We start from the raw sequence: 224,286 nt of genomic DNA, 5'->3' as shown, positions 1-224,286 counted from the left end.
GGGTTTTGGTATTGGCACTGTTGGGTTTGTTTCTGGTTTGGCGCATCGACAGCCCGCGTGTCGAGCGATTGCGGGCAGCGGCGGTTGATGCCGTCGTCCCCTCCTTTGATTGGGCGATGGCACCGATCACCGGGGCGGCAAATCTGATCAGTGACTTTCAAAGCTACCAACAATTGCGCGCGCAGAACCAAGATTTGCGCCGCGAGTTGCAGCAGATGAAGGCCTGGAAAGAAGCCGCCCTGCAATTGGAGCAGGAGAACGCAAAACTGCTTGACCTCAACAACGTGAGCCTTGATCCCCAACTCACCGTTGTAACGGGCGTTGTCGTGACCGACAGCGGGTCACCATTCCGTCAGTCTGTCTTGATCAATGTCGGCGCACGCGACGGCATCATCGACGGTTGGCCGACGATGGATGCCATCGGTCTGGTAGGGCGTGTCGCGGGCGTGGGCCAGAATACCAGCCGCGTCATGCTACTGACCGACACATCCAGCCGCATACCGGTCACAATCCAACCGTCAGGGCAGAAGGCCATTCTGGCGGGCGATAACTCACTCAACCCGCCGCTGGAATTTCTTGAAGATACAGCGCTTGTGCGACCGGGCGACCGGGTTGTGTCATCTGGCGACGGTGGCGTGTTTCCGGCAGATCTGTTGGTCGGGCAGGTCGCGTTGGACACCGACGATCGACTTCGGGTGCGTTTAGCAGCCGACTATCAGCGGCTCGAGTTCTTGCGCGTTCTGCGTTCGCAACCTCATGAAGACATCGCAGATCCCAACAACCTGCTGACACCCGAGGCAGAGTTCTTTGGCCCCGCCGGGATCAATCCAACCTCGGTCCGCGCTTTGGAGCTAACTGATGGCTGAGCGGATGGACCGGAAAACTTGGATGCAAGGCGGCGTTTTTCTGGCGTTAGCATTCATGCTGATCGTCATTGATCTTGTGCCACTGGACATGCGCCCCTCACTTTGGGCTTTTCCTGACTTGCTGTTAGCGGCGACCTTGGTATGGGTCGTGCGCAAACCAACATATGTTCCTGTGGCTGTGATCGCGCTGCTGTTTCTCATGACGGACTTCTTGTTCATGCGTCCCCCGGGTCTGTGGGCGGCACTGGTTGTAATCCTGAGTGAAATCTTGCGCCGCCGACATCGCGAATTTCGCAATATGCCTTTGCTGGTGGAATGGGGCACGGTTGCATTTGGGATACTCTCCATTACGGTCATCAATCGTCTTGTGCTGGCCGTCGTCATGTCGCCACAAGCGCCTTTGGCACTGACATTGATCGAGATGATTGCGACAATCCTTGTTTACCCCGTCGTATTGCTTGTCGCCCATTTCATCTTTGGCGTATCGCGCACATCACCCGGAGAGATCGGCAGTAAAGGGCAAATCCTGTGAAGCGGCCCCCAAAGGATATCATTGCAAGCGCACGCACGATCAGCCGCCGTGCTTTGGTTATGGGCGGTGCCCAACTTGGTGTCATCGGTGCGCTGGGGTGGCGCCTGCAATCCATGCAGGTCGAGCAGGCCGATCAGTTCCGCCTGCTTGCCGAAGAAAACCGGATCAACATCCGCCTGTTGCCCCCGGCGCGCGGGCTCATTTTTGACCGCAACGGCATCGCAATTGCGGACAACGAACAGAACTATCGCGTCGTCATGGTACGTGAAGACGCCTAAGCGACGTTGGGGAGGTCCTCGCCAAGCTGACCGAGATTGTCGACATTGACCCCAGCGATCTGTCGCGCGCCATGGAGGAAATGCAGCGACGGTCGCCTTTTGTGCCTGTCACCATCGCAGACCGCCTGTCTTGGGAGGACGTTGCCGAGATCAACCTTAACACCCCTGCCCTGCCCGGCATTCAGGCTGAGGTGGGGCTGAGCCGCGTCTACCCCTGGGGTGCCGATCTGGCTCATGTCGTTGGATACGTCGGCCCGGTCAGTGACTATGACCTCGGCCGCATTGATGACCCCGACCCATTGCTGCAAATCCCCAAGTTCCAGATCGGCAAGACCGGTGCAGAAAACAAGCTTGAGCGGACCTTGCGAGGCAGCGCTGGTACCCGCCGCATCGAGGTAAACGCCGCCGGTCGGATCATGCGTGAATTGGACCGGCAGGAAGGTGATCCTGGCAAGGACATTCAGCTAACGCTGGATAGTCGTCTGCAAAGCTATGTGCAGGCCCGACTGGATGGCGAATCCGCTGGTGCGGTTGTTATTGATCTTGAGAACGGCGATCTGCGCGCCATCGCCTCTGCCCCGGCATTTGACCCCAATCTCTTTGTACGCGGGATATCTGTACCGGATTGGACCGCGTTGAACGAAGACAAATACCGCCCGCTGGCGGCAAAGGCTGTGCAAGGGACATATCCCCCCGGATCAACTTTCAAGATGGTCACGGTCATGGCCGCGATGGAGGCCGGACTCGTGACCCCGGATGAGACAGTGTATTGCCCCGGCTTCACGGATGTCTTCAACATCCGCTTCCACTGCTGGAAACGGGGCGGGCATGGCAACATGGACCTGCATGAGAGCCTCAAGCAAAGCTGCGATTGCTACTATTATGAGATCGCCCAGCGTGTTGGCATCGACAAGATGGCCGAGATGGCACGCAAACTGGGGTTGGGGGTGCGTCATGATCTGCCGCTATCAGCCGTCGCTGAAGGGTTAGCGCCAGACAAGGAATGGAAGGCCCGTGTACGGGGTGAGGAGTGGCGTATTGGTGATACGGTCAACGCCTCGATCGGGCAGGGCTATGTGCTGACCTCGCCTCTGCAACTGGCCGTTATGACCGCGCGGATTGCAACAGGCCGCACCGTGACTCCGCGTCTGATCCGGTTAATCGACGGCGTCGAGCAACCGACAGGTCTGGGCGAAAGTCTGGGGATCAATGAAAACACCCTGCGCCGCATTCGCGCCTCGATGGAGGATGTCTGCAACCATCGTCGTGGCACCGCCTATGGATCGCGGATCATAGATGATGCCCACAAGATGGCCGGGAAAACGGGAACCAGCCAGGTGCGCCGCATTACCCCCGAAGAGCGCGCCGCCGGTGTGACAAAAAACGAAGACCTGCCTTGGGAACGCCGGGATCACGCACTGTTTGTGGGTTACGCACCTTATGACAACCCGCGCTATGCGGTTTCTGTTGTGGTCGAACATGGCGGCGGCGGATCACGGGCGGCGGCACCCATCGCACGCGATATCATCCTGCAAGCCCAATATGGCGGCCCACCTCCACTCGAAGCTTATCCAGCTGGCGTCCGCGACAAGATCACCGAACAGCAACGCCGCATCGCCGCGCGTGTGCCGCCCGGTGCCAAGGGGCGCAGCCGCGCATGAGCTATCTTGAGTATAATACGAAGTATGTGCCGACCGGATTACGCAAGGTACTGCACCTGCATTGGCCAATTATCTTACTGCTTATCGCCGTAGCCTCTGCCGGTTTTTTGATGCTTTATTCTGTTGCTGGTGGCTCTATGACCCCCTGGGTCGAACCGCAGATGGAACGTTTTGTGCTTGGCATGGTGCTGATGATCATCGTCGCAATGGTCCCCATCTGGTTTTGGCGGAACATGGCGTTTCTTGCATATGGGGGATCGCTACTCTTGCTTTTGGGCGTCGAATTTTTTGGCGAGGTGCGCATGGGTGCACAGCGCTGGATCGACATCGGTTTTATGCGTTTGCAACCATCTGAGCTGACCAAGATCACATTGGTGATGTTTCTGGCAGCTTACTATGACTGGCTGCCCAACAAGAAAACATCGCACCCACTGTGGGTGGCTTTACCTGTTTTGTTCATCCTTGCGCCGACAATGCTGGTGCTCAATCAACCCGACCTTGGGACGGCGTTGTTGCTACTGATCGGTGGCGCGTCAGTGATGTTTCTGGCAGGCGTGCATTGGGCCTACTTTGCAACTGTCGTTGGTGGCGGGATCGCCGCAATCGTTGCTGTTTTCCAAAGCCGCGGGACGCCCTGGCAGCTGCTCAAAGACTATCAGTATCGTCGCATTGATACGTTTCTGGATCCCGCCAATGACCCGCTGGGTGCCGGGTATCACATCACCCAAGCCAAGATTGCTTTGGGATCGGGCGGATGGACGGGCCGCGGGTTCATGCAAGGTACCCAGTCACGCCTGAACTTTCTGCCTGAAAAACACACTGACTTTATCTTTACGACGCTGGCGGAAGAGTTCGGCTTTATCGGCGCGTCTACCCTGCTCGCACTCTACTTGCTGATCGTCGTTTTCTGCATCATATCTGCGATGAGCAATCGCGACAGGTTCGCATCTTTGCTGACACTTGGTATCGCGATGACGTTCTTTCTTTTCTTTGCCGTGAATATGGCCATGGTCACCGGGCTTGCCCCGGTTGTCGGTGTCCCGTTGCCCCTGGTCAGCTATGGCGGATCAGCCATGCTGGTACTGCTGGTGGCCTTCGGTTTGGTTCAAAGCGCACATGTCCATAGGCCCCGCTGATGCTGAATATTCTCTTTTCCGCAAAACCTGCCGCGTGGGCAGAATATGAAGGTCCGCTCAACGCAGCCTTCGCCAAGGTAGGTCTTGCTGCACACCTTTCATTGGATCACGCGCCAGAGGATGTCGACTACATCATCTTTGCGCCAAACGGACCCGTGACCGATTTTCGCCCCTACACCAATACCAAAGCTGTGATGGGCCTATGGGCTGGGGTCGAGGCCATTGTCGACAATGAAACCCTAACCCAGCCGCTTTGCCGGTTGGTCGATGACAGCTTGACCAACGGTATGATTGAGTGGGTTACAGGACATACATTGCGCCATCATCTTGGCATGGATACGCATATCTTTGGCCAAGACGGCATTTGGCGAGACGAGAGTTTTCCGCCAGTGGCCGCCGATAGGCCTGTTACGATCCTTGGTATCGGGGCTTTGGGCGCTGCATGCGGGCAGGCGTTGCACGCGTTGGGGTTCCCCGTGACCGGGTGGAGCCGGAGTCCGAAAGACATTCCGAACATGCGTTGCCTGCATGGCACTGACGGACTGTACGAGGCGCTGACGGACGCACAGATTGTGATCTTGCTGCTACCGCAGACCCAAGAAACAGTGAACATACTGAATGCGGAAACACTATCACTGATGGCCAGCGGCGGCTTTGTCATCAACCCGGGTCGCGGACCGCTGATTGATGATGCCGCACTTCTGGCCGCACTTGAGAGCGGTCAAATTGCACATGCGACGCTTGATGTGTTCCGCCAAGAGCCCTTACCGCAGGACGATCCGTTCTGGGCGCACCCGCAAGTTACGGTGACCCCGCATATCGCGTCAACAACCCGGCCAGAAACGGCGGCAGACGTTATTGTCGAAAACATCAGCCGCGGCGAGGCGGGCGCACCGTTCCGCTTTATTGTTGACCGCAGGCGCGGCTACTAACGTAGTTTCGGCGGGCGTCCAGGGTCCATTCCCGGTGCGCCGGGTACATGCGGTGCTGCGGGTTCGGGCAGATCGAAGCGCAGGCCAACCTTGGCCAAATGCGCGGCCAGCGGGTCGCTCGCCCTGACAAAAAGCACGTCCATAACGCCAGCCTCGATACCCGAGAAGGTCAGCGCCTCGCTGGCCGCCGAGGCAAGCGCCTTTTCCGCACCTTCAACCGCATCAATGAAAGCCAGAACATGCCCGCGCGCGCCATCCTCATATGTCGCAGCCGCAAGATAGGCGAACCGCGCCATCCCAGCAGCAATGGCCAGCTTGCGATCCAACCCGGACACAACGGCCTCGGGCAAACCACCCGGTGCGGATACTTCGGTCAAACGTGCTTCAGTCTCATTCGGGCCGTGCGAAAGCGTCGCGACCAGCCAATCAACGGCCTCGGCCGGAACCAACATCGCTGATGGGGCGACCTCGAGGTTCAACGCCAGCCCGATCCCCTGCCCGGCCAGCATTTCCACCAACGCGCGCCCGGGAACGCCCGCATAGGGCGCGACACGACCCACAAACTGGGACAGCCGCTCTTCACGGTCAAAAACGAGGGTGAACTGCTGATCCTCGATTTCAAAGAGTTCGGGTGTGATCTGATCGCCTTCCGCCTCAGCCCCTAGCAGCAGGAAAAGTTCTGTATCCGCAAGCCGCTCGTAAAACCGCAAACGGGCCGCATCATCTTCTGGTGCCGCTTCCATCGCTGCATGGGCTTGGTCAAGGTCGGTCATCGTAAAGCGTCTTTCACTTGAGCGCGCAGTTGTGGCAGCAAATCCGCCGTGAACCACGGGTTTTTCTTAAGCCACCCGGTATTGCGCCACGACGGATGAGGCAAGGGAAAGACACGCGGTGCATGGTCGCGCCAATTGCGGACCGTTTCGGTCACACCCGCCCGATTGCCAAGATGCCAATGATGCGCATAGCCGCCCACAAGAACGGTCAAAGGCGGATCACCCAGCACATCCATCACCCGGGCGTGCCAAGTTTCGCCGCAAATCTTTGGCGGCGGCAGATCGGACCCTTTGGCATCATAGCCGGGGAAACAGAACGCCATCGGCACGATTGCAATCTGGCTGCGATCATAAAAAGTGGTGTCATCCAAGCCCAGCCAATCGCGCAGCCGGTCACCTGAACGATCCGTGAAAGGTCGCCCCGATTGGTGAACACGCAGTCCCGGTGCCTGCCCCGCAATCAGGACACGCGGCTTGCTCCTAAACCAGACTACTGGCCGTGGTTCATGGCGCGATACCGTTGCGGCAAAGCGGTTTGCGCAGATGCGGCAGGCTGATATCTCTTCTTGAACACCCATCAAGAAAAGGTCGCATAGGCATATGCGACTGTCACGCCCCTCTTTCGCGCTATAATCATGCCGCAATGTCCCATTATGGAAACGTGATGAAGCGTGTTAACACTTTGCCACTATAAGAAGATGTGCCCGATGATACGGGCCTGAGCGGGATTGAGATGTTAGAGTTTGCGGAAGTCAGCAAATCGTTTTGGACGGGCACCCAGCGCAAGGTAATCCTTGATCGTGCGTCTTTCCGCGTGGAGCTGGGAAACTCGCTGGGTATTCTTGCACCCAACGGGACAGGAAAGACAACACTGATCAATATGATGTCCGGGCTCGAAAAACCCGATGAGGGAACAATTCGGCGCGGCTGCCGCATTTCCTTCCCATTGGGGTTTATGGGGGGTACGGATCAGGCACTCTCCGCCATGGAGAACAGCCGTTTCATCGCCCGCCTTTACGGTCTTGATCCCGATTATGTCGAGGCGTTCTGCCGATGGCTTTGCGGTCTGGAAGAGTATTTTGACATGCCTTTGGGCACCTATTCCTCTGGCATGCGCGCGCGGTTTTCCTTTGCGCTTCTGCTCGCGCTCGATTTTGATATGTATCTGATCGACGAAGGTATGCCTGGTGCCACCGATGCAGAGTTCAACCGCAAAGCGGGCGAAATCCTGCGTGAACGTCTGGAAAAGGCTACCGTGATCATCGTATCCCATCAACCTGCCGTGCTTGAGCGCCTTGCCAAGACGGCGGCAGTGCTCAAAAATGGGCAACTGCATATGTTTGACACCTTGGAAGAGGCGCGCTTGCTGTATGACTACCAAACCCACAGTTAAAAAGTTCCGCATCCGGCGCAAGACGCCGGAGGAGCAAAAGCAGCCAGAGACCACTTCTGAAGCTGTAGAGGCCGCTCAGGAGCCGTCGCATGCCGAACAGATCGCAGCGATCAGCAAAGAAGGGCTGACCGGCCGTCAGTTGCGCATGGCGCGGCGCGTTGCGCTGAAAAATGGGTTTGAAGCATCCTCGGACTATGACGCGGTGCGCCAGTTGCGCGCGGCTGGGATTGACCCGTTTCAACGCAGCTCGGTTCTGGAACTGGTCAAACCGGACGCTGCCAAAATACCCGGACGGCAAGGCCGTATTCAACTGCCCGATACCCGCGCAGACGAAGCCATCTCGCTGCCATCGACGAACAATCGTGAGGCACTGAACCGCAACGCCGCTGAAATCCTGCAGATTCAGCGCGATATCGCAGCCCGGCGCAAGCGCAAGCTGGCCCTTCTGTTCACCCGCCTGTCTTTCTTTGTTTTCCTGCCGACATTCCTGATCGGTTGGTATTTCTACAACATCGCAACCCCGATGTACGCGACCAAGTCTGAAATCGTGATCCAGCAGGCGCAAGCCCAGGGCGGCGCGCCTCAGGGGCTTGCGACGCTGTTTCAGGGCACTTCAATCGCGACACAGCAAGACAGTATCGCTGTGCAATCCTATCTGGCATCGCGTGAGGCGATGTTACGATTGGACGGTGATCATGGATTCAAAACGCATTTCGCCAATGAAGACATCGATTCCATTCAGCGGCTAGAAGAAAATGCGACCAATGAACAGGCCTTTGATCTCTACACTGATCACGTCAAAATCAGCTATGATCCGACCGAAGGACTGATCCGGATGGAGGTCATCGCCGCCGATCCTGTTAAAAGCTATGAATTCTCACAAGCACTGATCAGTTACGCAGAGGAACAGGTTGACCAGCTGACCGGCCGCCTACGCGAAGATCAGATGCGTGGCGCCCTGCAAAGCTATGAAGAAGCCGAACAACGACGTGCTGACGCGCTGGCAACATGGCTCGCCATTCAGCAAGATGTGCGCCAAATCGACCCGCAAAGCGAAAGCACCGCGCGACTTGGACAAATCAACACGTTGGAAAGCGAAAAACAACGGCTGGAACTGGTTTTGCAATCGCGCCTGAATGTCGACCGCCCAAGTCAGGTGCAGGTGCAGTCCCTACGCGACCAGATCACCAATATTGATGCTTTGATCATGGAGTTGCGCGACCAGCTGGTTGGTGGCGCCGGTGAACAAGTATCCTTGGCCGCGCGGAACACAGAACTGCGCACAGCGGAAGAAAACTACACGTTCCAGACTGCGATGGTGCAGCAGGCGTTAATCCAGATGGAGACCGCACGTATTGAAGCGAACCGTCAGGTCCGCTACCTGTCGCAAAGCGTGCGCCCGGTCATTCCCGATCAGGCGACCTATCCACGCGCCTTTGAAAACACGATCCTGGCGTTTTTGATCTTCTCGGGTATCTACCTGATGGTCTCAATCACCGCTTCGATCCTTCGTGAACAGGTTAGTTCTTGATGCATACAGTCAGTATTGGTGAATTGGCGGTCAGTAATGACCTGCCCCTTTTGGTTATTGCGGGCCCTTGCCAGTTGGAGAGCCTTGACCACGCCCAGATGATCGCGGGAAAGATGGCCCAGGTCTGCGCAGCCCATGGCGCGCAATTCGTGTTCAAAGGATCATACGACAAGGCGAACCGTACCTCTTTGGGCGGCAAGCGCGGGCTTGGTATGGACAAAGGTCTAAAGGTGATGCAGGCCGTCAAAGACAGCATTGGCTGCCCCGTACTGACCGATGTTCACACACCTGAGCAATGTGAAACCGTGGCATCCGTATGTGACATCATGCAAATCCCCGCATTCTTGTGCCGCCAGACCGATCTGTTACTGGCCGCGGGCGAAACCGGCGCGGTCATCAACGTCAAAAAAGGTCAGTTTTTGGCCCCTTGGGACATGCCCAATGTCGTGTCCAAGATCGAAAGCACTGGCAACAAACGCATCCTTCTGACCGAGCGTGGTGCATCCTTCGGCTACAACACGCTTGTCGCCGACATGCGGTCACTGCCCACGATGGCACGCACCGGCTACCCTGTGGTCATGGACGCCACACATTCGGTCCAACAACCGGGTGGTATGGGTGGTTCATCTGGCGGGCAGCGTGAATTCGCGCCCGTGATGGCACGTGCTGCTGTATCCCTGGGCATCGCCGCGGTCTTTATTGAAACGCACGAAGACCCGGATCATGCGCCGTCTGACGGGCCGAACATGATCCCGCTGGAACAAATGGATGGGGTGATCAAAAGCCTGATGGATTTTGATGCGCTGGCAAAGGCTGACCCACTTCGCGTGTGACACGACCGTTTTGACTGCTATGCTACAGTATTACCTGACGGATTGATTTCATGCGCCTTTTAGTGACCTTCGCCCTGTTTCTGACGCTTGCCTTACCCGTCGCAGCGCAAGAGGCCAACGGAACAATTACCACAGAAAACTCTGCGCAGCAGGATGCAGCCATTGCGCTACGCATGCGCGAAATTCTGGGCGAGTTGGGAAACTACACCGACGTCAGTGTCACAGTGAACGAAGGCGTCGTTACCTTGCGGGGAACCACGGCATCTGCCGTCGAGGCTGCGGAACTTGACGCATTGGCGGTACGTATCGAAGGCGTCGTCGCCGTGCGCAATCAAGTCACTGAAACAACAGACATCGGGGAACGACTAAACCCGGCCATTGAACGGTTTCGCGCGCAGATCGACCAACTGATTGTTTTTCTCCCCCTCGCCCTGATCGCGGGGGTGGCCTTCGCAGTCGTTGTGTTTATTGGTTTTGTGCTCGCCCGTATGCGGCAACCGTGGGAACGCCTTGCCCCGAATACCTTTATCGCCGAGATTTACCGGCAGCTACTGCGCATCGCCTTTGTGATTTTCGGCATTGTGATCGCCCTGGATATCCTAAACGCCACAGCGCTGCTCAGCACGATCCTTGGGGCCGCAGGCATCATTGGTCTGGCTCTAGGTTTCGCTGTGCGCGACACAGTCGAAAACTTCATCGCCTCGGTCATGCTGTCGTTCCGCCAACCTTTCCGGCCCAACGATACCGTAGAGATCAACGGTGACATCGGAAAGGTTATCCGCCTGACCAGCCGTGCTACGATTCTGTTATCCTTCGATGGCAATCACATTCGCATCCCCAATGCGACAGTCTTCAAAAGCCGGATCATCAACTATACCCAAAACGCCGAGCGCCGGTTCATGTTCTCGGTCATGGTTGAACGGGACGCCGACCTGCAGGAAACCCGCGCCATGGTCGCCAAAACTGTGCAGAATCTGCCCTTTGTACTGGCCGAGCCCGCGGCACAAACATGGATCGAGGCGCTGCACCCTGCTGGGGTTGAACTGGTTGTCACTGGGTGGGTCGATCAAAATGAAACCTCAATCGTTCTGGGCAAGGGCGAAGCATTGCGTCAGGTAAAACTGGCTATCCAAGCCGCTGGTATTGTAATCCCCGATGCGACGCAGGCCATTCACTTGTCACGCGAGATTAAAACCATCGCGCAGGATCTGCACGAAAGCACGCAGGTAGAAACCGTCGATGCCACCGAAGATGCCGCTTTGGACCGGATCGTTGAAGCAGAGCGGCAAGAGGAAATCTCGCAAGACCTATTGCGCGAAGACAGCCTGAAAGAATAGGCCATTTCTTTGCAAAACAGGGCTTGAACCAATCCCACCTTCGCAGTATCTAGCCCCTCGCTGCTGGGATGTAGCCAAGTGGTAAGGCAACTGTTTTTGGTACAGTGTACCGTAGGTTCAGATCCTACCATCCCAGCCAGCGATTTTACCAAATATATCGTCCGGTATGAATTGCGACTTGTCCGGCTAGACATGCAACTTTTGTCGGGAAAGAACACAACTTCCACCGAATTTGACGGATTTTGGGTCAACTCTTCGCCTAGGTGGCTGGGTTCCCCGTTCCAAGAACTGCCCCCGATAAGTGGGGCCTATCCGACCTAGATTCGACACCCAAGGTCGGACACCGGACCTTAGCTACAGGAGCAAGGCTGACCAGCGGTTCGGCCATCTTGCGATAGACCAGTAGAACCGGGCGCCCCGTCTCTTCCATGGCGCGCTTGGCATCTTCGAACTCGAACTCGGTGCCGCTTTCATAGCGGCTGCCATCGGACCGGGTGATGTGCCCAGGCAGCCGCGTGCCCAGGCGCGACCACAGGATGCAAACGACGATATCCGTGACCGATGGCAGCTTGATCTGGTCCTGAAAGGTTGCTGTTAGGCCGACTCCAGCAAAGAAGTAACCGCGCCTTTGTTGCGTGGTGCTCTGGTTCCAAATCAGCCTAGTCGAGCTTCGAGGCTCGCCTTTACCAGTTCTTGGACATTGGCCTTTCGCCGTTCCACGCGGCGTTGCCACAGGGAAGATTGTAGGACTTCTGGACCTGTCGCGGTTTGATGCCGCTCCTTTGATAGCATTTATTGCAACAAAGGAGACGAACTATGGGACTGAAACGGACGGGCGAATTCCGTGCTGATGCGGTGCGGATTGCGCTGACGAGCGGGCTGAGCAGGAAGCAAGCGGCCTCTGATTTAGGTGTTGGCCTTTCGACCCTGAACAAGTGGGTCACAGCGCATCGTAACACCGAGATGGTATCTGACGAAGACCTCGACCTTGCCCGAGAGAATGAACGGCTTCGACGGGAGAACCGCATTCTCAAGGAGGAGAGCGAGATCTTAAAAAGGCAACGCAGTTCTTCGCGGGCCAAAAACCATGAGGTTTCGGTTCATCGAAGAACACCGCGGTGCGTTTTGCGCCAATCGGATGTGTTCCGTGCTGGATGTCAGTGAACGCGGTCTACGCGCTTATCGGAGCCGTCCGGCCAGCCAAAGGCAACGGACTGACATGGTCTGCTGGCTCATATCAAGGAGCAGTCTCGGCTCAGCCTAGGCAGTTATGGCCGTCCGCGGATGACCGAGGAGTTGAAGGAGTTGGGCCTGAACATTGGCCACCGCCGTGTCGGTCGTCTGATGCGTGAGAATGGCATCCGCATCGAACGGTCCAAGAAATACAAGGCGACTACCGACAGCAACCACGCCTTCAACATCGCGGCCAATCTGCTGGACCATGACTTCCACGCGGATGCACCCAATCAGAAATGGGCGGGCGATATCAGTTATGTGTGGACCCGCGAAGGATGGTTGTATTTGGCGGTGATCCTTGATCTGCATTCTCGGCGGGTGATCGGCTGGGCCGTTAGCAATCGGATGAAACGCGACCTCGCGATCCGGGCGTTGAAGATGGCTGTCGCGCTCCGGCAACCGCCGAAAGGCTGCATCCATCATGCGGATCGAGGCAGCCAATATTGCTCCCACGATTATCAGAAGCTACTGCGCCAGCATGGCTTCCAGGTATCGATGAGCGGCAAGGGCAACTGTTATGACAACTCAGCTGTGGAAACCTTCTTCAAAACGATCAAGGCAGAGCTGATCTGGCGCAGGTCATGGCAGACGCGGCGGGAAGCTGAAATCGCGATCTTCGAATACATCAATGGCTTCTACAATCCGCGCAGGAGACACTCAGCATTGGGCTGGAAAAGCCCCGTCGCTTTCGAAAGAAAAGTGGCCTAAAACGAGCACCGGGGGCGGCACAAAAGCGTGACAGGTCCAAACTGCACAGCATATGACGACTGGAGATGTCGCCATCGAGGTGGAAAAGGATGGTCCCTACCACGTAACTAATGTGTCGCTTGAGGCCGAGTTCAATGGAGCGGGTGCCAGCCGAACCAAGTACTCCCTCTGCCGCTGCGGTTTGTCCAAGAACAAGCCATTCTGTGACGGCTCTCACTACGACGCGAAGTGGTCTGATGACGACGCAAATCAGCCAGATTGACGAAGTCGCCTTTAGCGTCGTCTACGGTTCGGTCTCGGTCATGGCAGTGCTCATGGTCATGCGTTCTCCGATCGAAGACCCCGGGCCGCCATGCGGTTTTACTGTTTGGTACGGTTTTCGTGGTGGCTGTGGCCAAGGCCTATGCCGAAATCTGCGAACGGATGCTTGAATCGGGTAACGCGGCGACCTGGTCAGACGTAGATGCGGTTTGGCAACATAGCAGGACGGTTTTGCTGGCGGGCAATGGGCCGACCGTTGCATTCCTCTGCTCCGCGTTTGGCCTAATCAGCCCAGATAGAGCGTTGCTTGCAGCGCAACTGCTGGCAATTGGATTGCTGGGCTGGTTCGGAGGGCGTATCGGCTGGCGCGTCCGTGGCAGCGTGCCCAGTATGATCATCGCGCTGTTCTGACGGCTGGGCTAGGTCTGCTGATTACGACGCTCAAGTTTTTACTTCATTGAGCGAATACATGATGATTTGGGAGTGCAGTTGGCCGCAGTTGTTGCATAAGGTTCATGGATAACCACCAATTCGATCCCGCGAAGAACCGCCCAGAACGCAATCCCTGAACTTGCCGAAGGATTAAAGTGAATGTCCGCAATGCAGGCGCAAACGCAGAACTCCTGGTCGGAGTTCAATGTGTGGAATGGGCCGCCTTTGAAGGCGACCCTGAGCTGCTAGATTTCGATGGCCTCGGCGATTGCTGACGCGTCTTCGAACTCAACGCCTAGGTACCGCACTGTGCTATCCATCTTGGTGTGTCCAAGCAGAAGCTGAACCGCCCGCAAGTTGTCTGTCTTCTTGTAAATCTAGGTCACCGTAGTTCATCGAATGGGTGCCGTATGCGCTCGCCTCCAGACCGGTTGATGTGACCCAGTCGCGGACGATCCGCGCATAGAGGGACGATCCCTGTGGTCTCTATCGCTTCAACAAGAAGATTGCGCGCCTGAACAGCGAATGGTTCAGGCGCGCCCTTCACGGCCTTCAATCAGAACTGATATCCGAATCCGAGCAAGACGCCGATTTGGCTGTCGTCTTCCACCAACGGGCTTTTGACCGCGTCATCTAGATCCGCATAGGATACCGCGCCAATCAGGAACGATTGTGCACCAACGGGTATGGTCGCCGAGATTTCTGCGAAGGCGTTGGTGGTATCTGACATGTCGAATACCGCGCGGCTTGCTGTCGCTTCGGCAGCGCTCACTCCATAGAGGTAATTGTTGAAGTTGGCATCGCGGTACTCAATACCGGCACTGGCATCAACGGTGAGCTTACCAATCTCAGCTTCGTATCCCAAAGCAACCTGACCGGAGAAACCATCGTATTCACCCGTAATGTCACCTTGAACAGATGCCAAAGCGTACATCTGTCCAAAGTTGTAGGTTGCAGAAATCCCCGCATCGACCGTGTCATCGCGTTCTAGTCCCGCAAACAGGGCCGTGTCAGGCATATCTGGGGCAAACTGCGGGGTTAAGAACGCATCAATGCTTAGGCTGCCATCGTCATAGGCATAGTATCGAAACTCATCGAGGCCGATATGGAATTTCTCTGTCTCGTAGGCAATGTAAGGTATGGCGCCGACACTGTCATCAGCACCGACATAGGGGTCCTGACCTCCGCCGGCGATGATACCAACGATCCACCCCCCTTCTGCTAGTACTGGTGGGGCGGCAAGTGACGCGGCGATAAAGGCAAGAGTTCCGTATTTCATTTTGTTCGTCCTTTTAGTGATTTCGTCGGGCCCTACCTGATGGAAGGTCGCTCCTTCGTCGTCTTGAACTATTGTGTCGGACAAAAAGTCTGTCCGATCCTGCACAAACGGACGGTTTGGGGTAGCCAATGTAGCGGCGTCTGGGGCAATACCAGCCCATGCAGGAAATCGCTCTGACCGACATGATTTCAATCGCCAGTTTCAGCTTGGCTCTCTTTGGGGCCGCGCTGTGCTTGATGCAGGATCAGAACGTCTGGCCGTACCGCATTCTTTCCATGGTCCTTCTGGCCAGTGCCGTGATGGATCTGACAGGGATCCCATTCGCGATCGAGAATCCACTTGCGGCAGCGCGGCTGGAAGCCATCTTTTTGGTTCTAGGATTGGTTTGCCTGACCTGCCTGGTTCCGTTGTTCTGGCTTTATGTGACCGCTGTAACATCCGTCACACCCCGCCTGCCTGCCCGTCCTTGGCTGCACCTCACATTGCCATTCATCGCCGCTGCAATTGCGACCAGCACCCTCTTCATGTCGCGCGACGGCTGGCAGAGCCTTTTCGTTGAAACGGCCCCCTCGCCCACTGGATGGTACTTCACAGTGGCCATAATTGGCGAATTGCTGATCATCGCGACCATCTTGCAGTGGGGGGCCTATTTGGTTGCGATTATCCGAGCGCTCATGCGGTATCGTCGGCGACTGTTTCAGTATGTCTCGACCACGACCAAGAGAGAGCTGAGATGGGTCTGGGTCGTCATCGGTGGCTTTGCAATCTACTGGATCGTTTCGGCCGCCAGCGTCGTCTTTGATCTGGCGAACACCCCATATAATATTCCCGATTGGGTCGATTCCGTCTTTGGTCTCGCCATGCTTGTGATTGTTCTTCTTTGGGGTCTACGACAAACGCCCGGGTTGGCCCCGGACGTAGATCCTCCGGCGAAGGACGATGCAAAGTATCAAAACTCCGCCCTCACGGACGAAATGGCAAAGCGGTTGGAACGCAAGCTGCGGCATGCCATGACAGAGGACAAGTTGCAACAAGACCCCAACCTGTCGCTTTGGTCCCTGTCCCGTCACATCGGGGCATCGCCAAACTACGTGTCGCAAACGCTCAACACCGAGATTGGCGAGAACTTTTTTGACTTCGTGAACCGCTACCGTATCCAAACCGCACAAAAGCTGCTTCATGAAACGGATAGGGCCGTACTCGAGATAACCTATGAGGTCGGCTTTAACTCTCGGTCATCATTTTACACCGCATTCAGCAAGGTCACCGGAGAAACCCCGACCGCGTACCGCAAGAAAATGTCCGTCGCGGCCTAATCGGACGGGTCCGGTGTCCGTCCCTGAGGTGCCGGACGACACTTCCGGCAAACATCATCACATCGGGGGTACAGTTTTCACAACACAGGTACCCACCATGTCATTCAAATTCCTTTCACTTCTTACACCAATGCTTTGCATGTCTTGCGGACCGTCGGAACAGTCCACTGCGCTGCAAGGGAGTTGGCTGTCCAACGGATATGGGATCGGTGCACGCATCAGTGGGCAATGGGTCGAAAGCTACTCCGTGGCAAACAACACATGCCTGAGCGACAGCCGTGATCACCTGTTTGGACTTCTGGCTGCATTCGACATCGCAGTTGCCGAAGATGGCCAATCCTTTCTTCTTAGTTTTCAAGGGACAGAGCAAACAATTCGATTTGATCGGATAACAGATTTGCCTACTCACTGTGATGCTGAACCAGACCCGACGCCACTTGGCACCTTCGATGCCTTCGCTGACATCTTCGCCACTCACTACGCATTCTTCGATGTGTATGGCGTCAATTGGTCCGCGGCTGTGGCGCAAGCCCGCCGAAATATTACACCACAAACCACCGACGCGGAACTATTCGCGATCTTGAGCGGCCTCTTGGCCCCATTGCGAGATGGGCACATCGGGCTCATGGGCGAGGTTGACGGTGCTGAAGTGGTTTTTGAACCCAATCCCGGTGATCTCTTTGCCAGAATTCAGGCCGCCGCCCGCGCGGGTGGTCAGCCTGTGGAAGCGGCCGAAGACGCCTTTCGCGAGGCCTATTGGAAAACCCATATCTCGAACGAAGTCCTGCAAGGACAAGGCACCTTTGTGGGAAGTGAGTTCATCCAATACGGGCTCCTTGCCCCGCAAACAGGATATATCAATTTTCTGACTATGGCTTACTACGCAACCGGCGACATTGGCGAACCATTGAAAGACCTCGAAGCGATCCACGAGGTGATGGACGAGATCATCTCAGCTTTTGAAGCGGCAGGTGTCGATCATGTAATCATTGACCTTTCGCTCAACTTTGGTGGCTTTGACGACATCGGGTTGGCGATTGCCAGTCGGTTCGCGCAAGAGCCTGTATTCGTATTGTCCGAATACCCTGCAGACGCACCTGACCGGATTGAGCAACGCCGGAATGTTACGCCATCTGACAAGTCGCGCTATACCGGTGACCTGACACTTGTCACGAGCAATATGACCGTCAGCGCCGGGGAAATCTTCACAATGGCCCTTCGGGCGTTGCCACAGACCACGCATGTTGGAGCCCCAACACGCGGCGCACTATCGGATGTTCTGGACAAACAATTGCCCAATGGCTGGGTCGTTGAACTTTCGAACGAAGTCTACAGTGATCACGAAGGTCAAGAATGGGAGGGCCGCGGCATCCCGCCAAGCCAGCGCTTCCCGGTCTTTACAGGAGACAATCCGCTGATGACCCACGCGGCTCTCATTCGGCAGATCGTTGAAGGCCAGCGCTAGAAACGAAACCTTAAGAACAGATGTGCCCCCACGATCGCCTGTCCAAAGTTGGTTGGGTCTTGGGGGCATTTTTCAGGTCCACCAAACCTCCACACTTCCTCCGCAGTGCCTCCTTCGCCCCGCTTCAATCCTCGACATTGTAAAAACCACATAAATCGGAGCTGGAGCTACAATGAAAGTAATAAGCCAATTCGTATTGATCGGTGTGGGCCTGAGCCTTGCGGCCTGCTCAAACCAGTACGAGCCCCAAATCGTCGGGCAAACCTCACCGCGGTATCAAACTGACTTGTCAGAATGTCGCGCCGTCGCTGCAAGTCTTGTCGAACAGGATCGGCCTGTACAGACAGAGGCGATTACGGGCGCAGCCATTGGTGGCATCGTTGGCGCGCTGGAGGACGATGACGACCGACTTGAAAACGCCGCTGCTTAAGCGCTTTGGTCGGTGCTGGGATCGGCGCAATTGACGGTCTCAGCGAAATCGACACCATCGAACGTGCCGCAATTCGAAGCTGCTTGATCGAACGGGGTTATACTGTCCGAGGATAAAACACGTGGCGGCGATTGCCTTGCAATGGCCGCCATCGCTATACTGAATTTACTGTACGTCGGTACGGGCTGACAAAGGCAAAACTGAAACCTCATGACGGTAGACGTGCAACCCCTGGCGATGATTGTTGAGGACGAACCTGACATTGCGTCGGTCCTAGTCGCTTACTTCGAGCGGGACGGGTTCCGAACCATCTCTGCGCGGGATGGCGAAACAGCACTCACCCATCTGGATATGTTGAAGCCCGACATCATCATACTGGACGTCAAGCTGCCCAAGAAAGACGGGATCGAAACCCTTCGTGAAATCAATCAGCGCGGCGACACGCCCGTAATCATGGCAACGGCGATGGGTGAGGATTTGGACAAGCTGCTGGCCCTAAAGATGGGCGCCGATGACTACGTGGTAAAACCGTTCAATCCGCTTGAAATCGTCGCGCGGGCCCGTGCAATCCTCAGACGTGGCCTCAAATCGGCGCGTCACATTGCCAAAGCAGGGGCCGTAGAGATCGACCTCGAGAGCCACTCTGCCTTCGTTACAGACGGGACACGCAGGCAAGCGCTTGATCTCACGCTGACCGAATTCCGGCTCCTCAACCACATGGTGCGCTCGCCACGACGGGTTTTTTCGCGATCCGAGCTTTTGGACGCCTGTTTGGGCGAAAGCGACGCGGTTGAACGCACCGTCGACAGCCACATCAGCCACCTGCGCAAGAAACTGTCTGCGCTTGGGATCGATGGCTATTTCGCAGGCGTACGTGGCGTCGGTTATCGCTTGTTGTCAGAATGACGCTGTCAGGGATTACACGAAAGCTGTGGTTTCGGTTGGTCCTTTGGTTCGCGGCGATCCTGATTGCGTTCTTCGTGCTGGTCACCTTCATCTACCTTATGGTGGATCTCGCACTTGTGCAGGCCATGACCGACGAAGAAAGAGTCGCCTATTTAAGAGTGGACGACCTGATCAGTGAACTTGACCCCGTCTCGGAGTCCACAACATTCTTGCTCGTAATCCTCGTGACAGTCCCTCTTTCGATCCTTGCCGGTGCCATTGTGGCCCTCAAAATCACCAGACCGATCACCAATGTCGGTGAAGTCGCACAAAAGGTGGTCAACGGAGAGCTTTCCGCCCGCGCCGACCTGGCCAAGAATCAAAGAGGCAGCGAAATCGGTGATCTGGTGGAGAATGTGAACAGCCTTCTGGATATGGTCCAGGCCTCCGACGAACGGATCAAGACCGATGCGGCCGCCATCGCCCATGAACTGCGAACACCCCTGGCCGCCCTTCAGATGAAACTGCACGGCATGATCGACGGCGTTGTCGATGTGTCGGCCGAAGAACTGAAACGATTGCTCGCACAAAGTCAGGTCTTGTCCCGTGTCGTCGACGATCTGCGTACCTTGTCACTAGCCTCGCATGGAGAGCTGATGTTGGTACGTTCAAAGACGGATTTGCTTGCGCTCGCGCGGTCGGCGCTAGAGGTACATTCCAGATCACTTGATCAAGCAAACATGAAGGCCACCGTTTCCGGTGACGCGGCTGTCGGCATGATCGATCCGGATCGGATGCGTCAGGCGCTCTCCAACCTGATTGAGAACTCCATCCGTTACGCCGCAGAAGGCGGCGTCATCGACATACATGTCGCGGGGCACGGAGAGACCGCAGATATAAAAATCTCAGATCGCGGCCCGGGTCTTGGGCTCAGCTTTCGGTCCGTCGTCTTTGAACCCTTCCAAAGAGAGGAAGATTCCAGATCACGAGAATTTGGAGGATCCGGCCTTGGCCTTTCCATCGTGAAAGCCATTGCGCAGGCTCATGGTGGAACGGTTCAGGCCACTGGCCGCAATGGGGGAGGTCTGGACATCGTTATCACCTTGCCATTGCGACCCAATGACTAGCCTCTCCACATAACCTCCACACTGCCTGCAAACCACTGCAACAGAGGTCGCCCATCTGGTCCGGCAAGATGAAGGACACAGGCCGCAATATTGATTTGGCGGCGCAGAATATAGAGGATCAGAAGAATGGCAAATGTGGATAGCGTCAGCACAACAGACGTAACCGTGCGGACTCGCGGAGCGATCAAAAGAACCGGTGCAGCGCTTGTTGCTTGCGTCACGGCAATCTTGCTCGCAGGTTGCGATTTGGCTGCGACGACAGCCCTCAACCTTGTTGAAACTACAAAGTTCCGCGTTGAAGGCACACAGTTATTTATGGAAGGCGAGATCAATTCCAAAACGTTGGGCCAGTTCGAAGAGATCTACGCGGCCAACCCACAGATTGAGACGCTGGTCGAACTGAATGTGCCGGGCTCCATTGACGATGACACCATGATCGCGCTTGCCTACCGTGTGCGAGAACTTGGCTTAAACACCCATCTGACCGACACGAGCGAGATTTATTCCGGTGGTGTTGATCTATTCCTTGCGGGCGTAGAACGCACCATGGAACCCGCGGCCATTGTTGGCGTTCATTCCTGGTCTGATGGCTTCAAAGATGCCGCAGATTTCCCGCGCCATGCCCCCGAACATGAACAAAACCGTCTGTATATCGAACGTATGCTCGGGGATGATGCCTTCTACTGGTTCACCATCTACGCCGCACCTGCGGACGATATCTATGTCATGACAGAAGAAGAAATCCGGCAATATGGTCTGCTGACTCAGTAGCGCGTAAGCCAAACCGTTGAGACATGAGAAGGCAGTACAAACCGCCTTCTCATTTGTATCTTTCCCAACTCTGCACGCCTATTGCCGACGCAAACCTGTTTCTGGTCATCGGCCGCTTAGCTCCGGGACCACGCTTTCAGGCCCAACAGCACATGATTGACGCCGTAACAACTGTTATCAACTGTCACTCCTATTGGCAGGGTAGCAATGTTTACAAGTGAGCGGCATTCTCTTTGTTCCACTGCTTAAATGATCCGGATTGTAAGCTATTCATTGACTGTCAGATATGGACAGGAATGCGGCGTTCCGAGAAATGAGCCAGATGCCAAAATGGCGCGTGCCATTTGCCCCACAGCTGTACGTCCAAAGGCCTTTCATGAAACGGTTGCGGTGGCAAAGCGCAAGGAGGACATCGAAGCGGTCGATCAGTCAGTGGACCAACAGGATCAACAGCCGGGACAAGCCGACGCTTGTGAAAAACGTGATGATCCACGTGACTTGCGGTTAGATCTCGTCGATGTTGAGAACAAACTGCCGAGCGCCATGATGTAAGAGATGGTGACCAGCAGAATGAGTATGTTCACCTTTTTCAGGACATTCGTGTTTCTCGCGCCTCGATCGGACCAGAGCGACTGCCAACTTCAGGCGAGCGGCGCGTGGGCGTAACGCACTGCTCGCCCGCCAAGGGGTATGTCACTCCGGCTAGGTTTGGGTCTGAGCCATCCAGAGAACGCCGAAGAGCAGCAGCGCCGCAGATACTGCGCAGGCAACCGTCCGCACGGAGTTCCAGAAGGTCCAGCGTGGCACATATGTCTGGAACCAGTAGTCTCGCGTGCTGTCATACGATATCTCCATGCCCGCAAGTGCCTCGTTCATGGGCACGTTGAAGAAGACAGTGACACCGAAACAGCCGACAAGGTAGACAAGCCCAGCCAGCATGATCACCGTTCCGGTCGCACCCGACACGCCAAATGCGCCGTAGCCTGCGACAACCAGGGACACGGCTGCCATGCCAAGAAACAGCGCCATGAAGACCCAGCGAAAGACCTCGCGGTTGATGACTTGCATGGCTTCGACGCCGCCATGCCCTCCGGTCAGCGCAAGCGAACGCATGATGAAGTCGGAAAACGCAAGGAAGACGCCGCCAACAAGGGCATAGGCGACTATTGCGAATTGGAAGAGAAAGAAGAAGACGGTCGACATGATCGGTACTCCTGTTTGGGGTAAAGCGGCAGTGGCGCGAGGTCTTGTGCCTATTTGGTCGGTTAAATCACGCCGCGGCAGACCAGGCGCCTGCGGCCATCGCGGTTTGCGCGAATTCACTAAAATCACGCGGTTTGCGGCCCAATGCGCGCTCGACACCGTTGCTGGTGTGGGCGTTGCGGCCGTCCAGCGTCTCACGGGCAATCGAGGTAAAGACGTCCGCCACGAAGTCACCGCCAGAGGCCGCGACGTTGGCGTGAAAATCTTCGAACGCAATGGGCACGTGTTGGATGTTGCGCCCCAACGTGGTGGACAGCACCTCGGCCATTTCGGCGAAGGTCATCAGGCGCGGGCCGGTGACTTCATAGCGCTGGCCCAGATGACCTTCTTCGGTCAGGGCCGCGACCACCACATCGGCGATATCGTCGATGTCGATGATTGGTTCTGCAATGTCACCGCCCGGCATCGGCAGTACGCCACCCAGGATCGGGTCGCGCAGATAGCCTTCACTGAAGTTCTGCGCGAACCAGGCCGACCGCACGATTGTGAACGGCACGCCGGACGTGCGGATCACCTCCTCGCCCATGTTGGCGAAGTGCTCGCCACGTCCCGAGAGAAGCACGATATGTTCTAGACCGTTGTCAGCTGCAACGTCGGTGAAGGCTTTCAGTTTCTCCACAGCACCTGGAAAGGCCAGGTCAGGGAAATAGGTAACGTAGGCCTTGGAAACGCCGTTCAGAACGGGTTCCCAAGTCGACGGGTTTTCCCAGTCGAACGGGGTTTCGGAAAGCCGTGCGCCGCGCCGAACGGCCACGCCTTTGGATTCGAGTTTTCTGGCGACGCGCGAACCGGTTTTGCCGGTGGCGCCGACGACGAGGATGGGTTGGTCGGTCATTTTCAATCTCCTTGGTTCGTTTTGATGACCAAGGTTTAGAAAGACCTGGGGCGTTCGGTATTGACTGGTGTTGCCAAGTTTTTGACTGAACTGGCCAGCCGGCTTTTGCTACAGACCGCTCAGGACCTTCCGATGCGCGGCGGGGCTGCGACCGATCCACCGCTTGAACGCACGGTTGAACGCGCTTTGTTCGGAAAAACCGGTCAGAAACGCGATCTCGGACAGCGAGTATCGTTCGTCGCGCAAGAGCCCCTCGGCCAGTTCTTTGCGGGTCTCGTCGGTCAAAGTCCGGAAATTCAAACCGTCGTCGGCCAAGCGGCGATGGAGAGAGCGGGCACTCAGGCCCAGACGACGCGCGACATCGGCCATCTTTGGCACACCTTCACTGAGCGAGCGGGCCACGACATCCTTGGCGAGCGCCTTAATAGACGCCTCACATGCTACGTCGCGGAGTTCATCTTCAAGGTGGCGATCCAGAAAGCGAGTGATCCCTTCGTCGCCGAGCTTGTTGGGTTGCGCAAGCGATTCCGGTGACAAGAGCAAGGCATCGACATGCGAGCCGAAGAAGACCGGACAGCCGAAAAACCGTTCGTGATAGTCAAGCGTTCTGGGCGGCAGGTGCTTAAAGTGGACTTCTATCGGCGCGAAGGGGACGGGTGAGACTTGGCGGCTGATGGAAACCGCGCTGGCGAGTGTCGCCTCGTTCGATAATCGGAGTCCCAGCCGCCGCTCGCCCGTTCGGTGCAAGATGAAGTACGTCCCGCGATCAACCTTCCTCAGCTCGTACTCCACAACACTGGTCCAGACGCGCGCAAATCTTTCTACACGCGCGTACGAGTCCCGCAAAGTCGGCGCGGACTTCCACGCCAACCCGAGAGCCCCGTACTCGTCCAACTGCATTGACTCTCCGGTGCGCAGCGGCAGATCGGTCGCGTCGATCTGCCCGGCGATCCGCTCCAAGAGATCGTAGTAGGTAGTATCCAAAAGCATTTTTTTGGGATCGTTTGCGGCGTCACTGTCCAACCCAACCGAGGCCAAAAGCGCGTCTTGATCAACACCACCGCCAACAGCGGCAATCATCTTCCGCGCGAAAAGCGATGTGATCGTACCCATAGTGAAGATTTATAGTGGGAGGTACCGGCATTTTGCTAGTATCTACCCCGACAGGCACGAGCACTAAATGTATTTAAGTCACGCCAAAGACGGTAACTTGGTCAACTTATGTATTCACCTGCATTCTGTGAGTCCTAGGATCAGGACCCATTGATTTCGGATTGTCGCCGTAATTCACGGTTCGAAAAACGAGCGGTGAACATGTTGATCTATTTTGGCTGACAGATGCGCAGCTAGCGCGTCTTGAGCCCGTCTTCCCGAAGTCCCGCGGCAAGCCTCGCGTCGATGATAAAGGGCACGCGCGGCGTACCGTTGTTGGATTGGGGTTCTATAGGGGGGTCGGGGATGTGTAAAGGGGGTTTGGCTCTAGTCTGTACTATCGCGTGTCATTGCAAGCAAACACCACTGAACGTCCGCCATTCCTGGGTCCCATTCCACTGCAAGTTGCCTTGAAATCATATCTCTTTCGAGCGGTATGAATTGATTGGAGCGTCCCAAGATGTCAAAACAACCATAGATTGCTTTGCAAGAGATCAAAAGGCCGCCGCATTTCTGCGACGGCCTTTTAGTTGTTCTTCACCTGAGGGCTGCGGGTTCTCGGTGATTGCTACGCAATCGCCTGCCACCTGCGCGGTGCGTTTGCGGTCAAAGACCGCAAGCCGCCCCGTTTTTACTCGGTGATTTTCGACACAACGCCTGCGCCGACGGTGCGGCCGCCTTCGCGGATGGCGAAGCGCAGGCCATCTTCCATCGCGATTGGCGCGATCAGCTCGACGTTGAACTTCAGGTTGTCGCCCGGCATCACCATTTCTGTGCCCGCTGGCAGCTCAACTGTGCCGGTCACGTCTGTGGTCCGGAAGTAGAACTGTGGGCGGTAGTTGGCAAAGAACGGCGTGTGACGGCCACCCTCTTCCTTGGTCAGGATGTAGGCCTCGGCCTCGAACTTGGTGTGTGGCTTCACAGAACCCGGCTTGCACAGGATCTGGCCACGCTCAACACCGTCACGGTCCACGCCGCGCAGCAGCGCACCGATGTTGTCGCCAGCTTCACCGGAGTCCAAGAGCTTGCGGAACATTTCAACGCCTGTGCAGGTCGTTTTCGCTGTGTCGCGGATCCCGACGATTTCGATCTCGTCACCAACATTGATCACGCCACGTTCAACACGGCCGGTCACAACAGTCCCGCGGCCAGAGATCGAGAAGACGTCCTCGATGGGCATCAGGAACGGCAGGTCAACCGCACGGGCTGGTGTCGGGATGTATGTGTCCACAGCTTCCATCAGGGCTTCGATGGATTTCTTGCCGATCTCTTCGTCACGCTCTTCCATCGCGGCCAGAGCCGAACCCGGGATCACAGGAATGTCGTCGCCAGGGTACTCGTAAGAGGACAGAAGCTCGCGGATTTCCATTTCCACCAGTTCCAGCAACTCTTCGTCATCCACCTGGTCAACCTTGTTCATGTAGACAACCATGTAAGGGATGCCCACCTGACGGCCCAGCAGGATGTGCTCGCGTGTCTGTGGCATTGGGCCATCAGCGGCGTTCACAACCAGGATCGCGCCGTCCATCTGAGCGGCACCGGTGATCATGTTCTTGACGTAGTCGGCGTGGCCGGGGCAGTCGACGTGCGCGTAGTGGCGGGTCTCTGTCTCATACTCAACGTGTGCGGTGGAGATCGTGATCCCACGCGCCTTTTCCTCAGGTGCGCCGTCGATCTGATCATAGGCCTGGAAGTCACCAAAGTACTTCGTGATCGCCGCTGTCAGCGTCGTCTTGCCGTGGTCAACGTGGCCAATCGTACCAATGTTCACGTGCGGCTTGTTACGTTCAAACTTTTCCTTAGCCATTTCGCAGGGCCCTTAATTTTTGAGGGGCCAAAAGCGGCCCGGTCCAACATCGCGGGCGATGTATTGGGAAACGGGATAGAAATCAAGCCTCCGCAGCTTTGATCGCCACCCATCTCGAATTTTTTTGCCGACGATGTCGATTTCGCCAAAACCCGAACGTCTGGTAAATAGGACGGCACTGACGCCGCGCCGTAAAGAAGGAGACGAAACCATGCAATATATGTGCCTTATCTATTCCGCCGAAGGGTCTGGTCCGCAGCCCGGCACACCAGAATTTGGCCCTTTCATGAAGGCCTATCAGGACTTTACCAATGAAATGCGCGACAGCGGCGCCTTTGTCGCGGGTGACGCTTTGCAGCCCATCGCGACGGCCACGACCGTGACAGTTGCTGACGGCAAGACGATCACAACAGATGGCCCCTTTGCCGAAACCAAAGAACAGCTGGGCGGGTACTATCTGCTCGAATGCAAGGATCTGGATGACGCTATTGCGCAAGCTGCCAAGATCCCCACTGCCACATATGGCCGGATCGAAGTCCGCCCTGTCGTTGTCTGGGACGACTAAATGCCGATGATGCCCCCACAAACGCCTGCGCAAGCCATTGAGCGGACCGTGCGCGAAGAGTGGGGGCGCATTTTGGCCGCCCTTGTCAAATCACTGGGTGACTTTCAGTTAGCCGAGGATTGCCTGCAAGATGCGGTCGCACGTGCTTTGGAGGTCTGGGCAGACAAGGGTCTGCCTGATGTGCCCGCCGCATGGTTGATCACCACGGCACGGCATAGGGCCATCGACGTGATCCGTAAAGACACTCGTTTTGCCGCCCATAAAGCAGAACTGTCGCACCTGTTGGACGAAGCCCAGCACGATGACATCACGCATGAGGTGATCCCAGACAAGCGCCTTGAGATGATTTTCACATGCTGCCACCCGGCCCTTGATCAGAAAACCCAAGTGGCACTAACCCTACGCACGTTGGGCGGGTTGAGCACCGATGACATCGCAGCCGCCTTTCTGGACAAACCAGCAACCATGGCTCAGCGTCTGGTTCGCGCCAAACAAAAGATAGCGGGCGCACGCATCCCCTACCAGATACCTCAGCAGGCAGATTTGGCCCAACGTATCACCGCCGTACTGGCTGTAATCTATCTGATCTTCAATCGGGGGTATTCCACGCTGAACGCACGGTCACAGCCATTGACAACCGAGGCCATCCGACTAGCCCGCATCATGTGCCAATTACTTCCCGATGAGCCTGAGATTATGGGCCTTCTGGCGCTCATGCTTCTGCACAATGCGCGCCGCCATAGCAGGCGGAACCGAGAGGGTGATCTGATCCCGCTTGACGAGCAAAACCGCAAGCGCTGGGACCGTGCGCAAATTGACGAAGGCAATGCGCTGCTGGGTAAGGCGCTGCCACAGGGGGCTGTTGGCCCGTATCAGCTCCAAGCAGCCATCAGTGGCGTTCACGCCAACGGCGCTACTTGGGACGAAACGGATTGGGCACAAATTGCGGCCCTCTATACGCTACTTTTTAAGATACAACCCACGCCGGTCATACAGATCAACCATGCGGTCGCTGTATCTTATGCACAATCGGTTTCCGCGGGACTCACATTGCTCAGCCCACTTGAAGACGCGCGGGAATTTGCGCGATATCAGCCCTATCATGCGGCTTGTGCCGCCCTCTTTGCGCGCAATGGGGAAGGTGAGCGTGCAAAGCAATCCTACGCGAAGGCGATTGCCCTTACTGATGATCCTGCCGAACGCCGCTTTCTCAGGCGGAAATGTGATCAGATTTCCTGAACACGTGATCGCTGTGCTAACCTACCCCCCTACATAGTGGAGATGATTATGAGACTAGGTGCATTTTCAATAAGCCTGAATGTCAAAGACATTGCGGCCTCAAAGGCATTCTATGAAAAACTCGGCTTCGACGCCTTCGGCGGCGATGAGGCACAGGGATGGCTGATGTTGCGCAATGGCGAAACGGTAATTGGGCTGTTTGGTGGTTTTCTCAAAGCCAATACGCTGACCTTCAATCCCGGCTGGGATCAAAACGCACAAGAGCTGGATGATTTTGACGATGTGCGCGACCTACAAAAACGGTTGAAAGACCAGGACGTAGAATTCTTCAGCGAAGCGGATGAAAGCACCTCCGGCCCGGCCAGTTTCGTGATCATAGACCCAGACGGGAACCCCATTCTGGTCGATCAGCACCGCTAGCGCGCACTCCGTCCCATAGCGATCAGCGACTGGGTCAGGAAATCAATAAAGACACGAACGCGTTTGATCCGGCGCAGATCTTCGTGAAAAACGACCCACGTTTTGCGGCTCTCATCCAACGTGCTGCCGGGCAAACGTTGCAGTTCGGGGAACACCTGCGCACACCAAGTTGGCAGAAAACTCATCCCCGCACCTGCGCGCGCCAGATGTAGATGCATCTCAGGGTCCATGACCTGATGGCGGATGTTGGCCTTGGGGAAAGGGGATCGTTCAATCCAGTCCATCAGTTCAGGCACCGGGCCATAGCCAATATAATCCAGCCCCTGTCCTTTCTTGCCCGCGCGCGCCATCTTGGCCTCAATGTAGTCGCGGCTGGCGTAAATCCCGATCGGAAGCGCTTGCAGCTTGCGCGCAACCACATCATCCGTGATCTCGGCCGCATGTCGGATCGCGATGTCAGTTTCCAGCTTGCTGATCGCTTCAATCTCGAATGTCAGACTGATTTCCAGATCGACTTGCGGATAGATGCGGCAGAACTCGGCAAAAACCGGTGCGAGCAAAAAATGCCCCGTCATCGGATCGACCGAGATCTGGATTTTCCCGGATGTTTCGCGGTCCAGCCCCTGTAATCCGTTGCGCGCCCGCGTCAAAAGCAACTCGGCCTCTTCCGCCTCTGGCAAGAGCGTTTCACCCGCCGCTGTGAGCGTCAGGCCACGCCGGGTACGACGAAACAGTTGGACACTATAGGCCACCTCAAGCGCTTCAACATGGCGGCGAACCGTTGCATGGGTCGCGCCCAGATGCTCTGCTGCACTACGCAAACTGCCTGTGCGGGCGACAGCCAGAAAGAACGGCATTTGTTCCCAGTCCTGCATGACCAGACCTCGGTGGATGAATTGTGAACCACTGTGGTGCCTTTTAGCCAATACTCAAGGACAAAATTGAACCGTAGATAGTGATCATCAACCTAAAGAGCCAAATGGAGACTATTATGAAAGCCGCTATCTACAACCGTTATGGTGCCGCGAACGTCGTCAAACTCGTTGATGTTCCGACCCCTGAAGTAAAACCAACCGACATCCTTGTTCGTCTGAATGCGAGTGCTGTCACAGCCGCCGACAGTATGATACGTCAGGGGATGCCGCGCTTTGGCAGATTGTTTCTTGGCCTGCGCGGCCCGAAGGTGACCGCCATGGGCACGCAATTCGCTGGCGAGGTCATCAAAGTCGGTGTGGATGCTACAAAATACGCCGTCGGCGACCGCGTTTTTGGCGAAACAGGCCTGAACTTCGGGGCGCATGCGGAATTCGTTTCAATCGCAGAAGACGGCCTGATCGCCCCCATTCCAGACGGCTTGTCATATGAAGACGCTGCGGCGCTCTGCGATGGTCCGTTAACGGACATGAATTTCTTGGTCAATCTTGCTCAGTTGCAACCTGGGCAGCACATTCTGATCAACGGGGCGTCCGGCTCGCTCGGGACAGCCGCCGTTCAACTGGCCAAAGGGTTCGGTGCCGAGGTGACTGGCGTGTGCAGCACACGCAACGTCGCCTTCGTAAAATCGCTTGGTGCGGATCACGTGATTGATTACAGCAAGGATGATTTCACCGAACATACCGCCGCCTATGACGTGATTTATGACACCGTCGGCAAAAGCAGCTTTGCCGCCGCAAAACCCGCGCTAACCAGCAACGGTATCTACATTTCTCCGGTCCTAGGCCTGGGTTTGTTGGGGCAAATGCTGTTTGGGAACATGTTCCGCAGCAAGAAAGCCAAGTTTTCGGCCACCGGTATGTTGCCTATCACTCAACAAAGACCCCTCTTGTCTGATCTACTTGCACGGATTGCCAAGGGTGACTTGAAGATGATCATAGATCGCCGCTTCAGCTTAGATCGCGTGGCCGAGGCTCATGCCTATGTCGACACAGGTCACAAACGCGGCAATGTGATCCTGGAAATGGGACAGGCCTGATTGGCCTGCCCCACATAGAATTAGCCAACTGGCAAGTTGTCCTGACGCTTCACCGCAACAATGGAGGAGCGTGGCAACATGCCTTCCCCATCCGGGAAAGGTGCCGCCGGGTGTTGGATACCAACGAACATGGTGCGCTTGTCGGCAGACCAGGTCAGGCCCGTCACCTCGGACCCGTTTGGCCCGGTCAGGAAACGCTCAATCTGGCCGGTGATAGGATCGCCAGCCAGCATCTGGTTGTTGCCCATGCCAGCAAAGTCACCTTCGTTATCATCGTCGCCATCGGTCTGAATCCAGACCAGACCTGTGCTGTCAAACATCATCCCGTCAGGCGAATTGAACAGATTGCCTTCGTTGATGTTTGATGACCCACCATAGGCGTCTTCGTGCACAGTCGGGTTCCCAGCCATCACATAAAGATCCCATGTGAACGTGTCGGCAGCGTGATCATCATTGCTGGGGTACCAGCGGACGATCTGACCATAGTGGTTTTCGGCACGCGGGTTTGGACCGTTCACCGGTGTTTCATCACCGCTTACGTTAGGCTTGACACCACGGTTGCGATTGTTGGTCAGGCAGCAATAGGCTTCTGCCGCAACCGTGTTCACCGCCACCCACTCTGGACGATCCATCGTTGTCGCACCAACTTTCGACGCCGCCATACGCGTGTAGATCGCGATCTCAGCTTCATCCATGCCAGTGGATTCTGGTGTCAGGGCAACCCATTCGCCTGTCAGGTCATTGCCGAACTTCGCCACGTAGAGCTGACCGTCATCCAATAGCGCAGATGTCGGCCCGCTTGGTGTGTAAACCCCATTGGAGACATACTTATAAAGGAACTCGCCCCGCTCATCATCGCCCATATAGACGACGACCCGACCATCTGGCGCAATCACTGCCGCAGCGTTCTCATGCTTGAAACGGCCCAAGGCGGTGTGTTTGATCGGGGTTGATGTGGGATCGGTCGGATCAATCTCGACAATGTAACCAAAGCGGTGCGGTTCATTCGGGTTCTGGCTCAGGTCGAAACGCGCGTCGAACTTCTCATATGCGTAACGCCCTTCAAGGCCGATACCATAGCGGACGTAGTCCTCGGGCCGTTCAAACGCCGGGTCGGTCGAGCCGAAGTAGCCGTTAAAGTTTTCCTCGCACGTCAGGTAAGTGCCCCACGGCGTTTTGCCCGCACCACAGTTGTTCATAGTACCAAGAACGGTCGTACCCGCTGGGTCCGCAGGCGTTTGCAACAGCGGATGGCCGCATGGCAGGGCCTGCAATTGTCATCGGTGTGTTCTGTGTGATGCGACGGTTCAGGTCACTATCGACAACAATCGACCAGCCATCATCAGTTTCAGCCACTTCCATGACGGTTACGCCTTGCATGTTTTGCAGCGTCAGCACGTCATCGGCACTGGTCACGGCACCGTCTTCGTTCATGGGCAGGTTAACCTTGGTATTCACATATTCATGGTTCACCGCGATCACCTGACGGCCATCGACAACGAAGGCTTCCATGCCGTCAGTGTTTTCGCCAAACACCCGGTCAGAGCTTGCAACGCCGATCGCGGTTTCCTGGCTCAGTTCTGCCGCATCCGAGAACAGCGGCTCGCCCCATCTCGCAACAGGCTGCCAAGTATAGCCCTCAGGCACATGAACGGTGCCGTCCGTTTGGATCGGGATCGGCGTGAAACCAAAGCGGCTGGCCGCCTGTGCTTCGGCGGACGTCCCTGACAAAAGGCCAGTGCCCATCACAGCCGCGCCAGAGCCATAGGCCAAAACACCGGATAGGAACCCGCGGCGCGAAATAGCCGCCTCAACGACCTCATCAAAGTCAGTCTGTTCGGGTGCGGGGCGTTGCAGCTCGTCCCATTCGTCCCATGACAGGTCGTATGTATCGGTATCTTTCATCACACTGGCTCCTAGCTGGTTTGTAGACAGCGCGACAGTCCCCGCGATGGGATTCAATCGTGTGACGATGACGTAACAGCTCTGTAACGACGTCAAATTTGACGCCGCGATTTTGTGGGCTTAGTTGAACCGATTATTCTTTGGGAATCCATACGGCGGCCGCTTGCCAACACCGGCACGCGCCCCTTTCCAGTCGGTCATGTCAGGCTCTGTCCGGGTTTTGCCGCCGCCCATGGGCCAGGATAACCCATCGTCCCACGCAAAGGTCGTGATGTCAGACAGGCCGCCATCCAGTTCCAACATCCCCTGACGCCCGGATGCCTTCTTGTACTTCTGGATGCGCACGCCCTTGCCACGGTTCATCTCGGGCAGTTCACTGACTTCAAAGACTAGAAACTTCGCGTTCTCGGATACGACAGCGACATGATCACCCGCAACGCGGTGACAGACCTTGGCGATCGTGTCCTTGACGTTCAGCACCTGTTTGCCGCTCCGCGTTTGCGCCACGACTTCTTCCTCTGGCACGACAAAACCGTTGCCTTCAGCAGAGGCCACCAACAGTTTTTCACCGGGTTTGTGGATCAGGAAATCGACAATTTCGACGTCATTGGGCAAATCAACCATTAGCCGCAATGGTTCACCCATACCACGTCCACCGGGCAGATTCGTAGCACTTACGGTGTAGAAGCGGCCATTGGCCCCAAAAACCAGCAACTTATCGGTCGTCTCCGCATGGAAGATAAACCGAGGGCCATCACCGTCTTTGAACTTCAACTCGCGCGTCAGATCGATATGACCTGTCATCGCACGGACCCAGCCCATCTGTGAGCAGACTACCGTGATCGGCTCTCGCTCGATCATCGCCTCAAGCGGTACTTCGACAACTTCAGCTGCCGCGGCAAACTGCGTGCGGCGCGCACCACCTGCGCTGTCACGGCCAAAGACCTTGCGGGTCTCGCGCAACTGCTCAGCAATTTTGGCCCATTGCAACTCATCGCTATCCAGCAAGTCTTCGATATCCGCGCGCTCTTCCATCAGGGCGTCACGTTCGGCAATCAGCTCCAGCTCTTCCAGACGCCGCAACGACCGCAGGCGCATGTTCAGGATCGCCTCGGCCTGCACCTCGGACAACGACACCTCTGGATCAGCACCCGGCACAATAGGCGAGCGATAGTCGGCCTCAGACGTGGCGCGGATATGATCCTGCGCCCAATCTTCGACCATCAGAGCCTGTTTGGGGTCGTCGTCGTAGCGGATGATATCAATCACGCGGTCCAGATGCAGGAAGGCAATGATGAAGCCTTCGAGCACCTCCAAACGGTGATCGATCTTTTCCAGACGATACTTGCTGCGGCGGATCAGAACCTCGCGGCGGTGTTCGAGAAACGCGCGCAGCACTTCTTTGAGCGAACAAACTTTCGGCGTCAGCCCGTCGATCAGCACGTTCATATTCAAGCTAAACCGCGTCTCCAGATCGGAGTTGCGGAACAGCATGCCCATCATGACCTCTGGATCGACGGTCTTGGCACGCGGTTCCAGCACGACACGGATATCGTCCGCGCTTTCGTCGCGGACGTCGGCAAGCAATGGTACTTTCTTCAGCTGGATCACCTCGGCCAGCTTTTCGATCAGTTTGGACTTCTGGACCTGATAGGGGATCTCGGTCACGACCACTTGCCACTGACCACGCCCCAGATCCTCGACCTCCCACTTTGCACGTAGGCGGAACGCGCCACGCCCGGTACGGTAGGCCTCGGCGATGTTCTCTTTCGGTTCGACAATCACACCACCCGTCGGAAAATCAGGACCGGGAATGTAGTTCAGCAGCGTATCATCACGTGCGTCGGGCGTCTTGATCAGATGCAGACAGGCGTCAATCAATTCGTGCAGGTTGTGGGGTGGGATATTCGTGGCCATCCCCACGGCGATGCCGCTCGATCCGTTGGCGAGCAGGTTCGGGAAAGTGGCGGGCAAAACGGCTGGTTCGGTCAACCGCCCGTCATAGTTGTCGCGGAAATCAACGCTGTCCTCGGACAGGCCTTCCAGCAATGCCTCGGCCGCCGCTGTCATCCGCGCCTCGGTATAACGGGACGCCGCAGGATTATCGCCATCAATGTTGCCGAAGTTCCCCTGCCCATCCACCAGCGGATAACGCACGTTAAAATCCTGCGCCAAACGCGCCATCGCGTCATAGATCGCGGCATCCCCATGCGGGTGGAAGTCACCCATCGTGTCGCCACTGATCTTGGCGGATTTCAGAAACCCACCAGAGGGAGACAGACGCAAACGCGACATCGCATAAAGAATACGACGATGCACAGGCTTCAAACCATCGCGCGCATCGGGCAACGCACGGTGCATGATGGTGGACAGCGCATAGGTCAGATACCGGTCGCCAATCGCGCGGCGCAAAGTCTCGGTTACGTCGTTCGGGCCAAGGCCGGTATCGCTGTCATCACTCATTGCTCTGGTTTAGCGATGCGTGATTCCGGCGTAAAGCAACTATATCTGGGCATGCATTCGCCTTCTAGCTGTTGTGGCTCTTGCCACGGCGCTTGCACCGCGCCAAACAGTTGCAATGACCCAGAAAACAATCCTCATCACCGGATCATCCTCAGGCATTGGTTATGACGCCGCACATGGATTGCGCGCTGCGGGCTGGCGCGTCTTCGCCAGTTGCCGCAAGCCCGAAGACTGCGAAAGACTGCGCGGCGAAGGGTTTGAAAGCCCACTGATTGACTACACGAACGCCGAAACCATCGTCACTGGCCTAGCCGAAACGCTGGAGGCAACGGGCGGGACGCTGGATGCGCTGTATAACAACGGCGCTTTCGCCTGCCCCGGCGCGGTTGAGGATTTACCGGCAGATGCATTGCGCGCCATTTTTGAGGCGAACTTTTTGGCTGGCACGAGCTGACGCGTCTGGTGATCCCCGTGATGCGCGCGCAAGGCCACGGGCGGATCATCAATTGTTCTTCTGTGCTCGGCTTTGTGCCGATGCGTTGGCGCGGTGCTTATGTGGCCACTAAACACGCGCTGGAAGGGCTGACCGATGTATTGCGGCTTGAGATGAGCGATACCGCGATCAAGGTGATCCTGATCGAACCTGGCCCAATCACCGCAAAAATCCGTGAAAACGCGATCCCACATTTTGAGAAGTGGATTGATTGGCAGAACTCAGCCCGCGCAACGCAGTATCATGAGCTAAGATCGCGGCTCTATGATGATAAAGGGCCAGATACGTTTGAATTGCCGCCGTCAGCTGTGACCAAAAAGATCCTGCATGCCTTGGCATCCCCCCGACCTAAGCCGCGTTACTACGTCACGACACCCACATATCTGATGGGATGGTTGCGGCGTATTTTGCCAACACGGTTGCTGGATGCGGTGATTTTGAAGGCCTGAGGGTTTCCTTCGCGGACCTGCCTGCTACATCGCGTGGAAAACAAACGAAGGACTCATGATCATGGCAGACGATCCCCTATTCTGGCTCATGTCACTCTCGGTGCTGATTGTGCTTGGCATTTTAATGTGGGGCATGGGCAGCTTCGGCAAAGGTGGCGAGTACAATCGCAAGAACGCCAACAAGATCATGCGCTGGCGGGTCGGCGCACAGTTTGTCGCCGTCGTCTTGATCCTTATTTTTGTCTACCTGCGCAGCGAAGGAAGCTAACCAAATGGTTGTTCTCAACAAAATCTACACCAAAACTGGCGATGCGGGCGAAACCGCCTTGGGTAATGGAAGCCGGGTCGCCAAACATTCGTTGCGTGTCACGTCATACGGCACGGTCGATGAAACGAATGCGACTGTCGGTCTTGCCCGGTTGCACGCGACCGGTGACATGGATGCACAACTGGCGATGATCCAGAACGACCTGTTTGATCTTGGCGCAGACCTCTGCCGCCCGGATATGGAAAAGGATAGCGAGTCTGAGTACCCCGTCCTGCGCATGACCGACGCGCAGGTCGAACGGCTGGAAGGCCAAATTGACGAGATGACCAAACAGGTTGAACCCCTACGCAGCTTCATCCTGCCGGGTGGGTCGGCTTTGGCCGCGCACCTCCACCTGTGTCGCACCGTATCACGACGCGCTGAACGTCTGACGGTGGAATTGGCAACAATGGAATCGGTCAATCCGGCGGCGGTGAAGTATCTCAACCGTTTGTCAGACTGGTGTTTTCAGGCCGCGCGCATCGCTAATGATAACGGCAAGAACGACGTTTTATGGGTGCCTGGCGCAAACCGCTAGGCCAGGCCGATTGTAACCCGGCTAGCACCCCGGACCTGACGTGCGCGTCAAGAACGTGGCGTCGGCAGGCGCTGTCGCGTCGATTTTGCACTGTTTTCCCGGCGACGCGCAGGATAACAACAATCCGAGAAGATAATTGATCAGATTCTTAGGAGAGTAACGCAGATGAAGGTCCTCGTACCCGTCAAGCGCGTGATCGACTACAACGTGAAGGTTCGTGTGAAAGCGGATGGTTCCGGTGTTGATCTCGCCAACGTCAAAATGTCGATGAACCCGTTCGATGAAATCGCCGTGGAAGAGGCCATTCGCCTGCGCGAAGCGGGCAAGGCTGACGAAGTGGTCGCCGTGTCCATCGGCGTCAAGCAAAGCCAGGAAACGCTGCGCACTGCTCTTGCTATGGGTGCGGACCGCGCGATTTTGGTAGTCGCAACCGATGACGTTCACACCGATATCGAACCTCTCGCCGTTGCGAAAATTCTTGCTGCAATCGTTAAAGAAGAGGCCCCCGGTTTGGTGCTCTGCGGCAAGCAGGCCATCGACAATGACATGAACGCCACGGGCCAGATGCTGTCTGCCCTGCTGGGTTGGTCCCAAGCAACATTCGCATCCGAGGTTGATGTGGAGGGCGACAGCGCAACGGTCACGCGTGAAGTGGACGGTGGCTTGCAGACGATCAAGGTCAAAATGCCAACAATCGTGACCGTTGACTTGCGCCTGAACGAACCGCGTTATGCATCCCTGCCTAACATCATGAAGGCCAAGAAGAAGCCGTTGGATGAAAAGACGCCCGCCGACTACGGCGTCGACATCACGCCACGTCTGAGCATCGTCAGCACAACCGAACCCGAAGCACGCAAGGCGGGTATCATGGTTGGGTCCGTTGACGAACTTGTTGAAAAACTCAAAGAAGCGGGGGCGGTATAATGGCTGTTCTTCTGATTGGCGAAGTCACTGACGGCGCGCTGGCCGTTGACGCGACAGCAAAGGCCGTGTCTGCGGCGCGGGCCCTTGGTGATGTGACCGTGCTTTGCGCCGGGGCATCCGCCAAAGCTGCGGCTGATGAAGCGGCAACGATTGAAGGTGTCTCCAAAGTGCTGTGCGCTGAAGATGCCGCCCTAGGTCACCGACTGGCAGAACCTACTGCGGACCTGATTGTCTCACTCGCTGGCGACTACAGCCATATCGCGGCACCCGGCACGACAGACGCCAAGAACGTGATGCCACGTGTGGCGGCATTGTTGGATGCGATGGTCATTTCCGAAGTGACGGCCATCGTTGATGCAGATACATTTGAACGTCCGATCTACGCAGGTAACGCGATCCAAACCGTCAAGTCTTCCGACGACAAGAAGGTTATGACGATCCGGACTGCCGGTTTTGACGCTGCCGCAATGGGTGGTTCTGCTGCCGTTGAAAGCATCGGTGCCGCCGGAAACCCCGGCCTGTCTGAGTGGGTCGAAGACAAGGTCGCGGCTTCTGACCGCCCTGAACTGACATCTGCGGGTGTCGTCGTATCTGGTGGTCGCGGTGTTGGGTCTGAAGAGGACTTTGCCCTGATCGAAACGCTGGCTGACAAACTGAACGCCGCGGTCGGCGCATCCCGCGCTGCAGTTGATAGTGGTTATGCGCCAAACGACTGGCAGGTCGGCCAGACGGGTAAGGTCGTGGCACCTGATCTTTATGTTGCCGTCGGTATCTCCGGTGCGATCCAGCACTTGGCCGGTATGAAAGACAGCAAGATCATCGTAGCCATCAACAAGGACGAAGAAGCGCCGATCTTCCAGGTTGCGGATTTCGGTCTGGTTGCCGACCTGTTTGACGCGGTACCAGAGTTGACAAACAAACTCTGAACCTAGCCGAAGTTGTATTGATAGGGCCTGCGCATGCCGCGCGGGCCTTTTTATATGGCATAAAGCTGATCGCGTATCTTGGGGACCAACGCAGCACTTGCTTCGACATGGCAATCGACACCCAGCATTTCGGATGCCGCTTTGGCCTGTGAAGGTGGGAAAAACATGCCGCGAGACCCTTGCGAAATAGCCCGTTCTGTCGGGTTTGCGACAACGACATCTTTAACCATGGGTCGCAGTTCATCGATCATTGACGCCGTGATGAACAAGGGATCGACTTGTAACTGGCCGGGCCGTTCTGACCAATGTTCGTCCGCCATCAGGTCTTCTGAAAACCACAGCAAAATCACACGATCACCAATCTGCTTCAGCATATTCCGCATCCGCGCCAGCCATGCCTCTCTCAATTCTACGACCACCGTGTCAAACCGTTCAATCGACTTGGTGTGCAATGCGCCCAGCATGTGCCGGGTAAAGGAATACTCAGAAAAATCGACGTCTTGATAAATGGCCTGCAAGACCGTCGAGGCCCGCAAGAAGCGATCATTGCGCCGGGGATGGACAGAGTAGAAACGATTGGACAGATAATTGGCCCCCATCACCTGTACGACGGTCAAATCAGCCTCTGAACAGATGCCCATGATTGTTGGGTCATTCACAAAGGCATCAATCCCGCCATTCACACAGCCAAAATTGACGCAGGTCTGGCGCATGGCCTTTTCAACCAATTGCGGGAAAGGTTTTTCAATGAACTTACCGTAGGTTTCTGTCCCGCCGACAAACGCAATGTACGGCAGATCAAGGCGCTTGCGCGGCCCGCGAAACAACATTCGAGAGGCCCCGTAACGGCACGGCGAATAAGACAGATCGCTGTTCTCTATTTTCTCGTGCTTCATGGTGTCCAGCCCTTCTCTTCATCACCCAACAGGCAGATTCGTAGAAATCCTTTGCGAATTTGCTAATAAGGGCATTTGATGAAATTTTTACTTATTGTGTCGCCTTGAAGCCGCCCCCTGCCGGGGCCTATGGTGCAGCGAACCCGCAGAGGATTGATCATGACAATTGAACAGGTAGGTATTGTTGGCGCAGGGCAAATGGGCAACGGCATCGCGCATGTCTTTGCGTTGGCCGGTTACGAGGTTCTGCTGACCGATATCAGTCAAGAGGCCATGAGCGCCGCCGTCGCATTGATTGATCGCAATCTTGACAGGCAGGTCAGCAGAGAGCTGATCACTGCTGTTCAAAAAGCCGAAGCGATGAAACGGATCGGCACGACGCAAACTCTGACGGATTTGGGCCAAACCGACTTGATCATCGAGGCCGCAACCGAGCGTGAGACCATCAAGACCGCTATTTTCGAAGATCTGGTCCCGCATCTAAAGCCCGACACCATTCTGACGTCGAACACGTCGTCAATTTCGATCACACGCCTGGCGTCCCGTACTGATCGTCCTGAAAAATTCATGGGGTTCCACTTTATGAACCCGGTGCCGATCATGCAGTTGGTCGAACTGATCCGCGGCATTGCAACAGATGAGCCCACGTTTAAAGCTTGCCATGCAGTTGTGGAACGTCTTGGCAAAACCTCTGCCACTGCTGAGGATTTCCCGGCCTTTATCGTCAACCGCATCCTGATGCCAATGATCAACGAAGCAATATATACGCTTTATGAAGGTGTCGGCTCGGTCCAATCCATTGATACGTCACTCAAACTTGGCGCCAACCACCCCATGGGGCCGCTGGAACTGGCTGATTTCATCGGGCTGGACACCTGCCTTGCGATCATGAACGTGCTGCACGACGGGCTGGCTGATACGAAGTATCGCCCCTGCCCGCTGCTGACGAAGTATGTCGAAGCCGGATGGTTGGGGCGCAAGTCAAAGCGCGGATTCTACGACTATCGTGGGGATGCGCCGGTGCCAACGCGGTAAAATGCAAAGGGCGGCTTTCAGCCCAACCCGGTCAAGATTTTATCTTGCCGCCAACACAAGCGGCACGAAAATTCACGCACATTCTGAATGTCTTCATACGGTCTTTTTGTTTTAGAAGAGAACATAGATTTTCGATCGACACCAAAAGACAGCCCGAGACGGCAATGTCCGATAGCTGGAATATCGGCCCGAAGTCACCATGGCCCAGGCATTTGACTTACTCGCACTGAATTGCTAATCGGGACGGGAACCGTTGGGGTGCCTCACCAGAGGCTGAGAGGCGCGTATGCGCTAACCCATCGAACCTGATCCGGGCAATTCCGGCGTAGGGAACGGTCTTTGCGCAAGCAGGCAGTTTTGTACGCGATGCCCATTGATATGGAGCGTTGCCATGGCGCATATCGCGTTGACGATAGCAGGATCAGACAGCGGCGGCGGCGCTGGCATTCAGGCAGATCTTAAGGCGATGTCAGCACTCGGGGTTTACGGGGCCTCGGTCATCACCGCTGTTACAGCGCAGAACACAAAAGCTGTCACCGCCGTCCACGGCGTCCCGCAGGATATGATCACTGCGCAGATTGACGCGGTGCTGGATGATCTGAACGTCAAAGCCGTCAAGATTGGTATGCTGACCACGCCAGACACCATCCACTGCGTTGTAGCGGGGCTTGACGGTTATCCCGGCCCATTGGTGCTTGACCCTGTGATGATTGCAAAATCAGGCGATTTGCTCTTGGCGGCCGAGGCTGTCGCAACACTTAGGGACGTCTTATTGCCGCGCGCGCGTGTGCTGACGCCGAACCTGCCCGAAGCGGCTTGCCTGCTGGACTCACCTGTTGCGGTTGGACGCACCGAGATGATCGCGCAAGGCCGGGCGCTCTGTGATCTGGGGGCGCAGGCCGTCCTGATGAAGGGCGGACATGCGGATGGCGAAATCTGCCATGACATTCTGGTGTCTGGGGATCAGGTGCTTGCCGAGCTTTGTGCACCGCGCTGCAAGACAGCTAACACGCACGGGACGGGATGCACCTTATCCTCCTCAATCGCGGCGGGGTTGGCCAAGGGTCTTCCTCTGGAACTTGCGGTGCGAGAGGCCCATAGTTACCTGCAAGCGGCGATTGCTGATGCAGATGCGTTGAACATCGGTTCCGGTCATGGCCCCGTGCATCACTTCCATCAGTTCTGGCCCGCTTCAGGCAAAGCATGAGCCTCTGGTCGATCATAGGGGCCGGTGTTGCGGGGCTCGCCATCGCGACCGAATTGGTCTCGCGCGGGGCGCGGGTTCAGGTTTTTGATACGGCGGGCCCTCCAGGCCCTCACGCCTGTTCCTGGTGGGCGGGCGGGATGTTGGCGCCTTGGTGCGAATTTGAAAACGCCGAAGAGCCGGTGTTGCGTCTCGGCCAGATGGCCATTGAGTGGTGGGCGGACAAGACCGATGTCCAAAGGCTTGGCACCTTGGTGGTCGCCGCGCGCCGTGATCTGCCGGATTTGCGCCGCTTTGCGCGCCGCACCGAAGGTTTTGTGGAGGTCGATGGCGATATTGCAGAACTTGAACCTGATTTGTCCGGCTTCACAAAGGGGCTGTTCTTTCAGGCGGAAGCCCATCTTGACCCACGCAAAGCCTTGCAGGCTCTTTATACTTCTTTGGAGGAAAAAGGCGTGGTGTTTCACAACAAATATGCGCCCGATGGTCTAAAAAAATTATTGATTGCAGAGGTTTACAAGCACGAAGCGCTCTGTCCGATTTGCGCGGCGTCAAGGGAGAGATGCTGGTGATCCGGTGCCGCGATGTAAACCTGACCCGCCCAGTGCGGTTGCTGCATCCAAGGATACCACTTTACATCGTGCCGCGCGGGGATGGAATCTACATGCTGGGCGCAACGATGATCGAAAGCGAGGACCGCAGCCGTATAACCGCACGCTCGATGCTGGAATTGCTCAGCGCCGCCTATGCGCTGAATCCTGCTTTCGGAGAGGCGGAGGTGCTGGAAATCGGCGTCGATCTGCGCCCCGCCTTCCCGGACAACCTGCCGCGCATTCGCAGGCGTGGTGACACGATCTATGCCAACGGACTCTATCGCCACGGTTATCTGCTTGCGCCTGCTTTGGCACATGGTGTGGCAGATCTGGCGCTGAACAACACGCATTCGGAGATGGTCGATGAAGATTACGCTTAACGGAACAGGGTGCGAGGTCGCAGCGGAGACTCTTCCGGACCTTCTTGCAGAATGCGGCTTTTCCGGTCGCGTTGCTACGGCCGTCAACGAAGAGTTCGTGCCCGCAAGCCTTCGCGCGGGTGTTGAACTGAGCGACGGGGACCGCGTCGAAGTCGTCGCGCCAATGCAGGGGGGATGAGGGTGAAAGAGTTTTACGGCACTAAGCTGCCCAACCCTCTTATGTTGGGGACAGCACAATACCCAAGCCCTGCGATCCTCGCACAGGCGTTTCACGAAAGCGCAGCGGGGGTGGCCACGGTGTCCTTGCGCCGGGAAGGCGCAGGTGGCCACGGGCAGGTGTTTTGGCAGATGATCCAGGACCTTGGTGTGCATGTGCTGCCCAACACCGCTGGCTGCCACACGGTAAAGGAAGCGGTTACCACGGCCCATATGGCGCGCGAGGTGTTCGCTACCACCTGGATCAAGCTGGAACTGATCGGCCACACCGACAGCTTGCAACCGGATGTGTTCCAATTGGTCGAGGCTGCCCGCATTTTGTCGGATGAGGGTTTTCAGGTGTTTCCCTACACGACCGAGGATTTGATCGTTGCTGAACGTTTGCAAAGCGCAGGTTGCGAGGTGTTGATGCCATGGGGCGCGCCGATTGGCTCGGGTCGCGGGCTGAGCAACGCATATGCTTTAAGGGCCATGCGGGCAGAGTTTCCGGATGTGCCTCTGGTCGTTGACGCGGGGATCGGGCTGCCAAGCCACGCCGCACATGCGATGGAACTTGGATATGACGCCGTGCTGCTCAATACAGCCGTTGCCCGCGCAGGCGATCCGGTGGCGATGGCCCGCGCGATGATGCGCGCGGTTGAGGCGGGGCAATTGGCCTATGGGGCTGAGCCGATTGAGGCGCGCGATATGGCCGAAGCCTCCACCCCCGTGATCGGCAAGGCTTTCCTGTCATGACACTGGACCGTTTTTACCCGATCTTTGATCGATCCGACTGGCTGCGGCGGATGCTGCCCTTGGGCGTGAAACTGGTACAACTGCGCATCAAAGATCAGGCGGATGAGGACGTGCAGCGCGAAATCGCGGTCTCGCGCGACCTCTGCCAGCAATACGGTGCAGTGCTGGTCGTGAACGACCATTGGCAAGCGGCGCTCGATCTGGGCTGTGAGTGGGTTCATCTGGGTCAGGAAGACCTGGACGAAGCCGATTTGCCCGCCATCCGGAAGGCGGGGCTGAAGCTGGGCGTGTCTACCCATGACACTGACGAATTGGAACGGGTGCTTGGCATGGCACCTGACTATGTGGCGCTTGGTCCTGTTTACCCAACGATTCTCAAGAAGATGAAGTGGCACAGGCAGGGACTGCCCAAAGTCACCGAATGGAAAGCACGGCTGGGCGGAACACCGCTCGTGGGCATCGGTGGCATGTCGGTGGAGCGCGCGGCGGGGGTGTTTGAGGCCGGTGCCAACATCATCTCGGTCGTGACGGACATCACTTTGAACGCCGACCCCGAAGCGCGCGTACGCGCATGGATCAAGGCCACACGATGAACCGTTACGCACGCCAAATAATTCTGCCGGAAGTAAACGTGCAAGGGCAGCGGCGCCTGGCGACAGCGCGTGTGCTCGTCATCGGCGCTGGCGGTTTGGCGGCCCCTGCGCTCCCGCTTTTGGCAGGGGCCGGTGTGGGTCATATCATGCTTGTCGATGGGGATACGGTGTCGCTGTCAAACCTGCACCGGCAGACCCTGTTTACCGAAGCCGGTTGCGGCCGACCAAAGGCCGAAATTGCTGCAATGCGCTGCACAGACATCAATTCCGAGATTGCGGTCGACACGGCGGTGCAAAACCTGACCCCGACAAATGCACCTGACCTTGTGCAACAAGCCGATCTGGTTCTGGATTGCGCCGATAGCTACGCCGTCAGTTACATCCTCAGTGACCTCTGTCTTGCCAAGGGCAAACCACTGATCAGCGCTGCGGTGCTTGGATTGAGCGGCTATGTGGGTGGCTTCTGTGGTGGAGCGCCCTCACTGCGCGCGGTTTTCCCACAAGCACCGGACAGCGGCGCAAGCTGCGCCACCGCAGGGGTTCTGGGTCCCGTTGTCGGCATCATGGGCGCGATGCAGGCCCAAATGGCGCTCAACGTGCTACTCGGGTTCACGCCGTCTCCTTTGGGCCAGCTGGTGAACTATGACGCGCGCAGCGTCGCCACCTCGGGCTTTCGTTTCGATACCGCACCTGAGCCTGACATCGCCTTCCCTTTCCTTGCCCCTTCACAACTGAACGCCGATGACCTGATCGTTGAATTGCGCAACAAAGATGAAGCCCCAATCCCAATCCACACGGCAGCGCAGCGCCTCGATCCAAGTCAAATTGCCGAAATTCGCGCCCCGCGCGTCGCCCTTTGCTGCGCAACCGGTCTGCGGGCCTGGCGCGCGGCGGAAACCCTTCAACAGACCTGGCCCGGTGAGATCGTCCTCGTTGCGGCCGCGACCTCATAAAGGAACAAGGCTTATGAAACACATTCTCACCGCAGCCGCTTTGCTGACCGCATCGCCTGCTATGGCGCAAGATCAAATGACCGTTCTGCTGGATTGGTTCATCAACCCCGATCACGGCCCCCTGATTGTCGCCGAAGAGCTTGGCTATTTCGCTGACCAAGGGCTTGAGGTTGAGATCATTCCGCCCGCCGATCCCTCCGCACCGCCGCGCCTTGTGGCGGCTGGCCAGGCGGACCTCGCGATTTCCTATCAACCAAATCTGCATCTGCAAGTTCAAGAGGGACTGCCCCTTGTACGCGTCGGGACGCTTGTCGCGACGCCCCTTAGCTGTCTTCTGGTTCTGGCCGATGGGCCAATCGAAACCCCTGCTGATCTGCGCGGGCGTACTGTGGGTTTTTCCGTCGCCGGTGTTGAAGAGGCTGTGCTGAGCGCTGTTCTAGGCACTCATGGCGTCAGCCTAGAGGAGATTGAACTGGTGAATGTGAACTTCTCCCTCTCGCCTTCGTTGATGTCAGGTCAGGTCGATGCGGTGATTGGCGCATTCCGCAATTTCGAGCTAAACCAGATGGATATCGAAGGTGTACCGGGCCGCTGCTTCTACCTCGAAGAAGAGGGGGTGCCCTCATACGACGAACTGATCTACGTGGCCAATCCAGACCGAATGGACACCGATATGATCGCGCGTTTTCTGACGGCAACTGAATTGGCCACGCAATACATCGTGAACAACCCCGAGGCGAGTTGGGAGATATTCTCGGGCACGTCCGCCGAGCTGCAGGACGAGCTGAACGCACGCGCCTGGGTCGACACGCTGCCACGCTTTGCCCTGCGACCGGCGGCGCTAGATGCGGGCCGCTACGCCCGCTTCGAAGACTTTCTCGTCGAAAGCGGCATGATCGCATCCGCCAACCCGGTCGACGCCATTGCCATTGACGTGACCGCGCAATGAACAGCTATGGCGACGCTTTCGCAAGACTGCGCGATCATGCGGGCGATGCATGGCGGGACTACACCCGCCATGCCTTTGTCGAAGGTCTGAAGGACGGCACCTTACCTCACGACGCTTTTCTGCACTACCTGCGACAGGATTATGTGTTCCTTATCCACTTCGCCCGCGCTTGGGCGCTGGCCGTCGTAAAATCGGAGACCCATGCCGAAATGCTAACCGCGGTCGGCACGGTCAACGCGCTGGTGGCCGAAGAAATGCAGTTGCATATCGGCATCTGCGAAGCGGCCGGTGTTTCTCAAGAGGATCTGTTCGCCACGAAAGAACGCGCCGAGAACCTTGCCTATACCCGCTTTGTTCTTGAGGCGGGCTATAGCGGTGATCTGCTGGATCTGTTGGCCGCACTGGCCCCTTGTGTAATGGGCTATGGGGAGATCGGCGCCCGGCTGGCTGCGGAGAAAGAGTCAGACACGTATGCGGACTGGATCGACACCTATGCGGGTGAAGACTATCAGGGGGCATGTCAGGCGGTCGGTGAGATGTTGGACAAAGCCATCACCCGCCGTCTGGGCCATGATTTTCAGACCTCCCCGCGTTGGGAACGCCTTTGCCAAACGTTCCGCACAGCGACCGAACTCGAAGTCAGCTTCTGGCAGATGGGTTTGACCCCTTGACGCAAGCCCCCGACGTCACGCTGCAAGGGCACGCGTCTATTAACGGCGTGGCTCTATTTGCGTCCTTGACGCTGGCGCTTCGTGCCGGAGAGTGGACATGCCTCCTGGGTGGTTCCGGCGTTGGGAAATCCACCCTTTTGCGTCTGATATCTGGGCTTGCCACCGGCGCTGATTTCGAGGGGATGGTCACCGCAAGTGACGCAAAGCCGGTGGCGGCACGGGTCGCCTATATGGCTCAGGACGACTTGCTGCTGCCGTGGGCGAGCGTCCGTCAGAACGTACAACTGGGCGCCCAACTGCGCGGGGAAACGGCCGATACCGAACGTCTGACCCGTATCTTGTCACAGGTCGGGCTTGCTGATCACGCAGACAAGAAGCCCGCCGGCCTGTCGGGAGGGCAACGCCAGCGGGTCGCGCTGGCCCGGACCCTGATGGAAGACAAACCCGTCATTTTACTGGACGAGCCTTTCTCAGCGCTTGACGCCCAGACCCGCGCGGCCATGCAAGAGCTCGCAGTGGACGTGCTGCGTGACAAGACCGTTCTGATCGTGACCCACGATCCGTCAGAGGCTGCGCGCTTGGGGCAGTCGATCCTCGTGCTGACCCCCTCTGGGATACGGCACTTCCCACACCCCTCATCTGCTATTCCGCGCCCAATCGACGATCTGGAAACGCTAGAGTGTCAGGCGGCTTTGCTCTCTCTCTTGCGTGAGGGCGCTCAATGAAGGTCTTCCCGGCGCTTCTGGCCATGCTGTTCGCGGTGGCAGTCTGGCAAGTGATCGTCACCTTGACGGGCCTACCAAAGTTCATCCTTCCTGGTCCCGTGATGGTGGCGGAAACGTGGTGGACGAACCGTGCGCTGATCGCCGAACACACACTGATCACCGCACTCGAAGTGGTCATCGGCCTAGCAATCGGAGCCGCGCTCGGCATTGCGACAGCGTTGCATCTGGCATCATCACGCACGGCACGGGTGCTGATACAGCCAATCCTGATCTTTACTCAGGCCCTGCCGGTCTTTGCACTGGCCCCGATACTGACGCTTTGGCTTGGGTTCGGACTTTGGTCCAAGGTCTTCATGGCCGTGTTGATCATCTATTTCCCCGTCACTTCCGCCTTTTTTGACGGGTTGATGCGCACGCCGCAGGGATATCTGGACCTGGCACGCACCATGCAGGCCAGCCCCGCGCGGGTTCTGTGGCACATCCGCATTCCTGCCGCCTTGCCATCTTTGGCTTCCGGTCTGCGTTTGGCCGCAGTCTACGCCCCCATCGGCGCCGTGATTGGGGAATGGGTCGGTTCGTCGCGCGGACTTGGCTATCTTATGCTGCTCGCGAACGGGCGTGCCAAAACCGACCTCATGTTTGCTGCAATGTTGACGTTGGGCGTATTTGCCGTGTTATTGCACCTTTTGGTCGTGTGGCTCACCCGTCGGCTCTTGCTAGAAAGGACAAATGCCCCGGAAACGCGCGTTCTGTCACGCAAATTATGATCGGCTTTCGTGCGAGCGCGTTTGGCTGCAGGCCGTTCTCAACACCGACGCCGCGAGCCAAGCTGCAACGAAAATGTGCCGAATATGCAACCAGATGCTGCGCGAGCAATAGCAGCCGGTGCAAAAGATCGCTTTGCGCCACACAACGGGCAATCGACCTCTCGTCTACTCTTTCAACTTCAGCGTCTCTTCGCGCATCCAGTCCATGCAGGCACGTTGATCTTTCAAACGCTCTTTCACTTCATCTTCATCAAAAGGATGACCGACGACGGGCTTCTGCGGTCTCCCGCAAGCGTTTACGATCTCGTGGATCAACAGGCTTTGGCGCAATGTCGGCGAGATTTGGTTGGCCATCTGGTACCAGCGTGAATTTGCGCCCGGAAAGAACAGCGGGACAACGCGGGCACCGGACATGCGGATCATCTTAGCGGTAAAAAGGTTCCATTCATCCTCTACCATCGGTCCGAACATGGAGTTCGAAGAGGCGACAACGCCAGACGGAAAAACGGCAATCACACCTCCTTCGCTCAGATGGGCCATGGCTTGCTTGCGCATTTCGACCATCTTGGCTTGCGCGCCTTCCTCGTGCGGGAATGGCACAGGGATCAGGAAACGGCCCGCATCTTCGTCAATATCGGTTAGAAAGGCACGTGTCAGAATACGGTAGTCTGTCCGCACACGCCCGATCAGATCCGCAAAAACCATGCCATCAACCAAACCATGCGGGTGGTTGGCGACAACCACCACAGGGCCGGTTTTGGGGATACGCTCAAGCTGTTCCTGCGGGGTGATCACGTCGATGCCCATCACATCCAGCGCACCGCGCCAGAATGCCTGCCCGTGAAGTTTGCCCCGCTTCTCAAACTTTCGGATCATGCGAATGATGTGAATCTTGCCCGTAAACCACTCGATCGTTTTGATAACCGTGCGTTTGAGCGGGCTGTCAAACGTCTCTGAATAGGTGAGCGCACTGCGGTCATAGACGCGGGGCGGTACATCAGACATGACGGGTCGTGCAGAGGCTTTGGGGGCCGTGTCGGTCAAAATGCGTGTCCTATCCCATCCATATCTCAGTCAGTCGCCTTCACCAAATTTGTCCGCAACAAGGTTCTCAATCGCCGCCGCCAGCTCATTTGCCTGAGGTCCGCGTGTCTCAACTTCAATAAAGGTTCCTATAGAAGCTGCCAACATTAAAAGGCCCATGATGCTGTCACCGCCTGTGCTCTCTCCGTCTTTACGCACGATTGCGTCGGCATCAAAGCTTTCGACCACCTCAACCATCTTGGCCGAGGCGCGCGCGTGTAGCCCTTTGATGTTCTGGATCTCAAGACGCATCTGGGTCATTGAGGTAACCCGCCGTTGTGGCTATTGATGTACTTATGCGCCGCCGCTATCGCGGCTTCGACCGCATCAGGCACGGTGGCGTTACGCGACTTGGCTAGTTTGATCAGCATAGGCAGGTTTGCCCCGTAGAGGATCCGTCGATTTTCGGGGCTACAGGCCCGCAGTGACAGATTTGTAGGCGACCCACCAAACATATCTGTGACAATCACGACACCATCACCGGTATCAACACCATCGGCTGCATCACAGATTTCATTTTGTTTAGTGGCGCGGTCGTCTTCAGCACCTATCGCGATACTGACCATGCCCGGCTGCGGCCCAACGACATGTTCGACGGCCGCGTGATACTCTTGCGCCAACCCACCATGCGCGACGATAACAATCCCGATCAAACCGCTTTTTCCTTGCTTCCCTCAGCGGCGTGCCGCTCTAACTCCCGGTGTCGTTTAGATACATGCCACCCGTCTTGTGCAAGGGCTTCTGCAAGCTTCTCGATCATTGCGACAGAACGATGTTTGCCCCCTGTACAGCCAAAACCGATAGACAGATGCGCCTTGCCTTCATCGCGGTGCGCCTAAGCAGCAGCAAATCAGCCAGCCCTTTGACTTTTTCAAAGAAGGCCGCAAAACGAGGGTCGGCGGCAACATATGCGGCAACCTTTGCATCACGCCCATCAAGTTTGCGCAATCCTTCGACCCAATGGGGATTTTGCAGAAAACGGCAGTCCATGACGATATCCATGCCACGGGGCAGACCCCGCTTGTAAGAAAACGAATGTAGCGTCACACCCAGTTTACGCCCCTCACCCGTCCCGAACCATTGTTCCACTTCGGCCTTTGCATCATGGGGTGACAACCCCGTCGTATCAATCAGCACATCAGCGCGCGCGCGCACCGGGATCAGCAGTTCCCGCTCTGCCGCGATACCTTCGAGCGGTGACCCGGCGGGTGCGAGTGGATGCCTGCGCCGGGTCTCGGAATATCTGCGCACCAGCTCTTCCTCGGCTGCGTCCATGTACAAAACTTGCGCGGTCAGTTTGCCCTTCCCGGTCAAGCGATCAATCGTATCGATCAGGGCCGCGGTGCTGAAATCACGATTGCGCACATCAACGCCCAGCGCCAAGGGGCGCGCGGGTGGTGGGCCTTCCAACAAACGCGGCAGAAGGGACAGCGGAAGGTTGTCGATCACCTCATATCCCAGATCCTCAAGCGCATTAATCGCGGTGGACCGACCTGCACCAGAGGGACCCGTCACCAGCACCACTTCGGGTGCGGTATTCATCAGGTCCTGACCTGTTTTGGTCATCTGTCACTCCAACCAGATTTGAGGATTTGCAAGATCGCCGGTGCAAAGTGTGGTGCATCAACTCTGTAGATCAAGGGCAGATCGCATCCCAAATGCGTGAAGACGCGTGGTTGTGGCAATCGTTCCACGGTGCAACGGTCCAGATCGACAGCAAGCACAACTTGGGCCTTTGGTCGCGTGGTCGCATTCAAAATGCCAACGCCGCGCGCCTCAATCAAACCTTGGATGTTCGGGTGACACGTTGCAATCATGGTGCCCGCGTTGACCGAGAGTTGCACAATGTCATCCGCGACCAAGCGACACCCCAGCGCCATCAACGATAGCGCCAATGCTGATTTGCCAGCACCAGCAGCACCCATGATCAAAACTGCCCTGTCATTCCACGCGACACAGGATGCATGCAGAGTGTCCGGCGTCGCCATCCCTAAATTGGGAGGCCAACAACGAAGCGGGCGCCCAGAGGCTCGGATGTCGGATCAGCATCGGTCGGGCGAATGTTCTCGGCCCAGATTGCGCCAGCGTGCGCTTCCACAATCTGTTTGGAAATTGCCAGACCAAGGCCCGAGTTATTGCCAAACTGGCCCTCTGGCCGTTCGGAATAGAAACGTTGGAAAATCTTGGTTAGCGCATCATCAGGGATGCCGGGGCCAGTGTCTTCAACCACAATCAGCACACGGTTCTGACGTGTTCGCGCCCAGACGCGAATGGCGTCACCTTTGTCACAGAAGGAAATCGCGTTGGTGATCAGATTGACAAAGACCTGCGCCATACGCCCCTCCAAACCCTGAACGGCAATCTCGCCCTCGGGCAGGTCGGCCACGAAATCAACACCGCGCAGTTTGGCGTCCTTGCCCAAGAATTCTGCAATGTTGCCCAGCATCTTGATCAGGTCAAAAGTCTCTTCTTCCTCTTTGACCAGTTCACTGTCCAGACGCGACGCATTCGAGATATCGCTAACCAATCGGTCAAGACGTTTCACATCGTGCTCAATTACCTCAAGCAGGCGTTCACGCTGATCGTCACGGGTGGCAACACGCATGGTCCCCACGGCTGACCGAAGAGACGCCAGCGGATTTTTGATCTCATGCGCCACATCGGCGGCGAACTGTTCATTGCCTTCGATCCGCTCATAAAGGGCCGAAACCATGCTACGCAAGGCGGCAGACAGACGACCGATTTCATCAGGGCGTCCACTCAGATCAGGTATCCGAACGCGGCCCGGTGACATCTTACGCGCGTTCTTTTCCTGGCTCGCTTCAGCGGCAGTCGCCAGTTGGGCCAGCGGATTGGCAATGGTCGAGGCCAGAACAAGGCTCAGACCAATACTGACCAGCACGCCGACAAAGAACAGGCGCAAGAACTGTTCGCGTTCACGACTGACCAGGCTATCAACTTCACCTGCGGCCGTTGTCACTGCGATCACACCAACAGCCACGCCATTACGCATAATCGGGGTGGTGACGATAAAACTGGTGTCACCGCCAATGTCCGAGGCTTCCAACTGCGTGCCATTCTCAATCGCCAACTTAACGTTTTCCTGCGACAGCTGAATGAAGGCTTGTTCCTGGTCGATTGGTTCTTCGCCAAACGACCCCATGCTGACCATGCCGTCCCAAAGCGAGACAAGAAAATCCAGAACGAAGGTGCCGCCGGTCTGTTCTTCAAGGTCTGCGATCTGGGCGTCGCTCAAACTACCCGTCGCACGGGCCACCAAGGTTGTATCGGGGGCAAAGACCGATACCTCAACGCCGCCGCGTAAGTTCAAACCTTCAAGGGTCGCTGTTGGGTTGATCCCATCAGCAGTGACCAGATTGACAGGTGCGACAGAAGGCAGCTGCCCCTCAAACACATCCGCAATAAGCTGCGCTTCGTTGATCAAACCATTTGCCCGCTGAAACGCCAGACTGTCGCGCGAAGGACTAAGGTAAAGCACGCCCGCGATCAGGAGGATTAAAGCGATCAGATTGAATGTGATGATCTTGCGGGCAATCGGGGAGCGGCGCAGCGCAAACAGGCGGCCACCGGGAATCTCATCAACTTCAATATCCTCGGTGACAAGATCGGGATCCACCCAGTCATCACCCAAAACAAGATCTGGCGTACGCGCTGCAGCGCGCACGGACTTCAGGTCACGTACGTCAATTTTCGGCGCTGCCGTCATGACTTACTCTTCGTTGTAGCGATACCCAATGCCATAGAGGGTTTCGATCGCAGAGAACTCGTTATCCGTGTTGCGCATCTTTTTGCGCAGGCGTTTGATGTGGCTGTCGATCGTGCGATCGTCCACGTAGACTTGGTCATCATAGGCAACATCCATCAGCTGATCGCGGCTTTTGACAAAGCCGGGTCGCTGGGCCAATGCCTGCAACAACAAAAATTCCGTTACCGTAAGGGATACGTCTTTCCCTTTCCACTTAACCGCGTGACGGAGTGGATCCATCACCAACTCACCGCGCACCATTACCTTTGTGTCTTCGGTTTCCTCAATCTCTTCCCCGGCAATTGCATCTTGTCTGCGCAAGAGCGCCCGGATTCGTTCAACCAGTAAACGCTGAGAAAATGGCTTTTTTACGTAATCATCGGCCCCCATGCGCAAACCCAGGACTTCGTCGATCTCATCATCCTTGGACGTCAGGAAAATAACTGGCATGGACGTCTTTTGTCGCAGGCGTTGCAACAAATCCATTCCGTCCATTCGGGGCATTTTGATGTCCAGAACAGCCATGTCAGGCATGCGTTTGTTAAAAGCCTCAAGCGCCGACAACCCGTCATTATAGGTTTCAACCTCAAAGCCTTCTGCTTCAAGGGTCATAGAAACAGACGTGAGGATGTTCCTGTCATCATCTACAAGTGCAATTCGCGACATCGTGGAAACCCTTCGTTAAATATGCTCGGCGCTCTTAAAGGCGCTGCTGTAGACTTTTCACCGTTTTGAACAAGCGAATCAACCGTTAAGTCGATCATGGTCATACATTTGCCACAATCGGGTTACTTTTGCCGAGTTGTGCATTTCGCCCAAGTCCTGTTTCAACCATGACCATGTTTGGTTGCGCTAACATCGAAATGGTTGCGCTAACGATGTGAAACTGGGGTATCGGCCTTTGAAAGCTTGGTGCTATGGAAGACCATCGCAGGTTATTCCAGCCACTTCAAAAAGGAGCGAACCCATGGACCAAGGTACGGTCAACCCGTCGATGAAACTTGAAGATCAAGGCATCACAGGGCTGGGTTATGTCTATTACAACCGCTCTGCGAAAGAATTGCACGATGCTGCCGTCGCCGCTGGTGAAGGTGTCACTGGCAAAGGTGGGACATTCCTGGTCTCAACTGGCAAGCACACTGGCCGGTCCCCGAAAGACAAGTTTGTCGTCAAAACGGACAATGTTGCCGATACGATTTGGTGGGAAAACAACCCGCCTATGGAACCGGCACATTTCGATGTTCTCTACGCTGATATGCTGGAGCATATGAAAGGCGGCACCTACAACGTGCAAGACCTGTTTGGTGGCGCCGACCCTGCTCACCGACTGGACGTGCGCGTCGTGACAGAGCTGACCTGGCATGGCCTGTTCATCCGCCATATGCTGCGTCGCCCGGAGGCATCTGAGCTTGAGAGCTTTTCGCCAGACTTTACCGTCATTAACTGCCCAACATTCAAAGCGGACCCTGCCAAGCATGGCTGTCGTTCAGAAACCGTGATCGCAATGAATTTTGAGAAGAAGCTAATCCTGATCGGCGGCACAGAATACGCGGGCGAGAACAAAAAATCGGTTTTCACGTTGCTGAATTACCTGCTGCCTGAAAAGGGCATCATGCCGATGCACTGCTCTGCCAACCATGCGCCGGGTAATCCCGTTGATACGGCAGTCTTCTTCGGTTTGTCTGGCACGGGCAAAACGACGCTCTCTGCTGACCCGACACGCGTGTTGATCGGTGATGACGAGCATGGTTGGTCTGACCGTGGCACGTTCAATTTCGAAGGTGGCTGCTATGCAAAGACCATTGGTCTGGATCCTGAGGCCGAGCCGGAAATCTACGCGACCTGTGCGATGCCACATACAGTAATCGAGAATATGGTCTTTGATCCTGAGACGCTCGCGTTGGATTTCGACGATGACAGCCTGACAGCCAATATGCGTTGCGCTTACCCGCTGAACTATATCTCAAATGCATCCGACAGCGCCTTGGGCGGACACCCCAAGAACATTATCATGCTGACCTGTGATGCCTTTGGCGTGCTCCCCCCATCGCGCGGCTGACACCGGCACAGGCAATGTATCACTTCCTCTCTGGCTTCACGTCTAAGGTAGCAGGCACTGAGCGGGGTGTGACGGAGCCAGAACCCACATTCAGCACCTGCTTTGGCGCGCCCTTCATGCCGCGCAGGCCCGAGGTTTACGGCAACTTGCTGCGAACGAAGATCGCAAGCCATGGTGCGACTTGCTGGCTGGTAAACACCGGCTGGACCGGCGGCGCTTACGGCACCGGATCGCGGATGCCGATCAAGGCGACACGCGCGCTGCTATCGGCCGCGCTGGACGGTACGTTGATCGAAAGCACTTTCCGCAAAGACGCGCACTTTGGCTTCGAAGTGCCAATCTCGGTCGACGGCGTCGATGGCGGGTTACTGAACCCGCGCGATACATGGGCGGATAAAGCTGGTTACGACGCGCAGGCTGAAAAGCTGGTGACAATGTTTAGCGATAACTTTGAAAAATACGTCCCCTTCATTGATGATGACGTCAAAGCAGCCGCAATCGGGTAAGACTGTGTAAGGCGGATCATGGTCCACCTTACCTCTCGATCCACGCCGCATGGTGCCGCGACCAGCACAATCTAGCTTAAGATGGGGTTTCTACGTCGCCCATTTTTAAGGCGTTTCCTGTACATTCTGCATGCTTTTTGCGCAAATTGAGAGCCGATCTGCGGATCGGCTCGCTGCCTCTGCCCCTTCCATACCGAATCTGAACAAACTGTAGGCACAATCGAAAGACTTGGAGCCGACAATTAACCTGCCGCAGCATGACAGCTTTATCAGCGCGCGCCCCGCGCAGCCCCGTGCTGTCGGTGAGGGTGCGCTTGTGGTTGCACGTGATCAGACCGGTCGAACACAGCTGCGCGACCTGAGGCAGGCCGGGTCAACCAAACTTGTTTTCCCCCGGAACCATAAAAAAAACTCGAAACGATCATTGTCAATACCGCAGGCGGCATCACCGGCGGTGACCGGTACACACTCCAAGCATCTGCGCACGGCGGCACATCGCTGACCCTCACGACACAAGCCGCAGAACGCGCTTATCGGGCGCAGGCAGGTGAAGTTGGTCACGTCAGCACACGGTTATCAGTGGCATCCGGAGCGCGCCTGCACTGGCTGCCGCAAGAGTTGATCCTGTTTGAGAACTGCGCATTAAAACGCCAGCTGGAGGTGACACTCGCCGATGCTGCGGAATTCCTAATGGTCGAGCCCGTCGTCTTTGGCCGGACAGCGATGGCCGAAACCTTGCACGATATCCGTTTCAACGACCGCATCAAAATTATGCGCAACGGCTGCCCCCTTTATCTTGACGGGATGGATTTGGTCGGAAATGCCGCCGCTCATATAGCGCGCGCCGGTATTGCGAACGGCGCAAATGCAATGGCCAGCCTCGTCTGGGTCAGCCATTCTGCGGCCTCAGAGCTTAACATCTTGCGCAAAATGCTACCGCCCACAGCAGGCGCAAGCCTAATCGCCGAAGACGTCCTCGTTATCCGTCACCTCGCATCCGATAGCTTCGCACTCCGGCGCGATCTGATCCCGGTGCTGGACCACCTGACAAACAACTCCCTTCCCATTTCATGGAGGCTTTGACCCATGCAACTCACCCCGCGTGAAAAAGACAAACTGCTGGTCGCTATGGCCGCTGAGGTGGCGCGCAAGCGGCTCGCCCGTGGCGTGAAGCTGAACCACCCCGAAGCGATTGCACTGATCACCGATGCCGTCGTTGAAGGGGCGCGCGATGGGCGCTCCGTCGCGGACATGATGGAAGCTGGCGGTCATGTCATCACCCGCGATCAATGCATGGAGGGCATCGCCGAGATGGTCCACGAAGTGCAGGTCGAGGCCACGTTCCCGGACGGCACAAAGCTTGTCACCGTTCACAACCCGATCAGGTAGGAGGCGTCAAAATGATCCCCGGAGAACTCTTTCCCGCCGATGGCAACCTCACGCTGAACGCAGACGCCGAAGCAATCACTTTGATGGTCGCAAATACCGGCGACCGCCCCGTGCAGGTCGGCAGCCACTACCATTTCGCTGAAACAAATCCCGCGCTGAACTTTGACCGAAACGCCGCACGCGGCATGCGCCTTGATATCGCCTCGGGCACTGCTGTCCGTTTTGAACCCGGCCAACGCCGCGAAGTGCAGTTGATCCCCATCGGCGGCGCGCGGCGCATCTTCGGCTTCAACCAGAAAATCATGGGAGACCTGTAATGCCTCGTGAGATTTCCCGTGTCCATTACGCGGCCATGTACGGCCCTACTACCGGCGACAAACTACGCCTCGCCGATACTGACCTGATTATCGAGGTTGAGCGCGATCTGACCACCTATGGTGAAGAGGTCAAATTCGGCGGTGGCAAGGTAATCCGCGACGGCATGGGCCAAAGCCAAGTCACACGTGAGGGCGGTGCCGTTGATACAGTCATCACCAACGCGCTGGTTGTTGATCACTCTGGCATCTACAAAGCTGACGTCGCCCTGAAGGATGGGTTGATCCACGCTATCGGCAAGGCAGGCAACCCGGACACGCAATCCGGCGTTGACATCATCGTTGGTCCGGGGACCGAGGTGATCGCTGGCGAAGGCCGTATCCTGACCGCAGGCGGTATGGACAGCCACATTCACTTTATTTGCCCGCAGCAGATGGAGGATTCGCTGCACTCTGGCGTCACCACCTGTTTTGGTGGCGGTACGGGGCCGGCACACGGCACGCTCGCCACGACTTGTACGCCGGGACCTTGGCACATAGGGCGGATGCTCCAGTCATTTGATGGCATCCCGATGAACATCGGCCTGTCCGGCAAAGGCAACGCAAGCCAACCAGACGCCTTGGTCGAGATGATCAAGGGCGGGGCCTGCGCGCTGAAACTACACGAAGACTGGGGCACTACGCCGGGCGCCATTGATTGCTGCCTTTTCGTTGCTGACGACATGGATGTGCAGGTGATGATCCACACCGATACGCTTAACGAGTCTGGCTTTGTCGAGCATACGGTCGGGGCTATGAAGGGCCGCACGATTCACGCGTTCCACACCGAAGGCGCGGGCGGCGGCCATGCCCCTGACATCATCAAGATTTGCGGCGATGCGAATGTGCTTCCCTCCTCAACCAATCCAACACGACCCTTCACGGTGAACACGCTGGAAGAGCATCTCGACATGCTGATGGTGTGCCACCACCTGGATAAATCCATCCCCGAAGACATCGCCTTCGCAGAAAGCCGTATCCGGCGCGAAACCATCGCGGCTGAGGATATTCTGCACGACATGGGTGCCTTCTCAATCATTGCATCCGACAGTCAGGCGATGGGGCGTGTGGGCGAGGTCATCATCCGCACCTGGCAAACCGCCGATAAGATGAAGAAACAGCGCGGGCGTCTGGATGATGAGACCGGCGAGAACGACAACATGCGTGTGCGCCGCTACATTGCCAAATACACGATCAACCCGGCCATTGCCCAAGGTGTCAGCCATGTGATTGGCGATATCAGCGTTGGCAAACGGGCCGATCTGGCATTGTGGAACCCGGCTTTCTTTGGCGTGAAACCAGAGATGGTCTTGATGGGTGGCTCTATTGTTGTGGCGCAAATGGGCGATCCCAATGCCTCGATCCCGACGCCGCAGCCCGTCTACACAAGACCCATGTTCGCAGCCTACGGCACGTCGCTGACCCATTCCTCGGTCAGCTTTGTTTCCGGAGCGGCACAAGATGCAGGTCTGCGCGATGAACTCGGATTGGCCAAGCAAACAGTCGCGATCAAGAACACCCGTAAGATCAGCAAGGCGGATATGGTACTGAACGCTGCCCTGCCCGAAATCGAAGTGCACCCCGAAACCTACGAAGTGCGCGCCGATGGCGTTTTGCTGACTTGCGAACCTGCCGAGGTCTTGCCCATGGCGCAACGCTATTTCATGTTCTGAGGTCCGATATGTCACAACTTCCCATCGCCCAAACTATCCGGCCCGCCGAAGATTGGACCGGCACGGCCGAGGTCTGCGCTTTAGACTACGCCGCGCGGTTCCTGCGACGCAAACGACTGGAAACCGCCAGCGGCAAACCTTTCCTAGTTGATCTGGCGCACACCACCTCGCTCAATCACGGAGATGCCCTTGAACTCAGCGACGGCAGCTTGGTCGAAGTCGCGGCAGCAGAGGAAACGCTCTATAAGGTTACGGGCCCTGACCTCGTGCGCCTTGCATGGCATGTCGGCAACCGGCACACGCCGTGTCAGATCAACGCCGACCACCTGCTGATCCAAGAAGACCCTGTGATTGGGCATATGCTAGAACACCTAGGGGCAGTTGTGACATCGGTCAGCGCCCCCTTCACCCCGGAAGGCGGCGCCTATGGGCATGGGCGCACTCACAGCCACGAACATGTCGCAACCGCCCATGACCACTGACCGCGATGTCCTGACTCTGGCGCAATGGCTGTCACCCGCCTTCCCTGTGGGGGCATTTGCCTATTCGCATGGGCTCGAAGCCGCTATTTGGTCTGGCGCAATCTCCTCTGGCGCAGACCTCAAAGACTGGTTGTCCGACATCATCGCCCACGGCAGCGGACGCAACGATTGCATTCTGTTGCGCGCGGCATACGCCTGCACCGACAAGGCGTCGCTGGACCGGATCAATGACACGGCACTTGCTTTTGCCGCGTCAGCAGAGCGGCAGTTGGAACAAACCCAGCAAGGCGCAGCCTTTGGCAGAACCGCTGCGGCAGTCTGGGGCGGCGAAGACAACGCGCATGTCTATCCGGTTGCGGTCGGTCAGGCGGCGGCGCGCCTCAAGATCGACGCCTCGCTCACCGCGGCGATGTATCTGCATGCGGTGGTCAGCAACCTGATTTCTGCCGCCATGCGCTTGATGGCGCTGGGGCAAACCGACGGACAGGCAATCCTTGCTGCATTAATCCCACTTTGCGATGAGACCGCAAAGGCAACCGTGGGTGCGACTTTGGACGACCTGCAAAGCACGACCTTTCTGGTCGATATTGCTGCAATGCATCACGAAACCCTGCAACCAAGGATATTCAGTACATGACCGCAATGAATGGCCCCCTGCGCGTCGGGATCGGCGGGCCCGTGGGCGCTGGCAAGACGACACTCACCGCAGCCCTCGCCAAGGCGCTGCACCCCCATTGCTCCATCGGGGTGATCACCAACGACATCTATACGCAAGAGGACGCCGAGGCCCTGATGCGGATGCAGATCCTGCCTCAGGATCGGGTGATCGGGGTGGAGACCGGTGGCTGCCCGCACACGGCGATCCGCGAAGATGCGTCGATCAATCTGGCGGCGGTGGCCGAGATGCAGACACGACATAAGGGGCTTGACCTTGTGCTGATCGAAAGCGGTGGTGATAACTTGTCTGCGACTTTCAGCCCGGAACTGGCCGACCTGACGATCTATGTGATCGACGTGGCCGCTGGCGAAGAGATTCCGCGCAAGGGTGGGCCCGCCATCACGCGATCGGACCTTCTGGTGATCAACAAAACAGATCTGGCACCGCATGTAGGCGCCTCACTGGATGTGATGAAACGCGACAGCACTCAGATGCGCGGCGACCGCCCGTTTGTTTTCTGCGCGCTCAAGCACAACGAAGGGGTAGATGACATTGTTCAGTTTGTCATCGACATGGGCGGGCTGACCAGTAAGTAAATAGGGCTGCGCTAGCGCGGGCGGACGCTGGGGTTAGCGCGCCGTTGCGCGCGCAATTGGCTGGGCCGTCTTGGTGTGACGGGGCATTGCGGTGCCGCATCAGCCAGATCGCCTTGAGGTGATTGCTTTGATACGACAGCCGCAATGAATGCGGCCACATCAAACTCGCTTTCATCGGCGGCACGCGCCAGTGCCTTCTTTAACGCCCGGTTTGACAGTGCCGCTGTCAACTGCGAGGCAAGGGCACGGCGTAAATCATCGTCAGACTGCTCAACGACGGTATCTGCGTCCAACTGGTCGGCGTCGGACAGCTCAAATCCCGCTTCTTCCAAAAAAGTCGCACAATTGGGGGGCAGACGTGACCACATTTGTCGTTTTTGGATCGCGGAAAAATGCGACGACAGTGTTGGAACGGGCGTGACCCTGGCTGGTTAGTCTCTTATCGACAGCTAATCCCGACGCGCAGGGCGCATTGTCAATCGGGTACATCTCAAAATCGTAGCGCAACATGGCTTTTATAGAACTCATACAACTTATTACTCACAACCTAACAAATGTGGCAATAATGAGCAAAGAGTTTGTCTCTATAAAGGCCACTTTTCGGCGATAATATGCGCAAATTTATGACACACATAGATTGATGATGTGCTAATCAGCACAATTTATGCGGGACCGAGCGTATCCCTGACGATGATTTTAGTATCCAACTTTTTCGACTCGATAGGTTGACCCTCCCGCAGGAAACTTGCCAAAGCCTGCCCGGCCCGTCGCCCCATTTCTTGATGCGGGACATGGACGGTGGTTAGCGCAGGGTATGCCACTTGCGCCAGTTCGATATCGTCAAACCCGACAACCGAGACATCCTGCGGTACCGACAGACCAAGAGCGCGCGCGCGCGACAAAGCGCCCACGGCGAGCACATCGTTACCACAAAACACAGCTGTGGGGCGCTCGGACCGGGCCATCAAACGATCAAAGGCGGCCGCCCCTTGCTCAATACCGTAAGTCGTCTCTTCGAAGCGCAGCTGTGTTCTGTCCAACCCGGCAGCAGTCATTGCGCGTAAAATTCCGCTATGCCGGGCGGCGGCGCGATCATTCAGACCTGTACCTGCCGAAATCAGTGCCAGTTTGCGATGACCCAGGGCAATAACCCTAGTGGCCAACTCTTGCATAGCTGCCTGATTGTCAAAGCCAATCGAGAGCTGTGGGGATGCAGGATCAAAGGCCCATGTCACCAAGGCTAGGCACCCCCTGCGCATCAAGAAAGCGATAGATCTCCGGGTCGCGATTGTAACCGATCAGCAATAACGCATCAGCGCCACGAGCGACCAGTGATCTGATCTGTTTTTCTTCGATCTTTGGCTGATACGCCGTGCTTGCAACGAGCATGGTAAAACCGTGCTTAAGCCCAGCTCATCCTGAAACGCCTCCAGACCGCGCGCAAAGATTGCGTTGTCCATTGTTGGTATGATGGCACCAATCGTATTCGTACGGCGGGCCGCCATCACCCGAGCGCCGAAGTTTGGGGAATATCCAAGGGCTACAATCGCGTCTTGCACCTTTTGACGCGTCTCTGGCGCCACCTTGTCTGGAAAATTCAGACACCGCGACACCGTTGCCGTCGACACATTGGCCGCGTTCGCAACATCATGCAATGTTGGCGTTGGCTGAGAGGTGATCGGTCATCTCCTTGAAATCTCATAGTTCTGGGACGTTCTAACGAGATCGATCCCAACAGGATAGTCAAACTTAAGCTGTACCAATGTAAGCGCTTGCATTGTTGTAATGTAAAGGCTTACATGCAGCTAGAATCAACGGCGCTATGGGGAGGCTGCGTTATTGAGAACAAAACACGCAGCAACACTTCACCCGGTCCGTGCAGCAAAAGTAACGGCCACGCTGCATGCCCATTTGCGTCACCGCAGACGTTTTCTTTTTCAAAGGTAAGGCAAATCACGCATGGCACTTGAGTATCTCAAAAAAGCGACCCTGACCGCGCAGTCTGGCGCATCGGATGTCCATGAACTTGTTCAAGGCATCCTCACGGACATCGAAGAAGGTGGCGACGCCAAGGCGCTGGAATACGCGGCCAAATTCGACAAATACGATGGCAACGTCATTCTCACCGCGCAAGAGATTGAAGCCGCAGCAGCATTGGTCCCACAGAAGCTGAAAGAAGACATTCAGTTCGCGCATGACAACGTTAAACGGTTTGCCGAAGCACAAAAAGCGACGGTCAGTGATATCGAGTATGAGATCGTACCGGGCTTTATCGCTAACCAAAAGGCAATTCCCGTCGATGCTGCTGGTTGCTACGTCCCCGGCGGACGCTACAGTCACATCGCCTCCGCAATCATGACCGTGACAACAGCAAAGGTTGCGGGTTGTAAGCATATCGCTGTTGCATCGCCGCCCCGCCCCGAAGTCGGCGTCGCGCCCGCCATCATATACGCAGCCCACATCTGTGGCGCAGACAAGATCATGGCAATGGGCGGCGTGCAGGGTGTCGCGGCGATGACCTTTGGTTTGTTTGATTTGCCCAAAGCAAACATTCTTGTCGGCCCGGGCAACCAGTTCGTCGCCGAAGCCAAACGCATCCTCTTTGGACGGGTCGGTATCGACATGATCGCCGGACCAACCGACAGTCTGATACTTGCGGATGAATCCGCCGACCCGCATATCGTTGCCACGGACTTGGTGAGCCAGGCCGAGCACGGCTATAACTCACCTGTTTGGCTGGTCACAGATGACCGTGCGCTGGCCGAGGACGTGATGAACCGCGTTCCAGACTTGATCGCCGATCTGCCAGAAGTGAACCGCGACAACGCGGCGGCCGCGTGGCGCGACTATGCCGAGGTGATCCTTTGTGCCGACCGTGAAGAAATGGCGGCTTGCTCTGACGACTATGCTCCAGAGCACCTGACCGTGCAGGCCGCAGATCTGCCGTGGTGGCTGAATCGGCTCAGTTGCTATGGTTCGCTGTTCCTTGGTGAAGAAACGACCGTGTCTTATGGCGACAAGGCGACAGGCACGAACCACGTTCTGCCAACATCAGGCGCTGCGTCATACACAGGCGGCCTTTCGGTCCACAAGTACATGAAGATCGTGACTTGGCAGCAAGCAACGCAGGAAGGCTCCAAGCGTGTGGCCGAAGCGACAGCGCGCATCTCGCGCCTTGAAGGCATGGAAGGCCATGCACGCGCTGCTGATGTGCGTCTGGCCAAGTACTTTCCCGGCGAAAACTTTGACCTGACGCCGCATGGCTGATCCCAGCGATCTCTTTGACCTGACGGGTCGTGTGGCTTGTGTCACTGGCGCAAGTGCCGGGCTTGGGCAGCGGGCAGCGATCACGCTGGCAGCTGCTAGGGCCAAGGTGGTCGGTGTGGCACGCCGTGCAGAGGCGCTAAATGACTGGGCGGCATCTATTGGGGATACCGCTGCCGTCGTCTCGGCAGACCTTTCGCAACGCGACCAGATCAGAGAGATTGCAGACCGGATCAGTGCACCCTTCGGGGTGCCTGACATCGTCGTGCATGCCGCCGGAATAAATACCCGCGAGGCAGCCGATGACGTCACCGACGCCGGGTGGGACGTGACGATGAACCTCAATTTGGCGGCACCCTTCTTTCTGAGCCAAGCCTTTGCGCCCGCAATGAAAGCCAAAGGCTGGGGGCGCATCGTCAACTTCGCCTCACTGCAAACAACGCGCGCCTTCCCCGGCGGCGTCAGCTATGGCGCGTCGAAGGCGGGCATCGGACAACTGACCCGCGCGATGGCAGAAGCATGGTCCAAGGATGGGATCACCGCCAACGCAATTGGGCCGGGCTTCTTTCCCACCGAACTCACCGGACCGGTCTTTGCCGATCCCGAACGCGCGGCGCGGAACGCCGCAAACACCTGTATGGGCCGCAACGGGGCGCTCACGGACATCGACGGCCCCCTTCTTTTTCTTTGCTCTGAGGCGTCCGCTTATGTGACCGGACAGGTCCTGATGGTGGACGGAGGATATACAGCCAAATGAAAGCGCTTGTTTACGACGACGTGGAAACGCTTGTGTACCGGTATATGGCCGATCCCGTGCCTGCTGCCGGGCAAAGCCTGATCCGGATCGAGGCATCCGGCATCTGCGGGTCAGACATGCACGCTTATCTGGGCCATGATGAACGCCGCCCTGCCCCTATTATTCTCGGACATGAAGCAGCGGGTACTGTCGAAGGTGGTGCGCTGAACGGAAAGCGCATGACGATCAACCCTTTGACCACCTGTGGGCTATGCAAGGCCTGCAAGTCTGGCCGCGACAATCTGTGCCCGGACCGGATGATCATATCAATGCCACCACGCGAAGGGGCTTTTGGCGAGCTTGTCGTGATGGCGGATCGCAATCTTGTTGAAGTACCTGACGATGTACCGCTTGCGAAAGCGGCCTTGGCGGAACCATTGGCCTGCGGTTGGCACGCGGTGAGATTGGGTGCCGACGCACTCGACATTCCCATCGCAGAAGCACGATGTGTTGTTGTCGGTGGTGGCGCAATCGGCGTGGGCGCTGCCCTTTGCCTAAGGGCATTCGGCGCCACAGATATTCACGTGATCGAACCTAATGCGGTACGCCGTGAAACCCTCGAGCATATCGAAGGCTTCACGGCGGTCGAACCCGGGACAATCACCGAAGCTGATCTTGTGATCGACGGCGTCGGTTATGCCGCGACCCGGGCAGATGCCACCGCCATCACCCGGCCCGGTGGTGTGATTATGCATATTGGTCTGGGCGAGGCGACGGGCGGCTTGGACATTCGCCGCATGACCCTGCAAGAAATCACTTTCATCGGCACCTACACCTACACGGCGCAGGATTTTCGCGACACGGCTGCCGCCATATTTGACGGGCGCCTTGGTGCACTGGACTGGACAGAAGAACGCCCTTTGTCCGAAGGTGGACAGGCCTTTGCAGATATTCGCGCAGGGGTCGTGGCCGCACCAAAGATCATTCTGCGGCCCTAATATTCGACAAAACCCCAAGGAGGTTTGACCATGTACAAGCACATCATCGTTCCAATGGCGCTGAACCACGGCATTGCAGAAACAACAATGGAGATCGCGCGCACGCTTTTGACTGATGGCGGCAAGATCACCGCCCTGCACGTGCATGAAGCCCCCAACAACTCGGTTGGCGCCTATGTTGAACAATCGGTCATGGATAACGCCTTTAAGAGCGCCAAAGCCGAAATGGACAAGCGCGTTGCGGCGATGGACGGCGTCGACGCGGTGACAGTAAAAGGTCACAGCGGTCGCACCATTGTCGATACAGCAACCAGCTTGAAGGCCGATTGCATCGTGCTGGGTTCACATAAACCTGGTTTGATCGACTACCTTCTTGGATCGACCGCAGCGCGCGTCGTACAGCACGCACCTTGTGCTGTGCACGTGGCCCGCTACCCCAATTAGACTTCCCTTTAACCCAAACGCCCAGCCATGGGCGTCATCAGGAGACCCCAGACCTTGAGTATCAGCAGACGAATCGTGGATGACTTTGTCGCCAACGATGTATCCTTCATCACCACTGTGCCGTGTAAGCAGCTGGCCGGTGTGATCGACGAAGTCGAAGCACGCCCCGAAATCTTCCACATCCCGTCCAACAAAGAAGACGAGGGCATGGGTCTTTGCGCCGGTGCCTTCATGGGTGGTAAACGCCCTGCGATCATAATGCAGAACACAGCGATTGGTGTAACCATCAACACGCTGGCGACGCTGACACAGTATTACCGCATGCCATTGCCGATGCTGATCAGCTACCGCGGTGAGCTGCGCGAGCCCGTGGCCTGTCAGGTCGAGATGGCCGTGCATACCAAGGCGCTGCTGAACCAGATGAACATCCCGACTTATCACTTCCATAAGGAAGAAGATGCGGATGAGTTGGATGCGATCCTGAAATACACTTTCATGTGCAACAAACCTGTGGCGATCCTGACGGATGCGTCCTTCTGGGGAGGCTACGGCGACCAATGATCCGTTCAGAAATCCTACGCGAAATCGCACCTATCCTGCATGACAATCTGGTTGTCTGTAACATCGGTCTACCCAGCCAAGAGCTGCACATGATCGACGACAATGCCAAGAACTTTTACATGCTGGGCACAATGGGCCTGTCCTCGTCCATCGGTCTTGGCCTTGCGCTGGCACAGGACAAGACTGTCATCTCGATAGATGGTGACGGTTCTGTTCTGACGAACCTTGGCACGCTGCCAACCATTGCCAACAACGTAGCGGATAACTTCATCTTGTTGATCATCGACAATGGGTCCTACGGCTCTACCGGCGACCAGCCGACCTATGCTGGCAAGAAAACCAAGCTCGAGAACGTCGCAAAGGCCTGTGGCTGCGAAAACGTTGTGGTTTGTGACGATGTGGACACCGGCAAGGTCCTGCAAGACGCCATCGACAGCAAGCAGATGACCATCATCGTCAGCAAATGTGACAGCGGCAACATCAAGCTGCCGGTGATCACGATGGACCCTGTTGTTATCCGTGATCGCTTCATGAAGGCCGTGGCCAGCTAAATGGCCCCAAATATCCACTCCAGTGAAGATGCCCGACGTCTCGCACGCAAACGTCTTCCCTGGATGGTTTTTGACTATATCGACGGTGCCGCTGGTGCCGAAACAGGGGCCGCGCGCAATCGTGCGGCCTTTGACAATTTGGAACTGCGCCCGCGTATCCTGCGCGATGTGAGCGACAGGTCGCTTTCTGTACCGCTATGGGACAAACCCACCAAGGCTCCTTTCGGCATCAGCCCCATGGGCATGTGTAACCTCTCCGGTCCCGGTGCTGATATGATGCTGGCAAGGTTGGCCGTGCGCGAGAACGTGCCTTTGGGCGTGTCCACGGTCGCCTCAACAGCGATGGAGCCGCTGATCGAAGAGGCCGAGGGCAATGCATGGTTTCAGCTGTATTTCAGCGGCGACGGAACCGGCACTTTCAAATTGGTGGACCGAGCCAAAGCTTGCAGGATACGACACCATCGTCCTGACAGTCGATGTGGCCGAAGTAGGCCGCCGCCCGCGCGAGCTGCGCCACGGCTTTACCATGCCGTTCAAGATCGGCCCCAAACAGTTCATCGACTTCGCCCTGCACCCGCGCTGGTCGCTGACGTCACTTTTTGCGGGTAAACCGCAGATGGCGAATTTCGACATGGACGGCTACGACTTCGACCGCACCGAAAGCCGGGCCAAAGCCGATTGGGACACGCTGGCCCGCCTGCGCGACATGTGGCCCGGTAAACTGGTCGTCAAAGGCGTGCTGGACACAGAGGACTCAGTCGCGCTGAAAACCGCAGGTGTCGACGCGATCCAAGTATCCAGCCACGGTTCACGCCAACTGGACAGCGCGCCGCCACCTATCCTTAAGCTTGCAGAAATCCGCAAGGCCCTCGGCCCCGACTACCCGCTGTTCTACGACACGGGTCTGCGTGGTGGTGAAGACGTAGTGAAAGCCTACGCCCAAGGCGCCAACTTCACCTTCTTAGGGCGCATCCTACAATTCGCTATTGCCGCTGGCGGTGAGGAAGGTTTGCACGAACTCTGGTCTGTTATGAAATCAGAAACCAGCATCACGCTTGCCCAAATCGGCAAGCGTGCATTGGTTGAAGATCAAACCGCAAACCGCTAGGCCGCAATTGCGCCTTCCGAGGTCACCCCGTCAAAGGGCACCCACTTGATATCACCATCGTATCGTTGGTCCATTTGTCCATCCGCGTTTAACGTGAACAAATGCAGCCAGCGATTGTCAAAGAGCGCCCGCACATTCGGATGCTTCTCCAAGATCGCGGCGATCGCCTCAGCCGGTGCTTCCACACAGACCGACAGACGCAGCGGGTCATGGGCATAGCCTTCACCATCATGCACCGACTGCCACGGCAGACCGGTGCGCAGCGCACCACCGTTGCCCTCAACCACACCGATCCCGCCAGTAACATTGTGAAGCAACTTATTGCCCGCACCAAACAAGTCAGGGGCAACAACCGAGCCATAGTATTGCAGACTGATCCAACTGGCCACGACCACAGGCGCGGTCAGGATCAACTCCAGAACACCGAACCCTTCGTCTTTCTGCCAGTCGTAGTCGTGCAGAAACGCCCGACCGGCAAGCCCTTTGCCCTTTGTCCGCGCCCGCGGTGCTGCAATAAACGCCTTACAACCGGCCAACGCCCACTCGGGTCTGGTCTCGGACCAATCGCGGCTCCGTTTGCTGACATCATCCCCATTCGCCGCGCGCGGCAGGCGCAAAGCACGCTCGGTCCGCGCCAGTTTACCGGCCGCGGCCAGCCAATCCTGTGCTGTCGCGAGGTGGCTCTGGTGGGAATGCCCCGGAAAGTCAGCATCGTAGATCGTCACATCATCCGTCGTCGTGTCGTGCAGACCACCAACGAACAGCGTGTCTTCCGGGATCTTAATCCCGTTCTCTGCCAACCCGGCGCGCACATCCTTATCGTTGAGAATACCCGCCAAGAGCCGCGCATTCACTTCACCCGTGTATCCCCCGCACGCACCGCAATGCAGCGCGCTGGCATGCGGGTTGTTCACCACATTGGCGCCATGCCCAAAGAGCAGAACGAGAGGCGCAAAATTCTCGGTCATCGACATGGCACCAAGGATAGACGTCGCCGCACCGATCCGATCCTCAAGACCAAAGCTTTTATCCAGCATGGGCGCCTGACTGTCCGGCCCTTTCGCCGCATCCACACCCAGCGCGTCGCGCAAAAGCTTGCCCACGTAGATCGGACCAGAGGCCTCCACAAAGGCAAAGGATGATACAGCCGCCAGCTTGAACCGCCCCCAGGCACGTTTGGCGCGGGCGCTGAAACGTGCAGTCTGATCCGCCACCGCATCGGCACCGGCATAGCTCGTCACACCGTGGTTCAGCAGTACAGGCAGACGCTTTTCAACAACATCCGACGCAAAGCTTTGGTGCGATGCGGTCAAACCAAAGAAGCCCGCAAAACCCAATGTCTGAATGCGCGGATCAACGCTCTCTAATGCGCGGCGAAACACCTCGGACCGCACATCAATACAAAACGCCGCCTGCAGCGCAGGCCGCCCCTCCAACGCAGGCTCAGATGATGCGCCTAACGTCTCGGCAAGTCCGCGCTGTCCAGCGAACTCAGCGGCGGCCTGCAACGCGGCATCAATCAACTGATCCTCAGACGGTTTGACAGGTGTGGCATGCGCCGCACGCACCTCCTGCCATTTCGCCTCAATCTCTGATCCGTAGTGCGTATAGAGCGCCTGCTCCCAAATCATCCGAATGGTCAGAACATCCACCAGCGTCAAGTCAGTACCACCGGCCAGCTCTGCTTCCCAAAGACGGTAACGGGCAACCTGTGACCAACCGCCCAAACCCAACAACAGCTGGTGGAAGTAAGTCTCGCTCTCCTCAGCACGCAGCTCCAATACATCCGCGGCATCAACCAGCGCCGTCCGCGCGCGCGCTGCGGTATTCGCGACCAAGCTGCCAAACCCGTAAAGGCCTGCGATCTCGGCCGTCAAATCGCGACTGGCAAAGTCACGCCAGACATCAAATGCCCGGCGTCCTGGCTTGTTCTGCCAGAGCGCTTGACCGGCATCGAAGTAACCAGCTGCCCAAACGCCAAACCGCTCTTCCACGATACCCGGCCAGTCGATGCCCGACACCTCTGCCGCCAGATCCGCCACTGTTGGCAAAGCGACGGTGGCAGCGGATGCACCTTCTGCAGCCGCTTTGAGCGTCGCGACATCCTTCGCTGCACCCGGGAACTGGGCCAATGCAGCCATCAAATCCGCATCGTTGATGGTCCCATCACTGATCTTTGCCTGATACCAGTCGCGCGGCATGGTCACGGCAGTCCCGGAAATCCGGCCCAGCAATGCGCCAACTTGTGGCAAACTCTGCTCTGTCTGGCCCAGGAATGGGTTCACGGCGACCGAAGACGACAATGGCCAAAGCGGTGGAATAGCGCGACCTGCGGCCTCTGCCTTGGCGATCACGTCCAGATGTGCGCCGGAATAGCCTGCGTTTGTTTCCGCCTTCATAGTACCGCTCCTTTGTTGTGTGGCGTCCCCTTCCAACCGCCCAAAATACGGTCGGAAATGGCATTGATATAAAGCCCGTTCGTCAGATGAACGCGCAGACCTTGCGCCGCTGGATGGTAGGACCACAAAGGCAGTGTTGCTTGTGCGAGCGCCACAAGGCCAAAGCTGATCATGGCAAGCAGGATCAATGCCCACTCCAACGCGCCTGCCTGTGGAGTCTGTGGCAATGTGCCAGCGGTCAGCCACTCCGACGCACGTTGCAGGACAAGATAGCTGAGGGTCACGGCTGCCGCATAACCGGCGGTGCGTTGTGTCAGCGCGCGCGGCGCTTCATCCGCGAATCCCTGGGCCAGGAGATAGGCAACACCGAAAATCAGGATCGCACCAAGCGCCACCGCTTGTGGGGACTTACCACCAAAGTCGAAGCCCAGACCAAGGATCGCATAGACCACGCCATAGATCGCCAACGCGACGACGAAGGCGCGTGTCACAGCGCCCAGATCTGGCACCGCAACTGGCCCGGGTTTGCGGATCGCGGCCACATTCTGTACCGCGTTGCCCGCAGACAGGAAGGCATGCGCCTTGTAAAGCGAGTGCGCCACGATGTGCAGCAGTGCCAGCGGAAAGAGCGCCAGACCACATTGCAGGATCATGAAACCCATCTGCGCGATAGTGGACCAAGCGAGCGACGCTTTCACTGTGGGCTGGGTCAGCATGACCAATCCACCAAACAGTGCCGTAAACCCACCTATCATGACCAGAATTGCTAGCACCAGCGGCGACAACAGCATTACATCTGCAAAGCGGATCAGCGCGAAGCCTCCCGCGTTGACCACACCGGCGTGCAACAATGCGGATACCGGCGTTGGCGCTTCCATCACTTCGGTCAGCCAACCATGTGTCGGGAACTGCGCGGATTTCAGGACCGCAGCCAACGCAATCAACGCTGCCGCAGCGACACCCAATCTGCCACCTGCGCCCTGCCCGGCCTCGGACAGGATTGCCGAAATCTGTGTTGTGCCATAGGCACTGACCAACAACACGGCCGCACCAATTATAGACACATCACCAACCCGCGCCATCACGTATTTCTTGTGCGCCGCCCGCTGCGCGGCTACCCGCCCGGGGTAGAACAGAAGCAGCTTGTGCAAACAAATGCTCGTCGCGATCCATGCGCCAACGAACTGCGTCACGTTCCCTGACTGCACCAGCAACAACACCGCAGCAAGAGTCGCTAAGAGCCAGAAAGTAAAAGTATCCTGCCGGTCTTCGCCATCCAGATATGTGCGGGCATAACGCACCACCACCCAGCCGATGAATGTGACCAGCAAGAGCATCACGATGCTCACAACATCAAGCCGCACCGACATTCCGACCCCGAAAAACCCCAACAAAAAGCTGTCGCCGCTCCCGTTGACCGCCAGCACGATCGCCGACAAGATCGCCACCGTGATTGCCCCCAGCGTCGCCTGTTCTGCGATTAACGCGCCTTTTTGCGCAGAGACTTCTTGTATAAAACGGGGGCGAAGGCGGCGGCCAGCAGGATAAGCGGTGCCAGAAGGGGTAGAGCGTTGAGCAACATGGGCGGTCTCCGTCGCATTGAGTTGTTTCAAGACGAGATATGTCACCCTCTTCAAGATAAAAAATACATTGTTTGCTACATACTGTTCGATTAAAGTGAACGATATGTCGGATATGAATTATAACCACCTGCGCTATTTCTGGGCCGTGGCCCATGACGGCAACCTAACCCGCACCGCCGGGAAACTGAACTTGTCGCAATCAGCGCTCTCCGTACAAATCCGTAAACTTGAAGACCGTTTGGGCCACGCGCTCTTTGAACGGCGCGGTCGACAGTTGCACCTGACCGAGGCCGGGCGAATTGCCCTGGATTATGCGGACACAATCTTTGATGCAGGCAATGACCTGCTGGGCACGCTTAGTCAGCAAGGACGCCCGCGTCAGGTCTTGCGGGTTGGCGCCCTAGCGACGCTGTCGCGCAACTTTCAGATCGAATTTCTGCGGCCGCTGCTGGGGCTCCCTGATGTCGAACTGGTGCTCCGCTCTGGCACGCTGGTTGAACTGCTGCAAGGTCTGGAAACACTCAGCCTTGATGTCGTCCTGACCAACAGCCCACTGGCGCATGACGCGATGTCAAATTTCACGTCGCAGCCTATATCGGACCAGCCCGTCAGCCTGATCGGCAAACCTTCGCGCTTGTCTGTCAAGGCACCGCTGGCCACGTTGCTGCGTGAAAACCCCATCATCGTCCCAACCGAAGACAGCCCTGTGCGCGCCGGTTTCGACCGGCTTTGCGCACGCGAAGGCATCGAACCCACGCTGGCCGCAGAGGTTGACGACGTCGCGATGATGCGTTTGCTGACACGTGAGGACATCGGACTTGGGGTATTGCCGCCCATCGCGGTCCAGAACGAGCTGCAGTCAGGCATGTTGATTGAGGCGGGGCATCAATTGGGCCTTAGCGAGAGCTTTCATGCGGTCACTGTCGCCCGCAAATTCCCCAATCCTCTGCTAGGCAAGCTATTGGCCAGTGATCACGAGGTCGCTTTGATGTGAACGGCACGGCCTACCGTTGCCCACCCCACTCCTTTATGGCTCGCCTAACAACAACTTTAGGCCACCACATGCATACTCAAACACTGATCGTCGGCGGTGGACTGTCCGGACTATCCCTTGCATATCGGCTGCAACAGGCCGGGCATGACTATCAATTGGTCGAGGCACGGTCACGCCTTGGTGGGCGGATCAAGTCTCTTGATGTGGCGGGCACAAAATTCGACCTTGGACCATCTTGGGTTTGGCCGGGCCAGACCCGTGTGGCGCAACTGGTTGATGATCTTGACCTACATCTGTTTGAGCAATGGGGCAGTGGCGATCAGCTCTATGAGCAATCCTCTGGTGACGTTCAACGCAACGCAGGCTTTATGTCGATGGCGGGGTCTTTGCGTGTTAGTGGCGGCACATCGGCATTGACTGATGCGCTTGCTGGCCGACTTGATCCGACAAGGGTGCAGACCAACAGGATCGCAAAGACAGTCCAAGATGGCCCGGCTGTAGCCTTCTCCGACGGAGAAACAGCCACTGCTGACCGGATCGTCCTTTGCCTCCCACCCCGCCTGACAGCACAACTCAGCTTCGCGCCTGCGCTACCCAAAGGTGCAATGTCTGCCCTGCAAGACATCCCGACATGGATGGGCGCACATGCCAAATTCGTGGCGGTCTACCCCACGCCATTCTGGCGCGCCCGCAGCCTGTCTGGCGATGCCAGCAGCCGCCGTGGACCCATGGTGGAAATTCATGATGCAAGCCCACGAGACGGCGCATTTGGTGCGCTCTTTGGGTTCATGGGTATCCCGGCTGACATCCGCATGCGGGCAGGCGATGCCCTGCAAACTGCAGCCGTTGATCAGCTTGCCAACCTGTTTGGGCCTGAAGCCAGTACGCCACTTGCCACTATGCTGGAAGATTGGTCGCAAGACCCGCTCACGGCGACGCCAGCTGATGCCGCCCCACCGCAAGGGCATCCACCCTATCAGATGCCAGATACCCTGCAAAACATGTGGGGCGGAAAACTGTTGTTTGCGACCACAGAGATGGCACCGGACAATGGCGGGTTGATCGAAGGCGCGCTGGCAGCCGCCGAAACGGCTGCAGCACAGATCCTAACACCTTAGACTATGCGGCGGGCATCAGTCCCGGCCCCGCCTCGGACCGCTTCGCCCGACGTTCGCCCAGCATCAGCATGGCTGGCGTGACCAGCAATGTCAGCACTGTCGCAAAGATCAAACCACCCGCAATCGCGCTTGATAGTTCGGTCCACCACTGAGTAGAGGGCGCGCCATAGACGATCTCGCGGGTGAAGAAGTTGATGTTCAAACCAATCACCATCGGCATCAGACCCAATGCAGTTGTCACCGAGGTCAGCACAACCGGGCGCAAACGCTGGGCCCCCGTCCGCAAAGCAGCCTCCAGCGAAGATAAACCTTCGGCCTTGAGCAGATTGAACGTATCGATCAGGACGATGTTGTTGTTCACCACGATCCCCGCCAAAGCGATCACCCCGATGCCGCCCATGACAACACCAAAGGGGCGCCCGGTGATCATCAGCCCCAGCAAGACACCTGCGATAGAAAACACAATCGCCGACATTACAATAAAGGCCTGCCAGAAGCTGTTGAACTGCGTGAGCAGAATCACAAACATCAACCCAATCGCTGCAAAGAAAGCGCCAATCAGGAAGGTCATCGATTCTTCCTGCTCCTCCGCCTCACCGCCGAATTCGACACGTATACCCGCGGGAAGGTCCATGGTCTCGATAGCGCCCTCAAGTGCAACCGTCTGATCATTGGGCAACACGCCGGGGGCCACATCGGCCGAGATCGTGACGACACGCTCCTGATCAATTCGGGTGATCACCCCACTGCGCGGTGCAGGCGAAAAGGACACGAAGTTCGAGATCGGCACAAGGCCCGCGTCTGTGGGCACACGCAGCACCTCAAGCTCGGCCAGTGTCCGGTCACCGGCAGGGAAGCGCACAACGATATCCACTTCGCCGTCGCCGTCCTCGGGGCGGTAATTCGCGACAGTGATGCCGCGCGTCAGCAGCTGCACTGCTTGGCCCAGCACCGCCACACTGGCGCCACTGCGCGCCGCTTCGGACCGGTCGACGGCAATTTGCCATTCGACGCCCGGGCTGGGGCGCGTGTCCACCACATCAATGAAGCCACCTAGGCGCGTCATCTCTGCCAGAATCATTTCAACGGCGGCCTCCTGATCGTCAGGATTGTTGCCCACAACCTCCAGATTGATTGGCTTGCCGCCACCGGGCCCACCCGAATCCGTCTGCACCTGCACATCAATGCCCGGGATCTCCGCCATATCGGCGCGGATGTCCTCGGCGATCAATCCGACCGTCCGGCGCGTATCCCAATCAGCCAATTCCAGCTGGATCGCGCCAATCGTATCAGTCCCATCGTTGCCGCCGCCCGAACGGGCATAGACGCTCGCGACTTCATCATAAATCGCAAGACGGGCTTCAACTTGCCGTACCAGCGCGTCTTGTTCATAGACCGAGAAGTTATCCTTCGCGCGCACTTCAACCTGAGCATAGTCAGGCTCTACTTCAGGAAAGAACGTCAGGCCGTTGCCAAGACTGCCATAAGCGACAAAGGACGCAATCAGCGCCATCATCGCCAGACTAAGCGTGGTCCATGGCCGCAAGATCGACCATTCAAGGACACGTACATAACCACCCATAAACCCCGTCATCTGACGCGGATCACCTTGTTCTGCGGCATAAAGCTGTGCCTTGGCCGTGGCCGATTGGGCCTGCCGCTTGCCGATCAGACCGCCCATGACCGGAATAAATACCAGCGCCATGAACAGCGATGCCGCAAGTGTGAAGATTACGGTGATCGGTAGGAATTTCATGAACTCGCCTACAACGCCGGACCAGAACAACAGTGGGAAGAACACACAAAGCGTGGTGGCGGTAGATGCGATGATCGGCCAGGCCATGCGTTTGGCCGCACGCGCATAGGCCTCTTTCGGGGATTGGCCCTCGTGAAGATACCTGTCAGCCAGTTCGGTGGTTACAATCGCCCCGTCCACCAGCATGCCGACAACAAGGATCAGGGAAAACAAGACCACGATATTCATCGTGAAACCCATGAAATAGAGACCTGCGACACCCGTCAGGAACGCACCCGGAATGGCCAGTCCGACGAGCAAAGATGACCGCAAACCAAGGGCGTAGACAACAACGATCATGACCAGAATGATGGCGGCTATCACATTGGCCTCTAGGTCCGACAGCATCGTTTTGACTGTTTCACTTTCGTCCAGTGTATAGCGGACCTGTACGTTTTCGGGCCATTCGGTTTGCCGCGCTTCAATCAAACTGCGAACCTCATCAACGGTTTCGATGATATTGGCGCCGACACGTTTTTTGATCTCAAGTGCCAAGGCTGGTTGGCCGTCGATACGGGCAAAACCGGTGGGGTCTTCGAATGTACGGCGTATCGTGGCGACATCCGCGAATGTAACGACGGTCTGGCCGCGCACCAGCACGGGCAGTTCCATCACATCTTCGATGTCTTCGATCAGGCCTGGCACTTTCAAAACCAGTCGACCGGCCTCGCTTTCAATTGCCCCTGCGGCAATCAACTGGTTGTTGTTGGTGATTGAACTGATCAGCTCGTTGAAGGTGATGTTATAGGTTTCAAATACAGTCGGGTCGATCAGCACTTCCATCAATGCAGTGCGTTTGCCAGCAACATCAACTTCCAACACACCGCTCAGTGCTGCGATATCATCCTGCAAATCTTCGGCCAGCGCATTCAACGTCCGCTCGGGCACCGGCCCGGACAGAATAACGGTCAGGATGGGGAACAGGGCCGTATTGATTTCGGTGACAATGACCGTCGCATCCGACGGCAAATCATCTTCAACCCTGTCGGCACCTTCGCGGACCTTGTCCAAAGCCTCATCCGCATCAAAGCCGGGTTCAAAGTCCAATTGAACAGCACCGCGCCCTTCGCTGGCTATGGCTGTCATGGATTTCAAGCCCGTAAGAGAAGCGAACTCGTTTTCCAACGGGCCGACAAGGACATCTTCGGAATCTTCTGGCGAAATCCCATCCACCGACGCCGACACAAAGACAATCGGGATCGGGATCTCGGGATTGCTCTCTTTTGGGATGGCAATGTAGGACAGTGATCCAACGGCCAGCAAAAACACCAGCACCAGCTGTACAACCTTGCTGCGGTTAAAGGCGGCATCAATCAGTGCGTTCATTGCGATACACCCGCGGTCTGCTCAGCCGCCGCCGGACGCGGATCAACCACATCGCCCGCATTCACAAAGCCTTGGCCTACAGTGATGATCGTCGCGGATTCTGGCAACCCGGTGATCCACACCCCATCTGTCTGCGCACGCACGATCGCAATGGGCGCAAAGGCGACCGTATTGTCTTCTTGCACCGTCTTGATCCCCAGATCACCATTGGTGCCGAGTGACAGGATCGCAGGCGACACAAAATGCCCGCGCGCTTGCCCTGTCGGGATAACAATACGCGCACTGAGGCCAGCCGGCATCTCGCTGTCGGGGTTGTCGACCGTCACTTCGACCCGGAAGGTGCGGGTTTGCTGATCCGCATTGGCACCAACAAAGCTGACCGTACCTGATCGTTCCTCACCTGTAATAAACCGCACCTGGGCCATTTGGCCGTTGTGAATTCGCGAAAGGGCCTGTTGGGGCACCTGAATGACCACGGTCAGCGGATCATTGTCCAGCACCTCGGCGACAACGTTTCCGGCATCAACGAATTCACCTTCGTCCAAGGTCATATCATTCAACCGACCGGCAAAGGGTGCGCGGATAATCGTATTTTCCAGCTGTTCTTCTGCTGCGGTCACAGCCGCATCTGCCGCTGCTTTCGCGGCACGTGCAGCGGCGACACGGTCTTCGGTGGCAACACCACGATCCTGCAAAGCCATGGCGTTGTTCAGGTCCCGGCGGGCTTGATCCAGCTGGGTCTGGGCCTGCCGCAATTGGGCTTCGATCGTCTCGGCGTCGATCCGGCCAATCTCTTGTCCCGCTGTCACCAGATCACCGCGCGCGGCAGATACAGAAACAACTTGCCCACTTGCTTCGGCCTGAATGTTGGTGGCGCGGTCGGGTTCGGACTGGCCTTCGGCTGTCAATACCAGTTGCACATCCTGCGCATCGGAGGGCATCACAGCGACGGCAATCGCGGCTTTCACGGGTGCTGCGACGGCCTCATCTTCGGCAGCTTCGCTGGGAATGACATAACCACTGCCCATCCAGCCAATCAAAAGCAGGGCCAGAAAACCCGACACCCACTTGGAGCGTCCCGCCCCTTTATCTGTATCAAATGTCAATTTGCTTACCAGATTCGGCTCTATATCTTGTGCCATCAGGCGTTCCTTCAAAATCTCTTTAGGCCAGCAAAGGAAGCTTCTCGCGGCCCTGAGGCGCTAGATAGGCACTTCTTGTAAGAGTTTCTAGACACGGTGCTCGCAATTTCAAACTGACAAGATGTGTCGTTTCAAACCCGCCCGAGGCGCAAAGTCGGCGAGCTGGATGCGAGTATTGTAGGGCTAAGCCAACCACGATTTGGAAGGGAAAAAACAAAAACTACGGCCGGGTTGCCCCAGCCGTAAGCCACAAATCATTCCTTTTTGTTTACCGCTAGCCTGCGTCAGGCAAGGTAAATTCAACACGCCGGTTCTGCGCACGACCTTCAGGGTTGTCGGCGCCGCTTTCTGTGCGGTTGGCAGCGATCGGGTCAGCCTCGCCCACGCCGCGTGCCGTAATCGCGTCGGCTGAGAATTCGGTATTCGCGATCAGCCAATCGCGCACGGCGTCCGCACGACGCTGCCCCAAGGCAAGGTTAAAATCAGCGTCGCCAATGGCATCCGTATGGCCTGTGATTTCCAGCGATGGAACCTCACTGAGCTTGTTTGCAACACCCGCCAGCACATCCAGTGCCGCAGGATTCAGTGAGGCATCACCAAATGAGAACAGCACGTCAGACAGCATGACCATCGCGTCAACCTCACCCTCATCGTTGACGCGCACACCCAGATCTGGGTCCGAGGCTGCCACCTCTTCAAGGCTTGGCGTTTCTTCTTCCATCACCTCATCGGCCATCGCGTCTTCGGCCATGTCTTCTTCCATCACCTCATCGGCCATCGCATCTTCGGCCATGTCTTCTTCCATCACCTCATCGGCCATCGCGTCTTCGGCCATGTCTTCTTCGATCACCTCGTCAGCCATTGCGTCTTCGGCCAAAACCTCTTCCATGACTTCATCGGTCATCGTATCGGCATTTTCGGTATCTTCTTGTGCAACGGCGGTGCTGCCCGTCGCAGCCAACAGACAAAGCATCAAAATGTAGGTCGTGCGCATCTTAGGGGTCTCCATATTCAATAAGCTTTGACCGCAGTGTGAACCACCTCTACGGCCTTATGGGAAATGAACCTTGATCATATCGGCGTCATGGATTGTTGCAGTTCGTAGAGCTGGCATCTGGACATCCACACCTGCCATATGCGCAACTAAGACATACCCAAACTGCAGGATCACCATGCCCAAACTCAAAATCTCGTCTGCCAATCTTGTTGCAACCGCGCGCGCCCGGATTGAAGAAATCGAAACAAACGACGCTATCGCGATGCTGGAAGACCCGAATGTCACCTTTGTCGATCTGCGTGATATCCGCGAGCGCCAACGCAGCGGATCAATCCCGGGCAGCTTTCACTGTCCGCGCGGTATGGCCGAGTTTTGGATTGATCCGGACAGCCCCTACTTCAAGGACATCTTCGGGGAAGACCGTACCTTTGTCTTTCACTGTGCGTCAGGTTGGCGGTCCGCGCTGACAGTAGCCGCACTGAATGACATGGGGTTTGCGGCAGCGCATCTTAAAGAAGGCTTCACGGGATGGACCAAAGCCGCAGGCCCCATCGACAGTTCTGGCAAGACCTCTTAGACCCGGCCCATGACCGCGAATGAACACGCCCCGGAGATAAGCCCGTTAGGGGTCGATGGCGTTCTGATCCGGTTTTCGCGCATCCTGACGGAAGAGGCGAACGCCCGTGCGCTCAGCTTTCGCGATCTGGTCGACGAAGCCGCCATCCCGGGCGTAACAGAGGTTGCATCATCGCTGGTTTCGGTACGTGTAGGATTTGCCCCCGAAGCCACGAACCGCCAGGCGGTAACCAAGGCCCTTGTGGCGCTGATCGACACCCATAAAACAGATGATTTCGGGCCACGCCGCCTATGGCGCATCCCGGCTGTCTTCGGGGCAGAATTCGCACCACAGCTGGACGAGGCTGCTGGGTTGGCAGGTCTGACACCGGCTCAGGCGGTCGCGCAAATCGAGGCAACAACGGTAAGGGTCATCGCCATCGGCTTTGCCCCCGGTCAGCCCTATCTGGGCATGTTGCCGCCACAGTGGAACATTCCCCGCCAGACAGAACTGACAAAAAGTCTGCCCCGTGGGGCACTGATCACAGCCGTCCGTCAATTGATCATCTGGGCAGCGGATGCGCCAACCGGCTGGCGTCATATCGGGCAAACCGCATTCCGCGTGTATCTGCCTGAAAAGCCCATACCCTTCGCTTTTGAGCCGGGCGATGCCGTCCAGTTCAAAGCTGTCTCGGACATGGAATTCCGCGCGATACAGGCAGATACCCACACCAACGGCGGCGCCACCTGTGAGGTACTGCGCTGATGGCAACCCTAACCGTTCATAGCGCTGGTCCCGGCCTGACCGTCCAAGATCTTGGGCGTCCCGGTTGGCAAGCACAGGGGTTGCCGACAGGCGGTGCCGCCGACCCGTTGGCCCTGTTGGAAGGGGCAGCATTGCTAGGCCTCAACCCGGCGGATGCCGTCGTCGAAATGATGGGATTTGGCGGTACATTCAGCGTGGATCAAGCGACACGCATCGCGCTGACCGGTGCGGTTATGCAAGCAGATATCGACGGCACGCCCGTGCCGCACAACACGACCCAATTTTTGCCAGCCCAAGCGAAACTGACCATCCGCGCTGCGCAAAGAGGGGTCTACGGCTACCTGCGCCTGGCGGGCGGCATCGCAACAGACCCCATTATGGGAAGTCGCGCCACCCATTTGACGGCAGGCATCGGCGCGCGCTTGCAGCCGGGTGACAGGCTGCCCCTTGGATCGGACCTCAACAGAATGCGTGCGCAACAAAGGCTGACCGCCCCGGATCGGTTTTCAGGTGGCACGATACGGATCATGCCCGGACCGCAAACGGATTTCTTCGATCCTCAGACCAAAGATGCGTTCTGCAACACGCAGTTCCACCGCAGCCAGAGTGGCAACAGACAAGGGGTCAGGCTGGACTACACAGGCGACAGTTTCAGTACGTCGGGTGCCCTGACCCATGTCTCCGATCTCATCGTCCCCGGTGATATCCAAATCACAGGCGAAGGTGTGCCCTATGTTTTGCTGGCCGAATGTCAGACCATCGGAGGTTACCCCCGCATCGGCAGCGTTATCCCAGCTGACCTACCCACAATCGCCCAAGCGGCACCAGACACACCGTTGCAGTTCACGTTCCTAACAATCGCCGAGGCGGACGCAACAGCCACCTCGCATGAGGCACAACTGCGCGCCATCACCAAATTGTGCCAGCCGATGATCCGTGATCCCCATGACATTGCCGATCTGCTCCGCTACCAATTGATCAGTGGGGCGACCCCCGGTGACGATCTTGAAAGGCCCTGACATGACACGCACCGTCGATCTCAATTCAGATATGGGTGAAGGCTTTGGGCCATGGCGCATGGGCGATGATGCGGCACTGCTCGATATCGTCTCATCCGCCAACATCGCCTGTGGGTTTCATGCGGGCGACCCCGATGTGATGGCCGAGACCATGCGGCTCGCGGTGGCCAATGGTGTCAGCATCGGCGCACATCCGGGCTTTGCGGACCTCAAGGGGTTTGGGCGTCGGAAACTGCCCATGCCCCACAATGAGATTGCCAATGCAGTTGCTTATCAACTCGGCGCGGCCCAAGCGATGGCCAAACGTGCGGGCGGTACGGTCAGGCACCTAAAGCTCCATGGCGCGCTTTCCAATATGGCCTCAGTCGATCACGGGCTGGCAAGAGCCTGCTATCAGGCCGCCCTCGATGTGGATCCAGACATCGTGATCATGGTACTCGCCGCGACCGCCATGGAAGAGGTCGTACGCGACCTTGGCTGCAACTGGGCGGGCGAAATCTTCGCCGATCGCGCCTACAACGATGACGCAACGCTGGTGGATCGCAGCAAACCCGGTGCCGTCCTGCACGACGCAGACGTCGCGGCCCCACGCATTCTGAAAATGCTGCAGGCAGGTGCCATCATTGCCGAATCCGGCAAACAGATACCCTGTCAGATCGATACCATCTGCTTGCATGGCGACACCCCGGGTGCTGTTGCAATGGCGGCAGGCATCCGGCGGCACCTGACCGAGGCCGGTATCACAATCGCATCGCTATAAGGAGCTGGCATGGAACTCAATGCAGACTTCACCCAACGGGTCCTGATCCAGTCCGAAGATCTCCCATGGAAAGCCTCGCCCATGCCCGGTGTCGACCGCCGTATGCTGGACCGCATCGGCGACGAAGTGGCGCGCGCGACCTCGGTCGTCCGCTACGCGCCGGGTAGCAAATTTTCGGCGCATACACATACGGGCGGCGAAGAATTCATCGTGCTTGACGGTGTGTTTCAGGATGAGCATGGCGACTATCCGGCGGGCACATATGTACGCAATCCGCCAACGACGTCGCACACCCCCGGCGCAGAGCAAGGCTGCACCATCTTCGTCAAACTCTGGCAGTTTGATCCCGAGGACCGCACACAGTTTCGCAAGGATATGACAGCTGACCTAACGGTCATTGGCGACGGGGTGAGCGGACAGCTCCTGCATGAAGACGCACGCGAAACGGTGCGCTACATCACGCTCGCACCCGGCGCAAGCTTTGCAGAAAACCCGCAAGGAGGCGTCGAACTGTTAATGATCTCCGGCACGGCAACCGAAGAAGACGAAGCGCTCGGCAAAGGCGCATGGCTGCGCCTGCCAGAACGTGCACCATTGCACATCACTGCAACGGATCAAGGCGCGACCTTCTGGATCAAAACAGGCCACCTCCCCTTTGCCCAAGCCCTCAGAGCCTGATCACCAAGCACAAAACCCCTCATCTTCACATGTTCAAAAATACCTTGGGGGAGGAGCGTAACGACGGGGGCAGCGCCCCAACCAATGTAACCTCAGGCACGAAACTCACCCGGTATCTGATCATCGTCATCAAGAACGAGCGCGGCCATCACCTCACCAACCTTGGGTGCCATCCCAAAACCAATCTTGAAGCCGCCATTGGCGATATACTCACCGTCTCGCGTTGGATGTGCGCCCAAAACCGGCGCGCGGCTTTTGCTGCGGGGTCGCACACCCGCCCAGCGCTCCAAGACTTCCGCACCGTGCAAAATCGGGAAGGCGAGCGTTGCGCGTTCCAACACATCATCAAGGCCCTCATCAGTACCGTATGGATCGTCAAATTCGCGCTCTGATGTCGACCCGATGGCCACTGTGCCATCACCATGCGGAATGATATGTAGCGCATCCGCGAACAACTGCGGCTGCCCCGCCGCATCAAACCGCAACAACGCGGCCTGCCCCTTAACGCCATTGCCGCCAATCTCTTGCATCCCGGACCAGCCAGTCGCCCAAACGACCCTGCCCTGAGGGTCGCCCTCGGCCAAAACCTCGCCCCCGAGCGCGGCCACGGCATCAGCCAACGCACGGGTCGCCTGGCGTGGGTGAATGAGAGCAGATAATGTATCATGCACGACCAGCCCTGTTGGCGAAGGCGGCATCCAGTTGGCCTCACCGCTTGAAATGACTTCCCATTGTGCCTTGCCCTGCCACAGCTCAGCCGCAATGCCAGCACGCTCATGCGCCAGCGCCACAGCCCGCGCGTCCACCAACGGCTGCAAACGGCCAGATCGGGCATAGCCCACATTAACGCCAGAAAGGTCTGCAACGTCGCGCCAGAACGCCTCGGCCATGATCAGGCTCTCAAACTGAAATGCCTTTTTCGCATTCCAGTTCTCGGGCACATGCGGCGCCAAGGCACCGACCAGCCCACCGCTGGAACCAGAAGCCACCCCATGCGGATCAATGACCCGGACCACGGCCCCGCGCCGCGCGCAGGCATAGGCCACCGACAGGCCAAAAACACCTGCCCCCATGACCGTCACATCTGCCGTTGCCATTCACGATCCTTCCGCTCAAAGATGGCGCAGTGGTAAGGCAAAGGCGCATGACAGACCAGACAGCAAAACTCGACTGGCGGGATGGTGTGCCGATCGCGACAGCCTTTGATGATCCCTATTATTCGCTGGATGACGGGCTGGCCGAAACGGCGCATGTGTTTCTGGCAGGCAACGACCTGCCCGCGCGTTTTGGCGGTGATTTCCAGATCGCAGAGCTGGGTTTCGGGACCGGGTTGAACCTGTTGGTCACATGGGCCGCATGGGCCGAAGCGGGACACCCCGGACATCTGCACTTCACGTCATTCGAAGCCTTCCCGATGCAACTACACGATATGCGGGAAGCACTTGAACATTTCCCGCAGATAGCATCTTTCGCAGAAACGCTGCTGTCTGAATGGACCCCCCAAATAGACCAAATCACGCTCACCAATGGCCCCACATTGCTGGTTGTCACCGGCGACGCCCGACTAACCCTCCCAGCATGGGGCGGTATCGCAGATGCATGGTTTCTTGACGGCTTTTCGCCCGCCAAGAACCCTGAACTCTGGGAGCCGGACCTGCTGGAGGCCGTCGGCCAACACACCAAACCGGGCGGCACTGCCGCCACCTATTCCGCCGCCGGTCACGTGCGACAAGCCCTCACTGATGCGGGTTTCGACGTCACCCGTACCCCCGGATTTGGCCGCAAACGCCATATGACGCGCGCAAGGATGCCCGATGCAGAATAACCCCCGCCTTGGCATCCTGCTGATGATCGCCACCACTTTTGTGTTCGCGGTCCAAGACGGCATTTCGCGCCATCTGGCGGAAAACTACAACGTCATCATGATCGTCATGATCCGCTATTGGTTCTTTGCGGCCTTCGTCATCACGATTGCGACCCGACAATCTGGGTCAATCCACGCGGCAGCGGCGACCAAACAACCGATCCTGCAAATCACACGCGGCACGTTGCTTGCCTTGGAAATCTGCGTGATGGTCAGCGCCTTCGTCCTGCTGGGGCTGGTCGAAAGCCACGCGATCTTTGCCTGCTACCCGCTGCTGATCGCCGCCCTTTCCGGCCCTGTCTTGGGTGAAAAAGTCGGCTGGCGCCGCTGGGTCGCCATCGGGATCGGGTTCATCGGCGTTCTTGTTATCCTGCAACCCGGCTACACTGTCTTCGCCCCGGCAGCTGTTGTCCCACTGGCCGCCGCAACATTGTTTGCGCTTTATGGCTTGCTGACGCGTTATGCGGCCCGCCAGGACACCACCACGACCTCATTCTTCTGGACCGGCACGTCTGGGGCCGTTGTCATGACCATTGCAGGCGTGTGGTTTTGGGAGCCGCTGACCGCAACCGACTGGCTGTGGATGGGTGCCCTTTGCATCACCGGCGCAGGCGGGCACTGGCTGCTGATCAAGACCTATGAGGTAGCCGAAGCCAGCGAAGTCCAGCCCTTCGCCTATCTCCAACTGGTCTTTGCCACCGCCATCGGGTTGCTTGTGTTTGGCGAAACATTGCGCCCGAATGTGGCGGTTGGTGCAGCGATTGTCGTCGCTGCGGGGCTGTTCACGCTTTGGCGCGCCAAACAGACAAAATGATGTTCAGGGGCGCGCCACCGGGCGGACCAATGGTGGCGCGCTAGATGTCGATGTCGCTGGCGGCGTTGCAGCTGGGCGTGCACGCGGTCGCACAATGGGTTTGGTCCCAATCAAGAGGTCAGTGAAACGCACAGGCCCCGTTTGTCCGGTCAACCGCGCCTCATAAATCGGGATGCTTTCGGTGACGCGCATCACGTAATTCCGGGTTTCGCGGAAGGGTATATGTTCAATCCAATCCACGACATCCATCTCAAGCAACCGCGGATCACCCCGTTCATCCATCCAGCGCAGCGGGCGGCTGGGGCCAGCGTTATAACCTGCTGCTATCATCACCGGGCTTTGGCCGAACTCTTCTTCCAGATAGGCAAGGTACGCTGCACCTAAGGTCGCGTTATACTGCCAGTCATTCGTCAACCGACCACGGGCATAAGGCAGCCCGAGATTGCCCGACACCTCGCGCGCCGTCGCTGGCATAACCTGCATCAGGCCGAGTGCACCAACGGGGCTCGCAATACCTTCGTTAAATTCGCTTTCCCGGCGCGCAATTGACAATGCCAGCGAAGTTTCCACAGGCAAATCCATTGCAGCCATATCGTGAATAGGGAAGTAAATCGCAGGTATCAGAATGCCCCGGGCAACCGCAGCTTTGCCCAGTAAGACTGTATAACGCTGCTCGTCGATCTCGGTCAGGTAAGCCCCAAGTTGGGCCAACTCTGTCGCATTTAATGTCTGTCCCAACTGCGCAAAGAACGTAAACGCCGCGCCACGTTCGCCGCTGGCAAGCAACATCAAGGCCGCCTGCACGATATCATTGTCGAAGACAGGCGCGCCCTGCCAGTCTACCTGCGTTCCAGCCAGGGTCGGGTTGAGAGGGCGGCCCACCTTTTCTGACGCCAGAAGTCCATAAAAACTGGTCTGATGCGCGGCCCCTGCGCTGTAAGCATCTGCCGCCAGATCGGCGTCACCTTTCACCTCATGCGTCCGACCAATCCAATAGTGCATGCGCCCCAAGGAAATTGGGCTACTCGACGCCCGCAGCGCATTCTGAAAATGCCCCAGCGCCTGCGCGGGGTCACCCAGATATGTTAGAGAGATATAGCCAGACAGCCACTCCAAATCAGCGTAAGACGCGCCTTCGGTCAGATAGTGGCGTGATGCCAGAATATAGGCCTGCGCGGCGCGCCCTCGCGCATTTCCCAACGGGCCAAGACGCGGCGCCAGCCCGACCAGCGGAACGGTTCACCCAAGGCAGCACCACTGGTGGAGCGTTCAAGCAGCATCTTGACCGCATCGGTCCGCTCACCCCGACCAGCCAGCCAAGCGTAACGGGCATAAGCAAAACCCGGATCTTGGCGGAGGTTTGCAGGAATTGCATTCACCAACGCCGGCAAGTTACCGGCGCGCCGGTTGTAACCAATGCGGGCAGCGCTCAATGCACGCTGTTCAGTTGACAGAAGCGGCAGCATCCGCTCTGCATCGTCCGCACGCGACCGCCAAAGCAAGGCATCAACACGTGCGGCGTGAAAGGACTTCAGTTCCTCACCAAATGCCCCCACCATCGCTGCCTGCCCGTTTTCATCCAGTCGCATGATTGATCCATGTGTCGCGCAAGGTCTCGCGCGCAGCGTCATCCTGCCCCAGCGTCAGTTGCGCCCGCGCCAGCCGCACCGCCCCCTGACCAGTCTGCGGTGTTTCGTCGCCAAACCAAGTCAGAATAGCCTCGGGCGTTACGCGATCTTCAATCAGCAATTCACCTTGGGCGCGCACGCGGCCCAACCCCGGCCAATCGGCACGGCGGGTCAAAAAATCCTGATACTCCGCAAAGTCAGCCTCGCCTGCACGGAGGCGTAGCCACATCACAACGTCAGCCGTCAACGGCCCGACGTCCTCGGCCATCTGATCTGCCACATCCCAATCCGCCGCCGTCGTCTTGATGGCTGCAATGCTTTTGGGATCAACCGACTGTGCCACGACAGGAACGGCCATTGCATATGCCAATATCAGAATCAAAGTACTTCTTAGGTTCACTGCACGCCCCTTTTTAAGAAGGAAGTTAGACTGCATGGGCACAATAACAACTCACAAACGCGGCAATCGGCGGAAACTGTGCCAATCGATGATCCAAACGAAGGGCTTGTAGGATTTGGCGTCTGCGCCTAGTGTCCGCGCGATTTTACTGCGGCCACTCCCGGCCATCAACAAGAAGGAAGCGTGCCATGTTTAAGGGATCACTCCCCGCCCTCGTCACGCCGTTTTCGAACGGCCAAGTCGACGTGGATGCGCTGAAGAAACTTGTGAACTGGCATGTCGATCAGGGGTCACACGGGCTGGTGCCGGTGGGCACGACAGGCGAAAGCCCGACGCTAACACACGCCGAGCATGATTTGGTTGTCGAAACTGTGGTGAATGAAGCGGCTGGGCGTACCCCAGTGATCGCCGGTGCTGGCTCGAACAACACGGCCGAAACCGTACGCCTTGTCGAGGCGGCCAAGACCGCTGGCGCGGATGCCGCCCTTGTGGTGACACCCTACTACAATAAGCCGACCCAGGCTGGTTTAATCGCCCACTTTACAGCCGCCGCGGATTGCGGATTGCCGATCATTATCTACAATATCCCGCCACGTTCGGTGATCGACATGACGCCGGATACGATGGCGGAACTGGCCAAGCACGAGATGATCATCGGCGTGAAAGATGCAACGGCCGATCTGTCCCGTGTACCAGCCCAGCGGATGCGCTGCGGGCCTGATTTCATCCAGCTGTCGGGCGAAGACGCGACGGCACTTGGATACAATGCGCATGGCGGTCAGGGCTGTATTTCGGTCACGGCAAACATCGCGCCCAAGCTGATCGCCGAGTTTCAGGAAACGACACTGGCAGGTGACTATGCCAAAGCATTGACTCAGTTGGACCGCCTGATGCCGCTGCATGAGGCTGTGTTCACGGAGCCAGGCCTGGTCGGTGCGAAATACGGCATGTCCCTGTTGGGGATGTGTAGCGAAGAAGTCCGTTCGCCTTTGGTGGGTTTGACGGATGGCACAAAAGAAAAGGTGCGCGCAGCGATGGTGCATGCCGGACTGCTGAATTGATCAATTGAGGTGGGTTAAAACCCACCTTACATCCCACAGCTCTACTGCGTGCTGGCAGGTGACAGCGGTTTGAACCACGCATTGTTCAACCGCCACAACCCAAAGGCCAGTGGGATCGCGGCTAAACCGCCGATCACATAGGCCAGCGGTTCATCATAGAAACTCTCGAACATTTGGGTGTAGGCGTGAATGCCCGCAAAGGTCATCGCCGTATTGAACATGCCCCGTCGGTTCGACATCGCCGCCCAGATAATCAACCCACCCAAAAGCAGCGCCCAGGTGACAGAGTAGCCCCCCTCACCGATCGTAAATGCCTGTGCACGGAAGGTGTCATGCGCGGCATGGTACGCGTCCCAATCCCCATCAAAGTCGCCATAGGCAGGGCCCCAGAGGCTCTCACCCACAACGTCGCCCCAGATGCTGCCCACCAGAAAGCACAGGTTCGCGATAACAAAGGCCATGATCATCAGGATACCAGCTTGGCGCGCCATCGCAGCGCCGCCGCGACCGACGACCCAAAGGCAGCCCGCGATCAGCAATGACATCTGCAAGATGCTGAGCGTCGATTCAGGGGAATAGAACACATAAGCTGCGGTGAAATAGTAAGTGCCCGTATCCAGCATCTGTGCAAAGGGCACGATCGCTAGCGCGGTGACAATCCGCAGGTCCAACGTCAGACCCAGCGCAGCGATCACGGCAAACACATAGAAATGGGTCAATGGCATAGGCCACCCTTCAAGATCGAACTTATAGGCAGCGCCATAGATCCCGACCAAATGCAGGGCGACAGCCATGACCAAGACCGCGCCATAGGCAAATCTGAGTCGTGCAAACCCGGTCCGAAAACGCCAATAGAACAGACCTGCAAGGACCGCCCCGATAATCGCCATCATCACACCCGCGACGTCCGGCACCTTATCGGCCAACTCGAACCCGGTTCCCGATATCAGCATCCCCGCCCCGATCAGCGCGCTTGCGTTGCCAAACATGCGGTAGAGCTCTGCGCCATAGCGCAGGATCAACAGCCCCCCACCCAGAAACAGGCCACCGCAGACCGCAACGCTGAGCGCGCTAGCCAGATAGAAGACCAACCCAAGGGTCGCTGCCACAATCCCGGCGATCAACAGAGAGTTCACGCAAAGCGCGATCATTGCAGCACGGGCGCGGGTCTGGATTTCATCGGCTTGCGCAGTGTTGATCACACCATCGGCAACAAGCTGATCCGTTTGAGCGACATAATACATGCGGTCTCCTGACTGAGTTTCAATCTGGATAAGTTATTTTTGAACATTGTTCAAGTTCCAATCTGTGACCGTGATCCAGCCCTCAGCAAAGCGAACGTCTCCGCAACCGCCAAACATCGCTGCACGCTCCAGCTCTTTTCGTAACGCCGCAACACGCCCCGACCCCATGCGCGCACCTCGCTCGGGCCAGAACGCACGGACAGCCAAAACGCCATCTTCGCGTTTCATATCGATCCGGCCAATCAAACGGTCGCCCTCCATCACAGGGAACACATAATACCCATACCGGCGTTTCGGCGCAGGGACGAAAATCTCGATCCGGTAAGAAAACCCGAAAAGGCGCTCGGCGCGCTTGCGATCCCGCAATGCCGGATCAAAAGGCGACAAAATCCGGATACGTGACACGGGGGCAGCAACCTGTGTGTCCATGATGTCCGGTAGAGTAAATGACCGACGCAACTTGCCATCGACGCATTCCACGTCGACCTCAATGATGCGCCCATCCGCGAGCGCGTCCGCACACCAGCTCTTTGCTTCGCCCGGCGTCACATGATCCCAAAAAGCCGCCAACTCACCGCTGGTCGCAAAACCCAGACGATCCAAGGCACCCGCACAGCACCAATCAATCGTGTCTTCAGGAGTGTGGCGGCTGTTCAAATGCTCCGCAGGGATAACCCGCTCGGTCAGATCATAGACCTTAGTGAAGCCGTCACGGCGCACAACTGACACCTGCCCGGACCGCCACAGGTATTCCAAAGCGGTCTTGGAGGGATGCCAATCCCACCACCCGCCGGACCCGCGGCTTTCATCCGTGCCAACCTGACCCGAGGTGCAACAGCCGTCATCCGAAATCTGGCGCAAAACGGCGTCGATCTTGGCCATGAAATCGCCGCGCCGCCATTCCTTCCACCGCTGTTCCATCCGCACAGCGTCGCGGGCAAAGCGCAGGCGCCAATGGGCAAAGCTTTCAATGGGGATTGTCGCCGCATCATGGGTCCAGTGTTCAAACACCTGCCGGTCGCGGTGCAGCAAGTGCTGCAACGCTTTGGGCCGGAACTGCTGACGGCGCGACCACAGGATCAGATCATGCGCGCGGGCAAAGGTGTTCACGCTGTCCAGTTGCACAAAGCCAAGATCGTCAATCACGCACTTCAGGTCCGCACCTTTGCCCGCACCCGAAGGGCGCGTCGCAAGGCCATGTCGGGCAAGAAACACATGGCGGGCCGCTTTGTTGGAAAGAACCGGAACGCTCAACTGTCTGCCTTCGTCATTTGAAGTTGCTGCAAGCGGACCTGCCGCAAAGCCTCGACCAACAATGCTGTCACCAGACCAATATTCAGCAGCCCATTGGCTGCAGCCATACCGCCCAGCAGACGCCATTCAATCGGCAGCAGAACATCGCCAAACCCCAGCGTGGTGAACGCCACCAGTGAAAAATAGACAGACAGTTCCAACGTATCAAACACACCCAATGCCATCATCGTGAGCGCCCAGGCCCACACCCCTGCTGTCATTTGCGCCATGATCCAAACGGCCGCGATACACAGCACAACAATCAGCTTGGGGCGATGTGGCGCGCGCGTCAGCCAGGGGCGATACCTTAACAACCATGTTTCCATCAGCCAGAAACTGATGCCTGCAATCAAGATGGAAAACAGCATCAATATGGTGCCAAGTGCAATTTGAACAAACATCCGTCGTTTCCCAATGCGGGTAGCAGCGCTCACACATCTTGTGCGCAAGACCAGCATCCCCTATCTGATGCCAACTATGGCCAAGAAACCCAAAAACAAAAACTACAAAGTGATCGCCGAAAACCGGCGTGTCCGCTACGACTATGCCATTGAGGATGATCTTGAGGTCGGTATCATTCTGACCGGGTCCGAAGTCAAATCCCTGCGCACCGGCCAATCCAATATCGCTGACAGCTATGCCAGCGTAGACGATGGAGAGCTATGGCTGACCAACGCTTACATCGCCCCCTACGACCGCGCCATGTTCACCCACGAGGAACGGCGCAAACGCAAGCTCTTGGCTAGCAAACGCGAGCTGGCCCGCCTTTGGAACGCCACCAAGCGCGAGGGCATGACGCTGGTCCCGCTGGTGATGTATTTCAATGACCGGGGTCTTGTGAAACTCAAGATCGCCACCGCGAAGGGTAAGAAAAATCACGACAAGCGCGAGACCGAAGCCAAACGTGACTGGGGCCGTCAGAAACAGCGCTTGCTCCGCCACGGGGATTAACCGGCCGATTTTCCCCTTTCGCGCTCACCTTCCAGATCCGATTGTCCGCCATTGAGATGCGGTCCAATAGCTGGTCCATACCTCATGGCGCCGTCTTGGATCGACTTTTGCGCGCTTCCAAAAAATACCTTTAGAAAGGGGACACCATGGAACAACTTATCATTCAGCTCATATCTGGTGCTGTTGGCGGCAACTTGGCGGGTGGGGTCATGAAAAACCTTTCGCTTGGGACGCTGGGCAACTCAATCGCGGGCATCGTTGGCGGCGGTATCGGTGGTCAAATCCTCAGTGCTGTTCTGGGCGTGGGTGCGGGGGCCGGTGGTCTCGATATCGGCAGCATTCTGACGCAGGTTGCTGGCGGTGGCGTTGGCGGCGGTGCCGCTTTGGCCGTTGTTGGCATGATCAAGAACATGATGGCCAAGTAAGCCAACCTCGTATTTTCTGTGTGGCGCCCGCATCCGATTGCGGGCGTTTTTCTTTGCCAGATCGCACGGCGCGCCCTACGACGAAGGCTTGTCTTACAAGGCGCTGCGCGATACCTCTGACGCGATTGCTGTGAAGGGGCATAGGATGACTGCATCAATGGCGGATGACCCAAAAACACTGGTCAGCATCGATTGGCTGGCCGCCCATCTCAAAGACCCTGATCTGCGGATCTTTGATGCGTCATGGTACATGCCAGATAGCGGACGCGACGCCAAAGCCGAATACGCTGCTTACCACATCCCCGGCGCACGCTTCTTTGATATTGATGAGATCAGTGATGGCCGGTCAGAACTGCCTCATATGGCACCACCGGTAGAAAAATTCATGTCCCGGATGCGTGCAATGGGCGTCGGCGACGGGCATCAGGTTGTTGTTTATGATGGCGCGGGGCTGTTTTCGGCGGCCCGCGTCTGGTGGTTGTTCCGCCTGATGGGCCAGACCAACATTGCCGTTCTTGACGGCGGGCTACCCAAATGGGTGGCCGATGGGCATGAAATCACCAATGCGGCCCCCACAATCCGCGACCGCCATATGACCGTGAAGATGGAAGGGCACCGCGTGCGCGACGTGACAGATGTTGCCCGCGCGGCCAAGCTGGGCGACTACAGCATCATTGATGCGCGCGCGCCCGGGCGCTTCAAAGGCGAAGACCCGGAACCCCGTGAAGGCATGCGCGCAGGCCATATCCCCGGATCGCAGAATGTCTTTTATAAAGATCTGCTCAACACCGACAACACGATGAAAGCGCCCGCCGACCTTGAGGCCATCTTCAAGAAAGCCGGTGTCGATCTGAGCAAACCGGCGATCACAACCTGCGGGTCTGGCGTGACCGCCGCCATCCTGTCAGTTGCCCTTGAACGCATCGGCAAAACGGATCATGCGCTTTATGACGGGTCATGGTCCGAATGGGGCATGTATGCCGACCTTCCAATCGCCACCGGAGCCTAAATAATGCTTGAAAACCTTACCGCCCAACCTGCCGACAAAATCCTGGCGCTGATGGCCAAGTATAAAGCCGATCCGCGCACTGACAAAGTCGATCTGGGCGTCGGCGTCTATAAGGACGCGACGGGCAATACGCCTGTCATGCGCGCCGTAAAAGAAGCGGAGCGTCGCATTCTGGCCGACCAGTCAACCAAAGCCTATACCGGGCTGGCAGGCGATCCTGCCTTTGGTGCGGTGATGAAAGACCTCGTGCTGGGCGACAGCGTGTTGAACGAACGTGTTGCTGCCGTCGCCACCCCCGGTGGGACAGGTGCGATCCGTCAGGCGCTGGAACTCATCCGCATCGCCGCCCCCAAGGCCACCGTATGGCTCTCCAACCCGACATGGCCAAACCACCCGTCGATCATCAAATACCTTGGCATGCGCATGGCCGAGTACCGCTATTTCGACAATGAAACACGCAGTGTGGATTTTGACGGCATGATTGCCGACCTGCAGAGTGTTGCGCCCGGCGATATCGTTCTGCTGCATGGCTGTTGCCACAACCCCACAGGCGCAAACCTGTCGTATGAGCAAATGGCGCAAGTCATCAGTCTGATGCAAAATAAGGGCGCTGTACCTTTTGTCGACATCGCCTATCAGGGCTTTGGCGACGGACTGGCTGATGATGCAAAGGCAACGCGCCAGATCGCCAGCAGCTTTGAAAACTGCCTGATCGCGGCGAGTTGTTCGAAAAACTTCGGCGTTTATCGCGAGCGGACGGGTATTCTGATGGCTGTCTGCAAGGATGCTGATCAGCAGGCGCTGGCCCAACAGAACCTCGCTTTCCTGAACCGCCAAAACTACTCCTTCCCGCCGGACCACGGCGCACGGGTCGTGACGACCATTCTACAAGACCCCGAACTGCGGGCCGATTGGGAAGCGGAACTGGAAGAAACCCGCAATGGCATGCTGGCTTTGCGCCAGCAGCTTGCCGATGAGCTCAAGCGGCTGACCAACAGTGACCGCTTTGATTTCCTCGCACATCACCGCGGGATGTTCAGCCGTTTGGGGACAACGCCCGAGATGGTCGAAAAGCTGCGCGCAGATCACGGGATTTACATGGTGGGCGACAGCAGGATGAACATTGCAGGCCTGAACGCGCAGACGGTGCCGGTGTTGGCCAAAGCCATCGTCGAAGCTGGCGTATAACTAGCCTTTCAGGGGCAGCGCATTCCGGCTGCCCCACCCATGCAGCGCAACAATCACCGGACGCAGAGCTTCACCTTTTGCTGTCAGGCTGTACTCCACCTTGGGTGGCACCACTGGATAAACCTCGCGATGGATGATCCCATCCGCCTCCAACTCTCTGAGTTGCTTTGTCAGGCTGCGCTGGGTCACGTCACCCAACGCCCGAACAAGCGCGTTGAACCGCATTGTGCCACCCATCAGATGATAGATGGCAAGACCTTTCCATTTACCCGAAATCTGCTCGAGCGCGGCCTCGACCGGGCAGCCGTCGCTACAGTCATATGCGGCAAAGCGGTCCACGCGATTCAACCCTTTAGTATCCAAAATGTACCTATATGCATTATTTGTGCGTACTTGCGTATAGTGAATGTGTAAATCATATCCCGCTCAGACACAACAAAGGAGCGTTTCCATGTCACTGACAATTCTTGCACAAATCACCGCCGTCCCCGGAAAAGAGGCGCTGGTCCGCGCCGAGTTGGAAAAACTGATCCCGATCACGCGCGCCGAAGAGGGGTGCATCAACTATGATCTGCACGTTGACAATGAAAACCACGGCTTCTTTGTCTTTTATGAAAACTGGACAAATCGCGACCTATGGCAGACCCATATGAATGCCCCGCATTTGGCCGCTTATATGCAAGCCACCGATGGCGCGGTCGCATCCTTTACACTGAACGAAATGTCCAAGACCAGCTAGCAAATGCTGCAACTGCAAAAACGGCCTTGTGAAGGATTGCGCAATATTCTACCCATTGCGCAACTCTTGACGAAATAATCATACCGCAAGGATCACCCATGTCATTCCGCCTGCAACCCACGCCCCCTGCCCGCCCAAACCGGTGCCAGCTCTTCGGACCCGGCTCAAACACCAAGCTGTTTGAAAAAATGGCAGCAAGTGCGGCAGATGTGATCAACCTTGATCTTGAGGACAGCGTATCGCCCTCGGACAAAGACACAGCACGCGCAAACGTCATTCAGGCGATCAATGATGTGGATTGGAACACCAAATACCTGAGCGTGCGGATCAACGGGTTGGATACACCCTATTGGTACAAAGACGTGGTAGATGTTCTGGAACAGGCTTAAGCAGCCGTATTGATCAGATCATGATCCCAAAGGTCGGCTGCGCGGCGGATGTCTATGCGGTCGATGCACTCGTGACCGCGATTGAAACGGCCAAAGGCCGCGCCAAACCGATCAGCTTTGAGGTCATCATCGAATCCGCAGCGGGCATCGCACATGTCGAAGAAATTGCCGCCAGTTCACCGCGCATGGCCGCAATGAGCCTCGGGGCGGCTGACTTTGCTGCCTCAATGGGGATGCAGACCACGGGCATCGGCGGGACGCAGGAAAACTACTATATGCTGCATGGCGACACCCGCCACTACTCTGACCCATGGCATTGGGCGCAGACGGCTATCGTCGCGGCGTGCCGGACACATGGTGTGCTGCCCGTTGACGGGCCTTTCGGTGATTTCAGTGACGACGAAGGCTATCGCGCACAAGCGAAACGGTCAGCTACCCTCGGTATGGTCGGCAAATGGGCGATCCACCCCAAGCAGATCGCCCTTGCCAATGAGGTGTTCACACCCTCAGCGGAAGCTGTTGCCGAAGCCCGCGAAATCCTGGCAGCTATGGAAGACGCCAAGGCGCGGGGTGAAGGGGCGACTGTTTACAAAGGCCGCTTGGTCGACATCGCGTCGATCAAGCAGGCCGAAGTCATCGTGCGTCAGTCCGAGATGATCGCAGGCTAAATCCTATTGCCCCACCAGCGTCAGTGCGCCTGCCTCATAGGCGGTTTGGCAATCGGTGGCATCGCTCATAATGTCGTCGAACAACAGCACTGTGCTGGTCATGCCTGGTCCTTCGAACCGCATGTCATCGCATTCACCATCATTAGACCATTCGCCATCGTCATTGCCAAAGTCGATGTTGCCTTTGGCGTCAACACCCCGAAGCGTAAGGTTGCCTGCCATGAAAGCGGTGCTGCAATCCGTAGCGTCACGCAGCACATCATCTGCCAACAGTGGTGTGCTCGTCATCCCGGCACCTTCAAAGCGCGGGTCATCACATTCGCCATCGTTGGACCAGTCACCGTTATCATTGCCAAAGTTGACACCCTTGATGATCACATCGGGTGTGCCGGGTGCATCGGGTGCACCTTGACCACGCAGCGCCAACTGCCCCGCCTCGAAGGCCTCACGACAATCACTGGCGTCACGCATGATGTCATCCTGAAGCAATGGTGTGCTGGTCATGCCAGGTCCTTCGAACCGCATGTCGTCACATTCGCCATCGTTGGACCATTCGCCATCGTCGTTGCCAAAATCAATGCTGCCGTCTGCTGCAACGCCAAGAAGAGTGAGCTTGCCTGCCTCGTAAGCCGTGCGGCAGTCAGTGGCGTCAGCAAGCACGTCTTCTTCCAGAAGCGGGGTGGATGTCAGGCCTTCACCAGTAAAGCGGCCATCGTCGCACTCGCCATCATTGGCCCAGTCACTGCTATCATCTCCGAAGTTGATATCTTGCGCCATGGCGGGGGTTGTAAAACCAAGGGCCAAGGCTGCGGTGATGCTGAGTATACGCATATCAATATTCCTATTTGCTATGATATTGCCGACTGTTTGGCGCGTTTGCAGATGTATTGCAAATGGCAAAAATGTGGCAATCCATCGACATTGCACTTGCCCTGTCCATACGCCATATATCTACGAACGCATGCAAAGGGCCGCGCAGCTATGACCCAGTACCTCGACTTTGAAAAACCGCTTGCCGAGATTGAAGGTAAGGCCGAAGAGCTACGCGCGATGGCCCGCGAGAACCCTGAAATGGATGTCGCAAAAGAGGCCGCAGCGCTGGATAAAAAGGCGTCTGACCTGCTGACGTCGCTTTATGCTGACCTGACACCTTGGCGCAAATGTCAGGTGGCCCGCCACCCTGAACGCCCCCATTGCCAAGACTATATTGATGCGCTGTTCACGGAATACACGCCGCTGGCGGGTGATCGGAATTTTGCCGATGACCTGTCTGTGATGGGCGGACTTGCGCGCATCGACGATATCCCGGTCATGGTCATTGGGCACGAAAAGGGCAACGACACGAAATCGCGCATCGAACGCAACTTTGGCATGGCCCGCCCGGAAGGATACCGCAAAGCTATCCGTCTGATGGAACTGGCTGACCGCTTTGGGCTGCCCGTGATCACGCTGGTCGACACCCCCGGTGCCTACCCCGGCAAAGGCGCAGAAGAACGCGGCCAGTCCGAGGCGATTGCCCGTTCGACTGAAAAATGTCTGGAGCTGAAAGTGCCCCTGATCAGCGTTGTGATCGGTGAAGGTGGCTCTGGTGGGGCTGTGGCATTTGCATCCGCCAACCGGGTCGCAATGCTTGAACACTCCATCTACTCGGTGATCAGCCCCGAGGGCTGCGCCTCCATCCTATGGAAAGACGCTGAGAAAATGCGCGAATCTGCAGAAGCCCTGCGTCTGACCTCGAAGGACCTGCACGAACTGGGCGTCTGTGACCGGATCATCCCAGAGCCCGAAGGGGGCGCGCACCGTAACCGCGAATCTGCGATCAAGTCCGTTGGCGAAGCACTGGTCACCATGCTGAACGAACTGCGTGATCTTTCTGGCGAAAAGCTGCGCGCGGACCGGCGCAACAAGTACCTTGCGCTCGGCTCCAAGGGCCTTGCGGCCTAGGCTTGCGCATCCTGAAAGGGCATTGGCAGTTATTGCTGCTTACCGCGACGGTCTTTGCCTTTTGGCAAACCACCGCACTTGTACCTCTCAAAATTCTGGTCGTCTTCTTTCATGAGGCATCACACGCTATCGCTACTATTCTAACTGGGGGTGAAGTCGTCAGCCTATCCGTCTCGGCTGATCAAGGTGGCCTTGTGCTCAGCCGGGGTGGCAGCCGTTTCTGGACGCTTACCGCGGGCTATCTGGGCTCACTTGTGATCGGCGTCATGCTCCTGATCGCAGCGACCAAAACCAAACTGGACAGGCAGGTTATGGCGTTGACCGGCGTCATCATCCTGATCATCGCGGGATTCCATGTGCGCGACGTATTCGCGCTTGGTTTCACCATTGGCACGGGCCTTGCAATGATCGCAGCCGCCGTGATGTTGAACCACAACATCAATGACATGATCCTGCGCGTGATTGGTCTGACCAGCATGATCTACGTGCCTTTCGATATCTTCAGCGACACGATCGCACGGTCCAACCTGCGGTCCGACGCGCGGATGCTGGCCGAGGAATTTGGCGGTACAACAGTGATGTGGGGTGGGTTGTGGCTGGGAATCAGCCTCGCAATTATTTGGTGGGCACTACGGCACGTCTTAGGGCGCAGCAGCAATCTGACACTGCGCTGACTACCACATCGTTTTTGCGGCGCGCCCGGCCCACTCGGCATCGTACTCTGTACCATCAAATCCTGCTTCCTGCTCAGCCAGCAGTTCGCCAATCGTCGGTAGCCCGGCACTTTCATCATCCGAAGACCAAAGCCGCGCGCGTATCAAAGCACGCGCGCATTGGCTATAAACCTCGGTAATTTTGATCACGACAACACTGCGGGGTTGGCGGCCATTTTGCGTGAACCGTCCCAGCAGATAGGGGGCGAGCGATACAACCGCCGTCCCATTCACCCGGATCACATTGTCTGATCCCGGGACCACGAACATCAGACTGATACGTCCGTCATTCACGATGTTGCGCAGTGTGTCGATACGATTGTTGCCGCGCCAATCCGGCAACAACAAGGTCTGGGCATCCAACTCCTGCACCACAGGGCCATCGTCGCCACGTGGGCTGCCGTCAGTGCCGTCCGGCCCGACGGTTGACACCACGCAAAAGCGTGAAGCCATGATCCATTTGCGATAAAGCGGTGTCAGTTGCGGGGCGACTTTGATCAACGAAGCTTTGCCGGGGGTCCCATAAAGGGCCTCAAGCTCAAACACATCGTTGACCACATGATCAGCCATGAAAGCCCGCCTCTTTGTTCAGCCGATCCGAGGCGGTCTCAATATCGTGCTCCAACCGCCGCATAAACTCTTCCACCTCCAACCCCGGCTCAATCCGCGGGAGGAACTCAAAAACAGCCGTCCCCTGTTTGCGCATCACCCCGCGCTTTGGCCAGAACACGCCGACGTTCGTGGCAACCGGTACAACCGGCTGGTTCAGCTCGCGATACAAAGCGCCCGTTCCAATCTTGTAAGGCGCCTTCACACCCGGCGCGATCCGCGTACCCTGAGGGTAGATAATCAACTGGCCAGGGCGCGCGCGACCGGCTTGCACATCCGCAACCATCTGCTTGATCGCTTGCCCCCGCTTGCCGCGATCCACCGGGATACAGCCGATCCGCAAGCCAAACTGACCAATGATGGGGGCATACTTCAGGATAGCTTTGAAGATGAACTTGCCCCGCGGCATTGCGCCATAAATCATCAGCACGTCAAGGAACGATTGGTGCTTGGGGGCCACCATCACCTCATCCGTTGGTGGCTCGCCCCGAATCTCTGATTTGAGGCCAATCATCCACCCTGCGCTCCACCGAACATAACGGCAATAGGCATGACAGGCGGCGACGGCGCCGTCAGCTGAGATAATCGCTGCGGGTAGGTAGAGGATGCCAAAAACCAGCATCGCCAGATACATCTGCCCGTTAAAGATCAGTGAACGCACCCATTGAATCGCCTCGCTCATGTTTGCTCCCTTAGCCTGCGAAACGCCGCAGCACGGGTCGCAAAAAAGGCGACAATCGCAGCCAGAAGCGGGATCAGCAAGGGCCAGAGCCATTCTGCACCGTCGAAACCCACGCCCATTAGCAGGTTACCCGACGCATCGCCTTGCGGCATCAGCGCCAACACAGCCACCCCAAGGATCGCACCAATAATGCCGCCAGCACCCGCGCGCAGTGTAAACCGGCGCACAAAGGCGCGGGCGATGTAAGTATCAGTCGCACCCACTAGTCGCAGAACGCGGATCACCTGCACGTTGGCCGCAAGGGCCGCTTGTGCCGCCAATGTGATCATTGCCGCAACCGTCGCGCCAATCAGCAGGATCACGGCCCAGCCGATCAACCTGACACGGCTGGCCGCCTGCAACAGCGGTTCACGCCATGTGGTATGATCATCCAGAATAGCGCCGGGCACCTGACCCTCCAGACGGGCACGCAGACCATCAACATCGTAACCATCACCATCAGCGACAATTTCGATCAGTTGCGGCATCGGTAGTGCATCCAAGGGCAGATCAGGACCGAACCAAGGCTCCAGCAATGCCTGTTGCTCGTCCTGCGACAAGGCGCGGACCGTGCTGATGCCCGGCGTGGTCTCCAGAACCTCCAACGCCGAAAGCAAGAGTGCATCTGCCGTTACCGGATCAGCTGGCAGTCGCAAAGTCGCAGACTGCGCCAGTTCCTCGGCCCAGATGCTCGCCACCCGATTGGTGGTCAGCGAAACGGCTAGGGCAATCACCGCCAAAAAGGCCATCACAGCCGCGACAAACACCGTCAATCGCGCCGTCACCCCCGTCTGGGGGACTGAACGGTCGGCAAGCGGATCACCGACGATGAGGTCAAGGAGCGCCCTCATAGCTCGGCACCTGCCTGCAACAATTGCCCATCCGTGAGCCGCAGAATACGGGCGCTGACGTCAGACTTGGCCGAGCGGATCATCGCCAGATCATGGGTCGCAATCAGGATCGTTTTGCCCATCTTGTTCAGCTCAATCAGCAGGCTCAGGATACGTTGCGACATCTCCCAATCGACGTTGCCTGTCGGCTCATCGGCAATAATCACGTCGGGTGACACTATCACAGCACGCGCCAAGGCAGCACGCTGGCGTTCACCACCCGACAATTCGGGGGCAACTGGCCAGCCTGCGGCCCCAGACCCACCCAATTTAACAGCTCTTCAAGATTGCCAGCGGCCTCATTTGTCCGATCCGAAACGGTCAGCGGCAAAGCGATATTCTCGGCAATGCTCAGGTGATCCAGGAACTGACAATCCTGATGAACCACGCCAATGCGTCGGCGGGACATCGCCACAGCGTCGCGGTTCAAGGCGCCTGCATCCTCGCCAAAAAGGCGCACTTTGCCATGCATTGCGCGCAAATCGGCGTAACATAGCCGCAACAAGGTGGTTTTCCCGGCACCCGAGGGACCGGTCAGAAAATGGAACGAGCCGGGTGCAAGCGTAAGGGATAATTGGGAAAAAAGCGCATTGCCGCCGTATCCGTATGACACGTTGTCCAGTTCAATCACGGTTCTTCCCCTGCATTCCCCTGCTCTTCTGCCCAAATCTGCAACAGGTTTCAATGTCTGCAAAGGCCACTTAAGCAAAACCTTTGCGTTTGGCGCAGGCGTTGATAAATTGACGGCGGTGATAACAACAAGTTAGCTAAAACACCGGGCAGAAGGATTTTTATCATGAGGCTGATTTGCCCCAATTGTGACGCGCAATACGAGGTCTCAGATGACGCGATCCCACCGGGTGGGCGCGATGTACAGTGCTCGAATTGCCATCTTTCTTGGTTTCAGACCGAAAAACCAACTATCCCGGGGCGTGAGCAATCCCAACTGATTGCACCAAAAGAACCAGAGCTTTCAGAAGACACACCGGCCCACAATGAGGCAGAAGAAGCATCACAGCAGGACGTGGCAACCGAAGAGGCACCACAACAGGACGTCGTCACCGAAGAGGCAGACATGCCCGCCAAGGAAGTTGTGGAAGAGCCAGACATCACCACACCCGCATCTGAACCTGCCCCGGAACCGCAACGCAAGCCTTTGGATGATGCCGTCGCAAGCATCCTACGCGAGGAAGCGGCATTAGGGGCCGCCGTTGCCACCAGCCCCGTTGCGAAACCACCTGCTCCCGAAGCCCCCAAGCCGCCCGCACCTGCGGCACCTGTCGTTGCCGACGAAACACGTCAGCGGATCGCCCAAATGACTGCGGATGAAGGCGGCACACCAACGTCCGCCGTTGCGAATTCCAGCACGGCTGCGGATGCAAACGCAGATGCCGCTCATCTGCGTACGGTTCCTTCGATAAACGAAATCAACGCGACATTGCGGGCACGCGCGCAAGCCAACGACACCTCTGGTCTGACCGAGGCCGAGAAAGAGGAAGCCGTTCATCGCAAAGGTTTCCGGCGTGGCTTCTTTTTCATTCTGATCCTTTTGGCAATCCTGATCCTGCCATATATCTTTGCAGATCAGATCACCGAGAACCTGCCGCAGACCACTGGGTTTATGGCCTCTTATGTCACGATGATTGACCAGCTCAGGGTCAATCTGAGCGAAATGGTCAGCGGATTGACGTCCGGCTAACTCTGTCTAAGTTCGGCGGGTCCGGTCGACGACCTGACGATTATTCGGCCCGCGGTTCGGGATGATGATCAAAACTGATCGCCAAACGGTTCCAGGCGTTCATCTGAGCGATGATCAGCGTGAGGTCGACGATCTGTCGCGCGGAAAACTGCGCAGATAGCGCGGCGTAAAGCGGCTCGGGTGCGCCGTCCTGAGTGATCATGGTCACAGCTTCTGCCCAGGCGAACGCTGCCTTTTCAGCTGCATTGAAGAAACTCACTTCGCGCCACACCGTAAGACAATCAAGTCTTTGCTGTGTTTCACCCGCTTGCCGTGCTTCCGCCGCATGTAGGTCCACGCAATATGCGCAGCCATTTATTTGCGAAACCCGAAGCTCCACTAGCGCCCGCAGCCTTCTGTCGATTGATGGCATATCATTCTTTGCCTTCGCCATGTTTGCAATGGCGGTACCGTTAACAGCGACATAGTCGAGGCGCGCAATCATGGTTTGCTCCAACAATTTTCTGGTAACATGACAGGCGCGGGCAATTCAGACCAGTCATCAGCCCCGCTGATCAAACAGCGCTCCAAATCGTTGGTGTCAGGACAAGTACTAAAACTGGTCCAACAGACGACGCAGATAGTCCCGCTCGACCTCGGGCCGCCGCTGTTCGGCAGATCGTCTGCGGATTTCGTCCAACAACTCTTCTGCGCGGCGGTTGATATCGCCGCTTCCCAAAAGCTCCTGGTCGGTACCCAACTGCCCCGTATTGCCCATTTCGCGGCCCAGCGGATCGCGTTGCCCAGGGGTTGGTCGCCCGCTGGCTTCGCCTTGCTCTGACCCTTGGCCGGGCTCGGCATTCTGATTTTCGGCCAAGGCTTGCCCCAGCTCGCGCATACCGTTGCGCAGCGCGTCCATGGCCTCGGCCTGCCTGTCAATTGCTTCGGCCAGATCACCATTGCGTAGCGCGTCTTCCGCCCCTTCCATCGCATCTTCGGCACGTTCGAGTGACCGGCGGGCGATTTCACCCGACTCACCACCGAGGTTCGGCAACCCATCACGCTGGCGCTGCAACTCTTCGCGCAAAGCTTGCTGGCGCTCGGCTAGGCTGCGCTCATCCCCTTCACCGCTCTAAGCACCGTCACCGCGTTGATCACCGCTCCGGCTGTTCTCGCCCAAGCCCTGACCACGGCCCTGTTGGCCACCCTGGCCCGGATCACTGCCCTGATTGCCTTGCTGGCCTTGCTGTTGGCCGGGTTCGCGACCCTGTTGGCCCTGTTGGCCGGGTTGTTGACCCTGCTGGCCCTGTTCCCCCGGTTGGCCGGGCTGCTGCTGTCCCTGATCTCGGGGGCTGAACTGTTCCTGCAAGTCGCTAAAGCTGTCGTCGGACAGATCTTCCTGCTCGCGCAGAGTATCAGCCAGATCCTGCATAGACTGTTCACCCGGTGAAGGCGGGCCGTCACCACCTTCGCCTTGCGTTACGCGCAGGTTCTCCATCATCTGGTTGAGCTGTTCCATCAGCTCTTGTGCTTCGGCCATACGGCCTTCCTGCATCAGCTCCTCGATGCGGTCCATTAGCGCCTGCAACTCGTCCATACCTAACTGCTGGCCCTGCTGGCCACTGTCAGCCTGATCGGTGCCATCGTTGGGTTCGGCTTCCTCAGCCAGCATACGCAAGTAATCGTCTGTGGCTTCGCGCAGTTCCTGCATCAATTCCGCTATTTCCTCATCCGAAGCGCCATTGCGCATCGCTTCGGCCAAACGTTCCTGTGCGCGGCGTAACCGCTCGCGGGCATCGGCCAAGCGGCCATCTTCCAACTGCACAGCCAGTTCCCAAAGTGCCTCAACGATTTCGGCATGTACGTCATCGGTCAGGCCGACACCTTTAAAGGTATCAAGACGCCGGATGATGGTGCGCAGGCGCAGATAGGTCGTCTCATTCGAAAATAACCCCTCCGGGCGATGTGACACGGCGCGCAAAATCTGGTTCACACGGCCTGCATTCGCCTTGGACCACATCAGGTCACGGCGCTGTTCAATCACGGCTCGCGCAAAGGGTTGAAAGAACCTGCGCCCCGGCAAGATCATCGGCTCTGACGGAGTGGTGCCTGACTGCTCGGCGGCATCAATCACTTCGAACTGCAACGTCACAGGCAAGTTCGCCAAAGGATGCTTGCTGAGGTTATCAATCAGGAATTCATCAAATTCAGTCCGATCCCCGGTAAACGGCATCGGCAAATCCAGAACCAGCGGTTCAATCGGATCCGGGTCAATTGTCAGACCATGCCGCCGCTCGACTTCTGTCAGGTCCAGTGTGATGATTGCGGTCCCGAACTCTACGCCATAGTCGTCAAAGGCCGTAAATGGCTGCGACAACTCACCCAATGCATCCGATTCAATTGGCCCTGTCAGATCAACACCCGGCATGGCATCTTCAACGGCGGTCACATTCCATGTCGTCTCGGTGTCGCCGCATGATTGTGAGCGTGCCTGTCTGCGTAATCTCAAACTGCTGCTGCGCGTCAGAGGCAGAACCAACGTCCCCAACCCGCCCCGACACAGTCTCGGCGACGGTCAATGCACCCACTTCGCCGTAAAGGCGCAAGGTCACCTGACTGCCTTCGGGCACACGCAAAGGTCCGGCGGGAATGTCATTGAGGTAGATAGACGGTTTGCCGGTATAGGCAGGCGGTTCAACCCACCCCTCCCAAACCGGGCCTGTCGCCAGTGTTTGCTCGCCACCCGTGACGATCTCGCCAACCGAGGTGACACGAAACAGCGACCCAAACATCAACGCCGCCACAAAGAACAAGAGCGCAATAAATCGCAAACCGTAGGGGTCGCGGTCTGACACCCGCAGATCCGGCTCAACCGGCCGCGCCTCTTTGGTGCGTTCGGCCATTCGCACCATATGGGCCCGCCAAACTGCCTCGGATGCGGCATCACCGCTGCCGATCGCCTGCGTGTCGGCGATAGCGGCAATTGGACGACCGGGCATTGCCGCATCGACACGTTCCAAGGCCTCGGCAGCACTTGGCAGACGGAAACGGCGGATACCCCAACCAAGTGTCGCAAGGAACGCAATGACCGAAACCACGGCAGCGCCCCAAAATACTTCGAGCGGCATCAACTCATGCCAACCCATCATCAGCGGGGCAAGGATCAGAAAGACAACGGTCCAGAATGGCCAGAAGGCGCGTACAATCTGTTCAGCCACCATACCCACACGGGTAGCAGCAACAGGAAAGCGCAAGTGGCGCATCGGGTCTTGCCGATTTTTCAGCGGGCCTCTCCTATGCTTTGCGGCGCGCGCAGTGGCGATGTCGTTACTCTAACCACGCTGGCATCGTATCGCGTGCAATCATCTCTTCATAGGTAGGGCGTGGGCGGATAACTGCAAATTGATCGCCATCGACAAGCACCTCTGGGATCATTGGACGCGAATTGTATTCTGACGACATGACAGCGCCATAAGCGCCAGCAGAACGGAACGCGACGAGGTCATCTGCCACGACTTTGGGCATTTCGCGCCCTTTCGCAAAGGTATCGCCACTTTCACAGACAGGCCCCACAATATCGTATTTTGCGGGTTCGGCACCCGGCGCAGGCTCCACCACAGGCACGATATCGTGCCAGGCCTCATACATCGCCGGGCGGATCAGATCATTCATCGCGCCATCAAGGATCAGAAATTCACGATCTTCCCCTGATTTCACGTAAATCACCTTGGACACCATCAATCCGGCATTGCCAGAAATCAGACGCCCCGGCTCAATCTCAATCTCACAGCCCAGATGACCGACCGTCCGCTGGATCAGCGCACCATAATCGGTCGGCAAAGGCGGCGCTTCATTTGAGCGTGCGTAAGGGATCCCCAAACCGCCGCCCAAATCGAGACGCGTGATCTCATGACCCTCGGCGCGCAACTGCTCGGTCAATTCGGCAACCTTCTGATACGCCAACTCAAACGGGGCCAACTCGGTCAGTTGCGATCCGATATGTACGTCAATGCCCACAACCTTCAGGCCGGGCAAAGAGGCCGCCATCGCATAAACCTCATGCGCACGGCTGATCGGGATGCCAAACTTGTTCTCAGACTTACCTGTGGCAATCTTGGCATGCGTCTTGGCATCCACATCGGGGTTCACGCGAATGGTTATTGGTACGACAGCCCCAAGCGATTGTGCCACCTGATCCAGAACGATCATCTCTGGTTCGCTCTCGACATTGAACTGGCGAATGCCACCCTCAATGGCGAGCCGCATTTCATCAGCGGTCTTGCCAACACCCGAAAACACAATACGCTCACCCGGCACCCCAGCGGCCTTGGCGCGCAGATATTCACCACCCGAGACCACATCCATGCCTGCGCCCGCATTGCCTAACAGCCTGATCACCGCTTGGTTCGAGAGCGACTTCATCGCAAAGCACACAAGGTGCGCGCCCCAATCCAACGCCTCGTCAAACAAGGTGAAGTGACGTTTCAGCGTCGCCGTTGAATAGACATAAAACGGGGTGCCGACGGCCGCCGCAATCTCAGCCACCGGGACATCCTCGGCATAAAGTGCGCCGTCACGATATAGAAAATGATCCAACCTTGCGATCCTTGTCCAAAACCAGCTTTTGGACATAGCAGATCGGGGCCAAAGACCAACCCTGATTTACACGCGTACGACGCCGACTTCTGGCAGATACATCACCCGGCTGCGCAGATAGAGGTAGAGCGGCAAACCACAGCTGACGCCAATGCAATAGGTGGCCGGGATCGCGATCAGGCTTAACCAGTTCCGATTTTTAATCGCCTCAACCAAAATCCAGATCGTCAGAGTGACCGCTGCTATCGTCAGATCCCAGACCAACCCGCTGGTTGCCGCACTCACATGCCATGCATCGACCATCGCCATGATGTCCCAGCCCTCAGCCTGAAACCACGAGATGAAGTAATACATCGGATGGATCGTGCCCCAGATCGCAAGGAGCAGGAACACCATACGCATCAGAGACCAACCCCGACCGAGACTGTGCCGTTGGACGCCCCAACACTGGCACCAGTGCTGACACCATTGCTGCCAACACTTAGCCCCACGCTCGCATTTGGCGTGAACGGCGCGCCATCAGCGCCACAGGCTGCCAAAGCGGCTACAATCAAAATTAAAGCAATGCGTTTCATTTCAAAACCTCTTTCCAATGCGCTATCTGCGCGCGGACCTGTGACGGCGCCGTCCCCCCAAAACTGGTGCGGGATGCCACCGAGTTTTCTACCCCCAGCACATCGAATACATCCGCACGGATGCCATCGTGAACCGATTGCATGTCTTCCAGCGTTAGATCAGCCAGATCGCAGTGCTTGCTTTCTGCCATCGCTACCAAAGACCCGGTCACATGATGCGCTTCGCGGAAAGGTAGCCCAAGTTCGCGCACCAGCCAATCCGCAAGGTCGGTGGCCGTTGAAAACCCGCTGGAGGCTGCGGCTTTCAGGTTGTCGCGTTGCGCGGTCATATCCGACACCATCCCCGTCATTGCGGCTAGCGCCAGCATCAGATTGTCGGCGGCGTCAAAGGTCTGTTCCTTATCTTCCTGCATGTCCTTGGAATAGGTCAGCGGCAGCCCCTTCATCACCGTCATCAGCGCCACATTCGCCCCGAATATCCGGCCAATCTTGGCACGGATCAGTTCAGCCGCATCGGGGTTGCGCTTTTGCGGCATGATTGACGAACCCATTGACCATTTGTCCGACATCTTCACAAAGCGGAACTGGGCCGAGGACCAGATCACCAATTCTTCTGCCAAACGGCTGAGGTGCATCGCGCAAATGCTGGCGGATGCCAGAAACTCCAACGCGAAATCACGATCAGCAACGGCATCCAGCGAATTCGCCATCGGACGATCAAAGCCCAACGCCTCCGCCGTCATTTGCCGATCAATCGGAAAAGACGTGCCCGCAAGGGCCGCAGCCCCCAAAGGCGAGGTATTCATCCGCGCCCGCGCATCCGCAAAACGGGAACGATCACGCCCAAACATTTCCACATAAGCCAACATATGATGGCCCCATGTCACAGGCTGTGCTGTCTGCAAATGCGTAAAGCCCGGCATCACCCAATCCGCGCCCACCTCAGCCTGCGCGAGAAGCGCTTGGCAAAGCGCGCCTAGCGCATCATCCGCCTGATCACATTGATCGCGGACCCAAAGTCGGAAATCGACGGCCACCTGATCATTGCGGGACCGGGCCGTGTGCAAACGACCCGCCGGTTCACCGATCAAATCGCGCAACCGCGCCTCAACATTCATGTGAATGTCTTCCAACGCGGTTGAGAACGGAAACGCCCCGGTTTCAATCTCTGACAAGACTGTGAGCAGGCCTTCCCGGATCGCCTCTGCATCGGTATCTGTGATGATGCCTGTGGCGGCCAGCATGGCGGCATGGGCGCGTGAACCTGCGATGTCCTGCGGCGCAAGACGGCGGTCATACCCGATTGAGGCATTGATCGCCTCCATAATCGCGTCTGGTCCGGCGGCAAAACGCCCGCCCCACATTGTGTTTGCGGATTTGGTCATAAAGGAAGTCGCCCGTGCGAAAGTTAATATCAGCCCTGCTTTATACGGCCCTTATGGGTCTTGCAAATACTGGCCATGCCGATGTCGCTGCGGCAGAGGCCATGCGCGAAGGCGATATGCGCAAACTGATCTTCCATAGCGCCCCGATGGAAAGCTCGGGCGTGACCTTCATGGGCGAAGACGGGCAAGAAATGACCTTGGCCGATTACCAAGGCAAACACATCGTGCTGAACTTCTGGGCCACATGGTGCGCCCCGTGCCGACACGAGATGCCGCATCTGTCAGCGTTGCAAGACGCAATGGGCGGCGACGACATGGAAGTCGTCACAATCGCCACCGGGCGCAACCCGCTGCCCGGCATGCAACGTTTCTTGGCGGAGATCGAAGTCGACAACTTGCCACTGCACACCGATGCACGGCAGAACCTGGCGCGCAGTCTGGGTGTTTTGGGGTTGCCCGTAACCATCATCATTGACCCGGAGGGCAATGAGATCGGGCGCATGCAAGGCGACGCGGATTGGTCCGGCGAAAATGCAATGTCGATTTTGCGGACGTTGATTGGGTCTGAGGAATAGCACCTAATACCGAAAATGTAATTTTTGAGGAAAAAGAAAAAGAGATATCCGTCCGAAAAGTATATTGCATGTCCCAAGCTTCGTTTGCAAAAAACATCCTAGAAAGTTTCTTCTATTCTCGGTTTCAAACTTAAGACCCAGACACCCGCACCCGAAGAAGTCAGTTCAGATTTATGACACTTATGACTCGCGCCACTGTCCAATTCATCGGTCGTAACTGGGTCATACTCAACGGTTACTTGATCATCTTCAATTTTGATGATCGCACCAACTCTTTCATAAACTGCATCGCCAAGGTTTACTATTTCTTTGTCAGTCGGCAACTTTGCACGCATTGTAACTCTATCACCTATCTTTGGTGTCATGACTGTTCCTCGCTATATGTTATTCAAAGGGTTAAAAAATGCGCAGTACGCTGCGGCGCTGTCCCGATCCTCATCTGTATCTGTCTTTGCTCATCTAACCTGCCAAAAACTGCACCAAGGCGGACTCACGCACGCCCCGCCTTAGCTGACAAAAGCAGCGGATCAATGCCCAGCACATTCAGTGCGGCCGCCCATTTGGCCGCATTGTCGGCCCCAAATAGAATCTCATCATTAGGTGCACAGGTCAGCCAGCCATTCTGGCCAATCTCATACTCCAGCTGTCCGGGCCCCCAGCCCGCATAGCCTAGCGCCATCATCGACACATCCGGGCCCTCGCCACGCGCCAGATCCTCCAGCACCTGTAAGGTGGCCGTCATGCGGTAGTTTTCATCCACATCCAGCGTCCCATTGTCTGACGCATAGTCGCTTGAATGCAGGACAAAACCGCGCTGTTGGTCTACGGGGCCGCCGTAGTGCACCCGCACATCCCGCGCGCCGACAGATACCGGGATGTCCATCTGGTCCAACAGCTTGGCAAACTTCACCTCCGGCTGAGGCTTGTTCACTATCAGCCCCATGCCGCCCTCATCCGAATGGGCGCACATGTAGACAACAGTATTGGCAAAGCGCGGGTCGGACATGTCGGGCATCGCGATCAGCAGCTTCCCGACAAGGGTCAGATCTGAAATGTTCATGTCCTTAAGATGGGAAACCGTGCCCTGTGACGCAAGCGCCATCGTTGCAGCGCCTAGCGCAAACGTGACTTCCCATTGCAGGCCTGATGAATAAATAAGAAATCATGCGCAAGAACATGCTGATACCCCTCGCCCTGATGGCTTTGCCGAGTTTTGCGATCGCACAAGACTACGGTGACAAAGCCCGGTTTGAGATCCTGCCAGGCTGGCGGACGGCCGATGGCGATCACATTTCTGCCGTCAGGATCACGCTGGAACCCGGCTGGATCACCTATTGGCGAGCGCCGGGCGAGGCGGGCATCCCGCCGCAGTTCAGCTTCTCCAGCGACAGCGCGGTGACAAGCATCACACCTCACTGGCCTGTTCCCGAAGTCTTTGATGACGCGGGTCTGCAATCTATCGGGTATTACGACAGCGTAATCTTCCCATTGACCGTCGACGCCAATGGGGTCAGCGGCGACATTCCGGTCACCGGTCAATTGACCATCGGCGTTTGCGAAGAAATCTGTATTCCCGTCACCTATTCTTTCGACACGGTGCTTCCGCAAGATGGCACGCATGACGCGACCATCACCGCCGCCTTGGCTGATGATCCGCTCACGCGGTCAGAGGCGAATGTGGGCGATGTGATCTGCATCATCAACCCCATCAGCGATGGGCTGCGCATGACCACTCAGATTGATGTCGCCAGATCCGGCGCATCCGAGTTTGTTGTGGTTGAACCTAGCGACCCAAGCATCTGGGTTTCGCAAGCGGACGTGACCCGCGATGGCGAAACCCTCAGCGCCACTGTCGAGATGGTCCATCCCAGCGGGCAGCCCTTTGCGTTTGATCGTTCTGGCGTGCGCATCACCGTGCTTGGCAACAATGGCCATGCGATTGACTTGCAAGGGTGCAACGCAGGCTAGCCGCGTGCCCGGCGCGTACCCTGGCTCAGCAATACGATGATATAGATCGCCAGCAGGAACACCATCAGCCCTGTAACGAAAAGCCCAAACGCCGCCCCTATGCCGCCATTCAGCATCGGCAATACGGCTGCAACTGCGGGCAACGCTGCGCCTGTCAGCAAGATCGGCCCAACGGTTAGCGCAAAGAGCGCCAAAGCCCCTAGCGCACCCAGCACCGCTTAAGCACAAACATTGCGAGCCTGCGCCTGCGCAACGCACGTTTGGCCGATTGCACCTGTCGGTACACATCCGCTTGCATCGCCATCACGGACGGCACCACCAGCAACACCAAGACCATGCCGAAAGCCAGACCAAAGACCAGCGTCACAACCGTCGGCTTCAAGAACTCGGCTTGATTGGACCCTTCATAAAGCAGCGGTGTCAGCCCCAACACGGTTGTCAAGGTCGTCAGCATCACCGGACGCAACCGATCCACAGTGCCGTCAATAATGGCAGGTACGAGCCCGCGATCCTGTGCGTATTCATCCACCGTTGTCACCAGAACGATACTGTCATTGATAATAATGCCCACCATCCCGATCAGGCCAACAACGGTGAACATGCTCATTGGAATGCCCCAAACATGGTGGCCATAGATTGTCCCGACAAGCGCAAAGGGAATGATCGACATCACCACCACCGGTCGCGTCCAACTGCTGAAAATCCACGATAGCGTCAGATAGATACCAAGCAGCACCAAGATCAGCCCAGTCCGGGCGTCATTCAGGAACCGCTCTTCTTGTTCGCTCTGCCCCGAAAGCTGCGTTTCAATTGCAAAGTCACCTTCCACCCGGGGCAGAATATCCTCGTTGATGATCTGCTGAATCTCTGTTGCCCGCGCGGCATCTTCATCATCCAGATCACCAATGACCGAGATCAGCTGAATGCCGTTCTCGCGCCGCACGGTCGAAAAGCCCGTCCGGCTTTGGACGGTGACGACATCCGCCAAAGGCACATAAACGCCCTCTGGTGTCCGTATCTGGGTGCGATCCAGAAAATCCGCCGATAACTCACCTGTTGGCAACTCTACCCGGATCGTCGCAGACCGCGCCCCATCGGGGAAACTGGCCGCTTCAATCCCGCCTAGGCGGTTGCGCAGCACGCGGCCCAGCCCGTCAATGCTCAGGCCCAGCGCGTCACCTTGCGGCGTCAATTCAAGGATCAGCTCTTCTTTGTCGTAGGCCAGCGTATCCTCGAGCCCCGAAATCTCGGCAAACTGTGCCAACTCTGTCTTCAGCGCCTCTGCTGCCGCCTTCAGTGTTTCGCTGTCGGCCCCGAACATCTGGATATCGAGGCTATCACCACCGGGGCCAGACCCCCAACTGCGAAAGCTCACCGTCTCGGCCATCGGATGCTGTACAATCGCATCCTGCAAGGCACTGACAAAAGCAAAGCTGGTGTACGGGCGGCTGTCCGCATCGATCAGTTCAATCGTGATCGCGCCCAGCTGATCGGCGTCCTTGGTATCGGACCCCGCAATTGCGCGACCTGAATTGCCACCAATCTCAGCCACCACGAACTTGAGCGGGTTCGCCCCATGTTCAGCTTCATATTCCGCCCCCAAAGCCTCTGCTGCGCGCTGCATCTCGCGCATCATCTCGAACGTATCTTCGCGGGTCGCACCGGGTAGCATGGCGAAGTTACCGGTCACCTGGCTTTGCTCTGGCGCATTGAAGAAACGCCAGCTGACATCACCTTTGATGAAAAGTGCCACTTGGCTAGCCAGCAGCACCAAAGCCATCGCAAAAACCGGATACCGGGCCTTGATCACCAGCACCATGAACGGGCGGAACAGCGTCTCTTTGAACCAATCAAAGCCCCGGTTCACCGTGCGCGATGGCCAATCGTACCAGTGCTCTTTCGCCGAATGCGCAATGGCGTGGGACAGGTGGTTCGGCAGGATCAGGAAGCATTCGATCAGGCTGGCGGTCAGCACCACGATTACCGTAAACGGAATGTCCGAGATCAGATCGCCAAAGCGCCCACCGATAATCACCAGGCCAAAGAATGCAATGATCGTCGTGATCGTCGCCGAAAACACCGGGCTGAACATACGTTTCGCCGCACGTTCAGCTGCAACCGTTGGGTCTTCACCCAGTTGCCTGACCCTGAAATCCGCGTGTTCGCCCACGACAATCGCGTCATCCACCACGATCCCAAGGGTGATGATCAGCGCAAAAAGCGAGATCATGTTGATGGTGATCCCCACAGCATACATCAACCCAATCGCAGCGAGCATGGCGACCGGAATACCAAAAGCGACCCAAAACGCGGTCCGTGCATTCAGGAACAAGAACAACAGTCCGACGACCAGCATCAGCCCGGTCAGACCATTGTCCAGCAGGATATTCAGGCGGCCCTCGATCAACTCCGCCCGCCCATTGGTCAGCTCAATCGAAACACCATTGGGCAAGGAGGCCGTCAATTCCTGCGCTACCTGCTCTACGGTTTCCTGCATCCCAATCGCATCGCCTTGCGGCGTGCGTTGAACGCGCACTTTGATCGCAGGGTCCTCACCGACAAAATAAGCGCGATTACGATCGGTCCCTTCCACCCGCACAGTCGCCACATCATCGATGGTCAGCTTTGACCCATCTGCATTCGACCGCAACACAATGGCACCGATTTCTTCAGCACTGCGCTTGGCCACGCCGGTACGGACACGGGCATTGGCAGATACATCACCGGCGGGATCGGCTGCGGCTTCCTCGGCAATGCGTGCGGAGATGTCAGACAGGCCGATATCGTATTGAATGAGCGACAATGATGGCACCTCGACAATCGTCGAGGGGGCCGCAACCCCCTGCACAATCACCTGCGTCACGCCTTCGGCAAACAACCGGGTCGAGAACTCATCGGCAAAGCGCCCCAATTGATCGACACCTACAGGCCCGGTGATGACCACATCGGTCACCCGATCCCGCCAACCGCCGCGCCTGACAGAGGGTTCGTCGGCGTCCTCCGGCAGACTGGTCGTGCCATCAACGGCCAGTTGCACATCCTCGGCAGCCCGGTCGATGTCATAGCCGGGGTCGAATTCAATACGGATCGAGGCCCGCCCCTCACGCGAGGTCGCGGTGGAAGAGGTAACCCCCTCAACCCCCAACAATACAGGTTCTAAAACCTGCACGATGGCTCCATCGACATCTTCAGCACCAGCACCATCCCATGTGACCGAAACGGTCAAGTCATCAACGACAACATCAGGAAAAAACTGCGCGCGCATGTTCGGGAATGCAAAGAGACCTGCCGTTAGCATCAACACCAGCAACAGGTTGGCCGCCGTACGATGGCGGGTGAAATAAGACAGGATACCACCTGCCCCGGAGGTCAGCCTGTCACCACCCGTGACCATCAGCTGCCCATCCGGGCTTCAAGGCGGGTCACCGTTTCAGAGGACACCTCTTCCTCTTCCAACTGTCCGATGATCCTTGCCTTCACCTCGTCCGACATACGGCCCTCGCTGACGAAGGCGATCAGTTTGGCGCGGCGGTCCGCATCCAAAGTGATCATCTCGGGTGCGGGTGCGGCTTCGCCCCCCCTGGCCGGATCGGACGTACCTTGATGCCTGCACCCAAAAGCGGCGAGCGTTCTGCAACAATGGTGGAACCGGCATCGTCGCCGACCCCGACAATGACGTCATCGCCCTGGCGGCGTAGCAGCGTCACATCGGCAATGCTCAGGCGATCTTCTTCGCCGACGACCAGAACGGTCTGATCAGGGGCGACCGCTGTCGCTGGCACCAGTGCCACGTCATCCAAGGCTGGTTCATTGATCCGCACGGTTACAAAATCGCCCGGACGAAAGCCCGGCGCGGCGTCTAGCTGCGCAAACAGCAAACGGCCCGTTTGCCCGGCGCCAACAACGGCGCCTTCTCGGGTGATCTGACCTTCTGCGCGCAGGTTCACGCCAGACACATCCAAAGTCACTGCAATAGGTGCATTGATCAAAGCGCCCGTCTCATCCAGCAGACGGGCATATTGCGACGTAGACACCCGGAAAGACACTTCCAATCGGGCTGGATCAACCAGTTGCGCAAAGCGTTCATTCGCCGTGACACGGCCACCGGGGCTGATTGTTACCTCGGCCAACGTACCGTCAAAGGCCGCATAGACCTGCGTATCTGCAACCGCGCGCTCGGCCTCGGCCACGCCAATCTCGGCACGCGCCAACCGCGTGGCTGCCTGATCAATCCGCGCTTGCGCAGACGCCAAGGCCTGCCTGCGGGTTAAGACCGAGGCCTGTGCGGAAGATGCTGCCAGTTCTGCCGCTTCAACCGCCGCAGCCGTCCCAACCCCGCGCGTTTCAAGATCGCGCGCTCGGGTCAACGCCTGATCGCGCAATGTCGCCTGCGCGCGGGCCGCCGTCAGCTCATCTTCTGCCAATACAACCGCGCGCTCGGCATCGCGGGTTTCGGCCTGGGCATCCTGCAGATCGGCACGCACCCGGTCCAAGGCCGCCTGCGCTTCAACTGGATCAATGCGCAGTAGCAGCTGGCCTTCTGCAACCGCACCACCTTCAACCAGCACATCACTGGCTTCCAACACGGTTCCACCTGTCGCACTGCGCAGATCAAGCGTGCGCTGGCTGCGCAGCTCGCCAAAAACGGTTAGCTGCGGAATAATCGTCTGCGGCTCCAATGTGACGACGTTCACCGCCAGAACCCGCTCGCGCTGCGGCAAACTACGGGGCTCATCGTTCATCCGCGCTACCAAGGCGCTTTGCACCATCACACCGGCCCACGCGATCAATCCCAGCGTGACCGCCAGCAAGAAAACACCCGTAAGGCTACGACGTAGAAATCGCATCATATTTATCCTTGGCCTGCCTTTACGACGTAGGCTGACGACGCCCGCTTTCCAGTGATACGCACGCAGGCGTTATTTCCGGCGCAGATGCTCGTCCAGCCGCGGCATAATCTCTACAAAGTTGCATGGGCGGTGGCGATAATCGAGTTGTTTGAGCAAAATCTCATCCCAAGCGTCCTTGCAGGCCCCAGGTGATCCGGGCAGCGCAAAGAGGTATGTGCCTTGGGCAACACCTGCTGTTGCACGGCTTTGCACCGCACTGGTGCCGATCTTTTGCATGCTGACGATGGTAAAGATCGTGCCAAAGGCGTCGATCTCTTTCTCATAAACATCGCGGTGCGCTTCAACCGTCACGTCGCGGCCTGTAAGACCCGTACCGCCCGTCGAAAGAATCACATCAATGGAATCATCTGCACACCATGCACGCAACTGATCTGCAATCTGATCCCGCTCATCCGCGATAATCCTGCGGTCCGCCAGCGTGTGGCCAGCAGCAGCAATCCGGTCCACCAACGTCTGTCCTGACTTATCATCAGACATCTGCCGGGTATCGCTGACCGTCAGCACAGCAATGCGGATCGGTACAAAGTCCATCGTTTCATCAATCCGGCTCATCTGATCCTCACAAACAGGGGTTGGCAACTGGCAGGCGGGGGTCGACATCATCCCGCTCACTTCCTCTGCACCATCAGCCGAAAAGATACGATCAGCGAGGGTAGTGACGAGGTCGAGATTGGAGCAAAATGGGCGCGCACCTTCGATCTGTGAAGAGACAAGGGCGTTATACCGTTCTTCAACCCTCTCAACCGAAGACGCGGGCACCACATTCTCTGCATAGAACTTCAGGGCCTGCGTCCGGTAAGCCATCTGCATTTCAACTTGGTCTGCAGGCAGCTCAGACTCACAGGCCTGCATCGCACTTTCTATCGTAGCCAAAATGCTCACAAAACAGCCGATGGCCCCCTGACCGCTTTCGTCGATACCTGTATAGCCGCGCGGTAAACTCTCATCACGGATCAGCGTGACATCACCGATGCGCAACAGTGAGCGGGTTTCAGAGACATCCATGACATCCGCCGCTCTGTCCTCAAACAGTGCTTCATAGTCAATCAAGTCCAAAGGATCAGCCGCCAAAGGTCCGGCGCTAAGCGCTGCAATCAGTACCAGTCGTTTCATCGCAACCCTTTCTCAGCCCCTCAACCGGGCGTTCAATGCCAGCAAATCCGCCCAAGCGTCGCGCTTGGCAATCGGATTGCGTAACAGATAGGCCGGGTGGAACATCGGCAAACAGGGCTTGCCCAAGACCTCGACCCAATTGCCGCGCATCCGGGTAATCCCCGTCCGTCCCAACAAGGCCTGACAAGGCGTATTCCCCATCAACACAATGATCTCAGGATCAGCCAAAGCGATATGCCGCTCTAGAAACGGCAACATCATTGCGATCTCGGCTTTCTCCGGTGTGCGGTTGGATGGCGGACGCCACGGCAGGACGTTGGTAATATAGACGCTGCGCGCCGCATCATCCGCAGCACGACCCATCTGAATTGCTTCTAACATCCGGTCCAGCAACTGCCCCGCACGGCCCACAAAGGGACGTCCGGCACGATCCTCTTCGCGCCCAGGCGCTTCGCCGATGATCATCACCCGCGCTGCCGGATTGCCGTCGCAGAACACAAAACTACGCGCGCCCTTTTTCAACTCACAATGATCAAAGGCCTGCATCGCAGCTGAGAGGGCGTCCAGATCATGCGCTTTTTCTGCCGCCGTCCGGGCAAGCCTGACGACATCGACCTCGGGTGTCTCCACCTGAACCACCGTCGCGGGCTTCTCAGGCGTCACCGCCTTCGGCGCTGGTTTCGCGGCCTCGAACGCATAGCGATCCACAGGTGCGTCCAGAATAGCATCTGTCGCACCCAATTCGACTTGCCACTCCAAGAGTGCCCGGTCGGTCCAATATGTCTCGCGCGAATCCATCGCCCTTATGTTATGCTGGATCGCTTGGGATGTGCAGTGCTTGCGGCATTGATGCAGGCACCTGACCCGCCTATAAGACCTCGAACATCTGCTAAGAGGGTCCCATGACATTCCGCGCCAAGCATCTTTTGGGCATTGAACCTCTGCATCCCACAGAAATCACCACATTGCTGGATTTGGCAGACAGCTATGCGGATCATAACCGGCGTGGGGTCGCCCACCGCGATGTGCTGGCCGGGCTGACGCAGATCAACATGTTCTTTGAGAATTCCACCCGCACGCAGGCCAGTTTCGAACTGGCAGGCAAACGGCTGGGGGCCGATGTGATGAACATGGGAATGCAGGCATCATCCATCAAGAAGGGTGAGACGCTGATTGATACGGCGCTGACACTGAACGCGATGCGCCCCGATTTGTTGGTCGTGCGGCATCCGCATTCGGGTGCGGTCGATCTGCTCGCGCAGAAAGTGAACTGCGCTGTGCTGAATGCAGGTGATGGCAAGCACGAACATCCGACGCAAGCGCTGCTCGACGCGCTCACAATCCGCCGTGCTAAAGGCCGCTTGCATCGCCTGTCCATCGCCATTTGCGGCGATATCGCGCACAGCCGCGTGGCCCGTTCCAACATCATGCTGCTGGGCAAGATGGAAAATCGTATCCGTCTGATCGCGCCGCCAACGCTGATGCCCTCTGGCGTTGCGGATTTCGGTGTTGAGGTGTTCGAGAACATGGAAGAGGGCCTGAAAGACGTTGACGTCGTCATGATGCTCCGCCTGCAAAAGGAACGCATGGACGGTGGTTTCATCCCGTCAGAGCGGGAATACTTCCACCGCTACGGGCTGGACGCCGCCAAACTGGCGCATGCCAAGCCCGACGCCATCGTTATGCACCCCGGTCCCATGAACCGCGGGGTCGAGATTGATGGGACTATTGCCGATGACATCAACCGATCAGTCATTCAGGAACAGGTCGAAATGGGCGTTGCCGTACGTATGGCCGCAATGGACCTGCTCGCACAAAATCTACGCACCGGGCGCAAGGCCGTGATGGTATGATCCGCCGGTTCGTCCAGCCACCCGCACTTGACCGCTGGGACGACTACTTTGAACCCGGCGAAGTGCTGCTATGGCAGGGTGCGCCAGAGCCGGGTCCGCATTCCTACATTGGTACGATCGCGTTGAGCGCCTTCGGTTTGCCGTTCCTGATCGCAGGTCTGACGACCGCCGCGATGGGTCTGGGGCAGCTTTTGGGTATGAATGGCGTTGCTGATCTGGGTCTGGGCCTATTCATGACGGCCTTTTCTATCCCGTTTCTAGGCGCAGGCGCCGGGATGACTATCGGTTCGTGGCTTTATGCCTTCAATGGACATAAATTCACCCGCTATGCGCTGACCAACAAACGCGCTTATCTCGCAACGTCCTTTTTCAAACACAGCCTGACCACCTATGTGATTGCGCCCGATGACGTCATCACGCTGACCCAGGGAAAGCTGGACACTGTACGCTTCAAAACGGTCCATGACCGTGACAGCGATGGCGACAAGACAACCCAGAAGATCGGGTTCGACAATATTAAGGACGGACAAGAGGTCTATGCCATGATCCGCCAAATCCAGAGAGAGGCGCAATGACGCTGACCATTCCCGCTGATGACTATGGCCAGATCCGGGTTTTTGCGACGGATGCGGACCTCCCTGGTGACGTGATCGAAAAGACGCCACGCGGTCTGGAGTACCTTTTTGAGGCTGACCTGAACCCCGACTTTGTCGACATTGTGCGGATCAAGGACCTCGGCGACATGACACTCAGTGCTTACATCGCGGAAGGCTATGATATGGCCCCCGATCTTGTGGACAAGGCGTCTGTCAACGGGATCACAGGCCATGCGATCCTCGTACTCTCCCGGGCATCAGGCGGTATTGAGACGACTTTGACCCTTGCCGACGGTTTGAGGCATGTCACGACCTACATCCCAACCGCCAAAATCGTTGCCCCGGAACCACTGACCTCAGACGCAGCCGCAGGTACGCTCAACCCCAAGCCTACCAAGCCACCAAAATCAAATGCCCGCATGAGCGGGATGGTCGCGATGTATGCTTTGCTGGCTATGTTCGCTTTAGTGGGCCTGATGATCTGGGTGGGCGGTTAGATGTGCCGCCCCACTGAAGACTTGCCCTGACATGGTTTTCCCGCCAAAACCCCTTGAAGCTTTGCGCCCAGGACCTCGCATATGACCGCCACCTTCTTTGCCAACGCCCGCCTGATTGATCCGGTCGCCCTAACCGACGGACCGGGCGCTGTGTTGATTGAAAACGGCGTGATCAAAGAGGTGTTTGAGGCAGGCGCGACCCCACCCAAATCCGCGAATGTCATCGACTGCGCTGGCCAGTGCCTGGCGCCCGGTATTATCGACATTGGCGTGAAAGTCTCTGAACCCGGCGAGCGGCACAAGGAAAGCTTTCGCTCGGCCGGTCTTGCCGCAGCCGCTGGCGGTGTGACCACAATCGTCACCCGCCCCGATACACTGCCCGCCATCGACACGCCTGAAACACTGGAGTTTGTCGAACGGCGCGCGCAGGAAGACGCCCCCGTACATGTCTTGCCCATGGCCGCCCTTACAAAGGAACGCGAGGGGCGCGAGATGACCGAGATCGGGTTTCTGCAAGATGCGGGTGCCGTCGCTTTCACCGACTGCGACCGGGTTGTTACCAACACAAAAGTGTTCAGCCGCGCACTGACTTATGCCCGGTCTTTGGATGCGCTGGTCATTGGTCACGTCCAGGAACCGGGACTGTCAGAAGGCGCTGCCGTCACGTCCGGCAAATTCGCCTCGCTCCGCGGTCTGCCCGGCGTCAGCCCGATGGCCGAACGTATGGCGCTGGACCGCGATATCAGCCTGCTCGAGATGACCGGCGCGCGTTATCATGTCGATCAGATTACGACGGCCCGCGCCTTGCCAGCACTGGAACGGGCCAAACGCAACGGTCTCAGGATCACCGCCGGTATTGGCGTGCACCACCTGACACTCAACGAGTTTGATGTGGCCGACTACCGCACCTTCTTCAAACTGAAACCGCCCCTGCGTAGCGAAGAAGACCGGGTCGCGGTGGTCCAGGCCGTCGCCGAAGGGCTAATCGACATCATCAGTTCGATGCATACGCCGCAGGACGAAGAGAGTAAGCGTTTGCCTTATGAAGAAGCCGCCAGTGGCGCTGTCGGCCTCGAAACCCTATTGCCCGCTGCGCTGCGCCTCTACCACGCCGAAATGATCGACCTGCCGCGCCTGTTCCGTGCGATGTCGCTGAACCCAGCGCACCTGCTGGGCCTCAGCGCGGGGCGGTTGCAGGCCGACGCCCCAGCCGATCTGATCCTGTTTGACCCCGGCGCGCCTTTCCAACTTGATCGCGCCGCACTCTTGTCAAAATCAAAGAATACACCTTTCGATGGCGCACGCATGCAAGGCCGCGTCCTTGGCACATGGGTCAGCGGCCAGCGGATTTGGGAGAGCGCGTAATGCCGAGTATCGAAAGCACATATGCCATATTGGCGCTTTGGGCAGTGATCGGCTATCTGGCCGGGTCTATCCCCAGCGGTATGATCTTGGCGGGGCTGATGAACCTTGGCAATCTGCGCGAGGTCGGTTCGGGCAACATCGGGGCCACAAATGTCCTGCGCACCGGCAACAAGAAAGCTGCAGCGCTCACGCTGCTGTTTGACGCCGCAAAAGGCGCAATCGTCGTACTGGCGGCAAGACTACTCGCCGCCGAAGACGCGGCCCAACTCGGCGCGCTGATGGCGTTCTTGGGGCATTGCTTTCCTATTTGGCTGCGGTTCAAAGGGGGCAAAGGGGTCGCGACATACTTTGGCATCCTGCTGGCGGTGAATTGGCAAATCGGGCTGATTGCCTGCGCGATCTGGCTCGTTGCCGCTGCGATCACCCGTTATTCATCGCTGGCAGCTTTGGTTACTGCCGGGTGGATCCCCCTGATTATCGGCTTCATCACAAATGGCACGATGTTTTTTCTGTCGGCAGTTTTGTGTTTTCTCATCTTCCTGCGTCACATCGGAAACATCGCCCGCTTGCGCAGAGGCGAAGAAACCAAGATCGGCGCGAAAAGCGTCTAAGCGAATACCTTGATGTTTCTGCCTTTCCTGCTATTTCTGTAATTACAGAAAGTAAGGAAAAGCAATGCAGCTTTCGGCGGCGACGCAAGATTTCATCCTCCACTGGGGGGAAATGGGTACCAAATGGGGGGTGAACAGATCCGTTGCGCAAATCCATGCCCTTTTGCATCTCTCACCCAAACCATTGGCCGCAGATGAAATCTGCAAGGCACTGAACCTCGCACGGTCCAACGTGTCGACCGGCCTGAAGGAATTGCAAGCTTGGAAACTGGTTAGCGTGAGCCGCGACCTGGGCGACCGCAGAGACAAGTTTCATTCTGTACGCGATATGTTCGAACTCGCCCATGTGGTGATTGAAGGACGCCGCAACCGGGAATTCGCGCCCACCATCGCAGCACTCGAACGGGTCGCGGCGGACGCAAAGGATGATACAACCCCGGCACATATCAAAGAACGTATGGCTGAAACGCTTCAGACAATGCAGATGTTTGACGCGTGGTACATGGACGTCGCGCGCTTGCCCCGTAGTGTGCAAATGGCCGCGTTGAAGCTGGGCGCACGGATTGCGCGTTTCCTACCCAAATCCAGTTAATTTTTTACTCAGGAATTTCTGAAATGACAGAAACAACAGAATTTAAAGAAAGCCCCCGGTATTCCGTCAATCCGACCGCCTTCGTCTTTGCGCTGATTTGCGCACCTCTGGTTGTGACGCTTTTCAGCTTTTGGACGATCATAGGGCTCTTCGCGCTGCCGTTCGGCATTATCCCCTATCTGGTCATAGGAACACCCATGTTGCTTTGGGCGGTAGGACGGATCAAACCCGGGTTTAAGCCCTATGCGCTGCTGGGGCTGGCGGGCAATGTCATCCTGGCCGTCATTGTTGGGATTATGGCTTTAGCAGACGGAAACGCCGGTCAAGCGAACGAAGCGATCGTCTTCTTTGCTGGTTTCGGTCTGATCTTTGCCCCGCTCTATGGCGGTGCATTTGGATCGCTCTACGCCTTATTCCATCCAAATATTCGTGTTCTCCAAACCTAACGAAAGGATACATCATGTCACTTGTATTCACCACTTTCTTCTTTGTTACCGGTTGCGCGCTGGCGGGCCTGTCCTACATGATCTTCCGCATCGGCGACGCTTTGTCGGATTGCCCTGCAACCGGACGTGCGGCCAAGGCCGGGTCTTTGACCATCGTGACTGGTTTTGTCGCCATTGGGACCGGTGCGGTGATGATCATCGCAGCGGGCATTTTCACCGCACTGGCAGGCATCAACGTTGAAACTGTCTTGGCGGCAATCGGTGTCTCGCTACTCGGTCTGGGTCTAGGTTTTACCCATGCCATCGCCACCTTGCGCGACGTCGTAGCCCAAGCGGCAGCACGTTCCGCGACAACCTAATAGATACACCCCGGGCGGCAACTCCGGGGTGTCACCCTCAATAGCTGTATTCGCCGTAAATCCGCTTCAGATCGCCATTCCAGTCACCATGATAGTGATCCAGCAATTCATCGGCAGGGGTCTTGCCGCTCTCAATCGTCTCGTGCAGCGCGTTCAGGAAATGCGTTTCATCGGCAATTAACCCGCCCGCACCCGGCATCGCGCGGGCTTTCAACCCAGCCTCAGAGATCGCAACGACCTCGCGCGCCAGATCATGCATGTTGATCCCGTCAACCTGCGCCTGCAACCCATCGACCGAAGCCGCAACGCGCAATGCCTCGCGCTGTTCTGCTGTCCAGCCTTTGCACAGGTCCCACGCCGCGTCCAAAGCGGTCTGATCATACATCAGCCCCACCCAGAACGCCGGCAGCGCACATAGACGGCGCCATGGACCGCCATCAGCACCGCGCATCTCGATAAACTGTTTTACGCGCGCTTCTGGAAACACGGTGGTCAGGTGATCCGCCCAATCCGACATCAGCGGCTTTTCACCCGGCAGTGCGGGCAGTTCACCCTTCAGGAAATCACGAAACGACATGCCCAGCGCGTCGATGTATTTCCCATCGCGGTAGACAAAGTACATCGGCACATCCAGCACCCACTGTACCCAAGCCTCGAACCCAAAGCCGCTCTCAAAGACAAAGGGCACCATCCCGGTCCGATCTGCATCCAGATCGCGCCAGATGCGCGACCGCCACGATTTATGGCCATTCACCTGCCCCTCAAAGAACGGGGAATTGGCAAACAGGGCTGCCGCGACGGGCTGCAACGCAATCGCCACCCGCATCTTCTGCACCATGTCCGCCTCAGACCCGAAATCAAGGTTCACCTGCACAGTACAGGTCCGGCGCATCATCGCCGTGCCCATGGTGCCGACCTTCTCCATGTAGTTGTTCATCAGCTTGTAGCGACCCTTGGGCATGAGCGGCATCTGCTCATGCGTCCATTCCGGGGCGGCACCAAGGCCGATAAACTTTACTCCGATCTCATCCGAGACCGATTTCACCTCGGCCAGATGGGTATTCACTTCGTCACAGGTCTGGTGGATCGTCTCTAGCGGGGCGCCTGACAATTCCAACGCGCCACCTGGCTCCAAACTGACGTTCGCGCCATCCTTGGTCAGGCCGATGATCTTGCCCTCTTCCTCAACCCGGTCCCAGCCAAAGCGGCCTTCGAGCCCCTCAAGCACTGCCTTGATTGAGCGTTCACCATCGTAAGGCAGCGGTTTCAGAGTATCTTTGCAATACCCGAACTTCTCATGCTCCGTCCCGATCCGCCAATCTTCCTTGGGCTTGCACCCTTTCGCCAGCACCTCGGCCAGCTGGTCATGATGCTCGATAGGGCCGCCGCCGGATTGAGGGATGGACATGGGCGTACGCTCCGCTGTTGGTCAGATCATATCGGTGAACTGCCCGAAGCCCGGTGTCAATGCAAGAGCGGCTTCACCCGGCTCCACACGGTCACGCGCGCATCAGGTGTGTGTGACAGCACATCCAGCACAGCGGTGGTTTTGATATCCGGCAATGCGGCAAAGACATCAAACAGGCCTTCCGCCCCTTTCGCATTGATCGGGATCGAAAGCACTTGGCCTTCAATACTGGTCAAAACCCAACTTGGATCCGGGTGGCTGGTCGGATCAATCTCCAACCGGCTGAGGTCTGCCACATCCATGATCCCCCCGTCGAGCGGACCGAAATAGGCCAATCTACGCTCTCTGATCTGTACCACGCCGGGGCCGTCGCCATCTTGCGCAAAACGCGCGCGCTGCACGCCTGCGACACCCCAACCGATCCCGATGAGGCAAAAGATGTAGCCCAGCCAGACATTGATCCCGACCCCGGTCAGCGCCCACCAAATACCCAAAAGCAGCACAACACCGGCCAACAGCACTTCGCGCCAGCGCCAGAAAAATGCACGCACTTCGGGACGCAAAAAATCACCCATAGATCACCTGTGGTTCTTCGTAAAACAGGATGGTGAAGTCGCCAGTGCGCGCAAATCCAATCGCCTCATAGGCTTTGCACGCCTGCGGTGAAGCCGCAAATAAGATCGCATGTGCGACACCGCGCGACCGTGCCTCTTGCAGGTGCATCGCGACAGCCGTCCGCGCCAAACCACGGGATCGCGCAGCAGGCGGCGTGTAAACCCCACCAATCTGCACCGCCTCCGGCAACACCGCATTGAAACCCGTCATCGCCACGGGGGTATCGCCCCGGTAAAGCACCCGGTGGCTATTGGCGGCGATGTAGCTTTCAATGTCATCCTTGGCCTTCTGTTCGGAGTCCTCACCCGGCATAGGTAGGACTTCCTCCAGATAGGCGCGACGCCAACCTATGATAAGAGTGCGCGGCGCAGCAGCCAACGGACGCATGTTGAAGCCCGTGCAGTCCGGCATCTTCAAGTCCCCTAGCGCCAGTTCATATAGCGGTTCTTCCTGATCCAAACCGCCTTGGCCCGACAACCCCAAAACCGCGCGCAGCTCGGCAATCTGACGCGCGTCGCCCAGCATGCCCTTTACAGTCGTCCCGGTTAAGACGGTCTTTACCGCACCCCAAGGCGCCGTTGGGCATTGTGGAAACACGCCGCCTTGCTCGGACACTGGCAGCAGATCGGCAATCTCACCCGCTTCCCAACGCACCCAAAACTGCATGGCGCGCGGATGCCCACCACTCATCCCATGCTGACGCAAGTTCGACAGCGGAAACATCGACGTCGCGATATGCTTCTTGAGGAAGGCCTCAATTGCTGGCCGATCTTCCGGGGTTGCGCGGATCATGCCCCATCCTCTTGGTCCAAAGGATGCCACTGTTGGCCGTCGGCACCTTCGCGCGGAATACTGTAAGGCGCAGGCTCAAACCGAGGCGTCATCTCAGTGAAATCGCGGATCAGCTCCAGATCCAAACCAACCGTGCGATACAAACGCCCACCCTGCACCTCGTAGCGGTCAAAAGCGTCAGGCTGCGGGACAGGCGCACCAGCCAGAAGGCGTTCGCGTAATGCCTTGAATAAAGGGGCTGGCTTACCGTTCACCAAGCGCAATCCGGTGCGGCAATCTTTGGTGATCTTGCCCGCCACAACCCGATGCAAGCCCGCAGCCCGCCCAATGATGTCGGTCACCTCCATCGGCTCGTAAAGCTGATAATGCCCATTGTCCAAAAACCAACCGCCGCTGCGCCAGACATGGTCTTGCGGGTACAAGGCAAGGGCCGTGAACCAAGGTGCTTGTGAAATCACGGTGTATTGTGCACCGGCGCGCTGGTTGGGATCGGCATTGATAACGGCATACAGAAAATGCCGCCCATCCGGCGACAGCGCGCAATCCTCTTCCCGCAGCGTTTTGCGCAGCCATTGGCCTTCGGTGAAGGTATCCGTCGCGCGGTCCCAGCCAATCAGATTGTAAAGCTTCTTGCCCGCGCGGCGCAAAATCAGCGCCTGATCATTCTCGGTCGCAAAGAACAGATACAGGCGCAGCAAAGGGGCTGTGCTCATGCCCAATCCCCAAGCGCTTGCTGCCATACGGTTAAGGCAGCAACTGCCGCCGTATCCGCCCGCAGAATACGTGGCCCAAGGCTGACCGGATGCGTAAAGGGCAGCCCGTGCAGCCGGTCACGCTCTGCCGGTGAAAACCCACCCTCCGGCCCGATCAGGATCGCCCACGGTCCCTCAACCTGCGGCAACCCAACCGGATCACCGATCAACACTTCGTCACAAAACATCAACTGTCGGCCGTCAGGCCAATCCGCCAGCACACGGTCCAGCTTGGCCAATTCATCCACCGGCGGGACAAAGGTCCCGCCGCATTGCTCAGCCGCCTCAACCGCATGGGCCTGCAGCTTGTCTTGCCGGATACGGTTGGCACTCTGGGTGAAATCTGTCTGGACCGGCATGACCCGTGCCGCTCCCATTTCCACAGCCTTTTCAACGATAAAGGCGGTGCGTTCTTTGCGAATGGGTGCAAACAGCAACCACAAATCCGGGGGCATCTGCAAAGGGGTCGTTTGCGCAGAACACATCAAAACGCCGCCCTTCTTGCCGCTTTCATTACCTCTGCGTCCCACGCGCCGTCAGACCCGTTTATGAGCGACAAAACGGCCCCTTCCGCCAACCGCATCACACCGAACAGGTAATGCGCCTGCTCGCGCGACAGCGGAACCGATTGCCCTTCCCCCAATGGGTGATCTACATAAAGCCGAACCTTGGATGCCATGAGGCGGACCATATGACCGAAGACACCGAAGTGCCAGAGCCGACCGGCACCGTCGCAGACGCCGTAAAGGACAACTGGGTTGATCGGTTCGCGCCTGCGTTCAGCCGCCCGTATCTACGGCTCAGCCGGGCGGACAGACCCATTGGCACTTGGTTGCTCTATGCCCCCTGCCTCTGGGGGCTCTCCCTCGCGATCCTCGCAACCGACAGCTACAGCCAGCATGACATCTGGATCATCGTTGGCTGCGGCATCGGCGCATTCCTGATGCGAGGTGCGGGCTGCACATGGAACGACATCACGGATCGCGACATCGACGGATCGGTTTCAAGGACCCGATCACGCCCCATCCCGGCCGGGCTAGCCAGCGTGCGCGGGGCACTGATCTGGATGGCCGCCCAAGCAATTCTCGCCTTCTTCATCCTGATCACGTTCTACCCTACCGCCATCTTCCTCGGCATCCTCGCGCTGGCACCGGTGGCCATCTATCCCTTCGCCAAGCGGTTCACATGGTGGCCGCAATTGTTCCTGGGCTTGGCCTTCAACTGGGGGGCTTTGCTCGCATGGGCTGCCCACACAAACAGCATCGGCCCCGTGCCCATCGTTCTTTACTGCGCTGGCATTGCGTGGACGCTGTTCTACGACACGATCTACGCCCACCAAGACGCTGAAGACGACGCGCTCATCGGCGTGAAGTCCACCGCACGCCTGTTCGGAGAAGACAGTCGCAAGTGGCTGCGCTTCTTCCTGACGGTCACCATCATCCTCTTCGGTTTCGCGGTTTTGCTGGCGGCCTCCGAACGCTCACCGCTGTCACTGGTGATCGCCATCGGCGGGCCGTGGGCGCTTGGCTGGCACCTGACATGGCAACTGACGCGTTTTGATCCCGAAGACAGCGACGGTTTACTCAGGATATTCCGTTCAAACCGGGATGCCGGGCTGATCCCCCTGCCATTTTTCGCCTTAGCTCTTTTGGTGTGATTGAACCCCGCCGCTGGTGGGCCTATGCAGAGGCTATATCAAGAACCGGAACCCTATGCGTCTCTCAGCAGTTTTCACCCGCCTGATCGTTTTCATCGCCGCCGCGTTCCTATCGGTCGCCGCAGCGCAAACGACTGTGTCGGTGGTCGAAGAACGATCCGTGCTGGCGGTGCAGGAAACGCTTGTAGATCAGGGGTATGAATGGGCCACGGTTCTGGGCGACGGGCTCCAGGTCATCCTCGAAGGCGAAGCGCCGACCGAGGCTGTGCGCTTTCGCGCCATCTCTGCTGCTGGCGGCATGGTCGACGCCAGCCGGGTCATCGACAATCTGTCCGTCGCCGATCGGAGATCATCACCCCACCCGAGTTCGCGATCGAAATCCTGCGTAACAATGCGGGCGTATCACTGATAGGCCTGATCCCCGCAACGACTGACCGCGAGGCCCTGGCCACGCGCATCACCGATATCGCAGACGGGCTGCCGGTGACCGATCTTCTTGAAGTGGCGGACTATCCAACACCGCAAACATGGCGTGCATCGCTTAGCTATTCTCTGCGCGCGCTCGAAATGCTGAGTAAGTCAAAAATCTCGGTCAACGCCGACAGGGTGATTGTCAACGCGATCTCGGACAGCCCCGAAGAAAAGCGTCAACTCGAAATCGCCTTGGCGCGCAATACGCCCGAGGGCGTACGATTAGCCGTTGAAATCAGCGCGCCGCGCCCTGTGATCTCACCTTTCACCACACGTTTTATTCTGGATGCCAATGGCGCGCGCTTTGATGCCTGCACCGCCGACACCGAAGAAGCGCGGCGACAAATCCTGACCACTGCATCTGAAGCCGGTTTTCAAGATCGGGCCAATTGTATCCTGGCCTTGGGCGCACCATCCCGCACATGGGGCGATGCGGTGGCGCAATCCATCGCGGCCGTCGACAGCATGGGCGGCGGGACGATCACCATCGCAGATACTGACATCACGCTGATCGCACCTGTTGGTACCGGACAGGCCACTTTTGACAATATCGTAGGGCGGTTGGAAAACTCACTGCCAGAGGCATTCGCGCTGACGGCTGAATTGCCAGAGCTGCCGACAGAAACATCCGAAGAACTGCCGCGGTTCACCGCCACCCTCAGCCCCGAAGGCACTGTGCAGTTGCGGGGCCGTGTGCCGGATGACATCACCAACACCGTTGTGAAAAACTTCGCCAGCGCCCGTTTTGCCCAACGCGACATCACTATGGGGACACGGATCGCCGATGGGTTGCCCATGGGCTGGTCCGTACGTGTCCTTGCCGGGATTGAGGCGCTGTCAGAGCTTTCCAACGGTGCGGTCATTGTCGAAGCCGACAAACTGCAAATCCGCGGCAACACTGGAAATGAAGATGCCAGTGGCGTCATCTCGCGCCTGCTGATCGAAAAATTGGGACAGACCGCTGATTTTGAGATTGATGTCACCTATGTCAAGGAACTCGATCCCATCGCAGGTATTCCCACGCCGGAAGAATGCATTGCGCAAATCATCGCCACGACCGAAGGGCGCAAAATCACCTTTGATCCCGGCTCTGCCGACCTGACAATTGACACGCAGCCCGTGGTCGATGACATCGCAGATATCCTCAAGACATGTGGTGACCTGCCGATCCGGGTGTCGGGCTTTACCGACAGCCAAGGGCGCGAAATTATGAACCAGCAGCTCTCTCAAGATCGGGCGGATGCGGTCCTGACGGCGTTGCGCGCACGGCGCGTTCCTGTCTCAACCTTCGAATCCATCGGGTTTGGAGAGGAAAACCCCATCGCCGACAACGATACCGAAGAAGGGCGTGAGAGAAACCGCCGGATTGAGTTCAGCCTCATCGTGCCAGAATCGACGGTCGAGGAAACGTCAACGCTGGACGAGTTGGCAGCAGAACCCGACAATGAACAACCCCAAGAAGAAGCCCCTGCACCAGCAGATGACACTGCGGCAGAAAGCGAATAGACCAGCCCCATGAACAGAACCGAATTCATCATTGCGACGGCTGTGATCCTCTTTGTAGCTTTCATGCTGGGCTGGTTTGCCAGTTGGCTGGTCAATCGCTTCACCCGCGTGACCAAGGCCGAAATCGGTGAGCTGGATAAGATGGCGCAAGCGCTGCACGAGGCTGAAGAAACCCGCGACCAGGCGATCACCTATCTGCAGCAGCGCGAGGCTGAGATCACAAACCAGCTCAGCCAGACCGAGGCCGAACTGCGGGCAGCTATGGACGGTTTGCGTGAAGCGCGGCGTGAGGCGGAAGAGCTACGCGGCTATATCGAGCGCCAGAACGCCGGTTAAGCACTAGCGGGGTGCAGCGGCACGCTTCAGGCGATCATTGATAGCGCGGCCCAACCCATGGTCTGGAATGGGCGATACCGCAATGCGTTTGGCGCCCATCCCATCCAACGCATGCAGACAGGCGAACAAACGCGCTGCGGCTTCGGTCAAATCGCCAGCAACCGAAAGGTTCAGTGCTGCTTCAACCGGGCCAAACCCAAGCAGGACTTCGCCCTCTTCTGCGGAGGCTGCGTTCAAACGCACCCTGCCCTGCGGCGCGTAATGGGATGCCAACTGTCCCGGTGCTGCCGGTACATCCGGGTCTTGAGGCACAGCTAAGGGCTGTCCCAGACACGCCTCCAGGGCTTCAACCGGAATTCCACCCGCACGCAGCAATGCTGGTTCGCCAACGCAGCTGACAATCGATGATTCAACACCAACGTGACATTCCCCGGCATCAACGACGGCATCAATCTTGCCCCCTAACCCCGCCGCAACATGCGCCGCGGTCGTCGGGCTGACCCGGCCTGACGGGTTCGCTGACGGGGCCGCAACGGGGCCGCCAAAGGCCGTCAGCAACCCATGCGCCACCGGATGATCCGGCACCCGCACCGCCAAAGTGTCCAATCCAGCCGTAACCAGTTTTGATACACCAGCGCCTTCCGTCAAATGCAAAACCAGCGTCAAAGCCCCCGGCCAAAACGCAGCAGCTAACTGATGCGCTGTATCATTCATTTTGCAGAAATCGGTAACTGCCTCAACATCGGCCAAATGCACGATCAACGGATTGAAACTCGGACGCCCCTTGGCCTTGTAAATTTCCGCAACAGCGGTGTCATTGCAGGCATCTGCGCCCAGCCCATAGACCGTCTCTGTTGGAAAGGACACCAAGCCACCTTCCGCCAAAATCGCAGCCGCCTTTTCCAAACCGGCAACATCCGGGCGAAGCATCAGCAATTGTTCATTATTCATGACGTGGCGTTTTAGTTGAAGGGGGGCCGCGCTACGATAGGTTGGCCGTATGAAGGGATGCATAGCCCTCGTACCCGCTTTTGCCAAGCGGCTGCATATTTTGGAGAGAGAACAATGCCTTATCGCGCGCCAGTCAGCGATTTTCATTTCTTGATGGACCATGTGGTCGGCTTTGATGAGGTCACGGCAACAGATCGCTTCGCCGAAGCAACACCCGATATGACCCAGGCGATTCTCAGCGAGGGTGCCAAAATGTGCGAGGAAATCCTCGCGCCATTGAACCGTGCTTAAACGATCTGCATCCTGCACATCTCGAAAACGGTGTCGTGCGCACATCCCCCGGTTTCTCCGAGGGCTACGCCGCGATCGCCGAGGGCGGCTGGATTGGCATGTCCGCCAGCCAAGAGGTTGGCGGCCTTGGCCTGCCAATGACGCTGACAACCGCGCTCAACGACATGATGTCCAGCGCCTGCCTGTCCCTGCAACTCAGCCCGCTGATGACGCAAGGCCAGATCGAAGCGCTGGAGCACCACGCATCCGATGCGATCAAAGAGCTGTATATCCCCAAGCTGATTTCCGGCGAATGGAACGGCACAATGAACCTGACGGAACCCCAGGCCGGGTCTGATGTCGGCGCACTACGTACAAAAGCCGAACCGAACGGCGATGGCACCTATGCAATCACAGGTCAGAAAATCTACATCAGCTGGGCGGACAACGATTTCACCGAAAACGTCTGCCATCTTGTTCTCGCCCGTTTGCCCGATGGCGTCCCCGGCACCAAAGGCATCAGCCTGTTCATGGTGCCCAAGCTGATCCCCGATGCCGACGGCAACCCCGGCGCAAAGAACGACCTGCGGGTGGTCAGTCTTGAGCACAAGATGGGCCTGCATGGCTCACCCACTGCCGTGATGGAATACGCTGGTGCCAAAGGCTGGCTTGTCGGCAAAGAACATGGCGGCATGGCGGCGATGTTCACCATGATGAACAACGCGCGGCTGGGGGTGGGTGTTCAAGGTGTGGGCGTTGCCGAGGGCGCGCTGCAACATGCGCTTGCCTACGCCAATGACCGCAAACAGGGCAAAGCGTCCGGGTCAGGCACCATCATAGAACACGCCGATGTGCGCCGCATGCTGACGACGATGAAGGCCGACACCTATGCGGCCCGTGCGATCACGCTGATGAATGCTGTTGCCATTGATATGGCAATGGCAACAGATGACGATGGCTGGCAGGCCCGCGCTGCGTTTCTGACACCGATCAGCAAGGCGTTCGGCTCGGATATCGGCAGCGAAGTTTCTGCCGCTGGCATGCAGGTGCATGGCGGCATGGGCTTTGTCGAAGAAACCGGAGCCGCCCAATACGCCCGCGACGTCCGCGTAACGGCGATCTACGAGGGCACCAACGGTATTCAGGCGATGGATCTTGTCGCACGTAAACTGATGGACGGAGGCGAGGCCGCCTTCCGCATCCTTGAAGAAATCGAACAAGGGGCCGAATTGGCCAAGGCTACTCATCCTGACCTTGCAGATGCGGTCTGGCAATCGGCGGAATCCCTGCGCGAAACAACCGAATGGCTCGTCGCGCAAGAGGATTTGAACAATCGCTTTGCCGGTGCCGTCCCCTATCTGCGCGCCTTTGCGCGGGTCCTTGGCGGGCATGTGCATCTGGCAAGCGCGGTCAAGGGCGATGCGGCCCGCGCCCGCCTTGCAACCTTTTACATCAAGCGTATGTTACCCGAACATGTGGGCCTTCTGGCGCACGCACGTGAAGGGGCAGACGACCTTATGGCTATCTCCGCAGACGACCTCGCCGCCTGATGCCAGACGACCAAAGCGGCATTCGCTATCCATTCCCGGACGCGCCCGCTGAGGGCGAGGCGGTCACGGTTGCGCCGGGTGTCTTGTGGATGCGATTGCCCCTGCCGATGGCGTTGGATCATGTCAACATCTACGCGCTGGATGACGGCGACAGCTGGACGGTGATCGACACTGGCTTCGCCTCAAAACGTGGCCGCACGATCTGGGGTAAGCTGCTGGACGGGCCACTTGCCGGAAAACCGGTCTCGCGCGTGATCGTGACCCACCACCACCCCGACCACGTCGGACTGGCGGCATGGTTCATGGAACAAGGCGCCGAGCTTTGCATGCCGCGCACCGGCTGGCTGATGGCGCGGATGCTGACGCTGGATGTGCAAGAGGTGCCAAACGCCGAGGCGCTCACTTTCTACACCCGCGCCGGTATGGCGGCAGACGAGCTCAAGCGGCGCAGCACGGAACGCCCCTTCAATTTCGCCGATTGCGTGGCTCCCCTTCCCCTCGGCTACACCCGACTGACCGACGGCGATACCATCACAATGGGTGGGCGCGTTTGGGATATCCGCATGGGCGACGGGCACGCGCCGGAACACGCGACATTCTGGAGCCGGGATGACAACCTCGTCATCGGCGGCGATCAGCTCCTGCCGTCCATCAGCCCAAACCTTGGGGTTTATCCGACCGAACCCGACGCAGACCCCGTCACCGACTGGCTGCGTTCATGCGAAAAGTTTCAGGCCATTGCGCAAACTGATCAGCTTGTTCTGGGCGGTCACAAACTGCCCTTCACCGGGTTACCCACTCGACTGACACAACTGATCGAAAACCATCATGGCGCGCTTAAACGGCTCTTGGCGCATCTGGATCAGCCACGCAGCGCTGGCGAATGCTTTCTGCCACTCTTCAAGCGGACCATTGGCCAAGGCGAATACGGTCTGGCACTGGTCGAGGCTGTCGCCCACCTCAACCATCTGCACCAAGCAGGGCAAGCAACGCGCACTATGCGCGACGATGGCGCATGGGTGTTTCAGGCGGTCTAAGCCGCCACCTGATCCGCAAGTGGTGTCATCGCCAATCCGTCCGCTGTTAGCGCACAAATCGTGTCAGTTGGCACCTCCGTCCAACGATCTGCTACGCCACACAAAGGCTCGGACGCCAACGAACGCCCCCCGTTGTCCAACACGCCCGAGGCATAAAGCGATGGGGCATGCCCTCCAGACGCATGGCGGAAGGCATAAAGCGTCTGCCCGTCCGAGAAGACACAGGTCAGCTTGATTGGCCCCTCTTCCCCCGCCTACCCGATGTAATCCAGAGTCGCCCGCATTGCAGCAGCGGGCTCATGATCCAACCCGTTCGCCAGCAATGTCAGAAAAATCATTTCGCTATCGGTTGTACCGCGCCGTGCTTCAAACAGGTCATCAGGGAGGGCTGCCAACATCTGGCGGCGGATACGCCTGAAATGCGGGATCTGCCCGTTGTGACAGAACGACCATTTTCCAAACTTGAACGGGTGGCAGTTGGTTCGGCTCGTCTCACCCATGGTCGAGGCGCGGACATGCGCTATGAAATGATGCGACCGCACCATCCGGCACAGGTTGATCAGGTTGTCATCGGCCCAAGCAGGCAGAACATCGCGGTAAATACCGGGCGTCTCATCTGCCCCATACCAACTGATGCCAAAGCCATCGCCATTGACGGCCAGCTTGGCTTCGGCGGCATGCTGGCTTTGCTCCAGTAATGAGTGGGCCGGGCGCACGATGATGTTCTCAAGTGGAATTTCCGGGCCGGTATAGGACGCAATACGGCACATGTTAGTGACGGCTCTCAATTCGGGCATGCAGGCGTTTCAAAATGCGGCTCGCCGTGGTTTCGCAAAGGGCAGGAATGAACGCATGCACCAAGGCAGCAAGGGCCGCGACGCCAAGCCAGAATGCAAAGCCGAACGCAAAACGCATATGCTGAAAATACGTCTCATCCACTGTGGCAGGATGATCCAGAAAGATCGCTGTGAACGGGTTCTTGCGCGGCGTCGAATGTGAGGCGTCAGACATAGTTAGATTTCCTTGTTAGCTTTGGAACAAACTAACCAAGGGATTGCATACGAATATCCCAAATCAGATTGTATAATATGTGTTTCTTGGGATATCATCCCATTTATGGCCCATGAAATAGATCAGATAGACCGCGCAATCCTGCGTATCCTGCAAACCGACTCCACCCTCTCGGTCGATGACGTCAGCGCTGCGGTCAACCTGTCACGCAATGCCTGTTGGCGGCGGATCAAGGCGATGGAGCAATCCGGCACGATCACAGGTCGCGTCGCTTTGGTTGACCCGGCCCGCGTTGGCGTTCCTCTGACCGCCATGGTGCTGATCAAAACCAACGCCCATGATGCAAACTGGCTCAAACAGTTCCAGGCCACCCTGCAAAGTTTCCCCGAAATTGTCGGTGCCTACCGCATGACAGGGGATCTTGATTATGTGTTGCGGGTCCGCGTCGCCGACGTGCCCGCCTATGACGCCTTCTACAAACGGCTCACCTCACGCATTTCTGTATCGGATATCTCAGCAAGTTTCGTTATGGAGGAGATCAAGGAAACAACCGCGGTGCCGTTATGACCAAGACAACGATGCAGATCGATACGTCAGCCGAGCTGATGGAAAATGATATCCTGCCTAAATGCCATGAAGTTCACACCAACCCGGCAACACGGCCTGCCACAACGCAAGATATGCCCAAGGCGCTGTCAGAACCAGTTGCCCAGAAAAGCCCCGCACAGTGGGCCTATGAGCGGATCATCATGTACATCCAGAACTTCGAAAAGCAGCTTGATAACGACCACGAGGTCGGATTGGGCCTCGCCGGTGGCATGACCGGCGTGATCAAGATCGAAGGTCTGGGCTACTACGACCCCGATATCGTCACCTATTACGGCATGAACGAAAGCGGTGCACGCACGCAACTGATCCAACACGTCAGCCAGTTGAACGTGACGCTTGTGGCCAGCCCCAAACACATCGACCAGCCAGAACCTAACCGGATCGGATTTCGACTCGCCTCTGCTTTGGACGGCGATGAAGATGTGACCACCTGACGGCGTGACAGGACCAAATGAATCGTCTATGCGAGTAACAAATCAGATGATGAAGGAGCCGAAAGATGGCTGAACATAAACACGGCGAAATGGACATTGAAGTTCAGGAAAAGACCTTTGATGGTTTCATGAGCATGACAACGAAGGCGACTGTCGCAATTATCGTCTTCCTCATCTTTCTGGCACTTATTGCTATCTAATTCCTGATGGATCGCCGTAATTTTTTGATCAGCCTGCCGTTGGCGTTGTCTGCATGCTCGGCACAAGAGGTCTGGGCGCCCGAGGATGTGGTCGCCCGCGCGATCTATCGCGAACCCGGTCGCAACTACCTGACACTTTATACAATGAAAAACGTTGGTTCCGGCAACGGGGCCCACACGGCCCTGCTGATCAATGCCAGCCAACGGGTGCTTTTTGATCCAGCCGGGTCCTTCAAGCAAGATGTCATGCCAGAACGCAATGATGTCCTCTTTGGCGTGACCCCTCGGCTTGAGAAGTTCTACGTCAGTTTCCATGCGCGCGAGACATACTATGTGGTTGGTCAAACGGCAGATGTGACACCCGAGGTTGCAGAACAAGCGCTCAACCTATCATTCGCAGCGGGGCCCGTGCCGCAGGCCAATTGCGCGCGCGTCACATCACGTATGCTGCGCCAGCTGCCCGGTTTCGAAGGGTTCCGCCAGACATGGAGCCCAAACCGCATTCACGACGACTTCGCACAACTGCCCGGTGTCACAACACTGGAATACCGTGAAGATGATGCCGATGACAAAACACTGGCTCTGGCAGAGATCACCGCGATCCTCAGAGGAGAGCCGTGATCCCCATCCCGGCATAAAGGGTCACAGCACCCCCTAAAATCGCCCAAAGCACGTTGCGCGTCCATACTCCGATCAGGACGGTGGCGAGGGCGGCAAGCACGCGTATCAGATCAAACTGCCCGTCGGTCGCCGCAGGCCACAGCACCAAGGGTGCGACCATGGCTTAAGCAGCACAGCCACCGGCGTATAACGCAAGAGGCGCAACACAAACGCCGGCATCGGGCGATCCCCGATCAGCCCCAGAAATGAAAAACGGATCAGAAACGTCCCGATCCCCATGATGGCGATGATCATCCAGATTTCAAAAGTCGAATAGCTCATCGCGCGCGTCTTTCCATCCAAACTTCAACCAGTGCACCGGTCAGCATCGCCGATCCCGCCGCGATCAATAGCCCCGTTCCCGCAGGCATACTCACCAGAGCCAACCCCACTGCGACAGACACTGTCGCAGCCGACACATGCGCTAGTGACTTCAGCATCGGCGCGACCATCGCCAAGAACATAATAGGCATGATGAAATCGAGCGCCCAAGCCTCGGGGATCGCCTGCCCGGCCAAGGCCCCCACCAACGTCATCCCCATCCAAAACGGCGTAATTGGCGTGGCTACCCCAAGGAAATACGATACGCGCTCTGCGACCGTCATCTCTGGCCGCGCCTCATAACGCGCGATTGACGTGATGTAGGTCTGATCGAAGTTCAGGTAGGCAATAAATGCGCGCTTCCACAACGGCGCCGCCCCCAGATAGGGCACCAAAGACGCCGAATACATGGCCATCCGCAAATTCACCGCCAAGGCAGCCAACAGCACAAAAGCAATGCTCGCGTTCTCGACCATCAACTGGATGGCCGCGAACTGAGCAGCCCCCGCGATCACCAGTACGGTGAATCCCATCGCCTGCGCCAGTGTGAGTCCGGCATCGGTGGCAATGACCCCAAAAAGAACCGAGAAGGGCACCGCCATCAAAATGAACGGTGCGCCATCGCGCACGCCTGCCCAATAGGCAGATTTCGCAGGTGTTTTCACAGTAGAAGTCGTCATGGCTTTGCCCTAGCTTGGCCGCGTTGCCACAGGCTTAACCACGCAAACAGGAAATGACAATTGGCACGGATCGACAATACATCAGACTACCTGATTGCCCCTGATCCCGGGGCACGGCGGTTGACCCGCCCGGTGGTGGGCACCGATCAAAACGGCGAGGCGATTGATCTTAACGTTGTCGAAGAACGTCCCCTGACGATCTACCTCAATTCACAAGAAATCGTCACCGCGATGACCATCGGCGACTACCCCGCCTATCTCGCCCTTGGTTTCCTGCGCAACCAAGGCATGCTGCACGAAAACGACGTGATCAAGGGCGTCGACTACGATGAAGAACTTGAAACCGTCGTGGTCCGTACCGAAGCACTGACGACCTATGAAGACAAACTTAAGAAGAAGACCCGCACCAGCGGCTGTGCTGTCGGTACCGTCTTTGGTGATATGATGGATGGGTTGGAAGGCGTCACGCTGCCGGACGTCCAAGTGCGCACCTCCGACCTCTATGCGCTGGCGGCCACGATCAACCGGACTCCGTCACTCTACCTCGAAGCGGGTGCGATCCACGGCACGGTTCTTTGCCAAGGTGACCGCCCGCTGGTCTATATGGAAGACGTGGGTCGCCACAACGCCGTTGATAAGATCGCAGGCTGGATGCTGTCCGAAAACGTCCCAGCTGCAGACAAAACCCTCTACACCACGGGCCGCCTGACCTCGGAAATGGTGATCAAAACGGCCATGATGGGCATCCCTGTCCTCGCTTCTCGCTCCGGTTTCACCGCGTGGGGCGTTGAGATCGCCCAGCAAGTGGGCCTTACCCTGATCGGCCGCATGAAAGGGCAGCGGTTCGTCTGCCTTTCCGGCGAAGAACGACTGATCCGCGATGCCGACCCTACCAAGGTCGCCGACGAACCGCGCAAATCCGGTCGCAAGGGGGCGGCATGACCAAACCCATTGTCATTGAGTACGAGACATCTGCCAAAGCCGTTGCCGAAGCAATGGGCGCAAGCTTCGCCTGGATCATGGGGCCATGGCGTTGGCTGCACATGATTTCTGGCATCATTGCGGTCCTGCTTGTGTCTTTCGGCGGCGGGGCGCTTGTCATAACGATCGGACTGCTTGCAACCGGCGCGCCAGAAGCCGGTCTGCCCTACGTCTGGATCGGCAGCTTGGCAGCCGGAGCCTTGTTTCTCTTGGCACAGAACTGGCCACTGCGCCTTGTTGCCCGCCACAGCGCGCAGTCACCCTATGGCCGTGGCACGCAAACCGCCACGTTTGATCAGGACGGGATGACGATCCAGAACGGACAGAGCCGTTGGCAAACCAATTGGGCCGCGATTGAAAACGTGAAACTGGGAAAACGGGGTATGATTGTCCATGTCGCGGGCCTCGCATTTGCAATCCCGATGACGGATCAGGCGAACCCCACTGAAATCATCACACAAATCGAACGCTGGAAGCAGGCCGCATGAGACAACCCCTTGGCGTCATTCTGGCAGGCGGTCAGGCGACCCGTATGGGGGGCGGTGACAAAGGCTTGCTTCCACTGGGAACCGGCACAATTCTCTCGCACGTCATAGACCGGTTGGAGCCGCAGGTCGCCTACTCGCGTTGAACGCCAACGGCGACCCGACCCGCTTCGTCGACCTGCATCTCCCCGTCATACCAGACAGTATCGGCGGCTTTGCTGGTCCGCTTTCCGGCGTCCTCGCGGGCCTAGACTGGGCCGCGACCCGCGGCGCCACCCATATTGTCACCGCAGCCGCCGACACCCCCTTTTTCCCCTGCGATCTGGTCCCGCATCTGCTGCAAGCGGCAGAGGACGCAAACACCGAAATCGCCCTCGCCCGCACGCCCGGCGGACGCCACCCGACGTTTGGTCTGTGGCCCACGGCCCTGCGCGACGACCTGCGCGCAGCGCTGCAAGACGGCCTGCGTAAAGTGGTGCTCTGGACCGACAAACACGGGTCCGCCACGTCACATTTCCCCGACGATGCGGCCTTCTTCAACGTCAACACCCCTGACGACCTGGCACAGGCGGAAGCCATGCTATGAGAATCTACGGCGTCACGGGCTATAAAAACGCGGGCAAAACCGGTTTGATGGAACGGCTGGTGGCCGAGATTACAGGGCGCGGCTTCTCGGTTTCCACCCTCAAACACGCGCATCATACTTTCGACGTCGATCATCCCGGCAAGGACAGCTATCGCCACCGGCATGCAGGCGCGCATCAAGTGCTGTTGTCGTCGCGCGCGCGTTGGGCGCTTATGACCGAGTTGCGCGAGAACGACGAAGCTCCACTTGCTGATCTACTGAAGCAACTCGAACCTGTGGATCTGATCCTTGTCGAAGGCTACAAACGGGACAAGCACCCCAAAATCGAGGCCTACCGGGCCGAGACGAACCACCCGGTGATCGCAAAAGAAGACCCAACAATCCATGCCGTCGCCAGCGATTGCGCAATGGATGTGACCCAACCGGTCTTTGATCTCAACGACACCAAAGCCATCGCTGACTTCATCCTGTCCGAGGTCGGGTTGTGAGCTTCGATACATTCCTTATGGTCGATTGGTCCGGCGGCAACGACCGCGGCAGGGCCCCCAAAAAGGACGCGATCTGGGTCTGTGCTGCGCGTAAAGGCATAGCCCAAACCCCCGTATATCTGCGCAACCGGCAAGTGGCCGAAAGCTGGATTGCCGATTTCCTCGGTGCCGAACGCAACGCAAACCGCCGCGTCCTGGCCGGTTTTGACTTCGCATTTGGCTATCCCAAAGGGTTCGGCAAAACCCTGACCGGCACCGACGACCCCTTTTCAATCTGGGATTGGTTCGCCGCGCGCGTCGATGACACCCCCAAGCCAACAACCGTTTTGACCTTGCAGGGCAGATCAACGCCCTGTTCCCCGGCATTGGCCCCTTTTGGGGCAATGGATTGAAGCGCGACATCCCCGACCTGCCGCGCAAGGGGTTGGCACGCACCGGCCACGGTATGCGCGAGAAGCGTGTTGCCGAAGCGGAAGCGAAAGGCGCGTTCCCCGTCTGGCAGCTATCTGGCGCTGGTGCAGTGGGCAGTCAGGTCATCATGGGCCTGCCGATGCTCGCCCGCCTGCGCCAAACCTTTGACAAGGACATCGCCGTCTGGCCGTTCGAACCCCTGACACCTGCCATTGCCATCGTTGAAATCTGGCCTTCGCTGATCGCCAAAGCGGTTAATGCTACGATGCCCGAAGGCCAGATCAAAGATGCACACCAAGTGCAATTGCTGGCCCAAACGCTGAGTGGCATGCCACCCGGCGACCTTACCCAATTGCTTGAGGTTCCGACCACAAACGAAGGCTGGATACTTGGCCTCGGTCATGAAGGGATGCTTGAACGGGCGGCATTGGGCGCACATGCCCCGCCACCTTTGAAAAACGACTGCTTCGCCATGCCGCAAGGCGCACATTGGACACCAGTCGATTACGCACTTCAGCACCTGCGCGACAAGCTTACCTGCGTCACCAGCACCGAAACTGTCGCTCTTAAAGACGCAGCCGACCGCTTTCTCGCCCAAGATGTCCGATGCGTCAGATCACACCCCCCGCCCCCAATGCCGCCGTGGACGGTTATGGCTTTGCAGGGCCCGCACCTGAGGGCATTACGCGCCTACAACTGGTCGATGGGCGTTCTGCCGCAGGCGCACCCTACCCAAAAAAGTCCCACCCGGTTATGCCATCCGCATCCTGACGGGGGCAAACCTACCCGAAGGCGTTGATACCGTCGTTCTGCAAGAAGACGTCGTCACAAACGCATCAGAGGTCAGCTTCCATGGCCCCCTTAAACGCGGGGCCAACGCGCGGGACGCGGGCGAGGACATGCTGGCGGGGCAGGTGATCCTGCACAGGGGTCGGAAAGTCACACCCGCCGACCTTGGCATGCTCGCTGCAGCAGGTGTAGGCGCAATTGAGGTCCATATGCCCCTGCGCGTCGGCATCCTCTCAACCGGGGATGAACTCCAAGAGCCCGGCGACGCCGCAAACGCTGGCCAGATTTACGACGCCAACCGCCCGATGCTGGGCGCGTTGGTGACAAAATGGGGGTACGACGTTATCGACCTTGGACGCGCGCCCGACAACCGAGACACGGTCCGTGGCATCCTTGATGACGCGTCGACCAGATGCGACGTCATATTATCGTCCGGCGGGGCCTCGGCGGGCGATGAAGACCATATGTCTGCCCTGCTGGAAGGCACCGGTTCGTTCGCGCTCTGGCGGATCGCCATGAAACCGGGACGACCTCTGGCGCTTGGCCTCTGGAACGACACCCCCGTCTTCGGCCTCCCCGGCAATCCGGTCGCGGCGATGGTCTGCGCGCTGGTCTTCGCCGCACCTTCACTTACCGTCATGGCGGGCGGCGCGTGGCAACACCCAACCAGCTATCAGCTGCCCGCCGCGTTCAGCAAATCCAAGAAGGCAGGGCGGCGCGAATACCTGCGCGCGCGCATCGAAGGCGGACAAGTTACGATCTTCGCCTCAGAAGGCTCGGGCCGCGTTTCTGGCCTCAGCTGGGCAACAGGGCTTGTAGAACTTGGCGATCCGGCGCAAAAGGTCGCACCCGGTGATCCTGTCACCTACATACCGTTCAACAGCTTTTAACCAATGAAGATCACCGTCGGCATTCCCCAAAAAGACCGCGAAGAAGCGGCGGCCCTCTACTGGAACGCCTTTGGCGAAAAACTGGGTTTTACGCTGGGGCCCAAGTATCAGGCGCTGATGTTCGTACGCTCGGTCCTGCGGCCTGACCACGGCATCTGCGCCCATGATGACGATGGCAAGCTGCTGGGCATCGCAGGTTTCAAAACCGTGCACGGATCTTTGGTCGGCGGCGGCTTTAAGGACTTGCGCCGCGTTTATGGCTGGACCAGCGCCGCAATCCGTATCTCACTTTTGGCCTTGTTGGAACGGGACGTCGAAAACGAACGTTTTCTAATGGACGGGCTTTTCGTCGCTCCTGAGGCACGCGGGCTGGGCGTCGGCACCGCCTTGCTGGATGCGGTGATTGATGAAGCCAAGCGGCGCGGCTACACCCAAGTCCGGCTCGATGTGGTCGACACAAACCCGCGCGCCAAAGCGCTCTATCGGCACGTCGGGTTCAAGGAACTCAAGACCGTCAAGATCGGGCTCCTCAAGTATATCTTTGGGTTCAACGCATCGACCACGATGGTGCGGGACGTGTAGCCTGCGGCACTATTCCTCGGGCAGCTTTGGCGCCCGCCCGACATAGTGTTTGATCAATGGCGCAGGCACCTCGGTCCCGTCATACATGAACGGCAGAACACCCTTAAACCCGGCCTTGCCGCGCATGTTTTCGATCTCTTCATCCGATTTGGTCACGCGCTGTGACATCCGCCGCCCCCATTGCGCGAGATACCCATAGAGTCGTTCAATCACATCCGCGTGGGCATCGGTTTTACCCAGATCAATGAATTCATCTGGATCGTTCTGAAGGTCAAACAGCATCGGCCTAAAACCGCCCTCGGCATGCATCATTTTCCAACACCCATCATAGACCATGAAAAGCCGACAGTCCTTGGGCTTCAGGCAATATGCTTCGGCCAGTGTCCTCCCAACAGTGCTCGCGGAATAGTCAAACTCGCTGATCAGGAATTCACGCCACTTTGGGCGCTCTCCATTCAACCAAGGCAAAAGGGAGCGGCCCTCAAGAATATGTTCCGGCACTTTACCGCCTGCCGCTTCAACAAAGGTGGCCGCGATATCCAAGCTTTCCACAAGCGCATCACAGGTTGTGCCACGGGTCGCATTGGCTTTGCGGCGTGGGTCATAGATGATCATCGGCACTTTGGCAGATTGATCGTGGAACAGTGATTTTTCACCCATCCAATGATCACCCAGATAGTCGCCATGGTCGGATGTCAGCACAATCATCGTGTCGTCCATGGCGCCGGTGTCTTCCAGAAAATCCAAAATCCGGCCCAGGTGGTCGTCACATTGTTTGATTAGGCCCATATAAGCCGGGATAACCTTTTGGCGAACCTCGTCACGCTGAAACGCCTGACCGACCTGATTTTCCATGTAGCCATTGAAAACCGGATGCGTGTTTTCCAGCTCGACCGGATGACGGCGCGGCGCGGGTACATGATCATGACCGAACATGTCATGATAGGGGGCAGGCACGATGTAGGGCCAATGCGGTTTGATATAGCTGACATGGGCGCACCACGGGCCAGTGGCTTGTTTCATGAAATCGATGGTGCGACTGGTCAGCCATGCGGTCTCAGAGTCAGGCTCGTGAATGTGTGCGGGTTTGTCGGCGTTCTCATACATCCAGCCTGAGGCAATCTGATTGCGTTCTTTCACACCGGCATTGGCGTGATCAGCCCATGGGTTGTCACTATCGGTATAGCCCTTAGATTTGAGATATTCGTTATAGGGCGAGCGGCTTTCGTCATAGTATCCGGCAATGCCCTGCGCCCAAAGACCATCATCGCGGATGAAAACATCGAACCCACATTCCGCCTGACGTGCGCCAATCACACTGTCTTCATCCAGGCCCAGGCGCTTCATCCCTTCGGTGTCAGCATGCATGTGAGTTTTGCCGATCAGCCAGCAGTCCATGCCCAGTTTGCGCAGGTGATCGCCTAAGGTCAGCTCGCCCACACGTAGTGGGAAATTGTTCCATTGTGCCCCATGGCTGGAAGGGTAACGCCCGGTGTAATAGGACATCCGACTGGACCCGCAGATCGGCGACTGCACATAGGCATTCGTAAACCGCACCCCCATACTGGCAACGCGGTCAAAGTTGGGTGTCTGCAAATGCGGATGCCCGGCACAGCTGAGGTAATCAAATCGAAGTTGGTCATACATTATGAAAAGAATATTCATGGCTTCTGTCACTCCCAAAAAATAGCGAGCTTTCGAGGTGTCGTACCAGAAGCTCTCGATAGAGTTACGTGTGATCTGCCCAAACTATTCCATTTGCAGCGCTGCTCTTTCAAGTTGCGTGGGTCTAGCTGAACAACAAGACCGCCACCGGTCGATACTTTGGAAGTCGGCAATGGGTGTTCGCCATCAGCATGTATTTTGATGAAATCCGAAGCTCCCCTCAAAAACTAAACTATTCGGTTCATTTTTACTTGCAATCTAAACTGAACTGTTTAGTTATGCTTTGCGAACAGATGTTATCAAGAAGGAACCACATCATGCCACGTATCTTCTTTGCCCTCACCGCCGCCGCCTTCGTCATGGCCGCTGCCCCCGCTTCTGCCCTGTCGTTACAAGTCAGTTTTCCCACGTTGACATATCCGCCTCAGCCCTCCCCTGAGGTCAGCCAAGGATGCAGCGACGTAACGACACTTTCTGGCGAGACTTGCACAGCACCAAGCAAGTAACGCCACGACAGCGATGGGGCCCCTCGTCCCCATTGGCCCCATCGCTGCTATCTCCTTGCTGCAAATGAACTGATCGGTTTATAATGGTGGCCTGAGGAGGAGCACCGCACATGCCCGACGGCACAGTCGAACCCAAAAAAGGCCGGAAATTTGATCAGGTGTTGGAAGGCGCCAGACAGGTGTTCCTATCTGACGGTTTCGAAGGGGCCTCGGTCGATGATATCGCCAAGGCGGCGGGTGTCTCGAAGGCAACGCTCTACAGCTATTTCCCCGACAAACGCTTTCTTTTCATGCAGGTGGCAAGGACCGAATGTGCACGTCAGGCGGATCACGCGATTGAGACGATCAACATGGATGCGCCTGTGCGACAGGTTCTTTGTGATATCGCGATAGAAATGGTCGATTTCATTACATCCGAGTTCGGAAAGCGCATTTTTCGCATCTGCGTCGGCGAAAGCGACCGTTTCCCAGAGCTTGGCCGCGAGTTCTATGAAAGTGGCCCCTTGTTGATCCGCGAGCGTCTTGTGGATTTCTTCCACAAAGCGGTGGATCGTGGCGAACTTGAGATCGTGGACTATGAACTGGCCGCCGAACAGTTCCATGAATTGTGCAAAGCCGACCTTTTCCCGCGCATGGTCTTTAACATGACCGACGAATTCACTCGCGCGGAAAAGATGCGTGTGGTCAACGGTGCGGTTGAGATGTTCATGGCGCGGTATGGGGTTTAGACGTCAGAGATTGGCGATCACCTGAAAGATAGCCAGCTCAGCCTCAGAGAATGCGTCACTTTCATCATTCATTTCCAGACCATTCAGCGCGTAGGCAAAACTAAGATTTCGTTCCCGATCATACCAGACTCCACCGTTGAACCCGTAAGCATTGCCAAAATGCCCAACCAAGGGACGCGGATAGAACAGTGGTGCGTCAAAGATTTGCACCCCTGCCCCATAGCTTTCAAACACCCCGTCTAGATAGTTCCCCGGACCCATCTGGGGCGTCCATAACGCCGTCGGCTCGCCGAGCCCGCAGGCAATATCCAACATCCCCTCCAAAGAGGTGCGTAATCCGCCTTGAGGAGAATAGATGCCAGGATTATGCCCCTGTTTCGCGGGCTCGGGCGGTTGATCCACTTGCGCCAGAAATGCGGCACCGGACCGCCGATACGTCGGCAAAGCACTCTGACGATCCGCGTCAGACACCCCCACCCAATTGAACCCAGCCCTTTTTGGCAGAAACGGCGCGACCGCATCTGGAAACGCCAATCCTGACAGCGCCTCAATCACTTCCGCCAAGACAATGTATCCCAAGTTGGAATAGCAAAACTGCGCGCCCGGTCGCGCATCAAACACCGCTCGCTCGGCACAAAAGGCGCGCAGGGTTTGATGCGGTGGAATCAAGTAACCCGCGTCATCGTCCAGACCGGCAGAGTGACTTGCCAACATCCCCAACGTTACTGGCCGTTCGGGGAACTTCGGATGCTCAAGGGTCCACCCCAAAATTTTGGAAACATCCGTATCCCACGTGGTGACCGTTGTGTCGACGAGGGACGCCACGACCCGCCCCACAACGACCTTGGATACTGACGCGACCCGAAACATGGTCTGCGGCGTGACGTTCAAAAAAGGCGCATGGCTGATCGCGAAATGCCGCTGCCCTCCTTGCGCGACGGCCATACCGCAAAACGCAAAAGGCCCGGTCAATGACCGGGCCAAGACGTCTAAAGAGGCTGTCTTCAAAACTCGACCACCGCCCGAATGGATTTACCTTCATGCATCAGATCAAAGCCCTTGTTGATGTCATCAAGGCTCAGCTTATGCGTGATCATCGGATCAATTTCGATCTTACCCTGCATGTACCAGTCGACAATCTTGGGCACATCGGTTCGGCCCGACGCCCCGCCAAAGGCCGTCCCGCGCCAGCTACGGCCGGTGACCAGTTGGAACGGCCGCGTCGAAATTTCAGCGCTTGGCAGGAGCTACGCCGATGATGATGCTTTCGCCCCACCCTTTATGGGCGGCTTCCAGTGCCGTGCGCATTACACTCACGTTGCCGGTGGCATCAAAAGTATAATCCGCGCCGCCGCCAGTCAGTTCAACCAAATGGGCGACCATGTCACCCTCAACATCGGTCGGGTTCACGAAATCCGTCATACCAAACTTTTCGGCCATCGGAATCTTGCCGGGGTTCAGGTCCACACCAACGATCTGATCGGCGCCTGCCATCCGCAGCCCCTGAATAACGTTCAGACCGATGCCCCCCAGACCAAATACAATTGCCGTCGACCCAATCTCGACCTTGGCGGTGTTGATCACTGCACCAATGCCGGTGGTCACACCGCAGCCGATGTAGCAAATCTTGTCGAATGGCGCGTCCTCACGGACCTTCGCGAGGGCAATCTCGGGCAGCACCGTATGATTGGCAAAGGTCGAGCAGCCCATGTAGTGCAAAATCGGCGTCCCATCGAGCATCGAGAAACGCGACGTGCCGTCCGGCATCACACCTGCGCCTTGGGTCGAACGGATCTTCTGGCACAGGTTCGTTTTGGGGTTCAGGCAATAATCACACTCGCGACATTCCGGTGTATAAAGCGGGATGACATGATCACCGGGTTTCAGGCTGGTGACACCTTCACCAACCTCAACCACAACGCCTGCACCTTCATGGCCCAGAATGGCGGGAAACATGCCCTCGGGGTCAGCACCGGAAAGGGTAAACTCGTCGGTATGACAAATGCCCGTTGCTTTAATTTCAACCAGAACCTCGCCCGCTTTGGGGCCTTCAAGATTCACTTCCATCACCTCAAGCGGTTTGCCCGCTTCAAGTGCTACAGCCGCACGTGTACGCATGTCGATCAACTCCCTATTACTTGAAAGGACGATCAGGCAAATGCAGCGAAATTTCAACTCCTCTGTGCAGCGTGGCTTGCGTTTGCGGCGAAAGGCGCGACAATACCGCTATGAAACGAATTATTGCTCTTATCGCTCTGGCCGGATGCACGGTCACCCAACCGCCCCTTCCACCACAACTTGAAGACACCTGTGGTGCCAAAGAATTCACCGACTTGATTGGCCAAGACGCCACGGCGCTTGAAACAACGCTGCTGCTGGGGCCCGTCCGCGTGATCCGCCCGGGCGATATGGTCACAATGGACTTTCGGCCAGATCGGGTGAATTTCAAGATTGACGAAAACGAAACAATCCAGGCCATTGACTGCGGCTAAATCTGTGGGGGAAACGAAGTTCCCCGATGTCACGAACTGGGTGGGGGCTATTGACCGCAACATCGGGGTAGCATTTCGCTATGAACATAACGTCGCAATCAGTTGTGTTCCCAGTTGGCAACCGCCGCGGCACTGTGGTGTTCATTTTAAGGCATAAGAAAGGCAGCCGCAGATGAACCCTTGATTTTGAAGGGGTTTGGCGCAACTCTACAGTATGACATTCCAGCTAGCCTCGCAGTTCCGCGCCCCTGAACAGGTGGCTTTCCACCGCACAGAGCTTAACGTGATTCTCAGCCTTTATGGGCGCATGGTCGCCGCCGGTGAATGGCGTGACTACGGCATGTCGCACCTCCGCGATGTTGCCGTATTCTCGGTCTTTCGGCGGACGGCAGAAAACCCGCTCTATAAGATCGAAAAGCGCCCCAAACTGCGGCTAAAACAAGGGCAATACGCGGTGATCGGCATGGACGGACAAATCCTGAAACGGGGCAACGACCTGAGGCAGGTGCTGCGGGTGCTGGAGCGCAAACTGATTAGAGCCGTCGACTAAAGCCGCTTGCGCGCAATCACTGGGCCATCACCCTGCGCCTCAATCCGCAAAACCGCACGTTCAATTGGCTCATAAAGCGTTGCCATATGATGCGCATTCGCGTGGATCATCGTCTCAGCATCCACCATCATGCCAACATGGCCTTCCCAAAAGATCAGATCACCGCGCTGGTAGCCCCCTCAAACGGCTGACCCAGGCCATTCCGCTGCATGTCACTGTCGGCAGGACACGGGATGTTGCAGGCACCCAACGCCGCTGCCACAAGACCCGAGCAATCAATGCCAAGCGTTGAGTTTCCACCCCACAGATAGGGCACGCCAAAATGCAGCTGCGCGACCGTGGCCGGATCAGTGAAAGGCCGGTCCAGCCCGCGCAAATGGCTTTTCGGAACAAAACCGACGTTGGTTTCAAAGAATTTGCGCCGCTCATCCAATACGGTCACACGCGCACCAAAGGGCAAACTGTACCGATCTGCCGATTTGAAATCTTCGGCGGCATAAGCATGTGTCGCAACTGTCGCCACAAAATGCGAGGGCGATGTGATCTGGCCCAAGGCTTCACTCTGGACGTATCCGACGTAACCGTCTGCGGCTTGCAAAAAGGACCACCCTTCAAAGTCCTCAAACACCACAGCTTCTGCCCCCATCAACAACTGCCGCTCACGCGACCCATCCGGGCTGGCACATAGATCAACCACAGGCGCAGCGATCATTGCAGGCGCGCCCTCGACATACCTCTCCGCCTCTATCTGCCCGGCTAGATGCATCGCCGCCACGCGGCCATTAGCAGGTGTCAGGCGACGGTCACTCACAGGTTCAGCATCTCTGGCAAGGCTTCAAGCACGGCGCGCGCGCCCATGCCAACACCGCCACGTGGGCGCGCAGGGGCCGCACTTGGCTGCCAGCCATAGATATCGAAATGCATATAGGGGCTTTCCACAAAGCGGCGTAGAAACAATGCCGCCGTAATTGACCCGGCAAAGCCACCTTTCGGTGCATTGTCCAGATCAGCAATCCCCGGCTCGATCATCGCCTCATAGGGTTCATGAAACGGCATCCGCCACACCGGATCAGCCACCTTGCGAGCGGCCTTGGCCACCGCATCGGCATGGGCGTCATCATCAGTATAAAACGGCGCAATATCGGGGCCAACAGCCACACGCGCAGCGCCGGTCAACGTCGCCATGGAAATCACCAAAGCCGGATCATCTTCGTCAGATAGCGTCAGCGCATCGGCCAGCACCAGACGCCCCTCTGCATCGGTGTTGTTAACCTCAACCGTCAATCCCTTGCGCGAGGTCAGAATATCCTGTGGGCGGAACGCGTTACCATCAATGCTGTTCTCTACGGCCGGGATCAGCACCCGCAGGCGCAACGGCAACTCCGACGCCATGATCATATGGGCCAGCCCCAGCACAGTGGCCGCGCCGCCCATATCCTTTTTCATCAAACCCATTGAACTACCCGGTTTGATATTCAAACCCCCGGTGTCAAAACACACGCCCTTGCCCACCAGAGTTAGCTGCGGACCTGCATCACCCCAGCGCATATCAATCAATCGAGGTTGCCGATTGGAGGCACGACCGACCGTATGAATCATCGGGAAATTGCTGGTGATCAGGTCATCGCCAGTGATGACATTGATCCCCGCATAATGCTCAACCGCCAAGGTCCGCGCCGCCTCTTCCAACTCATCCGGTCCCATGTCAGACGCTGGTGTATTGATCAGCTCGCGGGTCAACGCCTCGCCGTTCGCAATAATGGCGATTCGGGCCGCATCAACGGTTTCTGGCGCCACCAGCCCCGCGATGGGCGAGGATGGTTTGACATAACGGTCATAGCTATAGCCCGCCAGAAGCCACGCAAGCGCGGCTTCATCCAGCGCGTCACCCTCCAGACCGCTCATAATCGCATATGTCCCTTCTGGCAGTTTGCGCGCCACAGTCCCCATATGAAAGCGGTCGCGCGCCCGCTTTGCGGCGCTGCCGTAACCCACCAAAACCTGCGCCAATTCACCCTGTTGACCCGGCATCACCAAGACCTGGCCAAGTGAGCTAAGCAAACCCCTGCGCCTCGGCCCAGGCACGCGCCTCGACGGTCAGTTGGGCAAGTGCTGCATCAACGGCATCTGCCGCGACAACATGAACGGGGACGACAGCGTCGGTCGGTTCGGCGAATGCCAGCGGCATGATGTATCCTCTTGGTTATGGTCAGACACAACCTGAACCAGTGACCATAAAGCTGCAAGACAGCATCGCTCTTTGCCAAAGAGATCCACCTTAATGGAGCATCACGCAAAAACCCCAATACGATGGGTAAGCGCATCATATCAAAACCAAGATCTGAGACGGCTGAAGACATCCGGATCAAACGAAACAACAATTGCATGATCAGCCTAGAAGGCTAAGTGAAAGTCATCAAAAAGTAGAAGTCACAAGCATCATCTCGCCTTGGACGGTGATAAGAGAGGGTGAGCAACATTACCCCTTTTGGGTCCCGGCTTTACTTGACTACAAATCCCGAAACTCCCACACCTCGGATACCGCCACATCAAAGCTACGCTCCAGGCGGGCCATCGTTGCGTCCAACGCGATCCCATCTTCTTGTGCCAGACAGGTCAGCACATGACCCACGGCAATTGCCACCTCGGTCAGACCCAACTGATCGGCGACGGCCGCAATGCGGCGCGCGGGTCGTTCCATTGTTGTAAAAGTCTGCTCGGCCATCGCACGCTGTAACATGTCCAGCCGCATCGCGATATCTTCCAGCATACGGCAGACGATCTCTTCTGCCTCATGCATATCGCGCTCTGCAAATAACCGTGACAGGGGCACCGGATCAAAGTGCATTTGATGATGGCAAGACAGAGCAACAACATCTTTCGATGCATCTGAGGCGGGTGCAGGGAAGCGCGTGATATTTTCCATGGCAGTGGTTTTAGGAAAGCAAGGTTCCCAGAAGGTTGAGACGGCGATGAAAAATCTCTCGAAATTCAGAAAAATGCGACGTATCTGTGCAGGAACAACATCGACATCGACGAGGGTCGTTTTGGATGCCTATGTCTCCAGGTTCGATGGGGTTCAAAGTGATCGTGGCACGTGCAATCCAGCGCATGAATTTCTCGACCTGCAATATTGCGGCCTCTCGCACAGGTCAGTCATCGCAATGCGTCTTTCACTGATCTGCGATACTTACGACCAACGGGAAGCTCACGGCCATCTTTCAGCACCACACAAGGGGTCCCGTTGCGATACCGCAAGGCCTTGACCGCATCGCGCGCCACCCACCAAGATCGGTGGAGCCTGATACCGTAGGCGCCAAGGTCATCTGTAGCCTCCTGAAGCGTTGCTCTGATCAATGTCTCGCCAAGCGGTGTTTCGGCCCTGATGTAGTGGTCTTGGGCATGCAATAGCAGCAGCTCTCTACCCAAGTGATGGGGCAGTTGATCAAGCCACGCGGGGTCCGGTCGTGGCGCGGCGGCGGGTACGGGTGCAATGCCACCTGTCTGGGCCGCCTCAAACAAAACCGCAACTGCGAAACAGATCACGATCACATAGGGTAGAAGTCCTTTTACATCCGCCCAAAATGGCGTTTCAAAAACAACCGTGTGAAACCCTGCCAACCAAACCGCCACCGGTATACCGGCAACGAAGGAACCGATCCCGACACTTACGATGGCATGGGTCCCATACCGTTCCGCCACTGTCGTGACGGCGAAACAAACCAGATATCCAAGCCAAAATGTCGTGGTGACAGCAAACACCCAATATGCGGTTCGCAAGGGTATCGCCAAAGCGTCATATGTCCCGAAAGGCCCCGTTAGTCCGACAACGAAACCCGTCCCCAACAGTCCCAACCAGAAACGCCCGCTGCGCGCCAAAATCAGTGTTTCTGCAATGGTTTCCCCCAGGACCGTGTCGTTCGCGACTTTTCTCATGCCGTTGACGCCAGCCCTGTTTCGTTCGCTCTGCCCGAAGGTTAGCAGGCCAAGACAACGCCAGCAACGCAAGGCAACCCACCAATATCAAGGAGACCATCTTGCCCACTCACTACGTTTATCTGATCGCCTCAGTCATCGCCGAAGCCGTGGGGTATTCGGCATTGAATGCCAGCGCACAATTCACCAAGTTCTGGCCGTCATTACTGGTTATTGCGGGGCTTGGGGGCTCGTTTTACTTTCTGACGCTGGCGCTAGAGCACATGCCTCTCGGAATCACGTACGCGCTGGCATCTGGGCTTGGGATCATTGTGGTCGCTTTGGCGGGTATCCTTGTTTTTGGCCAACAACTTGATCTGGCCGCTGGCGTCGGCCTAACGCTGATTGTTGCCGGAATAGTTGTCATTAATGCACTGTCAGATTTTGCTGTGCACTAGGAGGCCGCTCCGGTCGCACCCAACGACCACAAGAGGGATCGGAGAAACGGCAATCAAAGGCGCCGTGTTCGGCGGCGCTACACCGCCCAGTCCACCGATTGCATTTCGCGCAGACGGCTTGCAGTCCGCTCAAACTCAAACGAACCCGTGCCTTCTATGTACAGCATCTCGGGCTGGGCCGTTGCCGAACAGATCAACTGTACCTTGGCTTCATATAGTGCATCAATCAGGGTCACAAAGCGCTTGGCTTCATTGAAGTTATGCCGCGACAGTGCGGGCACGTCCTCTAGAATCAGGACGCGCACCGCCTCTGCCAGCGCAAGATAATCACCCGCCCCCAAGGGCCGCCCGCAAAGATCAAAGAATTTCGCCTTGGCGACCCCATTATGATAATCCGGCAATTCAACCTGGCGGCCTTTCACATGGAGCACCAGCGGCTGAGATTTTCCATTGCTCAGGCGCGCCCAGATATCCGCTATCGCTTGGCGAGCGTCATCATCAATGGGCGTAAAGTAACTCGGTGTACCGGCCAGCCGATCCTGACGGTAGTCCGTTTCACTCGCCAGTTCATGCACCACCATCTTCTCTTTCAAAAGAGCGATGAACGGCGTGAAAAGCTGACGATTGAGGCCATCCTTATATAGATCATCGGGCGGTCGGTTCGATGTGCTCACAACGACAACACCGCGCGCAAACAATGCCTCAAACAAACGGCCCACCAACATTGCATCGGTGATGTCAGAAATCTGCATTTCATCAAACGCCAAAAAGCGAACCTCATCTGCCAGTTTCCCCGCAACGGGGGCAAGCGCATCATCAACGCCCCGTTTGCGCGCCTCGGTCATCTCAGTATGGACCCACTGCATGAAAGCATGAAAATGGCGGCGCTGTTTGGGGGCATCGACCTGATCATAGAGCAGATCCATCAGCATGGATTTACCGCGCCCTACACCACCCCACATGTAAAGGCCGGGAATGGCATCAGGGGCTTTGCGAAAGAAACCACTGCGTTTCACAGGTTCTGCCAAGGCTGCGCGTACCCGCTCCAGCTCTGGCAGGACAGCAAGCTGCGCGTCATCTGCATGAAGTGTGCCCGCATCGACGGCCTGCTGATATGCCTGTTGTACTGTCATCTGAATGGGATAACGTGCAGTTTACGCAATGAAAAGCAGGCCATATCAGCCACGCAGCGCAGCACGTATCGCGTCAGCCAACTCTTTGCGATGCGTGTAGGGCAAACCATGGTCCGCTTCTGCAACAACCTCTTGGCGGGCATCGCGGTTCCACAAGCCCAACAGACCAACAGCGCGCAACGGTATGATCGGGTCCACCCCACCCCATATTGCTGTCACAGAGATACCCTGCCGGAAAAGCTGGCGATGGTCGTCTTCCTGATCGTCGGACAACATCCCACGGCGGCTGGACAAGATAGCCTAAGCAGATAGCCCCGGCGCGTCAGCTCCAGTCGTTGTGCCTGCAAGACCGCATCAATTTGAGGGGTTTCACCACGCGCTGGAATGGACTTGAGGATGCGATTATGCGCAAACATTGCATGCGCCCAATCGCCCAGACCCGGCACGCGGCGGCAAAATCGTGCAAATGCGCTTTCATTGGTTTTCAGACCTGCACTTGCGATCAGGACCACACGCTTAACGCTATGGGGATACTCGGTGGCAAAGGCCGTGGCGATACTGCCACCCATGGAATAGCCTGCAATTGTCAGTTCTTCCGTGATGCCGTGGTAAGCGCAAAGGTCCGAAAGCTGGCGCAGGAAAAACGCCCGGTCCTGCTTGCCCTTTGGCGCATCGGACAAGCCGCGCCCATAGAGGTCGTACATCAATACGCGGTACCCCAAACGGCCCAGCGCATCGGCCACGCCATCAACCGCAATCATTGGTGACGCAACACCATGCACAACGACCGCGACCGGACCCCGGGCCGAACCTGCCCACCTGCAATGTGTCACACCTTGCGAAAGCTGAACAAATTCGCCGCGCGCGCCATGACGCTCGGACGGACCCACAACAGGACGGCGGCGTTCAATCATGAAGGGGCGCGCTGCGATCACGGCGACAGCCAACACCAACAAAGGAACCAAAAACCAGACCAGCACCGTATTTGCCTTTCACACGACCTCGGCGCGCCTCATAGACTTAACTTGACCAGGCTTCCAGTATGTACCTCGCCGTCATCAAATCCAGATGCGCACCGCCGCCGTTCTTAAACAGGGTAATCTCGTCGGGATTATGGCGTTTGAACTGATCTAACTGATAATAATCGGCAATAACGTCGTCAGGTTGAAAGGTTCCTGCGGCAATCGGAATTTTCAGCTCTCCGATATGGCCGATGGTCGTTTCACGGCTATCGACAAATACCCGTGCCCGGTTCAGCGCATTATCATCCACTTCACGCATATCCGGGCGGTAAGCGCCAATCAGGTCAACATGCTGGCCGGGTTGCAGCCAATCGCCCCTGATGACGGGGTCGGTAGACATGGTGGCAGATGCAATTACATCGGCACCACGAACAGCGGTCTCCAGATCTTCGGCAATCATAATGTCGGGGAATGCGTCTTGCATATCCTTCGCACCCTGTGGTGAACGATTCCAAACGGTGAACTGCGCCTCAGGAAAGGCCGCGCCATAAGCCTCGCGGAGCGAATGGCCGACGGTGCCTGCACCTACAATCAGGATGTTCTTGCTATCCGGTCGGGCCAGACGCCGTGCAGCCAGCAGGCTATCACCAGCGGTCTTCCATTTTGTCACCAAGGCGAAATCAAGGATCGCCTCCAACGCCCCATCCTTGCCGGAAAACAGGTTTACCGCCCCGCCGATCGCAGGTTTGCCCGCCGCCTTATTGCCCGGAAAAATCGTGGCGCATTTCACCGCCAATCCAAGTCCCGCGATCCAAGCCGACCGGTTCAACAGCGTGTTGTCGCCCTCGTACATAAGCACATCCGCCACATCTGCCTTCGGCCCTTCGTGTCCCGCCGCCAAGGCATCGGTCAACGCCAGCCAGTCAAGGTTCTTCTGGCCTTCCGCAAAAGGGATCATCACCGTCATGCCGCGGCCTCCTTGCTTAGCAATCCTTCCGCCACCAGCCTGTCCGCCCACCCCTGCGGCCCTTCAAACAGATGTGTCTGCCACCCCCGCGCCGCAGCAACGGCGACGTTATCAGGCCGGTCATCAGCGAAGAGCAAACCATCGGGGGGTACGCCACAGTCATCCTCAACCATCTGGTAGATATCAGCCTCTGGCTTGATTACACCCATATGTCCCGAGATGTAGCGGCGATCAAATTCACTCAAAAACGGATACACCGGCTCGGCCACCTCAAACGTTTGAATACCAAAATTGGTCAGTGCAAAGACCGGCACCCCTGCCGCGCGCAACGCCCGCAGCAGTCGCACGGAGTGGTCAATCGCAGGGGCCGCCATTTCAATCCACCGATCATGCCACATCATGACCTCATCGTGCCAGACCGGGTGCGCCTTTGCCGCGGCCGTAATTGTGTCGCGGAAATTGCCACCACGATCCACCTTGTCATTGACCCCATGCAAATCAATCGCCGCAAACATTGCCATGCGCCGCTCTCTGCCGATCTCACGATCAAAGAACCGCTCCGGTTGCCATTCGATCAGCACGTTCCCGATATCAAAAACAACTGCCTGAACGTCAGCCATAGCCTCTCCTATCCTCATTCGAACCGTAGCCTACCGCCGAAAAGGCCGTTGTAAAACAGCCGGTTTTGTTTGCGCGTCGCGCCAGATCGCAAACAACCCCGCCCCAAGGATCAACGCCATCCCGAAATAGTCCCAACCGCCTGGAAACTCATCAAATACCAGCATGCCCCAGACAACGGACATCGGCAGCGCCAGATACTCAAACGGTGCCACGTAGGATGCTTCGGCCACACGGTAGGCCTGAGAGATCAGATACCCCGCAACCGCGATGCCAATCCCGATGATCAGGAAAACCGGATAGTCGGCAGGCAAAGGCCAGCTCCATGCGCGAAACAGGAAGGCCAGCGATGGATCAGACTGATCACCAAAACGACCATCGCCAACGATCAGCCCAAACATCACCCCCACGATGATGAACATGATCTGGATATAGAAGGCCATGGTTGCAGCACTCTCGGTGCCACCAATCCGGCGCGTAATGATATGAATGCCCGCATAGCAAAACGCCGCCGCCAATGGCAGGAGCGATGCCACCTGAAATGCGGCGGTTCCGGGGCGCATCATGACCAAGACCCCGACGAATCCCACTGTAATCGCAGCCCAGCGCCGGGGGCCGACAACCTCGCCCAGGAACAGCACGGAAAAGAGCGTTATGACCAAAGGGCTGATAAAAAAGATCGCCACCGCATCAGCCAAAGGCATCGCCGCCAACCCTAGAAAGAACGTCATATTGGCAAACACGACGCAGAGCCCGCGCAGCATATGCATCTTCAGCTTCTTGGTGCGCGCTATCGCCCAGCCCGTCGTTAGCGGCGCGATCAACAGAACAATAATCAGCAGCCCGATGACGGACCGGATCAGCACCACCTGATGCAGCGCATAACCGCCACTCAGAAACTTGATCGCCACATCATTGATCGAAAAGAAAACAACGGCGATCGCCGCACAAAGCGCACCCAGCTTGGCGGGCGACATCTGCATCATAACCGTGCCGCCGCCCGCAGCGCACGTTCCAGCCCGTCCAAAAACCGTGCCCGATCCGCCTTGCCAAAGGGCTTGCCACCCCCTTGCCGAAACGGATCGGCCGCGCGCATATCCGCCATCAGATCACGGGTCGCCAGCACATTTCCGATATTGGCCTGAGTCAGCGCCTCGCCGTTGTGCTTAAGCACCAACGCGCCATTCTCGATACAGCGCGCCGCCAAGGGAATATCGCCGGTGATCACCACATCACCCTTGGTCGCACGATCCGCGATCCACATATCGGCCACATCCGGGCCATCCGGCACCACGACGGTTTCGACAAAGGGATTGGCCGAAGGGCGAATGCCGCCGTTCGATACCACGAACATCTTCATCTTATGTCGTGTGCCGACACGTTCCACCTCAGCCTTCACCGGGCAGGCATCGGCATCAACGTAGATCACGCGTATAACGCCTCTGCATGGAAGGCGACGTGATCCTCCATGAAGGTCGCAATGAAGAAATACGAATGGTCATACCCCTTCTGCAATCGAATCTGACCTTGCTGTCGCTTTGCCGCCATCGCCTGGGCAAAGTGTTCGGTCCCCAACAAATCACCAAACTGATCGTTGGTCCCGGTATCAATCAGGATCGGGCCATCAAACCCCGGACCCTGCATTAGTAAAGTCGAATCATGCGGCCCCCAGTTTGCCTCATCCCCCCAATAAGCGCTGAACTGCTTGCGCCCCCAATCGCTGGCGGTTGGATGACAGATGGGCGCAAAAGCCGACACCGATTTGAAGCGCCCCGGCAGAGCCATCGCCATCGTCAGCGCGCCGTGGCCACCCATAGAATGGCCGGTGATCGACTGGCGCGACATGTCGAGCGGGAACTTCTCTGCCAGCAACGCAGGCAATTCATCCGTCACATACGTCCACATTTTGAAATGGGTGTCCCAAGGGGCCTCGGTCGCATCAATGTAAAACCCGGCCCCCTGCCCCAGATCATAAGCTTCATCATTCGGCACATCATCGCCGCGCGGCGAGGTATCAGGATAGACCAGCGCAATCCCCTGCTCCGCTGCCCATGCCTGTGCACCTGCCTTTGTCATCGCATTCTCATGGGTGCAGGTCAGACCAGAAAGAAACCACAACACCGGCACAGGGCCATGTGCAGCCTCTTCTGGTAAAAACACCGCAAAGGTCATGTCACAGGAACAGACGGTGGAGGCATGCGAATAGACGCCCTGTGTCCCACCATAACAGCGATTTTCCGAGATCGTTTCCATGGGCTTTCCCTTTCGTTTGTCCAAGGGCTAGCGCAGGTTCAGAAGGTTGTCACCCACGCAATGACGAGCGATACCGTTACAACACTCGCCAAGGTCGACAACAGGATCGAGGCAGAGACCCGCGTGGGTGCCACGCCATAGTGTTGTGCAAGGATATAGACGTTGCCCGCCACAGGCAGTGCCGCCGCCGCAATCATCACACCGGCGGCATAAGGATCGACATCAAAGACAAAGAGTGCGGCAACAGCAACGGCAGCCGGATGCAGCACCAGCTTGCAAAACGACAACCAACCGGCAATCGCGATGCGCTCGGCTGATTTGCTGGCCAGCGAGGCACCAATTGCAAACAACGCACCAGGGGTCGCCGCCGCACCCAGCAGGCTCAAAAAATCATTCACTGGCCCGGGGATCGGCACATCGTTGGCGGATACGATCAATCCTAGTGAAATCGACACGATCATCGGATTCTTGATCAGGCCAACGGCAACTGTCCACAAAATCTTGGGCGACATCCGGCCATCGCGTGACCCTGTGATCAGAATGACGATCAGGCTGCCGAAAACGATCAGATCAACGGCCAGCACCATCATCACCGGGCCGACGGCACCCTCGCCCAGCAATAGCACAAGCATCGGAATGCCCAGAAAACCGACATTCCCGATCACCGCACATTGCCCTTCAACAGCCGCCTCGGTCATTGGCACGAACCGGCGGCGGGCCGCGCGCACTGCGACAAGGTAGACAACCGTCGTCGCACTCAAATAGGCCATGACGAATTGCCAATCGAGGATCGCGCCCAATGAAAGGTTCGCCGAGAAGCGAAACAGCATCGCCGACAGCGCGAAATAGAAGACAAACTTCGTCAGATAGGCTGTCGCCTCTTCCGAGAAAAACTTTGTGACACCAGAGCCATAGCCCAAAGCGATGATCATGAAGAAAGGCAGCGTCTGAAGGAAGATGTCCAACATGGCCGTTAGTCAAACGTACCCGTAGACCGGCCCAACAGCATAAAGGCGCGCGCCGTGCGTGTTTCAGCCAGTTCAAGCAAATCGGTGTCAGTCGCATGTTCCTCAAAGCTGACCAACATCTGGTCAAAGCAACGCAGGAAATGATGCACCGAATCCCGGAAAATCGTATCCTCGCGCGTGCGTCGACTAACCAAAGACAACGCAGCCTGATCCCTGATCCCGCCCAGGCGGTCCACCGCCTTACCCCGCGCGCCCTTGGCAAACTGGCGCCACAGATCAGCGGGGGCCGGGGCGGGGCGCAGGTCATCGGTGTAAATGCCGTCTTGCGACAACAACGTCAGCACATCCTGGCTTGCCTGCACCAGCTTGCGCGCACCACGGTCACGCAGGGCGCGACGCAAAGCCGCAAAACCCGCGACATCATTCTCATCATCGGGGAAATTCAAAGCTGTGATAAAGTCAGGGCGATCAACCGGCGGGTTTTCATCCACCTGAGGCGTCTCTAGGGCCAACGCAGGCTGATCTGCCGGGGCTTGCGGCGCCGCGCGTGGCACAATCAAGCGTGACACTTCGCGACGCGAAGAAAATCCGGATTGCGGCGTCGCCCCCCTGGCGCCGCAGGTGGTTGGGGTTGAACCGCAGCGGTAGATGCGGTTTCGACCGCGGGTGGTGCCGCCTGCGTCTCGACCGGCGGAGCGGGTGGGGGCGTCTGTTGCGACGTCAACTGACTGCTCAGCCGGTGCACTTCGGCCTGCGTACGATACAGATCCTCGCGCAGATGGCGGGCTGTACGCGCCAATAATGTTGCGATCCAGATTAGCCCTGCGGGGACGAACACGGCGATCATCACCAAAACCCAATGGCCCACGGCAAATCCACTGTCAGGACCCGCGCCCGACATCGACACCCAAAAGAAAATGCCGATCACCACAACCCAACCCACCGCAAAGGCGATCGCCGTCCCCTCACCAGTGGTCAGTCCTTCGGCCTCGCGGGCGCTATTTGAAATGGGTTGCTGCGACATGGATCGCGCACGTCCTATTTGTAACTAATCGACAATATCTCGTAACTACGCGTACCGCCTGGCGTCCGCACATCTACGCTGTCACCTTCGTCTTTGCCGATCAAGGCACGCGAAAGCGGCGACTTCATATTCAGCTTCCCGTTTTCGATGTCAGCCTCGTATTCGCCCACGATCTGATAGGTCTTTTCCTCGTCGGTCTCTTCATCAACCAATTCAACAGTCGCACCAAATTTGATGGTGCCGGAAAGCTTGGTCGGATCAATGACATCGGCCAGCGATATCACGCCCTCAAGCTCTTTCACACGGCCCTCGATGAAGGACTGCTTTTCCTTGGCGGAATGATACTCGGCATTCTCGGACAGATCGCCATGCTCGCGCGCCTCTGCAATCGCGCGGATAATCGCAGGGCGTTCCACCGATTTCAGATGCTTGAGCTCTGCATCCAGCTTGTCAAAGCCAGCTTGGGTCAGCGGTATCTTGTCCATCGTCACTCCCCTCCCGGGGCAAAAAGTAGAAATCCAGCGTTCATAGTCTATTAGCGGCGCGCCAAGTCAAGGCTTTGCCGCGATTTGATGTCGCGTGAGCCAGTTTTGACGTCGTGTCTTGATTGCCCCGTAGTCTTCCTTGAGGTAACCGTTGCGGCAGCGAATTGAAAGGGCGTGCGCCCGAAGAGTCCAGAGGATGTGACATGGCCGAGATTGAACGCGAAGCGATGGAATATGACGTAGTGATCGTTGGTGCAGGCCCCGCCGGTCTGTCTGCGGCGATCCGGCTCAAACAATTGGACGCTGACCTGAATGTCGTAGTCCTTGAAAAAGGGTCCGAAGTCGGCGCGCATATCCTGTCTGGCGCAGTCCTCGATCCGGTTGGTCTGAACAAGCTTATACCGGACTGGAAAGAAAAAGGCGCCCCGCTGAACGTGCCTGTGAAAGAAGACAATTTCTACATGCTGGGCGAGGCCGGACAAATCCGTATCCCCAACTTTGTGATGCCGCCTCTGATGAACAACCACGGCAACTACATCGTGTCGATGGGCAACGTTTGCCGCTGGATGGCCGAACAAGCCGAAGAAATGGGCGTCGAGATTTTCCCCGGGATGTCCTGTTCCGAGGTTGTCTATGGCGAAAACGGCGAAGTCAAAGGCGTTGTCGCCGGTGAGTTCGGCAAGAACCCGGATGGCACCCCCGGCCCTTCCTATGAACCTGGCATGGAACTGCACGGCAAATACGTGTTCCTAGGCGAGGGTGTACGCGGTTCGCTGTCGAAACAGGTGATCGCGAAATACGACCTTGCGGCCAAATCCGACGTCCAGAAGTACGGGCTAGGCATGAAGGAAATCTGGGAAATCGACCCCGAAAAGCACAGCGAAGGCACCGTAACCCACACAATGGGCTGGCCTTTGGAAGGCAACGCGGGTGGTGGGTCCTTCATCTACCATCTTGAAAACAATCAAGTGTATGTCGGCTTCGTGGTTCACCTGAACTACAAAAACCCGCACCTTTTCCCGTACATGGAATTCCAACGCTTCAAGCACCATCCCCAGGTGGCTGAACTGCTTAAAGGCGGCAAGCGGGTCGCTTACGGCGCACGCGCCATTTCCGAGGGTGGCTACCAATCCATGCCACAGCTCGAATTCCCCGGCGGCGCGCTTTTGGGCTGCGCCGCGGGCATGGTCAACGTGCCGCGCATCAAAGGCAACCATAACGCCATGCTTTCTGGCATTGCGGCGGCGGACGCCGCGGTTGAGGCAATCAAAGCCGGTCGCGGCGGTGATATGCTCGACGGCTACGATGACGCCGTGCGCAAAGGCGAGATCGGCGATGATCTTAAGAAAGTGCGCAACGTGAAACCATTGTGGTCCAAATACGGCCTTCTTGCCTCGCTTGGCCTCGGTGGGATGGACATGTGGATGAACACCTTCGGGATTGGTGTTTTGGGTACTTTAGCGCATGGCAAATCGGACGCCGACGCGACCGAGGGCGCAAGCAAGCACAAGGAAATCGACTATCCCAAGCCCGACGGGACATTGTCTTTCGACCGTCTGACCAACGTATCCTTCAGCTTTACCAACCACGAAGAAAGCCAGCCCGCGCACCTGCATCTGACCGACGCGGATGTGCCTGTCAGTGTGAACCTGGCTAAATACGCAGGCCCATCGGCGCGCTACTGCCCTGCGGGCGTTTATGAGTTCGTGGGTGAAGGGGCCGAGACAAAGTTCCAGATCAACTTCCAAAACTGCGTGCACTGCAAAACCTGCGACATCAAGGACCCCAGCCAGAATATCACCTGGACGGTGCCGCAGGGTGGCGACGGGCCGAACTATCCGAATATGTAAACATGAGCATCCGCGATGAAATCATAGAGTTCATCGCGGCTTTTACTGCAGTCAAACCCGAACGTCTTTCGACCGATGATGTATTCATAGGGAACGGGGTCGAAGGCGACGACGCTGATGAACTCATTATCGAGTTTAGCGAAAAGTTCGGCGTCAATATCGACGATTTTTTGGACTACTTTCACTATGTTGGCGATGAGCCACCGGGGCATCGGCGCGTTTTCCCAGTAGATGAGCAAAAGCAGATCATCCCGTTTCAGCCTGTCACAATAGACACATTTGTGCAGGCTGTGGAGATCGGGCGTTGGCCGATCGTGTATCCACAGCATACCGTCGGTGAAAGCCTGAGATGGAGACTGTTGAAGATAGCGGCGGCACCCCTGCTAGTCATGGGCATCCTTTTCCTAGTATGGGATTTTCTTACCTCCAATTGGTGAAAGGCCGAACCGAGCTTTAAGTCTTGCGCTCCGTCGTCCCTGCATAGGTGATCCGGCGCAATAGCAGCTCAAACGGCCCCTGCCGGAACCACATCCGCCAGATTGAAATCAAGACGATCAGCAAGACGGTCACGCCGATCGCAATCAAGCTGGCCGTCGTCCGGTCCACGGCCTCCCAAAGACCAAACCCATACCCTGAAAAGATGGTCGTTAGAATAATCGACTGCCCCAAATAGATGCTCAGGCTCGATCCCCCCGCGCGCAACACCCCCGCCATAATCGGCCCCGGTGGACGGTCAATGGCGGCAATCAGCCCCAAATACCCCAATGTCGCCAAAGGCGCGATGCTGAACGTTAGCGCTGCTCCTGGCAAGGGTGCACCCCATTGCCACAGGGCCGCGCCAAACAGGCTCAGCGCAACGCCGGGCAGCAAACAGACCCGCCTGGCACGGCGCCACAACGGATGGGCCGCATTGTCAATCATCCCCGACTTTACCGCCGCCAAACCAAGGCAGAACCAACCCAAGGCCGAAATGCCCTGAAACACCAAAAACACCGGCAACGTTAATGCAAACCCGATACTACGAAAAATAGCGGCATCGAGAAAGCTGCCTTCAATCATCGACATGCGCTCGATATCGAAGAACTCGGCGGGTGTTTCATCTGGCGCAAAAACCAGCAAAGGAATGATGATTGCCTGCACAATCAATAAGGCCACGCCGACGCGCACAAGGCGGCGCACCGACCAATCCCGAAACAGGTACAAGATCGAACCCGTCACGGCATAAATCACCAGAATATCACCGGGGAAAAACAGCAAGCCATGGGCTAGGCCTAACAGCAGCAAGCCAAGCATCCGATTGCGGTACACCTTACCGAAAGACAGCCCTCGCCGCGCGGAGGCCTGCATCAAGAACCCAAGCCCGACGCCAAACATAAACGAAAACAACCCATAGGTCTTCAAAAGCGCCAGCCCATGCACCAGAAACAAGGTGATATCGTCAGCCGCTGACTTGGCCACCTGATCCGCCATGCCAACCAGCGCTGAGAGGGCGATGTATTGGACATTGACGATCACAATGCCAAACAGCGCGATCAGACGCAGATAGTCCGGCAAAAGAGCGCGCCGGGTCTCGGCTTGCCTATCTTTCCCACCGGGTTGCTGTTGCATGATCTCTGTCATCGTCCACCCATTTCTTTGTGATCAGCAGCAGCGCTATGCGTATGGTGAATCTGATCCTCTTCACACCAACATAGGCACGTGACCATGGCACTCAAGATGGGCATGATTGGAGCGGCAGGTTTCGCTTAGCATATGCACATTGTTACGATAGAGAGGCGCAAATGATCTGGAAACTCGATCAATCCACCGCAACTCCCGCAGGTGCCGTCGCCTGGGGCAGTGCCGGATCAGGACCGCCGCTTGTGCTGGCGCACGGGTGGCCGTGGTCGTCGTATAGCTGGCATCGCCTTATTCCTGCATTGGCCGAGCGGTTCACTGTCTACTGGTATGATATGTCAGGTTACGGACAGTCAGAGAAATACGCAGATCAGCGCACCGGTCTTGATGTTCAGGGCCAGATCTTTGCATTCATGCTGCATCACTGGGGCCTGAATACCCCGCGTGTGATCGCGCACGACTTTGGCGGGGCCACAACACTGCGCGCCCATCTACTGCACGATTGCGTCTATGATCGCCTCGTGCTGATGAACGTGGTTGCCATGCGTCCTTGGGGATCGGATTTCTTCGATCATGTCGGACGCCATGTCGACGCTTTCACGGGCCTGCCACCGCATATCCACGAAGCTGTGGTACGCGCCTACATCAAAGGGGCGCTGGTGTCACAGATCGATTCAGATGACTTCGAGGCCCTCGTGGCACCCTGGCTGAGTGCTGAGGGACGCATCAGCTTCTATCGCCAATTCGCACAAGCAGATGAACGCTACACCGCAGAGGTTGAACCATTGTTCGGCAACATGCGGTGTCCAGTCCAGATCATGTGGGGCGAGGATGATCCTTGGATACCTCTCGCCCGTGGTCGCGCGTTGCATGAGCTAATGCCAGACGCAGGGTTTGAGACACTGCCGGGCGTCGGCCATTTGCCACAACTCGAAGCGGCTGATCGGGTGCTCGGTGCGCTCTCAGTCTTTCTAGAAGACTAAGAGCGCTTCAAGGCCTATCGCAACACAAACCCACTCGGCCATGTCAGTGTGTAATCAAGGGTGACCTCTTGCTTGTCGCCAGCGGCCACATCCAGGTCCCATTCCAGAATACCGCGCAGGCCCTCGGGGTCGCGGCGCGTCACCGCTGGGTTGGCGGTAAACGCCACCTCCAGATCCTCTTGTTCTGAATAGGGAATTGCATCGCGCAACTTCACGGCCCAGTCCTGCCCGGTCAGGTTTTCAACCGTCATCACCGCTTGTTCGGTCAACTGGTTCGAGCTCGTGAAGACGCCCACGTCACCTTCTGTCTTGTTCGGGATCGCACGGGTGAGGCGCAGCCCGTCAAGCGGACCAAAGCCCATCTCGGTATCCGCCCCAGCGGCCAACAGCGGCAACTGACTGAACCCGATCATCGTTCCATCCGCAAAAATCAGCGCCTGTCCTGGCAACATGACTTCGCCCGTATCGTTGGTGAACTCAGCCATGCGATAGGCGATCTGATCCCGGCTTGGCACGGCTTCGGCCCAGACATCCGTCTCGAAGTTGAGAGTATCCAGCGGCAGGCGCAGGTCCTCCACCCCGTTGCGGATATCTACACGGCCCGGATAGACATAGGTTACTGTCGCGCCACTGAAGTCAGCCTGTGCGGTCACAGCCATTGGCGCTTCCATCACTTCCTCGGCGAAGCCACTGACAACAGAACGCGACATCGTCTGCATGCTATCAGACATCATCACTGCGCCCCTTTCACGCTCCAATTCATCCTCTGAAATGATACGGCGCAACGGTGCCCAAACGCCGCTCGGAGCAATCTGCTCACCGGGACGGGCGGTCGACAGGATCAACTGCACATCGTTCCAGTCCTGACCCGTCTGCTGGCTGATCACGACAGCACGGTCGATGTCCAACGCCGCCGCATCGCCGGTCGTCAGGCGCATGTCATAGACCGGCGACCAGTTCGCAAACCCTTCGACCGCGCTGACATCAACCGTCACCTCGCCTGCTTCGGCCACTGCCAAAGTAAAGGTCAGAACCGATCCGTCCTTCTCTGTTTGCAACAACGCCGCCAAAGCCTGCCGTGCATCCTGCAACGCCTCAATATCATCCTCACGGGCCAACTCTGCAACCTGGGCCTCGCGCTCTGCCGCGAATGCCGCCTCGCGCACGGTGAGTGTTTCCGTGCCAACCATCTGCGCCAGCGCCTGAATATCGGCAATAGAGGCCGTGCTCAGCGCCTCACCCGCATTGGCCTGCGACAGGCTTTGCAAGAACGCGATTTGTTCCTCTGCGGCTTGCACACGCAGCCTGATCTGTGCAATTGCAGCGTCCCTGTCCCGCAACACGGCCTCCAACCGTTCGACCTCATCACGTCCGGCGATCACCTCTGGTGCGCTCTGATCCGGGGTAACCGGCAAGCGATCAAATGCCAGATTCACAGCGCCCACCTGCGCGCCAGCAGGTGCCGCCAAGCGCAGGCCTTCGGTGGACAGCCCCTCTGGCATGCCGGGCACGATGATTTCATGCTGGCCCGCAGGCAAATCCAACGTCACGTGCCGGGTCACAGTCGCCAGACCCGGATAGATTGTCACGGTGTCGACACGCGCCTCTGCGGTAAACGTATCAGCAAAGGACGGGGCGGCGAACGCGATCAGGCTGGTGGTCAGAAAGAAGCGATACATGAGTGGTCTCCTGCATATGTTGCATATCATTATACAGGCTTTGACGGATGGCAGTTGACGATCCTTGGCGCGTTTGGCAAATAATTTCCGCTTCACGCAAAATGGGCCCCGCATCTGCTAGGGGGTGAAGTGCGCGGGGCCCGACACCACTAGTGCCAGCGGCGCCCCCAGCTGCGGCGTTCCCAGCGGTCAATACGCGGTGTATATTCGATCCCATTACGGTCCAGCACGCTTTCAAGGCGATCAACCCGGTCTTCAATTACATCACGCGGGCCAAGATCAACCCGTTCATCCCGGCGGCTTTCGCGCCGGTCAATTCGGTCTTCAACGCGATCAAGGTTGACATGACTGTCAGCTGCCGCAGGCTTTGCCGTGACGGGAATGGCAATTGTAGTTGTCAAGGCAAGTAAGATCATTGCACGTTTCATATCCGTGTCCTCCTGTTGTCATCAGATATGCGGGTTCAACGGAACAGGTCGCGATCTCCGTCGCCCGGGGGTTTCACGAAGCATGACAAAATGAAACGCGGCAAGAACAACGTGCAGCGCAACGACTACCAGCTATCCTTCAGCGGCAAGATCAAGCCCCACTCTGTCTCTTGTGGCGATCCGAAGGCTTCGAAACCCAGCTTTACATAGGCGGCAATGGGACGGGCATTCCCGGGATGGGGGTCCGTGGCAATCACAGGCACACCGGCATCAAAGATGCGCGCATCCGCACCGCAAATAAGGGCCAGCCCATGCCCCGCACCGATCATCGTCGGGTCCCCGATATACTGGTCAATCCCACAAAACCCCCGGAGGGAGCCCGGCAAAGTAATGATCATCCCAGCCGTGCACCAATTAGTCCGGCATATACGCGAACAGCCGCGCACCGCCCGACACGAGCCAACGCGCGACCAGCGGATCATCAAGTGTCTGTTCTTAAATTTAAGTTTCCTTCAACGCCCGTTCCAGCATCCCTTTCAAAGCCTCTTCTTCCGTATCCGAAATCGGGGCCAGAATATCGCTGATGGTTTCGGCAACAGCTTGCTGCAGGGTGGCCACGACCGCCTCGCCTTCAGCGGTCAGAGAGACAAGGCTGACACGCGCATCCTGTGACGAAGCCTTGCGCTTTACCAACCCTTTCGTTTCCAAAGATCGGATCGTGCGGGTCATCTGGGATTTGTCACGCGCCACGCGCCGGGTGAGCGCGTTCAACTCAGGGCATCCCATCTCGGCCAGTGTCAAAAGAACGAAACCACCGCCCGGGCCCACACGCGCCGTATCAAATGCGTGCGCCTTTGACTGCAAGCCAAAGTGAATCCTTCGCATGAAGCGATCAATCAACAGGGCCAGTTCGGTATCTTGCGTTGCCATACTTATGTTGACTCAGTCCACTAAATGCCGATAGTGGACACAGTCTACCATTAAAGCATCCATACCAGCTTGCAAACCGACTTAAACAAAGGGGCGTTCAAATGACCAGCAGATACAGACTTGCACTTCAGATTGCAGCGGTGCTTTGGGTGATATGGGGCCTGGTCCATATGTTTGCGGGCATCATGACAATATCGCAGGACACAGGGGCCGCAGTAGCCGGGATCGCCGATGCGGTAGACCCCACACTGTTGGAAAATGATTATCACCCAGCGGTTGGGGCAGTGATCAACCAGCACGGCTTCAATCTGCTTTGGATCGGGGCATTCACCGTGATTGGCGGGTTTTTTATCTGGCGGCAGTCCGTGGTCTGGATCTTCATGACAGCCATCGTCGGTTGGGTGACGGATGTTGGCTATTTTGTCTTCATGGACCTTGGTGGTTTTGTGCACTTCGTCCCGGGCACAGTCATGACCATCATATCATCGGCAGCCGTCGTCATAAGCTTCTGGGCCTATTTCACAGGTATGCGAGGGAAGGACACGCTTACCGCCGCCACATAGTCGGACACACAAATAAAGACTGCTTCACATGAAAAAAGGGCGCCTTAAGGACGCCCTTTTCAATTCAGTCAGACCGGGCTTAGCCCTTCTTCAGGCATTCCCGTCCCAGTAGTTCGGCAATCTGCACCGCGTTCAACGCTGCACCCTTGCGCAGGTTATCAGATACGCACCACAGGTTCAGACCGTTATCAATCGTGCTGTCCTGCCGGATGCGGCTGATGAAGGTCGCAAAGTCACCCACGCACTCAACCGGGGTTACATAACCGCCGTCTTCACGCTTATCTATCACCATCACACCAGGGGCTTCACGCAGAATATCGCGCGCCTCATCCTCGTCGAGGAACTCTTCAAACTCGATGTTCACCGCCTCAGAATGGCCCACGAATACAGGGACACGCACACAAGTGGCCGTGACCTTGATTTTGGCATCAACGATCTTCTTGGTCTCGGCGACCATCTTCCACTCTTCTTTCGTCTCACCGCTGTCCATGAACTTGTCGATATGCGGGATCACGTTGAAGGCGATCTGCTTGGTGAACTGCTTGGGCGGCTTGTCGTCGGTGGGGTTGTACATCGACTTGGTCTGGTCCCACAGCTCATCAATCCCGCCTTTGCCAGCGCCCGAGACAGACTGATAGGTGCTGACAACGACACGCTTGATTGTCGCGCGGTCATGCAAGGGCTTGAGCGCGACTACCATCTGGGCCGTCGAGCAATTCGGGTTCGCGATGATGTTCTTCTTAGCGTAACCGTGCACCGCTTCGGCATTCACCTCTGGAACGATCAAAGGCACATCCGGATCATAGCGATAAAGCGACGAGTTATCGATCACGATACAGCCTGCCGCAGCGGCCTTAGGCGCATAAATCTTCGTGGCATCGGACCCAACTGCAAAGAGCGCCATATCCCAGCCCGTGAAATCAAAGGTATCGAGGTCTTTCGTCGTGAGTGTCTTCTCGCCAAAGCTGACTTCTGTGCCAAGCGATTTCCGGCTGGCAAGTACAGTAAGCTCGTCGATCGGGAAAGCCCGCTCTTCGAGGATGTTCAGCATTTCGCGGCCCACGTTCCCAGTGGCGCCAACGACGACGATTCGATAGCCCATTTGGCTGCTCCTTGTTACAGATGCGCCCCTTTACCTTGTGGGGTGCGGAAGGGAAAGGGGCAGAGAGGATGGAGGCAGGGCAAGCGTCAACAGAAACCATGTCGCCATGTGCCTAGGAAGGGCCTTACCTTAGTAAGGGATCAGACTGACATGGACGATCTTGAGGCTTGTTGGTGTTCGCTGCTCGGAACGGCTCGGCAGACCGGGCATCCCCACCATCATCAAGCTCAAAAGATTCACTGCCGACGTACATCCTAGTGAAACGGTTTTCGTCTTCGTCTTCTCAGTTCTGCGACTGTGATCCCTAACAGCTGGGCGGCTGTTACTTCATCGTCATCGCGCAGCATGAGAGCCTGCTCGATACAAATCTTGGCTACTTCATCGACGGCAGCCGTCATAATGTCGGCGAGCGGGGCAGAGCCAACCAGATCGCCTGCGAATGATTTGGCTGCTTTAGCCCGTGCAACCTCTACAAGCAATCGACTGTTTTCGTCTTGCCAACGTGCATTCAGTTCGGTCATGGGACGCAAGTCGCGGCATACAACCTGCCTTACTTTTCCGTATGGCGTACCCACACGGAAGTGTTTTGCCAGAAGCGGAATTTCGGCGGCAACGCCCACAACAAAATTCAGATGCCGCCATCTGTCATTTCTTGATGATGTGCCTGCATTGAGGTTCAGCAATGGAGCAATCTTGCCAATGCTGTCCTTTGCCACAATCTCGGCAAACGTCCGGCCAACCCAACTCGTCCGAAGATCTACGTCGAACTTCTCTTTTTCCGGCACCATCACATCGAGGATCAGACTATCCATCGATAAGAGAATACTGACATCGCCGCTCATTGCCAGAAGCGCTGCGGCATCATATCCGCGCCACGGGTCTTCGCCTCCGATATCAGTTGGCCGCTCATCCATTAAACCGGCCCTCACGAAGCTTTTGTTTACTCCAGTCTCGTTCAAAGAACTGCAGAGCGTCCTGAGTTGAAGTTGCAACCCAGTCAGCCCCCAAAAACCCATACTGATCTGAAGCACCACTGATGGCGTTGCCGCCAATCAGTGTCTTGATGTCAGCATTCATCGAGTATTGTTTCACGTCGAGGATCAGATCTGCCAATCCGTCCAGGCGACTGTCGGTGCCGACCGAGATACCAACCACATCTACAGATTCAGTACTGAGCCGCTTCATCAAACTCTCGGAACCGAAGCCGTAGTAAAGCTGCGCATCCCATCCCATACGCATGACTTTATCCACCAGCATTTGTGGGCCAAACGTATGCTGTTCTGCATCTGGGATATAGATAATAGCGCGTCCAATAGACAGCGCATTCCCGGGGAATTCGGCCGATGTCGTGGTTAGTTCATCAAGCGTCCGCCGCAACGTCCAATACGTTTCGGCAATCTCTCCGATGGGAAGCGTATCATCCTGCCAAATCTGATCCAGTTGTGTGATCGCCCCCATCGCCAGCGCGGGCCAATTGCCGGACATCTGACCAAGCTCTGTTGCTTTCGAAACATCTCTTGAACGAAGGGCTGAAAAGAATGCACTACTCATAGTACTGGATGTTTCGTGCGCTGAGCCGAACGTGCTGGGTTCCGAAAGAACAGATGCAAGACCGCGAACACCATGCATCGTCCAATCGCCCGTTTGCCCACAATCATCGCATCGTTCATCAAAAAAACCCGTCACTAAATGCTCCGCAGTGTCACACCCCTTAGCCAACATGGTAGGTCTCGTAAGAATAACCAGCGGGGCGCGAAAAATTGATAACCCATATGTGTCAAGAAACTGGACGATAAGTATAGACCCGCGTCGGCGACCTAACCCGCGCTCGCTTCTGCAATGAATATGTAACCGGCTCCATAGACAGTTTTGATAATACGGGCGTTTTGTGCGTCATCGCCCAACTTGGTACGCAGCCGCGAAACCTTAACATCAATCGAACGATCATAGGCGTCATCTGCCCTGCTACCCAGGTAATCAAGAATCTGTTCGCGTTTGATCAGGCGGTTCGGCGAGGCCAGAAACATCTTCAGAATCTCGTTCTCAGCAAAGGTAAGGCTTTGCGTTTCGCCCGCATCATTTTTCAATTGAAGAAGGTTCAGGTCCGCTGTCCAGCCGCCAAAGCGCACGATCGAAGGCTCACTCTTGGTTGCTTCCGCATTGGTCCGTCGCAAGATGACACGCAGACGCGCAATGACCTCTTCCAACTCGAAAGGTTTAATAATGTAGTCGTCTGCGCCCAGTTCCAACCCAACAATTTTATCTTGCGTGCGCGACCGACCCGAGATGATCAGGATTGGCGTGTCCGACTGGCTGGCAAAACGGTGCACCAGTGCCAGCCCATCACTGTCGGGCAAACCCAGATCGATGATGCATGCATCCGGCGAGATTGTTTTGCAGGCTTGCTCAAATTCTGCTGCGCGCCCGAATGAGCGCACCCTGAAACCCGCCTGTTCCAATCCGTCGGTCAGTATGCTGCGGATTTCCGGCGTATCATCAAGAACCGTAATCAGCGGCGCAGGTTTCATGAGAGTTTCACCTCGTTCATTCTCGTGGCCAAGGCATCAAATTCGAATGGTTTGTGCAAGACCGGATAGGTCGTTGCGACCTTCTGACATTTGGGATCATCTTGCGGCAATCCGGTGATGATCAGGACCGGCAGATCGTTGCGGTGTTCTTGCAGATGTTCAGCCAACCTGCGACCACAACCCCCGTCCTTCAGCATCAGGTCTGTGACCACGAAGGTGATGTCACCGACCAAGGCCAGTGTCTTGGCCTCTTCCGCATTGTCGGTTTCGACAACTGCATGCCCCATGCGTTGCAGATAGTTTCTGACGGTTTTCCGAATATCAACGTTGTCTTCAACAAGCAGAACCACGCCGGGTTCAACAGGCTCTGCCGGTTGATACGGTACAAGAATTGACACCCGCGCGCCGCCCTCTGCCCGATTTGCAAGCCTGACCGTACCACCGCTTGAACGTGCAAAATCAAATGTAGTCGAAAGGCCCAAGCCGCGACCTGCCCGGTTCGATCTGGACGTATAGAAAGGGGCCAGCGCATTGGTCAGCGCATCTTGGGAGAACCCAGAGCCGGTGTCTTCCACACAAAATGTCAGATAGTTAGCCGCGTCAACGAACACAGTTATTGAGACCGTTCCGGCGCCATCAATTGCATCAATTGCGTTCAGCACCAGATTAAGCACGGCATCTTGCGCAAATCCCGCATCAATCATGATATGTGACGCGTCGACGCGATTGATCACCGTCAGTGCAATCCGGTCAGGCGTTGCTGCTTTGGCAAGAAGCGTCGTCTGTTTGAGAAACCCCTCAAAGTCAGTCAGGCGGATATTGATTGATCGTTGCGCATCCAATTCTCCAAGACCGCCGATCAAGTCTCCACCGCGGCGCGCCGCTGATTTTATTGTTTCAAGAAACTGGATCGCCTCCGGCGGCATCCCATCCAGCTTGGCCAACCTATCTTGTTCACCCAGAATGATTGTCAAAAGATTGCCAAAATCATGCGCCAGCCCGCTGGTCAGCTGCGCGGCCAACTCGCGCCGCTTGGTATGGGCCAAGGCCTGCCGCGCCCGAACCTGTTCGGTCACATTGGCAGACAAAAGATATGCGCCAATGACGTCACCTTCGTCATTGATGTCCGGCGTAAAGGCGACCCGATTGTAGCGGCCAACCTCTTTATGCTCAAATTCAACAACCGGTCCTTCGCCGCGCAAGGTTGCCGCAAAGCCGTCGCGTATCTTGTTGTAGACCTGTTGGCCCAGCGCATCTGACATGTGCTTGCCGACGATGTCGTTGGAGCGCCCCGGGACAATCGAATTCAGTTTGTGATTGGTGTATGTGTAGACACCGTCGCGATCAACGCGGGCAATATGCGCCGGGATCATTGAATTGGTCAGGTTCAGCCTTTCCTGCGATGTCAAAAGCTGGTGCTTGGCCTCTTCCAGCGCCGTGACGGTCGCTGTCAGAGTACGGTTGGCGCGGGCCAGTTCTTCAGAACGGGAAATCAGCTCTTCAGACAGGTTGGCAGAGCGTGAGCGCAAGAGCGCTTCCTGCGTCTTGAGCTCGGTTATGTCCGAGTAAACAGCGACCCAACCGCCCCCCTGAAGCGGGCTGCCCTCAACCGAGATGGTGGTGCCATTGGCCCTGGTGCGTTCAAAATAATGGGGCTCAAAGGCTTTGGCCTGAGCGACCCTTTCCGCCAAAAAATCCTCTACATTCTCAAGGTCGCCATAGTCCCCCCTTTCTGCCAGAATACGCAGCGTTTCCTCAAACGACCCCCCGGTTTCACCAAGGCGTCCGGCAGATCAAACATGCGCTGAAATTGCAGATTCGCGAGAACAAGTCGCAGATCCTGATCATAGATCGAGATAGCCTGCTTGATCAGGTTCAAGCTAAACTTTCGTCAGAACCTCATGCGTCGGGGATTGATGTACCATCCCTTATCTCTAGCAGTAACGCGTCGCGCCACAAGAGTGTGAGGCTTGCAAGGTTTCGCAACATTTCGGATAAAGTTCTGAAAAACTCATCTGTCACAAGAATGACCGAAGACCCTTGGGAGGTGCATTAAGGGTCATTCGGGATTGCGTTTGGGAGGATGCATGACGGATCAAAACCAATCGGAGACTCCGATCTCCGTGCCACAATTGCTGGCACGCAACGCGTCACGTCATGCCGAACAGGCTGCCTACCGTGAAAAGGAATTCGGGATCTGGCAAAGCTGGACCTGGGCCGAAACAGCCGAGGAAGTCGAGGCGCTTGCCTTGGGCCTACTTGATCTGGGCGTAAACAGCGGTGACCACGTGGCCATCGTTGGCCGCAACCGCCCAGCGCTATACTGGTCCATGGTGGCGGTGCAATCTGTCGGGGCGGTCCCGGTCCCCCTATACCAAGACGCCGTGGTCGAAGAAATGACCTATGTCTTGGACAACTGTGGCGCGCGCTTCGCCATTGCAGGCGACCAGGAACAGGTCGACAAGATCATCGAGGCGCAACAAACGGTTCATGGTATTGAGCATGTGATCTACTATGACACACGCGGCATGCGGAAGTATGACCACAGCGAGATCACGTCCTTTGCCGACATTCAGAATGCAGGCCGCGCAGTCGCACCGCGCCTGTCCAAAGAGCTGAACGCGCGGCGTGATGCGCTGAGTTATGACGACACCTGCGTCATGCTCTACACATCCGGCACAACGGGCCGCCCAAAGGGTGTGGTCCTGTCCAATCGCAACGTGATTGAGACATCCAAGAACTCATCCGAGTTTGACCATCTCAGCGCGGGCGAAGAGACGCTGGCCTATCTGCCGATGGCTTGGGTTGGCGATTTCATCTTCTCGGTTGGTCAGGCCTATTGGTCTGCTTTCTGCGTGAACTGCCCTGAGAGCGCAGAGACGATGAACACCGATCTGCGTGAGATCGGACCGACATATTTCTTTGCACCCCCGCAGTTTTTGAAGGTCACCTGACTCAGGTTATGATCCGCATGGAAGACGCCAGCCGTTTTAAGCGCTGGATGTTCAGCTATTTCATGGAGCGCGCCAAGACCATCGGGCCCAAGTTGCTGGACGGCAAGCCGGTCAGCGCAGGCGAGCGGCTGACCTACGCCCTTGGCAAGTTTCTGGTCTATGGCCCGCTGAAGAACCGTCTGGGGATGAGCCGCGTGCGCGTGGGCTATACTGCGGGCGAAGCCATTGGACCCGAGCTCTTTGATTTCTACCGCAGTCTTGGGATCAACCTCAAACAGCTGTATGGGCAGACCGAGGCGACTGTCTTTATCACCCAGCAACCCGATGGCGAGGTGCGGTCTGACACTGTTGGCGTCCCATCACCGGGTGTAGAACTGAAAATCGCTGAAAGCGGTGAGGTCTTCTACCGCTCACCGGGGACCTTTGTAGAATACTACGGCAACCCAGACAGTACCGCGTCAACCAAAGACCCGCAGGGGTGGGTTGCGACCGGTGATGCTGGATTTATCGAGGAAGATTCAGGCCATCTGCGTATCATCGACCGGATCAAGGATGTGTCCAAAATGGCGGATGGCAGCCTGTTTGCGCCGAAGTACATCGAAAACAAGCTGAAATTCTATCCCAACATTCTGGAAGCCGTCGTCTTTGGCGCCGCCCGTGACCGCTGCACCGCCTTTATCAACATTGACCTGACCGCGGTGGGCAATTGGGCCGAGCGTAACAACATCGCCTATTCCAGCTATCAGGAATTGTCGCAACACCCCCAAGTGCTTGATACTGTATTGGCGCATGTGAATGCCGTGAACGAGAGCGTCTCGCAAGACGACATGCTGGCAGCGTGCCAGATCCATCGTTTCCTTGTGCTGCACAAGGAGCTGGACGCAGATGATGGCGAGATGACGCGCACGCGCAAAGTGCGTCGAGCCGTGATTGCCGAAAAGTATCATGACCTGATTGATGCGCTCTATAGCGGGTCCGATACCGTCTACACCGAAACCGAAGTCACCTATGAGGACGGGCGCAAAGGTAAAATCAAGGCCACGCTTGATATCCGTGATGCAACTGTCGTTGCGAAAACAAAGGTGGCCGCATGAGCATGGATACTGTCTTGGACAAAGACGCGCCTTATGTGACCGAGGATGGGCGCCAGATCGGTGGCGTCATGATGGATTTGCGCAACATTACGTTGCGGTTTGGCGGTGTCGAGGCGATCAAGGATATCAGCTTTGATATCCGCGAAGGCGAAATTCGCGCGATCATCGGGCCGAATGGCGCCGGTAAATCGTCGATGCTGAATGTGATCTCGGGCTTTTACAAACCGCAGGAAGGCGAGGTGTATTTCCGCGGCCAAAAGCGCCCTGCCCTCAAGCCATTTCAGGTTGCACGTCAGGGCGTTGCCCGGACTTTCCAGAATATCGCGTTGTTTGAAGGCATGTCAGTCCTCGACAACATTATGACCGGTCGCATGGGGCACATCAAAAGCAACATGCTGTCGCAGGCGATCTGGGCTGGAAAAGCGCAACGCGAAGAAAACGAAAACCGCGAGGCGGTGGAACGTGTCATCGATTTTCTGGAGATTCAGGCGATCCGCAAAACGCCAGTGGGCCGTTTGCCCTATGGTTTGAAGAAACGCGTTGAGTTGGCACGCGCCTTGGCCGCAGAACCTGATCTGCTGCTGCTGGATGAACCCATGGCTTAGCATGAACGTCGAGGAGAAAGAGGATATGAGCCGCTTTATCCTGGATGTGAACGATGAGTTCGGCACCACAATTGCCCTGATCGAACACGACATGGGCGTGGTCATGGACCTGTCCGACCGCGTGGTCGTGATGGATTACGGCCGCAAGATTGGCGATGGCACCCCTGACGAAGTGCGCAACAATCAAGAGGTGATCGACGCCTATCTGGGGGTGTCTCATGATTAACTCTGACATCTGGTGGAGGGCATCTTATGTCCACTGACTTCCTCTATGGCATCGAAGTTGTGATCAATGGCCTGATGGTAAGCGTGCTCTATGCCCTTGTCGCCCTTGGGTTCGTTCTGATCTACAAGGCATCCGGCATCTTCAACTATGCCCAAGGCGTGATGGCGCTGTTCTCGGCCCTTACCCTGGCCGGGATCATGTCGGGCCAAGTGCCCTTCGCACATCTGATCAACGCGATTTTTGGGACCGACATCCACTACTTCGGGTGGAACGTGCCTGTGCTGGCCGCGATTGTTCTGACACTGATCGTTATGGTTATTTTCGCATGGGGCGTACAGCGGTTCGTGTTCCGACACCTCGTTGGACAAGAACCCATCATTCTGTTTATGGCCACCATCGGGCTTGCCTACTTCCTAGAAGGTGTTGGTGATCTGATGTGGGGGTCTGATATCAAGACGCTCGCCGTCGGCTTGCCGCAGGGCGGATCGCGCTTTGTGGAAGATGCCACTGCGGGCCTCGGCGGTGACGACTTTTTCGGCTTCTTCATCGACAAGCTCGATATGGTAGCAACGGTTGTTGCGGTCATTCTTGTGGCTGGGCTGATTGCCTTTAGCCAATACACTAAGCAAGGCCGCGCAATGCGCGCTGTGGCGGATGATCACCAAGCAGCTTTGTCCGTCGGCATTTCGCTCAACTTCATCTGGGTGCTGGTGTGGTCGCTGGCAGGGCTTGTCGCCTTGGTCGCGGGGATCATGTGGGGGGCGAAGTCTGGCGTGCAATTCTCGCTGTCCCTGATCGCGTTGAAAGCGCTACCGGTTTTGATGCTAGGCGGCTTCACCTCAATCCCCGGTGCGATTGTTGGCGGGCTGATCATCGGGGTTGGTGAGAAGCTGTTCGAATATCTGATCGGTGCGCCATTCCTTGGCGGTGCGACCGAAAACTGGTTCGCCTATGTGCTAGCGCTGCTGTTTCTGGTGTTTCGTCCACAAGGCCTATTCGGGGAGCGGATTATTGAACGTGTGTGACAAGACAATCCGCATGAAGGGGACCGCAAATGCTCTATCGTGAAGCCGGTGATTTCAAGACATCCTATGTCGCGGATAATCAAACCTTTCCACTCAAACTGGATCGGGTCGGATTCTGGGTGACGATGGCCATTGCCTGGTTGGTGATCCCCTTCGTGATCAATGACTATTGGGCCAGTTCGCTATTGGTGCCATTCCTGATCTACGCGATTGCCGCTATCGGGTTGAACATCCTGACCGGTTATTGCGGTCAGGTGTCATTGGGTACAGGCGGTTTTATGGCTGTGGGGGCCTATGCCTGCTACAAGCTGATGACGTCGTTCCCGGATGTGAACATCATGATCCACATCGTCTTGGCGGGTGGGATCACCGCTGCGGTAGGCGCGGCTTTTGGGTTGCCCAGCCTGCGGATCAAAGGGTTCTACCTTGCGGTAGCGACACTGGCTGCGCAGTTCTTCCTCGTCTGGCTCTTCAACAAGGTCAGCTGGTTTTATAACTACTCGGCCTCTGGTCAAATCAGCGCGCCAGAACGACTGGTCGCAGGGGTGGCCGTCACCGGCCCGGCAACACCCGCATGGGCGCAATATCTGATCTGTCTATTCTTCGTAACCATCTGCGCGGTCATCGCGCGCAACCTGACACGCGGCACGATTGGCCGGTCATGGATGGCAATCCGCGATATGGATATCGCCGCTGAGATCATCGGCGTGAACCCGTTGAAAGCCAAACTGACCGCCTTTGCCGTCAGTTCATTCTTTGTGGGTATCGCAGGCGCATTGTTCTTTGCCGTCTATCTGGGTGCGGTCGAAGTGGGCGAAGCCTTTGGCATTCAAAAATCATTCCTTGTCTTGTTCATGATCATCATCGGCGGGCTTGGGTCGATCTTTGGTAGCTTTGCCGGGGCGGCATTCCTTGTATTGCTACCCGTAGCACTGAAGTGGTTGGGCGTGGACGTCATGGGTTGGCCCACTGATTTGGTCGCGCATTTCCAACTGGTGATTGTTGGCGCGCTGATCATGTTTTTCCTGATCAAGGAACCACACGGGCTGGCGCAGCTTTGGCGTTTGGCGAAAGAGAAATTACGGCTTTGGCCGTTCCCGCACTAATGGGTGGAAATACCCAAAATCCAATCGGAAAACCTATGGGAGGAGAAAACCGATGAAAATGAAGAGACTGGCCGCAATGGCCTTGGCAGGCACGCTTGCCGCCGCACCGGCGATGGCCGAACTGGTCATTCCTGACCTGTCATATCGTACCGGGCCTTATGCCGCTGGCGGCACACCGTTCTCGGACGGGTATCAGGACTATTTCAATCTGCTGAACGCGCGTGACGGCGGTATCGGCGGTGAGGCGATCCGCATCGTGGAATGCGAGACGGGTTACAACACCGAAAAAGGTGTTGAGTGCTACGAAAGCACCAAAGGCGAAGGCGCCTTGATCTATCAACCGCTCTCTACCGGCATCACCTATCAGATCATCCCCAAGGCAACGGTCGATGAAATCCCGATCCACACGATGGGCTATGGCCGGACATCGGCGGCTAATGGTGAGGTGTTCAACTGGGTCTTCAACTACCCTGCGAACTATTGGGACGCTGCATCTGTGATGGTGAACTACCTGCTGGAGGAAAACGGTGGTGATCTGTCAGGCAAGTCAATCGCGCTGGTCTATCATAACTCGGCCTATGGCAAAGAGCCTATCCGCACGCTGGAAGAACTGTCCGCGATGCATGGCTTTGAGCTGAGCCAGTTGGCCGTTGATCACCCCGGTCAGGAACAGAAATCACAGTGGCTGCAAATCCGTCGTGAGCGTCCTGACTATGTCCTGATGTGGGGCTGGGGCGTCATGAACCAGGTTGCCGTGCAAGAAGCCGCAAACATTGGTTTCCCGATGGAAAACTTCATCGGGAACTGGTGGGCCGGTGCCGAGCATGATGTGACCCCCGCGGGCGCTGGTGCTGATGGCTACAAGTCACTCAACATGAACCGTGTTGATGCGGACCTGCCGGTCTTTGCTGAAATCCAGTCGCTTGTTCATGATGCGGGCAATGCAGCCGGTGACGGATCAAACGTGGGTTCGGTTCTCTATACCCGCGGCATGTATGCGGCGATGTTGGCGGCTGAGGCGATTGCCAACGCGCAGGAGATCCATGGTGTCACTGACGTAACTGCGGCAATGGTACGCGACGGTATGGCGTCATTGGAAATCACCGAAGCACGCATGGCCGAACTGGGGATGTCCCAGATTGGCCCGGAATTCAGCGTGTCATGTGAAAACCACGGCGGCTCCGGTCTTGGGATTGTCCAGCAGTGGAATGCGGCTGACGGCCAGTGGGTCGCTCTGACCGACTATATCGCGCCCGATGACAGTGTGATTGATCCGCTGATCGCGGCTGATTCAGCTGCGTTTGCAGCAGAGAACAGCATCGAGCCGGGCTGCCTCTAAACATCGACCGGGTGGCCTTGTACGGGCCACCCGAACCCCACAAACGAATGATGGATCAAAGCGCCATGCTGGATGATACGAAAGTTGAGACCCTGTTAGAGGTCAACAACATCGAAGTGATCTATAACCACGTGATCCTTGTGCTGAAGGGTGTGTCCTTGAACGTGCCCAAAGGTGGGATCACGGCCCTTCTGGGCGGCAACGGCGCTGGTAAGACAACGACGCTGAAAGCTATTTCGAACCTGCTGCATTCTGAACGCGGTGAGGTGACCAAGGGCTCAATCACCTATCGTGGCGAGCGCGTGCAAGACAGCTCACCCTCTGATCTGGTCAAGCGCGGCGTCATTCAGGTGATGGAAGGCCGCCACTGTTTCGAACACCTGACCATCGAAGAAAACCTGATGACCGGCGCCTACACGCGGCGCGATGGCAATGCCAAGGTGAGTGATGACCTTGATTTGGTCTACAACTATTTCCCACGGCTGAAAGAACGGCGCAAAAGTCAGGCTGGCTATACCTCTGGCGGCGAACAGCAAATGTGCGCCATCGGACGCGCGTTGATGTCGCGGCCCGAGACGATCCTGCTGGATGAACCATCCATGGGCCTTGCCCCGCAACTGGTGGAAGAGATTTTCACGATCGTGAAGAACCTGAACGAACAGGAAGGTGTGTCCTTCCTGCTGGCCGAACAGAACACCAATGTTGCGCTGCGCTTTGCCCATCATGGCTACATCCTTGAAAGCGGCCGTGTTGTGATGGAAGGTCCTGCGGCAGAGTTGCGCGACAACCCCGATGTGAAAGAATTCTATCTGGGCATGTCCGACGAGGGCCGCAAATCATTCCGCGATGTGCGAAGTTATCGCCGCCGCAAGAGGTGGCTGGCATGAGCGGGTTGGACCCACGCGAAACGCGTTCGGCAGATGCGCGCGAAGCCGATCAGTTGGCGCAACTCAAGACGCAACTGGACCGCGACACCGCCGATCAAATCACATCACTTGCCGATCTGGCAAAGCTGCCAGTGTTGCGTAAATCGGAGCTAAGCAAGGCGCAGGCCGCCAATCCGCCCTTCGGAGGTATTCCGACAAAGGGCATCACACGACTTTTCCAATCGCCTGGACCAATCTATGAGCCCGGAGGCGCGGGTGCGGACTGGTGGCGATTTGCGAGCGCGTTGCGCGCTGCGGGCATCGGTGAAGGGGATGTGGTGCAGAATACGTTCTCATACCACTTCACGCCTGCTGGCGCGATGTTTGAAAGCGCCGCCATTGCCGTGGGTGCGCAGATCTTTGGCGCGGGGCCCGGTCAGACCGAATTGCAGGTCCGCGCCGCATATGATCTGGGCGTCACGGCCTATGCGGGAACGCCCGACTATTTGGGTGCGATCCTTGAGAAAGCAGACGAGATGGGCGTTGATCTGCAGCGTATCACTAAGGCGCTGGTGTCAGGCGGGCCATTGTTTCCCCCGGTGCGGCAGGCTTACGCCGAACGTGGCATCACTTGCCTGCAATGCTATGGCACCGCAGATGTTGGTAACATTGCTTACGAAACCGTCGCCGATGCGCCAATGATCGTTGATGAAGGCGCATTGGTCGAAATCGTGACACCCGGCACCGGCGATCCGGTCGCCCCCGGCGAAATTGGCGAGGTCGTCGTGACGCCGTTGAACCTCGATTACCCGTTGGTGCGATTTGCAACAGGCGATCTGTCTGCCGTTGTCTCTGGCCTGTCTGCCTGTGGGCGCACCAATATGCGTCTTGCTGGCTGGAAAGGCCGCGCAGATCAGGCCACCAAGATCAAAGGCATGTTCGTGCGCCCTGAGCAGGTCGCCGACCTTGTGTCCCGCATGCCGACCGTCGCACGTGCACGCGTAGAGGTGACCCATGATGGACAGCGCGATGAAATGACACTGAAGCTGGAAACAAAAGAGACAGACAGCACAGCGTTTGAAACAATTACCCGCGAGATTCTCAAGCTAAACGCGACGATACAATTGGTCGCGCCAGGGCAACTGCCGCGTGATGGGGTGGTCATTGCAGATCTGCGATAACAACTGGTAGAACGTAGGGTCGATGGTGTTTTCTCAGCCGAAGGTGCGCCAGTTGCTGCCGCATGAGGCATAACAAAACATAAGTGCTGAACAAAGAGAGGCATGCATCGCCAATGCCTGTGATTGCTGACATGCAACTGGCACGGGCTACCCCATTACACCCCGGCGGATCAGATTGGCACCGGCAATGATCAAGACCCACAGTGTCACACGCCGAAACCGTTCCTGATCGAACCTGTCGCCAAGACGAAACCCCAGCCACATTCCAATCAAAGCGGGCGGCACAAGCGCTGCTGAGAAGCTCCAGGTTTGTGCGTTCAGAATGCCTGATTGTAAGTGCCCCACCAACAGCATCACGGATCCAAGCCCGTAGATGACACCTTGCACTGACATCTGCCGTTCGCGCGGTGTATTCAACGCCAGAAGATACAATACTGTCGGCGGGCCCCAAGTGCCTGCCAATCCGCCCAGAACACCAGCCAACCAGCCCGCCACCCATTCAAAGGGCCGCCGCCACCGCGGTGTGATCTGAGGACGCCATCCAATCAGTTGAATAAAGCAAAGACCAACAACCGGGACACCGAGGACAACAAACATTACATTGCTGGGAATGCTGCGTACAAACTGTGCTGCGACAAGGATCATGACACAGACCACCAGAATGTAGCGCCAATGTTCCTTCAACGCCGCTTGCGCATTCCCGATACCCGACCGCGCCACTTGCAGACCATTGCTGATCACAATCGGAATGACGATGCCAGCAACCACCAATTCTGGCGGAATCAGGATACCCATGCCGGAAATCATGATCAGAGGCATCGCAAACCCTACGGCCCCTTTGACAAATCCGCCCACCAGTGTCACCGCAAAGGCAAAGGCAAAAATCGCTGGTGTGATAAGGAGCGAAAACTCGGGCATAGCCTGTCTTACGACATTGCGCAGGACATGCCAGCGTGAAATCAGATGCGACATTTTTGTGCGTTCAAATGTGTCACAGTGAATAATTATTGCGCTGCAACTGCAAAATGATTATCTCTGCATCTGCAAATTGATAGGAGTCGCGAAATGGCGCATGATGGTCAGGATATGACGTTACAACAAAACCCGGTTCTGGCTAACCTATTGGCGCTTACTGCGGATGCGATCCCGGCTGTCGAGGATGTTTTGTCCCGCGCTAAAGAGGCCGTGCGGGCTCTGGTGACGGATGACACGCGGATTTCCGGGAAACTGATCGAAGAGCACCAGACAGCGGCCCATGGCCTTGCGTGGCTAGCCACCTACGCGCAGTCCTTGCAACAAATGCAAAACTGGGCCGAACGTCTCCAAGAAGCAGGTAAGTTTAGCGAAGTCGAACAACTAATCCACCAGATCGCCTTTGGCGAGTACCTTTGGCAGATCTACGGCGGCATCCCAATGAGTCAGGGCGAAATCATGCGTCTGCAAGACATCGGCCTTTCGCAAGATGACATGCGGGCGCTGATGCGGCCCGCTGTGATGACCCTCACCCAATCAGGCAACACCCAGGCGGCGCGGATGCGGCTGGTCGAGCTGATGGAGGAGCAGTCAGCGAACATCACCGTCGGTGCTTCTGGCCTTGATGAAGAGCTTGAGATGATCCGCGAACAGTTCCGCCGCTTCAGCATCGAGCGGGTGGAACCGGATGCGCATGACTGGCACCTGAAAGACGATTTGATCCCGCTTGAGATCATTGATGAGATGGCCGAAATGGGCGTCTTTGGCTTGACCATCCCCGAGGAATACGGCGGTTTTGGCCTGTCTAAGGCATCAATGTGCGTCGTCTCAGAAGAGCTGTCGCGCGGTTATATTGGCGTCGGCTCACTGGGCACGCGATCTGAGATTGCCGCCGAATTGATCCTTTGCGGCGGCACCGAAGAGCAGAAACAGCACTGGCTGCCGGGTCTCGCCTCTGCCGAAATCCTGCCAACAGCGGTGTTTACAGAGCCGAACACAGGGTCCGACCTTGGCAGCCTGCGCACCCGTGCCGTCAAGAAAGGCGATGACTGGGAAGTCACTGGTAACAAAACCTGGATCACTCATGCGACCCGGACCCATGTCATGACCATGCTGGCCCGGACCGATCCTGAAGCAACCGATTACCGTGGTCTGTCTATGTTTCTGGCGGAAAAAACACCCGGCACCGAAGACAACCCCTTCCCCACCCCCGGCATGACGGGTGGTGAGATAGAGGTGCTCGGCTATCGGGGAATGAAGGAATACGAACTGGCCTTCGACGGCTTTGCGATCAAAGGCGAGAACTTGCTCGGCGGCGAGACCGGCAAGGGCTTCAAGCAACTGATGCAAACATTTGAAAGCGCGCGCATTCAAACTGCAGCACGGGCTGTTGGCGTGGCGCAGTCGGCGCTCGATGTGGGTATGCAGTACGCGCAGGATCGCAAACAGTTCGGCAAATCGCTCATCAATTTCCCCCGTGTGGCTGGCAAACTGGCGATGATGGCGGTTGAGATCATGATCGCCCGCCAACTCACCTACTTCAGCGCTGATGAAAAAGACAACGACCGCCGCTGCGATCTAGAGGCAGGGATGGCCAAACTGCTGGGCGCGCGTGTTGCTTGGGCATGCGCCGACAACGCGCTGCAAATCCACGGCGGTAACGGATTTGCCTTGGAATACAAGGTAAGCCGAATCCTGTGTGACGCGCGCATTCTGAACATCTTTGAAGGTGCTGCCGAAATTCAGGCGCAGGTGATTGCACGTCGCTTGCTGGATTAGGTTGCTTTTGGCGCGCCCCTCGCTAAGTGCTGATGGGTAGCGCGAAAAGGAGCCTCACTTGCAAAAGACCGTCCTGATGACCGGTGCATCCGGGTACATCGCCAAACATATCGCCTTGCAGTTGCTTGAGGCTGGCTACCGCGTACGCGGAACCGTTCGCAGCCTCGCACGCGGCGCCGAGGTGGCCGATGCTGTGCGTCCGCACCTAAGCGACACAACTGACCTCGAAAACAGGCTGACATTTGTTGCACTGGACCTGTCCTCAGACGATGGGTGGGACGATGCGATGGCCGGGGTGGATGTCTTGATGCACACAGCTTCGCCATTTCCTCTGACGCAGCCCAAAAACGCAGATGATTTGATCCGCCCTGCTGTTGATGGCGCCTTGCGCGCGCTACGGGCGGCTCATAAAGCAGGTATTTCAAGAGTGGTCTTCACATCCTCGACAGCCGCCATCATGGGGTCCGCTTTACCGGCTGGTGACAGCGCATTTGACGAAACCAACTGGACCGATCCCACCGATCCGAAACTGACAGCCTATACCCGTTCAAAAACATTGGCTGAACAGGCCGCATGGCAATTCGTCCAAGATGAAGCGCCTGACATGAAATTGACGGTCGTTAATCCGGGGTTTGTGCTGGGTGCACCACTGGACCAGAAATTCGGGACATCGATCCAGGTCGTGGAGCGTTTGCTGAGGGGCAAGGACCCGATGCTGCCAAACATCGGGTTCAGCACGGTGGATGTACAGGACGTCGCCGAAATGCATGTTGTGGCCATCGACAAGCCAGAAACCCACGGCCAGCGCATCATGACGGTCGATACATTCCTCAGCTTCAAAGAGCTTGCTCAGGCCATCAAGACGGCACATCCGGATCGGCGGATCGTGACGCGTGTTGCGCCTGATTTCCTGATCCGGTTCCTTGGACGCTTTGATCCTGCGATCAAGTCCATCATCCCCAGTCTTGGGCGCGTAGAAAAAGTAAACAACGCCCGTGCCATCAAAACCTTGGGCCGCGGAATGCGACAAGCACACAAGGCAGCGGCGGCCTCTGCAACGTACCTGATTGACAACAAACTGGCTTAAGCGCTCTCTGCGCGGACAATCGCATCTATCAAACGGGCCCGGGCCGCTGGCATGGGATGGTCACCCAGCCCTTTGATCAGGCGATGTTCAATAAAATAGCCAGTGGTTCCCAACGCCTTTGCTATTTCTGCATGCGACGCATCACCTTGGCCCGCGAGCACCTGCGGCAATGGCAACATGCGGTCTGCCCATTCGCCAGCTGCCGCGCGGCTGACGGCGCGCCCGGACTTGGGTGAGACATAGATCAGATCCTCATTGACCCCGCGTACAGCGCAGGCGGATAGGTCCAACCCAAACCCCATTTCCTCTAACAACGCCTGCTCCCATCGCAAATATGCCAGGGGCCAGACATCCGACTGCCCCAAAAGATCAAGCAAAGCTACTGTCCGCTCATAGAGCGGCGCGTGGGCCTCACGCTCTGGCAGCACCATTGCCAGTAGACTGCAAACCGCATTCAGCCCCGCCAAAGCGAGCCTGTCCCCCATCGCGGCGGCGGCACGGCTGCGGATCGGTTCAACTGTAAAGCTGCCAAGATGGCTATCCAGCCGCGCCTTCCAAGTGACCGCTACTTGTGCGCCGGGTTGCAGCACCGGGGCAAGTTTGCGACTGGTCCCGCCACGCACAACACCTGCATGGCGCCCATGTTCAGCACTAAACACCTCAACAATCACCGAGGTTTCGCCAAACGGACGCGAAGAAAGCAACGCGGCTTCATCCTGCCATGCGATCATCTGACCGGGTCTCTGTCTTTGATACTGCTCGTCATCTTGGCACATAAACTCCGGCAACAGGCACAAAAGTCAATCAAGCCCGGGTTCATCCAGCAAATGACGGCCAAGTCTGTCCTCAACCTCTATAACCCAAAGATCGGGATCAAAGCTGCGTTGTTTGGCCACGGATACGTCGACCTCTGCCTCGTCGCCCTCAACCAGAACCACCCATTTGCGGTCACCGGTCATCAGATCAAAGCTGCGCTGATAGCAACAGGCCTTGCCATCCAGCGTGTTCAGTTTGATGAGTACGGCCCCTGCCGTACTGTCGCCACGCTGTACGATGAAGGCAGGCACGTCGATCAGGCGCAGACGGGTCAGATAGGCCGCAACCCAGATGTCCGCCGTTAGCCTCAAGCGTTACCGTCTTTGAAATCGAGGCCCATCTCCGAGTAACGTTCGGATTCTTCCAGCCAGTTGGGGCGTACCTTCACCTTGACAAACAAGTGCACACGGCGACCAAGGAACTCCTCCAGCTCAAGCCGTGACGCCTGGCTGATCGCCTTGACCGTCTCGCCGCCTTTGCCCAAGACGATACCCTTGTGGCCGTCACGGGCAACATAAATCAACTGATCAATACGGGCAGAACCATCCGGGCGCTCTTCCCAGTTCTCCGTCTCGACTGTCAGCTCATAGGGCAGTTCCTGATGAAGGCGCAGGGTTAGCTTTTCGCGCGTCATCTCTGCCGCGATCATCCGCATCGACAGATCGGCAATCTGGTCTTCAGGGTACAGGAAAGGTCCCTCAGGTACTTGGGTTGTCAGCCAATCGCGCAAGGCGTCGCAGCCGTGTCCGCGCTCGGCCGATATCATGAAGGTTTCGGCAAAGGCGAAAGCCTCGTTCATCTCTTTTGTCAGCGCCAAGAGAACCTCAGACTTCACCTTGTCGATCTTGTTGATCGCCAAAGCGACGGGTGATGTGCCTGCCCGCTCCGCCAGCGTCTCAAGGATCGCCTTTACACCATCCGTGATCCCACGATGTGCCTCGATCATCAGGACCACAACATCGGCGTCGGCCGCACCGCCCCATGCGGCGGCAACCATCGCCCGGTCCAGACGACGACGTGGTTTGAACAGCCCCGGTGTGTCAATGAAGATCAACTGCGCATTCTCTGCCATTGCCACACCACAGAATCCGCGCGCGCGTTGTCTGCACTTTATGTGTGACGATTGACACTTTCGCCCCGACCATCCGGTTCAGCAGCGTCGATTTACCTGCATTTGGTTCACCAATTAGGGCCACAAAGCCAGCTTTGGTTGGCGCGTCGGTCATGTGTCGACTTTCTCTAAGAGGGCCGCAGCCGCAGCCTGTTCAGCATGCCGTTTGGAACCCGCCGTGGCTTTCTCGGACAGGCCCGAGGCCAAACGCACCTCAATCGTAAACACTGGCTGGTGATCAGGTCCAGTGCGCGCCACCTCTACGTATTGTGGCGGAACTTCGCCCCGCGCCTGTGCCCATTCCTGCAGCGCTGTCTTGGCGTCACGTGCATCAGCGGCAACATTGTGAATACGGTCGCCCCACAAGCGCAGGATCGCCGCGCGGGCGGCATCAAAACCACCGTCTTGATAGACCGCCGCAATCACAGCCTCCATCGCATCCGCCAGCAAAGCCTCTTTGCGACGACCGCCCGACTTCATCTCAGAGCGGCCAAGCTTGAGAACAGCCCCCAAATCAATTTGACGGGCGACATCCGCGCAAGCCTCACGGCGCACAAGAGCGTTGTAGCGAGGAGCAAGTAGACCTTCAGGAGCGGACGGATCGGCCGCGAGCAAGGCTTCCGCCATCACCAGCCCCAAAACGCGATCACCCAAAAATTCGAGCCGCTGATTGTCGTCACGGTGCGGGCTGACAATCGAAGAATGCGTGACCGCGCGGATCAAGACCTCGGGCTTAGCAAAACTATGCCCCAGCCTTTGGGAAAAGGCGTTGAGTTCTGCTGAGAGCTTCAATCGAGCGCCTTGAAGAAACGATCAGACCGCCATGTCCAGAAGGCGAACATGGACCTGCCTGCAGATGAGAACATCACGCGGTCCGCCCTGCCAACGATATCCTTGCGTTCGACAAAACCCACGCCACGGGCCGCTTGCGCAACACGACTATCGGTAGAGTTGTCACGGTTGTCACCCATGAAGAAAAACTGACCTTCAGGTACGGTGAAGACACCGGTGTTGTCCGTGGGCCGCGGCGCGATATCAAGGATTGCGTGGCTGACCCCATTTGGCAGTATTTCAATGAACCGCTGTTTCTCGCACACCGCCCCAAATCCAACAGCACCATTGGCGCACTGCGGGCGCAAACCAAGCGGGCCTTGCGGTTCCATGATTTCATTGAAGGTTCCAGCAGCCTCGACCTGCACGGGTTCGTCGTTGATCTGCAGCACACCGTCAATCATCTGAATGCGGTCACCAGGGACGCCGATCAGACGTTTGATAAAATCGCGCCCGTCGACGGGATGGCGGAACACAACGATATCGCCGCGCTCCGGGTCGGCCCCAAAAATACGATCTTCGCGGTCTTCAATGAAGCCACAAAAATCATCGGCGCCAATATCAATACCAAGCCGCTGGATGCGGATCGATGGGCAAGATGCGTAGGAATACCCGTAAGCCATTTTGTTGACGAACAAGAAATCACCGATCAGAAGCGTGTCCTTCATTGATCCGGACGGAATCCAGAATGGCTGAAAGAAGACCGTGCGGAAAATCCCTGCAATGACCAGCGCCCAGAACACCGTTTTCACGGTTTCGACGAGCCAGGCAACAAATCCTGTGTTCTCAGCTTTTTCGGCCATTGCCTGATCCTTGATGTGGTTTGAGGCTACATGAGGGTGTGGGCTGATGCTGTCAAGCGATGGGCCGCGCTTCGATGACCACAAAGGCCTGTGCCCAAGGGTGATCATCGGTCAAAGTCACGTGAATAATGGCCTCATGCCCCGGTGGGGTCATTTGATCCAGCCGTTCTTTGGCCCATCCAGTAACCGCCATCACTGGTTGGCCCGTGCGCAGATTGGACACGGCCATGTCCTTCCACGAAATGCCCATCCGCAGGCCGGTGCCCAGCGCTTTAGAGCACGCCTCTTTGGCGGCCCAGCGTTTGGCGTAGGTCCCGGCGACGTCTTTGCGCCGCTCGGCTTTGCGCTGTTCGATATCGGTAAAGACACGATTGCGAAAACGATCGCCGAACCGATCAAGCGTTCCGGCTATCCGTTCGATATTTGCCAGATCTGTGCCGACACCAAGGATCATGAGGTGACAGCCATATCGATCACGGAAATACCGTTGACGCCACCGCGACAGATTCTCACCAAACGCTGACCAAGCTCATTGTGTTCTGGATTGAGGATATACCTCCGTGACGTGTCTTCATCAGCAAAGTGACAGATAAAGGCGTATGTGCAGTCCGTTGACATGCCTTCAAAGTCTTTGTTGGGACCGTGTTCGAGCACCTGAAAACCATCAAGCCTATGACGCAGGTCATCAAGGCCTTCCATGATCGCGGTCAATTCCGCCGGATTGTAATCAGGATCAAGATCAAGCAAAACGATATGCTTGATCATTTGCGGGCCTCATCCATGATATGCCGCATTTCTTCAATGGCTAAGCGCGAGCCCGCGAAAAATCGCCTCGCCAATGATGAAATGGCCAATATTGAGCTCGACCACCTGTGGCAGCGCTGCAATCGGTCTGACGCAATCATATGTCAACCCATGCCCGGCATGGACTTCAAGTCCCAGATCATCCGCAAACGCGGCCATGTCGGTCAGCTTGCGCAGTTCCTCATCCCGCATGTCAAAGCGGCCTTCAGCATGCGCGTCGCAATAAGCCCCCGTATGCAGTTCGATCACTTCCGCCCCGATCCGGTGTGCCGCTTCGATCTGGCGCTGGTCGGCAGCAATGAAGATCGACACACGGCATCCCGCATCGCGCAATGGTGCGATGTAGTGCGCCAAGGCGTTTTCCTCGCGGGCCACCTCAAGTCCGCCTTCGGTGGTGCGTTCCTCACGTTTCTCTGGCACGATACAAACCGCATGTGGTTTATGCCTAAGAGCAATGGCTTGCATTTCTTCAGTCGCTGCCATCTCAAAGTTCAGCGGGCCTTTCAGGGCAGCCATCAAACCTTCGATATCAACGTCCGAGATATGTCTGCGATCTTCGCGCAGATGGGCGGTGATGCCATCAGCGCCAGCTTCCTCTGCAATGACGGCCGCGCGGATCGGATCGGGCACTGTACCACCGCGCGCATTCCTTACAGTCGCGACGTGGTCGATGTTCACGCCAAGGCGCAGTCTCTGTGTCATCTTCGGTAGTCCTTCAATACCTTAGCTCGAGCGATTAACCTCATCGCTAGGTGATGTCTTTTTCTTCAACTGGTCAAGCTTTGCCAGCAATGCTTTTTTACGGCGCTTTTGATAAGCACCGATGACGGGCACTGACAAATAATAAGCAATGGTCGCAATGATCAGGCCCGGAATGATCCCGCCGACAAGGTAGGGAAAGAAAACATCGTCATAAAACACCTGCAAACCACGCCAATTGATCCGGTCCGGCGTAAAGATCGCAACGATGTTGTTCCACAGATCATAACTGGCATCGGCGAATTTCTGACCAAGGTGATCATTGCGCCCGGGCGGAAGGCCCAGCATCCATGACCCCAAACTGATCGACAGGTAGCCAATCGCAGGGAAAGTCAGCGGATTGCCAAAAAATGTTGCCATCAGAGCCGCAAGGATATTACCCCGCATGAGGCGTGCGACGATGGCCGCAAACACAAAGTGCAGACCAAAAAGCGGTGTGAAACAGATGAACACGCCCGCCCAGATGCCGCGGCTGATCTTTTGCGGTGTATCTGGCAGCCGCCGCACACGGTGTTTGACGTACTCAAAGGCACGGGTCCAGCCACCGCGGGGATAGAAGAAATCCAACACGACCTGCCAGATCGCGCGTCTATCCCTGCGTTTGAAGACCAATACTCATCATCCTTCCCTGCGAGGTGTCCCCGCGCCCAGAGCCGAAAGCCCCGGATCTTTGTGCCGCACAATCGACGACACATTGCTTTCTGCCTCAAGCGCGGTCTGAATGCGGTGCAAATGCTCCGCGTCGCGCAGATCTACGTCAATCAATAATCTAAAATAGTCTGGTTTCCGGTCAATGAATTTGAGGTCAGAGATATTGGCGTTCTGTTCGCCAATTAATGTGCAAATACGTCCCAATACGCCAGAATCATTCGCAATCGTAGCGTCAAAGGTGACAGTATTCACGGCGCCATGCGTGCCCTCTTGCCAATGCAGATCGATCCAGCGCTCTGGCTGATCCTCATAGTCGGCCAACGCCGCGCAATCGATGGCATGGACCACAACACCTTGGCCGCGAAATGCGATGCCGAGTATGCGCTCCCCCGGTACCGGTTGGCAGCAGGCCCCACGCTGCTGCACCTGATCAGGCGCCAAACCGACGACTGCACGGCCCTGATCGATCTCTTCGCCTTGCGCGTGCTCAAGCTCAGGATAAATGGCCGTCACGACCTTGCGCCCGGTAATCTCGGCGCTGCCAAGACGGGCAAGCAGTTCATCTACACCATCGATCGCCAGTGCCTTGGCCGCTGTGCCCAGCGCCTTTTCGGTACTTTTTTTGCCGACATTCTCGAATGCGACACGCGCCAACTCCCGCCCAAGCCGGACAAACCGCTCGCGGTCCTCTTCACGCAAGGATCTGCGGATCGCCGTCTTGGCGCGACCGGTGACGGCAATGTCGATCCAAGTGGCCTGAGGTGTCTGACCCTCAGCCGTAATAACCTCAACCGATTGACCATTCTTGAGACGGGTCCAAAGCGGCACACGCAGCCCATCAACCTTTGCCCCCACACAAGCAGACCCAATTCGCGTGTGGATCGCATAAGCAAAATCAATCGGTGTCGCCCCGCGCGGCAGTTTGATCACATCGCCCTTGGGGGTGAAGCAGAACACCTGATCCAGATACATCTCAAGCTTGACGGCTTCGAGGAATTCATCGTGGTCCTGATCTTCGTCCAGCCGTTCGGTCAGCGACGAAATCCATTTCACCGGGTCGACGGCAAAGCGGTTCTCGACCCGCTCGCCATTCTTGTAAGACCAATGCGCCGCTACACCTGTTTCAGCTACCTCGTGCATTTCGCGGGTCCGGATCTGCACCTCAACTTGTTTGCCGTCGCGACCGGACACGGTTGTGTGGATCGAGCGATAGCCGTTGGACTTAGGCTGGCTGATGTAGTCTTTGAATCGCCCCGGCACTGCGCGCCAGCGCTGATGAATCGCCCCGAGCACCCGATAGCAATCAGCCTCTGTCGCGACAATGATGCGGAAGCCGTAGATATCTGCAAGACGGCTGAAACCCTGTTCTTTTTCCTGCATTTTACGCCAGATCGAATAGGGTTTTTTCGCGCGACCGACGACGTCGGCTGTGATACCGGCCTTCTCCATTTCAACGCGCATATCGGCCGTGATCTTCTGGATCACGTCACCAGTTTCGCGTTGGAGCGTGATAAAGCGGCGGATGATCGAATTCCGGCCCTCCGGGTTGAGTACACGGAAAGACAGGTCCTCAAGCTCTTCCCGCATCCATTGCATACCCATGCGGCCCGCGAGCGGCGCAAAGATATCCATCGTCTCACGGGCCTTTTGGGCCTGTTTTTCGGGGCGCATGGATTTGATCGTCCGCATATTGTGCAAACGATCGGCGAGTTTGACCAAGGTCACGCGCAAATCCCGTGATGTGGCCATGAACAGTTTGCGAAAATTCTCGGCCTGCTTGGTTTGTGTCGAGGTCAGCTGCAAATTTGTCAGCTTGGTTACGCCATCCACCAGCTCGGCGATTTCACGGCCAAATCGTTCTTCGACAGCAGCAAAGGACGCCTTAGTGTCTTCAATCGTGTCATGCAGCAAAGCGGTGACAAGGGTCGCATCATCCATCTGCTGTTCGGCCAGAATGCTGGCGACGGCGACAGGGTGGGTGAAATAGGGTTCACCAGAATGGCGAAATTGCCCCTCGTGCATTTCAGCACCAAAGGCAAAAGCATCGCGCAACAGCGCCTGATTGGAATTGGGGTTGTAGGTGCGGACCAGTGCAATCAGATCATCAGCTGTCGTCATCTGGTCCCGCGCCTATCCATGTAAGGCCGGTAGAGCGGCCTTAACGCTGCCCTTGCGCATCCATCAATGCGCGCAGCAATTTCTCTTCTGACATATCATCTTCAGCTGGCTTGTCGGTCTCAGCACCCATCAGAAGGGACATGCTGTCCTCTTCCGGCTCATCCACTTCAATCTGCGTCTGGTTCGCTTCGATCATGCGCTCGCGCAGATCAGCGGCCTGCTGCGTTTCTTCAGCGATCTCACGCAGCGAAACGACCGGATTCTTGTCATTGTCACGGTTCACTGTGATCGGCGCGCCAGAGGATATTTCGCGGGCACGATGTGCCGCGAGCATCACAAGCTCAAAACGGTTTGGAACTTTATCGACGCAATCTTCTACGGTGACGCGGGCCATTGGCGTACTCCAGTCGGGTCATAGGGGCATAAGAAGCCGCTTACTTAGAGGCTTCAAGCCAGATTGACAAGGGCTTGAGACGCGCGGATGTGCAGTTTTCTAAAGGGTCGTCGGATCACTTATTCGGGTCACCTCAGCACGCAGATCAACGGGTATATCTGCGCAGAATTGTGCAATGCTGCGGCGGAGAAGCGGATGTTGCCAGTCTGGTGCAACATCCAATAGCGGTACTAACACAAAGGCACGATCCTGAAGGCGGGGATGTGGCAGGATCAGCTCTTGGGGGGTCATGCGTTGCTGATCAGACAACGACAGGTCGCGCCACTTTTGATGTTCGGTGACGTCGGGCATCACGACATCGCCAAGCGCAATCAGGTCCAGATCAAGCGTGCGCTGGCCCCAACGCTGCGCGCGTTTGCGCCCAGCTTGCGCCTCGATATCATGCAACGCACCCAACAGATCCCGGGCAGAAAGCGTTGTCTCGATCGCCATTGCGGCGTTCACATAGTCCGGGCCAGCGCCCACCGGAAACGCAGGTGTGGCAAATAGTCCGCTCGCGCGCGCTGCCGATGGGGCAATTGCGGCGGCCAAAAGCATAGCCTTTTGTACAGTTTCCCTTGCGTCACCCCAAACTGAATTTTCGTTGCTGCCAAGGGCGATAAGCGCGAGTTGGCCGAATTGAGGTACATTCATCTCTTGTCTCAAGCTTGAAAACCTTTACATCACTTTCAGTCTTGCAGCTTCATATCACTCACGAACGCAAATTACTGGCAAGACCATATTTGGAAGGACGACCCATGTTTTATCGGGACGAGCGATTGGCGCTCTTCATCGATGGATCAAACCTATATGCAGCGGCCAAGTCGCTCGGCTTTGACATCGACTACAAACTCCTGCGGCAGGAATTTATGCGTCGCGGAAAGATGCTTCGAGCATTCTATTACACTGCCTTGCTTGAAAACGACGAGTACTCACCGATTCGTCCGCTGGTCGATTGGTTGAACTACAACGGCTTCACGATGGTCACGAAGCCTGCCAAAGAATACACAGACAGCATGGGTCGCCGTAAGGTGAAGGGCAATATGGACATCGAACTGACGGTCGATGCCATGGAACTCGCGCCACATGTTGATCACGTGGTATTATTCTCGGGCGACGGCGATTTCCGGCCACTGGTCGAGGCCCTGCAACGCAAAGGCGTGCGTGTGTCGGTCGTCTCGACGATTCGCAGCCAACCACCCATGATCGCGGATGAGCTGCGGCGTCAGGCTGACAACTTTATCGAGTTGGATGAGTTGCGTGATGTCGTCGGTCGCCCAACGCGCGAACCCCGCGCAGAGCCACAGCAACAGCAAGACGAAGTCACGCAGGAAACCTGATCTGATTGCGCCCGCGCCGAGCGCGCCTCAATCTGTCGCAACAACTGGCGCTGGACCTGCCTGCGCCAAACCCTTACCTCTGGTGGTGTAACCGGAGCAAAAGATGACGAAACCACCTCTCACCCTTTATCTGGCCGCGCCGCGTGGGTTCTGTGCAGGTGTTGACCGTGCCATCAAGATCGTTGAGATGGCCTTAGAGAAATGGGGCGCGCCCGTTTATGTGCGTCATGAAATCGTGCACAATAAATTCGTTGTTGATGCATTGCGTGATCAAGGCGCCGTGTTTGTCGAAGAACTGGACGAATGTCCTGATGATCGGCCAGTGATTTTCTCGGCCCATGGCGTGCCAAAATCGGTGCCAGCCGCAGCAGCCAAACGCGAGATGGTCTTTGTGGACGCGACCTGCCCTCTTGTCAGCAAGGTTCATATCGAAGCACAGCGCCATGCCGACAACGGCCTGCAAATGATCATGATCGGCCACGATGGCCACCCCGAAACCGTGGGCACGATGGGGCAACTGCCTGAGGGCGAAGTGCTCTTGGTTGAAACCGTCGCGGATGTGGCCACCGTTGGTGTACGCGACCCCGATAACCTTGCTTTCGTGACCCAAACCACGCTGTCTGTCGATGATACCGCCGATATTGTTGCCGCACTCTACGATCGTTTCCCCAAGATTGTCGGCCCCCACAAAGAAGACATCTGCTACGCCACAACCAACAGGCAGGAAGCCGTCAAAGCAATGGCGCCGAAATGCGATGCCATGCTGGTGGTCGGTGCGCCCAACTCGTCGAACTCCAAACGCCTGGTCGAAGTTGGCGCCCGCGCTGGCTGCAATTATGCGCAACTGGTGCAGCGGGCGACCGATATCGACTGGCGCGCGCTGGAAGGGATCACCTCCATGGGCATAACAGTAAGCGCATCGGCCCCCGAGATCTTGATCACTGAAGTGATTGATGCATTCAAAGATCGCTTTGATACCACAATTGAGATGGTCGTCACCGCAGAAGAAAACGTAGAGTTTAAGGTTCCGCGTGTCTTGCGAGAACCAGCTTAAATCGACATGGATGACTATCTGTCATTCGAAGCTCAGGTGGAGCCGCTGGAATGGGGCAAGTCAGTCTATACGATTTTACGGCTGCCTGATGATGTGGCGGAAGTTTTAGCATCACAGGGCGCAAAACGGGTCGAAGGCGAAATCAACGATCACCCCGTCAACCTCGCGCTGACCAAGGCATCTGTGATCGAGGGTGTCTTCCTTTGGGCCTAGCAAATCCCTGTTGGACGAAATTGGTATCACCCCAGGAGACATCTTTGACGTGCGCCTGCGCAAAGCCGACCCCAATCAAGTTGAGATACCCGACGATGTCCTGCTCGCCTTGCGTCAGGCCGAAGCGACCGTACGATGGAACGGCTTGACGCCCGGCAAGCAGCGCGGTCTTTTACATGGCGTAACAACAGCCAAACAGGCCGAAACACGCGCCAAGAGGATTGCAAAGATGATTGCGGAATTGCCATGAAACGGGTCTTTTCGCGGACAAAGGGACGGGCACTATGATCAGCTTACAATTCGTGCTGACAGCCATTGTGGTTTGCATCGCACCGGGCACAGGTGTGATCTATACGCTGGCCCTTGGTCTGGGTCAGGGACGACGGGCCGCGATTGCGGCGGCGGCAGGCTGTACGTTGGGGATTGTGCCACACCTTGCAGCAGCCACATTGGGCCTTGCTGCTCTGTTGCATACCAGTGCACTGCTCTTCCAGATCGTCAAATTTGCAGGCGTGGCCTATCTGCTTTATCTGGCGTGGCAGGCACTCAAATCTGATGGCGCTTTGACGATCCGTCCAGATGCGGCAGCCCAGCCAATGTTCAAGATTGCCCGACGCGGAGCCCTGATCAACATCCTGAACCCCAAGCTGTCGATCTTTTTTCTCGCGTTGCTTCCGCCTTTCCTGTCGGGCGACCCTACAGCCGCGACGGCAGAAATGGTGATACTGGGTGGGATATTCATGGCGCTGACCTTTGTGATCTTTATCCTTTATGGTGTTTTTGCTGCACTCGCCCGCGATTGGTTACTGCAAAGCGAAACAGTCATGAAATGGCTCAGCCGCACGTTCGCAGGTATCTTCGCAACACTTGGCCTGCGATTGGCATTCGAAAAAGCATGAATACAATCCCACGCTCCGCACTTTTCCTTGGCCTTGCCGGGCTCATCCCGTTTCTATGGGGGGCAACGACAATTTTGCTGCCCAATCTGGCGCTGTGGGGCCAAATGAACCTGAGTGGCCGGTTTATTGGCCCACATATTCAGCTTTTCTATGGCGCTGTCATCCTGTCATTCATGTCAGGTGTCCTTTGGGGATTTGCGACCAAAGCCACGGGGCAGATCGCGACGGCCAGTTACATCCTCTCTGTCATCCCCGCACTCTGGGCTTTCTTCATGACCGGCGGCGGGCCGACAACGGCAGCCATCAACCTCATCGTCGGTTTTCTTGGACTGCTCTTACTAGATTGGCATTTCTGGCGGCTTGGTCTTGCGCCACCGTGGTGGATGCACTTGCGCGGGCTTCTGACCGCGATTGTCATCCTCACGTTTTTGCCCTTGGTGTTCTGACAATGGATGCACGCACCATCGCGACCTACAACGAAAAGGCGCAGGAATACGCCCGGATCGTCGCACAGGATACGCCTGATGAAAGCCTGCAGAGCTTCATTGATCTTATCCCGAAGGGCGGGACGGTTCTGGACTTGGGCTGCGGCCCGGGGGCTGCATCCTTTCATATGCAGCGCGCGGGCCTTGTGCCTGACCCAATAGACGCCTCGGAAGGCATGATTGCCATTGCACACGATAGGTTCAGGTTGAACGCACGGTTGGGCAGTTTCGACGATATTGACGGTGCTGAGATTTACGCTGGCGTTTGGGCTAACTTCAGCCTTCTACATGCCCCCCGGGGTGACCTGCCACGCCATTTCAACGCACTCTTTAAGGCGACAGAACCAGGCGGGGTTTTTCATGTTGGTATGAAAACAGGGGCCGGTATGGGGCGTGACGCGATCAACAGGCTTTATACCTATGTCACAACAAATGAGCTCTCAGAGCTGTTCACCGATGCGGGTTTTGAGGTTACTCACGTCAAAGAAGGTAAGGAAGCGGGCCTTGCTGGCACTATTGATCCCTTCGTAATCATGCGCGGAAAGAAGCCATAAAATGCCAGACCTCTTCGCCTATACCGATGGTGCCTGCTCGGGCAACCCCGGCCCCGGAGGCTGGGGCGCTTTGCTTGTTGCGCGTGACGGTAACACTGTTCTGAAAGAACGCGAATTATGCGGCGGCGAGGCTGAGACGACAAACAATCGTATGGAGCTGTTGGCCGCCATTACCGCGCTTGAAACGCTGGATAGGCCAACCACACTGACCATTGTCACGGACAGTTCGTATGTCAAAGATGGCATTACAAAGTGGATTCACGGATGGAAAGCACGCGGATGGAAAACAGCGGCCAAGAAGCCGGTAAAGAACGAAGATCTTTGGCGGCGCCTTGAAGAGGCGACACAACGCCATGATGTGACGTGGGAATGGGTGAAAGGCCATGCCGGACACCCCGAAAACGAAAAAGCTGACGAATTGGCGCGCGCGGGAATGGAGCCTTTCAAGCCATGAACGAACCTCTTTTGCTGTTGCCGGGTATGATGTGCGATGCCCGACTCTATAGTCCGCAGATCGAAGCGTTTTCATATGAACGAACCATCTTGACCGCACCGCTCAACGAGCATGACAGTGTCGAGGCTTTGGCGCGCGACATCCTCGACACCGCCCCTCAGCAATTTGCGCTCGCGGGCCTCTCGATGGGCGGGATCGTCGCGATGGAGGTGTTTCGCCAAGCCCCAGATCGCGTTACCCGGCTCGCCTTGCTTGATACCAACCCCAAGGCCGAGGCTGCGGCGATTGCTGAGCGCCGCGAACCGCAGATGCAAAAGGTTCGCGACGGGCATCTGCGCGCCGTCATGCGCGATGAGATGAAGCCGCACTACCTGACTGACGGCCCACATACGGGACGAATCCTCGATCTATGTATGGCGATGGCCGAAACGCTTGGGCCAGACGCCTTCATCAACCAATCCCGGGCCCTGCAATCGCGCCCAGACCAGCAGAAGACTTTAAAAAAAGTCACCGTCCCCACCTTGATCCTGTGCGGTGAGGATGATGCGCTCTGCCCCATCCACCGTCACGAATTGATGCACGACCTGATCCCCGGGTCGACTCTGACGATCATCAAGAGCGCTGGCCATCTGCCAACGCTCGAACAACCCCAGGCAACGAATGAGGCTTTGGCACAATGGCTGAACCAGTAATCCCCGCTGATCTGCTTGCCCTTTTGCAACGGGTCGACACACCCACGGTCTGCAATGCCATTGAGGTGGCCCAAGGCAAACGCGGCTTTGACGCTTACACAAAGGGCACAATGCAATGCTCAGCCCCCGGGCAGTCCATGGTCGGCTTTGCCCGCACGGCCAAGATTGCAGGGCGCGAGGCACCGACAGAAGCGCCGGATGTGATCCGCGCCCGCCGTCTTGATTACTTCCGCAACATGGCTGGCGGTCCTCGTCCTGCCATCGCCGTGCTGGAAGATGTCGATTATCCACACTGCGTCAGCGCGTGGTGGGGCGAGGTCCACACCAATGTGCATAAGGGGCTGGGGTTGAACGGCGCGTTGACCAACGGCGTGATGCGCGATTTGGGGGATTTGGCAGAGGGCTTTCCGGTGGTGGCCGGGTCCATCGGGCCAAGCCATGCCTTTGTGCATGTACGCGAATTGGGCACACCGGTGAATGTCATGGGTATGACCGTTAGTCAGGGTGATCTGGTGCACGCTGATCAGCACGGCGGATTGGTTATCCCACCAGAGGTGATCCCCAACCTGAAGGCCGCGATTGAAAAGATGTGGGCGGGCGAGCAGATTATCCTTGGGCCCGCAAAAGAACCTGATTTTGACCTGGATAAGTTGTTAGAAGCTTGGGCTGCGTTTGAGAAGGCAAGGACCTAAGCTCATTCATCCAACCTTCAGAACAATCTTGCCAATATGTGCGCTGCTTTCCATGCGCGCATGAGCGGCAGACGCCTCTTCGAGCGCGAATTCCTGATCCATTACCGGTGCCACCTTGCCCGCGATGATCAGCGGCCAGACATGCTTGCGCAGTTCATCAGCGATACGCGCCTTCGCCAAGTCAGATTGCGGCCGCAAGGTTGAGCCCGTGATCGTCAGCCGCCGTGTCATCAGTTGGACGAGGTTCAGCTCCATCTTCGGCCCTTGCAGGAAAGCGATCTGCACCAGTGTTCCATCATCAGCGAGCGCCTTGAGGTTACGTTGAGTATAAGACCCTCCGACCATATCAAGGATCAGGTCTGCGCCGCCCAGCGCACGCATTTCGTCAACAAAATCCGTATCACGATAGTTGAACGCCGCCTCTGCGCCCAGCGCGACACAGGTCGCGCATTTCTCTGCCGATCCGGCCGTCGCAAATACGCGTGCGCCAAAAGCCTTGGCCAATTGAATCGCTGTCGTGCCAATCCCCGAACTGCCGCCATGCACCAAAAACCGCTGTCCGGCGCGCAGGCCGCCACGCATGAAAACATTGGACCATACAGTGAAGAAGGTCTCCGGCAGACAGGCCGCTTGCTTTATGGACAGACCGCCCGGAATGGGCAAGCAATGGGCCGCAGGCGTCGCCACGTATTCAGCGTAGCCACCACCGGGAAGAAGCGCGCAAACCTGATCGCCGGGTTTCAGCCCCGCGACACCCGCGCCGCAAGCGACAACCTCGCCCGCGGCCTCCAGCCCAGGCAGATCACTAGCACCCTTGGGCGGATTGTACAGCCCCGCACGCTGCAAGGCGTCCGGGCGGTTCACCCCAGCATAGGCGACTTTGATGACAACCTGATCGTATTCAGGTTCTGGGATTGGCAGGTCAGTCAAGGTCAGCACCTCTGGTCCACCGGGTTGAGAAATCTCGATTGCGCGCATGGCTGGCCCCTTCACTTCGTCACCCTAGCTATGAGGCATGACTGTGCTTTTGACAATTTCAATGCTGATCAACCTCGCCGTGCTTGGTCTGGTTGTTCCAGCCATCTGGCGCAACACACCTGCAATGGTGTTGGCCTACGGCCCTCCTACACCCGCGCGTGACATTGTTTTGGCATTCTACGTCGCGATTTTTACCGTTAGCGTTGTCGTACTCGGGGCAGTCGCGAGCGGACAGGATTGGGCCGGCGCTGCGGCACTGACGGTCTTACCGGTGCAAATCGCATACAAAGCATTGTCCGCATTCACCGTTGGCCCCCGCAACCCAGTTGTCCAAGCCAATCTTGTTATCGCAGCATTTCACGCGATCACGTTGGCATCCCTTATTTACTGAGGATCGCGCCAGACGCCCGGCAAATTCGGATCAGCGACCGCCCCGGGTGCTTTGATCCCCGCCATCATACGTTCCAGCGTGCCGGTTAGCGGCCTGAGCAAGGGGTTCGCCTTGGCTTGTGCCTTGAACTTCTCAAACTGCATCACATTGTCGATGCGGCGGTCGATGAAGGCGTCAGTTGCCTGAATGTCGACACTGTCGTCCCCCAACCAATAGAGCACCACGGAACTGTATACCCCAGAAAGCGTCATCCGCTTGGTGTACCAATTCACATCCTGTGATGTGTCGCCCAGCGCATTCCAGATTGCATCAGCTGTGCCCCAAATCAGCTTTGCGCCGTCCCCTGCCATATGGGGCAATGCAAAAAGCGTGGTACCGCGACGTACAGCCTCCTTATCATCAATGACCTGCAAACGCAGGCGAAGGGCATGGGCAACCTTGTCGCGAAAACGCATGGCGCTCAGATCCGCGTCTTGTAGAGCGGCCACCATCGCCGCATCCCCGCGCAGGTGGTAGGCTATTGCCAGATCGACCACACCGCGCGGGCAGCTCGCTTTGGCAACCGCCGGGTCTATTTCCGCATCCACGACAGCGGCATTGAAGGTGACAGGCGACCAGCCATCAAAGGCCACATGTGGCAGCGCTGCGTCCAAGAGTCGGTTCAAAGTCGGGTCAATGCGGGCATTCGTCATGGTCATCTCCTGCGGCCGGTGCACACTAGACAAACTAGCTCACCTTTGCTATCTGCCCACTTCCTGCAATTTTTGCAAATCCAACTTAGAAAGGTGGTGTAAACCACATGCAGGTTAGTGTTCGTGATAACAACGTCGATCAGGCGTTGCGTGCTCTGAAGAAGAAACTTCAGCGTGAGGGCGTTTTTCGTGAAATGAAGCTTAAGCAGCATTTCGAAAAGCCGTCCGTGCGTAAAGCGCGCGAGAAAGCGGAAGCGATCCGTCGTCAGCGTAAACTGGCACGTAAGAAGCTCCAGCGCGAAGGTATGCTCTAGGGCGATCCTTCGGCGTTACGATCAAGAAACCCCCGGCTGCGTGATCAGGCGGGGGTTTTTCTTTGCCGGGATGCAGCGCCAGCTAGGGGCATATCGGCGCAAATGGGTCATCCCCCCGCGCGCATCGGAACCGAGCGCCCATTTGGCTGATCTGCCATCCTACAGGGTCTTCGGCGGCATTCCATTCATAGATCACCCGCGTGATTTGGGCGGCCACGGCATCATCCATCATCGGCACTTCAAAATCGACGATGAAGTGCCTGATCCCGATCTGACACCATCGTTTGGTAAAGCTGTCAATCTCACCTGCCACGACCAGCGAGACGAAGGTATTTTCCACTGTTGTCACAGCGCGTGTTGTCTCGGGGTCAGACAAATCAAGATAGATCATGGCGTCAAGCGGGGTAAAACCGGCGAGTGGATCGGGCGCAATTTCCGCACACCGTTCTGCGCTGGCCAAACCAGGCACTGCGATCAAGGCAGTGGTGAGCAGGAATGAACGCATATGGCACCTTTCTTTGCCCCTTCGACCTAACATACACATGACAAAAGGCGCTTGTAGGTTTCGGACAGGTTGCGCTCAGACCTGCGCCACAATGGTGCGCAGCACCCCATCATCGGTCAGCTCAAGCTGTGCCGGTGTAGTGCGCATGAACTGACCAAAATATTTGGTCAGATGGGCCTGATCGGTAAATCCCGCCTCAATTGCGACATCTGCGATATCGGGCGGGTTGTCACCAGTCAGGCGTTGCAAGGCAAACAGCACCCGCTGGATCATGGCAAAGGCCTTGGGTGGCAAACCGACAACCTTGCTGAACTGGCGGTGCAACTGTCGTTCGCTCAAACCGCACTCAGCGGCGAGCGCACGAATACTGACATTGCCGTTTGCCGCTTCGATCTGCTGCGCAGCTTTGGCGACAACCGAATCGACCGTGCCCGCGCGCCCAGCTAAATGCAGAAGATGGTTTACAAAAGCGGCCTCCGGTTCGGCCCCGTCTTGCGCGAAAGGAAAGGTCGCTATCTGATTGCGCAGCGCACCAAGGTCTTGCTTCGCCAGCTGGAACGCACCGGTGGCCGTACATTCGGCCAAAAAATGGCAGGACGGACCATGCAAGGTATACTCTGCATCAAAGGTCGTTAGCTGACCTGACAGGTGATACTCCTGCGGGGTGATGGTGAATTGGGCGGCATTTGCCCGGGCCGAAGCTTGGCCCGCCGGCACCCAACCGATATAGCAATAACCCGTCGGCCGTGCCGGGACAGTCACAGCCGTATCCGCGCTGTGACGGGCCAACATGATGCGACGTATAAAGGGTTGAAGCGCGGCCGGAACGGGACGCATCTCATAGGAAATCGGAACTGTCGCTGTCATTCTTACCGGGCGTGTTTGTATTGGTCGATACGTGCCACGACCCTAACGGGCCAAACAGTGACTGCAAAGGCAATTTGGCTGCATCAACCCTTGTCGCCCAGCGACTGTAGAATTGGGCAGTCAGGTCGATCATCCCCGGCACAATCACGTACCAGTACACCTAGCGTGTCATGCATCTGGCGCAGATCTGCAATTTTCGTTTCAATCCGTGCCAGATGCTCTTTGGCAATCCGGCGGACATCTGCGCTGGCCCGTGCGGTGTCTTCCCAAAGTGCCAACAGGTCGCGGCAATCCTCGATTGAAAAACCCAGAGCCCGTGCGCGCGCCAAAAAGGTCAGCTTGTGAATATCCGCATCCACAAAGGCGCGGTAGCCGTTTGTGTCGCGCCCAGGTTTGACCAGCCCGATATCTTCGTAGTAGCGGATTGTCTTTGGTGGCAGACCAGATTGCTCTGCGGCTTGTCCAATGTTCACGGTGTCACCTCTTGATAAGGGGTTGGACGCACGTCAGGCATTGCCTGCTGCGCTGGTGCAACCCACCGCAAACGCAGCGCATTTGACAGGACGAACACGCTCGACAGCGCCATCGCGCCTGCGGCTAACATCGGCGACAATAGCGGCCCACCAAAGAGATAGAGCACACCTGCCGCAACCGGAATAAGCGCAGTATTATAGGCAAAGGCCCAAAAGAGGTTTTGCTGGATGTTGCGCATGGTGCGTTGGCTGATCTCAAAGGCATTGCAAACACCGGTGATGTCTCCCGACATCAGAACGACATCCGCACTTTCAATCGCCACATCCGTACCTGTTCCGATGGCAATCCCGACATCAGCGGCAGCCAGGGCCGGGGCATCATTGATCCCGTCCCCGACAAAGGCAATTTCTTCGCCGTTTTGCGCCAGATTGCGCAAAGCGGCGACCTTTCCATCCGGCAGAACCTCGGCCACGACCGTATCAATACCGAGCTCTGCCGCAATTGCTTGCGCGGTTCTTTCATTGTCGCCGGTAATCAGCGCTGTGCGCCTTACCCCATCTGGTGCAAGGCGCGGATTACAGCAGGGGTTGTCGGCTTGATCGGGTCGGAGATTCCGATCAAACCGACAAGCTGCCCATCAATGGCCGCATAGAAGGGGGTCTGCCCTTTCCCGGCAATGTCCGCTGCGCGGGTTGCAAAGGCATCAATTGCAACGCCCTCGCGGTGCATGAACCTGTCTGCCCCGACCAGAATGCCACGACCCGCGACTGTGCCGCTGACGCCGAAACCAGTTTCAACGCTGAAGTTATCAACATCCTGCATGGCATAGCCACGGGCTTGTGCCATACGCACAATTGCGGCTGCAATCGGGTGTTCGGACAGCGCTTCAACACTTGCAATCAGGCCCAGTACCTCGGACTTGTCCGTGCCCGACACAAAAGACACTGCTGTCACCTCTGGCCGTCCTTGGGTCAGCGTGCCAGTCTTGTCAAAAGCAACAACAGCAACAGAGCGCAACGCCTGCAAAGCATCACCCTTGCGGAAAAGAACACCGAGGTCTGCCGCCCGGCCGGTGCCCACCATAATGGATGTCGGCGTCGCAAGGCCCATGGCGCAAGGGCAAGCCACGATCAGTACCGCCACGCCAGCCACCAATGCAAAACTGAGCGCTGGATCAGGGCCAAAAAGCAACCAACCGGCGATTGTAAGCGCCGCGATTAGCAAAACAATCGGGACAAACCAGAGTGTGATCTTGTTGACCAGGTCTTGAATCGGCAGCTTTGCACCCTGCGCGTCCTCGACCATGCGAATGATCTGGGCGAGCATCGTATCAGCACCCACCTGTGTGACACGAAATGTGAATGAACCAGCGCCATTCACGGTGCCACCGGTGACAACATCACCGACATCTTTCTCTGCTGGCAAAGGCTCGCCGGTGATCATGCTTTCATCAACAAAGGCGGCCCCCTCCAACACAACACCATCGACAGCGATTTTTTCGCCGGGGCGCACGCGTAGAACATTGCCCACAACAATATCCGCTATGGCGACTTCAGCCGCCACCCCATCGCGCAGCACCGTGGCCGTCCGCGGTTGCAAACCAACCAATCGGCGGATCGCTTCTCCGGTTTTGCCTTTCGCCCGCGCCTCAAGGAAACGACCCAGCAGAATCAATGTGACAATCACCGCAGCGGCTTCAAAGTAGACCGCACGCGTGCCCGCTGGCAGCACCGCTGGAAAGAAGGTCGCCACCGTTGAAAACACCCATGCCGCGCCGGTTCCGATGGCAACCAGCGCATTCATATCAGGCGCACCTTTGAACAAGGCCGGAATGCCTTGAGTGAAAAACATACGCCCCGGGCCCGCCAGAACAAGGGTGACAAGGACAAACTGAAATAACCAACTGGTTTGCATGCCGATGGTTTGATGGACCCAGGCATGCATCCCCCGCACAAAATGACTACCCATTTCCAGAACAAATACCGGGGCCGTTAAGATGGCCGCAACCACTAGCTGGCGGCGCAGCGCATCAATGCGATTGTCTTTCTGCTCTGGCTGCATATCGGTCGTACTGCGCAACTGCGCCGGGTAGCCTGCATCTGTGGCGGCCTGCGCAATCGCCGCTGGCGACGTCACGCCTGCCACATAGCTGACCCGCGCCGTTTCAGCCGCCAGATTGACGGACACCTCGGTGACCGCCGATGCAGACGCCAAAGCTTTTTCTACCCGCCCCACACAAGAACCACAGTTCATACCCGCGATATCAAGCGTGATGTGATCGCTGCGCGCCGGATATCCGGCTTGCACCAGCGCATCTGTCAATTGGGTTGGCGTTGCTGGTGCGTCAAAATCCACTTTGGCTGTTTCAGCAGCAAGATTGACTGTCACGTCGATCACGCCGTCCACATTGCGCAACGCCTTGTCGGCACGCGCGGCACATGAGCCGCATGAAAGTTTTGTGATGTGAAAAGCAATAGACGTCTTGGACATGCGTGGGCCACCTTTGGAACACGCTCTAGATAGGCCTTCCACTCACTGGAAGGTCAAGACCTTATTGCCTTATCCCTCACCACGGGCCTGTGCGATGTATCCCTGCAAATCCGCCAGCGGCACCGCACCTGGCACCAGAGCATCGCCAATCACGAAGGCAGGTGTGCCGGTGAAACCAAGGCTTTGGGCCAGCTGGCGCGAGGTGTTGATATGGCTGTCAACCGCTTCGCTTTGCATGTCAGCAACCAATTGATCCATGTCCAACCCGATTGAGCGGGCCAGTGCCAGAACCGAAGCCTCTTCGGCGCGACCGCGCATTTCCATGAGACCCCAGTGCATTTCTTCATATTTGCCCTGCGCACGCGCCGCCAAGGCCGCGCGGGCCGCAAAAACAGAGCCTTCACCAAGGATGGGCCATTCCCGGTACACAACGCGCACATCCTCATCAGCGGCGATCAGCGCCTTAATGTTGTCGGCGGCGCGTTTGCAGTAAGGGCAGTTGTAGTCAAAGAACTCGACCACAACGGCTTGCCCATCCGCATTACCTATGAACGGTGCATTCGGATCACCCTCCAAAGACGCCCGCTCTCTGAGAAGCAGATCAGCCCGCGCCAAAGCCTGCGCTTCATTGCGCTGCTCTTCAAGGATCGCGAGGGCATCCATGATGATCTGCGGGTTCTCCAGGATCGCCTCTAACGCAAGCTGTTTTACTTCATCTTCAGACAAGTCCTGCGCTACCGCACCAAAGGGCAGCAGGGTCATCAGGGCCGCGGCGATCAATTTGCGCATGTGTTATCCATATCATCGTGTTCGGTTCAAAATCAGTTATAGTGAAACACTTTGGGCCCGCAATGACCACACACATCTGCGTAATATCTGCGACGCAAGGACGCGCCAGAACCCGCGCATAACGCACTTAACAGCTCTGCTGTGCCGACAAGTGGTCCTGCTGCTTGCCCCCCCGCCCCGGTTTCGATTAGGTGCAACTTATGGAGCAACGCCTTTCGCCACAAAAGTCACGCAGGCCTACCATGAGCATGGGTTTTAAAGCCGTGGCCGTTTTTGTGATGATTGTTTGCATCATCCCTTATCTGGGTGTGCTGGCCGCCGCCTTTTCGGGATCATTTGAAACGCTTGCCAGCCTCGCCGACACGGTCCTTGCCCGTTACACGTTCACGACTCTGATCCTTGTTACCACAGTGATGGCAGGAAGCGCGTTCATCGGCGCTGGGGCCGCCTGGTTGGTGACGATGACAGAATTCCCCGGACGGCGTTGGGTCGAGATCGCACTGGCACTGCCGCTTGCTTTTCCAGCTTACGTACTGGCCTATGGCTATACGCACGTGCTGGATCACCCCGGTATCGTTCAAACGCTGTTGCGCGACCTGACGGGTTGGGGACCTCGGGACTATTGGTTCCCAGAGATCAGGTCATTGGGTGGTGCTGCGATGATGTTGACGCTGGTGCTTTACCCTTACGTCTACCTGCTGGCGCGCGCTGCTTTTGCGGCCCAAGGGGCCAGCACGTTTCTGGCGGCCCGCGTACTCGGCCGTTCACCATTTGCCGCATTCATGCATGTCTCGCTGCCGATGGCCCGCCCCGCAATCGCCTCTGGTGTCATGTTGGTCGCGATGGAGACAATCGCAGATTTCGGCACGGTCGCCTATTTCGGGGTGCAGACCTTTGCTGTGGGGATTTACACAAGCTGGTTCACCCTGGCGGACCGGGCGGCGGCCGCGCAACTGGCTCTTGGATTGCTCAGCTTTGCACTTTTGCTGGTTATGCTGGAACGCTACAGCAGGGGGGATGCCAAATACGCCAGCGGAAGACGCAATGCGCCGCTGCAAAGGCTGACGCTGACCAAAGGGCAGAAAATCGGGGCCATGGCCTTTTGCCTGACACCCGTTTTGCTGGGGGTCGTGTTACCGGTCATCGCACTCGGCGTCATGGCATTGGGATCAGAGCAAGACCTGCTCAGCCCCCGCTATCTTGGCTTTATCCGCAACTCCCTGACACTGGCCAGCATCGCAGCCGTCTTGACCGTCCTCGCGGCCCTCATCCTCGGCACTTTGCATCGCGTCAGTACCAGCCGTCTGACTGGTACATCGCTTTATCTTGCGCGGATCGGCTATGCCGTGCCCGGGGGTGTGATCGCTGTAGGCCTTCTGGTGCCCTTCGCCGCTTTTGACAATGCGCTGGATGCCTGGATGCGCAGCACCTTTGATATCTCGACGGGGCTTTTGTTCACCGGGTCAATCTGGCTTCTGATTTCGGCCTATCTGATCCGGTTTCTGGCGGCGGCAATTGGGGCCTATGAAGGTGGGATCGCATCAGTGGCGCCAAACATGGACGCCGCGGCGCGCACATTGGGCCAGGACATGCCGGGTTTGGTGCGGCGCATCCATATGCCTTTGCTGCGGACCAGCCTGTTAACGGCCGGATTGATCGTCTTCGTTGATGTGATGAAAGAGCTACCCGCGACCCTGATCATGCGGCCGTTCAACTATGACACGCTGGCCGTGCAGGCCTATCGGCTGGCTTCGGATGAACGGCTGGAAGGGGCGGCTGTACCCAGCCTTGTTATTGCAGCAATCGGGTTGATCCCCGTCATTCTATTGTGCCGACGCATCGGCACTGGTCGGGCGTGACTGCGGGATAGGGAACCTATTTGCCCTTCCAAACGGGGTCGCGTTTCTCGGCGAAGGCACGCGCACCTTCCATTTGATCTTCCGACGTATAAAGCGTTTCAACCGTTGCGAATTGGCTTTTCGTGATGCGGTTCATAGCATCCTGAAACTTCATGTCCTCTGCTTCGCGCACGACCTCTTTCAGGGCTGCGTAAACCAATGGCGGGCCTGACGCGATCAGCGCGGCCATCTTGCGCGCTTCGTTCATCAGTTGATCAGCAGGTACAACACGATTGATCAAACCCCAACGGGCAGCCTCTTCCGCATCGACCCAACGCCCGGTCAGAAGCATCTCCATTGCGATGTGATAAGGGATGCGCTTGGGCAGTTTGACCGAGGCCGCATCGGCAACAGTCCCTGACCGGATTTCCGGCAAAGCAAAACTCGCGTGCTCTGCCGCGAGCAAAATGTCACCCGACAGCGCCAATTCCAGCCCGCCCCCACAACAAATCCCGTTGACCGCCATAATCACCGGCTTGTTCATACGTGGCAGTTCCTGCAGCCCGCCAAAACCACCGACGCCATAGTCGCCATCGACAGCATCACCGTCCGCCGCCGCTTTGAGGTCCCAACCCGGGCAAAAGAATTTTTCACCCGCGCCTGTGACGATGGCGACCCGCAGTTCCGGATCATCCCGGAAATCCGCAAACACATCGCCCATGATCCGGCTGGTCGCTAAATCAATTGCATTGGCCTTGGGCCGGTCCAGCGTGACCTCCAAAACATGCCCGTCGCGTTTGGTTTTGATGGGGCCGTCAGTCATGGCACTCTCCTGTGGTGATAAGGGCATCCGCTGCAATGGCCCCGTCCGGGCCACACATCAGCGGATTGATTTCGATCTCAAAGGGCATCTCGGCGATGACATAGGACTGTAGTGCCAACACCGCGTCGACGATAGCGCCCATGTTGGCCGGGGGCGCCCCGCGATATCCGTCAAGCAGCGGGGCAACGCGCAGCTTGCGAAGCGCATTGCGCACATCCTCGGATTGCACCGGCAAGATCATACTGGTGCTGTCGGCCAATATCTCGGTCAGTGTGCCGCCTGCAGCCAAGGTCAAAACATACCCATGTGCAGGATCGAGAACGACGCCGATCAAAAGCTCGACCGTCGTACCCGTGATCATCTGCTCGACCAGGAAACTGTCGACAGGCATAGCCTTCGCAGCAGCAAACAGCTGCTGCTCATCCGTGATCCCGGTGACGACCGCACCCGCTTCGGTCTTGTGGGCAACGCCCTCGCCCTTCAACACAACGGGAAAGCCTAACTCTCTTGCAGATTCGGCAAGCATTTCGGTTCCATCCGCTCTCTGCGATTTTGGCAGGCGCAAGCCATGTTGAGTCAGAGCTTGCTTGGCCCGCACCTCGGACAACACCGTTGAAGCAGTGATCTTCGGTGGGATCAGCACATTGCAAATGGTCTGCTTGCCAACTCTGGCCGCAACCTCAATCGCCTCAACAGCCTCGGGCATCCCACAAAGAGGCAAAACACCTTGTGAGACCAGCTGATGCGCCACAGCCTCGGGCATATTCTCAACCAGTGAACTCAGTACAGCGATTGGCTAAGCCCGACGTCTTTTGTGCATGGGCCACGGCACGAAGTGCGAGGTCCCAATCAGGGGAAGCGCAACGGTCCTGCCGCGGGAAATCGAGCACGACGACACCCAGCGCAACCTGATCCGACATCATGGCTGCGAAGGTCGCTGTCATCGCCGTTTCGTCACCCCAGATAAAGGTGTGATAGTCCAACGGATTCGAAAGAGTCACAATCGGGCCCAGTGTTTCGCGCAGCACATCACGCTGATCCTGAGTGAGCGGCGGAAACGTCACGTCGCTCCCATGCGCCATATCCGCCATCAAGCTTGCTTCGCCGCCCGAGCACGACATCGACGCGATGCGCGGCGCATCGAGTAGGCCAACCACATGCAGCAATTTGAGCGTTTCAAGGAATGCGGAAAGCGAAGTTACCCGTCCAATGCCCAACCGATCAAACAGCGCGCCCGCCCCAGCGTCGCTTCCTGCAAGTGATGCGGTATGCGAAATCGCGGCTCGCTGCGCCTGTTCGGACTGCCCCGTCTTTAAAGCGACAATGGGTTTTCCAAGGTCTCGCGCCGTCTCCGCCAGCGCCACCAAAGCTTCAAGATCATCAACCCCTTCGATGTAAAGCCCAAGTGCCGTCACCTTCGGGTTGGCCAAAAGCGATTGGCCGATTTCGGACAATCCCGTTTGCGCCTGATTCCCAACGGTCACAACGTAAGCCACCGGCAAACCGCGCGTTTGCATCGTCAGATTGATGGCAACATTTGAAGACTGCGCAATGATGGCAACGCCGCTGTCCGTTGGCACCCCACCGTGTTGATCAGGCCAAAGCGTGATCCCATCAAGATAGTTCAGGAAACCATAGCAGTTTGGACCAATGATCGGCATGTCACCGGCCGCGGACAGCATCGCATCCTGTAGATCGGCCCCGTCACCGACCTCATGCACTGCTTCGCGAAAGCCCGACGCAAAACAGATCGCACCACCTGCGCCAATACTTGACAGCGAACGTACTGCGTCGACTGTTGCATGCCTGTTGACGCCAATAAAAACGGCATCCGGTGGCGCTGGTAGATCCTCTATCGCACGGAAAGGCGCAAGCCCGGCGATGTCATCCTTGGTTGGATGGACGACCCAGATATCTCCTGCAAAGCCAATCTTCTGGCATTGACGGATCACCTCACTGCCCCAGGCACCGCCACCAATAACCGCAATTGAACGCGGGTTAAAAAGCCGAGTAAGCCGGTCCATCAGGCCCCCAAGGGGCGCAGCAGCTCACGGCTGATGATGTGGCGTTGGATTTCGGATGTCCCATCCCAAATGCGTTCAACGCGGGCGTCGCGCCAGAACCGCTCAATTGGAAAATCACTCATCAACCCCATACCACCGTAAATCTGCAGGGTTGCATCGGTGACACGGGCCAGCATCTCGGTGGCATAGACCTTGGCGGACGCAATTTCACGGTTTGCTTAAGCAGCCCTTCATCCAGACGCCAAGCAGCAGACAGGGTGAGCATATCGGCTGCGTCGATCTCGGTAATCATATCTGCAATCTGAAAACTGACGCCTTGGAATTTGCCAATGGGTTGACCGAATTGCTCACGCTCTGCCGCATAGCTGAGAGCGTAGTCAAAGCAACGGCGCGCACGCCCAACGGACATGGTGGCGACCGTAATTCGTGTCGCATACAGCCATTCGTTCATTACGGCAAAACCACCGTCGACATCACCCAGCACCTGTGTATCGGGCAGACGGCAATTGTCGAAATCAAGGATGCAGTTTTTGTAGCCCCGGTGGCTGACTGATGCATAGCCATCACGGACGTCAAACCCGGGCGTGCCACGATCAACAAGAAACGTCGTGATGCGTTTCTTGGGTCCACGCGGGGTTTCGTCCACGCCAGTCGCGACAAATACAATAAAGAAATCTGCGCGATCCGCGCCCGAAATAAAGTGCTTGGAACCGTTCAGAACCCAATCACCGCCATCGCGCACAGCACTGCATTTCATACCGCGCACATCGGAACCCGCATCCGGTTCTGTCATCGCGAGCGCGTCCATACGTTCGCCGCGCACAGCAGGCATCAAATATCGTTCCTTTTGGTCACCCTCACAGGCCATCAGGATATTCTGCGGTCGCCCAAAAAAGTGGTTGAGCGCCATTGATCCCCGTCCCAACTCTCGCTCGACCAGCGCAAAATCAACATGACTGAGCCCGGCACAACCCACCTCTTCGGGGAAGTTGCAGGCGTAGAAACCCAGTTCAATTGTCTTGCGCCTAATCTCGTCCGCAATCTCTTGGGGGACTTCACCACTGCGCTCTACCGCATCTTCATGGGGGTAAATCTCATGCTCGACAAAGGACCGGACCGTATCCACGATCATCTGCTGTTCATCGGTCAGGCCAAACTGCATGCGCGGGCTCCGTTCTGCGTGTTCCAAAGAAGACCCTAAGAAGCGTTTCTCAAAAAGTCATGCAGAATGCAAAGCCGGATCAGATTTTCTCAAATGCGTCGAATTTGCTGTTCGAACACGATACCACTAGACTGATAAACACACAGAAGGGTCCGCAGCGATGTTCGGCAATTGCGCAGAGACGGTCAGCATCCTCTATGCCATTGTGTTTGGTGCAGATGGTGCTTGCATAGAGATGAGTACGGCGTCGATTCTGACGGCCTTTGGCGCCTTCATGGTGCTGGTCGTTATCGCGCAATTTTTCGCCCGTAGGCTGTGGCAAAAGCTGACACAACGCCCGGCGCCGATCGAGGATACATCCATCGACCCATCCGGTGACACGCCCTTCCGCGATGATCCCAATTATCGCGACAGCGCTATTCGATCCACTAAACGCTAGCTGCCGGGCGGTTGTTGCCACCGATTGCGCGGGTCAATTTGGCGGCAGCATCCATGACCGACGTTGCCAGGTCTTCGATCCTGTCTTCGGAAATGCGCGAGGTTGGGCCAGAGACAGATATCCCTGCGACCGCTTCGCCAAACACGTTGTACACAGGGGCCGCGATACAGCGCATCCCGAGGTTGCGTTCTTCGCCGTCGATGGCATAGCCCCGCGCCTTGGTTGCGTGAAGGTCGGCGATCATGGCCTCGGGGTCGGTCAGGGTGAAGGGCGTATATTGCTCTAGCTTACTGGCAGCGAGGACTTCGCGCTGCCGTTTATCATCCATCCGGGACAATAAGGCCTTGCCAATGCCGGAAGAATGCATGTCCGCCGCTGTTCCCGGCGGAAAGAAGGCGCGTATTGTTGCCTGCGTTTCTACCTGACCAAGGAACAGCACCTTACCATCACGCTCAATCCCAAGGTTTGCTGTCTCGCCCGTGGCCTCCATCAGATCACGCATGATAGGGCGCGCCCGTTCAACCAAAGAAGTGCGGCGCAGGAAATGCGATCCCGTCAGGAAGGCGGCCGGGCCTATGCTCCAAGTCTGGCTTTGGTCGTCAAAATCAGCAAAACCGCGCCCCTGGAATGTCGTGAGTACACGGTAAACCGTGGCAGGAGACTGATCCAAGGCACCGGCAATCTCTGACAAAGTACCGCCCTGCATTTCACCAAGTTCGACCAGCACCTCTAACGCGCGATCAAGTGATTTGATGGTGTTCTGGGCACCCTTGTCATCCCATGCTCTGGGTCGACCACGGCCTCTTTTGACGTCATCCTGCATATCTTTTCTCGCTTCTGAAAATTAATTTCACCTTATGAAAAATACAACTCTCTGACAACAAACAATTTTATCTCTAAGATCCATTTTGAAAAATAATTTCAAAAAAATATGCAAGCACAGCCAGCTCTGGCAAAACACCATCAACCCAATGGAGGATTGGACGATGAGCTTTCAAAACCCAGTATTTATTCCCGGCCCAACGAATATGCCCGAGGCTATTCGCAAGGCTTGCGACATGCCCACAATTGACCACAGGTCGCCGCTGTTTGGACAAATCCTTCATCCCGCCCGCGCCGGAGTTCAGGAAGTTCTGAAATCTGAATCTGCCGAAGTCTTTATCTTTCCATCCACCGGCACTGGCGGCTGGGAAACTGCGCTGACAAACACGCTTTCCGCAGGCGACACCGTTCTGGCGGCACGCAACGGTATGTTCAGCCACCGCTGGATTGACATGTGCTTGCGACACGAGTTGAACGTGAAAATCGTTGAAACACCGTGGGGGCGCGGCATCCCGGCTGATCGTTATGCTGAGATCCTCATGGCCGACACCAGCCACAAAATCAAAGCGGTTCTGGCAACGCACAATGAGACGGCAACTGGTGTGAAATCAGACATTTCTGCTGTCCGCAAAGCACTCGACGCGGCGAACCACCCTGCACTGTTGTTTGTTGACGGCGTCAGTTCAATCGGCTCAATGGATTTCCGGTTTGATGAGTGGGGTGTCGATGTTGCGGTCACCGGTTCGCAGAAAGGCTTTATGCTGCCCGCTGGTCTTGCCATCGTTGGCTTCAGCCAAAAGGCGTTGGATGCCAGCAAACTGGCGCAGCTGCCGCGCACGTTCTTTGATATCGCTGATATGACCAAGGGCTACGCTGCAAACGCATACCCTTACACTCCTGCTGTCGGCCTGATGAACGGCCTTCTGCTCGCAACCGAGACGTTGTTGAAAGAAGGTCTTGAAAACGTCTTTGCACGACACACGCGCATTGCGTCAGGTGTGCGCGCTGCGGTAGGGGCTTGGGGTCTGGACCTTTGCGCCGCGACACCGGAAGTTTACTCTGATACGGTAAGCGCCATCAAAACACCCGAGGGCTTCAACGCAACTGACATCGTCACACATGCTGCCGACAAATATGGCGTGGCCTTTGGTGTTGGGCTCGGCGAAGTTGCCGGTAAAGTGTTTCGCATTGGCCACCTGGGCAGCATGACGGATGTTATGGCCCTGTCAGGGATCGCCACGGCCGAGATGTGCATGGCTGACCTGGGTCTTGATATCAAAGTGGGGTCCGGCGTTGCGGCAGCGCAAGAATACTACCGTGGCACAACCGGCCTGAGCCTCAAGGATGCAGCGTAATGAAAGACCACAAGGATATGCATATTCCAACCTACCAAGACGTGTTGGACGCACATGAGCGCATCAAGCCTTACATTCATCGCACTCCGGTTTTGACATCGGAGTATTTCAACAACCTCACCGGAGCCGAACTGTTCTTTAAGTGTGAAAACTTTCAAAAAGCCGGTGCTTTCAAGGTCCGCGGTGCCTCAAATGCCGTATTTGGACTATCTGACGAAGCTGCGGAAAAAGGTGTCTGCACACATTCGTCAGGGAACCACGCGCTATCGCTGTCTTATGCAGCAGGCCGCAGGGGCATCCCTTGCAATGTGGTGATGCCACGCACCGCGCCACAAGCGAAGAAAGACGCAGTAAAAGGTTATGGTGGAATCATCACAGAATGCGAACCCTCCACAAGCTCCCGCGAAGCAGTTTTTGCTGGTGTGCAGGCTGAAACAGGGGGGGACTTCGTACACCCTTATAATGACCCACGGGTTGTCGCGGGTCAGGGAACTTGCAGCAAAGAACTGATGGAGCAGATGCAGGAAGAGCATGGTGGCGCACTTGACATGGTGGTCGCACCTATCGGCGGCGGCGGCATGATTTCCGGCACCTGCCTGACGCTCTCCAACATCGCACCTGACGTGCAGATAATCGCCGCTGAGCCGGAACAAGCCGACGACGCCTATCGCAGTTTCAAAGCTGGCCACATTATTGCTGATGACGCGCCAGTAACGGTCGCCGATGGTTTGAAAGTGCCCTTGAAAGACTTGACATGGCATTTTGTGAGCAACCACGTGTCCGAGATTTTCACCGCCTCTGAGCAGGAGATCATCGACGCGATGAAACTGACGTGGCAGCGCATGAAGATCGTGATGGAACCCAGCTGTGCCGTGCCCCTCGCCGTCATCATAAAGAACAAAGACTTTTTCAAAGGCAAACGCGTCGGTGTTGTTGTCACTGGCGGAAATGTAGACCTCGACAAACTACCTTGGATGCAGGGTTAAGGGAGAAGAACCATGAACGATATGAGCAACCTCAAAAACCTCGAAGTCGGCTACGACGTCCCCGCCCTGCCCGGCATGGATGAGGCCGACATCCAGACACCCTGCCTGGTGCTGGATCTGGACGCGCTGGAGCGGAACATCAAAAAGATGGGCGACTTTGCGAAATCGCATGGCATGCGCCACCGCGTACACGGCAAGATGCACAAATCCGTTGATGTGGCCTTGTTGCAGGAAAAGCTGGGTGGGTCTGTCGGCGTCTGCTGTCAGAAGGTCTCTGAGGCCGAAGTCTTCGCCCGTGGCGGCATCAAGGATGTCCTGGTTTCAAACCAGGTCCGCCAGCCAGAAAAGATTGACCGTCTGGTCCGTCTACCAAAACTGGGCGCCCGCGCGATCTGCTGTGTGGACGACATCGATAATGTGGCTGATCTGTCTGCGGCGGCGATGAAACACGGCACCCAGATTGAATGCCTCGTGGAAATCGACGTCGGCGCAGGCCGCTGCGGTGTGCAATACGGTCAGCCGGTCGTTGATCTGGCGAAAGCCATCGACGCGGCAGATGGCCTCAAATACGCAGGCATTCAGGCTTATCAGGGCGCGATGCAGCACCTTGATTCATATGAAGATCGTCAGGGCAAAACCCAAATCGCAATTGATCAGGTCGCCGAGACCCTAGAGATGCTGAAAGCCGAAGGGATCGAAAGCGATATCGTTGGCGGCGGGGGCACAGGTTCATACTATTTTGAAAGCGCCTCTGGCGTGTTTAACGAATTGCAATGTGGATCTTATGCCTTCATGGACGCGGACTATGGCCGCATCCTCGACAAGGACGGCAACCGCATTGACCGTGGTGAGTGGGAAAACGCCTTGTTCATTCTGACGTCCGTCATGAGCCATGCCAAAGCAGATAAAGCCATCGTTGATGCGGGTCTGAAAGCGCAGTCGGTGGACAGTGGCTTGCCAACCATCTTTGGCCGCACGGACGTGGAATACGTCAAGTGTTCGGATGAGCACGGTGTTGTTGCAGACCCCGACGGTGTCCTGAAGGTCAATGATAAGCTCAAGCTGGTGCCGGGTCACTGTGACCCGACGTGCAATGTGCATGATTGGTACGTCGGCGTGCGTGACGGCAAGGTGGAGACACTGTGGCCCGTCTCTGCACGTGGCAAAGCTTACTGACGCGCTCATCCCTCCCTCACGGTCGCTCATCGCGAAGACAGCCCGGACGGGCTGGATGAGCGACCGACAAAGAAAGAATACCCATGATTATCGTTCCTGAAAAAGAGATGGCAGGGCTGCTGAACCGTGCCGACGCCTTTACTGCGGTCGAGAATGTATTTGCCTCGATGTCCAAAGGCAGCGCTTACAACTTTCCTGTGATCCGCGAGGCGATCGGCCACGAGGATGCGCTCTATGGCTTCAAGGGCGGCTTTGACAAGGCGGGTATGGCACTGGGCCTCAAGGCCGGTGGCTATTGGCCCAACAACCTTGAAAAGCACGGGCATATCAACCACCAGTCGACAGTGTTCCTGTTCGATCCTGATACCGGAATGGTCAAGGCCATGGTGGGCGGCAACCTCCTCACAGCGCTTCGGACTGCTGCGGCGTCATCGGTTTCGATCAAACACTTGGCCCGCAAGGATGCGAAGGTCATGGGTATGGTCGGCGCTTACCATCAAGCGACGTTCCAACTGCGGGCCGCACTGGAGCAGCGCGACTTTGAGAAAGTGATCGGCTGGAACTACCACCCCGAGATGCTGCCCAACATTGAAAAGGTCGCTGATGAAGCAGGCGTCCCGTTCGAAGCGGTTGAGCTTGAGGGCATGGTCGAAGCTGATGTTGTGATTTCGATCACCTCAACCTTTGCGCCAACGATCATGGCAGGGCATATCGGCACCGGCACACATATCGCTTGCATGGGGACCGACACCAAAGGCAAGCAGGAAATCGAGGCGGCTTTGCTTGCCCAAACGACCGTCTTCACGGATGAGGTTGCGCAATCTATCAGCATCGGTGAAGCGCAGCACGCCATTGCCGAAGGGCTGATCGCGGAAAGCGACGTGAACGAACTGGGTGCGGTAATCAACGGCACACATCCGGGGCGGACGTCAGATGACGAAATCACGCTCTTTGATGGCACTGGCGTGGGTTTGCAGGATCTTGCCGTCGCAGCGTCGGTTGTTGATTTGGCTGTTGAAAAAGGTATTGCAACAATCGTCGATTTCTAAAGCTCACTCACCGGCGACGGAAAGCTTCTGCCCTTCAAGGGCGGAGGCTTTTTTGTTCTTGCGACTTAGAATAAGATCTCAAATGCTGCCCCTGGTTTGTTCAGCAAC

At 57.2% G+C, this 224,286-nt stretch carries 225 protein-coding genes, 1 tRNA gene, 29 pseudogenes and 1 riboswitch (2 of these 256 running past the window's edge); of the genes and pseudogenes, 138 read left to right on the top strand and 117 right to left on the bottom strand.

Going from position 1 to position 224,286, the window contains the following annotated elements; translation table 11 throughout:
• From mreC to QTO30_RS18370, 5 genes and pseudogenes are all read left to right on the top strand, one after another.
• Positions 1-866: the 3' portion of a rod shape-determining protein MreC gene (gene mreC, locus QTO30_RS18390; protein ID WP_340425497.1), read on the top strand. The gene continues 58 nt to the left of window position 1, outside the view; only the last 866 of its 924 coding nucleotides appear in the window; the start codon falls outside the window, past its left edge; the stop codon is at positions 864-866.
• Complete coding sequence (locus QTO30_RS18385; protein WP_340425495.1) at positions 859-1,398, top strand: rod shape-determining protein MreD; 540 nt, start codon at positions 859-861, stop codon at positions 1,396-1,398. The genes mreC and QTO30_RS18385 overlap by 8 nt, the downstream gene beginning before the upstream one ends.
• Positions 1,395-3,337 (top strand): annotated as a pseudogene (gene mrdA / locus QTO30_RS18380) (penicillin-binding protein 2). The gene QTO30_RS18385 and the pseudogene mrdA overlap by 4 nt, the downstream one beginning before the upstream one ends.
• The gene (gene rodA / locus QTO30_RS18375) at positions 3,334-4,473 is read left to right on the top strand and encodes a rod shape-determining protein RodA (RefSeq protein ID WP_340425494.1); all 1,140 of its coding nucleotides are present in this window, start codon (positions 3,334-3,336) and stop codon (positions 4,471-4,473) included. The pseudogene mrdA and the gene rodA overlap by 4 nt, the downstream one beginning before the upstream one ends.
• Positions 4,473-5,405, top strand: a complete 933-nt coding sequence (locus tag QTO30_RS18370) for a 2-hydroxyacid dehydrogenase (RefSeq protein WP_340425492.1) — start codon at positions 4,473-4,475, stop codon at positions 5,403-5,405. Before rodA ends, QTO30_RS18370 begins: the two co-directional genes overlap by 1 nt.
• On the opposite strand, the gene QTO30_RS18365 is transcribed toward QTO30_RS18370, so the two are convergent.
• Positions 5,402-6,178 (bottom strand): SseB family protein, encoded by a 777-nt coding sequence (locus QTO30_RS18365; protein ID WP_340425491.1) that lies wholly within the window; start codon positions 6,176-6,178, stop codon positions 5,402-5,404. The genes QTO30_RS18370 and QTO30_RS18365 overlap by 4 nt on opposite strands.
• Positions 6,175-6,756, bottom strand: coding sequence for a uracil-DNA glycosylase family protein (locus tag QTO30_RS18360; protein WP_340425972.1), 582 nt, complete (start codon positions 6,754-6,756; stop codon positions 6,175-6,177). The genes QTO30_RS18365 and QTO30_RS18360 overlap by 4 nt, the downstream gene beginning before the upstream one ends.
• Before the next feature lie 155 nt (positions 6,757-6,911).
• Between QTO30_RS18360 and QTO30_RS18355 the strand changes: the two genes are divergently transcribed.
• The 8 genes and pseudogenes from QTO30_RS18355 to QTO30_RS18320 all read left to right on the top strand — a co-directional run bounded on the left by QTO30_RS18355 (position 6,912) and on the right by QTO30_RS18320 (position 13,888).
• The gene (locus QTO30_RS18355; protein WP_340425971.1) at positions 6,912-7,571 is read left to right on the top strand and encodes an ABC transporter ATP-binding protein; all 660 of its coding nucleotides are present in this window, start codon (positions 6,912-6,914) and stop codon (positions 7,569-7,571) included.
• Positions 7,549-9,102 carry a capsule biosynthesis protein gene (locus QTO30_RS18350; RefSeq protein WP_340425490.1) on the top strand — a complete coding sequence of 518 codons (1,554 nt, stop codon included), beginning with the start codon at positions 7,549-7,551 and terminating at the stop codon, positions 9,100-9,102. Before QTO30_RS18355 ends, QTO30_RS18350 begins: the two co-directional genes overlap by 23 nt.
• The gene (gene kdsA, locus QTO30_RS18345; RefSeq protein ID WP_340425489.1) at positions 9,102-9,935 is read left to right on the top strand and encodes a 3-deoxy-8-phosphooctulonate synthase; all 834 of its coding nucleotides are present in this window, start codon (positions 9,102-9,104) and stop codon (positions 9,933-9,935) included. Before QTO30_RS18350 ends, kdsA begins: the two co-directional genes overlap by 1 nt.
• Positions 9,936-9,985: 50 nt before the next feature.
• A complete protein-coding gene (locus QTO30_RS18340) occupies positions 9,986-11,272 on the top strand; it encodes a mechanosensitive ion channel domain-containing protein (protein ID WP_340425488.1) in 1,287 nt (428 codons plus the stop codon).
• Between the two features lie 64 nt (positions 11,273-11,336).
• A tRNA-Gln gene (locus QTO30_RS18335) sits at positions 11,337-11,411 on the top strand.
• A 677-nt stretch (positions 11,412-12,088) separates the two neighbouring features.
• Positions 12,089-13,216, top strand: a pseudogene (locus tag QTO30_RS18330) (IS3 family transposase).
• Between the two features lie 52 nt (positions 13,217-13,268).
• Positions 13,269-13,478, top strand: a complete 210-nt coding sequence (locus QTO30_RS18325; protein WP_340425487.1) for a CDGSH iron-sulfur domain-containing protein — start codon at positions 13,269-13,271, stop codon at positions 13,476-13,478.
• Between the two features lie 122 nt (positions 13,479-13,600).
• Positions 13,601-13,888, top strand: coding sequence for a hypothetical protein (locus QTO30_RS18320; RefSeq protein WP_340425486.1), 288 nt, complete (start codon positions 13,601-13,603; stop codon positions 13,886-13,888).
• 266 nt (positions 13,889-14,154) lie between these two features.
• Here QTO30_RS18320 and QTO30_RS18315 read toward each other — a convergent pair.
• Both QTO30_RS18315 and QTO30_RS18310 read right to left on the bottom strand, forming a co-directional pair.
• Positions 14,155-14,374 (bottom strand): annotated as a pseudogene (locus tag QTO30_RS18315) (integrase); the annotation flags it as partial.
• A 91-nt stretch (positions 14,375-14,465) separates the two neighbouring features.
• Positions 14,466-15,188: a MipA/OmpV family protein gene (locus tag QTO30_RS18310; RefSeq protein ID WP_340425485.1), complete on the bottom strand. Its 723-nt coding sequence runs from the start codon at positions 15,186-15,188 to the stop codon at positions 14,466-14,468.
• 158 nt (positions 15,189-15,346) lie between these two features.
• Here QTO30_RS18310 and QTO30_RS18305 point away from each other — a divergent pair, with 158 nt between their 5' ends.
• From QTO30_RS18305 to QTO30_RS18275, 7 genes are all read left to right on the top strand, one after another.
• Positions 15,347-16,504, top strand: a complete 1,158-nt coding sequence (locus QTO30_RS18305; RefSeq protein WP_340425484.1) for a helix-turn-helix domain-containing protein — start codon at positions 15,347-15,349, stop codon at positions 16,502-16,504.
• A gap of 97 nt (positions 16,505-16,601) precedes the next feature.
• Positions 16,602-17,969, top strand: a complete 1,368-nt coding sequence (locus QTO30_RS18300) for a S41 family peptidase (protein ID WP_340425483.1) — start codon at positions 16,602-16,604, stop codon at positions 17,967-17,969.
• Between the two features lie 172 nt (positions 17,970-18,141).
• Positions 18,142-18,399 (top strand): hypothetical protein, encoded by a 258-nt coding sequence (locus QTO30_RS18295; RefSeq protein ID WP_340425482.1) that lies wholly within the window; start codon positions 18,142-18,144, stop codon positions 18,397-18,399.
• 210 nt (positions 18,400-18,609) lie between these two features.
• Positions 18,610-19,305: a response regulator gene (locus tag QTO30_RS18290; RefSeq protein ID WP_340425481.1), complete on the top strand. Its 696-nt coding sequence runs from the start codon at positions 18,610-18,612 to the stop codon at positions 19,303-19,305.
• Positions 19,306-19,340: 35 nt separating this feature from the next.
• Complete coding sequence (locus QTO30_RS18285) at positions 19,341-20,411, top strand: ATP-binding protein (RefSeq protein WP_340425480.1); 1,071 nt, start codon at positions 19,341-19,343, stop codon at positions 20,409-20,411.
• Positions 20,412-20,537: 126 nt separating this feature from the next.
• Entirely contained in the window at positions 20,538-21,182 is a 645-nt protein-coding gene (locus tag QTO30_RS18280; protein WP_340425479.1) for a COG3904 family protein, read from the top strand.
• A gap of 330 nt (positions 21,183-21,512) precedes the next feature.
• Complete coding sequence (locus tag QTO30_RS18275; protein ID WP_340425478.1) at positions 21,513-21,734, top strand: hypothetical protein; 222 nt, start codon at positions 21,513-21,515, stop codon at positions 21,732-21,734.
• A 150-nt stretch (positions 21,735-21,884) separates the two neighbouring features.
• Here the strand turns inward: QTO30_RS18275 and QTO30_RS18270 are convergent, their stop codons facing one another.
• From QTO30_RS18270 to tuf, 4 genes are all read right to left on the bottom strand, one after another.
• Entirely contained in the window at positions 21,885-22,385 is a 501-nt protein-coding gene (locus tag QTO30_RS18270; RefSeq protein ID WP_340425477.1) for an anthrone oxygenase family protein, read from the bottom strand.
• A 67-nt stretch (positions 22,386-22,452) separates the two neighbouring features.
• Positions 22,453-23,280, bottom strand: a complete 828-nt coding sequence (locus QTO30_RS18265) for an NmrA family NAD(P)-binding protein (protein ID WP_340425476.1) — start codon at positions 23,278-23,280, stop codon at positions 22,453-22,455.
• Between the two features lie 108 nt (positions 23,281-23,388).
• Positions 23,389-24,393: an AraC family transcriptional regulator gene (locus QTO30_RS18260; RefSeq protein ID WP_340425475.1), complete on the bottom strand. Its 1,005-nt coding sequence runs from the start codon at positions 24,391-24,393 to the stop codon at positions 23,389-23,391.
• A gap of 670 nt (positions 24,394-25,063) precedes the next feature.
• The gene (tuf, locus tag QTO30_RS18255; RefSeq protein WP_340425474.1) at positions 25,064-26,239 is read right to left on the bottom strand and encodes an elongation factor Tu; all 1,176 of its coding nucleotides are present in this window, start codon (positions 26,237-26,239) and stop codon (positions 25,064-25,066) included.
• Positions 26,240-26,450: 211 nt separating this feature from the next.
• On the opposite strand from tuf, the gene QTO30_RS18250 reads away from it, so the two are divergent.
• Genes QTO30_RS18250 through QTO30_RS18240 form a run of 3 tightly spaced genes read left to right on the top strand, consistent with a single transcriptional unit; the run spans position 26,451 to position 28,463 of the window.
• A complete protein-coding gene (locus tag QTO30_RS18250) occupies positions 26,451-26,804 on the top strand; it encodes a YciI family protein (RefSeq protein WP_340425473.1) in 354 nt (117 codons plus the stop codon).
• Positions 26,805-28,043 (top strand): RNA polymerase sigma factor, encoded by a 1,239-nt coding sequence (locus tag QTO30_RS18245; protein WP_340425472.1) that lies wholly within the window; start codon positions 26,805-26,807, stop codon positions 28,041-28,043. It abuts the gene before it with no gap.
• 48 nt (positions 28,044-28,091) lie between these two features.
• Positions 28,092-28,463 (top strand): VOC family protein, encoded by a 372-nt coding sequence (locus tag QTO30_RS18240; protein ID WP_340425471.1) that lies wholly within the window; start codon positions 28,092-28,094, stop codon positions 28,461-28,463.
• Here QTO30_RS18240 and QTO30_RS18235 read toward each other — a convergent pair.
• Positions 28,460-29,338: a LysR family transcriptional regulator gene (locus QTO30_RS18235; protein ID WP_340425470.1), complete on the bottom strand. Its 879-nt coding sequence runs from the start codon at positions 29,336-29,338 to the stop codon at positions 28,460-28,462. The two genes, QTO30_RS18240 and QTO30_RS18235, sit on opposite strands and share 4 nt — an antisense overlap.
• A gap of 116 nt (positions 29,339-29,454) precedes the next feature.
• Between QTO30_RS18235 and QTO30_RS18230 the strand changes: the two genes are divergently transcribed.
• Entirely contained in the window at positions 29,455-30,435 is a 981-nt protein-coding gene (locus QTO30_RS18230; protein WP_340425469.1) for an NAD(P)-dependent alcohol dehydrogenase, read from the top strand.
• A 20-nt stretch (positions 30,436-30,455) separates the two neighbouring features.
• Here the strand turns inward: QTO30_RS18230 and QTO30_RS18225 are convergent.
• Positions 30,456-32,340: pseudogene (locus QTO30_RS18225) on the bottom strand (PhoX family protein).
• 120 nt (positions 32,341-32,460) lie between these two features.
• Positions 32,461-34,803: a DNA topoisomerase IV subunit A gene (locus tag QTO30_RS18220; RefSeq protein WP_340425467.1), complete on the bottom strand. Its 2,343-nt coding sequence runs from the start codon at positions 34,801-34,803 to the stop codon at positions 32,461-32,463.
• A gap of 115 nt (positions 34,804-34,918) precedes the next feature.
• Between QTO30_RS18220 and QTO30_RS18215 the strand changes: the two are divergent.
• From QTO30_RS18215 to QTO30_RS18195, 5 genes and pseudogenes are all read left to right on the top strand, one after another.
• Positions 34,919-35,745: pseudogene (locus QTO30_RS18215) on the top strand (SDR family NAD(P)-dependent oxidoreductase).
• A 61-nt stretch (positions 35,746-35,806) separates the two neighbouring features.
• Complete coding sequence (locus QTO30_RS18210; RefSeq protein ID WP_340425466.1) at positions 35,807-36,013, top strand: twin transmembrane helix small protein; 207 nt, start codon at positions 35,807-35,809, stop codon at positions 36,011-36,013.
• A gap of 4 nt (positions 36,014-36,017) precedes the next feature.
• Positions 36,018-36,590, top strand: coding sequence for a cob(I)yrinic acid a,c-diamide adenosyltransferase (locus tag QTO30_RS18205; RefSeq protein ID WP_340425465.1), 573 nt, complete (start codon positions 36,018-36,020; stop codon positions 36,588-36,590).
• Between the two features lie 165 nt (positions 36,591-36,755).
• The gene (locus tag QTO30_RS18200) at positions 36,756-37,514 is read left to right on the top strand and encodes an electron transfer flavoprotein subunit beta/FixA family protein (protein WP_340425464.1); all 759 of its coding nucleotides are present in this window, start codon (positions 36,756-36,758) and stop codon (positions 37,512-37,514) included.
• On the top strand, positions 37,514-38,440 hold the full coding sequence (locus tag QTO30_RS18195) for an electron transfer flavoprotein subunit alpha/FixB family protein (RefSeq protein WP_340425463.1): 927 nt from the start codon (positions 37,514-37,516) through the stop codon (positions 38,438-38,440). The genes QTO30_RS18200 and QTO30_RS18195 overlap by 1 nt, the downstream gene beginning before the upstream one ends.
• A 50-nt stretch (positions 38,441-38,490) precedes the next feature.
• On the opposite strand, the gene QTO30_RS18190 is transcribed toward QTO30_RS18195, so the two are convergent.
• Positions 38,491-39,336 (bottom strand): DUF6473 family protein, encoded by an 846-nt coding sequence (locus QTO30_RS18190; RefSeq protein ID WP_340425462.1) that lies wholly within the window; start codon positions 39,334-39,336, stop codon positions 38,491-38,493.
• Positions 39,337-39,495: 159 nt separating this feature from the next.
• On the opposite strand from QTO30_RS18190, the gene QTO30_RS18185 reads away from it, so the two are divergent.
• The 11 genes and pseudogenes from QTO30_RS18185 (at position 39,496) to QTO30_RS18135 (ending at position 48,157) form a co-directional block, all read left to right on the top strand.
• Entirely contained in the window at positions 39,496-40,371 is an 876-nt protein-coding gene (locus QTO30_RS18185; protein WP_340425461.1) for a 3-hydroxybutyryl-CoA dehydrogenase, read from the top strand.
• A gap of 244 nt (positions 40,372-40,615) precedes the next feature.
• Positions 40,616-40,720: riboswitch (TPP riboswitch) on the top strand.
• A 42-nt stretch (positions 40,721-40,762) separates the two neighbouring features.
• Positions 40,763-41,578, top strand: coding sequence for a bifunctional hydroxymethylpyrimidine kinase/phosphomethylpyrimidine kinase (thiD, locus tag QTO30_RS18180; RefSeq protein ID WP_340425460.1), 816 nt, complete (start codon positions 40,763-40,765; stop codon positions 41,576-41,578).
• A pseudogene (locus tag QTO30_RS18175) lies at positions 41,575-42,548 on the top strand (FAD-dependent oxidoreductase). Before thiD ends, QTO30_RS18175 begins: the two are co-directional and overlap by 4 nt.
• On the top strand, positions 42,532-42,726 hold the full coding sequence (gene thiS / locus QTO30_RS18170; RefSeq protein WP_340425459.1) for a sulfur carrier protein ThiS: 195 nt from the start codon (positions 42,532-42,534) through the stop codon (positions 42,724-42,726). The pseudogene QTO30_RS18175 and the gene thiS overlap by 17 nt, the downstream one beginning before the upstream one ends.
• A 2-nt stretch (positions 42,727-42,728) precedes the next feature.
• Positions 42,729-43,499, top strand: a complete 771-nt coding sequence (locus QTO30_RS18165) for a thiazole synthase (protein WP_340425458.1) — start codon at positions 42,729-42,731, stop codon at positions 43,497-43,499.
• On the top strand, positions 43,496-44,092 hold the full coding sequence (locus QTO30_RS18160; RefSeq protein ID WP_340425457.1) for a thiamine phosphate synthase: 597 nt from the start codon (positions 43,496-43,498) through the stop codon (positions 44,090-44,092). The genes QTO30_RS18165 and QTO30_RS18160 overlap by 4 nt, the downstream gene beginning before the upstream one ends.
• On the top strand, positions 44,089-45,045 hold the full coding sequence (locus tag QTO30_RS18155; RefSeq protein ID WP_340425456.1) for a HesA/MoeB/ThiF family protein: 957 nt from the start codon (positions 44,089-44,091) through the stop codon (positions 45,043-45,045). Before QTO30_RS18160 ends, QTO30_RS18155 begins: the two co-directional genes overlap by 4 nt.
• Positions 45,046-45,058: 13 nt before the next feature.
• Positions 45,059-45,994, top strand: a complete 936-nt coding sequence (locus QTO30_RS18150; protein WP_340425455.1) for an ABC transporter substrate-binding protein — start codon at positions 45,059-45,061, stop codon at positions 45,992-45,994.
• On the top strand, positions 45,991-46,665 hold the full coding sequence (gene tenA, locus QTO30_RS18145) for a thiaminase II (RefSeq protein WP_340425454.1): 675 nt from the start codon (positions 45,991-45,993) through the stop codon (positions 46,663-46,665). The genes QTO30_RS18150 and tenA overlap by 4 nt, the downstream gene beginning before the upstream one ends.
• Entirely contained in the window at positions 46,662-47,390 is a 729-nt protein-coding gene (locus QTO30_RS18140) for an ABC transporter ATP-binding protein (protein ID WP_340425453.1), read from the top strand. Before tenA ends, QTO30_RS18140 begins: the two co-directional genes overlap by 4 nt.
• Entirely contained in the window at positions 47,387-48,157 is a 771-nt protein-coding gene (locus QTO30_RS18135) for an ABC transporter permease (protein WP_340425452.1), read from the top strand. Before QTO30_RS18140 ends, QTO30_RS18135 begins: the two co-directional genes overlap by 4 nt.
• Before the next feature lie 165 nt (positions 48,158-48,322).
• On the opposite strand, the gene QTO30_RS18130 is transcribed toward QTO30_RS18135, so the two are convergent.
• From QTO30_RS18130 to QTO30_RS18100, 7 genes and pseudogenes are all read right to left on the bottom strand, one after another.
• Positions 48,323-49,162 carry a lysophospholipid acyltransferase family protein gene (locus QTO30_RS18130; RefSeq protein WP_340425970.1) on the bottom strand — a complete coding sequence of 280 codons (840 nt, stop codon included), beginning with the start codon at positions 49,160-49,162 and terminating at the stop codon, positions 48,323-48,325.
• Positions 49,163-49,231: 69 nt separating this feature from the next.
• The gene (locus QTO30_RS18125) at positions 49,232-49,501 is read right to left on the bottom strand and encodes an HPr family phosphocarrier protein (RefSeq protein WP_340425451.1); all 270 of its coding nucleotides are present in this window, start codon (positions 49,499-49,501) and stop codon (positions 49,232-49,234) included.
• Positions 49,498-49,893 carry a PTS sugar transporter subunit IIA gene (locus QTO30_RS18120; RefSeq protein ID WP_340425450.1) on the bottom strand — a complete coding sequence of 132 codons (396 nt, stop codon included), beginning with the start codon at positions 49,891-49,893 and terminating at the stop codon, positions 49,498-49,500. Before QTO30_RS18120 ends, QTO30_RS18125 begins: the two co-directional genes overlap by 4 nt.
• Positions 49,890-50,806 (bottom strand): annotated as a pseudogene (gene rapZ, locus QTO30_RS18115) (RNase adapter RapZ). The gene QTO30_RS18120 and the pseudogene rapZ overlap by 4 nt, the downstream one beginning before the upstream one ends.
• Positions 50,803-51,228, bottom strand: a complete 426-nt coding sequence (locus QTO30_RS18110) for an HPr kinase/phosphorylase (RefSeq protein WP_340425449.1) — start codon at positions 51,226-51,228, stop codon at positions 50,803-50,805. Before QTO30_RS18110 ends, rapZ begins: the two are co-directional and overlap by 4 nt.
• A 2-nt stretch (positions 51,229-51,230) precedes the next feature.
• On the bottom strand, positions 51,231-52,967 hold the full coding sequence (locus tag QTO30_RS18105) for a sensor histidine kinase (protein ID WP_340425448.1): 1,737 nt from the start codon (positions 52,965-52,967) through the stop codon (positions 51,231-51,233).
• 3 nt (positions 52,968-52,970) lie between these two features.
• Entirely contained in the window at positions 52,971-53,672 is a 702-nt protein-coding gene (locus QTO30_RS18100; protein ID WP_008232971.1) for a response regulator transcription factor, read from the bottom strand.
• Positions 53,673-53,973: 301 nt separating this feature from the next.
• Between QTO30_RS18100 and QTO30_RS18095 the strand changes: the two are divergent.
• From QTO30_RS18095 to ureG, 8 genes and pseudogenes are all read left to right on the top strand, one after another.
• Positions 53,974-55,571: pseudogene (locus QTO30_RS18095) on the top strand (phosphoenolpyruvate carboxykinase).
• A 420-nt stretch (positions 55,572-55,991) separates the two neighbouring features.
• Positions 55,992-56,654: an urease accessory protein UreD gene (locus tag QTO30_RS18090; RefSeq protein WP_340425969.1), complete on the top strand. Its 663-nt coding sequence runs from the start codon at positions 55,992-55,994 to the stop codon at positions 56,652-56,654.
• A 3-nt stretch (positions 56,655-56,657) separates the two neighbouring features.
• Positions 56,658-56,960: an urease subunit gamma gene (locus QTO30_RS18085; RefSeq protein ID WP_340425447.1), complete on the top strand. Its 303-nt coding sequence runs from the start codon at positions 56,658-56,660 to the stop codon at positions 56,958-56,960.
• 11 nt (positions 56,961-56,971) lie between these two features.
• Positions 56,972-57,277 (top strand): urease subunit beta, encoded by a 306-nt coding sequence (locus QTO30_RS18080; protein ID WP_340425445.1) that lies wholly within the window; start codon positions 56,972-56,974, stop codon positions 57,275-57,277.
• Positions 57,277-58,986 carry an urease subunit alpha gene (ureC, locus tag QTO30_RS18075; RefSeq protein WP_340425444.1) on the top strand — a complete coding sequence of 570 codons (1,710 nt, stop codon included), beginning with the start codon at positions 57,277-57,279 and terminating at the stop codon, positions 58,984-58,986. The genes QTO30_RS18080 and ureC overlap by 1 nt, the downstream gene beginning before the upstream one ends.
• A gap of 8 nt (positions 58,987-58,994) precedes the next feature.
• A complete protein-coding gene (locus QTO30_RS18070; RefSeq protein WP_340425443.1) occupies positions 58,995-59,468 on the top strand; it encodes an urease accessory protein UreE in 474 nt (157 codons plus the stop codon).
• Positions 59,458-60,105: an urease accessory protein UreF gene (locus QTO30_RS18065; RefSeq protein WP_340425442.1), complete on the top strand. Its 648-nt coding sequence runs from the start codon at positions 59,458-59,460 to the stop codon at positions 60,103-60,105. The genes QTO30_RS18070 and QTO30_RS18065 overlap by 11 nt, the downstream gene beginning before the upstream one ends.
• A complete protein-coding gene (gene ureG, locus QTO30_RS18060) occupies positions 60,102-60,722 on the top strand; it encodes an urease accessory protein UreG (protein WP_340425441.1) in 621 nt (206 codons plus the stop codon). Before QTO30_RS18065 ends, ureG begins: the two co-directional genes overlap by 4 nt.
• An 11-nt stretch (positions 60,723-60,733) precedes the next feature.
• Here ureG and QTO30_RS18055 read toward each other — a convergent pair whose 3' ends face one another.
• Entirely contained in the window at positions 60,734-61,054 is a 321-nt protein-coding gene (locus QTO30_RS18055; RefSeq protein ID WP_340425439.1) for a hypothetical protein, read from the bottom strand.
• Positions 61,055-61,384: 330 nt separating this feature from the next.
• A pseudogene (locus QTO30_RS18050) lies at positions 61,385-62,401 on the bottom strand (LacI family DNA-binding transcriptional regulator).
• 280 nt (positions 62,402-62,681) lie between these two features.
• On the opposite strand from QTO30_RS18050, the gene hisD reads away from it, so the two are divergent.
• The 7 genes and pseudogenes from hisD (at position 62,682) to QTO30_RS18015 (ending at position 68,384) form a co-directional block, all read left to right on the top strand.
• Positions 62,682-63,989: a histidinol dehydrogenase gene (gene hisD / locus QTO30_RS18045; protein ID WP_340425438.1), complete on the top strand. Its 1,308-nt coding sequence runs from the start codon at positions 62,682-62,684 to the stop codon at positions 63,987-63,989.
• On the top strand, positions 63,982-64,743 hold the full coding sequence (locus tag QTO30_RS18040) for an SDR family NAD(P)-dependent oxidoreductase (protein ID WP_340425437.1): 762 nt from the start codon (positions 63,982-63,984) through the stop codon (positions 64,741-64,743). Before hisD ends, QTO30_RS18040 begins: the two co-directional genes overlap by 8 nt.
• Positions 64,740-65,720: an alcohol dehydrogenase catalytic domain-containing protein gene (locus tag QTO30_RS18035; protein WP_340425435.1), complete on the top strand. Its 981-nt coding sequence runs from the start codon at positions 64,740-64,742 to the stop codon at positions 65,718-65,720. The genes QTO30_RS18040 and QTO30_RS18035 overlap by 4 nt, the downstream gene beginning before the upstream one ends.
• A 30-nt stretch (positions 65,721-65,750) precedes the next feature.
• Positions 65,751-66,164, top strand: coding sequence for a universal stress protein (locus tag QTO30_RS18030; protein WP_340425434.1), 414 nt, complete (start codon positions 65,751-65,753; stop codon positions 66,162-66,164).
• Between the two features lie 54 nt (positions 66,165-66,218).
• Positions 66,219-66,725 carry a sulfopyruvate decarboxylase subunit alpha gene (gene comD / locus QTO30_RS18025; RefSeq protein WP_340425433.1) on the top strand — a complete coding sequence of 169 codons (507 nt, stop codon included), beginning with the start codon at positions 66,219-66,221 and terminating at the stop codon, positions 66,723-66,725.
• Complete coding sequence (comE, locus tag QTO30_RS18020; RefSeq protein ID WP_340425432.1) at positions 66,722-67,276, top strand: sulfopyruvate decarboxylase subunit beta; 555 nt, start codon at positions 66,722-66,724, stop codon at positions 67,274-67,276. Before comD ends, comE begins: the two co-directional genes overlap by 4 nt.
• Positions 67,277-68,384 (top strand): annotated as a pseudogene (locus tag QTO30_RS18015) (alpha-hydroxy acid oxidase).
• On the opposite strand, the gene QTO30_RS18010 reads toward QTO30_RS18015, so the two are convergent.
• Both QTO30_RS18010 and QTO30_RS18005 read right to left on the bottom strand, forming a co-directional pair.
• Positions 68,381-70,783 (bottom strand): YbcC family protein, encoded by a 2,403-nt coding sequence (locus QTO30_RS18010; RefSeq protein ID WP_340425431.1) that lies wholly within the window; start codon positions 70,781-70,783, stop codon positions 68,381-68,383. The pseudogene QTO30_RS18015 and the gene QTO30_RS18010 sit on opposite strands and share 4 nt — an antisense overlap.
• Positions 70,780-72,396: a proton-conducting transporter transmembrane domain-containing protein gene (locus tag QTO30_RS18005; RefSeq protein WP_340425429.1), complete on the bottom strand. Its 1,617-nt coding sequence runs from the start codon at positions 72,394-72,396 to the stop codon at positions 70,780-70,782. Before QTO30_RS18005 ends, QTO30_RS18010 begins: the two co-directional genes overlap by 4 nt.
• A gap of 73 nt (positions 72,397-72,469) precedes the next feature.
• On the opposite strand from QTO30_RS18005, the gene QTO30_RS18000 reads away from it, so the two are divergent.
• Both QTO30_RS18000 and QTO30_RS17995 read left to right on the top strand, forming a co-directional pair.
• A complete protein-coding gene (locus tag QTO30_RS18000) occupies positions 72,470-73,360 on the top strand; it encodes a LysR family transcriptional regulator (protein ID WP_340425428.1) in 891 nt (296 codons plus the stop codon).
• Between the two features lie 68 nt (positions 73,361-73,428).
• Entirely contained in the window at positions 73,429-74,478 is a 1,050-nt protein-coding gene (locus tag QTO30_RS17995) for a flavin monoamine oxidase family protein (protein WP_340425426.1), read from the top strand.
• Between the two features lies 1 nt (position 74,479).
• On the opposite strand, the gene QTO30_RS17990 is transcribed toward QTO30_RS17995, so the two are convergent.
• The 3 genes from QTO30_RS17990 to QTO30_RS17980 all read right to left on the bottom strand — a co-directional run bounded on the left by QTO30_RS17990 (position 74,480) and on the right by QTO30_RS17980 (position 79,735).
• On the bottom strand, positions 74,480-77,599 hold the full coding sequence (locus QTO30_RS17990; RefSeq protein WP_340425425.1) for an efflux RND transporter permease subunit: 3,120 nt from the start codon (positions 77,597-77,599) through the stop codon (positions 74,480-74,482).
• Entirely contained in the window at positions 77,596-78,741 is a 1,146-nt protein-coding gene (locus QTO30_RS17985; RefSeq protein WP_340425424.1) for an efflux RND transporter periplasmic adaptor subunit, read from the bottom strand. Before QTO30_RS17985 ends, QTO30_RS17990 begins: the two co-directional genes overlap by 4 nt.
• A 274-nt stretch (positions 78,742-79,015) precedes the next feature.
• Positions 79,016-79,735 (bottom strand): OmpA family protein, encoded by a 720-nt coding sequence (locus QTO30_RS17980; RefSeq protein WP_340425423.1) that lies wholly within the window; start codon positions 79,733-79,735, stop codon positions 79,016-79,018.
• A gap of 178 nt (positions 79,736-79,913) precedes the next feature.
• Here QTO30_RS17980 and QTO30_RS17975 point away from each other — a divergent pair, with 178 nt between their 5' ends.
• The 5 genes from QTO30_RS17975 to QTO30_RS17955 are packed head-to-tail and all read left to right on the top strand — an operon-like array spanning position 79,914 to position 83,516.
• The gene (locus tag QTO30_RS17975; protein WP_340425422.1) at positions 79,914-80,315 is read left to right on the top strand and encodes a rhodanese-like domain-containing protein; all 402 of its coding nucleotides are present in this window, start codon (positions 79,914-79,916) and stop codon (positions 80,313-80,315) included.
• Positions 80,316-80,324: 9 nt separating this feature from the next.
• On the top strand, positions 80,325-81,059 hold the full coding sequence (locus QTO30_RS17970; protein WP_340425421.1) for a 5-oxoprolinase subunit B family protein: 735 nt from the start codon (positions 80,325-80,327) through the stop codon (positions 81,057-81,059).
• Positions 81,059-82,078 (top strand): 5-oxoprolinase subunit C family protein, encoded by a 1,020-nt coding sequence (locus tag QTO30_RS17965; protein WP_340425420.1) that lies wholly within the window; start codon positions 81,059-81,061, stop codon positions 82,076-82,078. The genes QTO30_RS17970 and QTO30_RS17965 overlap by 1 nt, the downstream gene beginning before the upstream one ends.
• Position 82,079: 1 nt before the next feature.
• On the top strand, positions 82,080-82,838 hold the full coding sequence (locus QTO30_RS17960; RefSeq protein ID WP_340425419.1) for a LamB/YcsF family protein: 759 nt from the start codon (positions 82,080-82,082) through the stop codon (positions 82,836-82,838).
• 9 nt (positions 82,839-82,847) lie between these two features.
• Positions 82,848-83,516, top strand: coding sequence for a cupin domain-containing protein (locus QTO30_RS17955; protein ID WP_340425418.1), 669 nt, complete (start codon positions 82,848-82,850; stop codon positions 83,514-83,516).
• A 92-nt stretch (positions 83,517-83,608) separates the two neighbouring features.
• Here the strand turns inward: QTO30_RS17955 and QTO30_RS17950 are convergent, their stop codons facing one another.
• Entirely contained in the window at positions 83,609-84,613 is a 1,005-nt protein-coding gene (locus tag QTO30_RS17950) for an NAD(P)/FAD-dependent oxidoreductase (RefSeq protein ID WP_340425417.1), read from the bottom strand.
• Positions 84,614-84,660: 47 nt separating this feature from the next.
• Here QTO30_RS17950 and mnmD point away from each other — a divergent pair, with 47 nt between their 5' ends.
• Together mnmD and QTO30_RS17940 are read left to right on the top strand one after the other, a co-directional pair.
• Positions 84,661-85,341, top strand: a complete 681-nt coding sequence (gene mnmD / locus QTO30_RS17945; protein WP_340425416.1) for a tRNA (5-methylaminomethyl-2-thiouridine)(34)-methyltransferase MnmD — start codon at positions 84,661-84,663, stop codon at positions 85,339-85,341.
• The gene (locus tag QTO30_RS17940; RefSeq protein ID WP_340425415.1) at positions 85,331-86,194 is read left to right on the top strand and encodes a DMT family transporter; all 864 of its coding nucleotides are present in this window, start codon (positions 85,331-85,333) and stop codon (positions 86,192-86,194) included. The genes mnmD and QTO30_RS17940 overlap by 11 nt, the downstream gene beginning before the upstream one ends.
• A 3-nt stretch (positions 86,195-86,197) precedes the next feature.
• On the opposite strand, the gene QTO30_RS17935 is transcribed toward QTO30_RS17940, so the two are convergent.
• Genes QTO30_RS17935 through QTO30_RS17925 form a run of 3 tightly spaced genes read right to left on the bottom strand, consistent with a single transcriptional unit; the run spans position 86,198 to position 88,222 of the window.
• Positions 86,198-87,394: a lytic transglycosylase domain-containing protein gene (locus QTO30_RS17935; RefSeq protein WP_340425414.1), complete on the bottom strand. Its 1,197-nt coding sequence runs from the start codon at positions 87,392-87,394 to the stop codon at positions 86,198-86,200.
• Positions 87,334-87,783 (bottom strand): hypothetical protein, encoded by a 450-nt coding sequence (locus tag QTO30_RS17930; RefSeq protein ID WP_340425413.1) that lies wholly within the window; start codon positions 87,781-87,783, stop codon positions 87,334-87,336. Before QTO30_RS17930 ends, QTO30_RS17935 begins: the two co-directional genes overlap by 61 nt.
• On the bottom strand, positions 87,770-88,222 hold the full coding sequence (locus QTO30_RS17925) for a hypothetical protein (RefSeq protein WP_340425412.1): 453 nt from the start codon (positions 88,220-88,222) through the stop codon (positions 87,770-87,772). The genes QTO30_RS17930 and QTO30_RS17925 overlap by 14 nt, the downstream gene beginning before the upstream one ends.
• A gap of 188 nt (positions 88,223-88,410) precedes the next feature.
• On the opposite strand from QTO30_RS17925, the gene dapA reads away from it, so the two are divergent.
• The gene (dapA, locus tag QTO30_RS17920) at positions 88,411-89,283 is read left to right on the top strand and encodes a 4-hydroxy-tetrahydrodipicolinate synthase (RefSeq protein WP_340425411.1); all 873 of its coding nucleotides are present in this window, start codon (positions 88,411-88,413) and stop codon (positions 89,281-89,283) included.
• 41 nt (positions 89,284-89,324) lie between these two features.
• Here the strand turns inward: dapA and QTO30_RS17915 are convergent, their stop codons facing one another.
• The 3 genes from QTO30_RS17915 to QTO30_RS17905 are packed head-to-tail and all read right to left on the bottom strand — an operon-like array spanning position 89,325 to position 92,221.
• Entirely contained in the window at positions 89,325-90,527 is a 1,203-nt protein-coding gene (locus tag QTO30_RS17915) for a hypothetical protein (protein WP_340425410.1), read from the bottom strand.
• Positions 90,528-90,560: 33 nt separating this feature from the next.
• Positions 90,561-91,781, bottom strand: a complete 1,221-nt coding sequence (locus tag QTO30_RS17910; protein WP_340425409.1) for a winged helix-turn-helix domain-containing protein — start codon at positions 91,779-91,781, stop codon at positions 90,561-90,563.
• Positions 91,778-92,221, bottom strand: coding sequence for an ion channel (locus QTO30_RS17905; protein WP_340425408.1), 444 nt, complete (start codon positions 92,219-92,221; stop codon positions 91,778-91,780). The genes QTO30_RS17910 and QTO30_RS17905 overlap by 4 nt, the downstream gene beginning before the upstream one ends.
• A 76-nt stretch (positions 92,222-92,297) precedes the next feature.
• Here QTO30_RS17905 and smpB point away from each other — a divergent pair, with 76 nt between their 5' ends.
• From smpB to QTO30_RS17885, 4 genes are all read left to right on the top strand, one after another.
• Positions 92,298-92,771, top strand: coding sequence for an SsrA-binding protein SmpB (gene smpB / locus QTO30_RS17900; RefSeq protein WP_340425407.1), 474 nt, complete (start codon positions 92,298-92,300; stop codon positions 92,769-92,771).
• A gap of 146 nt (positions 92,772-92,917) precedes the next feature.
• Positions 92,918-93,196: a hypothetical protein gene (locus tag QTO30_RS17895; RefSeq protein ID WP_340425406.1), complete on the top strand. Its 279-nt coding sequence runs from the start codon at positions 92,918-92,920 to the stop codon at positions 93,194-93,196.
• Between the two features lie 157 nt (positions 93,197-93,353).
• A complete protein-coding gene (gene sseA / locus QTO30_RS17890) occupies positions 93,354-94,205 on the top strand; it encodes a 3-mercaptopyruvate sulfurtransferase (RefSeq protein WP_340425968.1) in 852 nt (283 codons plus the stop codon).
• 3 nt (positions 94,206-94,208) lie between these two features.
• A complete protein-coding gene (locus tag QTO30_RS17885) occupies positions 94,209-95,393 on the top strand; it encodes an amino acid aminotransferase (RefSeq protein ID WP_340425405.1) in 1,185 nt (394 codons plus the stop codon).
• Here the strand turns inward: QTO30_RS17885 and QTO30_RS17880 are convergent, their stop codons facing one another.
• Positions 95,394-95,732: a winged helix-turn-helix transcriptional regulator gene (locus QTO30_RS17880; protein ID WP_340425404.1), complete on the bottom strand. Its 339-nt coding sequence runs from the start codon at positions 95,730-95,732 to the stop codon at positions 95,394-95,396. It lies immediately after the preceding gene.
• Between the two features lie 112 nt (positions 95,733-95,844).
• Between QTO30_RS17880 and QTO30_RS17875 the strand changes: the two genes are divergently transcribed.
• Together QTO30_RS17875 and QTO30_RS17870 are read left to right on the top strand one after the other, a co-directional pair.
• Positions 95,845-96,132, top strand: a complete 288-nt coding sequence (locus tag QTO30_RS17875; RefSeq protein ID WP_340425403.1) for a putative quinol monooxygenase — start codon at positions 95,845-95,847, stop codon at positions 96,130-96,132.
• A gap of 98 nt (positions 96,133-96,230) precedes the next feature.
• Positions 96,231-97,189, top strand: a pseudogene (locus tag QTO30_RS17870) (L-malyl-CoA/beta-methylmalyl-CoA lyase).
• Between the two features lie 3 nt (positions 97,190-97,192).
• Here the strand turns inward: QTO30_RS17870 and QTO30_RS17865 are convergent.
• Entirely contained in the window at positions 97,193-98,020 is an 828-nt protein-coding gene (locus QTO30_RS17865) for a hypothetical protein (RefSeq protein WP_340425402.1), read from the bottom strand.
• A 150-nt stretch (positions 98,021-98,170) separates the two neighbouring features.
• On the opposite strand from QTO30_RS17865, the gene QTO30_RS17860 reads away from it, so the two are divergent.
• Positions 98,171-99,133 (top strand): acetyl-CoA carboxylase carboxyltransferase subunit alpha, encoded by a 963-nt coding sequence (locus QTO30_RS17860; RefSeq protein ID WP_340425401.1) that lies wholly within the window; start codon positions 98,171-98,173, stop codon positions 99,131-99,133.
• A gap of 2 nt (positions 99,134-99,135) precedes the next feature.
• Positions 99,136-99,807 (top strand): M50 family metallopeptidase, encoded by a 672-nt coding sequence (locus QTO30_RS17855; protein WP_340425400.1) that lies wholly within the window; start codon positions 99,136-99,138, stop codon positions 99,805-99,807.
• Here the strand turns inward: QTO30_RS17855 and QTO30_RS17850 are convergent, their stop codons facing one another.
• The 4 genes and pseudogenes from QTO30_RS17850 to QTO30_RS17835 form a co-directional block, all read right to left on the bottom strand.
• Positions 99,808-100,416, bottom strand: a complete 609-nt coding sequence (locus tag QTO30_RS17850) for a pyridoxamine 5'-phosphate oxidase family protein (RefSeq protein ID WP_340425399.1) — start codon at positions 100,414-100,416, stop codon at positions 99,808-99,810.
• Positions 100,409-101,137 carry a lysophospholipid acyltransferase family protein gene (locus QTO30_RS17845; protein WP_340425398.1) on the bottom strand — a complete coding sequence of 243 codons (729 nt, stop codon included), beginning with the start codon at positions 101,135-101,137 and terminating at the stop codon, positions 100,409-100,411. The genes QTO30_RS17850 and QTO30_RS17845 overlap by 8 nt, the downstream gene beginning before the upstream one ends.
• Positions 101,134-102,027 (bottom strand): cell division protein FtsX, encoded by an 894-nt coding sequence (locus QTO30_RS17840; protein ID WP_340425397.1) that lies wholly within the window; start codon positions 102,025-102,027, stop codon positions 101,134-101,136. Before QTO30_RS17840 ends, QTO30_RS17845 begins: the two co-directional genes overlap by 4 nt.
• Positions 102,024-102,697: pseudogene (locus QTO30_RS17835) on the bottom strand (cell division ATP-binding protein FtsE). The gene QTO30_RS17840 and the pseudogene QTO30_RS17835 overlap by 4 nt, the downstream one beginning before the upstream one ends.
• Positions 102,698-102,862: 165 nt before the next feature.
• Between QTO30_RS17835 and QTO30_RS17830 the strand changes: the two are divergent.
• Entirely contained in the window at positions 102,863-103,765 is a 903-nt protein-coding gene (locus QTO30_RS17830; protein WP_340425396.1) for a zinc-ribbon domain-containing protein, read from the top strand.
• 40 nt (positions 103,766-103,805) lie between these two features.
• Here the strand turns inward: QTO30_RS17830 and QTO30_RS17825 are convergent, their stop codons facing one another.
• The 6 genes and pseudogenes from QTO30_RS17825 to argH form a co-directional block, all read right to left on the bottom strand.
• A complete protein-coding gene (locus QTO30_RS17825) occupies positions 103,806-104,249 on the bottom strand; it encodes a carboxymuconolactone decarboxylase family protein (protein WP_340425395.1) in 444 nt (147 codons plus the stop codon).
• Between the two features lie 108 nt (positions 104,250-104,357).
• Positions 104,358-106,965 (bottom strand): annotated as a pseudogene (locus tag QTO30_RS17820) (DUF4175 domain-containing protein).
• Between the two features lie 106 nt (positions 106,966-107,071).
• Entirely contained in the window at positions 107,072-108,340 is a 1,269-nt protein-coding gene (gene lysA, locus QTO30_RS17815) for a diaminopimelate decarboxylase (RefSeq protein ID WP_340425394.1), read from the bottom strand.
• Positions 108,341-108,406: 66 nt separating this feature from the next.
• On the bottom strand, positions 108,407-108,742 hold the full coding sequence (locus QTO30_RS17810) for a DUF2834 domain-containing protein (protein ID WP_340425393.1): 336 nt from the start codon (positions 108,740-108,742) through the stop codon (positions 108,407-108,409).
• The gene (locus QTO30_RS17805; RefSeq protein WP_340425392.1) at positions 108,742-108,915 is read right to left on the bottom strand and encodes a hypothetical protein; all 174 of its coding nucleotides are present in this window, start codon (positions 108,913-108,915) and stop codon (positions 108,742-108,744) included. Before QTO30_RS17805 ends, QTO30_RS17810 begins: the two co-directional genes overlap by 1 nt.
• Positions 108,912-110,300: an argininosuccinate lyase gene (argH, locus tag QTO30_RS17800; protein ID WP_340425391.1), complete on the bottom strand. Its 1,389-nt coding sequence runs from the start codon at positions 110,298-110,300 to the stop codon at positions 108,912-108,914. The genes QTO30_RS17805 and argH overlap by 4 nt, the downstream gene beginning before the upstream one ends.
• 14 nt (positions 110,301-110,314) lie before the next feature.
• Here argH and QTO30_RS17795 point away from each other — a divergent pair, with 14 nt between their 5' ends.
• On the top strand, positions 110,315-110,875 hold the full coding sequence (locus QTO30_RS17795; RefSeq protein ID WP_340425390.1) for a TlpA disulfide reductase family protein: 561 nt from the start codon (positions 110,315-110,317) through the stop codon (positions 110,873-110,875).
• Between the two features lie 98 nt (positions 110,876-110,973).
• On the opposite strand, the gene QTO30_RS17790 is transcribed toward QTO30_RS17795, so the two are convergent.
• A complete protein-coding gene (locus QTO30_RS17790; protein ID WP_340425389.1) occupies positions 110,974-111,240 on the bottom strand; it encodes a hypothetical protein in 267 nt (88 codons plus the stop codon).
• Positions 111,241-111,365: 125 nt separating this feature from the next.
• Positions 111,366-111,935, bottom strand: a complete 570-nt coding sequence (locus QTO30_RS17785; protein ID WP_340425388.1) for a YqgE/AlgH family protein — start codon at positions 111,933-111,935, stop codon at positions 111,366-111,368.
• 116 nt (positions 111,936-112,051) lie between these two features.
• Here QTO30_RS17785 and QTO30_RS17780 point away from each other — a divergent pair, with 116 nt between their 5' ends.
• Positions 112,052-112,843 carry a protein-disulfide reductase DsbD domain-containing protein gene (locus tag QTO30_RS17780; RefSeq protein WP_340425386.1) on the top strand — a complete coding sequence of 264 codons (792 nt, stop codon included), beginning with the start codon at positions 112,052-112,054 and terminating at the stop codon, positions 112,841-112,843.
• Here the strand turns inward: QTO30_RS17780 and QTO30_RS17770 are convergent.
• From QTO30_RS17770 to QTO30_RS17755, 4 genes and pseudogenes are all read right to left on the bottom strand, one after another.
• A pseudogene (locus QTO30_RS17770) lies at positions 112,840-116,237 on the bottom strand (efflux RND transporter permease subunit). The gene QTO30_RS17780 and the pseudogene QTO30_RS17770 overlap by 4 nt on opposite strands.
• A pseudogene (locus QTO30_RS17765) lies at positions 116,237-117,690 on the bottom strand (efflux RND transporter periplasmic adaptor subunit). Before QTO30_RS17765 ends, QTO30_RS17770 begins: the two co-directional pseudogenes overlap by 1 nt.
• 72 nt (positions 117,691-117,762) lie before the next feature.
• On the bottom strand, positions 117,763-118,305 hold the full coding sequence (moaB, locus tag QTO30_RS17760) for a molybdenum cofactor biosynthesis protein B (RefSeq protein WP_340425967.1): 543 nt from the start codon (positions 118,303-118,305) through the stop codon (positions 117,763-117,765).
• A gap of 573 nt (positions 118,306-118,878) precedes the next feature.
• Positions 118,879-119,664 carry a uracil-DNA glycosylase gene (locus QTO30_RS17755; RefSeq protein ID WP_340425383.1) on the bottom strand — a complete coding sequence of 262 codons (786 nt, stop codon included), beginning with the start codon at positions 119,662-119,664 and terminating at the stop codon, positions 118,879-118,881.
• A 104-nt stretch (positions 119,665-119,768) separates the two neighbouring features.
• On the opposite strand from QTO30_RS17755, the gene QTO30_RS17750 reads away from it, so the two are divergent.
• The 8 genes from QTO30_RS17750 to QTO30_RS17715 all read left to right on the top strand — a co-directional run bounded on the left by QTO30_RS17750 (position 119,769) and on the right by QTO30_RS17715 (position 125,185).
• Positions 119,769-120,719 (top strand): aspartate carbamoyltransferase catalytic subunit, encoded by a 951-nt coding sequence (locus QTO30_RS17750; protein ID WP_340425382.1) that lies wholly within the window; start codon positions 119,769-119,771, stop codon positions 120,717-120,719.
• Positions 120,716-121,294, top strand: coding sequence for a hypothetical protein (locus QTO30_RS17745; RefSeq protein ID WP_340425381.1), 579 nt, complete (start codon positions 120,716-120,718; stop codon positions 121,292-121,294). The genes QTO30_RS17750 and QTO30_RS17745 overlap by 4 nt, the downstream gene beginning before the upstream one ends.
• The gene (locus QTO30_RS17740; protein ID WP_340425380.1) at positions 121,291-121,812 is read left to right on the top strand and encodes a hypothetical protein; all 522 of its coding nucleotides are present in this window, start codon (positions 121,291-121,293) and stop codon (positions 121,810-121,812) included. Before QTO30_RS17745 ends, QTO30_RS17740 begins: the two co-directional genes overlap by 4 nt.
• Before the next feature lie 81 nt (positions 121,813-121,893).
• Positions 121,894-123,177: a dihydroorotase gene (gene pyrC, locus QTO30_RS17735; RefSeq protein WP_340425379.1), complete on the top strand. Its 1,284-nt coding sequence runs from the start codon at positions 121,894-121,896 to the stop codon at positions 123,175-123,177.
• The gene (plsY, locus tag QTO30_RS17730) at positions 123,177-123,788 is read left to right on the top strand and encodes a glycerol-3-phosphate 1-O-acyltransferase PlsY (protein ID WP_340425378.1); all 612 of its coding nucleotides are present in this window, start codon (positions 123,177-123,179) and stop codon (positions 123,786-123,788) included. The genes pyrC and plsY overlap by 1 nt, the downstream gene beginning before the upstream one ends.
• Positions 123,789-123,852: 64 nt before the next feature.
• Entirely contained in the window at positions 123,853-124,380 is a 528-nt protein-coding gene (locus QTO30_RS17725; protein WP_340425377.1) for a GbsR/MarR family transcriptional regulator, read from the top strand.
• A gap of 23 nt (positions 124,381-124,403) precedes the next feature.
• Positions 124,404-124,826 (top strand): hypothetical protein, encoded by a 423-nt coding sequence (locus QTO30_RS17720; protein WP_340425376.1) that lies wholly within the window; start codon positions 124,404-124,406, stop codon positions 124,824-124,826.
• Between the two features lie 14 nt (positions 124,827-124,840).
• The gene (locus QTO30_RS17715) at positions 124,841-125,185 is read left to right on the top strand and encodes a hypothetical protein (RefSeq protein WP_340425375.1); all 345 of its coding nucleotides are present in this window, start codon (positions 124,841-124,843) and stop codon (positions 125,183-125,185) included.
• Between the two features lie 37 nt (positions 125,186-125,222).
• Here the strand turns inward: QTO30_RS17715 and QTO30_RS17710 are convergent, their stop codons facing one another.
• The 5 genes and pseudogenes from QTO30_RS17710 to QTO30_RS17690 form a co-directional block, all read right to left on the bottom strand.
• Positions 125,223-126,593: a glutamate--cysteine ligase gene (locus QTO30_RS17710; RefSeq protein ID WP_340425374.1), complete on the bottom strand. Its 1,371-nt coding sequence runs from the start codon at positions 126,591-126,593 to the stop codon at positions 125,223-125,225.
• Positions 126,594-126,649: 56 nt separating this feature from the next.
• Positions 126,650-127,168, bottom strand: coding sequence for a hypothetical protein (locus QTO30_RS17705; RefSeq protein WP_340425373.1), 519 nt, complete (start codon positions 127,166-127,168; stop codon positions 126,650-126,652).
• Positions 127,161-128,000, bottom strand: coding sequence for a GNAT family N-acetyltransferase (locus tag QTO30_RS17700; RefSeq protein WP_340425372.1), 840 nt, complete (start codon positions 127,998-128,000; stop codon positions 127,161-127,163). The genes QTO30_RS17705 and QTO30_RS17700 overlap by 8 nt, the downstream gene beginning before the upstream one ends.
• On the bottom strand, positions 127,997-128,713 hold the full coding sequence (locus QTO30_RS17695) for a hypothetical protein (protein WP_340425371.1): 717 nt from the start codon (positions 128,711-128,713) through the stop codon (positions 127,997-127,999). The genes QTO30_RS17700 and QTO30_RS17695 overlap by 4 nt, the downstream gene beginning before the upstream one ends.
• A pseudogene (locus QTO30_RS17690) lies at positions 128,710-129,431 on the bottom strand (16S rRNA (uracil(1498)-N(3))-methyltransferase). The gene QTO30_RS17695 and the pseudogene QTO30_RS17690 overlap by 4 nt, the downstream one beginning before the upstream one ends.
• Positions 129,432-129,443: 12 nt before the next feature.
• Here QTO30_RS17690 and ubiA point away from each other — a divergent pair.
• The 4 genes from ubiA (at position 129,444) to QTO30_RS17670 (ending at position 132,722) form a co-directional block, all read left to right on the top strand.
• Positions 129,444-130,409 (top strand): 4-hydroxybenzoate octaprenyltransferase, encoded by a 966-nt coding sequence (gene ubiA / locus QTO30_RS17685; protein ID WP_340425370.1) that lies wholly within the window; start codon positions 129,444-129,446, stop codon positions 130,407-130,409.
• A 55-nt stretch (positions 130,410-130,464) separates the two neighbouring features.
• Positions 130,465-130,818: a hypothetical protein gene (locus QTO30_RS17680; RefSeq protein WP_340425369.1), complete on the top strand. Its 354-nt coding sequence runs from the start codon at positions 130,465-130,467 to the stop codon at positions 130,816-130,818.
• 74 nt (positions 130,819-130,892) lie between these two features.
• Complete coding sequence (locus QTO30_RS17675; protein ID WP_340425368.1) at positions 130,893-132,386, top strand: OmpA family protein; 1,494 nt, start codon at positions 130,893-130,895, stop codon at positions 132,384-132,386.
• Positions 132,387-132,395: 9 nt separating this feature from the next.
• Positions 132,396-132,722: a hypothetical protein gene (locus QTO30_RS17670; protein WP_340425367.1), complete on the top strand. Its 327-nt coding sequence runs from the start codon at positions 132,396-132,398 to the stop codon at positions 132,720-132,722.
• A 3-nt stretch (positions 132,723-132,725) separates the two neighbouring features.
• Here the strand turns inward: QTO30_RS17670 and QTO30_RS17665 are convergent, their stop codons facing one another.
• Positions 132,726-133,673 carry an L-threonylcarbamoyladenylate synthase gene (locus QTO30_RS17665; protein ID WP_340425366.1) on the bottom strand — a complete coding sequence of 316 codons (948 nt, stop codon included), beginning with the start codon at positions 133,671-133,673 and terminating at the stop codon, positions 132,726-132,728.
• A gap of 114 nt (positions 133,674-133,787) precedes the next feature.
• On the opposite strand from QTO30_RS17665, the pseudogene QTO30_RS17660 reads away from it, so the two are divergent.
• Positions 133,788-135,493 (top strand): annotated as a pseudogene (locus tag QTO30_RS17660) (acyl-CoA dehydrogenase).
• Entirely contained in the window at positions 135,493-136,530 is a 1,038-nt protein-coding gene (locus QTO30_RS17655) for an MBL fold metallo-hydrolase (RefSeq protein ID WP_340425365.1), read from the top strand. The pseudogene QTO30_RS17660 and the gene QTO30_RS17655 overlap by 1 nt, the downstream one beginning before the upstream one ends.
• Positions 136,531-136,784: 254 nt before the next feature.
• Here QTO30_RS17655 and QTO30_RS17650 read toward each other — a convergent pair whose 3' ends face one another.
• The gene (locus tag QTO30_RS17650) at positions 136,785-137,327 is read right to left on the bottom strand and encodes a class II glutamine amidotransferase (protein WP_340425364.1); all 543 of its coding nucleotides are present in this window, start codon (positions 137,325-137,327) and stop codon (positions 136,785-136,787) included.
• Positions 137,302-137,541 (bottom strand): DUF6356 family protein, encoded by a 240-nt coding sequence (locus QTO30_RS17645; protein ID WP_340425363.1) that lies wholly within the window; start codon positions 137,539-137,541, stop codon positions 137,302-137,304. Before QTO30_RS17645 ends, QTO30_RS17650 begins: the two co-directional genes overlap by 26 nt.
• A gap of 105 nt (positions 137,542-137,646) precedes the next feature.
• Between QTO30_RS17645 and QTO30_RS17640 the strand changes: the two genes are divergently transcribed.
• From QTO30_RS17640 to QTO30_RS17625, 4 genes are all read left to right on the top strand, one after another.
• The gene (locus tag QTO30_RS17640; protein WP_340425362.1) at positions 137,647-138,108 is read left to right on the top strand and encodes an Lrp/AsnC family transcriptional regulator; all 462 of its coding nucleotides are present in this window, start codon (positions 137,647-137,649) and stop codon (positions 138,106-138,108) included.
• Positions 138,105-138,584 carry a DUF6173 family protein gene (locus QTO30_RS17635; protein ID WP_340425361.1) on the top strand — a complete coding sequence of 160 codons (480 nt, stop codon included), beginning with the start codon at positions 138,105-138,107 and terminating at the stop codon, positions 138,582-138,584. The genes QTO30_RS17640 and QTO30_RS17635 overlap by 4 nt, the downstream gene beginning before the upstream one ends.
• Before the next feature lie 65 nt (positions 138,585-138,649).
• Positions 138,650-138,784 (top strand): aa3-type cytochrome c oxidase subunit IV, encoded by a 135-nt coding sequence (locus tag QTO30_RS17630; RefSeq protein ID WP_340425360.1) that lies wholly within the window; start codon positions 138,650-138,652, stop codon positions 138,782-138,784.
• Positions 138,785-138,790: 6 nt separating this feature from the next.
• Entirely contained in the window at positions 138,791-139,405 is a 615-nt protein-coding gene (locus tag QTO30_RS17625; RefSeq protein WP_340425359.1) for a hypothetical protein, read from the top strand.
• On the opposite strand, the pseudogene QTO30_RS17620 reads toward QTO30_RS17625, so the two are convergent.
• Positions 139,389-139,726 (bottom strand): annotated as a pseudogene (locus tag QTO30_RS17620) (AzlD domain-containing protein). The gene QTO30_RS17625 and the pseudogene QTO30_RS17620 overlap by 17 nt on opposite strands.
• Complete coding sequence (locus QTO30_RS17615; RefSeq protein ID WP_340425358.1) at positions 139,723-140,445, bottom strand: AzlC family ABC transporter permease; 723 nt, start codon at positions 140,443-140,445, stop codon at positions 139,723-139,725. The pseudogene QTO30_RS17620 and the gene QTO30_RS17615 overlap by 4 nt, the downstream one beginning before the upstream one ends.
• Positions 140,446-140,505: 60 nt before the next feature.
• Here QTO30_RS17615 and QTO30_RS17610 point away from each other — a divergent pair, with 60 nt between their 5' ends.
• The 8 genes and pseudogenes from QTO30_RS17610 (at position 140,506) to QTO30_RS17575 (ending at position 145,657) form a co-directional block, all read left to right on the top strand.
• A complete protein-coding gene (locus QTO30_RS17610) occupies positions 140,506-141,387 on the top strand; it encodes a formate dehydrogenase accessory sulfurtransferase FdhD (RefSeq protein ID WP_340425357.1) in 882 nt (293 codons plus the stop codon).
• A complete protein-coding gene (locus QTO30_RS17605) occupies positions 141,384-141,914 on the top strand; it encodes a hypothetical protein (protein ID WP_340425356.1) in 531 nt (176 codons plus the stop codon). Before QTO30_RS17610 ends, QTO30_RS17605 begins: the two co-directional genes overlap by 4 nt.
• Positions 141,911-142,497: pseudogene (gene mobA, locus QTO30_RS17600) on the top strand (molybdenum cofactor guanylyltransferase MobA). The gene QTO30_RS17605 and the pseudogene mobA overlap by 4 nt, the downstream one beginning before the upstream one ends.
• A complete protein-coding gene (mobB, locus tag QTO30_RS17595; protein WP_340425355.1) occupies positions 142,494-142,985 on the top strand; it encodes a molybdopterin-guanine dinucleotide biosynthesis protein B in 492 nt (163 codons plus the stop codon). Before mobA ends, mobB begins: the two are co-directional and overlap by 4 nt.
• Positions 142,982-143,377, top strand: a complete 396-nt coding sequence (locus tag QTO30_RS17590) for a hypothetical protein (protein WP_340425354.1) — start codon at positions 142,982-142,984, stop codon at positions 143,375-143,377. Before mobB ends, QTO30_RS17590 begins: the two co-directional genes overlap by 4 nt.
• Positions 143,374-144,195 carry a hypothetical protein gene (locus QTO30_RS17585; protein WP_340425353.1) on the top strand — a complete coding sequence of 274 codons (822 nt, stop codon included), beginning with the start codon at positions 143,374-143,376 and terminating at the stop codon, positions 144,193-144,195. Before QTO30_RS17590 ends, QTO30_RS17585 begins: the two co-directional genes overlap by 4 nt.
• Complete coding sequence (locus QTO30_RS17580; RefSeq protein ID WP_340425966.1) at positions 144,155-145,075, top strand: molybdenum cofactor synthesis domain-containing protein; 921 nt, start codon at positions 144,155-144,157, stop codon at positions 145,073-145,075. The genes QTO30_RS17585 and QTO30_RS17580 overlap by 41 nt, the downstream gene beginning before the upstream one ends.
• A 3-nt stretch (positions 145,076-145,078) precedes the next feature.
• Positions 145,079-145,657, top strand: coding sequence for a GNAT family N-acetyltransferase (locus QTO30_RS17575; RefSeq protein WP_340425351.1), 579 nt, complete (start codon positions 145,079-145,081; stop codon positions 145,655-145,657).
• A 9-nt stretch (positions 145,658-145,666) separates the two neighbouring features.
• On the opposite strand, the gene QTO30_RS17570 is transcribed toward QTO30_RS17575, so the two are convergent.
• Positions 145,667-147,322: a sulfatase-like hydrolase/transferase gene (locus tag QTO30_RS17570; protein WP_340425350.1), complete on the bottom strand. Its 1,656-nt coding sequence runs from the start codon at positions 147,320-147,322 to the stop codon at positions 145,667-145,669.
• Positions 147,323-147,639: 317 nt separating this feature from the next.
• Between QTO30_RS17570 and QTO30_RS17565 the strand changes: the two genes are divergently transcribed.
• Both QTO30_RS17565 and QTO30_RS17560 read left to right on the top strand, forming a co-directional pair.
• A complete protein-coding gene (locus QTO30_RS17565; RefSeq protein WP_340425349.1) occupies positions 147,640-147,828 on the top strand; it encodes a hypothetical protein in 189 nt (62 codons plus the stop codon).
• Between the two features lie 110 nt (positions 147,829-147,938).
• On the top strand, positions 147,939-148,556 hold the full coding sequence (locus QTO30_RS17560) for a TetR/AcrR family transcriptional regulator (RefSeq protein WP_340425348.1): 618 nt from the start codon (positions 147,939-147,941) through the stop codon (positions 148,554-148,556).
• A gap of 3 nt (positions 148,557-148,559) precedes the next feature.
• Here QTO30_RS17560 and QTO30_RS17555 read toward each other — a convergent pair whose 3' ends face one another.
• Positions 148,560-149,528 carry a serine hydrolase domain-containing protein gene (locus QTO30_RS17555; protein WP_340425347.1) on the bottom strand — a complete coding sequence of 323 codons (969 nt, stop codon included), beginning with the start codon at positions 149,526-149,528 and terminating at the stop codon, positions 148,560-148,562.
• A gap of 32 nt (positions 149,529-149,560) precedes the next feature.
• Positions 149,561-150,674 (bottom strand): annotated as a pseudogene (locus QTO30_RS17550) (S-(hydroxymethyl)glutathione dehydrogenase/class III alcohol dehydrogenase).
• Positions 150,675-150,784: 110 nt separating this feature from the next.
• Here QTO30_RS17550 and QTO30_RS17545 point away from each other — a divergent pair.
• Together QTO30_RS17545 and QTO30_RS17540 are read left to right on the top strand one after the other, a co-directional pair.
• Positions 150,785-151,048, top strand: coding sequence for an I78 family peptidase inhibitor (locus tag QTO30_RS17545; RefSeq protein WP_340425346.1), 264 nt, complete (start codon positions 150,785-150,787; stop codon positions 151,046-151,048).
• Between the two features lie 214 nt (positions 151,049-151,262).
• Positions 151,263-151,598, top strand: a complete 336-nt coding sequence (locus tag QTO30_RS17540) for a DUF2794 domain-containing protein (protein WP_340425965.1) — start codon at positions 151,263-151,265, stop codon at positions 151,596-151,598.
• Here QTO30_RS17540 and QTO30_RS17535 read toward each other — a convergent pair.
• The 4 genes and pseudogenes from QTO30_RS17535 to QTO30_RS17520 all read right to left on the bottom strand — a co-directional run bounded on the left by QTO30_RS17535 (position 151,595) and on the right by QTO30_RS17520 (position 155,534).
• Positions 151,595-152,409 (bottom strand): annotated as a pseudogene (locus QTO30_RS17535) (C40 family peptidase). The gene QTO30_RS17540 and the pseudogene QTO30_RS17535 overlap by 4 nt on opposite strands.
• Positions 152,406-153,786: pseudogene (locus tag QTO30_RS17530) on the bottom strand (leucyl aminopeptidase family protein). The pseudogenes QTO30_RS17535 and QTO30_RS17530 overlap by 4 nt, the downstream one beginning before the upstream one ends.
• A 321-nt stretch (positions 153,787-154,107) precedes the next feature.
• Positions 154,108-154,524: a hypothetical protein gene (locus QTO30_RS17525; RefSeq protein WP_340425345.1), complete on the bottom strand. Its 417-nt coding sequence runs from the start codon at positions 154,522-154,524 to the stop codon at positions 154,108-154,110.
• A 230-nt stretch (positions 154,525-154,754) separates the two neighbouring features.
• Entirely contained in the window at positions 154,755-155,534 is a 780-nt protein-coding gene (locus tag QTO30_RS17520) for a LytTR family DNA-binding domain-containing protein (RefSeq protein WP_340425344.1), read from the bottom strand.
• A 101-nt stretch (positions 155,535-155,635) separates the two neighbouring features.
• Here QTO30_RS17520 and QTO30_RS17515 point away from each other — a divergent pair, with 101 nt between their 5' ends.
• Positions 155,636-155,971, top strand: a complete 336-nt coding sequence (locus QTO30_RS17515) for a DMT family transporter (protein ID WP_340425343.1) — start codon at positions 155,636-155,638, stop codon at positions 155,969-155,971.
• Positions 155,972-156,048: 77 nt separating this feature from the next.
• Here QTO30_RS17515 and zapE read toward each other — a convergent pair whose 3' ends face one another.
• Genes zapE through greA form a run of 12 tightly spaced genes read right to left on the bottom strand, consistent with a single transcriptional unit; the run spans position 156,049 to position 164,381 of the window.
• Positions 156,049-157,104: a cell division protein ZapE gene (zapE, locus tag QTO30_RS17510; RefSeq protein WP_340425342.1), complete on the bottom strand. Its 1,056-nt coding sequence runs from the start codon at positions 157,102-157,104 to the stop codon at positions 156,049-156,051.
• Positions 157,105-157,149: 45 nt separating this feature from the next.
• A complete protein-coding gene (locus QTO30_RS17505) occupies positions 157,150-157,323 on the bottom strand; it encodes an alpha/beta fold hydrolase (protein WP_340425341.1) in 174 nt (57 codons plus the stop codon).
• On the bottom strand, positions 157,320-158,084 hold the full coding sequence (locus QTO30_RS17500) for an alpha/beta fold hydrolase (RefSeq protein WP_340425340.1): 765 nt from the start codon (positions 158,082-158,084) through the stop codon (positions 157,320-157,322). The genes QTO30_RS17505 and QTO30_RS17500 overlap by 4 nt, the downstream gene beginning before the upstream one ends.
• A gap of 40 nt (positions 158,085-158,124) precedes the next feature.
• Complete coding sequence (locus QTO30_RS17495; RefSeq protein WP_340425339.1) at positions 158,125-159,033, bottom strand: ornithine cyclodeaminase family protein; 909 nt, start codon at positions 159,031-159,033, stop codon at positions 158,125-158,127.
• Positions 159,030-159,653 carry an HAD family hydrolase gene (locus tag QTO30_RS17490; protein ID WP_340425338.1) on the bottom strand — a complete coding sequence of 208 codons (624 nt, stop codon included), beginning with the start codon at positions 159,651-159,653 and terminating at the stop codon, positions 159,030-159,032. The genes QTO30_RS17495 and QTO30_RS17490 overlap by 4 nt, the downstream gene beginning before the upstream one ends.
• Before the next feature lie 30 nt (positions 159,654-159,683).
• Positions 159,684-160,637, bottom strand: a complete 954-nt coding sequence (locus tag QTO30_RS17485) for a DMT family transporter (RefSeq protein WP_340425337.1) — start codon at positions 160,635-160,637, stop codon at positions 159,684-159,686.
• Positions 160,634-161,080: a YaiI/YqxD family protein gene (locus QTO30_RS17480; protein WP_445327163.1), complete on the bottom strand. Its 447-nt coding sequence runs from the start codon at positions 161,078-161,080 to the stop codon at positions 160,634-160,636. Before QTO30_RS17480 ends, QTO30_RS17485 begins: the two co-directional genes overlap by 4 nt.
• Positions 161,077-161,904, bottom strand: a complete 828-nt coding sequence (gene fghA / locus QTO30_RS17475) for an S-formylglutathione hydrolase (RefSeq protein WP_340425336.1) — start codon at positions 161,902-161,904, stop codon at positions 161,077-161,079. Before fghA ends, QTO30_RS17480 begins: the two co-directional genes overlap by 4 nt.
• 38 nt (positions 161,905-161,942) lie before the next feature.
• Positions 161,943-162,872, bottom strand: a complete 930-nt coding sequence (locus QTO30_RS17470) for an AEC family transporter (protein WP_340425335.1) — start codon at positions 162,870-162,872, stop codon at positions 161,943-161,945.
• Positions 162,873-162,877: 5 nt separating this feature from the next.
• Positions 162,878-163,432, bottom strand: coding sequence for a hypothetical protein (locus QTO30_RS17465; protein WP_340425334.1), 555 nt, complete (start codon positions 163,430-163,432; stop codon positions 162,878-162,880).
• Positions 163,429-163,896, bottom strand: coding sequence for a hypothetical protein (locus tag QTO30_RS17460; RefSeq protein ID WP_340425332.1), 468 nt, complete (start codon positions 163,894-163,896; stop codon positions 163,429-163,431). Before QTO30_RS17460 ends, QTO30_RS17465 begins: the two co-directional genes overlap by 4 nt.
• 14 nt (positions 163,897-163,910) lie before the next feature.
• Entirely contained in the window at positions 163,911-164,381 is a 471-nt protein-coding gene (greA, locus tag QTO30_RS17455; protein WP_340425331.1) for a transcription elongation factor GreA, read from the bottom strand.
• Positions 164,382-164,584: 203 nt separating this feature from the next.
• On the opposite strand from greA, the gene QTO30_RS17450 reads away from it, so the two are divergent.
• Both QTO30_RS17450 and QTO30_RS17445 read left to right on the top strand, forming a co-directional pair.
• Entirely contained in the window at positions 164,585-166,231 is a 1,647-nt protein-coding gene (locus QTO30_RS17450) for an electron transfer flavoprotein-ubiquinone oxidoreductase (RefSeq protein ID WP_340425330.1), read from the top strand.
• Between the two features lie 2 nt (positions 166,232-166,233).
• On the top strand, positions 166,234-166,668 hold the full coding sequence (locus QTO30_RS17445) for a DUF1493 family protein (protein ID WP_340425329.1): 435 nt from the start codon (positions 166,234-166,236) through the stop codon (positions 166,666-166,668).
• A gap of 16 nt (positions 166,669-166,684) precedes the next feature.
• On the opposite strand, the gene QTO30_RS17440 is transcribed toward QTO30_RS17445, so the two are convergent.
• The gene (locus QTO30_RS17440) at positions 166,685-167,851 is read right to left on the bottom strand and encodes a DUF418 domain-containing protein (RefSeq protein WP_340425328.1); all 1,167 of its coding nucleotides are present in this window, start codon (positions 167,849-167,851) and stop codon (positions 166,685-166,687) included.
• 161 nt (positions 167,852-168,012) lie between these two features.
• Here QTO30_RS17440 and QTO30_RS17435 point away from each other — a divergent pair, with 161 nt between their 5' ends.
• Positions 168,013-168,831, top strand: coding sequence for an alpha/beta fold hydrolase (locus tag QTO30_RS17435; protein ID WP_340425327.1), 819 nt, complete (start codon positions 168,013-168,015; stop codon positions 168,829-168,831).
• A 14-nt stretch (positions 168,832-168,845) separates the two neighbouring features.
• Here QTO30_RS17435 and QTO30_RS17430 read toward each other — a convergent pair whose 3' ends face one another.
• From QTO30_RS17430 to QTO30_RS17415, 4 genes are all read right to left on the bottom strand, one after another.
• Positions 168,846-170,510, bottom strand: a complete 1,665-nt coding sequence (locus tag QTO30_RS17430) for a DUF4139 domain-containing protein (protein WP_340425326.1) — start codon at positions 170,508-170,510, stop codon at positions 168,846-168,848.
• Between the two features lie 149 nt (positions 170,511-170,659).
• Positions 170,660-170,938: a hypothetical protein gene (locus QTO30_RS17425; RefSeq protein WP_340425325.1), complete on the bottom strand. Its 279-nt coding sequence runs from the start codon at positions 170,936-170,938 to the stop codon at positions 170,660-170,662.
• A 125-nt stretch (positions 170,939-171,063) separates the two neighbouring features.
• Positions 171,064-171,324, bottom strand: coding sequence for a hypothetical protein (locus QTO30_RS17420; protein ID WP_340425324.1), 261 nt, complete (start codon positions 171,322-171,324; stop codon positions 171,064-171,066).
• 115 nt (positions 171,325-171,439) lie between these two features.
• A complete protein-coding gene (locus QTO30_RS17415) occupies positions 171,440-171,868 on the bottom strand; it encodes a MarR family winged helix-turn-helix transcriptional regulator (protein WP_340425323.1) in 429 nt (142 codons plus the stop codon).
• A gap of 101 nt (positions 171,869-171,969) precedes the next feature.
• On the opposite strand from QTO30_RS17415, the gene QTO30_RS17410 reads away from it, so the two are divergent.
• A complete protein-coding gene (locus QTO30_RS17410; RefSeq protein ID WP_340425322.1) occupies positions 171,970-172,431 on the top strand; it encodes a hypothetical protein in 462 nt (153 codons plus the stop codon).
• 79 nt (positions 172,432-172,510) lie between these two features.
• On the opposite strand, the gene QTO30_RS17405 is transcribed toward QTO30_RS17410, so the two are convergent.
• The 6 genes and pseudogenes from QTO30_RS17405 to QTO30_RS17380 form a co-directional block, all read right to left on the bottom strand.
• A complete protein-coding gene (locus QTO30_RS17405) occupies positions 172,511-173,533 on the bottom strand; it encodes an aspartate-semialdehyde dehydrogenase (RefSeq protein WP_340425321.1) in 1,023 nt (340 codons plus the stop codon).
• A 254-nt stretch (positions 173,534-173,787) separates the two neighbouring features.
• Complete coding sequence (locus tag QTO30_RS17400) at positions 173,788-174,447, bottom strand: hypothetical protein (RefSeq protein ID WP_340425320.1); 660 nt, start codon at positions 174,445-174,447, stop codon at positions 173,788-173,790.
• Positions 174,440-175,084, bottom strand: a complete 645-nt coding sequence (locus tag QTO30_RS17395) for a hypothetical protein (protein WP_340425319.1) — start codon at positions 175,082-175,084, stop codon at positions 174,440-174,442. Before QTO30_RS17395 ends, QTO30_RS17400 begins: the two co-directional genes overlap by 8 nt.
• Positions 175,085-175,350: 266 nt before the next feature.
• Complete coding sequence (locus tag QTO30_RS17390) at positions 175,351-176,061, bottom strand: response regulator transcription factor (RefSeq protein WP_340425318.1); 711 nt, start codon at positions 176,059-176,061, stop codon at positions 175,351-175,353.
• Entirely contained in the window at positions 176,058-176,987 is a 930-nt protein-coding gene (locus QTO30_RS17385; protein WP_340425963.1) for an ATP-binding protein, read from the bottom strand. The genes QTO30_RS17390 and QTO30_RS17385 overlap by 4 nt, the downstream gene beginning before the upstream one ends.
• Before the next feature lie 192 nt (positions 176,988-177,179).
• Positions 177,180-177,940 (bottom strand): annotated as a pseudogene (locus QTO30_RS17380) (PAS-domain containing protein); the annotation flags it as partial.
• 208 nt (positions 177,941-178,148) lie between these two features.
• On the opposite strand from QTO30_RS17380, the pseudogene QTO30_RS17375 reads away from it, so the two are divergent.
• The 7 genes and pseudogenes from QTO30_RS17375 to QTO30_RS17345 all read left to right on the top strand — a co-directional run bounded on the left by QTO30_RS17375 (position 178,149) and on the right by QTO30_RS17345 (position 186,457).
• Positions 178,149-180,109: pseudogene (locus QTO30_RS17375) on the top strand (AMP-binding protein).
• Between the two features lie 2 nt (positions 180,110-180,111).
• Positions 180,112-180,940 (top strand): annotated as a pseudogene (locus QTO30_RS17370) (ABC transporter ATP-binding protein).
• A 26-nt stretch (positions 180,941-180,966) separates the two neighbouring features.
• Positions 180,967-181,965 (top strand): branched-chain amino acid ABC transporter permease, encoded by a 999-nt coding sequence (locus tag QTO30_RS17365; RefSeq protein WP_340425317.1) that lies wholly within the window; start codon positions 180,967-180,969, stop codon positions 181,963-181,965.
• Between the two features lie 29 nt (positions 181,966-181,994).
• On the top strand, positions 181,995-183,071 hold the full coding sequence (locus QTO30_RS17360) for a branched-chain amino acid ABC transporter permease (protein WP_340425316.1): 1,077 nt from the start codon (positions 181,995-181,997) through the stop codon (positions 183,069-183,071).
• A 52-nt stretch (positions 183,072-183,123) separates the two neighbouring features.
• The gene (locus tag QTO30_RS17355; RefSeq protein WP_340425315.1) at positions 183,124-184,410 is read left to right on the top strand and encodes an ABC transporter substrate-binding protein; all 1,287 of its coding nucleotides are present in this window, start codon (positions 183,124-183,126) and stop codon (positions 184,408-184,410) included.
• Positions 184,411-184,475: 65 nt separating this feature from the next.
• Positions 184,476-185,297, top strand: a complete 822-nt coding sequence (locus tag QTO30_RS17350; RefSeq protein WP_340425313.1) for an ABC transporter ATP-binding protein — start codon at positions 184,476-184,478, stop codon at positions 185,295-185,297.
• The gene (locus QTO30_RS17345) at positions 185,294-186,457 is read left to right on the top strand and encodes a phenylacetate--CoA ligase family protein (RefSeq protein WP_340425310.1); all 1,164 of its coding nucleotides are present in this window, start codon (positions 185,294-185,296) and stop codon (positions 186,455-186,457) included. The genes QTO30_RS17350 and QTO30_RS17345 overlap by 4 nt, the downstream gene beginning before the upstream one ends.
• 147 nt (positions 186,458-186,604) lie before the next feature.
• On the opposite strand, the gene QTO30_RS17340 is transcribed toward QTO30_RS17345, so the two are convergent.
• Complete coding sequence (locus QTO30_RS17340) at positions 186,605-187,429, bottom strand: sulfite exporter TauE/SafE family protein (RefSeq protein ID WP_340425309.1); 825 nt, start codon at positions 187,427-187,429, stop codon at positions 186,605-186,607.
• A 93-nt stretch (positions 187,430-187,522) separates the two neighbouring features.
• Between QTO30_RS17340 and QTO30_RS17335 the strand changes: the two genes are divergently transcribed.
• Positions 187,523-189,208: an acyl-CoA dehydrogenase family protein gene (locus QTO30_RS17335; RefSeq protein ID WP_340425308.1), complete on the top strand. Its 1,686-nt coding sequence runs from the start codon at positions 187,523-187,525 to the stop codon at positions 189,206-189,208.
• 58 nt (positions 189,209-189,266) lie between these two features.
• Complete coding sequence (locus QTO30_RS17330; protein WP_340425307.1) at positions 189,267-190,295, top strand: SDR family oxidoreductase; 1,029 nt, start codon at positions 189,267-189,269, stop codon at positions 190,293-190,295.
• Here the strand turns inward: QTO30_RS17330 and recO are convergent.
• The 12 genes and pseudogenes from recO to folK form a co-directional block, all read right to left on the bottom strand.
• A complete protein-coding gene (recO, locus tag QTO30_RS17325) occupies positions 190,292-191,026 on the bottom strand; it encodes a DNA repair protein RecO (RefSeq protein WP_340425962.1) in 735 nt (244 codons plus the stop codon). The two genes, QTO30_RS17330 and recO, sit on opposite strands and share 4 nt — an antisense overlap.
• A gap of 69 nt (positions 191,027-191,095) precedes the next feature.
• Entirely contained in the window at positions 191,096-191,422 is a 327-nt protein-coding gene (locus tag QTO30_RS17320) for a DUF1491 family protein (protein WP_340425305.1), read from the bottom strand.
• A pseudogene (era, locus tag QTO30_RS17315) lies at positions 191,419-192,337 on the bottom strand (GTPase Era). The gene QTO30_RS17320 and the pseudogene era overlap by 4 nt, the downstream one beginning before the upstream one ends.
• Positions 192,334-193,014 (bottom strand): ribonuclease III, encoded by a 681-nt coding sequence (gene rnc / locus QTO30_RS17310; protein ID WP_340425303.1) that lies wholly within the window; start codon positions 193,012-193,014, stop codon positions 192,334-192,336. Before rnc ends, era begins: the two are co-directional and overlap by 4 nt.
• Complete coding sequence (gene lepB, locus QTO30_RS17305; protein ID WP_340425302.1) at positions 193,011-193,856, bottom strand: signal peptidase I; 846 nt, start codon at positions 193,854-193,856, stop codon at positions 193,011-193,013. Before lepB ends, rnc begins: the two co-directional genes overlap by 4 nt.
• 52 nt (positions 193,857-193,908) lie before the next feature.
• Positions 193,909-194,310, bottom strand: coding sequence for a holo-ACP synthase (gene acpS / locus QTO30_RS17300; RefSeq protein ID WP_340425301.1), 402 nt, complete (start codon positions 194,308-194,310; stop codon positions 193,909-193,911).
• Entirely contained in the window at positions 194,307-194,621 is a 315-nt protein-coding gene (locus QTO30_RS17295; protein ID WP_340425300.1) for a Dabb family protein, read from the bottom strand. The genes acpS and QTO30_RS17295 overlap by 4 nt, the downstream gene beginning before the upstream one ends.
• Positions 194,618-195,362, bottom strand: a pseudogene (locus QTO30_RS17290) (pyridoxine 5'-phosphate synthase). Before QTO30_RS17290 ends, QTO30_RS17295 begins: the two are co-directional and overlap by 4 nt.
• 21 nt (positions 195,363-195,383) lie before the next feature.
• Complete coding sequence (locus QTO30_RS17285; protein ID WP_340425299.1) at positions 195,384-196,031, bottom strand: DUF2062 domain-containing protein; 648 nt, start codon at positions 196,029-196,031, stop codon at positions 195,384-195,386.
• A 6-nt stretch (positions 196,032-196,037) separates the two neighbouring features.
• Entirely contained in the window at positions 196,038-198,188 is a 2,151-nt protein-coding gene (locus tag QTO30_RS17280) for a RelA/SpoT family protein (protein WP_340425298.1), read from the bottom strand.
• Between the two features lie 40 nt (positions 198,189-198,228).
• Complete coding sequence (gene rpoZ / locus QTO30_RS17275) at positions 198,229-198,582, bottom strand: DNA-directed RNA polymerase subunit omega (RefSeq protein ID WP_340425297.1); 354 nt, start codon at positions 198,580-198,582, stop codon at positions 198,229-198,231.
• A 99-nt stretch (positions 198,583-198,681) separates the two neighbouring features.
• Positions 198,682-199,287 (bottom strand): 2-amino-4-hydroxy-6-hydroxymethyldihydropteridine diphosphokinase, encoded by a 606-nt coding sequence (gene folK, locus QTO30_RS17270; RefSeq protein ID WP_340425296.1) that lies wholly within the window; start codon positions 199,285-199,287, stop codon positions 198,682-198,684.
• A 92-nt stretch (positions 199,288-199,379) separates the two neighbouring features.
• Between folK and QTO30_RS17265 the strand changes: the two genes are divergently transcribed.
• From QTO30_RS17265 to QTO30_RS17220, 10 genes are all read left to right on the top strand, one after another.
• A complete protein-coding gene (locus QTO30_RS17265) occupies positions 199,380-199,961 on the top strand; it encodes a LabA-like NYN domain-containing protein (protein WP_340425295.1) in 582 nt (193 codons plus the stop codon).
• Between the two features lie 103 nt (positions 199,962-200,064).
• The gene (ispH, locus tag QTO30_RS17260) at positions 200,065-201,015 is read left to right on the top strand and encodes a 4-hydroxy-3-methylbut-2-enyl diphosphate reductase (protein ID WP_340425294.1); all 951 of its coding nucleotides are present in this window, start codon (positions 200,065-200,067) and stop codon (positions 201,013-201,015) included.
• 6 nt (positions 201,016-201,021) lie between these two features.
• Positions 201,022-201,228, top strand: a complete 207-nt coding sequence (locus tag QTO30_RS17255) for a DUF1905 domain-containing protein (RefSeq protein WP_340425293.1) — start codon at positions 201,022-201,024, stop codon at positions 201,226-201,228.
• 10 nt (positions 201,229-201,238) lie between these two features.
• Positions 201,239-201,478 (top strand): YdeI/OmpD-associated family protein, encoded by a 240-nt coding sequence (locus QTO30_RS17250; protein ID WP_340425292.1) that lies wholly within the window; start codon positions 201,239-201,241, stop codon positions 201,476-201,478.
• Positions 201,479-201,512: 34 nt separating this feature from the next.
• Positions 201,513-202,127 carry a LysE family translocator gene (locus QTO30_RS17245; RefSeq protein ID WP_340425291.1) on the top strand — a complete coding sequence of 205 codons (615 nt, stop codon included), beginning with the start codon at positions 201,513-201,515 and terminating at the stop codon, positions 202,125-202,127.
• Positions 202,124-202,573 (top strand): DUF3429 domain-containing protein, encoded by a 450-nt coding sequence (locus QTO30_RS17240; RefSeq protein WP_340425290.1) that lies wholly within the window; start codon positions 202,124-202,126, stop codon positions 202,571-202,573. The genes QTO30_RS17245 and QTO30_RS17240 overlap by 4 nt, the downstream gene beginning before the upstream one ends.
• A gap of 2 nt (positions 202,574-202,575) precedes the next feature.
• The gene (locus tag QTO30_RS17235) at positions 202,576-203,166 is read left to right on the top strand and encodes a class I SAM-dependent DNA methyltransferase (RefSeq protein ID WP_340425289.1); all 591 of its coding nucleotides are present in this window, start codon (positions 202,576-202,578) and stop codon (positions 203,164-203,166) included.
• A gap of 1 nt (position 203,167) precedes the next feature.
• A complete protein-coding gene (gene rnhA / locus QTO30_RS17230; RefSeq protein ID WP_340425288.1) occupies positions 203,168-203,620 on the top strand; it encodes a ribonuclease HI in 453 nt (150 codons plus the stop codon).
• Complete coding sequence (locus QTO30_RS17225) at positions 203,617-204,312, top strand: alpha/beta fold hydrolase (protein WP_340425287.1); 696 nt, start codon at positions 203,617-203,619, stop codon at positions 204,310-204,312. The genes rnhA and QTO30_RS17225 overlap by 4 nt, the downstream gene beginning before the upstream one ends.
• On the top strand, positions 204,297-205,004 hold the full coding sequence (locus QTO30_RS17220) for an RraA family protein (RefSeq protein ID WP_340425286.1): 708 nt from the start codon (positions 204,297-204,299) through the stop codon (positions 205,002-205,004). Before QTO30_RS17225 ends, QTO30_RS17220 begins: the two co-directional genes overlap by 16 nt.
• A gap of 6 nt (positions 205,005-205,010) precedes the next feature.
• On the opposite strand, the gene QTO30_RS17215 is transcribed toward QTO30_RS17220, so the two are convergent.
• Positions 205,011-205,982: an NAD(P)H-quinone oxidoreductase gene (locus QTO30_RS17215; protein ID WP_340425285.1), complete on the bottom strand. Its 972-nt coding sequence runs from the start codon at positions 205,980-205,982 to the stop codon at positions 205,011-205,013.
• A gap of 37 nt (positions 205,983-206,019) precedes the next feature.
• Here QTO30_RS17215 and QTO30_RS17210 point away from each other — a divergent pair, with 37 nt between their 5' ends.
• Positions 206,020-206,373, top strand: coding sequence for a hypothetical protein (locus QTO30_RS17210; RefSeq protein WP_340425284.1), 354 nt, complete (start codon positions 206,020-206,022; stop codon positions 206,371-206,373).
• On the opposite strand, the gene QTO30_RS17205 is transcribed toward QTO30_RS17210, so the two are convergent.
• Positions 206,367-207,065 carry a COQ9 family protein gene (locus QTO30_RS17205; RefSeq protein WP_445327162.1) on the bottom strand — a complete coding sequence of 233 codons (699 nt, stop codon included), beginning with the start codon at positions 207,063-207,065 and terminating at the stop codon, positions 206,367-206,369. The genes QTO30_RS17210 and QTO30_RS17205 overlap by 7 nt on opposite strands.
• A gap of 107 nt (positions 207,066-207,172) precedes the next feature.
• On the opposite strand from QTO30_RS17205, the gene rpsU reads away from it, so the two are divergent.
• The gene (rpsU, locus tag QTO30_RS17200; RefSeq protein ID WP_100367708.1) at positions 207,173-207,379 is read left to right on the top strand and encodes a 30S ribosomal protein S21; all 207 of its coding nucleotides are present in this window, start codon (positions 207,173-207,175) and stop codon (positions 207,377-207,379) included.
• 82 nt (positions 207,380-207,461) lie between these two features.
• Here the strand turns inward: rpsU and QTO30_RS17195 are convergent, their stop codons facing one another.
• From QTO30_RS17195 to QTO30_RS17175, 5 genes and pseudogenes are all read right to left on the bottom strand, one after another.
• Positions 207,462-207,884 (bottom strand): hypothetical protein, encoded by a 423-nt coding sequence (locus QTO30_RS17195; protein WP_340425282.1) that lies wholly within the window; start codon positions 207,882-207,884, stop codon positions 207,462-207,464.
• Positions 207,885-207,959: 75 nt separating this feature from the next.
• Positions 207,960-208,751, bottom strand: coding sequence for a helix-turn-helix domain-containing protein (locus tag QTO30_RS17190; RefSeq protein WP_340425281.1), 792 nt, complete (start codon positions 208,749-208,751; stop codon positions 207,960-207,962).
• A gap of 83 nt (positions 208,752-208,834) precedes the next feature.
• On the bottom strand, positions 208,835-209,224 hold the full coding sequence (cueR, locus tag QTO30_RS17185) for a Cu(I)-responsive transcriptional regulator (protein WP_340425280.1): 390 nt from the start codon (positions 209,222-209,224) through the stop codon (positions 208,835-208,837).
• Positions 209,221-211,715, bottom strand: a pseudogene (locus QTO30_RS17180) (heavy metal translocating P-type ATPase). The gene cueR and the pseudogene QTO30_RS17180 overlap by 4 nt, the downstream one beginning before the upstream one ends.
• A gap of 69 nt (positions 211,716-211,784) precedes the next feature.
• Positions 211,785-212,504: a DsbA family protein gene (locus QTO30_RS17175; RefSeq protein WP_340425279.1), complete on the bottom strand. Its 720-nt coding sequence runs from the start codon at positions 212,502-212,504 to the stop codon at positions 211,785-211,787.
• A 242-nt stretch (positions 212,505-212,746) separates the two neighbouring features.
• On the opposite strand from QTO30_RS17175, the gene QTO30_RS17170 reads away from it, so the two are divergent.
• Positions 212,747-214,363 (top strand): ABC transporter permease, encoded by a 1,617-nt coding sequence (locus QTO30_RS17170; protein WP_340425278.1) that lies wholly within the window; start codon positions 212,747-212,749, stop codon positions 214,361-214,363.
• A gap of 16 nt (positions 214,364-214,379) precedes the next feature.
• Here the strand turns inward: QTO30_RS17170 and QTO30_RS17165 are convergent, their stop codons facing one another.
• From QTO30_RS17165 to QTO30_RS17150, 4 genes and pseudogenes are all read right to left on the bottom strand, one after another.
• A complete protein-coding gene (locus QTO30_RS17165; RefSeq protein ID WP_340425277.1) occupies positions 214,380-215,165 on the bottom strand; it encodes a carnitinyl-CoA dehydratase in 786 nt (261 codons plus the stop codon).
• Positions 215,158-215,928: an acetate--CoA ligase family protein gene (locus tag QTO30_RS17160; protein WP_340425276.1), complete on the bottom strand. Its 771-nt coding sequence runs from the start codon at positions 215,926-215,928 to the stop codon at positions 215,158-215,160. The genes QTO30_RS17165 and QTO30_RS17160 overlap by 8 nt, the downstream gene beginning before the upstream one ends.
• A 4-nt stretch (positions 215,929-215,932) precedes the next feature.
• A complete protein-coding gene (locus tag QTO30_RS17155; protein WP_340425275.1) occupies positions 215,933-217,189 on the bottom strand; it encodes a CoA-binding protein in 1,257 nt (418 codons plus the stop codon).
• Positions 217,189-218,351, bottom strand: a pseudogene (locus tag QTO30_RS17150) (acyl-CoA dehydrogenase family protein). The gene QTO30_RS17155 and the pseudogene QTO30_RS17150 overlap by 1 nt, the downstream one beginning before the upstream one ends.
• A gap of 160 nt (positions 218,352-218,511) precedes the next feature.
• Here QTO30_RS17150 and QTO30_RS17145 point away from each other — a divergent pair.
• On the top strand, positions 218,512-218,790 hold the full coding sequence (locus tag QTO30_RS17145; RefSeq protein ID WP_340425274.1) for a hypothetical protein: 279 nt from the start codon (positions 218,512-218,514) through the stop codon (positions 218,788-218,790).
• Here QTO30_RS17145 and bhcR read toward each other — a convergent pair.
• Positions 218,780-219,613, bottom strand: coding sequence for an HTH-type transcriptional regulator BhcR (bhcR, locus tag QTO30_RS17140; protein WP_340425273.1), 834 nt, complete (start codon positions 219,611-219,613; stop codon positions 218,780-218,782). The two genes, QTO30_RS17145 and bhcR, sit on opposite strands and share 11 nt — an antisense overlap.
• Positions 219,614-219,776: 163 nt before the next feature.
• Between bhcR and bhcA the strand changes: the two genes are divergently transcribed.
• The 4 genes from bhcA to bhcD all read left to right on the top strand — a co-directional run bounded on the left by bhcA (position 219,777) and on the right by bhcD (position 224,178).
• On the top strand, positions 219,777-220,967 hold the full coding sequence (bhcA, locus tag QTO30_RS17135; protein WP_340425272.1) for an L-aspartate--glyoxylate aminotransferase BhcA: 1,191 nt from the start codon (positions 219,777-219,779) through the stop codon (positions 220,965-220,967).
• Positions 220,967-221,953: a beta-hydroxyaspartate dehydratase BhcB gene (gene bhcB / locus QTO30_RS17130; protein WP_340425271.1), complete on the top strand. Its 987-nt coding sequence runs from the start codon at positions 220,967-220,969 to the stop codon at positions 221,951-221,953. Before bhcA ends, bhcB begins: the two co-directional genes overlap by 1 nt.
• 12 nt (positions 221,954-221,965) lie before the next feature.
• Positions 221,966-223,129, top strand: coding sequence for a 3-hydroxy-D-aspartate aldolase BhcC (gene bhcC / locus QTO30_RS17125; protein WP_340425270.1), 1,164 nt, complete (start codon positions 221,966-221,968; stop codon positions 223,127-223,129).
• An 83-nt stretch (positions 223,130-223,212) separates the two neighbouring features.
• Positions 223,213-224,178 carry an iminosuccinate reductase BhcD gene (bhcD, locus tag QTO30_RS17120; protein WP_340425269.1) on the top strand — a complete coding sequence of 322 codons (966 nt, stop codon included), beginning with the start codon at positions 223,213-223,215 and terminating at the stop codon, positions 224,176-224,178.
• Between the two features lie 65 nt (positions 224,179-224,243).
• Here the strand turns inward: bhcD and QTO30_RS17115 are convergent, their stop codons facing one another.
• Positions 224,244-224,286, bottom strand: the final stretch of a protein-coding gene (locus QTO30_RS17115; protein WP_340425268.1) for an ATP-binding protein. It continues 884 nt past the right edge of the window; the window shows 43 of its 927 coding nt (coding positions 885-927); its start codon lies beyond the right edge, outside the window; it ends in the stop codon at positions 224,244-224,246.

This window comes from Yoonia sp. GPGPB17, from assembly GCF_037892195.1.
Lineage (GTDB): Bacteria > Pseudomonadota > Alphaproteobacteria > Rhodobacterales > Rhodobacteraceae > Yoonia.
This window is presented reverse-complemented; position numbering and strand designations above follow the sequence as displayed.

Excerpts from the sequence above, each read along its gene's own strand:
- QTO30_RS18385 (WP_340425495.1), top strand. The coding sequence starts at position 859 with ATGGCTGAGCGGATGGACCGGAAAACTTGGATGCAAGGCGGCGTTTTT.
- rodA (WP_340425494.1), top strand. The coding sequence starts at position 3,334 with ATGAGCTATCTTGAGTATAATACGAAGTATGTGCCGACCGGATTACGC.
- QTO30_RS18370 (WP_340425492.1), top strand. The coding sequence starts at position 4,473 with ATGCTGAATATTCTCTTTTCCGCAAAACCTGCCGCGTGGGCAGAATAT.
- QTO30_RS18365 (WP_340425491.1), bottom strand. The coding sequence starts at position 6,178 with ATGACCGACCTTGACCAAGCCCATGCAGCGATGGAAGCGGCACCAGAA.
- QTO30_RS18360 (WP_340425972.1), bottom strand. The coding sequence starts at position 6,756 with ATGGGTGTTCAAGAAGAGATATCAGCCTGCCGCATCTGCGCAAACCGC.
- QTO30_RS18355 (WP_340425971.1), top strand. The coding sequence starts at position 6,912 with ATGTTAGAGTTTGCGGAAGTCAGCAAATCGTTTTGGACGGGCACCCAG.
- QTO30_RS18350 (WP_340425490.1), top strand. The coding sequence starts at position 7,549 with ATGACTACCAAACCCACAGTTAAAAAGTTCCGCATCCGGCGCAAGACG.
- kdsA (WP_340425489.1), top strand. The coding sequence starts at position 9,102 with ATGCATACAGTCAGTATTGGTGAATTGGCGGTCAGTAATGACCTGCCC.
- QTO30_RS18340 (WP_340425488.1), top strand. The coding sequence starts at position 9,986 with ATGCGCCTTTTAGTGACCTTCGCCCTGTTTCTGACGCTTGCCTTACCC.
- QTO30_RS18325 (WP_340425487.1), top strand. The coding sequence starts at position 13,269 with ATGACGACTGGAGATGTCGCCATCGAGGTGGAAAAGGATGGTCCCTAC.
- QTO30_RS18310 (WP_340425485.1), bottom strand. The coding sequence starts at position 15,188 with ATGAAATACGGAACTCTTGCCTTTATCGCCGCGTCACTTGCCGCCCCA.
- QTO30_RS18305 (WP_340425484.1), top strand. The coding sequence starts at position 15,347 with ATGCAGGAAATCGCTCTGACCGACATGATTTCAATCGCCAGTTTCAGC.
- QTO30_RS18300 (WP_340425483.1), top strand. The coding sequence starts at position 16,602 with ATGTCATTCAAATTCCTTTCACTTCTTACACCAATGCTTTGCATGTCT.
- QTO30_RS18295 (WP_340425482.1), top strand. The coding sequence starts at position 18,142 with ATGAAAGTAATAAGCCAATTCGTATTGATCGGTGTGGGCCTGAGCCTT.
- QTO30_RS18290 (WP_340425481.1), top strand. The coding sequence starts at position 18,610 with ATGACGGTAGACGTGCAACCCCTGGCGATGATTGTTGAGGACGAACCT.
- QTO30_RS18280 (WP_340425479.1), top strand. The coding sequence starts at position 20,538 with ATGGCAAATGTGGATAGCGTCAGCACAACAGACGTAACCGTGCGGACT.
- QTO30_RS18275 (WP_340425478.1), top strand. The coding sequence starts at position 21,513 with ATGGCGCGTGCCATTTGCCCCACAGCTGTACGTCCAAAGGCCTTTCAT.
- QTO30_RS18270 (WP_340425477.1), bottom strand. The coding sequence starts at position 22,385 with ATGTCGACCGTCTTCTTCTTTCTCTTCCAATTCGCAATAGTCGCCTAT.
- QTO30_RS18265 (WP_340425476.1), bottom strand. The coding sequence starts at position 23,280 with ATGACCGACCAACCCATCCTCGTCGTCGGCGCCACCGGCAAAACCGGT.
- QTO30_RS18260 (WP_340425475.1), bottom strand. The coding sequence starts at position 24,393 with ATGGGTACGATCACATCGCTTTTCGCGCGGAAGATGATTGCCGCTGTT.
- tuf (WP_340425474.1), bottom strand. The coding sequence starts at position 26,239 with ATGGCTAAGGAAAAGTTTGAACGTAACAAGCCGCACGTGAACATTGGT.
- QTO30_RS18250 (WP_340425473.1), top strand. The coding sequence starts at position 26,451 with ATGCAATATATGTGCCTTATCTATTCCGCCGAAGGGTCTGGTCCGCAG.
- QTO30_RS18245 (WP_340425472.1), top strand. The coding sequence starts at position 26,805 with ATGCCGATGATGCCCCCACAAACGCCTGCGCAAGCCATTGAGCGGACC.
- QTO30_RS18240 (WP_340425471.1), top strand. The coding sequence starts at position 28,092 with ATGAGACTAGGTGCATTTTCAATAAGCCTGAATGTCAAAGACATTGCG.
- QTO30_RS18235 (WP_340425470.1), bottom strand. The coding sequence starts at position 29,338 with ATGCAGGACTGGGAACAAATGCCGTTCTTTCTGGCTGTCGCCCGCACA.
- QTO30_RS18230 (WP_340425469.1), top strand. The coding sequence starts at position 29,455 with ATGAAAGCCGCTATCTACAACCGTTATGGTGCCGCGAACGTCGTCAAA.
- QTO30_RS18220 (WP_340425467.1), bottom strand. The coding sequence starts at position 34,803 with ATGAGTGATGACAGCGATACCGGCCTTGGCCCGAACGACGTAACCGAG.
- QTO30_RS18210 (WP_340425466.1), top strand. The coding sequence starts at position 35,807 with ATGGCAGACGATCCCCTATTCTGGCTCATGTCACTCTCGGTGCTGATT.
- QTO30_RS18205 (WP_340425465.1), top strand. The coding sequence starts at position 36,018 with ATGGTTGTTCTCAACAAAATCTACACCAAAACTGGCGATGCGGGCGAA.
- QTO30_RS18200 (WP_340425464.1), top strand. The coding sequence starts at position 36,756 with ATGAAGGTCCTCGTACCCGTCAAGCGCGTGATCGACTACAACGTGAAG.
- QTO30_RS18195 (WP_340425463.1), top strand. The coding sequence starts at position 37,514 with ATGGCTGTTCTTCTGATTGGCGAAGTCACTGACGGCGCGCTGGCCGTT.
- QTO30_RS18190 (WP_340425462.1), bottom strand. The coding sequence starts at position 39,336 with ATGAAGCACGAGAAAATAGAGAACAGCGATCTGTCTTATTCGCCGTGC.
- QTO30_RS18185 (WP_340425461.1), top strand. The coding sequence starts at position 39,496 with ATGACAATTGAACAGGTAGGTATTGTTGGCGCAGGGCAAATGGGCAAC.
- thiD (WP_340425460.1), top strand. The coding sequence starts at position 40,763 with ATGGCGCATATCGCGTTGACGATAGCAGGATCAGACAGCGGCGGCGGC.
- thiS (WP_340425459.1), top strand. The coding sequence starts at position 42,532 with ATGAAGATTACGCTTAACGGAACAGGGTGCGAGGTCGCAGCGGAGACT.
- QTO30_RS18160 (WP_340425457.1), top strand. The coding sequence starts at position 43,496 with ATGACACTGGACCGTTTTTACCCGATCTTTGATCGATCCGACTGGCTG.
- QTO30_RS18155 (WP_340425456.1), top strand. The coding sequence starts at position 44,089 with ATGAACCGTTACGCACGCCAAATAATTCTGCCGGAAGTAAACGTGCAA.
- QTO30_RS18150 (WP_340425455.1), top strand. The coding sequence starts at position 45,059 with ATGAAACACATTCTCACCGCAGCCGCTTTGCTGACCGCATCGCCTGCT.
- tenA (WP_340425454.1), top strand. The coding sequence starts at position 45,991 with ATGAACAGCTATGGCGACGCTTTCGCAAGACTGCGCGATCATGCGGGC.
- QTO30_RS18135 (WP_340425452.1), top strand. The coding sequence starts at position 47,387 with ATGAAGGTCTTCCCGGCGCTTCTGGCCATGCTGTTCGCGGTGGCAGTC.
- QTO30_RS18130 (WP_340425970.1), bottom strand. The coding sequence starts at position 49,162 with ATGTCTGATGTACCGCCCCGCGTCTATGACCGCAGTGCGCTCACCTAT.
- QTO30_RS18125 (WP_340425451.1), bottom strand. The coding sequence starts at position 49,501 with ATGACCCAGATGCGTCTTGAGATCCAGAACATCAAAGGGCTACACGCG.
- QTO30_RS18110 (WP_340425449.1), bottom strand. The coding sequence starts at position 51,228 with ATGGCGACGCCGGACACTCTGCATGCATCCTGTGTCGCGTGGAATGAC.
- QTO30_RS18105 (WP_340425448.1), bottom strand. The coding sequence starts at position 52,967 with ATGACGGCAGCGCCGAAAATTGACGTACGTGACCTGAAGTCCGTGCGC.
- QTO30_RS18100 (WP_008232971.1), bottom strand. The coding sequence starts at position 53,672 with ATGTCGCGAATTGCACTTGTAGATGATGACAGGAACATCCTCACGTCT.
- QTO30_RS18085 (WP_340425447.1), top strand. The coding sequence starts at position 56,658 with ATGCAACTCACCCCGCGTGAAAAAGACAAACTGCTGGTCGCTATGGCC.
- QTO30_RS18080 (WP_340425445.1), top strand. The coding sequence starts at position 56,972 with ATGATCCCCGGAGAACTCTTTCCCGCCGATGGCAACCTCACGCTGAAC.
- ureC (WP_340425444.1), top strand. The coding sequence starts at position 57,277 with ATGCCTCGTGAGATTTCCCGTGTCCATTACGCGGCCATGTACGGCCCT.
- QTO30_RS18070 (WP_340425443.1), top strand. The coding sequence starts at position 58,995 with ATGTCACAACTTCCCATCGCCCAAACTATCCGGCCCGCCGAAGATTGG.
- QTO30_RS18065 (WP_340425442.1), top strand. The coding sequence starts at position 59,458 with ATGACCACTGACCGCGATGTCCTGACTCTGGCGCAATGGCTGTCACCC.
- ureG (WP_340425441.1), top strand. The coding sequence starts at position 60,102 with ATGACCGCAATGAATGGCCCCCTGCGCGTCGGGATCGGCGGGCCCGTG.
- hisD (WP_340425438.1), top strand. The coding sequence starts at position 62,682 with ATGGCACTTGAGTATCTCAAAAAAGCGACCCTGACCGCGCAGTCTGGC.
- QTO30_RS18040 (WP_340425437.1), top strand. The coding sequence starts at position 63,982 with ATGGCTGATCCCAGCGATCTCTTTGACCTGACGGGTCGTGTGGCTTGT.
- QTO30_RS18035 (WP_340425435.1), top strand. The coding sequence starts at position 64,740 with ATGAAAGCGCTTGTTTACGACGACGTGGAAACGCTTGTGTACCGGTAT.
- QTO30_RS18030 (WP_340425434.1), top strand. The coding sequence starts at position 65,751 with ATGTACAAGCACATCATCGTTCCAATGGCGCTGAACCACGGCATTGCA.
- comE (WP_340425432.1), top strand. The coding sequence starts at position 66,722 with ATGATCCGTTCAGAAATCCTACGCGAAATCGCACCTATCCTGCATGAC.
- QTO30_RS18010 (WP_340425431.1), bottom strand. The coding sequence starts at position 70,783 with ATGAAGGCGGAAACAAACGCAGGCTATTCCGGCGCACATCTGGACGTG.
- QTO30_RS18000 (WP_340425428.1), top strand. The coding sequence starts at position 72,470 with ATGTCGGATATGAATTATAACCACCTGCGCTATTTCTGGGCCGTGGCC.
- QTO30_RS17995 (WP_340425426.1), top strand. The coding sequence starts at position 73,429 with ATGCATACTCAAACACTGATCGTCGGCGGTGGACTGTCCGGACTATCC.
- QTO30_RS17990 (WP_340425425.1), bottom strand. The coding sequence starts at position 77,599 with ATGAACGCACTGATTGATGCCGCCTTTAACCGCAGCAAGGTTGTACAG.
- QTO30_RS17985 (WP_340425424.1), bottom strand. The coding sequence starts at position 78,741 with ATGGCACAAGATATAGAGCCGAATCTGGTAAGCAAATTGACATTTGAT.
- QTO30_RS17980 (WP_340425423.1), bottom strand. The coding sequence starts at position 79,735 with ATGCGCACGACCTACATTTTGATGCTTTGTCTGTTGGCTGCGACGGGC.
- QTO30_RS17975 (WP_340425422.1), top strand. The coding sequence starts at position 79,914 with ATGCCCAAACTCAAAATCTCGTCTGCCAATCTTGTTGCAACCGCGCGC.
- QTO30_RS17970 (WP_340425421.1), top strand. The coding sequence starts at position 80,325 with ATGACCGCGAATGAACACGCCCCGGAGATAAGCCCGTTAGGGGTCGAT.
- QTO30_RS17965 (WP_340425420.1), top strand. The coding sequence starts at position 81,059 with ATGGCAACCCTAACCGTTCATAGCGCTGGTCCCGGCCTGACCGTCCAA.
- QTO30_RS17960 (WP_340425419.1), top strand. The coding sequence starts at position 82,080 with ATGACACGCACCGTCGATCTCAATTCAGATATGGGTGAAGGCTTTGGG.
- QTO30_RS17955 (WP_340425418.1), top strand. The coding sequence starts at position 82,848 with ATGGAACTCAATGCAGACTTCACCCAACGGGTCCTGATCCAGTCCGAA.
- QTO30_RS17950 (WP_340425417.1), bottom strand. The coding sequence starts at position 84,613 with ATGGCAACGGCAGATGTGACGGTCATGGGGGCAGGTGTTTTTGGCCTG.
- mnmD (WP_340425416.1), top strand. The coding sequence starts at position 84,661 with ATGACAGACCAGACAGCAAAACTCGACTGGCGGGATGGTGTGCCGATC.
- QTO30_RS17940 (WP_340425415.1), top strand. The coding sequence starts at position 85,331 with ATGCAGAATAACCCCCGCCTTGGCATCCTGCTGATGATCGCCACCACT.
- QTO30_RS17930 (WP_340425413.1), bottom strand. The coding sequence starts at position 87,783 with ATGCGACTGGATGAAAACGGGCAGGCAGCGATGGTGGGGGCATTTGGT.
- dapA (WP_340425411.1), top strand. The coding sequence starts at position 88,411 with ATGTTTAAGGGATCACTCCCCGCCCTCGTCACGCCGTTTTCGAACGGC.
- QTO30_RS17915 (WP_340425410.1), bottom strand. The coding sequence starts at position 90,527 with ATGTATTATGTCGCTCAAACGGATCAGCTTGTTGCCGATGGTGTGATC.
- QTO30_RS17905 (WP_340425408.1), bottom strand. The coding sequence starts at position 92,221 with ATGTTTGTTCAAATTGCACTTGGCACCATATTGATGCTGTTTTCCATC.
- smpB (WP_340425407.1), top strand. The coding sequence starts at position 92,298 with ATGGCCAAGAAACCCAAAAACAAAAACTACAAAGTGATCGCCGAAAAC.
- QTO30_RS17895 (WP_340425406.1), top strand. The coding sequence starts at position 92,918 with ATGGAACAACTTATCATTCAGCTCATATCTGGTGCTGTTGGCGGCAAC.
- sseA (WP_340425968.1), top strand. The coding sequence starts at position 93,354 with ATGGCGGATGACCCAAAAACACTGGTCAGCATCGATTGGCTGGCCGCC.
- QTO30_RS17885 (WP_340425405.1), top strand. The coding sequence starts at position 94,209 with ATGCTTGAAAACCTTACCGCCCAACCTGCCGACAAAATCCTGGCGCTG.
- QTO30_RS17875 (WP_340425403.1), top strand. The coding sequence starts at position 95,845 with ATGTCACTGACAATTCTTGCACAAATCACCGCCGTCCCCGGAAAAGAG.
- QTO30_RS17865 (WP_340425402.1), bottom strand. The coding sequence starts at position 98,020 with ATGCGTATACTCAGCATCACCGCAGCCTTGGCCCTTGGTTTTACAACC.
- QTO30_RS17860 (WP_340425401.1), top strand. The coding sequence starts at position 98,171 with ATGACCCAGTACCTCGACTTTGAAAAACCGCTTGCCGAGATTGAAGGT.
- QTO30_RS17850 (WP_340425399.1), bottom strand. The coding sequence starts at position 100,416 with ATGGCTGATCATGTGGTCAACGATGTGTTTGAGCTTGAGGCCCTTTAT.
- QTO30_RS17845 (WP_340425398.1), bottom strand. The coding sequence starts at position 101,137 with ATGAGCGAGGCGATTCAATGGGTGCGTTCACTGATCTTTAACGGGCAG.
- QTO30_RS17840 (WP_340425397.1), bottom strand. The coding sequence starts at position 102,027 with ATGAGGGCGCTCCTTGACCTCATCGTCGGTGATCCGCTTGCCGACCGT.
- QTO30_RS17830 (WP_340425396.1), top strand. The coding sequence starts at position 102,863 with ATGAGGCTGATTTGCCCCAATTGTGACGCGCAATACGAGGTCTCAGAT.
- QTO30_RS17825 (WP_340425395.1), bottom strand. The coding sequence starts at position 104,249 with ATGATTGCGCGCCTCGACTATGTCGCTGTTAACGGTACCGCCATTGCA.
- QTO30_RS17810 (WP_340425393.1), bottom strand. The coding sequence starts at position 108,742 with ATGCGTATGGTGTTCCTGCTCCTTGCGATCTGGGGCACGATCCATCCG.
- QTO30_RS17805 (WP_340425392.1), bottom strand. The coding sequence starts at position 108,915 with ATGAAACGCATTGCTTTAATTTTGATTGTAGCCGCTTTGGCAGCCTGT.
- argH (WP_340425391.1), bottom strand. The coding sequence starts at position 110,300 with ATGACCAAATCCGCAAACACAATGTGGGGCGGGCGTTTTGCCGCCGGA.
- QTO30_RS17790 (WP_340425389.1), bottom strand. The coding sequence starts at position 111,240 with ATGACACCAAAGATAGGTGATAGAGTTACAATGCGTGCAAAGTTGCCG.
- QTO30_RS17785 (WP_340425388.1), bottom strand. The coding sequence starts at position 111,935 with ATGAACATTTCAGATCTGACCCTTGTCGGGAAGCTGCTGATCGCGATG.
- QTO30_RS17780 (WP_340425386.1), top strand. The coding sequence starts at position 112,052 with ATGCTGATACCCCTCGCCCTGATGGCTTTGCCGAGTTTTGCGATCGCA.
- moaB (WP_340425967.1), bottom strand. The coding sequence starts at position 118,305 with ATGAGCCGGATTGATGAAACGATGGACTTTGTACCGATCCGCATTGCT.
- QTO30_RS17755 (WP_340425383.1), bottom strand. The coding sequence starts at position 119,664 with ATGGATTCGCGCGAGACATATTGGACCGACCGGGCACTCTTGGAGTGG.
- QTO30_RS17750 (WP_340425382.1), top strand. The coding sequence starts at position 119,769 with ATGACATTCCGCGCCAAGCATCTTTTGGGCATTGAACCTCTGCATCCC.
- QTO30_RS17745 (WP_340425381.1), top strand. The coding sequence starts at position 120,716 with ATGATCCGCCGGTTCGTCCAGCCACCCGCACTTGACCGCTGGGACGAC.
- QTO30_RS17740 (WP_340425380.1), top strand. The coding sequence starts at position 121,291 with ATGACGCTGACCATTCCCGCTGATGACTATGGCCAGATCCGGGTTTTT.
- pyrC (WP_340425379.1), top strand. The coding sequence starts at position 121,894 with ATGACCGCCACCTTCTTTGCCAACGCCCGCCTGATTGATCCGGTCGCC.
- plsY (WP_340425378.1), top strand. The coding sequence starts at position 123,177 with ATGCCGAGTATCGAAAGCACATATGCCATATTGGCGCTTTGGGCAGTG.
- QTO30_RS17725 (WP_340425377.1), top strand. The coding sequence starts at position 123,853 with ATGCAGCTTTCGGCGGCGACGCAAGATTTCATCCTCCACTGGGGGGAA.
- QTO30_RS17720 (WP_340425376.1), top strand. The coding sequence starts at position 124,404 with ATGACAGAAACAACAGAATTTAAAGAAAGCCCCCGGTATTCCGTCAAT.
- QTO30_RS17715 (WP_340425375.1), top strand. The coding sequence starts at position 124,841 with ATGTCACTTGTATTCACCACTTTCTTCTTTGTTACCGGTTGCGCGCTG.
- QTO30_RS17710 (WP_340425374.1), bottom strand. The coding sequence starts at position 126,593 with ATGTCCATCCCTCAATCCGGCGGCGGCCCTATCGAGCATCATGACCAG.
- QTO30_RS17705 (WP_340425373.1), bottom strand. The coding sequence starts at position 127,168 with ATGGGTGATTTTTTGCGTCCCGAAGTGCGTGCATTTTTCTGGCGCTGG.
- QTO30_RS17700 (WP_340425372.1), bottom strand. The coding sequence starts at position 128,000 with ATGATCCGCGCAACCCCGGAAGATCGGCCAGCAATTGAGGCCTTCCTC.
- QTO30_RS17695 (WP_340425371.1), bottom strand. The coding sequence starts at position 128,713 with ATGAGCACAGCCCCTTTGCTGCGCCTGTATCTGTTCTTTGCGACCGAG.
- ubiA (WP_340425370.1), top strand. The coding sequence starts at position 129,444 with ATGACCGAAGACACCGAAGTGCCAGAGCCGACCGGCACCGTCGCAGAC.
- QTO30_RS17680 (WP_340425369.1), top strand. The coding sequence starts at position 130,465 with ATGCGTCTCTCAGCAGTTTTCACCCGCCTGATCGTTTTCATCGCCGCC.
- QTO30_RS17670 (WP_340425367.1), top strand. The coding sequence starts at position 132,396 with ATGAACAGAACCGAATTCATCATTGCGACGGCTGTGATCCTCTTTGTA.
- QTO30_RS17665 (WP_340425366.1), bottom strand. The coding sequence starts at position 133,673 with ATGAATAATGAACAATTGCTGATGCTTCGCCCGGATGTTGCCGGTTTG.
- QTO30_RS17655 (WP_340425365.1), top strand. The coding sequence starts at position 135,493 with ATGCCAGACGACCAAAGCGGCATTCGCTATCCATTCCCGGACGCGCCC.
- QTO30_RS17650 (WP_340425364.1), bottom strand. The coding sequence starts at position 137,327 with ATGCCCGAATTGAGAGCCGTCACTAACATGTGCCGTATTGCGTCCTAT.
- QTO30_RS17645 (WP_340425363.1), bottom strand. The coding sequence starts at position 137,541 with ATGTCTGACGCCTCACATTCGACGCCGCGCAAGAACCCGTTCACAGCG.
- QTO30_RS17640 (WP_340425362.1), top strand. The coding sequence starts at position 137,647 with ATGGCCCATGAAATAGATCAGATAGACCGCGCAATCCTGCGTATCCTG.
- QTO30_RS17635 (WP_340425361.1), top strand. The coding sequence starts at position 138,105 with ATGACCAAGACAACGATGCAGATCGATACGTCAGCCGAGCTGATGGAA.
- QTO30_RS17630 (WP_340425360.1), top strand. The coding sequence starts at position 138,650 with ATGGCTGAACATAAACACGGCGAAATGGACATTGAAGTTCAGGAAAAG.
- QTO30_RS17625 (WP_340425359.1), top strand. The coding sequence starts at position 138,791 with ATGGATCGCCGTAATTTTTTGATCAGCCTGCCGTTGGCGTTGTCTGCA.
- QTO30_RS17615 (WP_340425358.1), bottom strand. The coding sequence starts at position 140,445 with ATGACGACTTCTACTGTGAAAACACCTGCGAAATCTGCCTATTGGGCA.
- QTO30_RS17605 (WP_340425356.1), top strand. The coding sequence starts at position 141,384 with ATGACCAAACCCATTGTCATTGAGTACGAGACATCTGCCAAAGCCGTT.
- mobB (WP_340425355.1), top strand. The coding sequence starts at position 142,494 with ATGAGAATCTACGGCGTCACGGGCTATAAAAACGCGGGCAAAACCGGT.
- QTO30_RS17575 (WP_340425351.1), top strand. The coding sequence starts at position 145,079 with ATGAAGATCACCGTCGGCATTCCCCAAAAAGACCGCGAAGAAGCGGCG.
- QTO30_RS17570 (WP_340425350.1), bottom strand. The coding sequence starts at position 147,322 with ATGAATATTCTTTTCATAATGTATGACCAACTTCGATTTGATTACCTC.
- QTO30_RS17565 (WP_340425349.1), top strand. The coding sequence starts at position 147,640 with ATGCCACGTATCTTCTTTGCCCTCACCGCCGCCGCCTTCGTCATGGCC.
- QTO30_RS17560 (WP_340425348.1), top strand. The coding sequence starts at position 147,939 with ATGCCCGACGGCACAGTCGAACCCAAAAAAGGCCGGAAATTTGATCAG.
- QTO30_RS17545 (WP_340425346.1), top strand. The coding sequence starts at position 150,785 with ATGAAACGAATTATTGCTCTTATCGCTCTGGCCGGATGCACGGTCACC.
- QTO30_RS17540 (WP_340425965.1), top strand. The coding sequence starts at position 151,263 with ATGACATTCCAGCTAGCCTCGCAGTTCCGCGCCCCTGAACAGGTGGCT.
- QTO30_RS17525 (WP_340425345.1), bottom strand. The coding sequence starts at position 154,524 with ATGGAAAATATCACGCGCTTCCCTGCACCCGCCTCAGATGCATCGAAA.
- QTO30_RS17520 (WP_340425344.1), bottom strand. The coding sequence starts at position 155,534 with ATGAGAAAAGTCGCGAACGACACGGTCCTGGGGGAAACCATTGCAGAA.
- zapE (WP_340425342.1), bottom strand. The coding sequence starts at position 157,104 with ATGACAGTACAACAGGCATATCAGCAGGCCGTCGATGCGGGCACACTT.
- QTO30_RS17495 (WP_340425339.1), bottom strand. The coding sequence starts at position 159,033 with ATGACGGTGATGATCCCTTTTGCGGAAGGCCAGAAGAACCTTGACTGG.
- QTO30_RS17490 (WP_340425338.1), bottom strand. The coding sequence starts at position 159,653 with ATGGCTGACGTTCAGGCAGTTGTTTTTGATATCGGGAACGTGCTGATC.
- QTO30_RS17485 (WP_340425337.1), bottom strand. The coding sequence starts at position 160,637 with ATGATGCAGATGTCGCCCGCCAAGCTGGGTGCGCTTTGTGCGGCGATC.
- fghA (WP_340425336.1), bottom strand. The coding sequence starts at position 161,904 with ATGGAAACGATCTCGGAAAATCGCTGTTATGGTGGGACACAGGGCGTC.
- QTO30_RS17470 (WP_340425335.1), bottom strand. The coding sequence starts at position 162,872 with ATGTTGGACATCTTCCTTCAGACGCTGCCTTTCTTCATGATCATCGCT.
- QTO30_RS17460 (WP_340425332.1), bottom strand. The coding sequence starts at position 163,896 with ATGTCGCAGCAACCCATTTCAAATAGCGCCCGCGAGGCCGAAGGACTG.
- greA (WP_340425331.1), bottom strand. The coding sequence starts at position 164,381 with ATGGACAAGATACCGCTGACCCAAGCTGGCTTTGACAAGCTGGATGCA.
- QTO30_RS17450 (WP_340425330.1), top strand. The coding sequence starts at position 164,585 with ATGGCCGAGATTGAACGCGAAGCGATGGAATATGACGTAGTGATCGTT.
- QTO30_RS17445 (WP_340425329.1), top strand. The coding sequence starts at position 166,234 with ATGAGCATCCGCGATGAAATCATAGAGTTCATCGCGGCTTTTACTGCA.
- QTO30_RS17440 (WP_340425328.1), bottom strand. The coding sequence starts at position 167,851 with ATGACAGAGATCATGCAACAGCAACCCGGTGGGAAAGATAGGCAAGCC.
- QTO30_RS17435 (WP_340425327.1), top strand. The coding sequence starts at position 168,013 with ATGATCTGGAAACTCGATCAATCCACCGCAACTCCCGCAGGTGCCGTC.
- QTO30_RS17430 (WP_340425326.1), bottom strand. The coding sequence starts at position 170,510 with ATGTATCGCTTCTTTCTGACCACCAGCCTGATCGCGTTCGCCGCCCCG.
- QTO30_RS17425 (WP_340425325.1), bottom strand. The coding sequence starts at position 170,938 with ATGAAACGTGCAATGATCTTACTTGCCTTGACAACTACAATTGCCATT.
- QTO30_RS17415 (WP_340425323.1), bottom strand. The coding sequence starts at position 171,868 with ATGGCAACGCAAGATACCGAACTGGCCCTGTTGATTGATCGCTTCATG.
- QTO30_RS17410 (WP_340425322.1), top strand. The coding sequence starts at position 171,970 with ATGACCAGCAGATACAGACTTGCACTTCAGATTGCAGCGGTGCTTTGG.
- QTO30_RS17405 (WP_340425321.1), bottom strand. The coding sequence starts at position 173,533 with ATGGGCTATCGAATCGTCGTCGTTGGCGCCACTGGGAACGTGGGCCGC.
- QTO30_RS17400 (WP_340425320.1), bottom strand. The coding sequence starts at position 174,447 with ATGGATGAGCGGCCAACTGATATCGGAGGCGAAGACCCGTGGCGCGGA.
- QTO30_RS17395 (WP_340425319.1), bottom strand. The coding sequence starts at position 175,084 with ATGAGTAGTGCATTCTTTTCAGCCCTTCGTTCAAGAGATGTTTCGAAA.
- QTO30_RS17390 (WP_340425318.1), bottom strand. The coding sequence starts at position 176,061 with ATGAAACCTGCGCCGCTGATTACGGTTCTTGATGATACGCCGGAAATC.
- QTO30_RS17385 (WP_340425963.1), bottom strand. The coding sequence starts at position 176,987 with ATGCCGCCGGAGGCGATCCAGTTTCTTGAAACAATAAAATCAGCGGCG.
- QTO30_RS17365 (WP_340425317.1), top strand. The coding sequence starts at position 180,967 with ATGTCCACTGACTTCCTCTATGGCATCGAAGTTGTGATCAATGGCCTG.
- QTO30_RS17360 (WP_340425316.1), top strand. The coding sequence starts at position 181,995 with ATGCTCTATCGTGAAGCCGGTGATTTCAAGACATCCTATGTCGCGGAT.
- QTO30_RS17355 (WP_340425315.1), top strand. The coding sequence starts at position 183,124 with ATGAAAATGAAGAGACTGGCCGCAATGGCCTTGGCAGGCACGCTTGCC.
- QTO30_RS17350 (WP_340425313.1), top strand. The coding sequence starts at position 184,476 with ATGCTGGATGATACGAAAGTTGAGACCCTGTTAGAGGTCAACAACATC.
- QTO30_RS17345 (WP_340425310.1), top strand. The coding sequence starts at position 185,294 with ATGAGCGGGTTGGACCCACGCGAAACGCGTTCGGCAGATGCGCGCGAA.
- QTO30_RS17340 (WP_340425309.1), bottom strand. The coding sequence starts at position 187,429 with ATGTCGCATCTGATTTCACGCTGGCATGTCCTGCGCAATGTCGTAAGA.
- QTO30_RS17335 (WP_340425308.1), top strand. The coding sequence starts at position 187,523 with ATGGCGCATGATGGTCAGGATATGACGTTACAACAAAACCCGGTTCTG.
- recO (WP_340425962.1), bottom strand. The coding sequence starts at position 191,026 with ATGATCGCATGGCAGGATGAAGCCGCGTTGCTTTCTTCGCGTCCGTTT.
- lepB (WP_340425302.1), bottom strand. The coding sequence starts at position 193,856 with ATGGCCGAAAAAGCTGAGAACACAGGATTTGTTGCCTGGCTCGTCGAA.
- acpS (WP_340425301.1), bottom strand. The coding sequence starts at position 194,310 with ATGATCCTTGGTGTCGGCACAGATCTGGCAAATATCGAACGGATAGCC.
- QTO30_RS17295 (WP_340425300.1), bottom strand. The coding sequence starts at position 194,621 with ATGATCAAGCATATCGTTTTGCTTGATCTTGATCCTGATTACAATCCG.
- QTO30_RS17280 (WP_340425298.1), bottom strand. The coding sequence starts at position 198,188 with ATGACGACAGCTGATGATCTGATTGCACTGGTCCGCACCTACAACCCC.
- rpoZ (WP_340425297.1), bottom strand. The coding sequence starts at position 198,582 with ATGGCCCGCGTCACCGTAGAAGATTGCGTCGATAAAGTTCCAAACCGT.
- QTO30_RS17265 (WP_340425295.1), top strand. The coding sequence starts at position 199,380 with ATGTTTTATCGGGACGAGCGATTGGCGCTCTTCATCGATGGATCAAAC.
- ispH (WP_340425294.1), top strand. The coding sequence starts at position 200,065 with ATGACGAAACCACCTCTCACCCTTTATCTGGCCGCGCCGCGTGGGTTC.
- QTO30_RS17255 (WP_340425293.1), top strand. The coding sequence starts at position 201,022 with ATGGATGACTATCTGTCATTCGAAGCTCAGGTGGAGCCGCTGGAATGG.
- QTO30_RS17245 (WP_340425291.1), top strand. The coding sequence starts at position 201,513 with ATGATCAGCTTACAATTCGTGCTGACAGCCATTGTGGTTTGCATCGCA.
- QTO30_RS17240 (WP_340425290.1), top strand. The coding sequence starts at position 202,124 with ATGAATACAATCCCACGCTCCGCACTTTTCCTTGGCCTTGCCGGGCTC.
- QTO30_RS17235 (WP_340425289.1), top strand. The coding sequence starts at position 202,576 with ATGGATGCACGCACCATCGCGACCTACAACGAAAAGGCGCAGGAATAC.
- rnhA (WP_340425288.1), top strand. The coding sequence starts at position 203,168 with ATGCCAGACCTCTTCGCCTATACCGATGGTGCCTGCTCGGGCAACCCC.
- QTO30_RS17225 (WP_340425287.1), top strand. The coding sequence starts at position 203,617 with ATGAACGAACCTCTTTTGCTGTTGCCGGGTATGATGTGCGATGCCCGA.
- QTO30_RS17220 (WP_340425286.1), top strand. The coding sequence starts at position 204,297 with ATGGCTGAACCAGTAATCCCCGCTGATCTGCTTGCCCTTTTGCAACGG.
- QTO30_RS17215 (WP_340425285.1), bottom strand. The coding sequence starts at position 205,982 with ATGCGCGCAATCGAGATTTCTCAACCCGGTGGACCAGAGGTGCTGACC.
- QTO30_RS17210 (WP_340425284.1), top strand. The coding sequence starts at position 206,020 with ATGACTGTGCTTTTGACAATTTCAATGCTGATCAACCTCGCCGTGCTT.
- QTO30_RS17205 (WP_445327162.1), bottom strand. The coding sequence starts at position 207,065 with ATGACGAATGCCCGCATTGACCCGACTTTGAACCGACTCTTGGACGCA.
- rpsU (WP_100367708.1), top strand. The coding sequence starts at position 207,173 with ATGCAGGTTAGTGTTCGTGATAACAACGTCGATCAGGCGTTGCGTGCT.
- QTO30_RS17195 (WP_340425282.1), bottom strand. The coding sequence starts at position 207,884 with ATGCGTTCATTCCTGCTCACCACTGCCTTGATCGCAGTGCCTGGTTTG.
- QTO30_RS17190 (WP_340425281.1), bottom strand. The coding sequence starts at position 208,751 with ATGACAGCGACAGTTCCGATTTCCTATGAGATGCGTCCCGTTCCGGCC.
- QTO30_RS17175 (WP_340425279.1), bottom strand. The coding sequence starts at position 212,504 with ATGCGCAAATTGATCGCCGCGGCCCTGATGACCCTGCTGCCCTTTGGT.
- QTO30_RS17170 (WP_340425278.1), top strand. The coding sequence starts at position 212,747 with ATGAGCATGGGTTTTAAAGCCGTGGCCGTTTTTGTGATGATTGTTTGC.
- QTO30_RS17165 (WP_340425277.1), bottom strand. The coding sequence starts at position 215,165 with ATGACTGACGGCCCCATCAAAACCAAACGCGACGGGCATGTTTTGGAG.
- QTO30_RS17160 (WP_340425276.1), bottom strand. The coding sequence starts at position 215,928 with ATGCCCGAGGCTGTGGCGCATCAGCTGGTCTCACAAGGTGTTTTGCCT.
- QTO30_RS17155 (WP_340425275.1), bottom strand. The coding sequence starts at position 217,189 with ATGGACCGGCTTACTCGGCTTTTTAACCCGCGTTCAATTGCGGTTATT.
- QTO30_RS17145 (WP_340425274.1), top strand. The coding sequence starts at position 218,512 with ATGTTCGGCAATTGCGCAGAGACGGTCAGCATCCTCTATGCCATTGTG.
- bhcR (WP_340425273.1), bottom strand. The coding sequence starts at position 219,613 with ATGCAGGATGACGTCAAAAGAGGCCGTGGTCGACCCAGAGCATGGGAT.
- bhcA (WP_340425272.1), top strand. The coding sequence starts at position 219,777 with ATGAGCTTTCAAAACCCAGTATTTATTCCCGGCCCAACGAATATGCCC.
- bhcB (WP_340425271.1), top strand. The coding sequence starts at position 220,967 with ATGAAAGACCACAAGGATATGCATATTCCAACCTACCAAGACGTGTTG.
- bhcC (WP_340425270.1), top strand. The coding sequence starts at position 221,966 with ATGAACGATATGAGCAACCTCAAAAACCTCGAAGTCGGCTACGACGTC.
- bhcD (WP_340425269.1), top strand. The coding sequence starts at position 223,213 with ATGATTATCGTTCCTGAAAAAGAGATGGCAGGGCTGCTGAACCGTGCC.